182 protein-coding genes, 1 other RNA gene, 2 pseudogenes and 2 riboswitches (1 of these 187 running past the window's edge) are annotated in these 170,614 nt (G+C 37.8%); of the genes and pseudogenes, 27 read left to right on the top strand and 158 right to left on the bottom strand.

Annotation, left to right across the window (positions count from 1 at the left end; all coding sequences use genetic code 11):
• Positions 1-96 precede the first annotated feature (96 nt).
• The 8 genes and pseudogenes from thyA to LKW28_RS15970 all read right to left on the bottom strand — a co-directional run bounded on the left by thyA (position 97) and on the right by LKW28_RS15970 (position 6,000).
• Complete coding sequence (gene thyA / locus LKW28_RS16005; protein WP_420708893.1) at positions 97-396, bottom strand: thymidylate synthase; 300 nt, start codon at positions 394-396, stop codon at positions 97-99.
• A gap of 274 nt (positions 397-670) precedes the next feature.
• Positions 671-1,330 (bottom strand): annotated as a pseudogene (locus tag LKW28_RS16000) (thymidylate synthase); the annotation flags it as partial.
• Positions 1,331-1,446: 116 nt separating this feature from the next.
• Positions 1,447-2,178 (bottom strand): anthrax toxin lethal factor-related metalloendopeptidase, encoded by a 732-nt coding sequence (locus LKW28_RS15995; RefSeq protein ID WP_229141351.1) that lies wholly within the window; start codon positions 2,176-2,178, stop codon positions 1,447-1,449.
• Positions 2,179-2,355: 177 nt separating this feature from the next.
• Positions 2,356-2,958, bottom strand: a complete 603-nt coding sequence (locus tag LKW28_RS15990) for a YpjP family protein (RefSeq protein ID WP_229141350.1) — start codon at positions 2,956-2,958, stop codon at positions 2,356-2,358.
• A gap of 362 nt (positions 2,959-3,320) precedes the next feature.
• Positions 3,321-3,452 carry a YuzL family protein gene (locus tag LKW28_RS15985; protein ID WP_229141349.1) on the bottom strand — a complete coding sequence of 44 codons (132 nt, stop codon included), beginning with the start codon at positions 3,450-3,452 and terminating at the stop codon, positions 3,321-3,323.
• A 43-nt stretch (positions 3,453-3,495) separates the two neighbouring features.
• Complete coding sequence (locus tag LKW28_RS15980) at positions 3,496-4,281, bottom strand: class I SAM-dependent methyltransferase (protein WP_229141348.1); 786 nt, start codon at positions 4,279-4,281, stop codon at positions 3,496-3,498.
• Between the two features lie 45 nt (positions 4,282-4,326).
• A complete protein-coding gene (locus LKW28_RS15975) occupies positions 4,327-4,761 on the bottom strand; it encodes a BrxA/BrxB family bacilliredoxin (protein ID WP_229141347.1) in 435 nt (144 codons plus the stop codon).
• A 114-nt stretch (positions 4,762-4,875) separates the two neighbouring features.
• Positions 4,876-6,000, bottom strand: a complete 1,125-nt coding sequence (locus LKW28_RS15970; RefSeq protein ID WP_229141346.1) for a conserved virulence factor C family protein — start codon at positions 5,998-6,000, stop codon at positions 4,876-4,878.
• Between the two features lie 193 nt (positions 6,001-6,193).
• Between LKW28_RS15970 and LKW28_RS15965 the strand changes: the two genes are divergently transcribed.
• A complete protein-coding gene (locus LKW28_RS15965; RefSeq protein WP_229141345.1) occupies positions 6,194-7,231 on the top strand; it encodes a peptidoglycan-binding protein in 1,038 nt (345 codons plus the stop codon).
• 35 nt (positions 7,232-7,266) lie between these two features.
• Here LKW28_RS15965 and LKW28_RS15960 read toward each other — a convergent pair whose 3' ends face one another.
• A complete protein-coding gene (locus tag LKW28_RS15960; protein ID WP_229141344.1) occupies positions 7,267-9,153 on the bottom strand; it encodes an ABC-F family ATP-binding cassette domain-containing protein in 1,887 nt (628 codons plus the stop codon).
• Positions 9,150-9,797: an HD domain-containing protein gene (locus tag LKW28_RS15955; RefSeq protein ID WP_229141343.1), complete on the bottom strand. Its 648-nt coding sequence runs from the start codon at positions 9,795-9,797 to the stop codon at positions 9,150-9,152. Before LKW28_RS15955 ends, LKW28_RS15960 begins: the two co-directional genes overlap by 4 nt.
• Positions 9,798-9,934: 137 nt before the next feature.
• Here LKW28_RS15955 and LKW28_RS15950 point away from each other — a divergent pair, with 137 nt between their 5' ends.
• Positions 9,935-10,180, top strand: a complete 246-nt coding sequence (locus tag LKW28_RS15950; protein WP_229141342.1) for a hypothetical protein — start codon at positions 9,935-9,937, stop codon at positions 10,178-10,180.
• A 1-nt stretch (position 10,181) separates the two neighbouring features.
• Here LKW28_RS15950 and LKW28_RS15945 read toward each other — a convergent pair whose 3' ends face one another.
• The 3 genes from LKW28_RS15945 to LKW28_RS15935 form a co-directional block, all read right to left on the bottom strand.
• On the bottom strand, positions 10,182-11,027 hold the full coding sequence (locus tag LKW28_RS15945) for a DegV family protein (RefSeq protein WP_229141341.1): 846 nt from the start codon (positions 11,025-11,027) through the stop codon (positions 10,182-10,184).
• Between the two features lie 126 nt (positions 11,028-11,153).
• Positions 11,154-11,663: a hypothetical protein gene (locus LKW28_RS15940; protein ID WP_229141340.1), complete on the bottom strand. Its 510-nt coding sequence runs from the start codon at positions 11,661-11,663 to the stop codon at positions 11,154-11,156.
• A 49-nt stretch (positions 11,664-11,712) separates the two neighbouring features.
• The gene (locus LKW28_RS15935; protein WP_229141339.1) at positions 11,713-13,401 is read right to left on the bottom strand and encodes a formate--tetrahydrofolate ligase; all 1,689 of its coding nucleotides are present in this window, start codon (positions 13,399-13,401) and stop codon (positions 11,713-11,715) included.
• Between the two features lie 250 nt (positions 13,402-13,651).
• Between LKW28_RS15935 and metA the strand changes: the two genes are divergently transcribed.
• Complete coding sequence (gene metA, locus LKW28_RS15930) at positions 13,652-14,557, top strand: homoserine O-acetyltransferase MetA (RefSeq protein WP_229141338.1); 906 nt, start codon at positions 13,652-13,654, stop codon at positions 14,555-14,557.
• Between the two features lie 30 nt (positions 14,558-14,587).
• Here metA and LKW28_RS15925 read toward each other — a convergent pair whose 3' ends face one another.
• From LKW28_RS15925 to LKW28_RS15895, 7 genes are all read right to left on the bottom strand, one after another.
• On the bottom strand, positions 14,588-15,268 hold the full coding sequence (locus LKW28_RS15925) for a class I SAM-dependent methyltransferase (RefSeq protein WP_229141337.1): 681 nt from the start codon (positions 15,266-15,268) through the stop codon (positions 14,588-14,590).
• A gap of 73 nt (positions 15,269-15,341) precedes the next feature.
• On the bottom strand, positions 15,342-16,403 hold the full coding sequence (locus tag LKW28_RS15920) for an SDR family oxidoreductase (RefSeq protein WP_229141336.1): 1,062 nt from the start codon (positions 16,401-16,403) through the stop codon (positions 15,342-15,344).
• A gap of 51 nt (positions 16,404-16,454) precedes the next feature.
• The gene (locus LKW28_RS15915; protein ID WP_229141335.1) at positions 16,455-16,817 is read right to left on the bottom strand and encodes an SCP2 sterol-binding domain-containing protein; all 363 of its coding nucleotides are present in this window, start codon (positions 16,815-16,817) and stop codon (positions 16,455-16,457) included.
• 91 nt (positions 16,818-16,908) lie between these two features.
• A complete protein-coding gene (locus LKW28_RS15910) occupies positions 16,909-17,517 on the bottom strand; it encodes a TetR/AcrR family transcriptional regulator (protein WP_229141334.1) in 609 nt (202 codons plus the stop codon).
• Positions 17,518-17,647: 130 nt separating this feature from the next.
• Positions 17,648-19,828 carry a DNA topoisomerase III gene (locus LKW28_RS15905; RefSeq protein WP_229141333.1) on the bottom strand — a complete coding sequence of 727 codons (2,181 nt, stop codon included), beginning with the start codon at positions 19,826-19,828 and terminating at the stop codon, positions 17,648-17,650.
• A gap of 124 nt (positions 19,829-19,952) precedes the next feature.
• The gene (locus LKW28_RS15900) at positions 19,953-20,234 is read right to left on the bottom strand and encodes a hypothetical protein (RefSeq protein WP_229141332.1); all 282 of its coding nucleotides are present in this window, start codon (positions 20,232-20,234) and stop codon (positions 19,953-19,955) included.
• A gap of 147 nt (positions 20,235-20,381) precedes the next feature.
• A complete protein-coding gene (locus tag LKW28_RS15895; protein WP_229141331.1) occupies positions 20,382-21,335 on the bottom strand; it encodes an HD-GYP domain-containing protein in 954 nt (317 codons plus the stop codon).
• Positions 21,336-21,656: 321 nt separating this feature from the next.
• On the opposite strand from LKW28_RS15895, the gene cspD reads away from it, so the two are divergent.
• Positions 21,657-21,857: a cold-shock protein CspD gene (cspD, locus tag LKW28_RS15890; protein WP_057997342.1), complete on the top strand. Its 201-nt coding sequence runs from the start codon at positions 21,657-21,659 to the stop codon at positions 21,855-21,857.
• A gap of 76 nt (positions 21,858-21,933) precedes the next feature.
• On the opposite strand, the gene LKW28_RS15885 is transcribed toward cspD, so the two are convergent.
• Together LKW28_RS15885 and LKW28_RS15880 are read right to left on the bottom strand one after the other, a co-directional pair.
• Positions 21,934-22,110, bottom strand: a complete 177-nt coding sequence (locus LKW28_RS15885) for a zinc-finger domain-containing protein (protein ID WP_229141330.1) — start codon at positions 22,108-22,110, stop codon at positions 21,934-21,936.
• A 104-nt stretch (positions 22,111-22,214) separates the two neighbouring features.
• Entirely contained in the window at positions 22,215-22,874 is a 660-nt protein-coding gene (locus LKW28_RS15880) for a ribonuclease H family protein (protein WP_229141329.1), read from the bottom strand.
• Between the two features lie 183 nt (positions 22,875-23,057).
• On the opposite strand from LKW28_RS15880, the gene LKW28_RS15875 reads away from it, so the two are divergent.
• On the top strand, positions 23,058-23,444 hold the full coding sequence (locus LKW28_RS15875) for a reverse transcriptase-like protein (RefSeq protein ID WP_229141328.1): 387 nt from the start codon (positions 23,058-23,060) through the stop codon (positions 23,442-23,444).
• Positions 23,445-23,473: 29 nt separating this feature from the next.
• Here LKW28_RS15875 and LKW28_RS15870 read toward each other — a convergent pair whose 3' ends face one another.
• Both LKW28_RS15870 and LKW28_RS15865 read right to left on the bottom strand, forming a co-directional pair.
• Positions 23,474-23,752 (bottom strand): DUF6123 family protein, encoded by a 279-nt coding sequence (locus LKW28_RS15870; RefSeq protein WP_229141327.1) that lies wholly within the window; start codon positions 23,750-23,752, stop codon positions 23,474-23,476.
• Between the two features lie 65 nt (positions 23,753-23,817).
• Complete coding sequence (locus tag LKW28_RS15865; RefSeq protein WP_229141326.1) at positions 23,818-24,279, bottom strand: divergent PAP2 family protein; 462 nt, start codon at positions 24,277-24,279, stop codon at positions 23,818-23,820.
• A gap of 99 nt (positions 24,280-24,378) precedes the next feature.
• Between LKW28_RS15865 and sspL the strand changes: the two genes are divergently transcribed.
• On the top strand, positions 24,379-24,516 hold the full coding sequence (gene sspL, locus LKW28_RS15860) for a small, acid-soluble spore protein L (RefSeq protein ID WP_116352296.1): 138 nt from the start codon (positions 24,379-24,381) through the stop codon (positions 24,514-24,516).
• Between the two features lie 224 nt (positions 24,517-24,740).
• Here the strand turns inward: sspL and LKW28_RS15855 are convergent, their stop codons facing one another.
• The 7 genes from LKW28_RS15855 to LKW28_RS15820 form a co-directional block, all read right to left on the bottom strand.
• A complete protein-coding gene (locus LKW28_RS15855; RefSeq protein WP_229141325.1) occupies positions 24,741-25,604 on the bottom strand; it encodes a 5'-3' exonuclease in 864 nt (287 codons plus the stop codon).
• A gap of 298 nt (positions 25,605-25,902) precedes the next feature.
• On the bottom strand, positions 25,903-26,160 hold the full coding sequence (locus LKW28_RS15850; protein WP_229141324.1) for a DUF2533 family protein: 258 nt from the start codon (positions 26,158-26,160) through the stop codon (positions 25,903-25,905).
• Between the two features lie 196 nt (positions 26,161-26,356).
• Positions 26,357-30,037 carry a dynamin family protein gene (locus tag LKW28_RS15840; RefSeq protein ID WP_229141322.1) on the bottom strand — a complete coding sequence of 1,227 codons (3,681 nt, stop codon included), beginning with the start codon at positions 30,035-30,037 and terminating at the stop codon, positions 26,357-26,359.
• A 123-nt stretch (positions 30,038-30,160) separates the two neighbouring features.
• Entirely contained in the window at positions 30,161-30,367 is a 207-nt protein-coding gene (locus LKW28_RS15835) for a hypothetical protein (protein ID WP_229141321.1), read from the bottom strand.
• On the bottom strand, positions 30,364-30,936 hold the full coding sequence (locus LKW28_RS15830) for an isoprenylcysteine carboxyl methyltransferase family protein (protein ID WP_229141320.1): 573 nt from the start codon (positions 30,934-30,936) through the stop codon (positions 30,364-30,366). The genes LKW28_RS15835 and LKW28_RS15830 overlap by 4 nt, the downstream gene beginning before the upstream one ends.
• Position 30,937: 1 nt before the next feature.
• Positions 30,938-32,026 carry a type III polyketide synthase gene (locus LKW28_RS15825; protein ID WP_229141319.1) on the bottom strand — a complete coding sequence of 363 codons (1,089 nt, stop codon included), beginning with the start codon at positions 32,024-32,026 and terminating at the stop codon, positions 30,938-30,940.
• 459 nt (positions 32,027-32,485) lie between these two features.
• Complete coding sequence (locus LKW28_RS15820) at positions 32,486-33,565, bottom strand: PRK06851 family protein (RefSeq protein WP_229141318.1); 1,080 nt, start codon at positions 33,563-33,565, stop codon at positions 32,486-32,488.
• Between the two features lie 556 nt (positions 33,566-34,121).
• On the opposite strand from LKW28_RS15820, the gene LKW28_RS15815 reads away from it, so the two are divergent.
• The 3 genes from LKW28_RS15815 (at position 34,122) to LKW28_RS15805 (ending at position 36,509) form a co-directional block, all read left to right on the top strand.
• Positions 34,122-34,277: a cytochrome c oxidase subunit 2A gene (locus tag LKW28_RS15815; RefSeq protein WP_229141317.1), complete on the top strand. Its 156-nt coding sequence runs from the start codon at positions 34,122-34,124 to the stop codon at positions 34,275-34,277.
• Positions 34,278-34,386: 109 nt separating this feature from the next.
• The gene (locus tag LKW28_RS15810) at positions 34,387-34,857 is read left to right on the top strand and encodes a cytochrome c oxidase subunit II (RefSeq protein WP_229141316.1); all 471 of its coding nucleotides are present in this window, start codon (positions 34,387-34,389) and stop codon (positions 34,855-34,857) included.
• Positions 34,857-36,509, top strand: a complete 1,653-nt coding sequence (locus LKW28_RS15805; RefSeq protein ID WP_229141315.1) for a b(o/a)3-type cytochrome-c oxidase subunit 1 — start codon at positions 34,857-34,859, stop codon at positions 36,507-36,509. The genes LKW28_RS15810 and LKW28_RS15805 overlap by 1 nt, the downstream gene beginning before the upstream one ends.
• A gap of 39 nt (positions 36,510-36,548) precedes the next feature.
• Here the strand turns inward: LKW28_RS15805 and LKW28_RS15800 are convergent, their stop codons facing one another.
• From LKW28_RS15800 to LKW28_RS15745, 12 genes are all read right to left on the bottom strand, one after another.
• Positions 36,549-38,066: a carboxypeptidase M32 gene (locus LKW28_RS15800; RefSeq protein WP_229141314.1), complete on the bottom strand. Its 1,518-nt coding sequence runs from the start codon at positions 38,064-38,066 to the stop codon at positions 36,549-36,551.
• A 16-nt stretch (positions 38,067-38,082) separates the two neighbouring features.
• Positions 38,083-40,014, bottom strand: coding sequence for an ATP-dependent DNA helicase (locus tag LKW28_RS15795; protein WP_229141313.1), 1,932 nt, complete (start codon positions 40,012-40,014; stop codon positions 38,083-38,085).
• A 118-nt stretch (positions 40,015-40,132) separates the two neighbouring features.
• Positions 40,133-40,318: a DUF3921 family protein gene (locus tag LKW28_RS15790; protein WP_229141312.1), complete on the bottom strand. Its 186-nt coding sequence runs from the start codon at positions 40,316-40,318 to the stop codon at positions 40,133-40,135.
• A gap of 82 nt (positions 40,319-40,400) precedes the next feature.
• Complete coding sequence (locus LKW28_RS15785; RefSeq protein WP_229141311.1) at positions 40,401-41,543, bottom strand: THUMP domain-containing class I SAM-dependent RNA methyltransferase; 1,143 nt, start codon at positions 41,541-41,543, stop codon at positions 40,401-40,403.
• Between the two features lie 168 nt (positions 41,544-41,711).
• Positions 41,712-42,106: RNase P RNA component class B (rnpB, locus tag LKW28_RS15780), an RNA gene on the bottom strand.
• A 148-nt stretch (positions 42,107-42,254) separates the two neighbouring features.
• Positions 42,255-42,554 carry a cell division regulator GpsB gene (gene gpsB / locus LKW28_RS15775; RefSeq protein ID WP_229141358.1) on the bottom strand — a complete coding sequence of 100 codons (300 nt, stop codon included), beginning with the start codon at positions 42,552-42,554 and terminating at the stop codon, positions 42,255-42,257.
• Positions 42,555-42,647: 93 nt separating this feature from the next.
• The gene (locus tag LKW28_RS15770; protein WP_229141357.1) at positions 42,648-43,205 is read right to left on the bottom strand and encodes a DUF1273 domain-containing protein; all 558 of its coding nucleotides are present in this window, start codon (positions 43,203-43,205) and stop codon (positions 42,648-42,650) included.
• 121 nt (positions 43,206-43,326) lie between these two features.
• Positions 43,327-43,563, bottom strand: a complete 237-nt coding sequence (locus LKW28_RS15765; protein ID WP_229141310.1) for a spore coat protein — start codon at positions 43,561-43,563, stop codon at positions 43,327-43,329.
• Between the two features lie 594 nt (positions 43,564-44,157).
• A complete protein-coding gene (locus LKW28_RS15760) occupies positions 44,158-45,423 on the bottom strand; it encodes a ribonuclease H-like domain-containing protein (RefSeq protein WP_229141309.1) in 1,266 nt (421 codons plus the stop codon).
• Positions 45,424-45,435: 12 nt separating this feature from the next.
• Complete coding sequence (locus LKW28_RS15755; RefSeq protein WP_229141308.1) at positions 45,436-47,724, bottom strand: DEAD/DEAH box helicase; 2,289 nt, start codon at positions 47,722-47,724, stop codon at positions 45,436-45,438.
• Positions 47,725-47,854: 130 nt separating this feature from the next.
• A complete protein-coding gene (locus LKW28_RS15750; RefSeq protein ID WP_229141307.1) occupies positions 47,855-49,315 on the bottom strand; it encodes a protein adenylyltransferase SelO in 1,461 nt (486 codons plus the stop codon).
• A 19-nt stretch (positions 49,316-49,334) separates the two neighbouring features.
• Positions 49,335-50,207: a TetR/AcrR family transcriptional regulator gene (locus LKW28_RS15745; protein WP_229141306.1), complete on the bottom strand. Its 873-nt coding sequence runs from the start codon at positions 50,205-50,207 to the stop codon at positions 49,335-49,337.
• Between the two features lie 155 nt (positions 50,208-50,362).
• Here LKW28_RS15745 and LKW28_RS15740 point away from each other — a divergent pair, with 155 nt between their 5' ends.
• Entirely contained in the window at positions 50,363-51,868 is a 1,506-nt protein-coding gene (locus LKW28_RS15740) for an MDR family MFS transporter (protein WP_229141305.1), read from the top strand.
• A gap of 113 nt (positions 51,869-51,981) precedes the next feature.
• Here the strand turns inward: LKW28_RS15740 and LKW28_RS15735 are convergent, their stop codons facing one another.
• The 7 genes from LKW28_RS15735 to LKW28_RS15705 all read right to left on the bottom strand — a co-directional run bounded on the left by LKW28_RS15735 (position 51,982) and on the right by LKW28_RS15705 (position 58,690).
• Complete coding sequence (locus tag LKW28_RS15735; protein ID WP_229141304.1) at positions 51,982-52,182, bottom strand: cold-shock protein; 201 nt, start codon at positions 52,180-52,182, stop codon at positions 51,982-51,984.
• A 141-nt stretch (positions 52,183-52,323) separates the two neighbouring features.
• Positions 52,324-52,530 (bottom strand): cold-shock protein, encoded by a 207-nt coding sequence (locus LKW28_RS15730; RefSeq protein WP_229141303.1) that lies wholly within the window; start codon positions 52,528-52,530, stop codon positions 52,324-52,326.
• A gap of 302 nt (positions 52,531-52,832) precedes the next feature.
• On the bottom strand, positions 52,833-53,795 hold the full coding sequence (locus LKW28_RS15725; RefSeq protein WP_420708892.1) for an ABC transporter ATP-binding protein: 963 nt from the start codon (positions 53,793-53,795) through the stop codon (positions 52,833-52,835).
• Positions 53,792-54,805 carry an ABC transporter ATP-binding protein gene (locus tag LKW28_RS15720; protein ID WP_229141301.1) on the bottom strand — a complete coding sequence of 338 codons (1,014 nt, stop codon included), beginning with the start codon at positions 54,803-54,805 and terminating at the stop codon, positions 53,792-53,794. The genes LKW28_RS15725 and LKW28_RS15720 overlap by 4 nt, the downstream gene beginning before the upstream one ends.
• Positions 54,806-54,824: 19 nt before the next feature.
• Complete coding sequence (locus tag LKW28_RS15715; protein WP_229141300.1) at positions 54,825-55,754, bottom strand: ABC transporter permease; 930 nt, start codon at positions 55,752-55,754, stop codon at positions 54,825-54,827.
• A complete protein-coding gene (locus LKW28_RS15710) occupies positions 55,751-56,680 on the bottom strand; it encodes an ABC transporter permease (RefSeq protein WP_229141299.1) in 930 nt (309 codons plus the stop codon). Before LKW28_RS15710 ends, LKW28_RS15715 begins: the two co-directional genes overlap by 4 nt.
• Before the next feature lie 318 nt (positions 56,681-56,998).
• On the bottom strand, positions 56,999-58,690 hold the full coding sequence (locus LKW28_RS15705; RefSeq protein ID WP_229141298.1) for a peptide ABC transporter substrate-binding protein: 1,692 nt from the start codon (positions 58,688-58,690) through the stop codon (positions 56,999-57,001).
• Between the two features lie 258 nt (positions 58,691-58,948).
• Between LKW28_RS15705 and LKW28_RS15700 the strand changes: the two genes are divergently transcribed.
• From LKW28_RS15700 to LKW28_RS15680, 5 genes are all read left to right on the top strand, one after another.
• Complete coding sequence (locus tag LKW28_RS15700) at positions 58,949-59,677, top strand: Crp/Fnr family transcriptional regulator (RefSeq protein ID WP_229141297.1); 729 nt, start codon at positions 58,949-58,951, stop codon at positions 59,675-59,677.
• A gap of 118 nt (positions 59,678-59,795) precedes the next feature.
• Positions 59,796-60,275: an Hsp20/alpha crystallin family protein gene (locus tag LKW28_RS15695; RefSeq protein ID WP_229141296.1), complete on the top strand. Its 480-nt coding sequence runs from the start codon at positions 59,796-59,798 to the stop codon at positions 60,273-60,275.
• Positions 60,276-60,341: 66 nt separating this feature from the next.
• Complete coding sequence (locus LKW28_RS15690) at positions 60,342-60,539, top strand: hypothetical protein (RefSeq protein WP_229141295.1); 198 nt, start codon at positions 60,342-60,344, stop codon at positions 60,537-60,539.
• 18 nt (positions 60,540-60,557) lie between these two features.
• The gene (locus LKW28_RS15685; RefSeq protein WP_229141294.1) at positions 60,558-60,806 is read left to right on the top strand and encodes a sigma-G-dependent sporulation-specific acid-soluble spore protein CsgA; all 249 of its coding nucleotides are present in this window, start codon (positions 60,558-60,560) and stop codon (positions 60,804-60,806) included.
• 13 nt (positions 60,807-60,819) lie between these two features.
• Positions 60,820-60,963 carry a hypothetical protein gene (locus LKW28_RS15680; protein ID WP_229141293.1) on the top strand — a complete coding sequence of 48 codons (144 nt, stop codon included), beginning with the start codon at positions 60,820-60,822 and terminating at the stop codon, positions 60,961-60,963.
• 53 nt (positions 60,964-61,016) lie between these two features.
• Here LKW28_RS15680 and LKW28_RS15675 read toward each other — a convergent pair whose 3' ends face one another.
• The 4 genes from LKW28_RS15675 to LKW28_RS15660 form a co-directional block, all read right to left on the bottom strand.
• Entirely contained in the window at positions 61,017-61,436 is a 420-nt protein-coding gene (locus tag LKW28_RS15675) for a YppG family protein (RefSeq protein WP_229141292.1), read from the bottom strand.
• Between the two features lie 157 nt (positions 61,437-61,593).
• Positions 61,594-61,959: a YppE family protein gene (locus tag LKW28_RS15670; protein ID WP_229141291.1), complete on the bottom strand. Its 366-nt coding sequence runs from the start codon at positions 61,957-61,959 to the stop codon at positions 61,594-61,596.
• A 29-nt stretch (positions 61,960-61,988) separates the two neighbouring features.
• On the bottom strand, positions 61,989-62,246 hold the full coding sequence (locus LKW28_RS15665; protein ID WP_229141290.1) for a hypothetical protein: 258 nt from the start codon (positions 62,244-62,246) through the stop codon (positions 61,989-61,991).
• Positions 62,247-62,706: 460 nt separating this feature from the next.
• Positions 62,707-63,726 (bottom strand): DUF2515 domain-containing protein, encoded by a 1,020-nt coding sequence (locus LKW28_RS15660; RefSeq protein WP_229141289.1) that lies wholly within the window; start codon positions 63,724-63,726, stop codon positions 62,707-62,709.
• A gap of 186 nt (positions 63,727-63,912) precedes the next feature.
• Here LKW28_RS15660 and recU point away from each other — a divergent pair, with 186 nt between their 5' ends.
• Both recU and LKW28_RS15650 read left to right on the top strand, forming a co-directional pair.
• The gene (gene recU / locus LKW28_RS15655; protein WP_229141288.1) at positions 63,913-64,512 is read left to right on the top strand and encodes a Holliday junction resolvase RecU; all 600 of its coding nucleotides are present in this window, start codon (positions 63,913-63,915) and stop codon (positions 64,510-64,512) included.
• A 91-nt stretch (positions 64,513-64,603) separates the two neighbouring features.
• Entirely contained in the window at positions 64,604-67,153 is a 2,550-nt protein-coding gene (locus LKW28_RS15650; RefSeq protein ID WP_229141287.1) for a PBP1A family penicillin-binding protein, read from the top strand.
• Positions 67,154-67,173: 20 nt separating this feature from the next.
• On the opposite strand, the gene LKW28_RS15645 is transcribed toward LKW28_RS15650, so the two are convergent.
• The 17 genes from LKW28_RS15645 to LKW28_RS15565 all read right to left on the bottom strand — a co-directional run bounded on the left by LKW28_RS15645 (position 67,174) and on the right by LKW28_RS15565 (position 83,252).
• On the bottom strand, positions 67,174-67,545 hold the full coding sequence (locus LKW28_RS15645; protein ID WP_229141286.1) for a YpoC family protein: 372 nt from the start codon (positions 67,543-67,545) through the stop codon (positions 67,174-67,176).
• Positions 67,535-68,197: an endonuclease III gene (nth, locus tag LKW28_RS15640; RefSeq protein ID WP_229141285.1), complete on the bottom strand. Its 663-nt coding sequence runs from the start codon at positions 68,195-68,197 to the stop codon at positions 67,535-67,537. The genes LKW28_RS15645 and nth overlap by 11 nt, the downstream gene beginning before the upstream one ends.
• Positions 68,198-68,343: 146 nt before the next feature.
• Positions 68,344-69,054 (bottom strand): DnaD domain-containing protein, encoded by a 711-nt coding sequence (locus LKW28_RS15635; protein ID WP_229141284.1) that lies wholly within the window; start codon positions 69,052-69,054, stop codon positions 68,344-68,346.
• Positions 69,055-69,304: 250 nt separating this feature from the next.
• Positions 69,305-70,597 (bottom strand): asparagine--tRNA ligase, encoded by a 1,293-nt coding sequence (gene asnS / locus LKW28_RS15630; RefSeq protein ID WP_229141283.1) that lies wholly within the window; start codon positions 70,595-70,597, stop codon positions 69,305-69,307.
• Between the two features lie 233 nt (positions 70,598-70,830).
• Positions 70,831-72,012, bottom strand: coding sequence for a pyridoxal phosphate-dependent aminotransferase (locus LKW28_RS15625; RefSeq protein WP_229141282.1), 1,182 nt, complete (start codon positions 72,010-72,012; stop codon positions 70,831-70,833).
• A gap of 17 nt (positions 72,013-72,029) precedes the next feature.
• Positions 72,030-72,503 carry a DUF5590 domain-containing protein gene (locus LKW28_RS15620; protein WP_229141281.1) on the bottom strand — a complete coding sequence of 158 codons (474 nt, stop codon included), beginning with the start codon at positions 72,501-72,503 and terminating at the stop codon, positions 72,030-72,032.
• Positions 72,504-72,518: 15 nt separating this feature from the next.
• Entirely contained in the window at positions 72,519-72,689 is a 171-nt protein-coding gene (locus LKW28_RS15615; protein ID WP_136377970.1) for a YpmA family protein, read from the bottom strand.
• A 251-nt stretch (positions 72,690-72,940) separates the two neighbouring features.
• Positions 72,941-75,709 carry an ATP-dependent DNA helicase DinG gene (dinG, locus tag LKW28_RS15610; RefSeq protein ID WP_229141280.1) on the bottom strand — a complete coding sequence of 923 codons (2,769 nt, stop codon included), beginning with the start codon at positions 75,707-75,709 and terminating at the stop codon, positions 72,941-72,943.
• Between the two features lie 53 nt (positions 75,710-75,762).
• Complete coding sequence (gene panD / locus LKW28_RS15605; RefSeq protein ID WP_229141279.1) at positions 75,763-76,146, bottom strand: aspartate 1-decarboxylase; 384 nt, start codon at positions 76,144-76,146, stop codon at positions 75,763-75,765.
• Between the two features lie 131 nt (positions 76,147-76,277).
• Complete coding sequence (panC, locus tag LKW28_RS15600; RefSeq protein ID WP_229141278.1) at positions 76,278-77,132, bottom strand: pantoate--beta-alanine ligase; 855 nt, start codon at positions 77,130-77,132, stop codon at positions 76,278-76,280.
• A 2-nt stretch (positions 77,133-77,134) separates the two neighbouring features.
• The gene (gene panB, locus LKW28_RS15595) at positions 77,135-77,968 is read right to left on the bottom strand and encodes a 3-methyl-2-oxobutanoate hydroxymethyltransferase (RefSeq protein ID WP_229141277.1); all 834 of its coding nucleotides are present in this window, start codon (positions 77,966-77,968) and stop codon (positions 77,135-77,137) included.
• A 337-nt stretch (positions 77,969-78,305) separates the two neighbouring features.
• Positions 78,306-79,304: a biotin--[acetyl-CoA-carboxylase] ligase gene (locus tag LKW28_RS15590; protein WP_229141276.1), complete on the bottom strand. Its 999-nt coding sequence runs from the start codon at positions 79,302-79,304 to the stop codon at positions 78,306-78,308.
• Entirely contained in the window at positions 79,277-80,461 is a 1,185-nt protein-coding gene (locus LKW28_RS15585; protein ID WP_229141275.1) for a CCA tRNA nucleotidyltransferase, read from the bottom strand. Before LKW28_RS15585 ends, LKW28_RS15590 begins: the two co-directional genes overlap by 28 nt.
• Positions 80,462-80,476: 15 nt before the next feature.
• A complete protein-coding gene (gene bshA, locus LKW28_RS15580; RefSeq protein WP_229141274.1) occupies positions 80,477-81,610 on the bottom strand; it encodes an N-acetyl-alpha-D-glucosaminyl L-malate synthase BshA in 1,134 nt (377 codons plus the stop codon).
• A 59-nt stretch (positions 81,611-81,669) separates the two neighbouring features.
• Complete coding sequence (mgsA, locus tag LKW28_RS15575; RefSeq protein WP_229141273.1) at positions 81,670-82,089, bottom strand: methylglyoxal synthase; 420 nt, start codon at positions 82,087-82,089, stop codon at positions 81,670-81,672.
• A 14-nt stretch (positions 82,090-82,103) separates the two neighbouring features.
• Entirely contained in the window at positions 82,104-82,904 is an 801-nt protein-coding gene (gene dapB, locus LKW28_RS15570; protein ID WP_229141272.1) for a 4-hydroxy-tetrahydrodipicolinate reductase, read from the bottom strand.
• 12 nt (positions 82,905-82,916) lie between these two features.
• Positions 82,917-83,252 (bottom strand): nucleotide pyrophosphohydrolase, encoded by a 336-nt coding sequence (locus LKW28_RS15565; RefSeq protein WP_229141271.1) that lies wholly within the window; start codon positions 83,250-83,252, stop codon positions 82,917-82,919.
• Positions 83,253-83,398: 146 nt separating this feature from the next.
• Here LKW28_RS15565 and LKW28_RS15560 point away from each other — a divergent pair, with 146 nt between their 5' ends.
• Positions 83,399-84,265, top strand: a complete 867-nt coding sequence (locus LKW28_RS15560; protein ID WP_420708887.1) for a YitT family protein — start codon at positions 83,399-83,401, stop codon at positions 84,263-84,265.
• A 209-nt stretch (positions 84,266-84,474) separates the two neighbouring features.
• Here the strand turns inward: LKW28_RS15560 and LKW28_RS15555 are convergent, their stop codons facing one another.
• The 38 genes from LKW28_RS15555 to LKW28_RS15370 form a co-directional block, all read right to left on the bottom strand.
• Positions 84,475-85,152, bottom strand: coding sequence for a zinc metallopeptidase (locus tag LKW28_RS15555; RefSeq protein ID WP_229141269.1), 678 nt, complete (start codon positions 85,150-85,152; stop codon positions 84,475-84,477).
• Positions 85,153-85,278: 126 nt separating this feature from the next.
• A complete protein-coding gene (gene ypjB / locus LKW28_RS15550; RefSeq protein WP_229141268.1) occupies positions 85,279-86,079 on the bottom strand; it encodes a sporulation protein YpjB in 801 nt (266 codons plus the stop codon).
• Positions 86,080-86,142: 63 nt separating this feature from the next.
• Entirely contained in the window at positions 86,143-86,733 is a 591-nt protein-coding gene (locus tag LKW28_RS15545) for a DUF1405 domain-containing protein (RefSeq protein WP_229141267.1), read from the bottom strand.
• A gap of 117 nt (positions 86,734-86,850) precedes the next feature.
• The gene (locus LKW28_RS15540; protein WP_229141266.1) at positions 86,851-87,618 is read right to left on the bottom strand and encodes a menaquinol-cytochrome c reductase cytochrome b/c subunit; all 768 of its coding nucleotides are present in this window, start codon (positions 87,616-87,618) and stop codon (positions 86,851-86,853) included.
• A 76-nt stretch (positions 87,619-87,694) separates the two neighbouring features.
• Positions 87,695-88,369, bottom strand: coding sequence for a menaquinol-cytochrome c reductase cytochrome b subunit (gene qcrB / locus LKW28_RS15535; protein WP_229141265.1), 675 nt, complete (start codon positions 88,367-88,369; stop codon positions 87,695-87,697).
• 3 nt (positions 88,370-88,372) lie between these two features.
• The gene (locus LKW28_RS15530; RefSeq protein WP_229141264.1) at positions 88,373-88,888 is read right to left on the bottom strand and encodes a ubiquinol-cytochrome c reductase iron-sulfur subunit; all 516 of its coding nucleotides are present in this window, start codon (positions 88,886-88,888) and stop codon (positions 88,373-88,375) included.
• Positions 88,889-89,110: 222 nt separating this feature from the next.
• A complete protein-coding gene (locus LKW28_RS15525; RefSeq protein WP_229141263.1) occupies positions 89,111-89,569 on the bottom strand; it encodes a YpiF family protein in 459 nt (152 codons plus the stop codon).
• Between the two features lie 147 nt (positions 89,570-89,716).
• A complete protein-coding gene (locus tag LKW28_RS15520) occupies positions 89,717-90,253 on the bottom strand; it encodes a ReoY family proteolytic degradation factor (protein WP_229141262.1) in 537 nt (178 codons plus the stop codon).
• A gap of 106 nt (positions 90,254-90,359) precedes the next feature.
• A complete protein-coding gene (locus tag LKW28_RS15515) occupies positions 90,360-91,613 on the bottom strand; it encodes a tetratricopeptide repeat protein (protein WP_229141261.1) in 1,254 nt (417 codons plus the stop codon).
• Positions 91,614-91,633: 20 nt separating this feature from the next.
• The gene (locus LKW28_RS15510) at positions 91,634-92,572 is read right to left on the bottom strand and encodes a hypothetical protein (protein ID WP_229141260.1); all 939 of its coding nucleotides are present in this window, start codon (positions 92,570-92,572) and stop codon (positions 91,634-91,636) included.
• 144 nt (positions 92,573-92,716) lie between these two features.
• Positions 92,717-94,009 (bottom strand): 3-phosphoshikimate 1-carboxyvinyltransferase, encoded by a 1,293-nt coding sequence (gene aroA / locus LKW28_RS15505; protein ID WP_229141259.1) that lies wholly within the window; start codon positions 94,007-94,009, stop codon positions 92,717-92,719.
• Positions 94,010-94,037: 28 nt separating this feature from the next.
• On the bottom strand, positions 94,038-95,150 hold the full coding sequence (locus LKW28_RS15500; protein WP_229141258.1) for a prephenate dehydrogenase: 1,113 nt from the start codon (positions 95,148-95,150) through the stop codon (positions 94,038-94,040).
• A 59-nt stretch (positions 95,151-95,209) separates the two neighbouring features.
• A complete protein-coding gene (gene hisC / locus LKW28_RS15495) occupies positions 95,210-96,307 on the bottom strand; it encodes a histidinol-phosphate transaminase (RefSeq protein WP_229141257.1) in 1,098 nt (365 codons plus the stop codon).
• Positions 96,308-96,322: 15 nt separating this feature from the next.
• Positions 96,323-97,135 (bottom strand): tryptophan synthase subunit alpha, encoded by an 813-nt coding sequence (trpA, locus tag LKW28_RS15490; RefSeq protein ID WP_229141256.1) that lies wholly within the window; start codon positions 97,133-97,135, stop codon positions 96,323-96,325.
• Positions 97,098-98,330, bottom strand: coding sequence for a tryptophan synthase subunit beta (trpB, locus tag LKW28_RS15485; RefSeq protein ID WP_229141255.1), 1,233 nt, complete (start codon positions 98,328-98,330; stop codon positions 97,098-97,100). The genes trpA and trpB overlap by 38 nt, the downstream gene beginning before the upstream one ends.
• Positions 98,311-98,967, bottom strand: coding sequence for a phosphoribosylanthranilate isomerase (locus tag LKW28_RS15480; protein ID WP_229141254.1), 657 nt, complete (start codon positions 98,965-98,967; stop codon positions 98,311-98,313). The genes trpB and LKW28_RS15480 overlap by 20 nt, the downstream gene beginning before the upstream one ends.
• Positions 98,948-99,727, bottom strand: a complete 780-nt coding sequence (gene trpC / locus LKW28_RS15475; RefSeq protein ID WP_229141253.1) for an indole-3-glycerol phosphate synthase TrpC — start codon at positions 99,725-99,727, stop codon at positions 98,948-98,950. The genes LKW28_RS15480 and trpC overlap by 20 nt, the downstream gene beginning before the upstream one ends.
• Positions 99,717-100,742: an anthranilate phosphoribosyltransferase gene (gene trpD / locus LKW28_RS15470; RefSeq protein ID WP_229141252.1), complete on the bottom strand. Its 1,026-nt coding sequence runs from the start codon at positions 100,740-100,742 to the stop codon at positions 99,717-99,719. The genes trpC and trpD overlap by 11 nt, the downstream gene beginning before the upstream one ends.
• A 126-nt stretch (positions 100,743-100,868) precedes the next feature.
• Positions 100,869-102,380: an anthranilate synthase component I gene (trpE, locus tag LKW28_RS15465; protein WP_229141251.1), complete on the bottom strand. Its 1,512-nt coding sequence runs from the start codon at positions 102,378-102,380 to the stop codon at positions 100,869-100,871.
• A gap of 400 nt (positions 102,381-102,780) precedes the next feature.
• Positions 102,781-103,158, bottom strand: coding sequence for a chorismate mutase (gene aroH, locus LKW28_RS15460; protein ID WP_229141250.1), 378 nt, complete (start codon positions 103,156-103,158; stop codon positions 102,781-102,783).
• 29 nt (positions 103,159-103,187) lie between these two features.
• Positions 103,188-104,267 (bottom strand): 3-dehydroquinate synthase, encoded by a 1,080-nt coding sequence (gene aroB, locus LKW28_RS15455; RefSeq protein ID WP_229141249.1) that lies wholly within the window; start codon positions 104,265-104,267, stop codon positions 103,188-103,190.
• On the bottom strand, positions 104,267-105,439 hold the full coding sequence (aroC, locus tag LKW28_RS15450; RefSeq protein ID WP_229141248.1) for a chorismate synthase: 1,173 nt from the start codon (positions 105,437-105,439) through the stop codon (positions 104,267-104,269). The genes aroB and aroC overlap by 1 nt, the downstream gene beginning before the upstream one ends.
• A 219-nt stretch (positions 105,440-105,658) precedes the next feature.
• Positions 105,659-106,432 carry a CheR family methyltransferase gene (locus tag LKW28_RS15445; RefSeq protein WP_229141247.1) on the bottom strand — a complete coding sequence of 258 codons (774 nt, stop codon included), beginning with the start codon at positions 106,430-106,432 and terminating at the stop codon, positions 105,659-105,661.
• A gap of 84 nt (positions 106,433-106,516) precedes the next feature.
• Positions 106,517-106,963: a nucleoside-diphosphate kinase gene (ndk, locus tag LKW28_RS15440; RefSeq protein ID WP_229141246.1), complete on the bottom strand. Its 447-nt coding sequence runs from the start codon at positions 106,961-106,963 to the stop codon at positions 106,517-106,519.
• Positions 106,964-107,058: 95 nt separating this feature from the next.
• Positions 107,059-108,021, bottom strand: a complete 963-nt coding sequence (hepT, locus tag LKW28_RS15435; RefSeq protein WP_229141245.1) for a heptaprenyl diphosphate synthase component II — start codon at positions 108,019-108,021, stop codon at positions 107,059-107,061.
• 112 nt (positions 108,022-108,133) lie between these two features.
• Positions 108,134-108,838 (bottom strand): demethylmenaquinone methyltransferase, encoded by a 705-nt coding sequence (locus tag LKW28_RS15430; protein WP_229141244.1) that lies wholly within the window; start codon positions 108,836-108,838, stop codon positions 108,134-108,136.
• 2 nt (positions 108,839-108,840) lie between these two features.
• Positions 108,841-109,653: a heptaprenyl diphosphate synthase component 1 gene (locus tag LKW28_RS15425; RefSeq protein ID WP_229141243.1), complete on the bottom strand. Its 813-nt coding sequence runs from the start codon at positions 109,651-109,653 to the stop codon at positions 108,841-108,843.
• Positions 109,654-109,803: 150 nt separating this feature from the next.
• Positions 109,804-110,034, bottom strand: coding sequence for a trp RNA-binding attenuation protein MtrB (gene mtrB / locus LKW28_RS15420; protein WP_229141242.1), 231 nt, complete (start codon positions 110,032-110,034; stop codon positions 109,804-109,806).
• A gap of 71 nt (positions 110,035-110,105) precedes the next feature.
• Positions 110,106-110,672, bottom strand: coding sequence for a GTP cyclohydrolase I FolE (gene folE / locus LKW28_RS15415; RefSeq protein ID WP_229141241.1), 567 nt, complete (start codon positions 110,670-110,672; stop codon positions 110,106-110,108).
• A 128-nt stretch (positions 110,673-110,800) separates the two neighbouring features.
• On the bottom strand, positions 110,801-111,073 hold the full coding sequence (locus LKW28_RS15410) for an HU family DNA-binding protein (RefSeq protein ID WP_229141240.1): 273 nt from the start codon (positions 111,071-111,073) through the stop codon (positions 110,801-110,803).
• Positions 111,074-111,361: 288 nt separating this feature from the next.
• Entirely contained in the window at positions 111,362-112,840 is a 1,479-nt protein-coding gene (gene spoIVA / locus LKW28_RS15405; RefSeq protein ID WP_229141239.1) for a stage IV sporulation protein A, read from the bottom strand.
• A gap of 267 nt (positions 112,841-113,107) precedes the next feature.
• A complete protein-coding gene (locus tag LKW28_RS15400) occupies positions 113,108-113,827 on the bottom strand; it encodes a hypothetical protein (RefSeq protein ID WP_229141238.1) in 720 nt (239 codons plus the stop codon).
• Positions 113,828-113,849: 22 nt separating this feature from the next.
• The gene (locus tag LKW28_RS15395) at positions 113,850-114,050 is read right to left on the bottom strand and encodes a DUF2768 domain-containing protein (RefSeq protein WP_229141237.1); all 201 of its coding nucleotides are present in this window, start codon (positions 114,048-114,050) and stop codon (positions 113,850-113,852) included.
• Positions 114,051-114,400: 350 nt separating this feature from the next.
• A complete protein-coding gene (locus LKW28_RS15390; protein ID WP_229141236.1) occupies positions 114,401-115,441 on the bottom strand; it encodes an NAD(P)H-dependent glycerol-3-phosphate dehydrogenase in 1,041 nt (346 codons plus the stop codon).
• Between the two features lie 15 nt (positions 115,442-115,456).
• The gene (der, locus tag LKW28_RS15385; protein WP_229141235.1) at positions 115,457-116,767 is read right to left on the bottom strand and encodes a ribosome biogenesis GTPase Der; all 1,311 of its coding nucleotides are present in this window, start codon (positions 116,765-116,767) and stop codon (positions 115,457-115,459) included.
• Positions 116,768-116,917: 150 nt separating this feature from the next.
• Positions 116,918-117,109: a capping complex subunit for YIEGIA gene (locus LKW28_RS15380; protein WP_229141234.1), complete on the bottom strand. Its 192-nt coding sequence runs from the start codon at positions 117,107-117,109 to the stop codon at positions 116,918-116,920.
• Entirely contained in the window at positions 117,106-118,002 is an 897-nt protein-coding gene (locus LKW28_RS15375; RefSeq protein WP_229141233.1) for a YIEGIA family protein, read from the bottom strand. The genes LKW28_RS15380 and LKW28_RS15375 overlap by 4 nt, the downstream gene beginning before the upstream one ends.
• Before the next feature lies 1 nt (position 118,003).
• A complete protein-coding gene (locus LKW28_RS15370) occupies positions 118,004-118,603 on the bottom strand; it encodes a hypothetical protein (protein WP_229141232.1) in 600 nt (199 codons plus the stop codon).
• Positions 118,604-118,768: 165 nt separating this feature from the next.
• Here LKW28_RS15370 and LKW28_RS15365 point away from each other — a divergent pair, with 165 nt between their 5' ends.
• On the top strand, positions 118,769-118,909 hold the full coding sequence (locus tag LKW28_RS15365) for a YpzI family protein (protein ID WP_229141231.1): 141 nt from the start codon (positions 118,769-118,771) through the stop codon (positions 118,907-118,909).
• 43 nt (positions 118,910-118,952) lie between these two features.
• Here LKW28_RS15365 and rpsA read toward each other — a convergent pair whose 3' ends face one another.
• From rpsA to prsW, 8 genes are all read right to left on the bottom strand, one after another.
• Positions 118,953-120,092: a 30S ribosomal protein S1 gene (gene rpsA, locus LKW28_RS15360; RefSeq protein WP_229141230.1), complete on the bottom strand. Its 1,140-nt coding sequence runs from the start codon at positions 120,090-120,092 to the stop codon at positions 118,953-118,955.
• 241 nt (positions 120,093-120,333) lie between these two features.
• Positions 120,334-120,915, bottom strand: coding sequence for a lysophospholipid acyltransferase family protein (locus LKW28_RS15355; protein ID WP_229141229.1), 582 nt, complete (start codon positions 120,913-120,915; stop codon positions 120,334-120,336).
• Between the two features lie 5 nt (positions 120,916-120,920).
• Complete coding sequence (gene cmk, locus LKW28_RS15350) at positions 120,921-121,592, bottom strand: (d)CMP kinase (RefSeq protein ID WP_229141228.1); 672 nt, start codon at positions 121,590-121,592, stop codon at positions 120,921-120,923.
• 210 nt (positions 121,593-121,802) lie between these two features.
• Entirely contained in the window at positions 121,803-121,985 is a 183-nt protein-coding gene (locus LKW28_RS15345; protein ID WP_229141227.1) for a YpfB family protein, read from the bottom strand.
• A gap of 79 nt (positions 121,986-122,064) precedes the next feature.
• Positions 122,065-122,736, bottom strand: coding sequence for a flagellar brake protein (locus tag LKW28_RS15340; RefSeq protein WP_229141226.1), 672 nt, complete (start codon positions 122,734-122,736; stop codon positions 122,065-122,067).
• Between the two features lie 91 nt (positions 122,737-122,827).
• A complete protein-coding gene (gene ypeB / locus LKW28_RS15335) occupies positions 122,828-124,183 on the bottom strand; it encodes a germination protein YpeB (RefSeq protein ID WP_229141225.1) in 1,356 nt (451 codons plus the stop codon).
• Between the two features lie 18 nt (positions 124,184-124,201).
• Complete coding sequence (gene sleB, locus LKW28_RS15330) at positions 124,202-125,275, bottom strand: spore cortex-lytic enzyme (RefSeq protein WP_420708886.1); 1,074 nt, start codon at positions 125,273-125,275, stop codon at positions 124,202-124,204.
• Positions 125,276-125,414: 139 nt separating this feature from the next.
• Positions 125,415-126,050, bottom strand: coding sequence for a glutamic-type intramembrane protease PrsW (prsW, locus tag LKW28_RS15325; protein WP_229141224.1), 636 nt, complete (start codon positions 126,048-126,050; stop codon positions 125,415-125,417).
• 135 nt (positions 126,051-126,185) lie between these two features.
• Here prsW and LKW28_RS15320 point away from each other — a divergent pair, with 135 nt between their 5' ends.
• Positions 126,186-127,157, top strand: a complete 972-nt coding sequence (locus tag LKW28_RS15320) for an asparaginase (protein WP_229141223.1) — start codon at positions 126,186-126,188, stop codon at positions 127,155-127,157.
• A gap of 27 nt (positions 127,158-127,184) precedes the next feature.
• Here the strand turns inward: LKW28_RS15320 and LKW28_RS15315 are convergent, their stop codons facing one another.
• From LKW28_RS15315 to LKW28_RS15300, 4 genes are all read right to left on the bottom strand, one after another.
• Positions 127,185-128,150 (bottom strand): YpdA family putative bacillithiol disulfide reductase, encoded by a 966-nt coding sequence (locus LKW28_RS15315; protein WP_229141222.1) that lies wholly within the window; start codon positions 128,148-128,150, stop codon positions 127,185-127,187.
• A gap of 270 nt (positions 128,151-128,420) precedes the next feature.
• Positions 128,421-129,653, bottom strand: a complete 1,233-nt coding sequence (locus LKW28_RS15310; protein WP_420708890.1) for a Glu/Leu/Phe/Val family dehydrogenase — start codon at positions 129,651-129,653, stop codon at positions 128,421-128,423.
• Between the two features lie 292 nt (positions 129,654-129,945).
• Positions 129,946-130,536, bottom strand: coding sequence for a genetic competence negative regulator (locus tag LKW28_RS15305; RefSeq protein WP_229141220.1), 591 nt, complete (start codon positions 130,534-130,536; stop codon positions 129,946-129,948).
• Positions 130,537-130,648: 112 nt separating this feature from the next.
• The gene (locus LKW28_RS15300; protein ID WP_229141219.1) at positions 130,649-131,422 is read right to left on the bottom strand and encodes a metallophosphoesterase; all 774 of its coding nucleotides are present in this window, start codon (positions 131,420-131,422) and stop codon (positions 130,649-130,651) included.
• Positions 131,423-131,662: 240 nt separating this feature from the next.
• Between LKW28_RS15300 and LKW28_RS15295 the strand changes: the two genes are divergently transcribed.
• From LKW28_RS15295 to LKW28_RS15285, 3 genes are all read left to right on the top strand, one after another.
• The gene (locus LKW28_RS15295) at positions 131,663-133,717 is read left to right on the top strand and encodes a catalase (protein ID WP_229141218.1); all 2,055 of its coding nucleotides are present in this window, start codon (positions 131,663-131,665) and stop codon (positions 133,715-133,717) included.
• Positions 133,718-133,834: 117 nt separating this feature from the next.
• Positions 133,835-134,020, top strand: coding sequence for a hypothetical protein (locus LKW28_RS15290; RefSeq protein ID WP_229141217.1), 186 nt, complete (start codon positions 133,835-133,837; stop codon positions 134,018-134,020).
• Positions 134,017-135,411 (top strand): amidase, encoded by a 1,395-nt coding sequence (locus tag LKW28_RS15285; protein WP_229141216.1) that lies wholly within the window; start codon positions 134,017-134,019, stop codon positions 135,409-135,411. Before LKW28_RS15290 ends, LKW28_RS15285 begins: the two co-directional genes overlap by 4 nt.
• A 117-nt stretch (positions 135,412-135,528) precedes the next feature.
• Here the strand turns inward: LKW28_RS15285 and LKW28_RS15280 are convergent, their stop codons facing one another.
• From LKW28_RS15280 to LKW28_RS23170, 5 genes are all read right to left on the bottom strand, one after another.
• Positions 135,529-135,993, bottom strand: a complete 465-nt coding sequence (locus LKW28_RS15280) for a YpbF family protein (protein WP_229141215.1) — start codon at positions 135,991-135,993, stop codon at positions 135,529-135,531.
• Positions 135,994-136,083: 90 nt separating this feature from the next.
• On the bottom strand, positions 136,084-136,740 hold the full coding sequence (locus tag LKW28_RS15275; protein ID WP_229141214.1) for a LysM peptidoglycan-binding domain-containing protein: 657 nt from the start codon (positions 136,738-136,740) through the stop codon (positions 136,084-136,086).
• Between the two features lie 19 nt (positions 136,741-136,759).
• Positions 136,760-137,344 (bottom strand): CPBP family intramembrane glutamic endopeptidase, encoded by a 585-nt coding sequence (locus tag LKW28_RS15270; protein WP_229141213.1) that lies wholly within the window; start codon positions 137,342-137,344, stop codon positions 136,760-136,762.
• A gap of 5 nt (positions 137,345-137,349) precedes the next feature.
• Complete coding sequence (locus LKW28_RS15265; RefSeq protein WP_229141212.1) at positions 137,350-138,861, bottom strand: RecQ family ATP-dependent DNA helicase; 1,512 nt, start codon at positions 138,859-138,861, stop codon at positions 137,350-137,352.
• On the bottom strand, positions 138,858-139,928 hold the full coding sequence (locus tag LKW28_RS23170) for a helix-turn-helix domain-containing protein (protein WP_229141211.1): 1,071 nt from the start codon (positions 139,926-139,928) through the stop codon (positions 138,858-138,860). Before LKW28_RS23170 ends, LKW28_RS15265 begins: the two co-directional genes overlap by 4 nt.
• 296 nt (positions 139,929-140,224) lie before the next feature.
• On the opposite strand from LKW28_RS23170, the gene LKW28_RS15255 reads away from it, so the two are divergent.
• The gene (locus LKW28_RS15255; RefSeq protein WP_116352407.1) at positions 140,225-140,473 is read left to right on the top strand and encodes a ferredoxin; all 249 of its coding nucleotides are present in this window, start codon (positions 140,225-140,227) and stop codon (positions 140,471-140,473) included.
• A 224-nt stretch (positions 140,474-140,697) separates the two neighbouring features.
• Here LKW28_RS15255 and LKW28_RS15250 read toward each other — a convergent pair whose 3' ends face one another.
• From LKW28_RS15250 to LKW28_RS15150, 20 genes are all read right to left on the bottom strand, one after another.
• On the bottom strand, positions 140,698-141,510 hold the full coding sequence (locus LKW28_RS15250; RefSeq protein WP_229141210.1) for a histidinol-phosphatase: 813 nt from the start codon (positions 141,508-141,510) through the stop codon (positions 140,698-140,700).
• Between the two features lie 75 nt (positions 141,511-141,585).
• Positions 141,586-142,284: a peptidoglycan DD-metalloendopeptidase family protein gene (locus tag LKW28_RS23165; RefSeq protein ID WP_324255041.1), complete on the bottom strand. Its 699-nt coding sequence runs from the start codon at positions 142,282-142,284 to the stop codon at positions 141,586-141,588.
• Positions 142,285-142,425: 141 nt separating this feature from the next.
• Positions 142,426-143,661 (bottom strand): hypothetical protein, encoded by a 1,236-nt coding sequence (locus LKW28_RS15235; protein ID WP_229141209.1) that lies wholly within the window; start codon positions 143,659-143,661, stop codon positions 142,426-142,428.
• Entirely contained in the window at positions 143,633-144,184 is a 552-nt protein-coding gene (gene sigX / locus LKW28_RS15230; protein ID WP_229141208.1) for an RNA polymerase sigma factor SigX, read from the bottom strand. Before sigX ends, LKW28_RS15235 begins: the two co-directional genes overlap by 29 nt.
• 112 nt (positions 144,185-144,296) lie before the next feature.
• Positions 144,297-144,800, bottom strand: coding sequence for an ECF transporter S component (locus LKW28_RS15225; protein WP_229141207.1), 504 nt, complete (start codon positions 144,798-144,800; stop codon positions 144,297-144,299).
• Positions 144,800-145,213, bottom strand: a complete 414-nt coding sequence (locus tag LKW28_RS15220; RefSeq protein ID WP_229141206.1) for a DUF4430 domain-containing protein — start codon at positions 145,211-145,213, stop codon at positions 144,800-144,802. The genes LKW28_RS15225 and LKW28_RS15220 overlap by 1 nt, the downstream gene beginning before the upstream one ends.
• Before the next feature lie 335 nt (positions 145,214-145,548).
• Positions 145,549-145,769, bottom strand: a riboswitch (cobalamin riboswitch).
• 98 nt (positions 145,770-145,867) lie between these two features.
• Positions 145,868-147,649 carry an ATP-binding protein gene (locus LKW28_RS15215; RefSeq protein WP_229141205.1) on the bottom strand — a complete coding sequence of 594 codons (1,782 nt, stop codon included), beginning with the start codon at positions 147,647-147,649 and terminating at the stop codon, positions 145,868-145,870.
• On the bottom strand, positions 147,646-148,362 hold the full coding sequence (locus tag LKW28_RS15210) for a response regulator transcription factor (RefSeq protein WP_229141204.1): 717 nt from the start codon (positions 148,360-148,362) through the stop codon (positions 147,646-147,648). The genes LKW28_RS15215 and LKW28_RS15210 overlap by 4 nt, the downstream gene beginning before the upstream one ends.
• A 180-nt stretch (positions 148,363-148,542) precedes the next feature.
• Positions 148,543-149,715 carry a c-type cytochrome biogenesis protein CcsB gene (gene ccsB / locus LKW28_RS15205; RefSeq protein ID WP_229141203.1) on the bottom strand — a complete coding sequence of 391 codons (1,173 nt, stop codon included), beginning with the start codon at positions 149,713-149,715 and terminating at the stop codon, positions 148,543-148,545.
• A gap of 2 nt (positions 149,716-149,717) precedes the next feature.
• Entirely contained in the window at positions 149,718-151,379 is a 1,662-nt protein-coding gene (locus LKW28_RS15200; RefSeq protein WP_229141202.1) for a cytochrome c biogenesis protein ResB, read from the bottom strand.
• 13 nt (positions 151,380-151,392) lie between these two features.
• Entirely contained in the window at positions 151,393-151,923 is a 531-nt protein-coding gene (gene resA, locus LKW28_RS15195; RefSeq protein WP_229141201.1) for a thiol-disulfide oxidoreductase ResA, read from the bottom strand.
• 163 nt (positions 151,924-152,086) lie between these two features.
• Positions 152,087-152,821, bottom strand: a complete 735-nt coding sequence (gene rluB / locus LKW28_RS15190) for a 23S rRNA pseudouridine(2605) synthase RluB (protein WP_229141200.1) — start codon at positions 152,819-152,821, stop codon at positions 152,087-152,089.
• A gap of 126 nt (positions 152,822-152,947) precedes the next feature.
• Positions 152,948-153,481, bottom strand: a complete 534-nt coding sequence (locus tag LKW28_RS15185; RefSeq protein ID WP_229141199.1) for a spore maturation protein — start codon at positions 153,479-153,481, stop codon at positions 152,948-152,950.
• Entirely contained in the window at positions 153,478-154,077 is a 600-nt protein-coding gene (locus tag LKW28_RS15180; protein WP_229141198.1) for a nucleoside recognition domain-containing protein, read from the bottom strand. Before LKW28_RS15180 ends, LKW28_RS15185 begins: the two co-directional genes overlap by 4 nt.
• Positions 154,078-154,079: 2 nt before the next feature.
• A complete protein-coding gene (locus tag LKW28_RS15175; protein ID WP_229141197.1) occupies positions 154,080-155,225 on the bottom strand; it encodes a D-alanyl-D-alanine carboxypeptidase family protein in 1,146 nt (381 codons plus the stop codon).
• A gap of 105 nt (positions 155,226-155,330) precedes the next feature.
• A complete protein-coding gene (locus LKW28_RS15170) occupies positions 155,331-156,209 on the bottom strand; it encodes a superoxide dismutase (protein ID WP_229141196.1) in 879 nt (292 codons plus the stop codon).
• 473 nt (positions 156,210-156,682) lie between these two features.
• Positions 156,683-156,955 (bottom strand): stage V sporulation protein S, encoded by a 273-nt coding sequence (locus LKW28_RS15165; protein ID WP_057999999.1) that lies wholly within the window; start codon positions 156,953-156,955, stop codon positions 156,683-156,685.
• Between the two features lie 274 nt (positions 156,956-157,229).
• Positions 157,230-157,646 (bottom strand): hypothetical protein, encoded by a 417-nt coding sequence (locus tag LKW28_RS15160; RefSeq protein ID WP_229141195.1) that lies wholly within the window; start codon positions 157,644-157,646, stop codon positions 157,230-157,232.
• A gap of 69 nt (positions 157,647-157,715) precedes the next feature.
• Positions 157,716-158,306 (bottom strand): SMC-Scp complex subunit ScpB, encoded by a 591-nt coding sequence (gene scpB, locus LKW28_RS15155; RefSeq protein WP_229141194.1) that lies wholly within the window; start codon positions 158,304-158,306, stop codon positions 157,716-157,718.
• 2 nt (positions 158,307-158,308) lie between these two features.
• Positions 158,309-159,064 carry a segregation/condensation protein A gene (locus LKW28_RS15150; protein ID WP_229141193.1) on the bottom strand — a complete coding sequence of 252 codons (756 nt, stop codon included), beginning with the start codon at positions 159,062-159,064 and terminating at the stop codon, positions 158,309-158,311.
• 224 nt (positions 159,065-159,288) lie between these two features.
• Between LKW28_RS15150 and LKW28_RS15145 the strand changes: the two genes are divergently transcribed.
• Both LKW28_RS15145 and LKW28_RS15140 read left to right on the top strand, forming a co-directional pair.
• Complete coding sequence (locus LKW28_RS15145) at positions 159,289-159,381, top strand: YjcZ family sporulation protein (RefSeq protein ID WP_229141192.1); 93 nt, start codon at positions 159,289-159,291, stop codon at positions 159,379-159,381.
• Positions 159,382-159,506: 125 nt separating this feature from the next.
• Positions 159,507-160,034 (top strand): DUF309 domain-containing protein, encoded by a 528-nt coding sequence (locus LKW28_RS15140; protein ID WP_229141191.1) that lies wholly within the window; start codon positions 159,507-159,509, stop codon positions 160,032-160,034.
• Positions 160,035-160,080: 46 nt separating this feature from the next.
• Here the strand turns inward: LKW28_RS15140 and LKW28_RS15135 are convergent, their stop codons facing one another.
• The 6 genes and pseudogenes from LKW28_RS15135 to LKW28_RS15110 all read right to left on the bottom strand — a co-directional run bounded on the left by LKW28_RS15135 (position 160,081) and on the right by LKW28_RS15110 (position 164,521).
• Entirely contained in the window at positions 160,081-160,458 is a 378-nt protein-coding gene (locus LKW28_RS15135) for a GNAT family N-acetyltransferase (protein ID WP_229141190.1), read from the bottom strand.
• A 178-nt stretch (positions 160,459-160,636) separates the two neighbouring features.
• Positions 160,637-161,104: a 6,7-dimethyl-8-ribityllumazine synthase gene (gene ribE / locus LKW28_RS15130; protein WP_229141189.1), complete on the bottom strand. Its 468-nt coding sequence runs from the start codon at positions 161,102-161,104 to the stop codon at positions 160,637-160,639.
• A gap of 78 nt (positions 161,105-161,182) precedes the next feature.
• Positions 161,183-161,788, bottom strand: a pseudogene (gene ribB, locus LKW28_RS15125) (3,4-dihydroxy-2-butanone-4-phosphate synthase); the annotation flags it as partial.
• Between the two features lie 16 nt (positions 161,789-161,804).
• The gene (gene ribE / locus LKW28_RS15120; RefSeq protein WP_229141188.1) at positions 161,805-162,461 is read right to left on the bottom strand and encodes a riboflavin synthase; all 657 of its coding nucleotides are present in this window, start codon (positions 162,459-162,461) and stop codon (positions 161,805-161,807) included.
• Between the two features lie 4 nt (positions 162,462-162,465).
• Positions 162,466-163,542: a bifunctional diaminohydroxyphosphoribosylaminopyrimidine deaminase/5-amino-6-(5-phosphoribosylamino)uracil reductase RibD gene (gene ribD / locus LKW28_RS15115; RefSeq protein WP_229141354.1), complete on the bottom strand. Its 1,077-nt coding sequence runs from the start codon at positions 163,540-163,542 to the stop codon at positions 162,466-162,468.
• A 199-nt stretch (positions 163,543-163,741) separates the two neighbouring features.
• A riboswitch (FMN riboswitch) is annotated at positions 163,742-163,927 on the bottom strand.
• 159 nt (positions 163,928-164,086) lie between these two features.
• Positions 164,087-164,521: a peptidylprolyl isomerase gene (locus LKW28_RS15110; RefSeq protein ID WP_229141187.1), complete on the bottom strand. Its 435-nt coding sequence runs from the start codon at positions 164,519-164,521 to the stop codon at positions 164,087-164,089.
• 194 nt (positions 164,522-164,715) lie between these two features.
• Between LKW28_RS15110 and LKW28_RS15105 the strand changes: the two genes are divergently transcribed.
• On the top strand, positions 164,716-165,582 hold the full coding sequence (locus tag LKW28_RS15105) for a DUF1002 domain-containing protein (RefSeq protein ID WP_229141186.1): 867 nt from the start codon (positions 164,716-164,718) through the stop codon (positions 165,580-165,582).
• Positions 165,583-165,622: 40 nt separating this feature from the next.
• On the opposite strand, the gene lysA is transcribed toward LKW28_RS15105, so the two are convergent.
• The 6 genes from lysA to spoVAC all read right to left on the bottom strand — a co-directional run.
• Positions 165,623-166,942 carry a diaminopimelate decarboxylase gene (gene lysA / locus LKW28_RS15100; RefSeq protein WP_229141185.1) on the bottom strand — a complete coding sequence of 440 codons (1,320 nt, stop codon included), beginning with the start codon at positions 166,940-166,942 and terminating at the stop codon, positions 165,623-165,625.
• A gap of 86 nt (positions 166,943-167,028) precedes the next feature.
• The gene (locus LKW28_RS15095) at positions 167,029-168,507 is read right to left on the bottom strand and encodes a spore germination protein (protein ID WP_229141184.1); all 1,479 of its coding nucleotides are present in this window, start codon (positions 168,505-168,507) and stop codon (positions 167,029-167,031) included.
• Positions 168,479-169,069 (bottom strand): stage V sporulation protein AE, encoded by a 591-nt coding sequence (locus tag LKW28_RS15090; RefSeq protein WP_229141183.1) that lies wholly within the window; start codon positions 169,067-169,069, stop codon positions 168,479-168,481. Before LKW28_RS15090 ends, LKW28_RS15095 begins: the two co-directional genes overlap by 29 nt.
• Positions 169,070-169,074: 5 nt before the next feature.
• Positions 169,075-169,425, bottom strand: coding sequence for a stage V sporulation protein AE (gene spoVAE / locus LKW28_RS15085; RefSeq protein WP_229141182.1), 351 nt, complete (start codon positions 169,423-169,425; stop codon positions 169,075-169,077).
• A 3-nt stretch (positions 169,426-169,428) separates the two neighbouring features.
• Positions 169,429-170,445, bottom strand: a complete 1,017-nt coding sequence (spoVAD, locus tag LKW28_RS15080; protein ID WP_229141181.1) for a stage V sporulation protein AD — start codon at positions 170,443-170,445, stop codon at positions 169,429-169,431.
• Positions 170,446-170,468: 23 nt separating this feature from the next.
• Positions 170,469-170,614, bottom strand: partial view of a stage V sporulation protein AC gene (spoVAC, locus tag LKW28_RS15075; protein ID WP_229141353.1) — the final stretch only. Its footprint extends 316 nt past the window's final position; only the last 146 of its 462 coding nucleotides appear in the window; the start codon falls outside the window, past its right edge; the stop codon is at positions 170,469-170,471.

The raw sequence follows: 170,614 nt of genomic DNA, 5'->3' as shown, positions 1-170,614 counted from the left end.
TACTTATCTCAAGTATTGCCATTTTGGAGGTGTTTTATATTGTCTCACTATTTTAGGTTAGTCCAGTCATCAAATTACCCTTTTAAGCCTTTTTTATTATACAGCAATTGAGCCTTTAATTTTTGGATGAGGATTATAGTCAACTATTTCTATGTCATCCAATTCAAATTCAAAAATTGAATTTTTATTGGTATTTAATTTTAATGTAGGGAATTTTCGGGGCTCACGTTTTAATTGAGTAGAAACTTGTTCTATATGGTTTAAATAAATATGAACATCCCCAAACGTATGAATAAATTCTCCTACCTCTAAACCACATTCTTGTGCAATTAAATGAGTTAGTAAAGAATAACTAGCTACATTAAATGGTACACCGATAAAAACATCACCAGATATATTTTATTCAATTAAGTTCGCTACACTTAACCTGCTCCTTATTGAGCCACTATATGTTTCCATATAGATTAGACCATATTATCATCCAAATTGGATGCTCCCCATTTCGAATGCCAATCGCTTGCATTCTACGAACAATCACGTTCTGGTCGTTGCACCTTCCTAACTTACAGGCTTGGCTCAGGATTACCCACCGCCCTTATCGGTTTGGGCTTCCCCTGAATTAGAGGAGTTTTTCAATACGGATTACTCCGTAAAGGCGCTCTGGAATTTAACGCTGATATAATTGACAACTTAATTTTCCATCAGATACATAAAACTGGAACAAACTATGACAAGGAGGAAGTGCCATATTTATAACCTCTCCTGGATTATATGCCACTACTAAATGCCTTCTACTATCAGGATTATTTTTAATTTGGTCAATAACATCTTTCAACTGGTCAATTGTTTCTCCGCGAGTTGTTTCCCATTCTCTCCATTGCTTTCCATAAACTGGACCGAGTTCTCCAAATTCTTCAGCAAACCTTTCATCTTCAAGTATTAATTTCTTGAATTTTTTCATCTGTTCTTTATATAACTTTTTAAAATTGTCGTCCTGTTGACTTCGAATACCAAAATCACTCATATCAGGACCGTCATATTCATCACTTTCAATCCATTTTTTAAATGCCCATTCATTCCATATATTGTTATTATGCTGAAGTAAATATTTAATGTTCGTATCACCTTTTATGAACCATAATAACTCACTAGCCACCAATTCAAATGCCACACTTTTAGTTGTAAATAAGGGAAATCCCTTATTTAAATCAAAACGCATTTGATAACCAAATACCGATTTTGTCCCTGTTCCGGTTCTGTCTTCTTTTATAGAACCGTTCTCCAAAATATAACTACACATATCAAGATATTCATATTCTTGATGCCTCAACTTTTTCCACCTCTTTATAACAAGATTAAATATAATTCTACTAAAGATTCGCCTAAAGTTCTATTAATCTTTTAAAATAATAAGATGAAGTTGTTTTCCGCTTTGATAAAGGCCGTTTATACATTATCAATCCGTTGCTGAGTTTCACTTAATTCGAGAAAAAACTGGTATGTCACTGGTGCTGTATGTTGCAATTGATTTCTTGATTGTGAAGAAAGATAGTACATTGCGAAGACTTCAGCAAAGTACTCCTCTGGATAATCGCTAAAATAGGATCGCTCAGGAAAAAGCTGTTTCACTTCCTTTTTCCAAATTGATTGGAAATACGGATCTTCGCTGATTGAATCAAATACAAATTTATCAATCGAATGAGCAAGCTCATGTAACTCCAAATTAATCGACCCATGGCCCTGCCCTTTTTCACTATGTCCAATCTTTGCTAGGACAACCTCTGAACCGCCAATACCAGGGACATTATCCCAAGTTGGACCAGTTTCACTATACCCGCGGGGTTTTTTCCCTTTTAAATATGAAGCTGTTGGCTCGTCCGTTAAAAGGCCAGTAAAAAGCTTTAGTACTACGCCTTGATCTACTAATCCTTGTAAAATAATGTCATCAATTTGGTTAACACGCTCAATCATTTGGGCTGCCGCAGATTCATTAAACTTCGATTCTGGTAAAAATATAATCTCTTTTAACATTTCATAGTTTTTTAAATTAGATGTTTCAGTATATAGTGTTAAAGATTGATACTCTTTAAGAGGAATTCCATGAAGAGACGCTTTACCAGGATGATAGGTAAATCCAACAAGTACAAAGAGCAGTGTAAGAATAACTGTTTTTTTCATAAGAATGTTCACCCTAATGTAGTAGATTCATGAGGTCCTAAATTGTAAAAATAGTATATCATATCTGGAAAAACGAGTCTGCTAGACTAGGGGTGGAAAGTTCTGCTAGAAGAAATGCAGACAAAAAAAGCAGTCCAAGAGTTCGCAAATGCGACCTTGAACCACCTTTTCCTTTTATTAACTTAGCCATTTCGGCGGTGTATTTTTATCCCAATAAATATCACCTAATGCATGATGAGTTTGGAACCCGTCATGATGTGTGTGATAGTGAAAATTAAACCAATAGCCATCCTGTGGCGGGTGGTCTTTGCGCACATGGAAGCGGACAATATCCTTCCCGCTTGCTTTATCGAAAATATGGAAAATCTTTTCTCCATTCCCGCCAGTCGGTTGCTCTGAAATTTCAAGTTGGCCTAGATCTTCCGCTGGGTATTGCTCCGCTAATAATTCAATGACACTTTCAATTCTTGGTAAAATTCCAGTACGGAATTCATCTTCAATAACTGGCCCAATTTTACTTCCAAATTTTTCGAAAGATTTTGTTTCTGCCTGTGTCATCGCATACGTAACAAAGTTTCTGCTATCATATCCATAGTCTTCATAATTTGATTCGAAATCAGTATATAACTTCGACTCAGTATTTTGTTCATTAAACGCATTTAACTTACTTGGCTTATCCGTATTCGGCTGCTCCATCGTAAGGGCTGGTGGAGGCGCTACCAATCCAAGCGTTAAAATGGAAAATGAAACAACTAATGCTTTACGCAACCATTTTTTCATAACCAAAACGCCCTTTCAACACATTTACCTATACGCCCATTTTAACACAATCTCGCAAAAAATTTCACTATGAAAATAAGAAAATACTAAAAAATAAGGATTAATGCCCAATTAGTAAGGCAAAGTTGTCACAATCAAAGCATATCAGCTATTATTTTGAAAAAATAAAGTTCATAAAATCTTCATTATTTGTTAAAATAGGGGTAGTATACATATTGAAAGGTGGATTCATGGTTATGGATTGGATTTTTGGTATCGCAAGTGTTGTTACATTGGCATATTTTGTTTATTGTTGTGTGACTGAATGAGGAAACCCGCTTTTTAAGCGGGCTTTATTTTTGTAGTAATATGTAATCCCATTTCTAATTTTTCTTTTTCTTCTTTCTGGACGAGTCCATTTCCATTTGTCCAGTTTCATGATTCGTCGTCCCCTGTCCTTCAACATTTGGAGAGCCTAAACCGATTGTTGTAGGATCTTTCTTACGTTTACCCATAATCATCACCTCCGTTATATAAAATAACCAAAGGTGTGGCAAATTACTCAGTAACACCTACATCAATCACACCGAAATGGAATTTAGCTGTTTTTCGTTTAAAAACGGTGAAGCCATATCTTTCGAATTGCTGACTTTTCCAGTGGTCCTTAAGCACTACTTTTTGTTTGGCGACTCGTTTTGCCTGTTCTATTGTTTCGGGACTTAAAGTGGAATAAACCGCAAAATGACGTAGTCCCCGGATTCCTTCTGACTCTTCAATTGTTTCTTCAAACATTGGGTCAAAATAGACAACATCAAAGCTTTTTGGCGGACAAGAAGCTAAAAAATTTTCATATTTCACATGTTTTACTTCAATCCTGTCCATTGCCTCATTCATATTTACGAATCCGGTATCCCAGCTTTTTAACCCGCCTTTTAACAGATAAAACAAATATTTATTTCCTTCTAAGGACACAACTTTTCCAGTCTCGCCAACGGCAAAGCTCGCGACAATACTGTCAGATCCCATGCCTAAGGTACAATCTAAAAAGGTGCTTCCTTCCTTCAAACCAGAAGCTTGAATAAAAGGGTCATGTTCCCCCTTCACAATACGCTTCATGCGAAACATTGCGGAATTTGGGTGAAAAAATAATGGCTCGTCCCCGTGCCTAGGATGTATTTCAATGCGATCTTTCCCAACAACAAGGACATCCTCTTTACTCAGTTCATGAAGATCAGCTATGGATCTCCTATTCCTCTGAATAAATGGCGAATCAAGTTCAGCAGCGACAATTTTCGCCAATTTCAGCATTTCATCATTCGGTCGTCCAGCGGTTGTAATAATCATGCTATCACCTGTATGCGCAAAAAAAGATGTCGTAATGTCATCTTTTTAACAATGCTTATTTAATGCCGAAGTTACGTTTTCCATGATAGCTTCCATTGAATTTGTTTCAATTTCGTGTCGTGGAATGAAGTGCACAACTTCCTTGCCTTTTAGTAATGCCATTGATGGAGATGACGGCTCATAGCCTTCAAAGTACTCTCTCATCTTTGCAGTTGCTTCTTTATCTTGACCAGCAAATACTGTTACAAGACGATCCGGCTTTTTCTCGTTATTAAGAACCGCTTGTGTGACAGCAGGCCTTGCTAGTCCAGCAGCACAACCACATACAGAGTTCACAACAACAAGTGTAGTTCCTTCTGCCTTCTCCATGAAGTTTTCTACCTCTTCATCTGTTTGAAGTTCTTCAAATCCCGCTACAACAAGCTCTTGGCGCATCGGTTTCACGATTTGCTTCATATATTCATCATATGCCATTGACATATAAATCCCTCCCTTTTTCATTTCAACAGAATAAGCATACTATATTCGAACTAGCAAAATCAATTTTCAAACATCCATCATATACCATTTACTAAATTTTGAGAAGGTGCGTTATTATTTATTCCGGCTTTCCGTCATTTGTTTCCAAACCGAGCCCTTTGCTTCTTCTCCGCCTGCAATTCGCTCGATAGCAAGTTTAATTTGCATTTTCACTTCAAACTCTGGATCGTTTTCAGCCGCTTTAAGAGCTTCCAATGCCGTTTTATCGCCAACCTCAAATAAAAACATAGCAGCACGCCATCTAACTAGCTTACTCGAATCCTTTAAGGCTTCACACATTGCCATAATTGCTGCAGGGTCTCCGATATCGGACAAACAGTCTCCTGCTGTCCTTCTTACAGTAACGGACTTATCCTTTAAGGCCTCGTATAAATATGGCAGTACACTTGGTTTTTCAATCATTCCAAAATAAACAGTTGCTAATCGACGGATTGATGGTTTTTCATCTTTTAAGGCTTTAGCCAGTACTGGAATATCTTCTTCCTCAGGATCCATTTGTTCTAAGCTTGCATAGCGTTTTGTCCAGTCAGGATCATTCAGCATTTCCAACGTAACTTTATAAGCTTGCCGTTTTGGGGCAGTTGGAGCCGATGTTTGATCTGATATTTGCTTTACAATACGGTCAAGTCGCTCTTTTGGATAAGCCGCAGCAAGCTCATCAACAACTTCTTTTCCAATTTCATCATGATTGCCATATCGAACGCCCTGTTCCTTCCATTCTCGTTCCAACACAACGTTTCCTGAAACCTCTTGGGCACGCAGTAATGCATCTCTGAACACATCAGGTAATCCAAAACGGAACTCTTGTTCACCGTCATGGAGCTTAACCTGCATCGGTAGACCTTTATACATTTGTACAAAAACCTTCACTTCTCCAAAATGTTCGTCAAGTTTGTGACCCTCATTTCCACTTTCAGATACATCTTCCCCAAAGACTTTACGTACAGAGGGCAAAAGCTCCTGCCAATCATATCTTGCATTTCTTTCAACCGCTAAGAAATCAGCAACATGGTAAACACCTTTAATACCTTCGATTGCCATTATTTCTTTGATAAGCGTTGGTGCTTGATCTATGTTTTCCTTTTTATAATTATTGCTTTTTCCCTTTGGCAGTTCCTCGTCTAATATAATCTTCATTGTATTCGGACTAGGCGTTGGTTCAATTGATTTAATTTTCATATCTACCGCTCCTCCTACGAAATCAATTACCATAATTGTAGCACAAGAAATCACCAAATTTCCATTTATAGACCCTAGCCTAATGTACTAAAACTAGATTTTATGTCATATTATCCTATTTATCTAAATATCATAAGGGTGTGGTATTTTTAGAACAGTCTTTCGCTTTTTCAAACATCAAGGAGGAACTTCAATGAAAAAACGCTATGGAACACGGGAAGCCATTGTCGTAACGTCTCTTGCAGCTGGATTTTTCTTTGGCGCCCCACTTGCTGCAGATGCATCTGAAAAACAATACTTAGATCCATTACTAGACAAAAACTATCAATTCGATACCAAAAAGGAATTGCGCTACGGTCACACTGGCTATCCAGTTCGCTTTCTGCAATTTGAATTACATAAGTTAAATTTTTACTATGAAACAATTGATGGTCACTTTGGCGCCTCTACCCAAGAAGCTGTTAGGAGATTCCAAGAGTTATATGAAATTGAGGTCGACGGAATCGCTGGGGAAACCACATTAGAAAAATTAAATGAAGTCATTATACAGCCAAAGCCCGCTTTCTATACAGTTGGCGACGAGGGTCCCGAGGTAAAACAGCTTCAAACCAAATTACAAAAATTAAGATTTTATAATGGTTTGATAGATGGGAAATTTGAATCAGTCACAAAAGGCAGTGTGGTGGCCTATCAAAAGAAGTTCAATTTGGAAGCAAATGGGCTAGCAACAGACGAAACGATTGATCACATTATGAAAAATAAAAATGTCAGAGGTCTCACCATCAAAAAAGCAACGGTTGTAACGGCTCACCCTAGTCCAATTTCAACTCCCGAAACCGAAGAGTCATTACCTGCTGAAACTATTGAAGCATTGCCTGTTGATGCTAGTGTAATCTCCATTGCGATGAATTATATAGGGGTCCCTTATGTCTGGGGCGGTACTTCCCCAAATGGATTTGATTGTAGCGGATTTTTACAATTTGTATTTGCTCAAAAAGGAGTGAATATTTCTCGTACGGTACCTGGCATTTGGAGCCAAGGGGCAAATGTGTCCGCACCAAGCGTTGGTGATATTGTCTTTTTCCAAACGTATAAGCCAGGTCCGTCACATGCTGGAATATATCTGGGAAACAATAAATTTATACATGCAGACTCGACCGATGGCATTAGTATTGATGATATGACAATTAATTACTGGCAATCACGATATATAGGCGCAAAAAGGTTGTAAAGCAATGAGCCCGGTACCAGACCGGGCCATCTTTCTTATTCACTTACGAGTTCTGATAGTTCCGCCCATCTTTCTAATAATTCGTCTAGCACCTCGGATTCCTTCGCATGGTCGTCCATTGCCTGCTGTGCCTTCTGGTAGTCACTTCCGGCTGCTTCTATTTCATTCACAAGCGCAGCAACCTTCTCTTCTTGGGCCTCGATTTTTCCTTCAATTTCATCCCATTCAAGCTGATCCTTATAAGAAAGCTTCTTTTTCTTAGGCTTCTGCGTCTCTCCAGTGGATGTTTTTTCAACTTTTACTTTTTGTACGGCTTGTGCTGCTTCTACTGAGCTTTTCTCCAGATAATCTGAATAATCACCAAAATAGGTGGAAATCCTATGCCCTTCTTCAAATACCAGGAGCTGGTCTGTAACCTTGTCCAAGAAATAGCGATCATGTGATACGGTGATTACAACTCCAGGGAAGTCCTCCAAATAATCCTCAAGCACGGTTAAAGTATGAGTATCCAAATCATTCGTCGGCTCATCCAATAATAGTACATTCGGTTCACCCATAATGATTTTCAATAAATACAATCTTCTTCGTTCCCCACCGGAAAGCTTGCGAATCGGTGTACCATGAGTATGCATTGGAAATAAGAAGCGCTCGAGCATTTGGGCAGCTGAAATCATTTTTCCATCAAGAGTATGAATCATTTCAGCGGTTTCCTTAATATACTCAATCATCCGTTTATTAAGGTCCAAATCCATGCTTTCCTGAGTATAATAGGCAAGCTTAACCGTTTGACCTATCTCAATTTCACCCGTATCCACTGGAATTCTGCCAGCAATAATATTTAATAATGTGGATTTCCCGCTTCCATTACGACCCACAATTCCAATTCGGTCACCTGGTTTCACGAGCAAATCTACTTCCTTTAGAATTTTCGTTCCACTAAAGCTCTTTGAAACATTCTTTAATTCAATCACCTTTTTACCTAGCCTGCTGCCACCAACAGAAATATCAAGTGTATCGGTGTTCACCGTCTTTTTTGCATTCTCAATTTCATCAAAACGTTGTATCCGTGCTTTTTGCTTTGTTGTCCTTGCCTTAGCACCGCGTCGAATCCAGGCCAGCTCACGTCTGTATAAATTTTGACGTTTTACCTCAGAAGCCTGCTCCTGCTCAATCCGAATTGCTTTGGCTTCTAAAAAACTACTATAGTTTCCGGTATAGGAATAAAGATTACCCTCATCAAGCTCAATAATCCGGTTCGTGACTCGATCGAGGAAGTAGCGGTCATGCGTAACAACCAGCAGGGCTCCATTGTATTTAGCTAGATAGTCCTCAAGCCACTTAATCGTTTCGTAATCTAAATGGTTCGTTGGCTCATCCAATATTAGTAAATCCGGAACTTCAATTAAGCTTTGAGCAAGTGCGACTCGTTTCTTTTGTCCACCAGAAAGCTCCATCACAGCTTGGGAAAAATCTGTTATCCCTAGCTTGGACAACACAGCCTTTGCGTTTGAATTCGCTTCCCACGCATTTGCGGCATCCATCTTTTGCTGTAGATCAAATAGCTTTTCCTGATTCGATGTACTTACCGGATCCTTTTCGATTCGAATCATAGCTTCCTCGTATTCCTTCAATAAACGAAGAAGCGGTGTATTGCCCTGGAAGACTTGATCTAGAACGGTATTGCCTTGCGTGAAATCAGGCTGCTGTGGTAAATAACTGATGGTGTATCCCTTTGAATGGGTGATTTCCCCATGATCAGCCTCTTCGACACCTGCTATGATTTTTAAAAGCGTTGATTTTCCGGTACCATTAACACCAATTATACCAATCCGTTCATTATCCGTTATGCTAAACGAGATATCCTCAAACAATGTTTTCTCAGCATAGCTTTTTGATAGATTTTCAACCGTTAAAAGCCTCATAACTGTCCATTCCATTCTTTATAAAATTGATTAAGAAACGCTATCATAAAATCATGGCGTTCCTGCGCGACATCTTTTGCTGCGTTCGTATTGAGAGTGTCTTTTAATTTTAATAATTTTTCATAAAAATGATTGACTGCTGTGGATTTGCCGTTTCGGTATTCTTCCTTCGTCATATTATCACGATATGGAAGATCAGGGTCATACATTAAATCACCATGAGAACCCGCATAAGCAAAGGTTCTGGCAATACCAATCGCTCCAATTGCATCCAATCGATCCGCGTCCTGTACAACCTGTCCTTCAATTGTTTTCATTGCAGCGCGATTTCCGCCCTTAAAGGACATAGTTGATATGATTTCGAGGATTTTCTCTTGTTCCAAGAAAGATATATGTAAAGAAGACAGCCAATCACGGACATTCCGAAGGCCTTCTTCTTCCGAATTATTTAATTTTTCATCTGCTACATCATGTAATAATGCCGCCATTTCAATGATGAATAAATCAGCTTTTTCTAATTCGCCAATTTGGATTGCAGCTTTTCTGACGCGTTCGATATGCCACCAATCATGGCCACTGCTGTCATGCTTTAAAATATTTTTTACAAACGTTGTTGTTGCTTCAATTATTTGTTGTTGCTCCATTTTTTCCTCCACTACCTTCAATATCGTAACCATTGTATCATAATACAGCTGCAACTATACTGTCGCACACAATTAAAACCTTGCATAAAATAAAAAAGCTAGAGAAACTCCAGCTCATGAAAGGTGGTAAAACATATATGTATCATCCAAATGATCTACATCGGGAAATTGGAACAGCATGGTATGGACGTCATGTCGTATTGGTTACATGTAACACGAGCACCAATCAATTTCTGCTGCTTCATAAGAGCTTTCATGCACCAACAGAGCCGCCAAATCCAAATTGTGCAGAAACACTCTCCCAATTTTTAAGCATCGGGTATAAAATTGCTGCCATTGCACCTTTATCACACAGTGAGATTCAGTATGTGCTAGTAAAATAGATTATTTATTCATCCAACTAATCCCGATTGTATTTTCACCAGCATGGACACCAATCGCTACTCCAAGAGGACACACCTTAATTTGAATCGTGTCTGGTGCAAATTCTCTAATTTGCTGTTCCCAGTCCTTTGTTTTAGAATCGTCCAAGCCATATAAAATATGGACCTCTTCAATCTGATTTTTCGCGATTGCTTCCTTCAAGTAACCTAGTATTTTACTTGTTGCTTTATTTTCCGAACGAACTTTTTCTTTGACAGACAGAGCACCATCGAGAATCTGTATGACCGGCTTGATTTGCAGCATGCTTCCAAGAAAATATTGGGCCGTGTTCATTCTCCCGCTACGATGTAATTGCTCTAAGCTACCAATGATAACATAGGTTTCCAGGTTCCCAGCTAAGACGCCAATATGATTTTCAACTTCTTTCGATGTCCCACCATCCCGTATAAGCTTCATGCCTTCTTTTAACAATTTTGTCATTGGATACGTTAGGATTTTTGAATCGATGACCGTTACAGGAATATTAACCAATTCGGCAGCTTGTCTTGCAGAAGAAACGGTTCCACTTAATTTTTCAGATATATGAACAGAGATGATTTCATCATATTGATCTTCAAGACTATTATATAATTCCACAAAGCTCCCAATTGAAGGCTGTGATGTCTTCGGAGTGGTCTTAGCAGTTTTTAAGCGTTCAAAAAATTGTGCAGGTGTAATCGTAACCCCATCTAGGTATTCTTCTTCATCAAAAAAGATTGTCATTGGGATGACGTAAATATCCTCATGATGCGAAAGCTCTTCATCTAAAAATCCTGTACTATCTGTAACCCAAGCGATTTTTCCCATAATTTCGCCCCCTCTTTTGCTATTATATATATTTTACTATATATAGGATAACAATATTATAGAAAACGAATAATTATCTGAAAATTTAATCCATTGGATGTAGAAAAAAGAGGCTGTTTTTGCCCCTTATTTGATAACATTATGTAATTGATGAATGGACTCAAGGATATAGTCAATCATTTGGAGTAAATCATCGATATTGCCTTCATGAATTAGTCGATGAAAAATAACTTTACTATTGTTTGTGAACTCATTTTTCGTGCCGTATAGATACGAAATTTCCTGTTTAATTTCCCTTGTTCCCCCCCAAATAGTGGTCAGGACTTGTTTAATCTGAGGGCAAACATCCAATGATTTCAATTTAAAAATAAAGCCAATCTCAAGGATGCAACCCGGATCTCCGTCTAAATTTCGCAGTTCTGTGACCAGATTATCGAGGTCCATTTTCAAATCAATATAGACATGAATTGTATCAATGGATAAATCTTTAAAGGTAATCTGGTAATACCTGCCCATTTTAGCCATATCGACCTGATCCTGACGATCTACAATCAAAATTTGTCCTTCTAGGTCTAAATCATAAAGGGCCCCTTCGACAACAACCTTCAAATTTTCAAATACAGTGGGATCAAACATGTAAAACCTTCCTTTATAAAAAAGGGGACTATCTCCCTTTTAATTAAAATTAAAACAGTCCGACTGCTTTTCCGTCCTCAGTTACATCCATGTTAAGTGCCGCCGGTTTTTTCGGGAGTCCCGGCATCGTCATCACTTCACCTGTTAAAGCAACGATAAAACCTGCTCCAATCGATGGTCTGAATTCACGGATTGTAATTGTAAAACCAGTAGGTCGTCCGAGTAAAGTCGGGTTATCTGATAGTGAGTATTGTGTTTTCGCCATACAAATTGGTAGTTTGCCCCAGCCAAATTTCTCGAAATCAAGCATTTGCTTTTTCGCCTTAGAAGAAAACTCAACATCCTTCGCTCCGTAAACTGTTTTAGCAATTGTTTTTACTTTTTCTTCAATCGATGCAGATAATTCGTAAATCGGTGAAAAATGATTTTCTCCGGTTTCGATTACCTCTAGCACCTTTTCGGCCAGTTCGATTCCACCTTCCCCACCCTTTTCCCAAACTTCTGTAAGGGCAACTGGATATGAATTGTCCGCACACCAGGATTCAATTTTCTCGACTTCTTTTTCCGTATCTGTAACAAATCGATTGATTGCGACGACAAACGGCAAACCAAAAGCTTGAACAGTTTCTACATGTTTCTGCAAATTCTCTAGGCCTTTAGCCAAAGCTTCTACATTCTCTTCTTTAAGGTTTTCTTTAGCCACACCACCATGCATTTTTAAAGCACGGTTTGTTGCCACAATCACAACAGCCTCTGGCTTAATATCTGCATATCTCGCTTTTATGTCAAGAAATTTCTCAGCACCAAGGTCGGCACCAAATCCACCCTCTGTTAACACATAATCAGCTAATTTTGCAGCCATTTTTGTGGCAATAACCGAATTACAGCCATGAGCAATATTAGCAAATGGTCCACCGTGAATCAATGCCGGTGTGTGTTCAAGTGTTTGAACTAAATTTGGTTTAAGCGCATCCTTTAATAAAAGCGTCAGGGCGCCTTCTGCGCCAAGATCACTCGCTGTAACCGGTTGTTTATGTATATTATAAGCTACTACAATTTTAGATAATTTGGTCTTCAAATCCTGTAAATCCGTCGCAAGGCAGAAAATCGCCATTATCTCTGATGCAACTGTTATATCAAAGCCATCCTCACGAGGAACACCTTGGGCCGGCCCGCCAAGCCCAACTATTACGTTTCGTAGTGCACGGTCATTTAAATCGACAACCCGTTTCCATGTTACACGTCTTACATCAATTTGAAGCTCGTTTCCTTGATGGATGTGGTTATCAATTAAGGCAGATAATGTGTTATTGGCGGTTGTAATTGCATGGAAATCACCTGTAAAATGCAGATTAATCTCTTCCATAGGAATTACCTGTGAATATCCGCCACCTGTTGCACCGCCTTTAATTCCCATTGTTGGTCCGAGGGATGGCTCTCTCATCGCAATCATCGCATTTTTCCCGAGCTTCGCAAGTCCTTGTCCAAGCCCCACCGTTACAGTCGATTTTCCTTCACCTGCTGGCGTTGGGTTAATAGATGTTACAAGAATGACCTTGCCGTCGTTTTTCTTTTCAAGACGCTTCATCACATCCAAGGATATTTTTGCTTTGTAATGACCATAGGGTTCGACCTCTTCATCAAGTAAATCAAGCTGCTGCACAATTTCCTTGATTGGCTTTAACTCAGCCTCTTGAGCAATTTCAATATCAGACTTATATTTCGTTGATAATTCCATGCACAATTCCCCCAAGATTCTTTTTGGATATTCATTCTCATCATCTCTATCTTACCTTATTCTGTATAGGGGTTAAAAGAGAAACCCCGATATTTTTTGTCCATATCCTTTACCGCTAAAAACGAGTAAAGATTTTTTAATTGATATTCATATGCGAATTGTTGTAAAATTTCAATTATAACAGAAAAGCGCAAGCGACAAGACGCTTGTGCTAGACCTGGATACACTAATTAATAGGGGGATGATAGGATTGCCAATTAATGTACCTCATGACCTGCCAGCTAAAGAAGTGTTGGAATCAGAAAATATATTTGTGATGGATGAAGACCGAGCTTATAGCCAGGATATTCGTCCACTTAATATAGTAATCTTGAACATAATGCCTGAAAAAGAACGAACAGAAACTCAGCTTCTTAGACTTCTAGGAAATTCCCCATTGCAGCTGAATATTACGCTTTTATTCCCGGAAACTCATGTCGCAAAAAACACAGGAAAGAATCATCTTGATAAATTTTACACAACATTTTCTGACATTAAGCACAAAAAGTTTGATGGAATGATCATTACAGGTGCACCAATCGAACACCTCTCATTCGAGGATGTAAATTATTGGGAAGAGCTAAAGGAAATCATGGATTGGACGAAAACAAATGTCACTTCAACCTTACATATTTGCTGGGGCGCACAAGCTGGACTCTACCATCACTATGAAGTCAAAAAATATCCTTTGCCTGAAAAATGTACCGGTGTGTTTCACCACCGCTTAGTAAATAAGGATGTAAAACTTGTCCGAGGTTTTGATGATATGTATTTTGTTCCACATTCCCGCTTTACGGAAGTAACACTCGAAGAAATTAATAATACGGAAGGCTTAACATTATTGTCAGCTTCCGATGATGCTGGTGTCTGTCTAGTCGCTTCAAATGATGGGAAGCAGATATTCCTAACAGGTCACCCTGAATACGACGTAAATACCTTAAAAGAGGAATATGAACGTGACCTTGCAAAAGGAAAAGAAATTATTCCTGTTAATTATTTTCCGAATAATAACCCCGCTAATCCGCCGATGCACACATGGAGATCACACTCATACCTGCTATTTGCGAACTGGCTCAATTATTATGTTTATCAAGAAACACCATTTGATTGGGATTAAAAACAAGGTATCTCGCGACGTGAGATACCTTTAATTTTTCTTCAAAATAAACACCCACATAAATGATAATGCCTGTTTTAGCTCTCTTGGAAGCCCCTTTGTCATCTCTTTATTTACGGCATCTTTATAGACCGGTTGGCCGTCAACTGCCTTCCAGCCGTTTTCTGAGACCAATTGTTCAAATTCCCATGGCATCATCGTGTTTTGAATAACTTTTTTGCCATATAAGCGGGGATACGCATTTTGCCGGGGTCCTGCGGTTGGTCCCAATAATCCCGCACAAAGGATACCACCCGGTTTTGTCACTCGCTTGATTTCATTGATTGCCCCCAGAGGTTTCTCGGTCCACTCAATCGAGTTGATTGCCATGATGCCTGAAAATGTTTCATCCTCAAAAGGGAGCGAGGTCAAATCATCTTGGATAAATGATAGGCCTTCATATTGGCTGCGATTATTTGCCTTTTCGATCATTTCAGCTGAAATATCAGCACCTACCACCTGGAAGCCACGTTTTGCAAGCAAAAATGACCCATAGCCATCACCACAGCCAGCATCTAAAATAACCGCATCGTTTTGCAGGAACTGTGAAAAAAACGGAATAATCGTGGATCGGCTCCCCGAATTCCACATTGCTTGGCTTTGCTTGCTCCAAAAATCGGCCCGACCATCCCATTGTTTTTCCGCTTCCTCATGCCATTTGAATTCTGTCATCCTATTCACCCTCTCCAATATCTACCAAATATTATAACAAATAAATAACAATGAGACACCAGCCTCATTGTCCTTATATAATATGTATTTTTTTATCTTTATCATGACGATGTTGTTTATAATACATTACGATATTTCGAACATAATCTTTGAAGTCAGGGCAACTTAATCCACCCTCTTCAAGCACTTTTTTCGCATCTGTTGCATCATATTCCGTTGGACATCTAAAATATTCGACAGCTTCTTTTTCTACCCCAAAGTATTTTCTCAGAAAAGAAAAAGAGAGCCCTGCTTCCACTAGTTTAGGAGAAATCGTCCATGTAGGCTTTTTTCCAAGCAACTCTTCACAAATCAATCGATATAACTCCCTTGCTTGATGAGGGTTTGGATCTGTCAGATGGAATGTTTTCCTTTTGGCTGTTTCAGTTCCCGATAAATAAACCGTTGCATTAATTAAATAATCATACGGGACAACATTAAATAAGACATTTCCCTTTCCTAAATAAGGTATTGGCATAAACCGAATTCGGTCTAATATTCTCATGATAAAATAAGGTCCATCGAATTTGGAAGTCTCACCAGATTCAGAGTGACCAACAGTAATACCTGGCCTAATGATGGTATAAGGAACATCTTTTAGTTCTTGGACAAGTATCTCTGCTTTATATTTTGTTTCTTCATAATGATTTTTAAATTGTTGCCCCTTCTGAAGTTCAGTTTCCAAAATTAGACCTGTGCGGTTTCCTGAAACATACGCTGTACTGAAATACACATATCTTTCTAAGTTTAGAAGTGTTAGTACGAACTGATTGATATTTTTCGTTCCTTCGACATTTACTTTTTCAGCGATTGGTTGCGGTACAGCCAAATCATAGATAGCTGCAAGATGAAAGACATGGGTTAATTTTTCTTTTAGCTGTTCCCTATCCTCATTTGATAAGCCAAGTGATCTATCGGTGATATTCCCTATCTTCAATTCGATACGATCTAAACCCTGTATTCTTTCATTCGCTAGCTCAAGCTGGCTTGGATGAACCAATAATACAAAGTGACTGCCTTCGTATTTTTGCATCAGCGCATGTAAAAGCCTGGTTGCTAAAAACCCCGGAAATCCTGTCATTAATACATGCTTCATACTTTCACTCCTTTCAAAAATATGCCAGCCTATTACTCAGAAAAAAGAACCTTATAAATATTCTTTTAAGTTATATTCACGTAAAAGCACCTCTAGCTTGATGGCTTTTCCAATATCTCCTTTTATTTTTAATTTTCCTGTCATGAAAGCAGCGGTCCCATTTAGCTTTCCTAGTAAAAACTGTCTAAAATTTCTGAGTGATAATACTAATGTACAATTTGCACCTTCTCCGTCTTCAGATACTTTAGCTCTACCGTCGCCTACCTGAAGCTGGTATATCCCTTCCTCATCCCCCGTAATATTAAATTGATAAATAACATTCATTCCTTCAATTGGACCTGGGTTTTGGTTAATAACCTCTTCAATTTTTTGCATCATTTCAGATAAAGTATACTTTTCAATTCCGTTAGCCATGCTGCCATCTCCTCAATCATTAAAATATTTTAAACTAGTAAAATACAAGATTTAAAACAAGTACGCCTCCGTATCTAATGTACAAAAAAACTTATTCCTGCAGTCCAAGATTTACAAATGCAGAAATTACGATGCGGTTGAGCAAACGAGAAATTTCCTCGAAATTTAATTCTCCTTCTTTCGTATCAAAAAAGAGCTGCATGATGACTTCATTAATGGCCCCAACCATAGCCTGAGCAACAATTTTCATTTCTTTTTGCGTAACAGTTTGTGGAAGCTCTGTTTTCACCGTTTTCAGGATGATGTTAGCAAACACCTGGTGTGATCTCTGCCTTACTAATTCGACATTACGAGATACTCCAACTGATTCAACTAATAAAATTTGAGCAACATTTTTATTTTCAAAACAGATTTGGATATATCGATTAATACCAGCAAATGCCTTGTATGTTATTCTCTCTTCCAGCAAAATTGCATGTTTTACTTCCTCCGCCATTTCATTGCCAAGCAGTTCAAACAAGGCAATCATAAGATCTTCTTTACTTTTAAAATATTGATAGAAGGTTGTCTTTGAAACTCTAGCCATTTCCACAATTTCAAGCACAGATGTCTTTTGGTACCCCGCTTCGGTAAAAAGCGTGAGTCCCGCGTATAATAGTTTTTCTCTTGCCTCGATTGGCATTTCTGTAACAAATAACAAATCAACCCATCCCATTCATTTAATACGTATACGTATCAGTATTTCCTCTTCATTGTATAATTTAAAAATCTAAATTTCAAGAAAATTTAAAAAAAGGAAGAAAAGATTTTCTATCCTTTCTTCCTGCTAGCTAGTTTTCAGCCGATACTTTTGCTGGAAATTCAAATTCAATTTTCTGGGTTTGATCATTCCATTTAAGGTAAGCGTCAAAGGTTTTACTGCCTTTTTTAAAGCCTTTGATTAAATTTGTTTTATTTTCAGAAAGAAGCTTCCCTACATTTGTTTTCGAAATCGGTTTTCCTAAAACCCTGCCTGAAATCGTGAATTGGCAGCCATTCGTTTTATAATTCGCACAGCCGTAAAATTTACCCTTATTTATGACAGTGCCACCACACTTCTTACAGGTTCCCACTACTGTTCCAATTTCTTTTTTATTGTAACTGCTTTTCCCCGAACTGATATTCTCTACATTTACATTTGAAAGATCCCAGTCTCCACTTTGTTCCTTTGCATCGTCGATGATTTTTTGGGAAAGCTTTTTTGTCTGCATCATAAAGGATGCCGGTGAGGCTTGTCCCTTTCCAATTTCATGCAAACGCTGCTCCCATTTTGCTGTCATTTCTGGAGATGCAAGTATCTTATCACCTATCACTTCAATTAATAGAATTCCTTTTTCAGTAGCAGATACTTGGTTCTTTTCAACTTTTATATAGTTCCGGTCTTTAAGCATTGTAATGATTCCTGCTCGTGTTGCTTCTGTTCCAAGCCCTTCCGTTTTGGCGAGAATTTTTTCCAACTCATCATTTTCAATGTGCTTGCCAGCCGTTTTCATTAATGTTATGAGCTGCCCTTCGGTATAACGCTTCGGTGGCTGCGTTTTCCCTTCCTTAGTGTAGCTTTTTTCAACTACACCGGACTCACCTTGTTCAAATGGAGGAAGGATGACATCATCGTCCTTTGCATCTTCTTGGAAAAGGACCTTTCTCCAACCTTCTTGGAGCTTCACCTTCCCCTTGGTGGTAAATTCAGCACGCTTGTCCACTAATGTTTTAATGGTTGTATAGTTAAAAATAGCTGGCTTATAATGGGCCGCAATCAATCGTTTTACAATTAAATTATAAATTTTCTTTTCATCACCTGATAACTTTGCAGGATTTGGGACCTGCTCTGTGGGAATGATGGCATAGTGATCGGTTACTTTCTTCTCATTCACATATCGGGAATTATTGTAAATGGATGTAACTGGAGTCGGAAAATAAGCTTGATAGTCTTCCAGTTTTTGAAGTTTAGAAAATACCTCAGGAATGGTTTCGGCCTCTCCCTTCGTAATATAACTCGAATCGGACCGTGGATAAGAAATAATCCCTTTCGTATAAAGGCCCTGAGCAACATCCAATGTCTTCTTCGGAGAAAATTTAAAGGCCTTATTTGCCGTAGCCTGCAAACTTGACAAATTAAATAATAAAGGCGGTTGATATTCTTTCTTTTCGATTTCAACCTCCGAAATTTCAGCTGGCTTATCCCTGCAAAACGCTGCGATTTTTTCTGCCATTTCCTTCATAGAAACACGTGATTCATTATCCTTCATCCATTTTCCTTCATAGTATTTTCCATTAATTTGAAAGCTCGCAAAAACCTCCCAAAAAGGCTCAGATTTAAAATTCGCAATTTCTTTTTCGCGTTTTACAATCAGCGCCAATGTCGGAGTTTGAACTCTTCCAGCGGAAAACACATCCGAGATTCCTTTTTGCTTTAATAATAATGTATAGACCCTTGAAGCATTCATGCCGACAATCCAATCGGCACAAGCACGTGCTTTCGCTTCATAATAGAGATTTCTAGTGTCCTGTTCTAATAAAAGATTCTGAAATCCTTCCTTCACTGACTTTTCCGTTAACGAAGAGATCCATAATCGTTTCAATGGCTTTGTTACTTTAGACATCTCAATAATATTTCGAATAATCAATTCCCCTTCGCGGCCAGCATCACCCGCATGAATGATTTCAGTTACTTCTGGTTTTCGAAGAAGATTTTTTATAATTGTAAACTGCTTTGATTTCGACCTCATGACCCGATATAAGAATCGGTCCGGAATTATTGGGAGGGTTTCAATTCGCCAACTTTTCCAGGTAGGGTTATATTCCTCCGGAGGTAATAGCTCGCAAATATGGCCAACTGCCCATGTAAAATAGGCTCCTTTTGGAAATAGCGGATTGGGTCCCACCTCAATAAACCCCTGAGATTTCTTACTCTTAAAGGGAGCCGCAAGCTTCATCGCTTGGTCTGGCTTTTCCGCGATTATAACTTTCATATTAATCCTCTTTTCACTTTCACTAATCAATTAATTGTATCAAAGTTTACTTGTTAATTGGAATATAGACTTTCTTGGGTAAATTTGGGGATTTATGAAGAACGTATAAGGGCTAAAAAACCATTTAAGATGGTCTTTTAGCTTCCCTTTTGTCAAGATACATTTGCGAATGTTCGACGAGATGATGGATGGAGATGACTGTTAGTTCGCCGTGCTGTACAGTTCCAACCGCCAAACGTCCTTGTTCATCCTCAACAATAAACGAGGTTCCATTGTCAGCACCCGTGATTTTATCAAAAATAGACATCATTTTTTGATACAAATAATCCTTATTAACATTCGTATTTTTAGTATGTGAGGTAAACCGGATAATGATTTCTTTCCCATTATACATGTATCTGAACATCGAATCAGCCCCTTAAAATCAAATGCGCCTTGGCGTATTTGCGCCCAGATTTTTTCGAGTGTGCTCGAAAAGCTTCCTTTTAAAATCTGTGGCATCCGCCGGAGGCTTTAATTTTTTTCAGTGGGGTCTATACCCCGCTGGATAAAGTTAATCTGATAAAACACGTTCGATTTGAATTGTTTTTTGAACGGATAAATCGATAATTGTATTAGACACTTCAACTAATGGACTTAATAAATCATATGGATTGATATATTTAATTCTCCCTATTTGACCATCTGTGAGTAATACATGATGACCAATTAAAGCATTCATGATTTGCTGTAAAAATGGTACTAAAATGGTTGGATCTAACTTTCCAAACAAATCATCATTCATTTGTTTGATAACCTGATAGAATGGTGTTGCATCGTGATATACACGGTTGGATGACATAGCATGAAAAACATCTGCTACTGCTACAATTTTGGAATAATAACTAATTTTAGATCCTTTTAAACCGAAGGGATATCCTTTCCCGTCCTCCCTTTCATGATGCTGCAGGGCAACAACGCTTATTTTATGACTAATTCCATCCGTATTTTTTAAAATTTCATAGCCATAGATTGTATGTTTCTTAACAATTTCATATTCAGCTTTTGTTAACTTACCTGGTTTATTTAAAATTTCTGAGGGGATTTTTGTTTTACCAATGTCATGCAAAGTTGCAGCGATTGTGAGTTCTGCCAAATCATCTTCGGGCAATGAAAGCCATTTACCAATTAACGTTGCTATTACACCGACTCCGATATTATGTCGGTATGTATAATCATCTGCGGATTGAAGCTGATAAAACAAATGAAAAAACTGCGGAATCTCAGACGCTGTTTGAATAATCGGAAAAACCGTTCGTTTGATCTCTGTTAGCGGTAGCTTTGTATGTCGTTTTACAAAATAAAAAATATCTTCTACCTGATCAATTGCTTCCTCAAGTTTCTCAGTAATAAGTGATACAGCTGGTTTGCTTGTAGGAATATTGTTGTAACCGCTATCAAATTTATCAATAATCCTATCTAGTTCTTCAGGCTGAATAACAGTGATATTTGTTTGATCGTTCTTCATTTTGTATACTCCCCACTAAAGCCTTGTTTCTATTATTATATCAAAAAATGGAATTTCCACAATAATTATTTGAATATACGAAAGTATCGAGCAATTATTCTTTTTTTGTTCTTAATTGACACATTTATTTCCAAGAATACGTAAAAAACCCTTTATTCGCTTGACTTAACACAATTTAGGTTGTATATTAAAATCATCATTTAGCTAGTAGTTTAGTATTTATTTATACAATTTTATATTTAAAAATACATAAATAAGTAGCTAACTGATAAAAATTTTTACGTTGCACGGTTGTGCCGAAGGTTTAGGAGGAAAAGCATAATGCAAAACGGTAAAGTAAAATGGTTTAACAACGAAAAAGGATTTGGATTCATCGAAGTTGAAGGCGGAGACGACGTATTCGTACACTTCACTGCTATCACAGGTGACGGTTACAAATCTTTAGAAGAAGGCCAAGAAGTTTCGTTCGAAGTTGTTGAAGGAAATCGCGGACCTCAAGCTGCTAACGTTGTAAAGCTGTAATTCTTACATTTTATTTTAAAAATGTGAAACCAAGGCTGATTTTTGATCAGCCTTTTTTGTTGCTCTTTTTTCTATATTAAGATAATTTTTCTCCATACTCTTTTAGCTTTTGGCCCACTGTACAATTTTTAATACAAAAGTTTTGTGTATATCGCTTTCCATATTCTTTCCGAAAATGTTCCTTTACAAAACAATCTTGGCAATAAGTGTCCAGCATTTCACCAACTTCCAGGATAAGTTCCTTTCGTTTCATAAAAAAATCAACTCCCACTCTAATTGGTTTCGAGTTTTTTCACACAGATTATCCATTCCATCCATCTCACTTATTTAATGAGTATGACAGTTAGGCTTAATTACTTACCCTTTTATTTCAATTTTACTGGAAACGATCGTCCCTTCCAGCGCCTGTGTAGCTAATCGATCTGCCTCTGAATTTTGCTTTCTTCCGACTGGATCGTAGATAGGATGAATTCCCAATTTTTGAATTCTCTCCTCGATTCGGTCCAACCATCGATTAAGGTTTTCCTCAAAGCATGGCCATTCTCCAGAAAGCTGCTTTAATACCACATGGGAATCTCCTTTAAAAGTTACAGTGGCATGATGTACGCCTAATTCCTGCAAGGTATTTAACATTAGCCAAAACGCTGCATACTCTGCTTCATTATTTGACTCCATCTCTTCAAACGCTTCATTAACTCTGACCCGATATGGTTTTTTATTTTGTGTAAAGTAAATGGCAACGCCTAAACCAGCTTTACCAGATTGTATGTCATAACCCCCATCGAAATATGCAATAATATCCTGAGGTTCGGTTTCAATTTCTTTTATCAGTTTGGTGATTTCCTTTTTCGTCCACTTCGTCTGCCGCTCATCATAAAAAACAAGTTCCTTTGTTCGCCCTGTTCGCTCGAAGTCTTCCGCTAAAAGTAATGCTTCCTCAGCAGAAACTTCATCAGATATCAAGGTGATGACTTGATTTTTAGGTGTTTTATATGTCCACTCCAGCTTAAGTTTCATCACACTCTTCCTCTCTAATGGAACGTATCTTCATTTTCCCTAAATTTTTACTCATTATACACTTTTTCCACTTAGATATGTACTTCCACTTTTTCTAAAAAATACGCCTTTTTATCTATTCTCTTCACTCTTGGGCTAATTTAGTGATAAAATGCATTATATTCTTTTTTTTGGAGGCATTAGATGATTGAAGTATATATCGATGGTGCAAGTGCTGGAGACCCAGGTCCATCTGGTGCTGGCATTTTTATTAAAGGAAATGGTATTGTCGAAAAACATTCGATTCCACTTGGTATCCTGACAAACCACGAGGCCGAATATTACGCTCTTCTTAAAGGACTAGAAATTTGTATCGAGAATGAATACAAAGTCGTATCCTTTCGAACAGATTCACAACTTGTTGACAGAGCCATTGATAAAGAATACGTCAAAAATAAAAAGTTCTCTCCCTTACTGGACAAAGCATTACAGCTGTCAAAAGAATTGGATCTCTTTTTCCTAAAATGGATTCCTAGTGCCCAGAATAAAGTGGCCGACGAATTAGCAAGACAAGGCATCCGAAAAAACTGAAACCCTTGGACTCTGCAGGTCCAAGGGTATTATGCCAGTATATTCCGTTCCTCTACAAACTGATAGGCTTGTTTGCGACTTTGAATTTGATTTTCCTTAAGCATTTCTAATAAAGAAATGAAAAAGCTCCCGTCAAATTCCTTTTGTGCTTTCAATGTGATCTCAATTGCTATATTGACAATTTCGTCCGTTGCAGCTGTATAATGCTGTCCAAATGAAATGAAACCAACAGCATCTTCTCCTAGATTAAAGCCTTTTTGGGCTAAAAACTGAAGATACTCTTCTACTCGATTTTCTAATTTAAACAATAGTCCCCATCCCCAACAATAAATACAATATATATTCTAATAGTACCGCATTTTTTGTCGAAATTCTACGACTTTTTTGTTAAGAAATGGGCTAATGTTCCTGTAATCATTCCAAAAATTGCCCCACCTAGTACTTCTTCTGGCTGATGTCCAAGTCTTTCTTTTAACTTTTCTTCCTTATTATCATGATAATGATGGTCCTTTTGTCCCGCTAATCGTTCGAGCTCTTCATCAAGTTCATTCACTTTTATTGTTAATTCACCAGATTGACGACGAATCCCTTGTGCATCATACATAACGATTAAACCAAATATGGTGGATAGCGCAAAATCAATGGTTGGAATCCCTCTCTTTAGTGCAATAAAAGTAGCGAGTGACGAAACTCCAGCTGAGTGAGAGCTTGGCATTCCACCCGTTTCAAAAAAGGTGCCCCAATCCCATTTTCCTGTCTTCATTTTCTTAATTGGAATTTTTAAAAATTGTGCAAGACCAATTGACAGTAATGCGGTATAGATCTCTTTGTTCACGATTCTCACCTCATGGTTAGTTTCTTAGTTCCCCTCATTTTCTATACTAGACATAATCCAAAATAGGATGGAAATAATACGAAATGGAGGTGAAATGTCATGGCAAAGAAAGCAAACAACCGCGGGAAAGCACCAAAAGGGGTGAATCCACAGGGTTATAATGAGGATACAGAATTCTCAATGGAACCAAAAAGCGAGCTTGAAAATAGAGCAAAGAAAAAGAATACGAAGATCTAAGGTTTTGGTGGGATGCCCCCTCGATGGTGGGGCATCCTTTATCGGTTTTCAGTTTACATAATATGCTAACAGCCATAACGTTGCCGTTAATAGCCATAAAAATGAAATAATGGCCATTGGATTGTTGCTAATGACCATAGAATTAAAATAACAGCCATAGTCATGTTAAAACCTCCGAAATTATCCAATCCGACCAAAAAAAGAGCACTCATTTGAGTACTCAATTAACTAATAAATTGATCCAAGCCCTTAAATTCAAGCTCTGTAAACTTTTCATGCACTTTTTCACGATTAATTTGCATTAACGCCTCTTCTAGTGAACAGCTAATAGGCACTTCACAATGAATTCTCGCCAATTTACGGGATAAATGCAGCATATCCAAATCTTCTTTAATCTTTGTTTTTTGTGCTTTTGTTAAATTTTCTACATTTTCAAGGATACCTTCAATCGTTTCAAACTGTTGGAGAAGTTTAAGTGCTGTTTTCTCACCAATTCCTCTTACACCAGGATAATTATCGCTTGTATCACCCATTAAGGCTTTCAGGTCAACCATTTGCTGCGGACGAATCCCTTTTTCCTCTAAGAAGCTTTCACTCGTATACTCTGCATAATTTCCGATTCCTTTTTTCATAATTAAAACCGAAATATTCTCATCTAGCAGCTGCAGAATGTCTTGGTCACCTGTTAGAATAATCACTTCAGAGTCTTGGCTATATTCCCGAGCAAGCGTTCCAATGCAATCATCGGCCTCGTAGCCTGATAGCCCAACATTCGGAATATCAAAGGATTCGACTACATCTTTAACAAGATCAAATTGTGGGATTAATTCTTCTGGTGGTGCACCTCGATTCGCTTTGTATTCACCATACATTTCCGTACGAAATGTGGAGCTCCCCATATCCCAGCAGCAAATCACGTGTGAAGGCTTGTACTTATTGACAGCCGTCATCATATGCTTTACGAAACCGTGAATTCCATTTGTCGGAATCCCTTTACTATTGACCATAAAATAACCACTCATTGCCGTAGCATAAAATGAGCGAAACAATAATGCCATACCATCTATTAACATAATCTGATTTTTCATCAGCATATCCTCCCCGTCACATTTTTCATCATAAAATGAATTATACCATATATTCACCTTGCATTTATTTGTATCTTCCTTCCAAGCAAAGAAAAAAGCCCTCTAAAATAAGAGGACTCCATCCTAATTGCTCTTCATTTTTTCTGCTTCTACCTCAGCATATGATGCAAAATGGTAAGGGGTTGAATCTTTTCTTTCTTGCTTTTTATCCCTTTTCGAAACAGCTTGTTTTTCCTTTTTCAACATGCATTCTCCTTTATGAGAGATTTATGGTTAGTATTAACCTAACCCGCATGCTTTATTTTCGGAATGCGTATTCCTTTACCATATCAACTGTTACTAGCTTGCGTAATGGAACGATTCCCTTTTGGGCAAGTTTATTTATTTCGATTGTCACTTTATTAATTTTATCAACTGTGAATTCCTGATTTAGTTTCGCTAAAGAAACTGCCTCATCGATAAACTGTTCTCTTTTTTGTTCAAGTCCTACGAATGTTTTTACAACCTCGTGCTGTGCAGTTGAATGTTTTGTGATTGCTTCATGGACGTTCGTCATTATTTCTCCTCTTTTCCCTAGACATTAGCTTTAAAATATGGGGTTTTGGTTCCCAGCAATTAAATTGATAATCAGGTTTTGTATCATATCCTAAGCGGACACATCTGTATGTCATTATACCATCTTTTCGCTTAGCAACGAAATTCACACAGGTTCCACATGCATGATACTTTGATTTTGAATCGATCAAAATCAATCACCCCATATGTTCCGTATAGTATCTTGTTAACTTACCATGTACCTCTTCTAGACTTATTATATCAATATCTTCAGATAAGATCTTCGTAACCCCGTCAAAATATTCGTGTATTTCCCGTAATGCATTTTCTTGAATTGCTTGCAGCCCTTTATTAAATTCCTGTTTATAAAAGGCAACTAGATTAGCTTGATTTTCTTCAAGATAAGAACTTACAGGTAAATCCAGTAATACTTCAAGCTCATCCTGCATTTGCTTCTTCTCATTTTTTTCGAAAAATGATTTTGGATTTTTAAACAGACCAAGCGCCTTTTTATAACGGCCGAGTTCCTCGTTACCAAGACCATTTCTAAATTCAATCGAATCAAAATTTAGTTCAATCGACTCCGAGATACTCATATTTGAATTGATTGATTTTATTTGTTCATTAAAACTTCCGAGCTGACCATGGAGTCGCTTCTTAATAAAATTTTCTATTCGCAATGAAGTCGCACGCATTTCCTGGGCTAAATCAAATCCGACTGATTCCAAAAATTCTTCTAAACAAGACTTTAATGCATGTTTCAAATCCCGGCCATCATCTCTAAGCGAAGACGGGTTAAAAGCTTCCTTAAACATATCAGATACACGAAGGTAGACTCTTTTTTTAATATAATAGGTGAGCTCCTTAATCTCCTGCTCAATAACTCCAAAAGCAGACTGGTTATCTAAACCTGAAACAACTGACTTCATATTAGAGTGTTGGTCTTTCGCTTCCTGAAGCTTAGTAAGCTTCATATCCTTATCTTCCTTAGCTGACTGAATATAGGATTCAATTATTGCTGCGGCACGCTGAATATCAACATAACCTTCATTTACCGCAACTTCTGTCAGTTCATCAATGACAAATGAATGAAAATCCGTTTCAAAGCGTTCAATACCCGATGATTTAAGAATACCGAGATCCTTTTCAGTGACTTCATTTAGCTTCTCTAGTAAAGCTGCTCGACTTGACACAGAATATAGTCGTGGAAAACGAATTCCGTAACTTACTAGTTGTGACTCTACATAATCTTTTACATCTTCTAACTCTTCAGTCGTATTCGCCAAATCAGCTGCATTAATCACGAAGAACATTTTATCCATACTAAAGGTGTCCTTAACACGTCCAAGCTGAATTAAAAACTCACGATCTGCTTTTGAAAAAGCATGATTATAATAAGTCACAAATAAAATGGCATCGGCATTTTTAATATATTCAAAAGCAACCCCTGTGTGGCGGGCATTGATTGAATCAGCACCTGGTGTATCAACTAAAGTAATGCCTTGCTGTGTTAATGGACAATCATAATAGAGTTCAATCCATTCGACAAAGCATGCCTTTTCTTCCTTCGCAACATATTCATTAAAGCCATCCATGTCTGTTGATAACACTTGATCTAAATGAGCAGATATGGTGTCAAAACCAGCTACAACCGATTTTAGAAATGAAAAATGCGGTTTTTCTTTTGCTTCTATTTTTTCGATATTGCTAATTTTAGAATGGATAATTTCTAAACTGTTATTCAAGTTTCCTGCTTTTTCACCAAAAATGTGTAAGGAATGATTGATATCATCTAATAACTGATTTGTTGACTTAATTTTAACAAGTACTGTCCCATGCTTATGCTCATCGGTAGGGAAGGTAATTTTGTTAATCGTTGCTGTTGTCGGATTTGGTGAAACTGGTAAGGCGTGTTTTCCCATTAATGCATTCGCAAATGACGATTTCCCAGCACTAAACGCTCCAAATAATGCAACGGTAAAATGTTTATTTTTCAAACGATATGCCTTATCTTGAATATCCTTTGCAAGCATCGAAAGACCAGTGATTGGCTGAATCAGTTCATTCGCTTTTTCTAGATGAATAATCGCCTGATCAGAAGATCCCTTCCTTTCTCCATGCTTTTCTGCTGGTTTAGGATTAGATTTTTGAACTTCTCCCTCTTGTTTCTTAATCTCGAGTAAAATTTCCTCAGTTGATGAAATTTCCACATGTTCATTAAAACGTGATAGTAAGTCCTCGACGGATTCGACAGAATCCATTGCAGAATCTCCATTGATGATGTTATCTAACATCTCACGGATATTCGCACGTTTTTCCTCAAATTTCTTTAATGCAGCAAAGGCATTAGAATAAACTTCAAATTTGTCTAGATCAGCTTTTAATTCGGTTTCATCTTTAGCAGTTGCGTCACCCATTTGCTCAAGAATTTCGTGTAAAAATGCAACCGCTTTTTGTTTGTATTTTCTTTTAAGATAATTTCCAACATCTTCTGAATACGTTAATATATACTCCCCTGTTACTCGTGCACCGGGCTTGACTAAATTTTTTAGTTCCTCCGGGGAAAGTTCAATTGCTATTTCATTTCCTGTTGGTTGTGTTGAAAGTCTTAGACGTTCAACAAACTTCCCAATAAAATCCTTCAAATGCCATTCTAATTGAGTGGACATTTTCTCTTGTATATCTTGAAAGAACGCTTGCAAACGTTCATCACGTTCTTTTTCCGTTTTATTTTTGGAAAATAATAAACCTACTTTAAAATCGGGTTGAACGGATTCAACAAATTGTTTTGCTAAATCACGAGTTTCGAATGGCATAAGGATCGCATTTGATAAAATATTCTCTATTTCATCTAAATATTCTGTTTCCGTTACTTCTCGCTCTTTCGCAAAACTCGCTAATCGCTGGTTCAATTCTTCAATTCGAGCTGGGATTGTTTCCCGCTCAGCTAAGGATAAAGAACGCAACTGATCCTTTGTTTCTTCAAGCTCCGGAGCATTTTTATCATCTAAAAAGGCTATATGCTCAAAAATAATTTGTCTTGCAGAATGAAAAACACCTTCTAATAGAAGTTGGTCTTTGTGTGCTATTTTATCGTGCAGAAGCTGCTGAACCTGCTTGAACTGATTATGCTCATTATCCGGTTCCTTTAATGAAGTGTAAAAAATGTCTGAGTAAGCTACGTTCCAATTTTGGAACGCCTCCTCCACGCCTTGTTTAAAAGAAGAAAAACTTAATTCAGATTCTTTATGTTTATCGACTTGGTTTACAATTAAGTAAACCGTTTTATTTCGATCAGTTAATTCCTTTGTAAATTGGAAATTTAGTTCAGATAGGACATGATTATAGTCCATCACATAAAAGAGTAAATCTGCTAAATGCAAGGCTGATTCTGTTGATACGCGATGGGCATCATCGGTTGAGTCAATCCCTGGTGTATCCATGACAATCACTTGCTCTGGAAGTTTCATATTATCATGGCTTATTTCAATCGATTCAATCGCTTCCCCGTCTTTTGCATATGATTTGATCACATCATAATCATAGGGAGCTGGGTATTCAATGATTTTGCCATCCCGATAGTAGACGCGAGCATACTCACGACCTGATTTAACTTTAACCAAGTTAGCGCTTGTTGGAATCGGGCTTGATGGCAACAGACTCTCCCCAATGAGTTCATTGATCATACTCGATTTTCCAGCTGAGAAATGACCTGAAAAGCCAATCATATATTCTAATGAATTTAGTTTTTTGAGCAGTTGAATCATTTTTGAACTGCTTTCTTTGTCATTGTTTTTTCCAAAAATGTCGTATAACGAAGAAAGTCTTTTTTCTAGTTCTTCCTTTGTCATCTGTTTAATTTGTTGTGTTTGAATCATGTCTAATCCCCTTATTGAGCAATACATAATTGTTTATATATATATGTATTTTACTCTAGACCTTCACTTTTGACAAAGCAGAATATTGGGAAACTAAATTTTAGCATAAGAAAAACCAGGTATTTACCTGGTTACGTGAATAGGATTATGATGTTTTTTTGAATTTTGTTTTGGGTTTGCTACATGATGTAGGACGTGATACATAATAAAGCTATATATACCGATTGTTAATGATACAAATAATGTAAGCATTGTTTCACCAGCTTTCAACTGATAGTGATAATTATTTTCATCTACATTTAGTTTATCAGCAGTTTTCACTCTTTTCAATCTCTTTTTATCGATTTCAAGGCATTTGGAATCAGTCGACTTCGAGCTATTCCAAGCCTTTGATATTCCTTATGTACACCTAATGCTTGTTCTTCAATCGGAATGCGAATAGACATCATCACAAGGTTCAGAAATGAAAAAATGATTCCTGTCATATAAGCCTGAAATAACATCGGTATTAAAATGAATTCAAGGGCGACAATGATATAATTCGGATGCTTAACATATTTATAGGGACCCTTTACTTGCACCTGGCTCTTTGGTAAAATCATAATTTTCGTATTCCAAAACACCCCAAGCGAATGAATTGCCCACACTCTCCCAAGTTGGGTTAAGGTAAATAAAAAAAATAAAATCGGATAAAGTGCTGATAATTCATTTCCCCGGTAAATGACCTCAACAATAAGTGCTAAAAAAAACAAGCTATGAGTGAGCACAATGTATTTGTAATGCTCTTGCCCTGCCTCATACCCGCCTTCAGATAGAATCCATTTCTCATTTCGGTTCGCAATTCTTAGCTCGATCAATCTTTGACCAATTACCAATCCTATAAAAATCCAAAAAATCATTCTATTTCCTCCATTGTAATAGGATTAATTCTGAGCTAAATCCCGGCCCCAGGGCTGTTACAAGTCCATAATCACCTTCTTTTCCCAGCTGTTTCTCCATAAACTCCTTCAATACGTAAAGTACTGTTACCGAAGACATATTCCCTTGCCTTCTTAAAACATCTCTCGCAATGTCTGTCATGGAACTTGGAATTTCTAATGCAGCCTCATAAGCATCCAATACCTTTTTTCCGCCAGGATGAGCGATAAAATGCTTTGTATCCTTAATTTCAAGCTCGTTTGCATGTAAAAATTTATCCACATTACCTTTTAACCATGACTTTACAATACTTGGGATATCCTTTGAGAAAATAACATGCAGACCTGTATTTTTTACGTCCCATCCCATCACGTCTTCTGAATCTGCCATTAATGTCGACCGAGATGAAACAAAGTTCGGTAAAACTTTACTTGCTGTATGAAGCTCCACCTCATCTCCACCAATACAAACACAAGCTGTTCCATCAGCAAACAACGAGGTTCCAATTAAATTGCTCTTTGTAAAATCATTCTTTTGAAAGGTTAAGCTGCATAGTTCTACAGCAAGGACAAGCACCTTTGCCCCCGGATAAGCTTTACAATAATCAAACGCCCGTGCTAAGCCAGATGCCCCCCCAGCACATCCCAGCCCCCAAATGGGAATTCGCTTCGTATCCGGACTAAAGTTCATTTTATTCATGATTCTTGCTTCAATACTCGGAGTTGCAATTCCTGAGCTCGAAATAAAAAATATCGCATCAATTTCATCAGGATTTATCTGTTTTGCGAGGAGTTTTTGATTTGTTAAACAGTTGTGAATCGCTTCTATACCAAATGTTACTGCTCTCTTAATATATGTATTATTTTTTTCTTCAAAGCTTTTGGTTTCACCATACCATTCCAAAGATTCACTGAAATATCTCTCCTCGATCTCACTGTTAGCAAATACCTTTATCAGCCGATCGATATCTGGAAAATGCTCATAAAAGAGCTCCCTTATAAATTCGGTTGTTTTCAGTTGATTGATTTTATTTGGCGGGTTGCATATACCGACCGAAATTATTTTAGGCATAGAAAGCCACCTTTCCGGAAAGGAAATCCTAAGGTTACTTTTTCCAATTTTAGAATAAGTATGCAATGTCGAAAAATGGATACAAAAAAAGCCTTCCCACATAAAGGGAAAGCTCACGTTTCAAAGGAGTTGTTTTGTTGTTGTGCATTTATAGTATAACTCAAACTTTACAAACATTCACTAGTAAAATTTTGGCTTCGGCCGAAAATGACACATCGGTAGAGGAACTTCGACTAAATACCGACACGTCCTGTGTCGAACGTCGAAGTCACCACATCCTGTGGAAGCGCGTTGGCTTGCTTTTCCGTTCCTCACGTATAAACTACATACGTTCCGGTACTCAAAGCTGCTCCGCCTTGAACTTTTGACGCACAGGATGTGCTAGTGTCGACAATGCCACAGGACGTGGCGTTCTTGTCGACTTGGTCCTTTTCGCCCTCTTTTTTAGAACAAACACATTTACAGTAATTTCTGCACGAGTTCCTCACGTTTTTTGTCAATTGCCTCGAAATCCATGGCGGCTTTGTAATACTCTTCCAACTTGTCATGAAGCCTTTTTGCCTCGCTTAAAAAGTTCGTTCCGATTGTCATCTTATTTTTATATTCAAGGTTTAACTCTTCTATTTCCTTTTTAAAGGTGTTTTCGATTTTCGGGTCCATGCATAATGCGAACATATCAACAACCTCGTCAGAGCTGCGGAATGGGTCAACAACATGCGGGGCGGTGCCATCAACGATTGACACACTTAATTTCGGAATAATAATCATGTCAATGCTTTTTGGATCGAATGCACAATGGAAATATTCAACCGATAAACCATGCAGTTCAGCATGCTTTGCAACCTTTTTCATTAGTGTTGATTTGCCGCTTCCCGGTCTTCCCTTAATAATATACCGCTTCTCATATTCTTCGGTAATATTATCGATAAAATTAACTGCACCCTTTGGTGTAGCCGCGCCAAAGAATCGCTTCCGTTTTGTTGGATTTTCTTCCGCTTCAAAAGGTTTACTAAAAATTGTATCAATTAAATTTTGAAGGACAGCATCAGCCTTTTTAAAACTCATCGATGAGACATAAATATCCTCGCGCTTTAAATGAACTTTTTTTGCTTCCGCAAAGGTCTTATACGCATTTTCATAATTCTTCGAGATATCATTTGTTAGCTCGATGATTTCATTCTTAAATTGCTCTAAGTATTCATCGTTACGGAATTGACCAAGGTCAATTACCTTCTCAACAACTCCAGGGTATCTAGGCTCGATCACATGTGGGGCCGTTCCGTCAACAAAACCTAATTTTCGTTCTGGAATAACAATCCCATCGATTGAGTGATTATCTGAAGAACAATGCAAGTATTCGAGATCATAACCTTTATCCATGAATACAAGACCGACTTTTCTCATGAAGGTGGACTTACCTGTACCAGGTCCCCCTTTTAAAATATAAACAGTTTCTAAACCCGCTAATGCCTCATCATACAATGAGTAAAAACCTACACTAGAATTAGTACCTGCATAATAATTTTTTACTTTTGCCATATAAAATGTAAACCTCCTTATAGACATTCGCCTATCTTAGAGTATGGCGAAAGTGTAATCTGTGTGAATAAAAATGAAAAATTTTAGCCGACTGTCACAAGGAAAGTTTTTTTCTTAATATAATAAACACCTGATAACCCCTCTATAAAATCACTATTTAAAAATAGTGATTAAGAGGACTTCTGATCATTCTTTTGAACATTAATATCAATTTGTGTGATTACGCCATTCCCACATTTAAAACATCTTTCTCTGTTATTTAGAAGAATCGTATGACATCTTGAACAATAATACCTAATCATTTACACTCACCCTTTTTGATATGATATGTTTTCGCACGCATTACTGCTATTCGATTTGTCACAAATTATTCAAATCTTATTCCACCCTGATGTGATAAAAATCACTGTTTTACTAAGTTTTCACTATTAATATAGTGATTAGATTAGGAATGAACAATTTGTGAAATACGAAAAATCGTCTAGATTTTAACAAATTGTTTTGTATGATGAAATTGTAAAAACCTTTGCTAAAAGCATGAAGGGGGTCGTGAGGAATGGCAAAGACACAGCTTACGAAGACAAACCAGAAAACAAAAATGGAAGATGAAAAAACATCCTTAAAAGGGACACTGGCATCTGTATTTTTACTTGGGCTTTTCTTAATTTTATCTTGGCTGGGTGTCTATTTCCTGTTCTTAGATAGATTGTAAAAAAACATTCTACTAAGAAAACAAGACAAGACAATCACAAAAAATGGCTTGTTATATTTTATGAAAAAACAGACAGAAAAAGAATGTGAAATTGAAAGGGGAAGAAGCCATGCATTTCCACAAATATGAAAAAATATGGCTCATTTTTGGAATCGGAATTCTTTTTGTATTCTTAGGAGTAGTTGGTGTTGGTGCCTTCGCTATGGGACATCAGCCAGCAAGCAGCATTAAAACAATTGATCCTGAAAAGGTTACTGAAACAGCACCATTTGATAATCCTGGACTCGTTCATATTGAAGGAAATAAATATGAATTAAACCTTGTTGCTGAAGCATTTGCGTATACACCAAATACAATCCAAATTCCTAAAGATGCCAAAGTAACCATTAATGTAGCAACAAAAGATGTTGTTCACGGATTTGCAATTGCCGGTACGAACGTCAATATGATGGTTGAACCAGGCTATGTTAGCAGCTATACGCAAACATTTTCTAAAACAGGTGAATTTTTAGTGTTATGTAATGAATATTGTGGAGCTGGACACCACTTAATGATGGCAAAAGTTGAGGTGACCGAATAATGTTAAATTCAAATATCAAGGTAGATAAAAAAGATGCGAAACTGGCAATGGCACACTTTTATGTAGCCTTTATTGCTTTATTTCTAGGAGGAACAGCAGGATTACTTCAAACACTAGTTCGTTCTGGGAAATTTACATTACCTGCTGGAATTGGCTATTATCAATTATTAACAGTTCATGGAGTATTACTGGCACTCGTTCTTACTACATTCTTTGCAATAGGTTTCTTATTTGCTTGTTTAAGTAAAACAGCAGGAACCCTATCACCAAAAATCCGTAAAGCAGCTTGGATTGGCTTTTGGGTGATGACAATCGGTACTGCTAGCACAGCAACTACAATCCTTATGGGTGAAGCATCTGTACTTTATACATTCTATGCTCCATTACAAGCCCATCCTTTCTTCTATATTGGATTAGCGCTTGTCGTTGTTGGCAGTTGGATTAGTGGGTTTGCAATGTTTGCTCACTTTGGTAAATGGAAAAAAGCAAATCCTGGTAAAGTAACCCCATTACTTAGCTATATGGCGGTAATGACAATGATTCTTTGGTTAGTTGCAACACTTGGTGTAGCTGCAACCGTTCTGATTCAATTTATTCCATGGTCATTTGGTTGGGTTGATAAAATTGATGTCCTAATTAGTAGAACATTATTCTGGTATTTTGGACACCCACTTGTTTACTTCTGGTTGTTACCAGCTTATATGGCTTGGTATGTTGTGATACCAAAGGTAATTGGCGGAAAAATTTTCTCTGATTCACTTGCAAGATTATCATTTATTTTGTTCTTATTATTCTCCATTCCAGTTGGATTCCACCATCAGTTGACTGAGCCTGGAATCGACCCGAATTGGAAATACTTACAAGTTATTTTAACTTTCATGGTGGTTATTCCATCTCTAATGACAGCATTCTCTTTGTTTGCCTCATTCGAAATGTACGGAAGATCAAAAGGTGCAACTGGACTATTTGGTTGGTTTAAAAAACTTCCTTGGGGAGATGCACGTTTCTTCGCACCTTTTATGGGTATGTTAATTTTTATCCCTGCCGGAGCAGGTGGTATTATCAATGCTAGTCACCAGATGAACCAAGTTATTCATAATACAATTTGGGTAACAGGACACTTCCACTTAACCGTTGCAACAACCGTTCTGTTAACATTCTTTGGGATTGCATATTGGCTTATCCCGCATTTAACTGGCCGTGTAATGACAAAGGCGATGAATAAACTCGCAATCATCCAAACAATCGTTTGGACAATCGGTATGGCATTCATGTCAACATCTATGCACTTTGCAGGATTATTAGGAGCACCTAGACGTTCTTCCTTCTCAACATATGGAGGTTCAGCACAAGCAGCCGATTGGATTCCCTATCAAATTGCACAAGCAATTGGAGGATCTATTCTGTTTATAGGTATAATCTTAGTCCTTGTCATCTTTGTTAATCTTGCTTTCTTTGCACCAAAAGGTGAAACAGAATTCCCTGTTGGAGAAGTAGCAGAAGAAGCAGAAAAAACACCAATGATTCTAGAAAACTGGAAGCTTTGGGTTGGTGTATTAGCGGTATTAATTTTAATTGCTTATACAATTCCATTCGTTGATATGATCCAAAATGCACCACCAGGAGCCAAATCTTTCAAACATTTACTATAAGAAAAACAAAAACTGCGCAACTTAAGTTGCGCAGTTTTTTCATAATTTGTAAATGGCACTATATTTTTCTTCAAGGTACTGGATTAAATAGTTTGCGTTTAATCCCTCACCTGTCACTTCCTCAAGGATTTCCAATGGCTTCTTAAGTTTTCCATATTGATGAATATGTTCTGTTAACCATTCTTTTATAGGAAGTAAGTTCCCTGTTTCCAGCAATTCATCGTAATTTGGAAGATCTTTTAACATTGTATTCTTAAATTGTGCTGCATACATGTAACCAAGTGCATAGGATGGGAAATAGCCGAAGCTGCCACCTGCCCAATGGACATCTTGCAATACACCTTTTGCATCATTTTCGGGACGAATTCCTAAATACTCCTCATATTTCGAATTCCAGATTTCTGGAAGATCCTTCACTTCAATTTCATCATTAAAAAGACCTTTTTCAATTTCATAACGCACCATAATATGCAATGGATATGTCAATTCATCTGCTTCAATTCGAATGAAAGATGGCTTTGATTCATTAATAGCCCGGTAGAAGTCCTCGATAGTAACTTGATCAAATTGGCCACTTGCATATTCTTTTAATAATTCAAAGTTATTTTTCCAAAGTGGCAAACTGCGTCCAACAATATTCTCATAAAATAAGGACTGAGATTCATGGATACCCATTGATGTTCCTTGTGAGAGATTTGTTCCAACTAAATCAGGAGATATATTCTGCTCATAGAGTGCATGTCCACCTTCATGGATGGTTCCAAAAACAGCTGTTCTGAAATCATTTTCTACATAGTTTGTCGTTACTCGAACATCACCTGGGTTTAAGCCAGTTGCGAATGGATGAACGGTTTCATCAAGGCGTCCAGCATCAAAGTCATAACCCAGTTTCTTTAAAATTTCCAAACTAAATGCGCGTTGCTTTTCCTTTGGAAATTCCTTAAATAAAAATGACGTTTCCGGCTTATTTTCTGACTCAGTCACAGCTTTAACAAGCGGAACAATTTTTTCTCTTAATTGCGCAAAAACTTGATCGATTACTTCTACTGTCACCCCAGGCTCATACATATCAAGCAATGTATTGTATTTATTCCCTTCATAGCCCCAGTAGCCGATAAATTTCTTCGTAAAGTCGACAAGTTTTTCTAAGTAAGGGCGGAACATGTCAAAATCGGATTTTTCCTTTGCATCTTCCCAAACAGATTCTGCTTTCGATTGTAGGATCACATATTCGCGAAACTCATCAGCAGGAATCTTTTTGTTTCGTTCAAAATCCTTTTGACATTCCTCAACAACTTTCTTCGTAATTACATTTAGCTGTTGCTGTGCCTCAGGAGTCGTCAGTTCTTTTAAGTAAGCTTCCATAACAGTGGAAGTCGACATAGCAAAAACATCTGATGACAGCATCCCGATTACTTCAGAACGCTGTTCCACTCCTTTTTTCGGAGCACCAGTACGTAAATCCCAATACATAAGCCCAATAGCCTCATTATAGCTGGTCATTTTTTTAACTAATTCAAGAAATGCTTTTTCAGTTTGTTGCAGCTGCTCTGACATTTTTTCATCCTCCCCTTTACTTTGCATAAACCTTTGTCGGTAGAACATTTTTGATATTATCAATAATTAGGTTACTCATATTTTCTTCTACAAAAATACTGACAGTTCCTGCATCCCCGCTGGTTCGAATCAAACGACCAATGCCTTGTCGCAGTCTTAATAGCATATATGGAAGGTCGACTTGCTCAAATGTGTTTTGCGCTCTTTTTCTTTTTGCTTGAAAAACTGGATCATTTGGAGGGAATGGCAATGACCAAATGATGACATTCGATAATGAAGACCCAGGAATATCCAGTCCTTCCCATAATGATACCGAACAAAGAATACTATGTTCATCATTTTGGAACCTGGATACCAGTCCACTGATTTCTTCGTCCCCTTCGTATAGGACAGGATATTTATTAGCATTACTATTCTTTTTAAACGCTTGTAGCTCTTCCCTTGAATTAAATAAAAGCAGTGCTCGGCCTTCTGATTTCTCAATTTCATTCCATGCAAAATCAAATTTTGATTGAAATCCATCCTCACTGCCATTAAACACAGGCATTTGAATCTTCATTTGGTTTTCATAATCAAATGGTGACGCAACAGAAAATGATTGATAGTTTTTAATACCTAAACTATTGGCAATATAATCAAATGATTTATTCTCAGATAAGGTTGCAGATGAGAACACAAATGGGATTTTTTTCGAGAATACTTTATCCGCTAAAATGGTTTCCACTGCTTGTGGCATAATTACTAATGTGTTGCTTTCACCATCTGCCTCAACCCAGTGAATAGCATCATTTTCTTCATCAAACAGTTTTAATGAATATTCCATTTGATCCAAATATTCATCGACTATATGTAATTCGTACTGATCGATTGTATACGTTTCTGCCTCAAAGACGAGATTATTGCCAATCTCAACAATCATCTGATGAAGTTTTTTTGCATTCGCTACTAAGTTTGCGTCCCGCTTGATATCCATGCGATCAGAACCTTCAACTATTTGACTATTTTCAGCAAGAGTTCCAAAAAGACGCTCATTTTGTTCAATCGTGTCTTCAATTAATTGAGCAAATTCTTCACGAATATCATTTTCTAATAGCCTAGTTAATAATGTTTCCAAGGTCGTTTCTTGGACACGATAGGTTAATGCCTTTTGTGCAGAAAACTCAAGCAAATGCCCTTCATCAAAGACTACACAGCTGCTTTCTGGTAAAAAAGGGAGTTGCCCTTCTCTTTTTCTCGATTCCATTGTCCACACATGCTCCATATAAAAATCATGGGAACAGACAATCAAATCCACAGACTTCCGATAATGCTCTCTGGATAATGTGAGACCACAGCGATGGCGTAAATCACATGAAAAACAATCCTGAAAGCTATCCCATGAGACGCTTTTCCATTCCTCATCGGTGAGGTCAGAATATGTTTTTCGATCCCCGTAATGATGGAATGTTTGCATCGCGGAATGACTGTGAACAAAATCAGGTAATTCATTATACATTTTTGCAATTTTTTCATTGTTTGTTCGTCGAGTAGCCGTATCTAATTTCCGTAAACAAAGATATTGGTCCTGTGCCTTTGCTAGTCGGACATCAATTTTTAAATCTAGTGCGTCTGCGATTTTTGCGATATCACCTTCAGGCTTTACTAGCTGTTCAATTAAGGACTCATCTGCACATGAAATGATTGCAGGTTTTCTCATATATCTTGCATAACAAATGGCATACAACAGATAAACAATTGTTTTACCCGTACCTACACCTGCTTCTGCGAATACAATTGATTTTTCCTTAAATGCTTTTTCCAGCTGAAATGCCATGAAAATTTGCTCATCGCGAAGCTCAAAGCCTTTTTCCGGAAGGATGTCGTAAAAGACATCACCAATCCACTCATTAAATTTATCAAAGAAATTTTCATCTCTGGATATTTGAAAAGGTAACCCTTCTCCAATCATATGTAAAACCCCCAAAACCATGTTACACGCAATATTTAATTATCTACTAATGAATGTGTGAAGTCAATATTGAACAAAAGAAAAAAAACTCGCCTAAGCGAGTTTCCCAAAATTAACATTATTCACTTTTATATCGTAAAAAATCAACATCAATGGCAGTTGAATGAGACATCGCATGAAGCAAATCGTTTTTTGCTTTAGCAATCGATTGAAGAGGATCCAACTCTTCCCCTATCTCAGTTTGAAGAACCCTATATGTATCATTCAAAGCATCTTGTATTTTTTTGAAATCTAGGTAATTCATCGTTCATTCACTCCTGGAAATTTTGTAGACACCAATAGAGTATATGTCCCTAGGAGTTGAACTATTCATGAATTATAAAATTTTAACGTTCTCTAGGCGGTCTTTTTCCCCAATACTGATAGTAATCGGTTCGAATAAATCCGTTAAACAACTTCCGCTTTTTCGTTGCTGGCTTACCGTATAATTGTTCGAACTCGGGATGTGAGGTTAGCATATAGACTGACCACGTATCATATGGACGAAGCGCTTCCCCCATCCCGCGGTACATTTCTTCAACTGCCTTCTTTTCACCTAGTCTTTCCCCATATGGAGGGTTTCCGACGATGACACCGTACTCCTTTGATGTTGTAAAATCACGAACTTGCATTTGTTTAAATTGAATAATATCAGAAAAACCTGCCTCGTCGGCATTATCTTTGGCCATTTGAATCATTCGGTGGTCAATATCAAATCCGCTTATATCAAGAGGCTGATCATATTTAGCTAAATCCTCTACCTCTTGACGCGCTTCATTCCAGCATTTTTTACCGATCCACTCCCAATCCTCAGAGGCGAAATCACGGTTAAAACCAGGAGCAATGTTTTGCCCGATTAAAGCAGCTTCAATGGGAATTGTGCCCGAGCCACAAAATGGGTCGACGAACGGTTTCTCCGGTGTCCAGTTCGTTAACATGACTAAGGTGGCGGCTAGGGTTTCCTTTAAGGGAGCCTCCCCTTGATCGGCACGATAACCACGTTTATGCAAACCGACTCCACTGCAGTCAATTGTTAAAGTCACAACGTCCTTAAGTAAAGCTACTTCAATGCGGAATAAAGGGCCTGTTTCCTCAAACCAGCCAGATGTTTTGCGGTAATGTTTTTTTAAACTTTCAACAACGGCTTTTTTTACGATGCTTTGACAATCTGAGACACTAAAAAGCTTTGATTTTACTGATTTTCCGATGACAGGAAACTCTGCATTTTCTGGAAGAAGATCACCCCAATTAAGGGCTTTTGTTTGTTCAAATAATTCATCAAAGGTTGTTGCTTTAAATTCACCGACTTTTAGCTTGATACGATCTGCTGTTCTAAGCCAAAGGTTGCTTCGGCAGATTGCTTGTTCATCAGCAACAAACGTAACCTTCCCGTTCTCAACCGTGCATTCATAACCTAAATCCCGCACTTCCTTTGCAACGATTGATTCAATCCCCATTGCCGCTGTGGCAATCAGTGTTACTTTTCCCATTCACGTTCACCCTAACTATGTACATTCATTTATATAGTAAAAGAATAAAGAATCTAAATCCATAATGCAAGATTTGCTTCTCAGAAAAGTTTTATGTAAGCATACAAAAAGCTCTTCTTGATGAAGAGCTTTACTTCTTTATTCATGTAATTCGTTTAATTAATAACGTTCTGTAAGCCATGTTTTGTTCCATTGTACTTCAGTCGGCAAAACGAATGCCTCGTACTCAGGTGGTAATCATCTATCTACAGACGGTGAACCGCCTGTCCTTCTCCTAGTTCATTTCCAAGAGAGAAAGTGCCCCTACCATTATTTGGGTTTCTCGCTCGTGGGGTTTACCTCGTTCCACTCTTGTAATTTCTTACAAGACTTCGTCACTGTGGCACTTTAAAGGTAGTCAAACCATATCCAAATGGACTTAGGTCTTTTCCCTGCCGTTAGCAAAGAGAAATTCCTCGCTACCCTAGCTTATCGTTTCGCTAGGCACGAACACTACGGACATCTCAGCCCGTGCGAGCATGGACTTTCCTCTGCAGGTCTCCCTGCAGCGATTACCCGAACGTTATTAATGTGTGCAAGAAATAGTATAGTAAAAAAGTATTAAAAATGCAAGTAATTCTTACTGGAAATTTTTTCCTCCATAAGGAGCAAAGACTGTAAACTCCACGTTCTTATAGGCAAAGTCTTTGTGACCACCTGATCCTGTGGGCTTCAATCATAAAGTTTACTGCCAAAGACATGTTTTTCAAGGTTTGATAATCGTTTCAAAATATCAAAATTCGTTGTTCCAGTTTGCGCCTGTGGTTGTTTTTTAAAGGATTCTTCTAGTTGACGCTTTAATCGTAAATTTTCTTGTTGCAGCTCTTCAATTTCTAGATAAAATGATTCGTAATCCTTGATGATCACATCTAGAAATTTATCAACTTCTTCTTGTTTATAGCCTTTCATGCCCGATTTAAATTCTTTTTCAAGTATCTGTGCTGCAGTTAATTTTATTTTATCAGATAACATTGTTTTCACCTCGATACACTTTCCCCATTATTCCTACGTCTATTTTTTCAAAAATTTCATGTATTGTCAATTTATATTGATAAAGCCGTTGTTTTAGAAGTCATTATTTGCATATTGTTCCTCTTCAACGATTACCTGAAGGTCATATGCGTTAATCGTTATGAGTTGATAGTCTTCATTTTCGCTCTTTTTTTCCGCATCCGAATAGATATAACGCGGACTGCCATCCTTTTCTTCATCATATAGAATTAATAATGCATCACTTTTGTCCAGAAAGAAAGCATTTTTCAACCGAAATTGTGATGGGTTATCATATTTACGGTTTGTGATGCTGTTTACATAGTCAGCTTGTGACAGTATGAGCTGGTAGTATTCTCGATTTGTTTCGTTCCATTTTTCATCTTGCTCAAGAAAGGGAGTAAAAACAGCTAGTTTTAGCTCTGGAAATTCCTCTTGCAGTTCATAGGTGATTTCAGCTCCCCAAAGTTCTACTCCAAGCTGACCGCTAATAATGACCCATTCAAGTCCATCTTCAATTAAGGGAATCAGCGCATTTTTTAGAGCTAGTTTGATATATCGGATTCCAGGATGATCTTGTCCAAAAATTCCAAGCTCGAATGGTTTATAGCCCGTAATTGCAACAACCTTTATCATGTCCAGTCTCCTTTATTTGTTGATTTAGCCTTAAGCATTTATAGAACCTATGTAAAACAGGAACCATTACAGTTCCTGTTGTGTTTTATTTGTTACATTTTTGGGTAGGTTATTTGTTTTATCGGCCCATAAATGGTCCTGGTGGTCTTGCTCCACAATTGAAGTGTTGATTTGTTACTTCATTCGCAACAGATTCTGTGTGTGGGAAATAATGCATATGTTGATACATATGATGATTTACATGTTGCGTATGTGAAGGATGAATATGTGGAACAATTGTTTTACAGCAGTGGTGTTGAACACAACATTGAGTCGGGTGAACAATAGGTCGCATTACATTTGTTGGACAAAACATTTTATCTATCTCCTTTCCTTCATCTGCCTTACAGTAATAGCCTATGAAAGAAGGGAGAGTCATGTACTAATCAAAACACCTATTTTTTAGAGGATGTTTAAAAAGTCCGGTGAATATGACGCATATATAGAGGAGCTTCGACTAACTACCGACACGTCCTGTGTCGAACGTCGAAGTCACCACATCCTGTGGAAGCTCGTTGGCTTGCTTCTTCGTTACTCACGTATTAAATGCATACGCTCCGGTACTCAAAGCTGCACCGCCTTGAAAATCTTGGTCCTCTTCATCCTCCTTTTTAAAACACCTATTTTTCACCAATTGTACCCCAATTTATGTTTAGAAAAAGGCATATGAGCCGTCTTTAATTCCAGTTAATACGATCACAATTAAAACTAATACAAAAAAGTATAGAAATAATATTTTCTTATACATTGTCATTCTCTCCATCTAAAATAATATTTCATTTACACAAAACACTATTTTACATGGTATTACATCGTTCTACAATGACAAATGAAGGAAGTCTTCAAATCTTCATAATATCGACAAATAAAACGCGAAAAACCACTAATTTTGCGCTTGCCCGGGTAATATTTACAAACTTTTTTGAAATTTCCTACTTATTCTTGCAATTCGCTTCTCAAATTCGTTTTCTGCGTTCGCATTTTTTGTATTATTATCTGAATTCCTCGATTCTTTCCATCTCAAATATCCAGTATTAGCAAAGTCCAAAGCAGTTTCGTAATCCTTACGATGATGCTCATAGTATTTCGAAAGCTCTATGCACGCTACAATCGCATCATGATCATCACCCATTTCTTGTACTTCCAAAAATAGTTCAATTGCTTCTTCAAGCTTTTTTTCCTTTTTTACAAGAAATGCAAGGGCTAGTTTTGCTTTCGTTTCCTTATCGGCATCCACTTCAATTACTTGCTCATATAATTCCTGTGCCTTTCGAGTCTCCCCTAACGCTTCAAGCCATCTCGCCACTTCATATTTGTCAGATGTATACTTATTTTTTTCGTTCAACATTACAGCACCCGATAAATGGATATAAAGAGTCAATAAGGATAAAATATCGATTTCATTATGCCGCATGACGCCAAAAATTCCATCCGGCACCTGATTCTCCACAAAATCAAAATATATAATTGGAGCTAAATAACCTGGGACATCATCGCTGCGTTTAATATCTAAAATTTCCTTTTCTACATTTGAAAGTCTTACAGAATCCAGTTTGTTTTTCCAAAGCCTTCTTGCTGCATGATATAAATCAAAATGTCCGAAATCAGGTAATTTAGGCAGGGCATCCCGAATTAATGTATGCCGGGTTTTTACTTGTGGCCAATCAAAGGATTTTCCGTTATATGTGACTAAAGTTGTGTAATCAACACTTGAAAGGAAGCTTTGGTATAGGGCAACTTCAGCTCCAGGATTAGGTAAAAAATGTTGCGTGAGGACTATCTTTTCTTCATGAATCCTCGCATGTCCTAATAAAAAGATTGTGTTTCCTGCTCCCCCACCTAAACCTGTCGTTTCTGTGTCAAAGAAAAACAAGTCGGAAAGCTGATGACTTTTTGCAGATAATGGATGTTTAATCATAGACGTATTCCACAAGTCAATGACATCTTTTAATTTTGAAAACGAATATAAGCCATGCTGATAATCCAATGGATATTCCACTTTTCTAACCATGCAGTACGTATCATCAAAATAAAATGGTTGCGCCCCGAATTCTGCCCACTTTTCAAGAAAAGGTATCTCTTCCACAACAACAGAAGATTCGACAGATTTCGATTTGTCCGCCTCTTCTTTTACTATATGATTTTTTAAACGGTTTAATTTTCCTTTAATCGACATAGTTAAACTCCTTTAATTTTTACCATGCTTTCCCTGTTTTAACTTTGAAATTAAAGTTAGTGCATCCGTTTTTGCCTTTTCGTGTACGACATCTGTCCCAATACAGGAGGGACAGCCTGATTCACATGAACAGTTACGTATTAATTCTTCAGAGTCATTGAGGAGATTCTCCATAGCGTCATAGACTTTTTCACTCAAGCCAATCCCCCCTGGATACCGATCATATAAAAAGATTGTGGGCTGTTCATTGTGTACAGCTTTTACCTGTGGCACAACATGTAAATCTGATGGGTCACACATTGTCATGAGCGGTGCAACATGTCTTAACACATTTGCAACACCTATTAAACCTTCCTCTATCCGTTCATCACTTAATCCTTCAAGCTCTGATTGTTTCAGACTTATCCATGCAGAGGAAGTATGCAACTCTTCTTCTGGCAGATGAATCGGCCCAGAACCGATATTCTCATGGGTCTCAAATTTTATTTTCTTAAAAATGGTTGCCATCGCTTGAACAGATACATCCCCATAACCTATTTCAATTGATGGGCTCGAGCGTTCCTTGTCAACCTCTAAAACCCGAAGACTAACAGCGAGGTTTGCATCAGTGAAATAATCAACATCTACTTCTCTTACAAAAGCTTTCTTTTCTTCCCAATCCAGCTTTTCGACTTGGAATTGAACACCTTGGTGCAAATAAATGGCTTCATCATGCAGTAATGTCATCGCACTAAACCGATCCATTTCCCCAATCACCTTCACGGCCGCAATATCAGTTTGGTCAATGATCACAACATTCTCCTGTGAAGCTGAACGCAGACTAATATTGTGGGCAGGGAAAGAATCATTCATCCAATACCATTTATCCCCATTTTGATGAAGGACTCTTTCCTCGGTTAGAAATTCAAGAATATCTTCCAGATCAAGGTCACCAAACGTATCACCTGCTTTAAATGGTAATTCATAAGCAGCACACTTAATATGATCAATTAAAATCACGAGATTATTAGGATTAATTCGAGCTGTTTCAGGGTTTCTACTAAAAAAGTATTCTGGGTTTTGAATCATATATTGATCAAGTGGATTAGAGCTTGCAACCATGAAGATGACTGCTTCCCCTTGGCGACGACCGGCACGACCTGCCTGCTGCCACGCACTTGCAATCGTGCCTGGGTAGCCGGTCATAATACAAACCTGAAGTTGTCCAATGTCTACACCTAATTCAAGAGCATTTGTGCTTACAACCCCGTATATTTCACCATTCCGAAGCCCATGTTCGATTTCCCGGCGTTGTTTTGGCAAATACCCGCCACGATACCCTCGGATTGCCTTTGGACCAAGCTTATGTTTAACGAGCTCCTGCAAATAGGTTAAAATGATTTCCACCCTAACCCTGCTTCGTGCAAAGACAATTGTTTGGATTTTATTTTGTAAAAATTCACTAGCTAGATTACGCACCTCAAGTGTTGCACTTCTTCGAATATTAAGCGGTTTATTGACAATTGGCGGATTATAAAAAACAAAATGCTTTGTCCCCGTTGGCGCACCGTTGTTTTTAATTAATTCCATTTTGGTTCCGGTCAAATTTTCAGCAAGTTCCTGCGGATTTGCAATGGTTGCTGATGTACACATGAAAATCGGACAGCTTCCATAAAATTCGCAAATTCGTTTCAAACGCCTGATGACATTTGCGACATGGCTTCCAAACACACCACGATACGTATGCAGCTCATCGATCACCACATATTTTAGATTTTCAAACAATGAAACCCATTTTGTATGATGAGGAAGAATAGCCGAATGCAGCATATCCGGGTTTGTAATGACAATATGTCCTGCCTTTCGTACCTTTTGGCGAATGTTTGCCGGTGTATCACCATCATATGTATAACTATTTATTGCTACTCCCATTTCCTCAATGATCTCGTTTAGTTCACTTTTTTGGTCTTGGGCTAATGCTTTTGTCGGGAATATATAAAGTGCACGTGCCTGATCGTTTTCAACAATTGTTTGCAGAACAGGCAAGTTGTAGCAAAGCGTTTTACCTGATGCCGTCGGTGTTACGGCAACAAAATTTCGTCCGCTTCGCGTTATCTCATAGGCTGAATGTTGATGAGTATAAACTCTTTGGATCCCTCTTTTGTCCAATGCTTCTCGTAATCTATCATCAACAGATGGAGGTATGTCCATCGTTTTGGCAGAGGTCGCCGGAGTTGTGTGCCAGTGAACAATATTTTTAGCGTATTGTGGGTTTTCTTTTATAAAATCCATTAATTCATGGATATTTTTCCGAAACTTCATTAAAAATCACCTCAGAATTTATACTCTTATTGTACAGAATAAACGTTCGTTTTTGAAGTGATTTCATCTAAAAATGCAACTGGTAGTTTTAGCATAAAAAAAAGCACACCCAAAAAGGCATGCCTCTATTTCAAGTCCCACAAAATGTCCGATATGGTTTGTTTGTAGGTTCAGGTGGTTTTGCATATTCAACCTGGTCCTGAGAATGAGCAAATGGATCTTTTAGTACTTCCAAAAGTTTTCCCATGACACTATAATCCTCCTCAGCGGCCGCCACGAGTGCTTCTTCAACCTGGTGGTTTCTTGGAATGACTGCTGGATTAGATGCCAACATTAACTCCTTAATCTCGCCATCTGTTTTCTTCTGTCTATTTTGTCTTTCCTTCCACTTTTGCTGCCAATTATTAAGACTATCGGTGCTACAATTTGCAAGGCTATCAAGTTTATCGAATGTTAAGGCGACAAATGTATTCGTGTAATCCTTCTTGTTTTGTTCCATCCATTCTAGAAGTTCTTCAATAAGCCTAGTATCCTCTTCCTCTTGATCGAATAGGCCAAGCTTTGCTCTCATACCGTTCAACCAATTTACTCGATAAATTCCATTATATTTCGATATTTCATCCTGAGCTAATTGAAGTGCCTGTTCCTCATTATCATGAAGTAAAGGTAGTAAGCTTTCTGCAAAACGTGCAAGATTCCAACCACCGATGTAGGGTTGGTTGCCATAAGCATAGCGCCCTCCTGTATCAATTGAACTAAATACAGTTTTTGGGTCATATGTATCCATAAACGCACATGGACCATAATCAATGGTTTCCCCGCTTATAGCCATATTATCTGTGTTCATTACACCATGTATAAATCCGACGATCTGCCATTTCGCAATTAAAGCTGCTTGCTTTTTGACAACCTCACGTAAGAGTGCAAGATAGCGTTGTTCCTCATCCTTAATTTCAGGGTAATGGCGTTTAATTGTATAATCGGCTAATCTCCTTAGTTCATCCGTTTTTCCAAGACCAGTAATATATTGAAAAGTACCTACACGTATATGACTTGAAGCAACCCGTGTAAGTATTGCACCAGGTAGAACCGTTTCCCGATAAATTGGCTCCCCTGTTGTGACAACAGCTAAACTTCTAGTGGTAGGAATCCGTAATCCATGCATAGCTTCACTAATAATGTATTCACGAAGCATGGGTCCGATTGCGGCACGGCCATCTCCGCCACGAGAGAAAGGCGTTCGACCTGCCCCCTTTAGCTGTATATCAAAGCGCCCCCCATTAGGTGTAATCTGTTCACCAAGTAATACAGCACGCCCATCTCCAAGCATCGTAAAATGGCCAAACTGGTGACCGGCATAGGCTTGTGCAATAGGTTCAGCACCCTCAGGTATTTTATTTCCAGCAAAAACCTCGATACCATCTTCCAATAATCCCTTTACATTCAACCCAAGTGATTCTGCCAAATGTTTATTTAAGATAACTAGTTCTGGTTCACTAACAGGGTTTGGATTCGTTTTTGAATAAAGTTCCTTTGGCAACCCTACATATGTATTGTCAAAGTCCCAACCCATTTCACGTTTTGTAATCATAAACACCCCTTTTCACTTCTTAGTGCATTCTTAAATAATACCAAAGGAAATTTGTAAATGTATTGACCTGAGCTTCTATTTCAGTTTGTACAAAAGTCTGCTGAAATGGTTTTATTAAAGGCTGTAGAACACTTTTTCGAATCCGGTCTCGCTGAAGTTCTGACACAATCGTATCATATAGATCTTGCTGATCGGTTGTGAATATGACTTCTTTCTCTATATTCTTTGCCAGGTCTATAAGTTCATCTAGTGTTAGCACTTTTCGATCGATTCTTGCTTCTAGAAAATGGAGTGATGATGGATCAATCAATGTACTCCCTTTTTCGACCATGATTGGTATAATTGCTTCTAAATAAGTTAGCAAAACCTCGACAATTCGATCTATTGATTGTGCACTATTTGTAATCTTTATTGTAAATAGGATATAATGCATCATTCCGTAGAATAGAATGGACAGTTCAAATCCAAATTGCCTTACTTTCTCACCATAGACATCAACAAATCGCCTTGCGAGCCATTCTAATTCATGAATGCGATGATGCATCACCATTTTTTTTAGCTCAACTTCATTTGAGTGTAATATGGATTCAAAGATGGTATTTAGATTTCGTTCCTTATTTAAATGGGTCAAAATTGAAATTTGGTCCACTAATATAGTGCGGTCTGTCTCATCTTTTCCAACCTGCATCTCCATTCGAATTTGGCTTGCATCATAACGCAGTCCTTCTAAAATTTCAGCGATACAATCATTTTTATTCGAGAAGTAGTTATAAAAGGTACCTTTTGAAATATTTGCATGTTCAATAATATCTTGTATCGATGTTTGTTGAAATCCTTTTTCAACAAATAACTTCAACGCTGCATCTGCCACTCGTCGCCTACGTTTATTCATACGCCCTCCGTAATTTCCTATATATTCCTTGTAATCATTTTAATTTCATCCACAAGAACATTATACCGTAAGTATAAAAACATTGCACAAATTGAACTTGTGGTATAAAATCATTCAAGTAATAATTTATTAAATGAATTGAGGGGATAAATTTTATGGATTCGACATTACAAGAAAAAAAGCCACCATATTTGATGTTAGCAGTACTTTTTATTGGGGCATTTGTTTCATTTTTAAATAACTCTTTACTAAATGTTGCATTACCATCTATTATGATTGATTTAAATATTGAAAATTACTCAACCGTTCAATGGCTTGCAACAGGGTATATGCTTGTTAGCGGTGTGTTAATTCCAGCTTCAGCATTCTTAATCACTAGGTTTTCTAACAGAAGCCTATTTATTACATCCATGCTTATTTTTACTATTGGTACTGCGATGGCTGCATTCGCTCCAAACTTTGGAGTCTTAATTGCTGGACGTATGGTTCAAGCCGCAGGTTCATCCGTAATGGGACCATTGTTGATGAACATAATGCTTGTTAGCTTCCCGCTTGAAAAACGCGGAACAGCAATGGGTGTGTTCGGATTGGTTATGATTACAGCACCAGCAATAGGTCCTACTTTATCAGGTTATATCGTTGAGCATTACGATTGGCGCGTCTTATTTGAAATGATCTTACCTCTTGCAGTAATAAGTTTAGTGCTTGCAATTTGGAAATCTAAAAATGTGATGGAAGTAAATAAAAATGCAACAATCGACCACCTTTCCGTAATCTTGTCAACACTTGGGTTTGGTGGATTATTATACGGATTCAGTTCTGTAAGCAATGATGGATGGACGCATCCCCTTGTTTTGACATCTTTAATTATTGGTGGGATTTCATTAATCTTATTTATTGTACGTCAAATGAGATTAGATAAACCAATTCTTGATTTAAGAGCCTATAAATACCCAATGTTTGCACTGGCTTCAATTATTGCCATTGTGAACGCAGTGGCGATGTTCTCTGGTATGATTCTAACTCCTGCATATGTGCAAAGTGTTCGTGGAATATCACCATTTGAATCTGGATTAATGATGCTTCCAGGTGCTATTGTGATGGGAATTATGTCACCAATAACTGGTAAATTATTCGATAAATTTGGTCCCCGCCTTCTTTCAATTTTGGGTCTTTTAATTACGGCAGTTTCTACCTATTTACTTACACAACTACAAATTGATTCTTCCTATACCTACATCGTTACAGCATACACTCTTCGTATGTTTGGAATGTCAATGGTCATGATGCCGATTATGACAAACGGATTAAATCAGTTGCCATCACATTTATATCCGCATGGTACAGCGATTAATAATACTGCTCAGCAAGTTTCCGGTTCGATTGGAACTGCAGTTTTAATAACGGTCATGAATAGTGTTGCTAAATCTGAAGGTGAAAGTTTAGTATCCGGTATGGATCCAACTACAATAACTGAAACTACTCAGGCTCTTATTGGTCAACAAGCATTGCTTGCGGGAATTAATTATTCTTTTCTAGTTGCTTTAGGTATTAATATCGTAGCATTAGTTTTAGCATTGTTTATTAAACGTGTAGATGTTACGGGAAAAGGCGTTCCAACTCTTGAAAAAGCGAAGTCCGTTAAGCCCGCTACAAAATAAGATAATGCCCCCTGAATTCCTAGTTCAGGGGGTTTTCTATATTTTCTTCCTTTTAAACACAAAAAAACAGATCCTATAATAGAATCTGTTTTGAACGGTTTATATTTGGTTCTTTATGCTTTTTGAACGTTAGCGGCCTGTGGTCCACGGCTACCATCTTCGATATCAAAAGTAACTTCTTGACCTTCTTCTAACGTTTTGAACCCATCACCTTGGATTGCTGAGAAGTGAACGAATACATCATCTCCACCTTCAACCTCGATAAATCCAAAGCCTTTTTCACTGTTAAACCATTTTACTTTTCCTTGTGCCATTCTGTTTCCTCCTAAGTAATGCAACAAAAAATTGTTGCAAGGTAATGCATGAATTATTATGTCCATAGGAAAAACTTTTAAACCCAAAAATTTATCTATTTTTATAAAAATATTCTATTTTGGAGGAAACAGGCTTTAATCCTATGCTAAAAAGCTCTTATTATGGTTGTTGACAACCTGTAAATCTCTTGTATTTGTCTCCATTTCGGAACCGCACAATGGACAGGTTGGTTCTGTAGTACTCTTAAAATTATCTCGTACCCATCCATTACATTCCTCAGATGTGCATTCCCACACCTTTGTTTCCTCAGTAACAATTTCTTCGACTGGTCTTCTTCCAAAAGCCATTCAAATCATCTCCTTTGTTTTGGTTGGCACGAAACATCCAAAAAACAACAGTAACAAAAAACGAAAAGCAGAAGGTGCCCGCTTATCGGCGACAAGCATATGACAAGCGCTGACAGAAGGTGCATTTCACCTTCCGAAGCGATTGGCTTTTGACCTAGAGCCGATGGCACCTGGAGCTGAACATTAAAAAACTTATTATAAAAAGTTGTACAATAAAACTTCTTATAATAAGTATTACTATTAATTTATCTTTATTGGTAATTATTATACCACTTTCTACCTATATTTGTAAAACGATCGTATTAATCGTCGTATAAATGACAAGCCGTGAAGTGGAATGGCTTTACTTCTTTCCATGTTGGAATCTCAGTTGCACAACGTTCCATTGCATAATTACATCTTGTTCGGAAGACACACCCCGATGGTGGTGAGAGCGGACTCGGGACCTCACCTTCTAATACAATTCTCTCACGCTTCACAACCGGGTCTGGGATTGGAACCGCGGACAACAAAGCTTTTGTGTACGGATGGAGTGGTTCATCATATAAGGACCCGCTATCCGAGAGCTCAACCATGTTCCCTAAATACATAACGAGGATTCGGTCGGAAATATATTTAACCATTGATAGGTCATGAGCGATAAATAAATATGTTAAATCCATTTTTTCCTGAAGGCTCTTTAACAGATTTACTATTTGAGCCTGAATTGATACATCTAAAGCTGAAATTGGTTCATCACACACAATAAATTTCGGATTAAGAGCCAATGCCCGCGCTATTCCAATCCGCTGTCTTTGGCCCCCGCTAAATTCGTGCGGGAATCGGTTGGCATGCTCTGGTCGAAGTCCGACTAACTCTAAAAGCTCCCTCACCCGTTCTTTTCTTTGTTTTCCCTTTGCGAGATGGTGGATATCAAGAGGTTCCCCGATAATATCCTCAATTTTCATTCTTGGATTCAACGAAGCATAGGGATCTTGAAAAATTATTTGCACATCCCTACGCAGTTCCTTTAGTTGCCGTTGATTAAATTTATAAATGTTTTTTCCTTCAAAAAGGACCTCACCAGCTGTTGGTTCAAGTAAACGAATAATCGTTTTTCCGGCCGTAGATTTTCCACAGCCACTTTCACCTACCAGCCCAACAGTCTCCCCTTTATTTATGATTAAATTTAAATCATTAACGGCCTTTAGCGCATTCTTTTGGATGGAAAAGTATTTCTTTACATTTTTCACCTCAAGTAATGTCTCATGTTTCGCTCCCACTATTCGACCTCCTCCTTAGACAAAATCAACCGGTTCTTAGCCATCGGGTGATTTAGCCAACATGAACTGTACTGTGTCGGGCTAACATTCTCAAATTCCGGTTTGTGTTCTGCACAAATTTTCATGGCCATTTCACATCTTGGATAAAATGAGCAGCCCTTAGGCGGGTCAAGTAAATCTGGAGGGGTGCCGGTGATGGTTGATAGTTTTTCATGCTTATCCATATCCAGTCGAGGTACTGATTTTAACAAGCCCTTCGTATATGGATGGGTCGGATTAGAGAAGATTTCTTCAACACTGCCCGTTTCCACAATTTCACCTGCATACATCACAACAACCTTACTGCACATTTCGGCTACAACACCAAGGTCATGCGTTATTAAAATGATCGACGTATTGGTTTTAGTCTGCAGTTCCTTCATTAGCTGTAAAATTTGCGCTTGAATCGTAACATCAAGTGCTGTTGTCGGCTCATCCGCAATTAATAGCTTTGGCTTGCAGGCAAGAGCGATCGCAATCATTACTCTCTGCCTCATCCCACCGGAGAATTCATGCGGATATTGTTGGATTCGTTTCTCAGGCTGAGGAATTCCTACTATTTCAAGCATTTTTACAGCTTGTTCAAGCGCCTTCTTTTTTGGAATTTTTGTATGTCGAATAATACCTTCTGCAATCTGAATCCCAATTTTAGTTGTAGGGTTTAACGACGTCATTGGATCCTGAAAAATCATCCCGACCTCATTCCCTCTGATTTTTTCCATTTCCTTTTCTGTTTTTTGAGCGATATTTTCCCCATTCAACATGATAGAGCCATTGACAATTTTCGCATGTGGCGATGGCAGCAGTCTCATAATTGATTTAGCAGTCACACTTTTACCACAGCCAGATTCACCAACAATCGCGATTGCTTCCCCTTTTTTAACAGAGAAGGAAACACCTCGAACCGCTTTTACCTTCCCTGCACTTGTATCAAATGAAACATGCAAATCATGGATTTCTAATATATTTTCCATCTATTGTTCCCCCCTTTATCTATTTTCGCAGTTTTGGATCGAGTGCATCTCTTAAACCATCACCGAATACATTAAATGCAAACATTGTTAGCGAAATGAGAAAAGCTGGGAAAAATAATTGATAGAAATTCCCGATTAAAATACTTCCTAATGCATCATTAGCCATCGTTCCCCAGCTTGCCTTTGGCGCTGGGATTCCAAGTCCTAAAAAGCTGAGTGTCGCCTCTGCAAATATCGCAGTTGGAACAGTTAATGTAACGTTTACTAAAATCGGTCCCATTGTATTTGGAATCATATGTTTACTTAAAATCCATGAGGTTTTCGCTCCCATTGCATTTGCAGCTTGAACATATTCATTTTCCTTCAGCTGGAGTACTTGCCCTCGAACGAGTCTAGCCATTGGTATCCAACCGGTGATCGACATTGCAATGATAATTGCCCATATCCCTCTTTCAAGGACGATCATCACTAAAATAACCATTAACAAGTACGGAATGGCATAGAGCACTTCCGCAATTCTCATCATGATATTATCGGTTCTGCCACCACGAATGCCGGAAATACCTCCGTAAACAATTCCCGCTACAAAATCTATAAGAGCAGCCATCAGTCCGATAAACAACGAAATCCGTGCACCATACCACGCTCGTGTGAACAAGTCTCTTCCAGATGCATCCGTCCCAAACCAATGCTCCGCGTTCGGTCGAAGGTTCTTTTTAGTGAAATCCTGCTCATAATACGTGTATCCATTTAAATAGGGGCCGATAATCGCTAGGATTCCAATGAGAATGATAACGATGAGTCCCAGCATCGCTAATTTATTTTCCTTTAGCCGGTTCCATACATCCTTCCAATAAGATATGCTTGGTCTAGCAATTTTTTCTGCCTCTTCAAATTTTTGATCAACAGGTGCAAACATCTCTTCTGTAAGATTTGATTGATTTTTCATTTGCTCTCCCCCGTTACTTTTATTCTTGGATCTATCCACGTATAGGCGATATCAACAATGAGAATAAAAAGAATAAGGATGGCAGAATAAAAAATCGTCGAACCGAGAATAACAGGGTAATCACGATTAAAAATACTCGTTACAAACATTTCCCCCATACCAGGAATCCCAAATATTTTTTCAATAATAAAGCTGCCTGTTACAATATTAGCAATTAGAATCCCAACAATGGTCACGACGGGTAAAATCGCATTTCGAATGGCATGCTTCAAAATGATTGCACCCTTTTTTAGACCCTTTGCTTTTGCCGTTAAAATATAATCCTGGCTCATCACCTCTAGCATGCTTGACCTCATTAACCTTGCGATAAAGGCCATTGGCATCATGGCGAGTGACAGAGAAGGAAGTACTGTATGGGACCAGGATTTCCAGGTAGCTACTGGGAACCAACGCAATTCAACAGCTAAGTAATTAATTAGAAAAGTTGCAAGAATAAAATTTGGTACCGATATCCCGATAATCGCTAGAATCATAGATGAATAATCTGGCCATCGATTGCGATAAAGAGCAGCAATGATTCCAAATAGCAATCCCAGTGGAATTGCTATCAATAAGGCTTGTGTTCCTAAATGTAAGGAAACAGGGAAGCCATTCACTATCAGGTCATTCACTGTCAAGGTAGAAGATTTATACGAAGGTCCAAAGTCAAACTGTAAAATAGAAAGTAAATAAAGACCATACTGTACAAGTAAAGGTTTGTCCAAATTATAATAGCTTTGAAGATTATTATAGACCGCCTGAGGCATTGTTCCTTCCTGGGCAAATGGGTTTCCTGGAATACTATGCATTAAGATGAATGTTAGTGTGATGATCACCCATAGGGTTACAACTGCTAGGACGATTCTCTTTCCGATATACTTAAGCATGTTATCCCCCTTATTTAATGGATCGTCTACTAATACGCCACGATCTTTAGCAAACGTAGTCCCACGCCATTATATGCAAGTAAAAATCGGGTATGCTAAGATTCCAGCATACCTCGATTTCCTTTTTCATCTGGCTCCAGCGCCTAGCCCCTCGAGGTCATAAGCCAATCCGTCAAGAAGGTCAAAGGGCAACCTTCTCACCGTCTCGTCTTATGCTTGTCGGACTTGCACATGATGTGCTGACGTCTACGTTTGCCACAGGACGTGGCAGGTTTTAGTAGACGTTCGTCTTCAAGGCGCTTGCGCTTTTGTTTTCACCTAGTTTTTGATATCTGCATAAATGAACTGAGGATAACTATTAATTGGTGTGTAGATGCCAGTAACATGCGGTTTCACAGTAAACGGTTTTGTATAGAAATAAACTGGGATAACCGGCATTTCATCCATTAAGATTTTCTCGGCATCATGCATGGCCTTCATACGATCTTCTTGATTCATTGTTGTTTTTGCTAAGTTAACTAGCTTATCGTACTCTGCATTGCCCCAGTTCGCATCATTATATGGTCCATCTGTTAACCATAGGTCCATGAATGTCATCGGGTCTACATAGTCACCAACCCAACCTGCTCTTGAAATTTGATAGTCACCTGCTTTTTCACGATCAAGCTTCACTTGGAACTCAACATTTTCTAATGTAATTTCGACTCCTAGATTTTTACGCCACATTTCCTGAACAGCCTCAGCAATCATCTTATGCCCTTCAGATGTATTGTAAGTTAATGTTACTGCCGGGAACTTATCAAGTCCTTCTTCAGCCAAGCCTTCTTCCAATAACTTTTTCGCTTCGTCAATATTTGCTTCAAACAGGTTTCCTGTATTTTCTTGGTAATCCCCGGAAACATCAGGAATTCCTGGCGGTACAACAGAATATGCAGCTTTTTGTCCGCCTTGAGCCACATGCTCCACAATCGTTTCACGATCAATTGACATTGATAATGCTTTTCGAATCTTCACATTATTAAATGGCTTTTTCTCTGTATTTAAATTGTAATAATAAACAGCAAGGTCTGTTCCAATTTGGAACTCAGGATTATTCTGCTCCTTTAATTGGCCAATGACGTCCTGTGGTAATGGATATACTAAATCCAATTCATCTGATTGGTACATTTGCCATGATGTATTCTCATCATCAATAATGACGAAATGAACTTCGTCTAAATTAATTTTGTCTTTATCGTAATAGTTTTCGTTCTTTGCTAGCTTCATGCTTTCTTTATGCTTCCACTCAATCAATTTAAAAGCACCATTTGATACATAGGTATCTGCTTCCTGGTACCATTCAGGATTTGCTTCCTGAACAGCCTTATTAATAGGATAATACGTGTAGAACGATGTTAAATCTAAGAAATAAGGAGTTGGTTGCGCCAGCTTAACTTCTAATGTTGTGTCATCAACAGCTTTTACACCAACAGCAGCTTCTAGTGCAGCTAAATCAGCACCCTCTTCTGCAGAATTATATGCTTCTCCACCCTCTAAATAATAGAGTTGATATGCATATGTAGACGCAGTTTCTGGTTTTAGGGCGTATTTCCATGCATATTCAAAGTCATGAGCCGTAACAGGGTCACCATTTGACCATTTTGCATCGCTTCGAAGCTTGAATGTCCATGTTAACCCATCTTCACTTGGTTCCCATGACTCAGCCATTCCTGCTACGATTTCTCCTTCAGGAGTCTTCTTTGTTAACCCTTCAAACGCATGCTCGAGAATCCATGAATCATGTGTTCCTTGTGCCGTCCCTGGGTGTAATGAACCAGGCTCTTCATTATTATTTAGGCGAAGAATCTTTGGTCCAGATGCTTCCTGTTCGTTCTCGTTCTCTTTACCTTCCTCAGTAGGTGTTGTTGGCTTTTCTGGTTCATCTGTTGCCGTCTCTCCACTAAAACAACCAGATAAAGCTAAAAAGATAGAAAGCAATAATACCAATCCAACTGAAAGCTTCCTTTTCAAGCAATTGACCCCCTATACTATTTTTTGAAACCTTAATCGATTTCTACATTAAATCTATAAATAAAATCGATGAAATATTACATTAGAAGGAAATTTCTTTTTTATTTAAGTGATAAGGACTAGTTTTACTTTCATACTTTAGTACAACGACCTTTTAATTTGGTAAATTCTCACGGCTGGAATCAGGTTAGGCTTTACCTGTAATCTAGTAGTTTGGTACACTTAAGATAATAGTGAAAAAACATGGAGTGAACACATATGAATCGGATCGAAATTGCTGATGTTTTACGAACAGTACCACTTTTTAAAGAATTAACAACCAATGAATTAAATGAGATGGTGAATATTGCTCAATATCGTCAGTATAAAAAGGGCACACATGTTTTTATGCAGGATGACCCTTTAGAGAATGTTTATTTTATCTTTAAAGGAAAAGTAAAAATATATAAAAATGATATAAATGGAAAAGAACAAATCGTAACGGTCCAAAAAGATGGTGATATGTTTCCTCATGTTGGCTTTTTTCGTAAAGGAAACTATCCCGCTTATGCCCTGGTAATGGAGGATATGAAGGCTGTGGTCATTTCCATCTCTCANGATATGAAGGCTGTGGTCATTTCCATCTCTCATTTCGAAAATGTATTGTTACAGCATCCACAGGTTTGCATCAAGCTTTTTAAAGTAATGGGTGAAAAGATAGTAGACCTCCAAAATCGATTGGAGGCACAGATTTTAAATAATACATACGAGCAAATTATTAAGTTGATTTTGCGTCTAAGTAACACTGATGGCAAAAAGATAGAAGACGGGAAAATCATGATCACCACACAATTTACAAATAAGGATTTAGCTAATATGATCGGAACAACCCGTGAAACGGTAAGTAGAACTTTAACAAAATTAAAGAAAAAAGAAATCGTAGAAGTTGATGAAAAAGGGAATATTATTGTCGATCCTGACAGCTTAGAGGATGAATTATTTATTTAAAAAATGAAAGAACTGTGCGAATTGTCACTCAGTTCTTTTTTTCATGACCAAAAACAAAAACATTTTCCTTCGAAATGAATATAGTGACAGTAGATAATACGTCTAGGAGGAGAAAAGAATGAAAGACGAAAAATCTGATAAATCAATCCAAAAATACGAGCCCGATCAATTCGGGCCACTCATGAAGTCTATGAATGAATTTTTTAACCAACACCCCGTCAAACGAATACTTGACTCCATCGATGAATTTTTTGAAAAACCGTCCACCTTCTCAGGCTTTCCAATCGACATGTATGAAACAGACACTGACCTTGTTATATCTGCTGACCTTCCAGGGATCAAAAAAGAACAAATTGACATTGAGTATTCGGAAAAATATATCACAATTACAGTCAACCACATTGAGGAATTGGAAGAAACCAATGAGAAAAAACATTACTATATAAAAAAACATTCTTATAACAAAGCTAGTCGGACGGTTTCTTTACCATACCCGATTCGCACAAATCAAATAAAAGCATCTTACGTTAATGGTGTCTTAAAAATTAACATTCCAAAACAAAGAAAACGAAAATTAGTAATTGATGAGAGCATGTGAAATATCATGCTCCTTTTTACATAATTTGCACGGAAGATTAGCACCATATGGCTAGGAGGTGTATATGTGGAGAAAAAACCTGGTAATCAAAATTTACCTGATTTTAAAGAACTGAATGATAGGGTAATTGCAAATACTAGTGATGAACCTATTCTTGTCATTAAAACAAATTTGGATCCTAAAAATGCAACTGAGGAAAACCCGTATTATAATGAATCTGAATCAGAAAAAGAGGAGTTTACCTCTTATTTTGAAGAATACTAAAATGAAATGGTGATTTTAATGGATAAGACGCTAGGGTATTTAATTGAATCGATTTCAAATTATGGTGATGAGAATAAAACAAGTCGAGCCATCCTTACAAAAATAATGAATAACCAATACACATCTGAAGAAGCATTGGTAAGAGATTTGGATGAGGAAGAAATTGAATTTTTAAACAAAATCCTTCCTGATGAAATCAATTATGCAATGGATGAAAGAGATTTTAAACGTGTTAATCAATTGAATGAAGTATATGAATTACTATGAAAAGGTGGATTAGATGGTAAAAGGATTCAGTACGAAGCAATACTCAGATACAGACGTAGAAGAAGTTAAACTTCTTAATGCAAACTCGGGATTATCCTATAATGAAGCATTACAGCTTTTAGCAAAACAATATAATGATCAAAAGAAAAAACAATAATCAATGTAAAAAGAAAGCTGCAATCTTCATAACAGCTTTCTTTTTTATTGCTCCTACACCTTGAATGTTTTCGTTAGCCCTTTTACAAGTGAATTCACTTGGTTTACCGCTCCTACCATTTGACCCGCTGTATCCATCATTTTATTTACATCAATGGTCCCATCCTTTTTCTTAAATTGATTGAGGATGCCCCCTCCCCCTTTTTGCTGCGTCTGCCCCATCCCAGTCGGATATGGGTTTTGGTATGGGGATTGATAAGGGGGTTGGTATGGATTTTGAAACCCATGTGATCCAGACGATGAAACTCCGGGATAACTGTTCATATTATAATGCATGTAGGAAGATGGATTGTATTGGTTCCACCCTGCTTGATAGCCTCCACCGTAAAATTGTTGATAGGTCGGCTGCCCGTAAAATGGCCATGAATAACCATAAGGTCTGATCGCATTGTTCCTGCGATAATATTGATACATATGGAACAAACCTCCTGTGATGTTCTTTTTCTATAGATTATGTAAAAATTGGGGTATTTGTTCACATAAAGTAAAACTTCAATGAGTGGAAGATTTACTGGACGTTAATGCGAAAAAAAAAGATACCATCATGTAAGGGTATCTTTTAATAGGCTATTTATTTTAATGTGGGTACTTTCTCAAGGATGTTATCAAGGACGTATAGGATTGATTCATACATATTTTTATAGCGTTTGACTTTAGTATCCTGATAAAAGCCTTGAATGGAAATATGTTGGATATTTTCATGAGTAGCGTCAATCTGATTTGGGTGCAAGTTTTTAGGAAATTCTTTTTTGATCCAATCAAGCGCCAATTCTCTCCAACTATCTGCTAGTTCCATCGTAGTATCTACAAAAGGTTTTACTTCATTATAAAAATCCACTTCATAGGATTCACTCTTCTTAACAACCTCTAATCGGTTAATAGACTCTTCACAGAGATCCTTAATCATATTTGTCTTTGCGAGCAGTTCCGTATACATTCTCTCACCTCACCATCTATCATACAAAATTAATAGCTTAATGTTAAGTGATAGGAATGCTCCTTTTCGGTTTGTGGTGCATATTCATCTTTTTGATGATGAAATGCATTAGTTAATGAAATAATCTCTTTTTCGAGCTGTTTCATAGAATCCATATTCTGATTTCCCTCTTCATCGATATGCTTATTTACTTCAGACTGGATTTCAACATCAAGCCTGTTTAATGCAGAAAGCAACTGATCAATATCCTCAAGAACATGTCCTTTTGTCATAAGTTCATTCCTCAACATATTCATCCTCCCAAACGGTCTTTTTTATGTAAATTCGATGTAGAACTTTTTCCTCCTGCACACTTGACAAAACTAGTTTTCATTCGTCAAAGAAAGTGGAATTCCCTCATCGTTTATCCCTGTTTTCGACAAGGGTTTCACTCATTGTGAAGAATGTTATCCATAAAAAATGCTCACACTACCAGTAGGAGGTGAAGATTCCATGGCAAAGCAAGATAAAAAGAAAAATAAACAAGTACGCAATGAAGAAAAAGCACCTGGTTATGGAGACAAAAAACTAGAAGGACCAGATAGACCATCAACATAAAAAAAGCGGAAGGCGCCCGCTTATCGGCGACAAGCATAAGACGAGCGCTGACAGAAGGTGCCCTTTACCTTCCGAAGCGATTGGCTTATGACCTCGAGCCGATGGCGCCTGGAGCTAGACATCTATAAAATACATACAAAGGCTGATTGTTCAGCCTTTGTTTTTTCGTATGATTTCCTCAATTAAGATTCCTGCTTGCATTTGCTTTTGCTTCTTTAAGTACCAATTTGTTAGCTCAATTTGATCACCAAGCTCAACTTCTTCAAACCATTTATTCTTCCTTTTTCCTTTATACCAATCATCACTTTCAAAACGTTTATGTTTGATAATCGGGTATGTGGTACGGAGAAATGGGGTATTGCGGAATTTCCTTTCCGAAACATATCGTTCGTAATCAAATCTTGAGCCAGTATGCTCCACCTTATTTGAAAACCTCTTAAATAAATCATAATAACCATTATGAAATAACAGGGATGCTAGCTTTTTACCTAGTTCAATTCTTTGATCAAGACTTGTGAATTGATGAACTGAAAAGCCGAATAATCTTCCTTCTAGTGTTGGAAAAATGACTGAACTAAAGTGTAAAAAATCCTGAAGATTGAAATACAAACGCTGAAAAACCCTTTCCCTATAAAATGGATGTTCAATCACTGGTTTTTGGATGATATTTTGTTCATTGATAATTTGAGCGGTTACTAAACGGTTCCCTCCCCGACAGCCCCAGTAATACTCCCATTCTATTTCGATAAATCGGGATACTGAAAACATTTTCAACAAATGAAATAAGGGCTTACCGAGTTTCTTTGAATATTCATAAAGTAATAACTGCGGATAGGCATCCAAAAAAATAAGCCAGTTCGCCCGTTCATAAGTATGAAATAAAACTTTTCTCTCGTTTTTACGTAGAATCTTCGAATACCATTCTCCTTCCAGATCTGTCATATTCCAGCCAGCATTCCGTGATACTTGGCTTGCTAAAAATGACCATCGTATTTCTTTATTTCGCTTATAGTATTTTGCATAATGCTTAGTACGAGAAATATTATCGATATTTCCTTTGATTGTTTTAGATTGAATCTCAAATATTACTTCTTTTTCCTCTAAGGTTAAAAGCAATTCCCGTTTTCTGCGATCATTTACCATTTTTTCCAATTTTGCAATCTCGCTCATCAATTAACACCCCTCATTTGGTAGTGTGTCCAACATTCGCTCTGCACGGCCCCAAAAGTATATTTTCTGACGAATAGTATGGTATATTGAATTGTAATTCCATAGTCTGTACCCAACTGTTCAAATTTCGTTAAACTATTTTACATATATATTTGGTATAATAGTTGTCTTAAGGGGGATGGAAGTATGGAGATTCGCTATCCGAATGGGAAAGTATATAAGCCCCAGCAGATAAAAAATAATCCACATCTCAAACAAAGAATATATGGAAATCGCGGGATGACACTAGAAGAAGATCTCAATGAATCAAATCAATTTTATTTGGAACAGGAAATTGCCGTCATCCATAAAAAACCAACACCTGTACAAATCGTAAATGTGGATTATCCAAAAAGAAGTGCTGCCGTCATTAAGGAAGCCTATTTTAAAACAGCATCGACCACGGACTATAATGGGATATATAAGGGCCGTTATATTGATTTTGAAGCGAAGGAAACAAAAAACAAAACCTCCTTCCCGCTTCAAAATTTTCATGAGCATCAAATCAAGCATATGTCCGATTGTTTAAAACAGGATGGGATTTGCTTTGTCATTCTAGCGTTTACAACATTAGATGAAATCTATTTCCTCGAGGCAAAACACCTTTTAACCTTTTGGAAACGAAAAAATGAGGATGGCAGAAAATCAATTACAAAGCAGGAAATAGAAACGTTTGGCTACCAATTAGCAATTGGCTATCGTCCGAGAATTGATTATATTAAGGTTATTGACAAGCTCTATTTATAACAATGGCAAATAACAGTTATGCTAGAAATGAAACCTTTTCTTACTAAAATACGTCATTAAGTAGGAAAGCATTTGAAAGGCAGGAACAAGTATGTCTGAAAAATATCAATCACGTGAAGAACGTCGACATGCAAATCAAAAGAAAAAAAAGCGAAAAAAATCAAAGGGGCAAGTATTTAAACGAATTTTATTAGTCATCCTATTAATTGGAATTATTGGATTAGTATCAGGTGCTACAACATTTTTCGTGATGGCAAGTGGTGCTCCTCCATTGGATGAATCCCTTTTAAAAGATCCACTTTCATCAAAGGTTTACGATATGAATGGGAATAAAATTTATGAATTTGGGGCGGAAAAGCGAACATATGTACCTCTGAATCAAATACCTGATGATCTAAAAAATGCTGTAATAGCAGTTGAGGATGCTCGTTTCTATGAACATCATGGGTTAGATGTGATTCGACTTGGTGGAGCTGTTGTCGCAAACATTACCGATGGATTTGGTTCTGAAGGAGCAAGTACTATTTCACAGCAGGTGATTAAGAACTCATTTTTCGAGCAAGGACAGAAAAAACTAACACGAAAAGCACAGGAACTATGGCTTGCTTTTCAATTAGAACGTAAATACTCCAAAGACGAAATTCTAGAAATGTATTTAAATAAAATTTATTACGGTGTAGGTAACACATATGGTGTTGCAAAGGCAGCGGAAATATATTTTGGAAAATCTCTTGATGAACTTGAGCTTCACGAAGCTGCATTTATTGCCGGTAGCGGACAAAATCCAGGTATATACAACCCTTTTGTCCATCCTGAAAGAGCAGAAAAACGTCGTAATATCGTCTTGAATCTTATGGTTAGACATGAGTTCATTACTAAAGAACAAGCAGATGCTGCTAAAAAGATTCCAATTGAATCATCAATTGTGGAATCACAAGAACAATCCCAACCAATCGATTCTTTTATGGATCAAGTTAAATTAGAACTTAAAGAACATAGTGATATTGATGTGTACAATGCAGGAGTTAAAATTTATACAAGCTTTGACCCTGACGCCCAAGCACATATCGATTCTTTATTAGCCAATCAAAATCAGGATATTCAATTTCCTGATGATCAATTTCAAGCCGGAATAGCAGTCGTAGATACAAAAACAGGCGAAATTAAAGCGTTAGGCGGCGGAAGAAATCAAGCACAAAATACGCGCAGAAACTTTGCGCTTGAGACCGATAACCAACCTGGTTCAACGATTAAGCCAATTTTAGACTATGGCCCTGCAATTGAGTATTTAAAATGGTCTACCTACCATCAAATTAAGGATGAGCCGTATACCTATTCTGATAAGAAGCCTATTAACAACTTCGACAGAAAATATATGGGACAAATTACTGCAAGAGTTGCTTTAGCTCATTCAAGGAACATTCCAGCCCTTAAGGCATTCCAAGAGGTTGGAGTTACAAAAGCAACGGAATTTGCGAACGGCCTTGGTATTACATTTGAAGAAAGAATTAATGAAGCATATTCGATTGGCGGAATGTTAGGCGGAATCTCCCCTATTGAAATGGCTGGGGCATACGCAGCATTTGGTAACCAAGGAAACTTCATAAAACCACATGCGGTGAATAAAGTTATCTTCCCGGATAATCGCGAAGTTGTTCTTGCACCTGAACCTGAAACAGCTATGTCTGAAGCAACAGCTTTCATGATTACGGACATGCTGAAATCTGTAATGGATTTTGGTTCCGGACGCAGATATGATGTTTCAGGATTGCAAATTGCTGGTAAAACGGGTACAACAAACTATACTGCAAAAGAAATGAAAGACTATAATATTCCTTCCGGCGGAGTCCCAGATATTTGGTACAGTGGATACACACCAAGTTATACTGTCGCCATTTGGACAGGTTATAGCAGCAACAAAAATGCAGTCATGCCTGCTGATCAAAGCTTAGCGCTCAAATTATTTAGGGACATCATTACTAACCTTTCTGAAGGCAAGGAAGCAGAGGATTTTGTAATGCCTAAATCAGTCGTTAAGGTCGGTGTGGAAAAAGGATCCAATCCTGCAAAGCTACCAAGCGAATTTACACCTAAAGATGAAATTGTCTATGAGTATTTTATTAAAGGTACAGAACCTACTGAGGTGTCCGATAAATATCATAAGCTAAATCCGCCATCAAATCTTGATGTCCAGTATGACCAAGTGACAAATCAAATCAATTTAACTTGGGCTTATGCTGAAGGAGAAATTGAAGGGAATAGCTTTGAGGTGAGTGTTTCAGTTGATGAAGGCCCTGCAAAGGTTCTTACAACAACAAAAGAATTAAACTATACGGTTCCTGAGGCAATTCCGGGAGCTATCTATAAATTCACTGTAACTGCAGTGAATGATGAAAATCCAGAAAAACGCAGTGATCCTGCTACAAATACGATTGAAGTTCCAGAACTGCCAGAAGAAGAAGAAATTGAAATTCCACTTCCTCCTGTTAATCCGGGGAATGGGAATGGCAATGGAAACGGTAATGGTGGCGAAAATGGCGGAAATACCGGCGGTGAAGGGGATTCCGAAGGCAATGGAGAAAGTGATGGCGGAATACCAATCTTCCCTCCTCTCCCACCTAGTAACGGAGACCGTCAATAGGAACAAAAATAACGCACAGTTTATGACTGTGCGTTATTTTTATACTCGCGTATTTTCAATTTGGCATTGAGTTTTAATAATTCGATATAAAGTTCGTTTAATTGAATGAAAGCGTGATATTGATTTGGCTTTTTTAACACAAACGAAAGGCGCTCATCAAGATTAATTGGTTTATGAACCAAGTCAAGCAGGCTATCTTGCAGCATTTTTCGATCAGGAATAGGAATCCTCTTTTCATTTATTAAAAATAAAAAGGTTAAGAACTCTTCAATTGCTTCATCCATTGGCTCAACAATCGCTGCTTTATCTCTGTTTTGAAAAAGGCTCCCTAAATAATTTTTACGAGCATCCCATTTTTCCCTAATATCAGAAATAATTTTTTCATTGTCCAACCTTTTCTTTCCCCTTCATACGCTTTTTCCCTTCCCGGCAAACCTCTAGAAGCGGACATATTTCACATTGTGGATTTTGAGCTTTGCAATGATACCTTCCAAAAAAGATCATCCGATGATGAGTTGCAGACCATTCTTCTTCAGGGACCTTTTTCATCAATGTCTTTTCGACCTCAAGGACCGAATCCTTCCATCTGCAAAATCCAAGTCTTTTGCTAACTCTTTCTACATGAGTATCAACCGCAATTGCAGGTATACCAAATGCGACAGAGACAACAACATTGGCCGTTTTTCTGCCGACCCCAGGGAATTTAGTTAATTCATCACGATCTCGCGGAAGGATGCCTCCATAGTCTTCAATTAGCATTTGACATAAATTGCGAATGTTCTTTGCTTTGTTTCGATAAAGACCGATAGATCGAATATCATTTTGGAGCTCTTCAAGTGAAACGGCTAAATAATCCTCGGGAGTTTTGTATTTTTCAAAAAGAGATGCCGTTACTTTATTCACCAATGCATCTGTGCATTGGGCAGATAATGCAACAGCAATCACAAGTTCAAACGGATTTTTATGTGTAAGCTCACAATGAGCATCCGGGAACATCTCACCCATTGTGTCTAGACAAAATCGAATTTGTTGGTTATTTAACATTTTTATCACCTACTTAATCAAATGCGCCTTGGCGTATTTGCGCCCGATTTTTTTCGAGCATGCTCGAAAAATTTCCTTTTAAAAATCGTGGCATCCGCCGGAGGCATAACTTAATTCATCTGGTTCTAATCCCAGATGAATTAAGTTTAACTTTCTAACCAATTATAAAACGGGATTGTGCGTTTATAATTTCCTTGCTGAGCTTGCTCAGTTGGTTTATGCTTTTGTTGATATTGACGAAACTTTTGTGAATGATTTTGGGCTTGGGCAATCGTCCGTATACCATTCTTTTTCCATTCAAATAGGATTCGATCAATATACCGAAAATTAAGCTTTCCTGACATAACAGCTTCTCGTAAAGCTGCCTGAATGATAGATTGATCATGGTGGTCCTGATCAAGCCACATTGCCAATGATTCACATTCAAAAGGTGAGAGTGGCCGTCCAAATTCTTGTTCAAAAATACTATATAAGTCCTTTTCTTGCTGTTTTTCGAGTTCTTTTTCTTCAGACCTGTTTTGTTGAACAAGATACTGAAGCATTTTCTCCCATAAAGGTCGTATTGAGTATTTTTCAGAGATAAGGCGATTTTCATCGTTTCCTTCATTTATTTCTAAATATCCGCGTTGAATAAGCTGACGCAGGTTTTCCATGCATTTTTCTTCTGAGATTGTCATCCGATTTGAGATTTCAATTGGTGTGGGGAAAAAGTTTCCACTATCCATAAAGGTTAAAATATGGAATAGGACCATCATTTCCTCTTCATTTAACTGTAGATGTCGATACGAAGACATTAACATTTTCGGTATTGAAATACTGCCTTGTTCGAATAAATCAACTAATTTATCCAATTTCATGTATAAACACCTCTTCATAACCTAGTATAACATGAGACCTAAAAATAGGGTTAAGAAAGAAATATTTGGTTTGCCATTATCCTTAAAACGAAAGAGACCTTCCTTAAGGAAGGTCCCCTAACGTTGTTTATGTCTAGCTCCAAGCACCATCGGCTCTAGGTCATAAGCCAATCGCTTCGGAAGGTTAAATGCACCTTCTGTCAGCGCTCGTCTTATGCTTGTCGCCGATAACCAGGTCCTTGCGCTTTTCTTATGGGTATAGACGGTTTAGTAGACGCGGGAATGGAATTGTTTCACGTACGTGTTCAACCCCACTAATCCATGCTACTGTTCTTTCCAGCCCTAATCCGAAGCCCGAATGTGGAACAGAACCGTATTGACGCAGTTCCAAATACCATTGATAAGCATCGCTTGTTAAACCATGTTTTTCAAGCTGTTGTTTTAAAAGCTCATAATCATGAATTCTTTCAGAACCGCCAATGATCTCACCATAGCCTTCCGGAGCAATTAGATCCGCACAGAGAACCACATCATCACGATCTGGCGCCGGCTGCATGTAGAACGGCTTGATATCTTTCGGATAATTTGTAATGAATACTGGTTTATCATAGCTTTCAGCAATGGCAGTTTCATGTGGTGCACCAAAATCATCGCCCCACTGAATATCATCAAAGCCTTTTTCATGTAAAAATGTAATAGCATCATCATAAGAAATGCGTGGGAATGGTGCTTTAATAGTTTCAAGCTTAGATACATCTCGTCCTAAGGTATTTAATTCAAGTTGGCAATTTTTCAAAACAGATTGTACAATATGGGAAACATATTCCTCTTGTACTTTAAGACTTTCTTCATGCTCAGTAAAAGCCATCTCCGGCTCAATCATCCAGAATTCAATTAAATGACGTCTAGTTTTCGATTTTTCTGCACGGAAAGTTGGACCAAAGGAAAACACTTTTCCTAAAGCCATAGCTGCAGCTTCCATGTATAACTGGCCACTTTGGGACAGGTATGCATCTTCATCAAAATATTTTGTAGCAAAAAGCTCAGTTGTACCTTCAGGCGCACTTCCTGTTAAGATTGGTGGATCAACCTTTACAAAGCCATGGTCATTGAAAAATTCGTAGGTTGCACGAATGATTTCGTTTCGGATCTTCATGACAGCATGTTGTCTCTTTGAGCGCAGCCATAAATGGCGATGGTCCATTAAGAACTCTGTACCATGTTCTTTTGGTGTTATCGGATAATCCACAGACTCGTGAATTACTTCTATATTTGTGACCGTAAGTTCATAACCAAACGGAGATCTTTCATCTTCTCTTACAACACCAGTAACATATAGAGATGTTTCTTGTGTAATTGATTTTGCTTGCTTGAAAACATCTTCATCCACCTCAGCTTTTACAACGACACCCTGGATAAAACCTGTCCCATCACGAAGCTGTAAAAAGGCAATCTTTCCGCTTGAGCGTTTATTTGCTAGCCAAGCACCGATTGTCACCTCTTCACCGACAAATTTATTTACCTCTGCAATAGTTGTTTTCACAATTGTCCCTCCAAAAATCAATCAAATGCGCCTTGACGTATTTGCGCCCGATTTTATTCGAGCCTGTCTCGAAAAATTTCCATTAAAAAATCGTGGCATCCGCCGGAGGCTTTTACTTTATGTATTAAATCCTACTTCATTATACATTTCTTGTTATATTGAAGCAAGACATACCACGGGGACGGCTCATTTTGCTTTTTGACCAAAACGAATCGTCCCCATAATCATGATTATTACATTTTTTCTTCTACAAATTTACGAATTCTTGTGATCGCTTCTTCTAATAGATCTAATGATGTTGCATACGATAAGCGCAAATTTTCCGGTGCGCCAAAGCCTGAGCCTGGAACGACTGCAACAAGTGCTTCCTCTAATAATGCTTTTGCAAAATCATCGACATTATTATATCCTGACAGTTCCGCACTCTTTTTAGCGTTCGGGAAAAGATAGAATGCACCCTGCGGCTTAATACAAGACATACCAGGAATTGCAATCAATTTATCATAAATCACTTCTAAGCGCTGTTCAAATGCCTGTCTCATCGTCTCAACAGGCCCTTGATCTCCTTCATAAGCAGCTAAGGCTGCATACTGTGCAACGGAGGTAGGATTTGAAATACTATGACTAGAAAGATCTGTCATGCTTTTGATAATTTCTTGTGAACCAGCAGCATAACCGATTCTCCAACCTGTCATAGAATGGGATTTTGAATGGCCGTTAATGATGATTGTTCGAGCTTTTACTTCTTCACCTACCTGTGCTATTGATGTATGTGTTGCTCCAAAATACACGAGCTTTTCATAAATTTCATCCGAAACGATCCAGATATTGTGCTTCACACATAGCTCTCCAATTGCTTGGAGTTCTTCTTTTGAATATAGCATACCAGTTGGATTACTTGGAGAATTTAAGATTAGAGCAACCGTTTTATCTGTGATTGCCGCTTCAAGCTGGTCAACAGTTATTTTAAAATTATTCTCTTCTTTACCTTCCACGTACACTGGTACACCTTCCGCAAGCTTCACTTGTTCCGGATAGCTCACCCAATAAGGTGTTGGAATAATAACTTCATCATCTTTATTTAGAAGAACTTGGAATAAGGCATATAAGACAAACTTTGCACCAGAACCAACAATAACTTCATTTGGTTTATACTCTAATTGTTGATCATCTAATAGCTTTTTACAAATCGCTTGTTTTAACGCAGGTAATCCAGCTGAAGGTGTATATTTAGTATGTCCTTCCCTCATTGCTTTTACGGCTGCCTCAATTATATAATCTGGTGTATTAAAATCAGGTTCACCTGCACCAAGTCCAATTACATCATGACCTGCCGCTTTTAATTCTTTTGCTTTAGCAGTAATTGCTAGTGTTGATGAAGGTGTTAATGCTGCTACTCTGTTGGCTAATTTCATGGTATTCCCTCCACGTATTATGGTTTGATTGAATTTCGATATTTTCCGGTTTCAAAATACAATTTGTGGTAGGTCAATCGATTATCACTACCAATATAAATAATTTCCCATATTGGGATATTATCTTCGACCCCTAGTTTCACGGAACGTATTTCTTGTGGATCCCGCTCCCTTTTTATAATAGCAACCGCTTCTTTTTCTGTAATTCCATCGCTTTCAAAGCGTGTCACTATTTCCCCTTTTTTTTGGGGAATCCAAGCAATCAATTTTTCATCTTCATTATTTTTACCGATGACAACTTGATATGCTTTTGTTCCAAAATATGTATAACTATCTTCAATTGTTTCAATCGGTGTCTTTTCAAGTGCAATTTTGTTTCCTTTTGCTTCAGCATTGTTCAGTGGTTCTAAAGCTGATTGATAAATATTAATTCCTCTCCAAATAATAAAAATGAGGAGGAGTGCGAGTATCCCAATTATCCATTTTTTCATCTATTATTCACTACTTTACGTACGATATATTGTAAAAACGCACTTTTTTTGATCATCCCGATCAAGTGCAAGACCAAACATGAGGTCTTCATGCTTTAATGTACGATTTAATAAATCAACAATTTTATATAAATCAGGAGTATTTTGAATTTTAACAGTCGATAGAACTTCTATCTTACTTTCCAAGCGATAGCTCTCCCTTCAATTCATCACAAATTTTACTATTCATACGATTTCTCGCATACGGCAACAATAATAGTACTACAACATACAGTTGAAGTTGTCTTTTACTTTATTGCCTTACATCATTATAACAGGTGTATTACCATTCACAATACAGTTTTTTCAGTGTAATTAATTTTAAAAAATTAACTCCTAATCCCACGCCTTAACCTGTCATTTGACAGGTCTTTTTTTACTTTATTTATTTTAAAATATTATAGCCAATCCTCAACATGACCTAATAACTCAGCAAGTGGTTTGTGAAAAAATTGCATCTTCGGAACAGAGGTTAAAAATTGTTTCCCATACCTTGTTGTTATAATTCTCCGATCAAATACAAAGATAACTCCTTTATCTTGTTCGGAACGAATCAGCCTTCCAATCCCTTGTTTAAAACGAATGATTGCTTCCGGTAATGAGAGATCTTTAAAAGCGTCTCCTCCCTTTCCTTCTATCTCCTTAGCCCTGACAGTGAAAATAGGGTCATTTGGTGGAGCGAAGGGAAGTCTAACGATTATAAGTGCAGTTAAATCCTCACCTGGAATATCTACACCTTCCCAAAAACTGCTCGTTCCAAGCAGAATTGCCTTATCAAATGCCTGAAAATTTTTCGTTAATTTTGCGCGACTGCCACCCGTTATACTCTGCGCAATTAACACAAATTGTTCGAGTTGCAAGCGATTTTTTAAATTCATATAGGTTTTTTGCAGCATTTCGTATGACGTAAATAAAATTAGCATGCGTCCATTTGTTTTATTAGCTATTTCAACAATATGATTAGAGATTGAATCCACAAATTCATCCTGTGAAACGGAATTTACAAGCGGTAAATCGGTTGGTACCATCAAGGCCGCCTGACGCTCAAAATCAAAAGGGGATGGAATCGATAATGTGATTGGCTGGAAATCATCCAAACCAAGTTTCTCAATCATATATGAAAACGAACCATCAACCGTTAATGTTGCGGAAGTCATAATTACACTTTTCTTAAAAGTAAAAAATTGATCGGCTAAAAAGGCTGAAACTTCTGTAGGCTCTGCATGGAGTGTTGCTGAGTTGACAGGTCCTCTTGGGTCGATTTCAATCCAAGTCATTTGGTTCTCATTTGCTGCAACAATACTTTCAATAATTGAACACTTTTCAACTAATAATTCGATACTCAATATATAATCATTAAATAAACCGAGCTGTAATTGGGTTAACAAGTTCTTATTTTGAATCACAAGCTGTCTCTGATATTGAACCTGATTGATAAGCTCCTTTTTATAAATACTTAGCTTTGTGAGTTGTTCATTCGCTTCCTGCCATTGTGCTCCCGATTCATGAACGGAATCGAGAATATATTGAATCCGATTTTTTTCGTTTTCTTCCCGCTGTTTCATTAACACATGACTTCTTATCATCCGAAAGAAATCGTTAACTGATGCTCTAATTTCTTTTATGATTTGATTTACATGCATAAAAGAATCGGTTTCAAAGCCATTCCGTTCCATTAGTTTTGATGATTTCGCAAGCAAGTCATTTGTGTCAAGGAGCCCAATTCTCATAAGTACTGAATGAATCGATAAATAATGAATATGGAAGCCAATTTGTCGCTTAGCTAAAGCCTCAAAACGATGAGCCTCATCCAGGATTAAGAAATCGTACGATGGAAGTATTTCAAAGTGATTCTCTATATCCTGTAAAAGTAAAGCATGATTTGTAATCACGATATCTGCTTTTTCGGCCGCTTTCCGTGCTTTTTGATAAAAACTTCTTGATGCCCAGATTGAGTCTTCAAATCCGGGATTTTCAATTGTACTTTTCACTCGCTCCCATAAAAGCTTGCCACCCGATGGTAAATTTATTTCGTCAATATCACCGGTTGCTGTTTCTGTTAACCAAACTAAGATTTGGGCCTTAGTTAAAATTTCATCGTAATTATCTGTGTTCTCGTAAAGAATTTGTTCAAACTTCCTTAGAGAGAGATAATTCCCTCTTCCTTTTAAAAGTGCAACTTCAAAATCAAATGAAAGAATCTCTCGTATTTTTGCTATATCTTTTTCTAATAGCTGATGTTGAAGCTGCAAAGTATTGGTACTAATCATGCACCTTCCCCTCATTTTGGAGATATAAATCGCAGGCAGCAAATAGGCGATTGATTTTCCTATTCCCGTACCCGCTTCAATCATTGCATGTTGGTTTGTTTCCATTGCATGGTGTATTGTCTGTACCATTTCGCGCTGGCCTTGCCGAAATGAAAAATCGTGTAACACTGAGTGGAAAGTTTCTGTATATGTATTACTTTTTTGTTTACGTTTCTCTTTTTTCTTGGTTTTTTTGTGAAGTGCAAGTCCACGATATATATCAAATCTTGTTTCTTTATCCACATGAGTTGATTTCTCATCAAGAAACTCACTTAAAATTTCACGAATATCACTTTTGAAAGAGGTGGACAGGGAATATAGCTTTTGAACCGTTACAAGTGGCAATTGTTCGATTTTAAGTAAAATTTTCAAAAGAATCTCAGCTGTTACTTCAGCATCACTATCGGCTTGATGTGGATTTTCATGGGTTAATGAAAGAGTTTCAGCAAGCTGTCCAAGCTTATAGCTATCTGCTAAAGGAAGCATAACTCTTGATAATTCAACAGTATCAATAGTCGGACAATGAAAATTTTCAAATCCACATTGTGCTAATTCTTCCTGTAAAAACGAATAATCAAAGGGTACATTATGTGCTACAAAATAAGAATCCTTAAAACTTGAAATAATTTCAGGTGCAACGATTGAAAAATCAGGTGCATTTGCGACAACCTCATTTGAAATTCCAGTAAATTGCTCGATAAACACAGGAATGTCTTGTTTTGGGTTAACAAAGGTTGCAAATCTTTCTATGATTTCCCCATCTTCAATCACAACTGCTGCAAACTGTATAATTTTATCGCCCTTTTTTGGAGAGTTCCCGGTAGTTTCTAAGTCTACAACGACAAAGCGTTTCTTCATTTGATGCCACCTCCTAACACAAACGCCCCCATATTGGGGGCGCGCTATTACATTTATAAAACAGTTGCAGCTGGTTCTTCAAAAATTAATTCTTTAATTTGATTGTTTTCGTTCATAATCGCTACTCTTGGCTTGTGATTTGCCAATTTTTCCTCAGGTACAATTGCATATGAGATGACAATGATGACATCTCCTTCCTGTACAAGACGAGCAGCAGCACCATTTAAACAAAAAACACCGCTTCCTCGTTCACCAGGAATTATATATGTTTCAAGACGAGCCCCATTATTATTATTTACAATTTGAACTTTTTCATTAGCAACCATTCCGACTGCATCTAATATATCTTCATCAATAGTAATACTGCCCACATAATTTAAATTTGCTTCTGTAACTTGTGCTCTGTGAATTTTTGCGTTCATCATTGTACGAAACATGATGGTCCCCCTTGAATATCAAATGCGCCTCGGCGTATTTGCGCCTGATTTTTTTCGAGTAAGCTCGAAAAATTTCCTTTAAAAAATCATGGCATCTGCCGGAGGCTTTAACTTTATTCTACAGAATAATGTTATTTTTCTGTCACATCAAAAGTAATATTATCAATAAGTCTTGCTTTTGTAAACTTCACAGCTGTTGCTATAATAATTTTTCCATGCAGCACAGGAACCTCGTTAAGCTCAGGATAACTGTATATTTCAACATAATCAATAACACCCGACGTATATGCTGTGATATGTTTTTTAATTAATTCCTCAATCACTTTCGGATTACGTTGTCCGTTGTCTATTTCTTGTTTTGCCATTTGGAGACTCTCATACAGTCTTGATGCTTCAACCCTCTCATGCGGTGTTAAATTAACATTACGAGAACTTTTTGCAAGACCATCCTCTTCCCGAACAATCTCCACCGGCACAAGTGTGATTGGAAAATTAAAATCCGTGATTAAACCATCTACAACTGCTACCTGCTGAGCGTCCTTAAGCCCAAAATAAGCGCGGTCTGGCTGTACGATATTAAATAATTTCACAAGAACCGTGGCAACCCCGTCAAAATGGCCATTACGCTGCCTGCCGCATAATACATTGATTCTAGAATGGACGACTGCGGTAAGAGACATTTTTGTCGGATACATTTCTTCAGTACTGGGAAGAAACAGAATATCCACACCATTGTTTTCCGCGAGTCGACGATCCCTGTCAAAATCACGTGGATAGGACTCAAAATCCTCATTAGGACCAAATTGAAGAGGATTCACAAAAATACTGACAACTAACACATCATTTTCGCTTCTTGCCTTATTCATTAAGGTTAAATGCCCTTCATGAAGAAATCCCATTGTTGGTACAAATCCGACTGTCTTACCTTGTTGCTTCAATGTTTTGATATATTGCTGCATTTCCTTAATTGTTGATATGACTTTCATGATTATTTTCCCCCGTATAGGCTTGCAAGCTCTTCTTCTTTCATAGTGTACGTATGTTTTTCTTCTGGGAATAAATGTGCTTTTACCTCTGCCACATAACTTGAGAGCCCTTGTAAAATGGGTTCATTTATTGATGTATATTGTTTTACAAACTTCGGAACTCGGTCAACTCCATAAGAAATCACATCATGAAATACGAGAACCTGACCATCAGTACGGTTTCCAGCACCAATTCCAATTGTAGGGATCGAAATACTGTTTGTCACTTCTTCCCCTAATTGTCTCGGCACGCATTCCAGCACTAAAGCAATTGCACCCGCTTCTTCCACCTTTTTTGCATCCTCAATAAGCTGTCTTGCACTCTCTGCATCTTTACCTTGTACCTTATACCCACCTAAAACACCTACTGTCTGTGGTGTTAGCCCCAGATGAGCAACGACAGGAATTCCGCTTTGGGTTAAAGACGAAATTGTATAGATGACGTCCTTCGCCCCTTCTACTTTAACAGCATGGGCTCCAGATTCTTGAATAATGCGCGCTGCATTTTTCAAGGCTTCGGAACGTGAAACATGATAAGACATAAATGGCATATCTGTTACAATAAATGTATCTTTTGCACCACGTTTTACGGCCTTCGTATGATGAATCATATCATCTACTGTTACAGGAATAGTAGAATCATAGCCTAATACAACCATGCCTAATGAATCACCGACAAGGATCATATCAACCCCTGCTTCTTCAGAAAGCTTAGCAGATGGATAATCATAGGCTGTCAACATGACGATTGGCTCTTTCCTTTGTTTCATTTTCAAAAAATCCGTTGTTTTCTTCATCATTCTTCCTCCTTTTGGCTTTTAGAAAGTAATCAAACCTTCATTAAAGTCGCCTTGCTCAAAGCTCACACTCTGAGTTTCCTAAAAAGAGGAGATGAAAAGACCGATTCGTGATGTTTTTTCGAATTAAGTAAAAAATCCTTCTTTCAAAAAGAGAAAGAAGGATTAAACATGAGTAAGTTCGGTAAATTTCATCCCTCTGTCCCAGTCCAATGGATCAAGGCAGAATACAATTGTGAATTACATTGATAAAACATAATGCATTTGGTGCAGTTCCACGAAGGATACCACCCATTACATTGAATTATATAGAATATCCGCAATCATTTCTATACTTTTATTTTTTTGAAAGATCGATATCTGCCGAATAGATATGGTGTACAACTCCAGCTTCATCTTCTAGAAGCAATACACCCTCCTCATTGATGCCAATTGCTTTTCCTTCAATTGAACCATTAAGTGTTCTTGCAATGATTTGCTTTCCTATGCTTGTAGCATAGCTTTCCCATAAAAGCTTCACTACCTTAAAGCCATGCTGTAAATATTCCTTATACAGCTTTTCGATTTTTAATAATATCACTTGAATTAATTTGGCACGGTCAATTTTTTTGCCCTTTTCAATCGAAAGTGAGCTCGCAATGGAATGGAGACTTTCAGGAAAATGATTTAATTCCTGATTCACATTTATACCGATTCCGATAATCACGGAATTAATTCGATCTGTTTCAGCTTGAAGCTCTGTTAAAATGCCAACTAATTTTTTTTGATGAATTAAAATATCATTTGGCCATTTAATATCTGGCTCTAATCCTGTTACCTCTTGAATCGCCTGAACAACGCCTACCGCAGCTAGCAGTGTTAATTGTGGTGCCTGTGAGGGCGGAATCTGCGGTCTTAAAATCAAACTCATCCAGACTCCTGTATGTTTTGGGGAATACCATGCCCGGTCCAATCTTCCGCGGCCAGTTGTCTGTTCTTCTGCAACAACAAGCGTACCTTCGACAGCACCTTCATATGCCAGTTTGTGTGCAATTGCTTGTGTAGAGGTTACGGATTCCTCAAAATGAATATTTCTCCCTAAACTTTTTGTTTCAAGACCTAACTGGATTTCATTGCCGCTAATTTTATCTGGCTTTGTTAGAATTCGATATCCCAGTTTCCGAACAGCCTCTAATTCATATCCTTCATTTCGCAAATCTTCTATATGCTTCCATACGGCTGTACGTGAGCACCCTAACTGCTCACTTAGCTTTTGACCAGAAATAAATTCTCCGTTGGCATTAGAGAAGACCTCTAGCAAATTTTTTCTTATTTCTGATTGCACGATAGAAGCCACTCCTTTATTTTTTCCTTGTTGTTTTCCACTTTGTTTTCTAGAATACCATTTTCAACTGTTTCGTAAAGTTCAGCCACCCATTTGCCTGGTTTTTGATTGTACCAGCGTAGAAAATCCTCACCAGTAATCTTTAAATCAGAGCGCTGTTTGATGATCAATTTACTAAATTCATGAGAGGCTGATACATCTTGATGAACCCCTAAAACTCCTAGAATTCGTTCGATCTGTTGGATACTTTCTTCACCACAATCATATAAGAGACGTTTGTTCCAGCCATGTTGAATAACTTTACGAAGAAAAGCCACATTTTTTATTACCTGGTCGATTATTTTATTTGGAAGCTTCCAATTTCGTAAAAAAGCGTTAATATCGTCTTTATTCAACAAATAACAAACAAGCGTCCATATTTCCGCTCTTTTTTGAAATTGATCCCATTTATATAATGAAAGTTCTTTTAAATGCTGAGTGTCGTCAGCTAAACCAGGAAGGTATTTAAACAAATCCGTGGTTATTAAAATTGGAATTGCATCTTGACAGCTTGGACCATTAAGTAATTTTTCAAATTCTATCGTAATCCGCTCTACGGAAATCTTTTTTAATAATGACGCGTTTTCCTTTATTGCTAATTCAGTATCCTTACATAATGAAAAGGACAATTGGCTTACAAATCGAACAGCCCTCATCATCCTAAGTGCATCTTCAAAAAAACGTTCGTTTGGGTCACCAACGGTTCGAATTTGTTTCTCCTCAATTGCTTTTTTTCCAGCAAAAGGATCAATAATGTCTCCATTTATCGTCATCGCAATCGCGTTCATCGTAAAGTCTCTTCTTCTTAAATCTTCGTGAAGGGAAGTGACAAATTCAACATACGAAGGTCTTCGATAGTCATCGTACCCTTCCTCGGTTCGAAAAGTAGTCACCTCATAATGTTCATCTTTATATAAAACAATCACCGTACCATGAACTGCCCCGACATCAATGGTTTTTGGAAATAAGCCGATAATTTGTTCTGGCCGTGCAGAGGTTGCAATATCGATATCACCAATCGGTCGTTGTAAAAGATAATCACGGACTGAACCGCCAACAAAATAAGCCTGATAGCCGTTGTTATGTAAAGTTGTAAGAATTGCTTTTGCTTTTACAAAAGGTCCATCCATCATCAAGATCCCCTATCAACGTTTATTCGTAAGGATAGAATAATACAAATCCTCATACTCATTGACAATTCGCTCAGAATTAAACTTTTGTTGGACGGAGCGAATTGCCTGATCAGACATTTTTTTATGTAAGTTAAAATCCTTTAATAGTGCAATTGATTTGTTTGCTATGTCTTCAATATCACCAAGCTCACAAATATAACCGTCTACGCCTTCCTCAATAACCTCTGGAATGCCGCCTGCATTGGTTCCAATCGTTGGAACCCCGCAGGCCATTGCTTCAATTAATACAAGTCCAAAGCTTTCTTTTTCAGATAATAAAAGCTTTAAGTCACTAATTGAATAAAGTTCTGAAAGGTTTTCTTGTTTTCCTAAAAGAAGAACTTTATCAGTGAGTCCGAATTTGTTAATTAGTTTGCGGGCAGTGGTTAATTCCGGCCCATCCCCAACAAGTAATAGCTTAGATTTTACTTCTTTTTGAATTAAGTTAAATGCATAAACGACGTCTGGAACGCGTTTAACCTTTCGGAAATTGGAAACGTGGATGATGACTTTTTCATCCTCTCCAATCCCATATCGTTTTCGAAGGTTGGCTTCATCTCGTTTGTAGTAAATTTTCTCATCGACAAAATTATAAATCGTTTTAATTTCTTTTTTCGGCTCAATTAATTCATAGGTTTGCTCGACAAGTGACTTTGAGACAGCGGTCACTGCATCGGATTGTTCGATCCCAAACCGAATGAGTTCGGTTAAGGATGGATCATACCCGAGAACGGTTATATCAGTTCCGTGGAGGGTGGTTACGATCTTCACATCCCCACCAACCATTTGCTTAGCTAAATATGCACATGCTGCATGCGGGATCGCGTAGTGGACATGCAAAAGATCGAGCTTCTCTCTTTTTGTAACCTCCGCCATTTTACTTGCTAATGCAAGATCATAGGGCGGGTATTTAAAAACGGAGTATTGGTTCACTTCCACCTCATGAAAATAAATATTTGTATATATTTTGTTCAGACGAAATGGAAGACTTGAAGTAATAAAATGAATTTCATGTCCTTTTTCTGCAAGTAGCTTCCCTAATTCTGTTGCTACGATACCCGACCCGCCAACTGATGGGTAACAGGTGATCCCGATTTTAAGTTTCATTGAAAATTCTCCCACTTTTACAATAAATACGTATATGTATACATTTTAAAATCAAAGGCTTATAGATTGGTGCCTTCTTGTCGATCACGGATTATTTCACGCCATGAAAAAAATCCTTGTTCAAGTCCGTGAATAAGTACCTCTGCCGTTCCCATATTTGTCGCTAATGGAACAGAATACACATCACAAAGTCTAATCAAAGCAGAAACATCTGGTTCATGCGGCTGAGCAGTTAAGGGATCTCTAAAAAAGATCACCATGTCCATTTGGTTCTTTGCAATCATCGCACCAATTTCTTGATCGCCCCCTAGTGGCCCAGATTGGAAACGGTGGATTTGAAGACCCGTAGCTTCTGCAATTCGCAGTCCTGTTGTTCCAGTCGCGAATAATTCATGCTGTTCCAAAATCGATGTATATGCAGTTGAAAATTGTACTAGGTCTGTTTTCTTGTTATCGTGGGCAATTAAAGCTATTTTCATTGTTTAGTATCCCCTTATTCGATGATATTTTCTAATCCATATACTAAAACATCTAGATTCATTACGGTGTCAACAGATAATTTAACACCTGACATGAAAGAGGCACGGTTGAAGGAATCATGCCGTATGGAAAGCATTTGTCCATTACCGCCAAACATTACTTCTTGATGGGCAACAAGTCCTGGCAAACGTACACTATGTATGCGAATTCCATCGTACTCAGCTCCTCGGGCACCTTGAATGGTTTCTTTTTCATTAGGATGTCCTTGTTGCTTTGATTCTCTAACTGTTGTAAGCAGTTCTGCTGTTTTCACCGCTGTTCCAGATGGAGCATCAAGTTTTTGGTCATGGTGAAGCTCAATAATTTCTACGTCTTGAAAATATTTAGCAGCCATTTGAGAGAATTTCATCATAAGCACGGCACCAACTGCGAAATTTGGAGCGATAATTGCACCAAGCTTACGTTCCTCCGCCATTGTTGATAGTCTATCTAATTCTTCTTTGGTGAAACCAGTCGTTCCTACTACAGGGCGAACCCCATGTTCAATTGCTACTTCTGTGTGATATTTTCCCGTTTCAGGTGTAGTTAAATCAATCAACACGTCGGGTGTTGTTTCTGAGAAGCATTCTAAAATATCAGTAAAAATAGGAACATCCACATTTGAAAAACCTTCAATATCACTTAATGACTGACCATTATTTTTATGATCAATAACTCCCACAAGTGAATAATTTGCTGTTTCCTGAACAAGGGCAACTGCTTCTTTACCCATTCTGCCCCTTGGGCCAGCAATTACGATTTTAATTGTATCCATGTTGTTTCCCCCTCATTTATTAGTGTCAATATGTGTCCATCTATCTTTATCTCTTGTATTAAATTTGTACATAACTGTATTATGTGCGTCTTCGAGGTCAATGTTCAAGGAATTTGCAAGACAAATCAGAACAAATAACAGGTCACCTGTTTCCTCAGCCATGCTTTTTTCGGTTTCGGTATCCTTTTTAGGCTTTTCTCCATAGTAGTGATTGACTTCTCTCGCAAGTTCCCCTAATTCCTCTGTCAACCTTGCAAGTAATGCAAGCGGACTAAAATAGCCTTCTTTAAACTGGCCTATGTATGCATCTACTTCCTCTTGAAGCTGTTTCATCGTTTTATCTGCCATCATGATCACCTCTATCGTTTCTACTCCTATGTTAGCTTAAAATACAGGTTTTTGACAAATAATTCTTTTATACGACATGATTTGTTTGTTTTTCACCCATACTTTATAATGAAGTGGCAATGATTTCTATTCGGGGGTATATTACTTTGAAGTTTTCGATAAAAAATATTATTTTCATTTTGTTTGGTTCAGCCATCTTCTCGTTCGGGATCGTGCATTTTAATATGCAAAATAATCTAGCAGAAGGTGGATTTACAGGGATTACGCTTTTACTCTATTTTCTTTTTAAATTCGATCCGTCCTATACGAACTTAATTTTAAATGTTCCACTGTTTTTTCTTGGCTGGAAATTACTTGGTCGTATAGCATTTTATTATACACTTATCGGTACTGTAAGTGTTTCAATTTTTTTATGGTTCTTTCAACGATATCAATTCAATATCCCACTTGACGGAGACTTAATGCTGGCTGCCTTATTTGCCGGTGTGTTTATCGGAGTTGGTCTAGGGATTATTTTTCGATATGGCGGTACAACAGGCGGGGTTGATATTATCGCAAGGCTAGTCCGAAAATATGTGGGCTGGCCAATGGGAAGGACGATGTTTTTATTTGATGCCGTTGTGATTACAGTGTCCCTCATTTTCTATCTATCTTACCGGGAGGCAATGTACACATTACTCGCTGTATTTATTGGAGCAAGAGTAATTGATTTTATGCAAGAAGGCGCATATGCTGCTAGAGGCGCGATGATTATCTCGGAAAAGAATAGTGAGATTGCCGAAAAAATTTTACATGAAATGGAACGCGGCGTTACGATCCTGAAGGGAATGGGTTCATATACAAAGCAGGAGAAGCATATTTTGTATTGTGTTGTGGGAAGAAGTGAGGTCGGCCGCTTAAAACAGGTGATTATCTCTGTTGATCCACATGCTTTTGTTTCCGTAAGTGATGTCCACGATGTGCTTGGAGAAGGGTTTACCTTGGATGAGAATAAAAAACCGATTGAACGGTGATTTATAAGAAAAGCACAAGGCGCCTGCCTATCGGCGACAAGCACAAGACGAGCGCTGACAGAAGGCGCTCTTTGCCTTTCAGAAGCGATTGGCTTGTGACCTCGAGCCGATGGCGCCTGGAGCTAGACAACGAAAACTACGTGAATTTATATACTCTCTTATCTTATTAAAAAAGCCAGTTATCATTTTAGATAACCGGCTTTCGTTGTTTATTCTTCTGAACGAGTCATTCCTGTGTATATGAGGATCAATCTCAATAGCTCTAGCACCGCTACTGCAGCTGCTGCTACATAAGTTAGTGCAGCTGCGTTTAGTACTTTCTTTGTTTCACGTTCTTCGTCGTTTCTAATAACGCCTGCTGATACGATTTCGTGCATTGCTCTTGAAGAAGCATTGAATTCAACTGGCAGTGTAACTAGTTGGAATAGTACGGCTGCTGCCATAAAGATAATTCCAAATAAAACTAAGTTCGACATAGTGAAAATCATACCTGCAATGATTAAAATCCATGAAAAGTTTGAACCAATGTTCGCTACCGGTACAAGAGCATGACGGAAACGAAGGAATGCATAATTTTGTTGGTCTTGAATTGCGTGTCCGACTTCATGGGCTGCGACAGCTGCACCTGCAACTGAATTACCATAGTAATTGTTTGTTGAGAGTCGAACAACTTTTGATCTCGGGTCATAATGGTCTGATAGTACACCAGGTGTTTCTTCGATTCTTACATCATATAATCCATTTTGATCAAGTATTCTTCTCGCTACTTCTGCACCTGTCATGCCTGATGAGGAAGGAATCTGTGAATACTTCTTATATGCGCTCTTAACTTTAATTTGCGCATATATTGGAATGAGAATGATCAAAGCAAAGTAAACTAGAATCATTTAATTTCCTCCAAACTATAATATATTTATAATTTTAGTTAGAGAACCCTCCAATGTCAATTGACTTGCTTACAAAATACTTATCTTTTTAATCGTTAAAAAACAAACAGTGGGCTTTGCCCACTGTTAGCGATCTTCGTAATCCCTTTGTTTCTGGCGTTTTTGCTTGTCACCTTTATACTTTCTCCAACCGACATAGATTAATGTAAGAATAATGGCTCCCCCTGTTGAAATCATCACCCAAATCAATGAAGGATCTGCGTCATCCTCTGACATTCGCTCAAATATGTTTTTTAAATCCAACTCCATTTGCTCAAGCTGCTGTAATCTAGTAGCTGCCTTTAAATCCTCATTACGGTACGTATCTAAAAACGCAATATGTGAGTCTATTTTTTGAACATCCTGGGGTGTGATATCTACTGTAATACTCGGATGAATCATATTATATTTTGATAGAAAGATAGTTAGTAACTGATTAAATGTTTCAAGATTCTCTTTTTGGGCAGTTTCCTTCATTTGCCCAAATGTCGTCATAATTGAACCTTCCATCTGCGTCCACATCGGCTGATGCTCTGACCTCATTGCATCCACTACCAAACGAAATTGGGTAACGAGATTGATTCGCTCTTCAAAGCTGAGTGAAGTTGACGTAACTGCTTCAAAGGCTGACTCATGGGTGAGCGAAATAATCCGAAGCTCTTCCATTGAAAAAGCTTGTTCACGCTGATTCATTCTTAGGAATTCATTTGAAAAATGTGTTAATAATTGTTTTGCATCCTTGTATCTTTCTTGCTTCACCATTTGCAGGGCCTGATCAGAGATTTGATCTAGTTTTTCCCAGTTATCTTCGTTGGAGGTAGCGTTTATGGATATAGGATAAATCATAACTATAAAACAAATAATGCATATTATTCTGGAAATTTTCATACTTGTCCCTCCTCAAACATCTATTAAAATGTATGATAGAGTGGACAAGAGTAGACCTATTTTTTAACGAAGATCTAATTCATATCGATCCTTTTTAATACAGAGCAGATAGGTTATAAGGATGGAAACCATGCTTAACCAAAATGTAAAGTAGCCGATCTGCGGAATATATTGATCCAAATCTCTATACCTTGGCATCATGAAGAACACGTAATCAATTACATCATTATGTAAGGTCCATACAGCTGCAATCACTAAATGAATCGGCTTTATGCGATAATATGGAGCATATAATAGTCCTTGAATTGCCATGCCAAGGTGAGAAAAAATGAGCATATAGCCATAAATGTTTAAGCCATCGACAAAATAGGTAAGAATATTCATGACCACTGCCCAAATCCCGTATTTAAAGAGGGTTACAATAGCCAATGCTTCTATAAGCGGCCAATTCTTCCTCAGCAAAAACGCGATTAAAACAAAGCAAAAAAACAAACTTGCTGTTGGGCTATCTGGAACAAAAATTAAAAACTTTGGCGGTGTGATGTTTAGTTGGCTATCATACCAAATATATCCGTAAATAGTACCTGGGATATTAATAAGTAAAAGAATCCAAAGCACCCAGCGTTGCCCCATTAAATATGTAATCCACTTCATCTTATGTACCAACTTTCCTTTTTTCTTAACTCAAGATTCTCCCAAAAGCGGTTACTTTGTCAAGATACAGAAAAAAATGAATGAAAAAAGCTGACCCGTAAGTCAGCTTTTGTTTATTTATTTGGAAGTTACGCTTGAAATAAATTCAGCAAGCTTCTGCAATTCTTCGTCAGTTCCTTCGAACATACCTGGAGGCATAGCCCCTTGACCATTGTGTGCAATGTCAGAAATCTCTTCAGGTGATAGTCCGTTATCAACTAACGCTTTACCTGCTGGGCCACCTTCTAGGTCAGCACCATGACATCCGATACAACCTTTTTCTTGGTATAGCAAGTATCCTTCAGATTCCTTATCAATTTCTGCTTCTGCTACGATCTTAGCAGATTCAGCTCTTGCTTCCCAGTCAACTTGGGATGCAGATTCCCATGTTAAGTAAGCAACTGCAGCAAATGCCAAAAGCATCATGCCTGTTGCGATAGGACGCTTAGATGGTCTGCGTTCTGGACCACGATCTAAGAATGGGGCAAGTAAAAGTGCTCCAAATGCAAGTCCTGGAATAACAAGCGTACCAATTATGTTAAAGTCACCTGATGCATACGTATACTTAATCAATTGATACATGAATAGGAAATACCAGTCTGGTAATGGAATATATCCTGACGCGGTCGGGTCAGCGATTTTTTCCAATGGTGATGGATGTGCTGCTGTTAAACATAAAAAAGCAACTAAGAAAACAGAACCAACTAACCATTCTTTTAATAGGAAGTTTGGCCAGAACGCTTCTGTTTTCCCTGGATACTCGGAGTAATCCTTAGGAATATGCTTTTTATTACTTACCGGAATACGGGAGTCCCCAACAAATTTCATACCTTTTCCGCGATGCATAATCGGTCCCCTCCTTTTTAGAGAATTTTCATTCAAAAGAGTTTTTCACAAATTTTTTATCAGTGTAAGCCTAATCCTACAATGGACCAGAAATACCTTGTTTACGAATCATGATAAAGTGAGCAGCAAGTAAACCAAATAATGCTGCTGGTAAGAAGAATACATGAATTGCAAAGAAACGTGTTAAAGTTTGTGCTCCAATAATTTCAGGATGTCCTGCAATTAAAGTCTTTGCGTAAGGCCCTATTAGTGGTATGGATTCAACAATTTGAATTGTAACCTTTGTTGCGAATAACGCTTTCATATCCCAAGGTAATAGGTAACCTGTTAAACCTAGAGCTAACATTACAAAGAAAATTAATACTCCAACAATCCAGTTAAGCTCACGCGGTTTTTTATAAGCACCTTGGAAAAATACACGCAGGGTATGTAAGAACATCATTACGATTACAAGACTCGCTCCCCAGTGATGCATTCCGCGAACAATTTGTCCAAACGCTACTTCATTTTGTAAATAGTAGACAGAATTCCATGCGTTGATGATGTCTGGTACATAGTACATTGTTAAGAACATACCAGAAAGAACTTGGATGACGACGATAAAAAATGTTAGTCCTCCAAAGCAGTAAACAAATGCGCTAAAGTGGTGCGCCGGGTTTACGTGCTCAGGAACCTCGTGGTCTGCAATATCTGCCCATAGAGGAGTAATATCAAGTCGTTCATCAACCCAATCAAATATCTTATTTAACATTGATTACTTTCCTCCTACAGGATTTGGCTTTGTTTTGCCTAAATATAAATAACCATCTTTCACTTGACTGTCATATAAATCTAATGGGCCCATCGGTGGTGTACCTGGAACGTTTTTACCATCCTTTTCATATAAACCATAGTGACAAGGACAGAAGAATCGATCTGGGTTAGCTGGATCTTCAGCCCAAGAAACTGCACATCCAAGGTGTTTACAAACTGGTGATAGCGCAACGATGTCGCCCTTATCATTTTTGTAAACCCATGCTGAATTTGCAACGTCGGATTCGTACCACGCATCAACTTGATTTACTTTAAAATCAAATTTTTGTGGATCTTTTGTAATCTTATCAACACTTACTACTTGTACCATGTCATGTTCAGCCTCAGGCTGAAGTAATGGGTCAATTGCAAAGCGGACCATAGGCATTAACATCCCTGCTGCCATGAAACCACCTACACCTGTTAGGGTATAGTTTAGAAATTGACGTCTTGAAACCCGTTGTTTATTCTCGCTCATTTTTTTCCCCCCTCTATGCTAAGCTAAGTCCACTCCGGACATAATTGTACACATTTAAAACTAGGACATTCTCATGATATATCAATATTTGGTACAGGTCAATAATAGGATTTGCCGAAACAATGGCAACTATGTGACTTTCTTAGGAAAAGAAAGGAATTTTTTTATCTTTAACTAGAAAATTGCACAACGCTCATTTATTATTCTTACATAATTCATATGTTATTTTTGCCAGATGTTCGTAAATAATGTAACAAGTTGTTTCATTTGATCCTGTAGCATCGTTTGCTTATATTTTTCTTCGACATATTCAAGCGGTAAGGTTGGCAGCCAAATAAGCGAACCATTCAAGTCAGCTTCTACTTGTTTCCAGCTGCTGTCAGACGTGATAAAAATCGTTTGCTTCATACCACCGTCAATTAAATCGCTTGTCCATTGGTTTAAACGACCTGATGCCATTTCAAGCCCTTCACCATTTGAATAGGTAAAGGCAGGAAATAATATGATTCTTCCTTTAAATTGCCGTTCAACTTCATTTGAAAGGATTGCTATGAACTCTCCCATTGATACTGTGCTTTTCAAATCCCCTTCCAGCGAAACTGGAATCAATGGAATAACTGCTGTATCCACATATTCCCTTGCTTGTAAGTATACATCCATATCCTTTGTAACCCATTTCATTTCGTATGCTCCCTTTCCCATTTGCTGTACTAAAATCAAATGATACTCTATGTAGTATTTAGAGCTAAACTTCCAAACTACCATACCATATTTGGGACAAATAAAAAAGACTGACTCGCTGTCAGCCCCTTGAAACAAACTCCCTATTTATAATTGTTTAAGCTGTTCAGTCAGCCTTTTAAACTCTGTTTCATCCTGCAAGTCAAGCGCATCATCAATTCGCTTTAACAGATGTTCCTTTTGAAACAAATGAATGGATTCTTCAAGAAACTTTTTCGCAAGTTCTTTATCCTGTTCGTTCACCTGAAGATGTTTCGGCATATAAGGATTCTCTTCAAGTACAGCCACATAATTCGGAGAATGGAAGGAGGATCTGAAATTAAGTTGAATATAAATTTCTTCATCCCTGTTTAGTCGAATATCATGAAATGACTTTTCAGCATCAGTTGTCATGACATTTTCCTTATAAAAACGGAATGGCACATCATCAACACAATGCGTCGACATAATAATTCCTCGGGGGCAGTATTGGGCTTGCTCAACAAAATGGACATTCTTCATGAGTTGGTCATGGCTCATTAAATAATTTAGAATCCAGACACACTCTCTTCTTTTTAGCTGATAATTATTCAGAAACCAGCGAATGAAGTCTTTTTTCTCGTTGACAGATACAGGGGTGGCCATCTTTTTCTTCCCTCCTCTGCTAGAATTGAGTAATAATGAATATTTTACTGATATACTTCAACATTTAAATCAAAATATCCTTCTAAAGTTGAAAATTTTAGCTTGCTTACTCAAGTTCTGAAATTAATGCTTCAATTTCGTACTTCATTGGGTCAAGCTTTAGGAGTTCTTTAAATACATCAATTGCCTCTAGTCGTTTACCTTCCTCCATTAAGAAATATCCAAACTCTTCTAAAAACTCTGGAGTTTCTTTAAAAGAAGTATATGCACGACGGTAATGGTTTAATGCATCCGAATATTGTTCTAATTTATTTTTTGAGTAGGCCAAATCCCATTCAAATTGTTCGTCATACTCGCCATAGCTCATGACGGAATCAAGACATTCCACAACATCTTCAAATCTTTCTTCGCGCAGTAAAAACTTTGAAAGCTGTAAAGTTGCTTCCACATACCCTGGATCAATTCCCACAGCTGCCCGCAGATATTTTTCCGTATTTTCCTTATCACCCAGCATCATCGATATTTTGCCAGCGTAAAAAGTAAGTTCTTTATTTAAAGATTCCACTTCAAGTCCTTCTAATAAAACTTTTAAACTTTCCTCGAAGCTAGCCTCTTCTTCATATGCCTTTGCAAGATATAAGTAAAGAGCTCCATAGTCCGGATCAAGTTCCTTAAGGCGCTCCAGAATTTCAATTGCTTTTTTATAATATTTCGCTTGATAGGCCGTAACTCCAAATCCAAACAAGGTGTTGCTGTCTTCTTGTTTTTTGATGGATTCTTCATAGTATGGAAGAGCTTCTTCGAATTTTCCTGTTGTACTATAACTTTCCGCAATTCGGGCGTTGACATTTACACCGGCTATTTCGTCACTTTCCTGTAAAACATTCTCATAATAAGGGATACTTTTGTTGTATTCCCCATGGCTTGAATACAATTCGGCTAATGCAAAATCAATGATTGTTTCATCCTCTGATTTTGCCTTTGCCAGCAGGAGTTTCTGCTCACTGACTTCATATAAACCCTGCATTTGAAATAAATCAGCTTGTAACACCAGAGATTCTAAGTATACCGGGTCATCTTCGGCAATTTGTTCGAGGATATCAATTGCCTCCTCTTCCTGATCTAGGTCAATCAGAATTTCTGCTAAAAAAACAAATAACTCGCCTTCATCAGGGTATCGGGAAATTAATTCTTCAATGATATCTTTTGCATCCTCGACAAAACCCCATTTAAAGTAGTTCTCAGCGATTGTGTATTTCTCATCATCATTTGAGTGTTCCCTAAGGTTTTTTATAACTTTGAGTCCTTCTTCAACATTTCCATCTTCAACTAACTGGATTGCATCCTCTAATCTATGCATGAATGATTAACTCCTCTTATCTATCTCTCATTCACCAATACGTCCTTATCGTAGGAAGATACAAAAAAACCGGGTTTTTTTACTTTACATTCATTACCGAAGCCCGAACGAAAGTATACCTTGGCATCTACTTTTGTAAAATTCCCCTTGTGCATGGTGATTGTAGGTATAAGATTATGATAATCGAGAGTTGGCTTTTCATCAACTGAATAGCTTATTGAATCATGTTCATAAAGATTGTAATCCAATTCCCCTCCCACACGTATATCGCCTTTATCAGGGTAAATCCCGATCTTTTTTAACATATCAATGGACAAAGGCTCACCCTCACTCGGGCAGACAGGAATCGTCGGAATTCGATTATCCTCGGTGATTTCTCTCCAAATCGTTTCCTTTCGACTGCTAGCAAACATGGATTTCTCTTTTGTCTCCCACTCTGGAATAATTGGAATTTGATAGGAATGATAGGATTCCCTAATCCACCCCCAAGGCACCTTGTATAAATCCTCTACTTTTTTTATTGTTACGATAATAGCTGGGATTTTTTTTCGCCTGCATGCAATGAGAAAAGATGGAGTTAAGATTTCCAGTGGAATTCGGATCCCTACATAATAATCAACAGGACTATTTAATAAAAAATGTCTGGTGTTCTTGAGTGAATTGGCTATTTCATTTTCGTTTTTAACATCACTCATAACAAGTAAGGTTGTACAACCTTTTTTCAAATAGTTTTCAGTCATTTCTTTTTTAAAGCTTTGAAACGAATGTTCCTTTGTAAAGCTATAGTTCATCATGACATGTCCAGGTGTTAATAAATATTGTGATAAGTTCGTTTTCATGAAAGAAAGTCTTTTGAGGTTTTCTTTCATATAATCAACACGGTGGTTCTTTATAAGAATCGAGCATGTAACGACCCTATCATCTTTTAAGACATTCGCTTTTTCTAATATATATGGCATCAAACCTCCCCTTTCGCATTTCATTTCATAAAGTTAATCTTCTTAAGACAAGCTATGCGAAACGTGGAGGATGTATGATAGTTACCTGCAATAAACGATTAAAAACCCATGGAATTTCGTTTCCATGGGTTTTATCCATTCATTTCAAACTATCAATTGATGTAAATGTTCAAAAAAGCTTGGGTATGAAACGGAAATGGATTCAGCATCTGAAAGAGAGACTTCACCATTCGCAATACATGCCGCAACAGCAAGCATCATACCGATTCTGTGGTCCCCATGACTATGTACTTCTCCACCCGTCAATTGTTTCTTTTCACCAAAAATAATCATCCCGTCGTCGGTCGGTTCAATTACTGCACCAAGTTTAGACAATTCGCCGACAACTGTATCAATTCGATTCGTTTCCTTCACTTTTAATTCCGCTGCGTCTTTGATAACCGTTTTTCCTTGTGCTTGGCTGGCTAGTAATGCAATAACTGGAATTTCGTCAATTAAACGAGGAATGATATCTCCCCCAATTTCAATCCCTTTTAATTCAGAGGTCTGAATGGTTAAGTCAGCAATAGGTTCATTATTTTTGATTCGTTCATTTTCAATCTCAAGGCGGGCTCCCATCTGAATTAAAACATCAATGATCCCTGTTCTTGTTGGGTTCATTCCAACATTTCTTAACGTAATTCGGCTGTTTGGCACAATCGCCCCTGCAACTAAGAAAAATGCAGCAGAGGAAATATCTCCGGGAACTTGAATATTTGTGCCTGTTAGCTTTTGACCACCAGTTAGTCTAACTGTTAGCCCTTCCTCCTCAACCTCGCATCCAAAGGCACGCAGCATTCGTTCAGTATGGTCTCTCGATTTATGAGGCTCAGTAACAGAAGTTAAGCCGTTCGCATGTAAACCAGCTAAAAGGATTGAGGATTTTACCTGTGCACTTGCTACTGGAGACAAATAGTCAATTCCTTTTAATGAGCCGCCACGAATTGCTAACGGGGTAAAATTTCCGTCTTCTCTTCCATCGATTTTAGCCCCCATTTGCCTTAGTGGCTCAGTCACACGTTTCATCGGTCTTTTTGCAATTGATTCATCCCCAATCATGCATGAATGAATCGGCACACCGGAAAGAAGACCCACCATTAATCTAGTGGTGGTTCCTGAGTTGCCGGTATCTAATACCTCAGCAGGTTCACGCAGCCCATCGAAGCCAGCTCCCTCGATCTCAACATGATCCTTATCCAATGTAATTTTTACACCTAATTTTTCAAAACAACTGATCGTACTTAAACAATCATCCCCAAGCAAAAAGTTATCCACAATCGTTTTTCCTTGTGCAATCGCTCCAAGCATAATCGAACGATGCGAAATCGATTTATCCCCGGGAATATCAATTGAACCATCTAAGCTTTCAATATTTGTACGAAGCTTCAGTGTATCCATAATACCACTCCTAGCAAACTAGTTATCCTTATCCATTATATGTACCATAGTTGGTTTTACTTTCAATGCAAATTCTAGCCCTCATTCGATCCTCGTCACTTTGGAAGCTAATTCTTAGAACTCCATATATTTCTTCTCTCGTCTCAATGATTCTGATATTTGTGATACTAATTCTCTCCTGCGCAAGAAGCCCGGTAATTTCTGAAACAATACCTGGATAGTCCGGAATGTCTACATATAAATCATAAAAGGATGGAATAGCACCTTTTGTACGTGAAGGAAGTCCATCACGAAAATTTTTGGCGTCCATAAAATAATCATAAATATGATCCTCGTTGCCACTTGCCACAAAATTCCGGATTTGCTCCATTTCGTCGATCCATTTATCAAAAAGGTCCAGTAATACATTCCGATTTTGAACTAATATATCACGCCACATGGAGGGATTGCTAGAGGCAATCCTAGTAATATCACGAAATCCTCCTGCTGCCAATGGACGTACAAGCTCGTTTTCCTGGTCATATTTTTGCGCTTGATGAACAAGACTAGCTGCAACAATATGTGGAAAATGACTGATTACACCAGCAACACGGTCATGCTCTTCCGGAGTCATGATCACAAAATTTGCTTTTGTTCCATTTAATAAAGCTTTTAACTGTTCAACAGCCAATTTACTTGAAACCGACTCATTATGTGGGGTAAAAATATAAAAAGCATTTTCAAATAAATGTTCCTTCGCAGCAACAACCCCGCTTTTATGCGATCCGGCCATCGGATGACCGCCAACAAAGGATACACCAAGATTACCAAAAATCGAATCTGCAATTTGAACTATTTGTTGTTTCGTACTTCCAACATCTGTCACTACAACATCTTTTTTGAGTTCATAAGTGCTCAGCTCATGAATAATGTCAATGGTTTGTTTGACTGGAACCGAAATAAAAATATAATCACATGCAGGTACGACATCCTTAAGCTCAAATACGGCCTCATCAATTACTTTCAATGTTTTTGCGAGTAGTGATGACTCTTTATTACTGTCAAAACCATATATGGTTGCTTCAGGATGTTCTTTCTTTATCGCAAGTGCAATTGAACCGCCAATTAAGCCCAGTCCTATCACTAGCACGTTAGCCTTCATTTCATCACCACCGAATATAAAAAACACGGAATGGGGGTTACGCATGAACCCCCACAGTCTTAGTTCTTTTGATTTTTTAGCATTTCTGTAAGTAACGCTATAAGTTCACTATTCTGTTCTTCTGTACCAACTGTAATTCGAACGCTAGTTGGATAGCCTAATGGATTCCCCGAGCGAACAATGAAACCTCGTTCTAACAAATAGTGAAATACATCATCACCTGGCTGTTCAAAATTGATCAAAATGAAATTTCCGAATGATGGATAATAAGATAGATGATTTTCCTCACAGAATGTGAAGAACTGCTGCAGACCTTTTTTATTTTTTTCAACATATGCAGCAATGAACTCTTGATCATCTAATGCTGCAGATGCTGCAATTTGACCAACGCGGTTGGAATTGAACGGCTGACGAACAGGTTCAATTTTATTGATAAAATCATGATTGCCGATGGCATAACCAACACGAAGTCCACCAAGTCCGTATGCCTTCGAGAAAGTTCGTAAAATAAGTAGATTCGGATAATCATTCAATAGACCAACTGTATTTGGATAATCCTGTTCACCAGCTGCAAATTCATAATAAGCCTCATCCATAATAATGAGGACATGGCTTGGAACCTGTTTTAAGAAGGCATGCAGTTTTTCTGAACTCACATACACTCCTGTCGGGTTATTCGGCGAGCAAACCCACACGATTTCCGTATTCCCATCTATTTGCCCAAGCATTCCATCAAGATCGTGATGGCCATCAATTAACTCAACCTCACGAACCTCAGCCCCTTCAATAATCGCATTATGCTTATACTGAGAAAATGATGGATTCGCCATTACTGTATTTTTCCCGGGGGCAAGTAATGCCGTTGTAATAATGTGAATGACATCATCAGAGCCATTACCGAAAAGAAGCTGTTTACCATCAACACCTAAATGCTGTGCAAGCTTTTCTCTTAACTCGGTTGCATAGCCATCTGGGTAAATTGCAAATGAATCTAAGCTGTTTTTTACCGCTTCCTTTGCTTTTTCTGAGCATCCATATGGATTTTCATTTGATGCTAATTTCACAATTTTTTCTAATCCAAATTCCCTTTTCACTGCTTCAATCGGTTTTCCCGGTTGATAGGGTTTTAAATCCAATAACTGTTCCTTGACATTCATCTGAAGCTACACCTCTTAATGTTTTATAGGAAGCAATACATCACTTACAAAATTTTTAAAATGGTATAAGGCGGCAGTTCTTGTTTCTTCGTTTTCTAATTCAGGCAGAAGTTCTTCAATCTTTTGGATTAGGGCACTTCCCATGATAACCCCGTCACAATGGTCCTTAAGTACTTCTACTTGGGAAGAATTAGAGATACCAAACCCAACCGCCACAGGTATATTATCGCTATGGCGTTTTACCTCTTGTAAAAATGAGTATACCTCATTATTAAGAGAATTTCGAACCCCTGTAACACCAAGGGACGACACGCAATACAGGAATCCTTGGGCATGTGAAGCGATTTTTTCAATTCGACTCGAAGAAGTTGGAGCAACTAAAGAAATAAATTTCAATCCTTCGTTCTCACATCTTCTTCTAAGGTCTTCACTTTCTTCAAAAGGAAGGTCTGGAACAAGTAATCCGTCTATACCATTTTGTCGCGCTAAAGCGAAAAAGTTTTCTTCTCCTAATTGTAGCATAGGATTGAAATAGGTAAAGATAATAACAGGAATTTTCAATCCTTTTTTTCTCATTTTTGATACAAGATTCATCGAGTTTTTCAATGTGACTCCATTTTTTAATGCTCTCGCTGAGGCTCTTTGAATCACAGGTCCATCTGCTAATGGATCTGAATATGGAATCCCTAGTTCAAGGATGGAAGCGCCCGCCTCCTGCAAAGAAAGTGCAATTTCAATAGTCACATCTGGATGTGGATCACCTGCAACGATAAATGGAATAAATAGCTTTTCAGCTTTGGGCAATCGGTTCGTAAAGGTTGTGTTCATTAGTAGCCCCTCCTTCTTCTAGGTATGTCATCAGTGAATGGACATCTTTGTCACCACGACCAGACAAACAAACGAGAATCGATTCTTCTGGTGACATTTCTTTTGCCATTTGGATTGCTTTTGCTATCGCATGTGCAGATTCAATTGCCGGAATAATTCCTTCCACACGAGTTAGCATTTGCAAGGCATCAAGTGCTTCCTTATCTGTTACACTTTCATATTTAACTCGTCCACTATCAGAAAGATAGGCGTGTTCAGGTCCAACTCCCGGATAATCCAGTCCGGCAGATATGGAATATGGCTCAGTGATTTGACCGTGCTCATCCTGAAGAAGATAGGTGAGCGATCCGTGAATAACACCTTTTGTACCTTTTGTAATTGTCGCTGCATGCAGGGAAGTATCAACACCCTTACCAGCAGCCTCAGCACCTACTAAGCGAACATCATCATTTAAAAACGGATAGAACATGCCCATTGCATTACTGCCGCCGCCTACACAGGCAACAACTGCAGTTGGCAGTTCATTTTCTCGATTTAGGAATTGTTCCCTTGCTTCATCACCAATGATTCGCTGGAAATCACGCACCATTTTCGGATATGGATGTGGACCTACAACTGAACCAATCATATAGTAATGATCCTCGCAATGCTGCACCCAGTAACGTATTGCTTCATTTGTAGCATCCTTCAATGTTTGGTTACCACTAGTAGCCGGGATCACCTCAGCACCTAAAAGTTTCATTCGGAATACATTAAGCTTTTGTCTTTCAATGTCCTCTACACCCATGAAGACCTTACATTCCAATCCAAATTTAGCTGCTACTGTCGCGGCAGCTACACCATGCTGACCCGCTCCCGTTTCTGCAATTATCTTTTTCTTTCCCATTCTTTTTGCAAGAAGAGCTTGACCAATTGCATTGTTAATTTTATGGGCTCCTGTATGGTTTAAGTCCTCACGCTTCAAATAGATTTTTGCTCCACCTAGTTGTTTCGTTAAATGGTCAGCATATGTAAGTGCTGTTGGTCTGCCTGAGTATTCTTTTAAGATACGAATATATTCATTGTGAAATTCCTCATCATGGTACGCGTCTTCTAGCGCCGCTTCGATTTCTTCTAAAGGCATCATTAAGGTTTCCGGAACAAACTTACCGCCGAAATCTCCGAATCTGCCATTTTTATTTGGTACGTTCAACACATGTATCCACCCATTTCTCTATAGTTTGTATGATGATGTGATCTTTTTTACCATCAAGTTCAATTCCACTAGAAATATCAAATCCATCAATATCATAGTGAAGAAGATTTTCGATATTGTCAGGACCGATTCCGCCTGCAATGAAGCAGGGAACACGCTGTTTTCTTGCTTCATGCTGATAGAGAGGGATGGACTTCCAATCAAATGAAATACCAGATCCACCCCAAATATTCGCAACCTTGGTATCAACGACATATCCATCAGCAACACCAGCAAACTCTTTCATCATCTGAAGACCTTGCTCGTTATGATGAATCACCTTCCATACGTGTAAGCTAGTTTTGTTTTTTACTTGTTTAATAAAATCAACTGACTCTGTTCCATGGCATTGAATAACGGATAAAGGCACTTTTGCTAATACTTCTTCGATTTCTTTTAGTTCTGCATTTACAAAGATTCCGACCGTTTTTTTATCCCGTATATCCACTTGTCTCAGCCACTTATTTACATCCGATGGACTTACCTTACGCTTACTGTTTGCAAAGATAAAACCGATATAGTGGGCTTTACTCTTTGCAACCACCTGTACATCCCGAAGAGATTTATTCCCGCAATATTTAATGAGTGGTTCTGGCATATGGAACCTCTCCAAACATTTGCTTAATCCCGATTCCAGGGGATTTCGCACGCATAAAAGCTTCTCCGATTAATGCTGCCTTTGCACCATATTGAATGATGTCCCTAATATCTTGTGGAGTGTGAATTCCACTCTCACTTACGACAAGACTATCCGAAGGAGCATTTTTTGCGATTTCATCTGTATGAATAATGGATGTTTCAAATATTTTTAAGTTTCGATTATTAACCCCCAGAATTTTTGGGGTAAAGCGGGTGCAAACCTGTTCCAGTGTTTCCCGGGAATGAACTTCAACTAAACACTCTAAGCCTCTTTCGTAGGCCTCACAATAATATTCATGTAATTGATTAGGCGCTAACGCTTCACCAATAAGCAAAATAGCATCTGCACCAATTTTTTCACTTTGCCCTATTTGCTTTGCATCAACAATAAAATCCTTTCGTAACACCGGGATGTTTACTTTTTTCTTAATATCCATTAAATATTTTATTGAACCTTGAAAAAATGGTTCATCTGTTAACACAGATATGGCATCCGCACCCGCTTCCTCATACTCAGTTGCGATCAAGACAGGATGAAAATCCTCCCTTATTACACCCTTTGAGGGTGATGCCTTTTTCACTTCAGCAATGATGCCAATTGAACGATTTGGGTTAGCCAGAGCGTCATATAATGACTTTCTTTTAACCTCACAATCTATTTCCGGATAACTGATGTTTTCCACTTCTATTTTCTTTTGTTCAAGTATTTTATTTAGCAAAGTACTCCACCTCACAACTTCTTAGTTGTTCAAATTGACTTCTTGCAATTCCAGTAACAATTGCTTCTCTTGCCAGCTCAACACCTTCACGAATGCTGTTTACTCGTCCTGAAATATAAATGGCAGCTCCCGCATTTAATAACACAATATTCGTTGCACTTTGATTAGCGTTACTATACAAAACATCACGCAACAGATTTGCACTTTCAACCACAGAAGAAACTTGGATATCATTCATGTTTCCTCGTGGAAGATCGAAATCCTCAGGGGAGAGCACAAATCTTGTAATCTCACCATCTTTTAATTCCACAATATCTGTCTCAGTTGTTATACTGCACTCGTCAAGTCCGTCCCTGCCTGAGACAAATAAAACATGTTCAGAACCAAGCTTCCCGAGGGCCTGCGCCATCTTTTCGGCGTAATCAATTGAATAGACACCCAATACCTGTTTTTTACATCTTGCGGGGTTTGCCATTGGTCCTAACAGATTGAAGATTGTTCGAAATCCGATTTCCTGTCTTGGTGTAACCGCATGCTTCATCGCTGCATGGTAGATCGGTGCGAACAAGAAGCTCATATTTCGTTTGTTTAACGCTTCTTTTGCTTCTTCCCCGGTAGATTGTATATCCACACCTAAATACTCTAAAACATCGGCACTCCCACTTTTTGAAGAAACCGCTCGATTTCCATGCTTTGCTACCTTAATACCTAAAGATGAAACAACAATTGCTGATGCAGTCGATATATTAAAAGTAGAAGCACCGTCCCCGCCTGTTCCGCATGTATCAATGACATGATCGCTTTCATAATCCAGTTGCATCATATGCTCTCTCATCGCTCTTGCAAAGCCAGTGATTTCATCTACCGTTTCCCCGCGAAAACGAAGAATTGAAAGCAAACTTGCTATTTGACTTGCAGTTGCATTTCCAGACATAATCACGTCCATCACTCGGTAGCTTTCCTCTTCAGATAGAACCTCTCCGTTAATACATTTATTTAAAAGTTGTTTAAACATGAATATCCTCCTCTTTAATCAAATGCGCTTTGGCGTATTTGCGCCCGATTTTTTTCGAGCAAGCTCGAAAAATTTCCTTTGAAAAATCGTGGCATCCGCCGGAGGCTTTTAACATTATTCGGCAAATCACTGCTGAATAATGTTAAAAGCTTCTTCAGCCAATTGGATTGTTTGAATTAAGGCACTTGCTTTGTTAACTGTCTCCATCCACTCATGTTCAGGAACCGAATCGGCGACAATACCTGCTCCTGATTGGACATAGGCAATACCATCCTTGATGATTGCTGTCCGAATTGTAATACATGAATCAATATTTCCATCAAATCCTATATATGCAATCGCGCCAGCATATAAGTTTCGCGCTGTTGGCTCAAGTTCTGAAAGAATTTGCATTGCTCTAATTTTAGGTGCTCCGGATACAGTGCCGGCTGGAAAAGCTGCAAGTAATGCATCTAATGGGTCAATTTTCTCATCTAATTCGCCAGTTACTTTTGAGATAATGTGCATGACATGTGAGAACCGACCAATCTCCATTAGTACAGGTGTTTTAACGGATCCGAACGTTGATACTCTTCCAATATCATTTCTCGCTAAATCAACCAGCATATAATGCTCTGCCTTCTCTTTTTCGTCTTGCAGCAATTCAGTCGCGAGTAGCTCATCTTCTTCCTTCGTCTTCCCTCTCCGTCTTGTACCTGCAATCGGATGTATTTCCAGATGCTTTTGATGAATTTTAATTAAACGTTCAGGAGAACTCCCGACAATCTCAATGTCATTGATTTTGATATAAAACAAATAAGGTGAAGGATTAACCATCCTTAAAACACGGTATAGTTGAAAACCACTTACCGAAACAGGAATCTCGAAACGCTGCGATAACACTGCTTGAAAAATATCTCCGGCGGTGATATAGTCTTTAATCTTATCAACCGCATCTAGGAAATCCTGTTTTTCAAAGTTCGTCTTTATATCTGTCACATTCGGGATTTCATGTAATTTTGGAAGTAATAGCATTTCACTTTGTTCTTTGTTTTGAATGATTCGTGACAAATACATATTGATCTTTGAATGGGCATGTTCGTAAACAGCTTTTTGAATCCGTTCATCTTCACCGCCATTTAACCGAATAAAGTGAACGACAATCAATTCACGTGATTGATGATCTAATGCCAAAATTGTTTCACAAAAGAAAAATTGGTAGCGCTCCATATTTAAATCATTGTTTGAGTGTTCTTCTACCTTTTCAAAGGTTGAGATGGCATCATAGCCAATATACCCGACTGCCCCTCCATAAAAGGGAATTTCGATATCAAGCGGTTTTAAGACCAGATAATCTTTGATCCAATTAAACGCATCTTTCATTGTTGGTTTTTTTACCAAGCTTTGCTGATTTTCGTTTTTTACATAATAGAGACCGTTACTTTCATCCATAAACAGAAATGGCTTCAGGCCAATGAATGAATACCTAGACCAATCAGATTCATGGTCCTTACTTTCAAGCAGAAAAGATGCTTCGTTTTTTAAGTTTTGAAAAATTTGAATGGGTGTCAACGTATCAACTAAGAAACGCTTGACGATCGGAATTGTCCGGTATTGCTTAGCATCGGACGCAAACGAGGAAAAATTATACGTATTCAATCGGCTCACTCCTCCATAATTAAATGCGCCTTGGCGTATTTGCGCCCAGATTTTTTCGAGTATGCTCGAAAAATTTCCTTTAAAAATCTGTGGCATCCGCCGGAGGCTTTAATTTTATTTAGTTGGGTAAACCCAACTAAATAAAGTTAATATGGAGAATGAGGTTTAGGAGGTATGTAAAAATTGGAATCACTTTTTTAAAAAGTGATAAAAATAAACAACCCAAAGACACATACGCATCCTTGGGTAGAAGTAAACCTTATAAACTCTGCTAACCTCGGCTAAACTCTCTCATTCTCATCTACCCTAAACTAATCTCTTAACTAAACTGAAAACTTACTAAACTCTAACTATTTTCATTATCTTATCGTATGCATTGCACTTTTGTCAATGAGTCTTTTTAATTATTACCTTTGACGGTTGAAAGGTCTGGTCTAAGTACAACGGCTCCACCTTGGTAGATGTGTTGGATCTCCTCTTGTTTGGTGGATGTGTTCACTGTCATCATTACACGAATGCACATTGGCAATGATCCTGGAACCGGAATCTCTCTCATACTGATTACTGGAACAAATGCCCAACCATCAATTTGTCTTGCAGCGGCAGCAGGAAAAGCTGCGTCAATATCATCTGTTACAGAAAATACAATTTGTGCAACATCATCTGCTTCAATCTTATTTTCCAAAATCATGTCACGTAAAAGCCTTTCAGTTGCAGCTAATATCTCTTGTTTATTATTATTTTCAATTGTTGTAGCACCACGTATTCCCCTTATCATCTTCGCCCCTCCTTCTTGCCTGGCTGCTCTTATTTAAAATCCCTCAAGAAACGAAGTAATTGCTCGTCTTCAATATCTTGACTAACAGTTTCTCCGATGTTTTTTAACAAGACCATTTTCACTTTTCCAGAAGTCGCTTTTTTATCATGCTTCATACGTTCAAGAAGCTTTACACGATCTAATCCGTCAGGTATGGCAGTCGGAAAATCAAATAAACGAAACCATTCTCTTATCTTTTCAGAAGCTAGATTTACCTGAAAGATTTCTTCACTTACCTTCAATGCAAAAATCATCCCAATTGCAACGCCATCACCATGTGTTATCTTCCCATAGCCTGACTCTGCTTCAATAGCATGACCTAGAGTGTGGCCAAAGTTCAAGATGGCGCGAAGTCCTTTTTCCTGCTCATCCTCTGAAACTACCTTTGCTTTTACAGCAACACCCTTTAATACAGCATATTGGAGTTTTTCACCTTTTAGGTCATCCAATGATGAAATTTCCTCTGTAAGCCATTGATAAAATTCTGGATCCCAGATGAGACCATGTTTAATGACTTCGGCAAAACCTGAGCGAAGCTCTTCCTTAGGTAATGTATTCATTAAATCAATATCATATAGAACCGCATTCGGTTGATGAAATGCGCCAATCATGTTCTTACCAAGTTCATGATTTATTGCAACCTTGCCACCTACGGCACTATCATGGGCAAGTAATGTAGTAGGAATTTGGATAAACGGGATGCCACGCATGAATGTTGCTGCAACGAAACCAGCCAAATCCCCAACCACACCGCCACCTAGTGCAAGGATCACTGAGGAACGATCTAATCCTTTTTCTAAGGCATAAGTCTGACATTGATAATACATATCAAAAGATTTTGCCCTTTCTCCAGAAGGAATGATAAATGATAATGGCTCAGCATACTGTTGCTTAAGGATGCCCGTCACTTTATCTAAATAAAGTGCTGCAACAGACTCATCACTTATGACGAGCACCTTTGACACCGATTTACATGTATCCTGCATCACCTGGGGAAGTTGATCAATAATTTCAGCCCCAATGTACATTGGATATGTTTTCGATTTTGTAGCAATAGTAAACTTGTCCATTAAAAATCCCTCGAATACTCACGCATTTTCTCTACATTCTCTTGAATTAAATCAAATCTATCTTGTCCAAATTGTTCAATAATCGCATTTGCAACTTCCCATGCTACAACAGCTTCTGCAACGACTGAAGCGGCAGGTACTGCACAGCTATCAGATCTTTCAATACTTGCTTCAAATACTTCCTTTGTATCGATATCGACACTTTTAAGCGGCTTATATAAAGTTGGAATTGGCTTCATGACACCTCTAACAACGATTGGCATACCGTTTGTCATTCCACCTTCAAATCCGCCCAAGTTATTTGTTCGTCTCTGATATCCATTTTCTTTATCCCAAATGATTTCATCATGAACTTGACTTCCAGGGATTCTTGCTGCATCAAAACCAATACCAAATTCAACACCTTTAAAGGCATTAATACTCATCATTGCCCCTGCAATTTTAGAATCAAGCTTTCGGTCATAATGAACATAGCTTCCAAGTCCAACAGGCACACCTTCTACAATGACTTCCACGATTCCACCAATTGAGTCACCATTTTTCTTTGCTTCATCAATTGCGTTCATCATTTGTAAGCCAGCTTCTTCATCGAGACATCTTACTGGTGATTCTTCCGTTTTTGTTTTTAATTCTTCTATGCTTGAATATGCAGCATCCTTAGCGCGAATGCCACCAATTTCAAGGACATGACCAGCTATCTGGATTCCTAAGGAAGCTAAGAATTTTTTAGCTACAGCTCCAGCTGCAACTCGCACTGTTGTTTCACGCGCAGAAGATCTTTCTAGAACATTTCGCATATCGCGATGCCCATATTTAATGGCTCCATTAAGGTCTGCATGTCCAGGGCGCGGACGAGTAATTTTACGTTTGATATCTTCCGCCTCTTCGTCCGTTATCGGTTCAATACCCATGATTTTAGTCCAGTGCTTCCAGTCATTGTTTTCAACAACTAATGCAATTGGAGAACCAAGTGTTTTACCGTGTCTAACACCACTTGCAATTTTTGCTTGGTCTTTTTCAATTTGCATTCTTCTTCCTCTGCCATGACCTTTTTGGCGTCTAGCAAGTTCAAGGTTAATATCCTCTGAAGTTAATTCCAGACCAGCAGGTACACCTTCAATGATTGTTGTAAGCTGTGGTCCATGTGATTCTCCGGCTGTTAAATATCTCATTTATGTTACCCCCTTATATGATAGAGTGAAAATAAATTTCACTTTCGTAATTTAAAGCGATTATGTATCAATATATCATAATCTTCGTAAATCCGGATAGATTTTTTCAAAATTTTATACGGTTTACATCCACAATATAAAGAAAAAGAATTTACCAAATGGCAAATTCGATTTCTTTATCTTAACAAATATTATTAGATTTGTCATTTTTCAAAATTTTTATTTTTTTCGATAAAAGAATGTTTCTTCCGTTTCCAGCCCATATATTCCGGGATTAAAAATTTGCTCCGTACTCCCAACAAAGAGGATGCCATCACTTTTAAGCGCATCACTAAATTTGTTGTAAAGCAAATCCTTTGCCTCTTCAGTAAAATAGATTAATACATTTCGACATACGATTAAGTCAAAATTCGTTCCAAATGGATCTGCTAGTAAATTTTGCTTGTTAAAAGTCACAGCTTTCTTTAAGTCCGGATGGATATTGTAATAAGCTCCATCTTGAGTAAAAAAACGTTTTTTCATATCAAAGGGCATTTCTTGAAGAGAACGTTCTGGATACACACCCATTCTTGCTCTCGCAAGAATATTTTCATCTATATCCGTAGCTAGAATGGATATTTGGTGCAAAGGTAAAAACTTTGATAGAATCATTGCAAGTGTATACGGCTCCTCACCGGCTGAACAGGCTGCACTCCATACTTTTAGCTTCCGATTTTGTTGAAGGAGTTTTGGAAGAATCCTTGTTTCTAATACTTCCCATCGTTTCGCATTTCGATAAAACTCTGAAACATTGATTGTCATTCGATCTAAAAACTCATGCATCAGTTCCTTATTATTTTCAATTCCCTTATAGTATTCCTGAAAACTCGAAAATCCTCTTTTTTCGAACAATGAGGTAAGTCTTCTTACCATTTGAGCTTCTTTATATAAACGTAAATCAATACCCGTTTTTCTTTTTATTTGTTCGGTAAATAATATATAATTCTTGTCCATAACTTCTCCTCAAAAATACTTGATCTTACGGGGTGAAAGTTCCTTTAGAAAAACCAGCCCTTCTTAGGGCTGGTTTTGGTTAGATTAGTAAATCCAGTTATTAATTAGCTTATCGTAGGATACTAATTCTTCTTCTTTGAAGAATAATGAAATTTCACGTTCAGCACTTGCTGGTGAATCAGAACCATGAATAACATTCTTTCCAACTGTTAACCCAAAATCTCCACGAATTGTTGCAGGTGCAGCATCCTTTGGATTTGTTGAACCCATCATTTGACGAGCAGTTGCAATTACATTCTCACCTTGCCAAACCATTGCAAAAACTGGTCCAGAAGTGATGAAATCAACTAGTTCTCCGTAAAACGGACGCTCTTTGTGCTCGCCATAATGTTCGCCAGCAAGCTCTTCTGAAACCGCCATCAATTTAGCTCCCACTAATTGAAAGCCTTTTCTTTCAAAGCGTGAAACAATTTCTCCAACTAGTTCACGCTGTACACCATCAGGTTTAACCATTAAAAATGTTTTTTCCATAGCGATCTCCACCCCACCAAAATTATGTATAATAGTCATTGTTTAGCGACCAATCAAAATAGTAACACTATTTTGATTGGTAATCAACGGTATCCCTAAAATTTTCTTTTTCCGATATATTTTGCAACATTGTACAACGTATTTCTGGCACGACTCGAAGGCAATTCCTCTAAAATCTTGTATGCTTTTTCTAAATAACGATTACTTAATGCCTCGGCTTGAATGATTGCATCAGATTGTTTAATGGCTTTAATTAAAGGTTTTATTTCAGAAGCTGTTGTACGTTCAGATACTTGGATAATTTGTTGCTTAAGATTTTGATCCTTCATCGCATATAGAACCGGCAAGGTAATATTACCCTGAAGCAAATCACTACCTGCGGGTTTACCCAATTGCTCATCGGAACTAGTGAAGTCTAAAATATCATCTGTTATTTGGAATGCCATCCCCACATAATAACCATATAAAAACAGCTTTTTATGGACATCTGCGGGCACTTCTGCCGCTACTGCTCCAAGTTGACAGCTGCTTGCAATTAACAGAGCCGTCTTCCGCTTGATTCTGCGTAAATAACAGCGCAAGTTCTGATCAAAACGATATTTATCTTTGATTTGTTCGATTTCACCTAAACAAACCTCAACAATCGTATGTGCAAGTAGTTTATGTAGTAAGGGATTAGGAAGCTTTGTGATAATTTCCAGTGAGCTGCCTAAAATATAATCTCCAGCGTACATCGCGATCTTATTATCCCATTTTGCCTTAATAGTGGGCCTGCCGCGCCGAATATCCGCGTCATCAATTACATCGTCATGCACAAGAGAGGCCGTATGAATAAGTTCAAGTGTTACGGCAACATTTTTAATGACATCAATATCATATTTCCCAAATTTCCCACCTAAAAGGACAAAAACGGGTCGCAGTCGCTTACCGCCGGATTGCAGTAAATGTAATCCGGCTTGTTGAAGAACCGGATGCTTCCCTTTGATAGAAGCCTCCAATTCTTTTTCTATAATTGCTAAATCTGTATTCAAATACGAATACATCAAAGATAATTTCATCAGTTTCACCTTAGTCTCAAAATATGACATAACTTTATTAAGTCGAAGGTCAAACCCCGATTTAATAAAGTTAAGCCTCCGGCGGATGCCACGATTTTTTAATGAACGATTACTACTTCTTAATGCCCATATGCATCGCAGCTACACCTAAAGTATATGGTTTCACTTCAATTTCGGTCAAGCCTGCTTCCCGGAACATAAGTGCAAGTTCTTTCATTCCTGGAAAATCACGTGCTGATTCCTGAAGCCATGAATATTCCTGATAACTTTTCGCAAAAAGCTTTCCGAAAACCGGCATAATAAAACGAAAATAGAAAAAATATAATTGCCTAAATCCAATCATAGTCGGCTGTGAGGTTTCCAAGCAGACAACCTTCCCACCTGGCTTTACCACCCTTTGCATTTCTTTTAAAACGGTCATGTAATCCGGTACATTTCGAAGGCCAAAACCAATCGTTACATAGTCGAAAGAATTATCCTCAAACGGAAGCTCCATCGCATTACCATGAATTAATTCAATCTGATTTAATTTTAGCTTGTCCACTTTTTCTTGACCGATTTTAAGCATATTTTTACTAAAATCGAGACCGGTTACCTTTCCCGAAGGACCGACCTTTTCTGCAAGGGCAATAGTCCAGTCGGCGGTACCGCAGCATAAGTCAAGTGCAGCCGATCCCACTTTGACATCCATACGTTTCATAGTATCCTTACGCCAAGCTTTATGTTGTTGGAAGCTGATAACGGAATTCATTTGGTCATAGTTTTTATATATTTTTTCAAATACATGATGCACACGTTGTTCTTTAGATTGTTCCATAATTACCCTTCTTCCACAATCTTTTTCAATGTAAACGAGGTACTTTTAAGAAGTAGTTCATTGATTCGATTTAGTAGTGATTTGTTTATTTTAGGGTTTGTCTTTAATGACTCTTCTAGTTTTTTGCAAACAAGAGAAAGATGCTTGTTAAATTCAAACATTACATCCGTTTCTTGTTCTCCCTTTTCCCTCGAAGCTATTTTCTTAAGGGTCTTAAAAAGAATTGAATCTCCATCTTCTGCGTAATGGTCTCTTTCATGTAGGAGCCATTTTAGCAATAAAAAGTTTTGAACAATTTCTTCCCACTTTTTAATTTGAAAACTATTTACGATTTTTCGGAAAATAGCAGATTCAACCGATGTTACATATGATAAAAGCTGGTCTACTTGATCATGATCCATTTGATACAAATAAATTTTGGCCTCATTCACATCTTTAATACCTTCTGCAAGGATTCGTATAAAGGTTATATCGGAAGCTTGCGCAAGAAGATAATAATACAGCCCGCTAAAATAGTCTCCTGCCAATATGGCTAATTGTTGACCACGTACACGTTCATCTGAAAAGGAAAGTCGATTGGGGACTGTTTCATGGGTATCTAATGCCTGTTGAACAAGCATAGTGGTCACTATATAATTCGTTAATTGCTCTTTCGGTAAAAGCAAATCCTCGCAAATGGAGTATAACAATAATAGTTTATCCTCATCTATACTTGGTGTCTCCATATATCTTTGAAGGTATGAGTGTCTTGTTTTATCCTCAATACGCTCCTTAAGATTGGCAACTATTTCCTTGATGTCATGCAAATCAATCACCCTTGTTTCCCCAATTTAAAAAATCCGTTTTTTATCTATGTTCAAGTTCTTTATCATTAGTCTTTATAAAACAACGTTAATTATAACATACATCACTTAGTTTTTCCCTTAGTTTTATTTAAACCAAAAGAAAAAGCAGGATTTACCTGCTTATTTTTTTGAATCTGATTCAGTTTCTCCATGACTTGTTTGGATGATTGCATGACCTCGTATCTTGATAGCTGAAGTATGTTCAGTGAATTGCGCAATCATGACCTCGCCTTTATCCAATTTCTCCGAATGATGAAAGCGTGTATCAGATCCTCTCGTTAATCCGATTACATTTACTCCATCTTCTACTGCTTTGATAACAATAAATTCTGAGTTTGAATTATTACTCATCCTTTTCACTCCTATGGTACAGAACTAAGTTCATTAGCTTTTCTTTACTATCTCGTAATTTTTTATGGATGTCAATTCTTAATTAATGATAAGACTTCACTTCGAGCAGCAGGGTCCTTTTGTAATATTCCTCGGACAGCTGAAGTAACAGTTTTCGCCCCTGGCTTTTTAACACCCCGCATTGTCATACACATATGCTCTGCTTCGATGACCACCATTACTCCGTGAGGCTGAAGTGTTTCAACTATTGCATCAGCAATTGTTGAAGTAATTCTTTCTTGTAATTGGGGTCTTTTTGCTACTGCCTCTACCGCTCGTGCCAGTTTGCTCAATCCCGTTACTTTTCCACCCTTAGGAATATAGGCAACATGGGCATGTCCATAAAATGGGACGAGATGGTGTTCACACATAGAGTAAAATGGAATGTCTTTTACTAATACCAATTCCTCGTGTTCTTCTCCAAAAACGGTTTGAAAATATTCTTTCGGATCATCTTGTAAGCCAGAGAAAACTTCGGCATACATTTTTGCTACACGTTTTGGTGTGTCCACTAACCCTTCTCGCTGCGGATCTTCCCCGATTGCTTCTAAGATCATTGTAACTGCTTGCTCTATTTTTTTATAATCTATCGAAGTCATTTGCCAACCTCTCCTCTATTCACAACTGTCGGTTCATTGATTCTAGCATATTTATGAATATAAAACAAAAAAGAGTCGCGAAAAATAAACGACTCTTCTTGTAACTTACACATAGGTTCTATGTAAAATTATTTTACTGCGTCTTTAAGCACCTTTCCTGGTTTAAATGCAGGAACCTTGCTTGCAGCGATTTCGATTTCTTCACCAGTTTGAGGGTTACGCCCTTTACGAGCTGCACGCTCACGTACCTCAAAGTTTCCAAACCCGATTAACTGAACTTTGTCTCCACCTTTAAGAGCTTCAAGGATAGAATCAAAAACTGCATCAACAGCTTTTGTAGCATCCTTCTTAGAAAGTTCAGCACTTTCAGCGACAGCGTTAACTAATTCTGTTTTGTTCATGACATTCACCTCCTCCCAAATAAAAATTCCAAATCATATGAATAATCATTCATTGCTCTTTAAGCCTTATGTCATCAAGTATCTCTTACATTAGCTTGATGCTAACATGCCTTATAATAAACGATTCTTAGACATAATTCAATATATTTCAACAGAAATATTACCTTTTTATGTATATTTCACCAAAAAGCACTTATTTTTTGTAAAAAGCTTATCATATACGTATTTAGGAAAGCAAATAAGGCAAAATTTCCACAAAAAAAGACTCCCTTGTGAGGAGCCCAAATCTTATAATATGATGGCAATCAATCCACCTGATCCTTCGTTAATGATTCTTTCAAGGGTTTCTTTTAACTTGTAGCGTGCATTTTCAGGCATTAATGATAATTTTGCCTGAATCCCCTCGCGAACGATGGAGCTTAATGAACGTCCGAAGATATCTGAGTTCCAAATAGAAAGCGGATCATCCTCAAAGTCTTGCATCAAGTAACGAACTAATTCTTCGCTTTGCTTTTCAGTTCCAATGATCGGAGCAAATTCGGACTCAACATCAACCTTAATCATGTGGATAGATGGTGCAACAGCCTTTAAGCGAACCCCAAATCTTGATCCCTGACGGATGATCTCAGGCTCATCCAGGCTCATATCAGATAACGCTGGTGCTGCAATTCCATATCCTGTTTGCTTCACCATTTTTAACGCGTCCGCTACTTGATCATACTCTGCTTTTGCATGAGCAAAGTCTTGCATAAGCTGTAAAAGATGATCTTTTCCGCGGATTTCAACGCCCACAACTTCCTTAAGGATTTGATCATATAAATCATCCGGAGCATATAAATCAATTTCTGCTACACCCTGCCCCATTTCAATCCCTGCTAAGCTTGCTTGGTCTATAAAGTCATATTCACTAAATTGACCAACGACACGGTCAACATCGCGTAAACGCTTGATATCTTGGACTGTATCCTTCACAGCATCCTGATAGCTTTCTCTTAACCAATGATCCTCTCTTAAGACCATTACCCAGCTTGGCAGGTTTACATTTACCTCTAAGACTGGGAACTCATATAGCGCTTCACGCAAAACATTAAATACATCTGCTTCACGCATACTTTCAACACTCATTGCCAATACAGGAATATCGTATTTTTCACTTAATTCCTGACGAAGAGCATCCGTTTCTGGATGATGAGGATGGACTGTGTTAATAACCATGATAAATGGTTTCCCTACCTCTTTTAACTCAGCGATTACCCGTTCTTCCGCTTCAATATAATCTCTTCTTGGAATTTCTCCAATTGAACCATCCGTTGTAACAAGGACACCAATTGTAGAATGCTCCTGGATTACCTTTCTTGTGCCAATCTCTGCTGCTTCGTGGAACGGGATTGGCTCTTCATACCACGGAGTATTAATCATACGTGGGCCATTTTCATCCTCATAACCCTTTGCACCTGGAACTGTGTATCCAACACAATCGACTAGGCGAATGTTTACATCAAGCCCTTCTTCAACATGTACTGAAACAGCTTGATTTGGAACAAACTTTGGTTCGGTTGTCATGATTGTTCTTCCAGCAGCACTTTGTGGCAGTTCATCCTGTGCGCGAGCCTTATCAGCTTCACTACCGATATTCGGTAAGACTACTAATTCCATGAATTTCTTTATGAAAGTAGATTTGCCTGTTCTAACTGCACCAACGACTCCTAAATATATATCGCCACCGGTGCGTTCAGCGATATCTTTGAAAATATCTACCTTTTCCAAGTGTGATCCCTCCCGATTTTACAGTTCTTGGGATAATTTTATCCGTTTACTACATATTCTAGGACATTATATTTGTATGACGTTGTCCTAATTAAATATGACTATTTCTAGAAAAAAATTGCCCCCCATAATATGTAGCAGCAAAGTTGAGTTCAAAAAGCCAATCTAAATTACTCTAGCAAGCTATTTTTCTTACACTTTTTGAACGAATAAACAAAAATAAAAACCCTTCTCTTAGAGTTTATGTCTAAAAGAAGGGTTCATGACTTATTTATCTAAAAAAATTGGTTCATTTTCTTCATCGATCGTGTATGGCAAAGAATTGGTTGGTACGAACATCGAGTTATCGACTAAAATATCTCGAATATCGTCACCTGTTTTATAGGTATGTTCATATTTTGATAAATAATCAAATAAATCCATACGATAATCTACAACAATTTCATTGGAGCTCGTAATCAAGAGTGGCAAGTTTTTTCCTGTGAACGGACTCACAACATATGGCGCTTCCTTCAAGCCGAGCTTACTGTAATCCAATGTAAATACATTAGTGTGAAGCTGTTCTTTAAACGGCGCATATCCATTTGAAGAACGATACATTTCAACCCGCAAATTTAGTTCACTAAGTTCTTCTGAAATACGAACATCTAAAAGTTTAACCGTTGGGTTTGTTTCTGCATTTACTAAAACATATAAATAAACCCCGCCCGTTTCATAAGCATTACCGGGTGGTTCGGCTATGTATTTTGGTGAAAGCTTAATAAAATCAATCGGATATTTTTGATAAATTGGGGTCTCCATCTCTCTTGTTTTAATCGGTAAAAGACCACCAGAATCCTCTTTGAATTGATCAACAGCTCTCTGAACAGCTGCAATTTGATCCTCATAAGGGATTTGGTTTTGAGCAAGCTTATCATTCGGGTAAAGGCACCCTGTAAGTATTGATAATGAAAAAGCAATAACCAACAGTTGTAACGTAACTTTCATATTAATACCATCCTTATGTTCTCTACTCAATAACTGGCCCGCTAAACACAACTATGACCATAATAATGCCAGCTAGAATCATAAAAAGATAAGCCAACGCGGCTACGATTCCTTTTAGGAAGCCCTTTAGTTTATATCGACTAAAGTAAATGGATATGATAGCAATAGCCATCGACGCCATCCCTGCAAACGATATCCACATTTTTAGTAATCCTGGTGTCATCTTACTCACTCCCTTGTCCAACTCTAACATTCCGTCAAATATTATATCATAATAAGCATTATTAACCTAAGCATAAATTGTTAAATAAAAAAACTGAAGTAAAGAGGGGCACCTTTACTTCAGCAACCGTAAAACTAAATATTCCCTTTAATCCAATGGCTCAGACCCACAGTATACTACGTTGCATTTTATGCGAAAACGGCATGAAATGTATCGTCTTATGCCTATTTTTCACAAGAAAGTGCAAACTTTTTTACTCATTAGAATATTCTTGCTGTGCGAAATGTTGTCGATCCCGCTATTTTACTATTCTCCTTGCCATCATATGCACGAAAAAGGCAGTCTGTGTTTTAGTTCAACCCTTTTTCTTCAAAATAATTGAAAATATCGGACATTTCATTTGTTCTTCCTCTGGCCATTAATTGATCAACAGCATCTTTAGGTGATTGATTATTGAAAAGAACGTCATATAAAGCAAATGTGATCGGCATAGACACGTCCATTTTTTTAGCAAGCTGATACGCTGCTTTTGTTGTTCTTACACCTTCAACAACCATTCCCATATTTTCGAGGACTTCCTCAAGGCTTTGCCCTTTTCCAAGTAAATTTCCTGCACGCCAGTTCCGTGAGTGCACACTAGTACACGTTACAATTAAATCACCAATTCCGGTTAATCCGGCGAAGGTTAGCGGGTTTGCACCCATTTTGCTGCCCAAACGCGAGATCTCGGCTAAACCACGGGTAATTAGAGCAGCTTTTGCATTATCTCCATATCCAAGACCATCTGTAATTCCAGCAGCCAAGGCGATAATATTCTTAAGCGCCCCACCGATTTCGACGCCAATAATATCGGGGTTAGTATATACGCGAAAATGCTGATTAATGAATAGATCCTGAACATATTCAGCAGATTCCATATTTTTAGAAGAAACAGTTACAGTTGTGGGATGACGAAGTACTACTTCTTCAGCATGACTTGGACCAGAAAGAACCACAACATCTTTTAACAGATTTGAAGGCATTTCTTCCTCAATCATTTCAGAAATCCGCTTTAATGTGTCCGGTTCAATCCCTTTACTCACATGAACGATCGTTAATGGTGCTGAGATGACCTGACTTATTTTCTGAAGAACCTCCCGGATTGCTTTTGTTGGAACGGAAAGAACAATGGTCTTCACGTCCTCCAGCGCCTTTCCTAAATCCGAATATCCAATGATCGTTTCTGGCAAATCAATTGATGGAACATACTTCGAATTGGTATGCTTAATGTTGATTTCGTCAACCTGCTCTTGTCGATGTGACCAGATCCGAACCTCATGATCATTGTCAGCAAGAACAAGTGCAAGTGCCGTACCCCAGCTACCCGCTCCAATAACCGTTACTCTCTCCATTACATCTTCCCCTTCCTATTTTCTTGCCCTTGCGATAACCTTAATTGGTGTACCTTCAAATCCAAAAGCATCCCTAATCCGATTTTCTAAGAAGCGTTCATATGAAAAATGCATTAACTCGGGCTCATTTACAAATACAACAAAGGTTGGCGGCTTAACTGCGACTTGTGTCACATAGTAAATTCTTAGACGTTTCCCTTTATCCGTAGGTGTTGGGTTCATTGCAACAGCATCCATAACGACATCATTTAACACATTTGTTTGAACACGTCTTGTATGATTTTCACTAGCCATATCAATCATTGGAATCAAAGTATGAATCCGGCGTTTTGTTTTTGCAGATAAGAACACAATGGGTGCATAATCAAGAAATAGGAAATGATCACGAACCTTCTGCTCGAATTCCTTCATCGTTTTCTCATCTTTTTCGATTGCATCCCACTTGTTGACAACGATTACGACCGCTCTGCCCGCTTCATGAGCATAACCTGCAATTTTTTTATCCTGTTCGATAATCCCTTCCTCTGCGTTTAACACTACAAGGACAACGTCAGAGCGTTCAATTGCCTTTAAAGCCCTAAGCACACTATATTTCTCCGTGCTTTCATAGACTTTTCCTTTTTTCCTCATACCAGCAGTATCAATGATGACATACTCTTTGCCATCCACTGTGTATTTTGTATCGACCGCGTCCCGCGTTGTTCCAGCAATATCACTTACAATGACTCTTTCCTCACCTAATAAGGAATTGACAAGTGATGACTTACCTACATTTGGTCGACCAATCAAAGAAAATTTAATAATTTCGTCATCATAATCTTCGTTTCCACCCTTTGGAAAATGTTTGATGACTTCATCCAATAAATCTCCTAGCCCAATCCCATGTGAGCCCGAAATCGGAATTGGTTCTCCGAATCCTAAAGCATAAAAGTCAAAAGTATCTGCCCTCATTTCAGGGTTGTCTACCTTATTTACAGCTAATACGACAGGTGTTTTCGAACGATATAAAATTTTCGCAACCTCTTCGTCCGCACTTGTCACACCCTCACGGCCGCTTGTCATAAAAATAATGACATCTGCCTCATCGATTGCAATTTCTGCTTGGTGTCTAATTTGAGCAAGAAATGGCTCGTCGCCAATATCAATACCCCCTGTATCAATAATATTAAATTCTTGATTTAGCCACTCGCCAGAACTATAAATGCGATCTCTAGTTACTCCAGGTATATCTTCTACAATTGATATTCTTTCTCCTACTATCCGATTAAAAATTGTTGACTTACCTACGTTTGGTCGACCAACAATTGCCACAACTGGTTTTACCACATGCGTTCTTCCCTTCTAAACGAACTCATACTTACATATATCACATAAAAAATGATTAAATCAATGTTATGTAAAAAATAAACCCTTCTACGTCAGAAGGGTCATGCTTTTACATTCTATCAAAAATACGTCTTTACAACAATCAAATGTTTAATGTTTAACAATAATGTACAAATTTGCACTGATTTCATGAGCTATTCCATCTAGAATTGCTTCTAAATTTGCGGCAACTGAGTCCATTTCTTCCTTTGTTGAACATGCAAACAATGGCGTACCCCCTGAAACCTTTACATTTGCCGAATCCAATGTGATTGCTGCTAAAATAAATTTTTCGATATTCATTTATGTGGCTGCCCCTTTTCATTTCCTTCTCTCTCCGTTGGCATGCGGATGGCATTTTCCAAGGTAGGCACATTTCCGATAATCTCAATCGCTTTTTCAATATTCACTTCCTGTGGAAGTACAAAAACTCCTACACGCCCATCATTTAAATCTCTCTTCGCCAGCGGAGTGAGCGCAGGGGTTCCCGAATCTCTAAATATCCCCAAGGCAGTAGATACATCATGTAAAATGGCTTGCCTTTGACCCAGGTTTGCAATGGTGGCCCTGGCATTAAATGTTTTGGGCTTTAAAATAAATCCCATCCCATATTTTAAAATCTCTTCCTGTCTTGCTGGAAGACCAATATTCATAATATAAATATTATCAACATGTAAACCTGCATCCTTAAATTGCGGCTTTACAAACACAATATCCACGATATCTTTTAGACTGCTCCCCGCCATTAACCTTTTACAAATGAGGAGACAAATGATACCTACGATAATTCCCGCCCACATATTTATGGCAAGGTAAGCAAAGGTGGAAAAAAAAGAAGTAAAAATAACTAAGTAATTTCGACTTTCAAAGGCAACGGCAATTCCCTCAATATATGTCCTGCCTCTGGGTACAAGCTCATAAGAATCCAATTCAGTAAGGGTATTGCGTTCCATATTTCGTACATCACGAAATTGTGAGGCGGCAATGGTTAAAAATGTGATTGCAGTGAAGTCTTCCTCCATAATCGAAGGAACAGCAACCGTCCCCAAGCCAGCCGCAATAAACCCCAATGCAATATGTATGATTTTTCCGTGCAGATAAGTCGGATATTGACGATAATCTGTACGCAGCATATACAGCCGTACGGCAACACCAAATATGAGCCCGAACAATATCGGGTAAGTATATTCATTCATACTAGCCGTGTTTCTCCTTCGTGTTTTTTTGAACCATTACATCAACATGATGTAACAATATTTCTAATGATGACCAAACAAAAATAAAACAAAAACTTATTGCAATAACATCCAAAAAGACAAATGATCCAATTTCATATGGAAAATTGACATTATTCACAATGATTCCATAAAGAATATCGCCTTGTATGGCACCTATTAATAGCCCCGCCATGCGCAGCCGTAAATCCTTTATTAGCATTAAGGTTACATATATTAAGGCGGCTCCAAGCATCAAATTCCGATTAAAAAAAAGCCATACGGGATCGTACAATTCAAACATTAGGAAACTGCAATAGGCTAAAGAAATGGTTAAAATACAAATTAGCATATAAAGTACTTGTTTTTTGGGTCTTTTTGAGATTTCTTTCATACAAAAAAGTAATAGAAGAAAAATACTGCAATTTATTTTGATACTGCCCACTCCAACGGAATAAGGTGATAGTATGACTGTTACTAAAAACAAAATGGATAAGAGTAGTCTTTCCTTATTTTTTTTCATTAGAAAAGTACTGCATACCCAAGCCATCCAACAAATCCAATAAAAGATTGCACCGTCCACTTCTCCACCTCCTATTATTCCCATTATGGCTCAAAATTATGAAATTTAACCCATTTGCATACCAAAAATCCTTTTAAGAAACACTAAAATGAATAAATGGATAACCCTTACATAAAATCCCCTGTTCACGGAAACTTATGTAGGGATGAAAAAGGAGGAATAAAAATGGGCAGAGATAGACAAGAAAGAAAGCTTAAAAAAGAACGCAGAACTGAGTCCGATCGAGACCAATCCCTTGATTATAAGGGTGCAACAAGATTAGATACACCTGAAGAAGCAAGAGAAATGAATGAAATGAATCCATAAAAAAACTCTCACCCTAATTGGGTGAGAGTCTCTCAATTTTCATTTAATTTTTTAGTTTATTCAGTTGGTCACCAATTACTTCACCAAGCTGGAAGCCAGATGATTCTTCTTGCTGCTGGTATTTAGAATAGTCTTCTTCCACATTCTCTTCAAGTTCTTTCATACTTAAAGAAATACGTTTGTCAGACTCGTTTAGTTCAAGAACCTTAACTTGTACAACCTGACCCTCTTTTAATACTTCATGTGGAGTACCGATATGCTTTGAAGAAATTTGTGAAATATGAACCAGGCCTTCAACCCCTGGTAATACTTCAACAAATGCACCGAAAGAAACAAGTCTTCTTACTGTTCCATCGACTACATCACCAACTGCTAACTTCTCGGTGATATTTTCCCATGGCCCAGGTAATGTTTCTTTAACTGACAATGAAATTCGTTCATTATCACGGTCGACAGATAAAACCTTAACCTTAATTACTTGACCTTCTTCAACAACATCAGATGGTTTTGATACATGCTCATGTGAAAGCTGTGAAATATGCACTAATCCATCAATGCCACCGATATCAACGAATGCACCGAAATCAGTTAAGCGTTGAACAGTACCTTCGAGCACAGCCCCAACCTTTAATGAATCAAGAACACGTTGCTTTTGATTCTTTTGATCTTCTTCAACAACGGCACGGTGGGATAAGATAACTCTGTTTTTCTCACGATCAAGTTCAACTACTTTTACAGTTAATGATTTGTCTTTATAATCGGAGAAATCCTCGACATAATAGTTTTCAACTAAAGATGCTGGAATAAATCCTCTTACGCCAAGGTCAACAACTAATCCACCTTTAACTACATCTTTTACAACTGCTTCGAACACTTCACCAGTGTTAAATTTTTGCTCTAAGTCATCCCAAGCTTTGGAAGCTAGTACAGCTTTTTTAGATAGAATTAAAGCTTCTTCTTCTACTTTTGTAACAGAAAGCTCCAGTTCTTCTCCTTCTGATACAACATCACTTGCTTTATCAACATGCAGGCTGGACAGCTCACTAATTGGGATAATGCCATCTAGCTTACTGTTTTCAACTGAAACAAATACTTGTTTTTCTTCTACCTTTGTAACCTTGCCAGTGATAACATCACCAACTTGTAATTCTTTGTACTCAACTTGATTCATATCCTCCGCCATTCCAATTACCTCCTTCGTGCATCCAACACTAAAACTTTTTATGTATGTATCGCGGTCCAGACTTGTTATTTACTATATAAATAGTTTCCCCCACTTTGCCGGGATTAGGATCTATCTACTAATTGTAATCGAAAAAGTCATACGATACACTAATAATAAATTATTATAACACTAATTATAAAAATATTCTTTTAATTAACTTCTAATAAATAGCGTTATTTGTCAAGTATAAACTCTTAATCTATTGATATTTTTCCAGTATTTCTCTTATTGAATCCATAATTTTTTCAGTTACGACATCCGCTGAAGCCTTTTCGTTTCGGAATGTTTCCATTGGAACGGGCTTTCCGTAAACGACCCTTAATTTACCAAACGCTTTATATGGCCCTATAATTGCACACGGAACGACAACACAGTCAGTTCTTAGTGCAAAAAAGCCAACTCCGGATAATCCTTTCCCTAGCTGTCCATCCTTACTTCTGGTGCCTTCAGGAAAGATACCTAGCACTTTCCCCTCTTTCAATATCTTAAGTGCTGTTCTAAGTGAATCTCGATCACTTACCCCGCGCTTTACCGGGAATGCATTAACATTTGGTAAAATCCAACCTAATACTGGTACCTTAAACAATTCAGCCTTTGCCATAAAATGAATCGGTCTTGGTGATGTCACTCCAACAACAGGGGGATCCAGATTATCAATATGATTTGAACATATCAAGACTCCACCTTCCTTTGGAATATTTTCCCTACCTAGGACCTCAATACGATAAAGAGGTTTAATGATTGCTCCAATTAATCCTCTTCCAAAAGGGTATAGGTTCATTCCATTCAAATCCTTTCCCTTATAACATCCATAATTTTCGCAACTACCTCTTCGATGCTTAATGATGTCGTATCAATCTCTATCGCATCCTCTGCTTTTCGCAATGGAGCCACCTCACGTTCGGAGTCCAATTTATCCCTAGTTGCAATTTCAGTTTTTAATCGTTCTAAATCGGACTCATAACCTTTTAATAGGTTTTCTTCATGGCGGCGTACGGCTCTTTCTTCAACAGAAGCAAGTAAAAAGATTTTCACTTCCGCATTCGGAAGCACATGAGTACCAATGTCCCTTCCATCCATTACAACCCCACCAAGTGAAGCCACGCTCTGCTGACGCTCGACCATATTTTCTCGAACCTTGCGATGCTTAGAAACAATCGAAACCGAATTTGTCACATCATGCTCTCGAATTTTTTCGGTTACATCTTTGCCATCGATAAAAACAAGCTGTCCGTTTTCGCTAGGTTTTAATTCAAGTTTCGCATTTTTTAGTGCATCGAGAAGCTGGTCTTCATTTTCTAGATCTAAATCTAATTGAAGTGCTTTATACGTTAACGCACGGTACATCGCACCTGTATCAACATAAATATAGGAAAGATCCTTCGCGATAATTTTTGCTACTGTACTCTTCCCAGCAGCAGCCGGTCCGTCAATTGCTATTGAAATCTTATTGTTCATAAACTATGTAAGCCTCCTGTAAGTAACGCTGATTCGAAAAGCACAAGGCGCCCGCCTATCGGCTTATGACCAAAGAGGCGATGGCTTTTTGAGCTAGACAAGGAATACTGTTGTAAACAAGTAAGCTTGTCTATCTAAACTTTATTATCTTGATTCTTTTAAACAGTATTCTTGCCTACGAAAAAATGCAGGGAATCCCTGCAATTCATTTTAATTGTTATTTAATAATGTTTCAATGGTTTTGGTCGTGTCCGATTTATCGACACCTTCATATTCAATCATTCTCGTGATATATGGAGTGAGTGGGCTATATAATATAATAGCTTGTGCCACAAGTAAAAAGACAAATTGAATAATGGCTAACTTGATTAAAATTCGTTCGAAGTTTTTCATTTGCATACCTACCCTAAAGAGAGTTTTTAATTCTAGTATGCAAATATTTCGTGAATTTTATTCCATTGAATATCTATTTCTAAATTTCAACCTCACGGATTCCTTTTTTCTTCAATAATAATTGTCTTTCAAAACAGAATTTTATTAGAAGCTGGCGATCAGATTCGCTAATATCCACAAATCTAATAGAAGCTCTATTTTTTTCACCATTTTTACCCTCCACGATCCGGATTACATTACTTTTAAACGTAACATATAGGTAATCTTCAGTTAGGGTTGGGAGGACGAAATGTGTTAGGATGTCTACTCCCTGTATAAGTGTTTTTGAAGACGGAAGAATGATTGCAGCACCACCTGCACTTATATCACGAGTGATCGAAACGAAGGGTTGAAATTCCCCGTTTAAGCTATGTATTGCTACATCAACTGGTGTTTCGACGCGGACATATTCACGACGCTGAATCTTATACATACTGTCCATACTTGGAAAGGATAGAACAATCATTGGAATGTTTTGTTTTACCCTTCCCAATACAGCAGTATCAAAAAAATAAGCGGATGTGCTATCAGCTGTAACAAAAGCCTTAAGTTGCGTCCCATTTAATAAAAAAACCGTTTTCCCAGTTTTGTTGTTTAATGGATAGTCAATGTATAGCTTGTTTTCCATTATTTCAACAACTCTGCATTTATATTTTTCACCATTTGGATTAATGCTCGGTTCAAGGGTAATCATATCCCCAATATTCAACACAGTACTTCACTCTTTCCAAAACATTCTGTACCTTAATTAAAACATGAATAAACAAAAAAAGGAAAGCAAAATTGCTTTCCTTTTTGAATTATTAAGATTTGTTCATTCCCTTATAAACTGGTTCAGCATTTTTGAGCTTCTCGACTTTTTCTTCAAACCCATTCTCTGCATTGATGAAGATTCGATACGTATCATTATTAATCGTTCCTAAAAATTCATAACAAAGGACATCTTGATCAAGATCATTTGTTATGACAGCGAGACGATCCTCCATGATTTCAAGATTAGGATTAATTTCTTTCCTAGCTTCCTCTTTTGTAATTTTTGGTTTACCAGCTGTTTTAATTTTGCCAGCCATTAAATAGTCTCGTGCTGTAAACCCAATAATATTTCCGTCGTCCAGTGCTACTTTCATCTTAATGGAATCAGAATACACCCTTACTCCATCAACCGAAGAAACGAGGTTAAATACACCAATATTATCGTATTGCGCGCTTTCAAAAAGCTCGAGGTTTTCAAATTTGTTATCTTTTAAGAATTTTTGAGCTCGATTATATGCATCATTAAGGCTTATTTTACTTTTTGCTACTTCACGATTGCGAATAACCCAAATCGGAATACCACCTTTTTTCGTAATATCCATAAATGTATTCACTTTTGATTTAGGGTCATTTATTTCCAGGCTATAAAAACCATTTGGTGATCCATCACCATTTTCGGTAACCTTCATTTCAATATTACCTTCTAATCCAAGGAACTTTTTCGCAATTTCCTTCGCTTGTTCCTCATTAATTTGCGGCCCCTCTAAATTAGGAAATTTTCCACCATCTTTCTTAGTGGTTGTAAGGGTCACGCCAAAGTCACTCTCAGAATAAGCAGCTACATTTTTTTCAACAGTTTTTAAGCCATCAATAATCGTGTTATCCGCCTGCTTTTCCCCTGAAGCGAGTGCTAATTCAACATCCATCCATCGCAGATTGTTTTCCATTGCAAGATGTTGGACGGTTCGAAGTTCCTTTTGGATATCTTCTGCATTTTTATAAAGCTGCTGAAGCGTTTTATACTCTTCTTCTGACAATGGTTCTTTAGATAGGTCACGGACTGCTGTGCGATAACTAAAATCCCCGATATTACTTAGAAACTCTTCTGTTTTGTTAAACGGCATAAGAGCCAATGGTAATTGACCTACATCTGAATGTGCCTCAGATGTGATTCTCCATACATCTGCAAGTGTTGGAGAAAGTGAATTTCTTGAATTCATCGCAAGTGTTGTTCCAATTTTATCGTGTAAGAGGTCAATATGATACGTCAAATTATGAAATGCTCGTTGATAATTATTTTCCGCCTGTATTAGAATGGCATTTTTCTCTTGGTGCTCTTTATAGCCCCAATACCCTGTTCCGATAATGCCTATCGTAAGTACTGTAATTAATATTCCTCTTAACAATTTGTTTCACCTTCCATTCTATCGACAGAATATGTGCTTACCAATTCTCTTAATTTGGGGTCTACCCCAGATCCATTTACTTGTTGCTGTTACTGGATTAAAGTAATAGGTCGCTCCACCTGTAGGATCCCAACCATTTATTGCATCAATAACGGCTTTTTTCGCCTGTTCATTTGGTGTCAACCAAATTTGCCCATCTGCAACTGCTGTAAATGCTAGCGGTTCAAAAATTACACCCGATACTGTATCTGGAAAAGTCGGGCTATCAAGGCGGTTTAAAATAACCGCAGCAATTGCGACCTGTCCAATGTATGGCTCACCACGTGCTTCTCCATAAACAGCATTTGCAAGAAGTTGAATATCATTTTGTGAAAACCCGCCTGGCATATTTACAGCGGCAGGTCCAAGGGACTGAGCCTCTTCTTGTTGTTCAACCTTAGCTTTTGGCTGCTGTTTAGCAGGTGCCTTCGGTTGCTGTTGTGCAGGTGCTTTGGGTTGTTGCTTTGCTGGTGCCTTTGGTTGCTGTTGAGCAGGAGCCTTAGGCTGTTGCTGCGCAGGCGCCTTGGGTTGCTGTTGTGCGGGCGCCTTTCCCTGACCCGCCTGCGGCTGCTTTTGCTCGGCTGTAAATTGTTTTTCTATTTCAGCTCGTCTAGATTCAGCTGTAGTTTTTGCTTTTTGGATATTCTTTTCAGTAGGAGCGGATTGAATACTCCATGGAACACCGCCATAATGGGTGAAATGATTCCCTTTACGCAAATTGTCATATACAAATTGCTTATTATACTTTGTATAACGGTTAATCATCGCCTTCGTATTGTCACCGACTAAACCATCTACCTCTTCAAGTCCAAATGCCTTCTGAAAATTACGTACTGCCCAATATGTCCCCCAGCCGTATACCCCATCAATCGTGCCATGATAATATCCGTTATATTGTAGTCTTGATTGCAACTCAATAACATCGTCACCTGTTGCACCACGTTGGATAATCTGCTCTGAAAATGCTTGAACATTATTGGCAGTTCCACCAATGAACATACTAACGAACATGATAAGAACGATGGGGAACATCAGATACTTTTTAAAGCTCATGATCAATTACCTCCCTAACCATTTTCTATATATACTTACATATATTTTCCGTAGAGATTGGTATTTTATTCAGAAGTATTTCAAGTTACATACAATCTTTCATCATAAATCCAATAAAAATAACCTGCCAAATGACAGGTTAAGGTTTTGTAATTTTAACTTTTCGTAATCCAAACCACCATAAAAACAGCATAAATGGTATCATGATATAAATCCATTTTTTCATTGAAAGTAGTATGTAGTCATAAATACCATGTAAAAGGAACGGGAATAAAAAGGAGATAAATATCCACTTTTCTTTTTCCTTAGAAGAAAATTTTGCTTTACCAAGATAATACCCCATAATGACACCAAACAGTGCATGACTGGAGACTGGTAAAAGAGCGCGGCCAACTGCAAACTGGACCCCATTTGCTAATAAATAAAGAATATTTTCCAATGTTGCAAATCCTAACGACAGAGCAGCACCATACACAATTCCATCATATTGTTCATCAAATTCAATATGTTGATAAACCGTATAAAAAAGGATGAACCATTTAAAAAACTCCTCTAATAACCCTACGGATAAAAAGGCCTGTAAAAGGTTATTCGAAAAAACCTCTTCAACCCCCAACACATATTGAATAAACATAATCGGAAACACCAAAATGGCCCCAAAAATGAAGATTCGAAACACCATTACGATTGGTTCTGCTTCATATTTATCTTTTAAATAAAAATAACTTAATAACGCAAGTCCTGGTGCAAGTCCTGCGGTTATGACCGCCAGCATAAGAAAACCTCTTCTTCCCCTAAAATAAAATTATTTGAGTAACAAACACTTTTATCGTAACATGTAATGTGGTAAATGGAAATATGAAGATCAATGAAATGGATAATTTTTCTATATTGAAATGAGGCAGATCTGATGAAAAAAATACTCATTATACATACTGGCGGAACGATCGCGATGATGGAAGATAAGGAAACTGGAGCAGTAGATCAAAACCAACAAAATCCACTATTACTTCACACGGATGCTTTATCTGCAATCGCAGATGTCACAATTGTGGAATTATTCCAATTGCCTTCACCACATATTACGGAAAAGGAAATGCTTAAGCTTAAGCGTAAAATCGAAACCAGTATAATTGAAGATAAAATCGAAGGTGTAGTTATTACCCATGGAACTGATACCCTTGAAGAAACGGCTTACTTTTTAGACATTACCGTACAATCCGATATTCCAATAGTCGTGACGGGAGCGATGAGGTCGAGCAATGAGCTTGGTGCGGATGGCCCTTATAATCTGATTTCAGCCGTTCGTGTTGCAGCTTCTGACAATGCCATTGGAAAAGGAGTTTTAGTTGTCTTAAATGATGAAATTCATACGGCTAAAAACGTAACTAAAACCCACACCAGCAATATCGCAACTTTCCAAAGTCCCCAGTATGGGCCTCTAGGTATTGTAAGCAAACGGGAAATTACATTCCACCATATACCAACTATCAGGGAAACATACGACATAAAAGATGTAACGAAAAATGTTGTCCTCCTGAAGGCCTATGCAGGAATGGACGATCAGATCCTTCGAGCAGTTCGAACAATTCAGCCAGACGGTTTAGTTATCGAAGCACTTGGACAAGGTAATTTGCCTCCAACCATGGTTACTGAATTAAAATTACTCATGGATAGCGGTATTCCTATCGTATTGGTTTCACGTTGCTTTAACGGTTATGTGCAGGATGTGTATAATTATGAAGGCGGTGGTCGCCAGTTGAAGAGGCTTGGGGTTATTTTTTCAAATGGTTTAAATGGTCAAAAAGCAAGACTCAAGCTATTGGTCACATTAGAATTGACAAATGATCATGATGAACTACAAGAAATGTTTAATAAATAAACAAGAAGGACGACCTAATGGGTCGCCCTATTTTCTTTCTAAAATTGCTTTTGCAATTAAATCCCCGTGGAAACGTCCATTTTCAATGAAAATTTCATTGGCATTATTCCCCGCTGCTATAACCCCAGAAATAAAAATCCCCTCTTCATTCGTCTCCATTGTTTCAGGATTAAATGAAGGTCTACCGGTATCTTGTTCAATCTGAACATTCATTTTTTGTAAAAAGCTATGATCCGGATGATATCCCGTCATCGCAAATACGTAATCATTTTTTAATTTCTTTTGTTCATCCCCAACCTGGTAGATCACAGCATCCTCTGTAATTTCAATAACATTTGCATGAAATTCCATGTTAATAATGCCATTACGAACCAATGATTCAAACTCAGGTAAAATCCATGGTTTAATGCTTGAAGAATATTCGGATCCACGATATAGAACAGTTACTCTAGCATCAGCATTAACTAGCTCCAAAGCTGCATCGATACTGGAGTTCTTTCCTCCAATTACGACTACATCTTTGTCGAAATAAGGGTGTGGCTCTTTGAAATAATGAAAAACTTTAGGTAGATCTTCACCTGGAACATCCATATAGTTTGGATTGTCATAATAGCCGGTCGCTACAATAACATATTTCGCGTGATACTCACCCTTTGAGCTTGTGATTGTAAATTCATTATTGGCATGCTTCGTTACACCCGTAACTTTTTCAAACGCATGTACTCTTATTTTTTCGCGTTTCGCGACTTCGCGATAATAAGCTAAAGCCTGATTTCTTTTTGGCTTACGACCTTCAATAATAAATGGGACATTCCCGATTTCTAATTTTTCACTTGTACTAAAAAATGTTTGATGTGTGGGATAGTGGTAAATGGCATTCACAATATTCCCTTTTTCAATGACCAGTGGTTCAATCCCGATATTCTGCAGTGCAATGGCAGCTGCTAATCCACAGGGTCCTCCCCCAATAATGATGACTTCTTCATATTGCATGTTTGTCACTCCAATTCTAAAGCAGAAAAAACTCCTACCGAAATGATAGGAGATTTTTGTGGTATTTGCAAATAAAATGAATCAAATACGCGAATGCGTATTTGTTGCCCAGATTTTTAGGCCCACAGGAAGTGGGTAATAAAGACGTTGCCACAAGAAGTGGCGTACTTAGTCTTTAATCCTACCTAAACGAAAAATTTTCTTTGAAAATCTGTGGCATCCGCCGGAGGCTTTTAACTTTATTTCGGGGGCCCTTCCCCGAAAATAAAGTTAAATCCAGCCTCTAAAGCGAGAAGCTTCGGCCATTTTTCTTACTCCAACCATGTAGGCTGCAAGTCTCATGTCAACACGTCTATTTTGAGCAGTTGAATAAATATTTTCAAATGACTTGACCATTACTTTTTCTAGCTTTTCTTCTACTTCTTCCTCTGACCAGTAATAGCCCTGGTTATTTTGAACCCATTCAAAATAGGAAACAGTCACCCCTCCAGCACTTGCTAAAACGTCTGGAACGAGGAGTACTTCTCTTTCAGTCAGGATTTGTGTAGCTTCAAGTGTTGTCGGACCGTTTGCGGCTTCCACTACAATACCTGCACGTATATTATGGGCATTTTCTTCAGTAATTTGGTTTTCTATTGCAGCGGGAACAAGAATATCACAATCGAGCTCAAGCAATTCCTTGTTTGTAATCGTATCGTTAAATAACTTTGTTACTGTTCCAAAGCTGTCACGACGATCTAATAAGTAATCAATATCCAATCCATTTGGATCATATAAACCGCCATATGCATCAGAAATACCAATTACTTTCGCACCTGCGTCATGCATAAATTTTGATAAAAAGCTACCTGCATTTCCAAAGCCTTGTACAACGACACGTGCACCTTCTAGACTGATACCGCGTTTCTTTGCTGCTTCACGAATACAAAGGGTTACACCCTTTGCTGTTGCAGACTCACGGCCATGTGAACCACCTAATACAAGCGGCTTTCCAGTAATGAAACCAGGTGAGTTAAATTCGTCAATTCGACTATACTCATCCATCATCCATGCCATAATTTGAGAATTTGTAAATACATCTGGAGCCGGGATATCCTTTGTAGGACCTACGATTTGACTAATTGCACGAACATAGCCACGACTTAGTCGTTCAAGTTCACGGAATGACATATCTCTAGGGTCGCAAATGATTCCGCCTTTGCCTCCACCATATGGTAAATCAACGATACCACATTTTAAGCTCATCCAAATCGAAAGCGCTTTAACTTCCTTCTCTGTAACATTGGGATGAAATCGAATTCCGCCTTTTGTTGGACCAACCGCATCGTTATGCTGTGCGCGATAGCCTGTAAAGATTTTTACAGATCCATCATCCATTCTTACAGGAATTTTAACAGTCATCATTCGAATCGGTTCTTTTAAAAGCTCGTATACTTCCTCAGGGTACCCTAATTTTTCTAATGCCTTATGTATAACTGTTTGTGTAGATTTGAGGACATCCATCTTCTCTTCATTATTTTGATTTGAAATGTCCTGATTATTTTCGGCTACCATTTGTAAACCTCCCAAGATTTCTCGCAGTTCCATTAGAGGATGTTCAAAAAGTGCGGTGAAAGTGTCAATTTTCTAATATTGTCCACCTTACCAGTCACTAGTATACACCTTCCATCTGTTTATGCAAGATGAAAAATGTAGAATTTTCATTTTTATAAATAAAAATAAATCGCTGTTCTAACTTATTATGTAAAATCTATTAAAGCAGAGAAAAACCCCTAAACAAACTTAGAGGTTTTCCTTATTTTTTTATAAAATAATGGTAAATATCTTTCATTGCATTTTCATTAAAAAGGATTTTTCCATATTCATGAACTCGATATTTTGTAATGGTCGCAGAACTTCCGAATTCGGCTAAAACCGCAATGACGTTTTCAGTATGAAATTCTGAATTGTCTTCAAGTAATAAATAAAAATAATCTTTATATGAATAGAGTCTGCCGCCATCTATTGATAAACTTTTTAATCTGGTTGAAAGTTGAATAACATCTTCAAAAGTATGAAACTCATAAAATATATCCTTACTTTCATCTAAAGTAACCTGCATTTCAATATAATCTTCATCCATAAATTCTTCGTCTTCGAGGTCCCCTGCTGAATTCGTTACAATGATTACCATACCTTGTGCCTGTAAAGAATATACCTCAACAGCAATGGGGCCATCCGCTTCAAAGCCTAATTCGATACTCGCTTCTTCAATCATATCTCGAAATAATTGGTGGACCTTAAGCGAATCCGACAAAAGATCATCTTTAGTGAGGCCACGATCAAACAAATCATCGAACGTTAAAAAAATTTTGATTTTATTATAAGTTAAGCGCTCAAGACGCATTAAAAACCCTCCCTCACCATCACACCTACGCACAACCGTTACTTTATTTTATGAAGGAATACAAATTATGTTCTTGGATTTAGCGTTGTTAAGACATTTTTTGCAAATCGGGTTAGCTTTTCTGCGATTGGAGAGTAATCAAATGAGTCTCAGGTGGTGCACCAAATCTTAAAGGTATACCAGATGTACCATATCCATTACTAACAAAAACAGTTAATCCATTTTTATACGCGATACCACCTTTCGGATATAACCCAAATTTCCAAAATCGAATTTGACCACCATGGGTATGTCCAGATAATAAGAGATTGATTTTATACTCCTGTCGTATCTCACTTGTAATTTCTGGATTATGGCTAACCAAAATTTTAAAATTTGCTTCATCTCCTGCATCCAAAAGAGCAAGGTCCAATCTGCTTCTTCCTGCTTTCAGATCATCAATCCCAAGAAGAGCAAGCCTCTCCCCTTCCCCTGATTCAAAAAACACCGCTGTGTTATCAAGAATTTTAATTCCCATACTTAATAGTAAAGAATCAAGTTCATGGTACTCCACTTCATAATCATTATTTCCCCATACAAAATAGGTCGGTCCAACCGTTTTAATTAATTGGAGGTTTTTCTTAACGCGCTCAAAAGGTACACCTTTTTCGGTTAAATCCCCCCCAATTATGACAATATCTGCTTTCTCTTTCACTTCATTGATTATTTTTTCAGATACTTCTCTTCTGTGTATATCTGAAATAAAGAAAATGGTGATTTTTCCAAAGCTCCTAGGAAAATCTGAAAATGTGACTGTATTCGTAACCACACGATCTCGTCTTGCTTCTTGCCACATATAAAGTAGGAGAAGCAATCCAACTATTATAATAATGAAAAAAAGCACCATAGTTATAGCCTACCTCTCTACATTGAGCATCAATTTTTAATTAGATATACCGCTATAATACCACAAATGTTTGAATAGGCTAACAATTAACTAGATGCTTAGCCAACTAAATTAATATAGATAGCCACTAACTACCCACAACAGTTACCTAAATGGACCGTCTTACAATTTCAGCATATTCAGGATAACTGCTCATATATTATAAGGGCTAAATATTTTAACATAAGGTTGGGTGATAACATGGATGAAGAAACATCAAGAAACAAAAAGCCCTCAGCTAATGACCCAAAACAAGAACAATTAAATAAGTATCGTATACAAAACACCGGAAAACCCCTAACTACAAATCAAGGAAGAAGAATATCAAACGATACGGAGACATTAAAAGCCGGCGAACGTGGTCCATCGTTACACGAAGATTGGCATTACTTTGAGAAGATGTCACATTTTGTACAAGAAGAAGAACCTGAAAGAGTGGTTCACGCTAGAGGATACAGTGCTCATGGCGAATTTGTATGTTATCAGTCAATGAAGCACGTGACAAAAGCATGTTTTTTACAGGAACCAGGAAAAAAGACTCCTTTAACAGTTCGTTTTTCAACTGTGCAAGGACCAAGAGGTTCATATGATACGGCAAGAGATTTACGTTGTAAAGGTGTTAAGTTTTATACTGAAGCAGGCAATTATGATTTGACAATGATCGCAATGCCTGTACTAATTAACCAAGACCCAATGAAATTTCCAGATGTTATACATGCATACCAAGCTAAAGATGATGACGATATTCCAACAGCCACAGGTGCACACGACTACTTCTGGGATTATGTAGCCAATAACCCTGAATCAATTCATATGACGACTTGGATAATGTCCGATCGAGGCATTCTTAGAAGTTACCGTATGATGGAATCCTGGTCCATTAATACGTATTTATTTGTGAACGAAAATAATGTTGCAACCTTCGTTCGTTTTGTCTGGAAACCTGTCCTTGGTGTTCATTCCCTTCTTCAGGATGAGGCAATTAAACTTGGTGGGATTGATCCAGATTTCCATCGGAAAGATTTACGTGAAGCAATCGACAAAGGATTTTACCCTGAGTATGAACTAGGTGTGCAGCTTATTCCACTGGAGGATGAATTCAAATACGACTTTGACATCCTAGATCCCGCTAAGTTTTGGCCAGAAGAACTTATTCCTGTTCAATTGATCGGGAAGATGACATTAAATAGAAACATTGATAATTATCATACCGAATCAGAACAGGTAGCTTTTAATCCTGCAAATGTTGTGCCAGGTATTGATTTTTCAAATGATCCTGTGTTACAGGGACGCTTAATCGCTTATCATATGGCACAAGTACATCGTATCGGACCGAATTTTCAAGAACTTCCTATAAATAAACCTGTTTGCCCATTCCATAATAATCAAAGACGGGGTCCGATGAGATATCGAATCGATGTGGATCAGGTAAGCTATCATTTAAATTCACTTGCAAATAATACACCATATGAGACTCCCCCTGAACAGGGAGGCTATGAGCATTATCCGAAAAGGGTGGAAGGGCACGTCGTTCGCGGTCGTAGCGAATCATTTAATGACTTCTTTTCGCAAACGAGGATCTTTTGGAATAGCTTAACTCCTGTTGAAAAACAACACACAATTGAAGCATTTAGCTATCAGCTTGGAAAGGTAAAAAGCGTATCTGTCCGCCAGCAAAATGTAAATTTGTTAGTTAACGTAGATAAGGAATTAGCTTCAATCGTTGCTGATAATATTGGCGTAGAGCGTCCAACTGGAACTCATGTACCTGTTAATACTGCTTACCCTTCTTTAAGCCAGTACAGTACTCCTAAATATGCTGCTACACAAAAAGTAGGTATTATAATAGGTAATGGTTTTAATGGTCAAGAGGTAACAAATGTACTTAACTTATTTAAGCAAAATGGGATTTTCTTCGTTATTATAAGTGATAAGCTCGGTATTGTCGTAGGTTCAGATGGTACACAACTAAAAGTTGATCAAACATTTATTACTTCCAGTCCTTATTTAGTAGACGCTCTTTATGTTGTAGGAGGGCGCGAGAATAACCCGCATTTCTTTAAAAATATGAATAAATTCTTTGTTAGAGCTTATGAACAATACAAACCAATAGGAGTAGCTACAACTGGCCAGTCCTTTATTTCAACCTCGGAACACAATAATTTAGCTGGTGTTGTTTTTGCTGCTAACAACCCTAACTTCGGACCTGATTTGATTAATTCCGTTGCACAACAAAGATTTTGGAATAGAGTGTAATAACTTTCAAGACCCAAGGGAAATAGTATAATTTATTTCCCTTGATTCATTTAGGGTTGCTTTCTTGGCAGGATATGCACTCCCATTTTATGTATCAACTATAGGGAGGTAAGCAAAATGAATACTTCAAATTTTATTAAACAGAGCTTATACTTTCAAGGTTTACCTATTTACGATACTGATATTTCACATATACAGATGATTCTTTTTACAGTCAATCAAGCACAAAGAAGCCTAAATACATTTCCTAATTTAAACGCAAAAGTGCCGATTACGATTGTTGATAAGAGATTATTGCGATGACAAATCTAGCATACTTATCAGCTACCGAACTCGCTCCCTTACTAAAGTCAAAGCAACTATCCCCTGTAGAATTGACAAAAAAACTATTAAACCGCATTGATAAAATCGACCCAACCATTAGATCATATATTACCCCTCTTCACGACCTTGCTCTTGCACAAGCAAAAAAAGCTGAAAAGGATATTATGCAGGGCCATTACAAAGGACCTCTTCACGGAATCCCAATTGGTATTAAGGATAATTTCTATACAAAAGGCATCCGAACGACAGCTGGCTCTACTCTATTTAAAGATTTTGTCCCCAATAAATCGGCTACTGCCGTTGATAAACTTCTTGCAGCAGGCGTAATCATGTTAGGAAAACTAAATATGCATGAACTCGCTCTTGGTTCCTCTGGAACGAACCTTACCTTTGGCACAACACGAAACCCATGGGATCTTCGCTATATGCCAGGTGGTTCGAGTGGTGGTAGTAGCGCGGCTTTAGCAGCAGGCCTGGCAACACTTGCAACTGGTACTGATACATTTGGCTCTATCCGTCTACCGGCTGCCATGTGCGGAGTTTATGGCTTAAAACCTACATATGGTCTTGTTAGCACATATGGGGTCTTCCCGTCCGCTTGGTCTTTAGATCATGCTGGTCCAATGGCTAGATCTGTTTCAGATTTGGCATTCATGTTAAATGGAATGGCTGGCTATGATCCGAATGATCCAACTAGCCTCAACACCCCTATTCCTAATTACACGACGGATCTTACTAAAGGTATGAGAGGGATAAAGATTGGCATACCTATGTACTATCTCAGGGGATTAGATTCAGACGTCGAAAAGCTCTTTACAAACGCTTTATCGGTATTGAACAGGTTAGGAGCGGAAATTATAGAAATCAACATTCCTGAATTAACAATGTCTACATTTGCCGGATATAGTATTGTGGGCAGTGAGGCATCAGCTTTTCATTATGAGTGGCTTAAAACCCGACCAACTAATTATGCAGCAGATAACCGAATTTTCCTTCTCTCTGGGACATTAACAAATGCTCCAAAGTACGTCAAAGCTCAACAAAGTCGAAGAAAAATGGTCGAAGCTTTCCACAACAGCTTTAATAGAGTCGATCTTCTACTCGGCCCAACTATCCCTTTCACAACTCCTGCGTTCACCCAGAATTGGGTCGAGCAAAATTTAGCGGTCATTAGGCGTAGTTTACCTTTTACTGTTCCTGCAACTCTAACAGGGGTACCAACCTTATCAGTGCCGATGGGACTGGATCGAAGCGGGCTTCCAATCGGGATGCAATTCTTTGGTAATCATCTAAGAGAGAAATTATTGCTACAAGCAGGATTTGCATGGGAACATGTTAACCCGTTTCAGTATAAATTACGCATTGATTAAAATGAGCTTGTTATTGTTTACTTACTCTATAAATAGGGGTATCCTCAAATGCAACATTTCCATGGCGTTTGAGATACCCTCTTTTTCAATCCTCTGTCATTTATAGGTCGAATCCTGCTATTTACTTTCATGGTATAAATTTACGTCAAATTCCTTTTTCATCATTTCAAAAACCTGTTGTCGCTCACGCCATTGAGTAGGTTCTTTCCATAAATCCTTACTTTTATCGACAATTTCACGTCTGATCGCATGATATTTATCTTCAGCTTCATCTTTCTTTTTATCTACGTAACGAATGCCTCCGTAAAGTCCCCCAATTATGAAGACAAACATAAAATAAATCGACCCATCCAGAAAAATCCCAATCATCAGTTCAGTGGAATGACTATAAGGAAGGACAATTGTTTTATAAACATACACTAAAAAAATGGATAATAAAAAAAGCGCAGCGAGCTTCATATAGTAGGCTCTTGCCTTTAACTTTTCAAATTTTCTCTTTTTATCAACAGAATGCTGAAGCATTTGCTTTGTCACGTTGTCTGTTAATTCATTTAATTCCCTAATTTTCTGTTCGATCTCCAATCCCCCCCTAACAACATCCTTTATTATCAAAATATGAACTTGTACATTTTTATATGTCTAATCAAAAAAAATAACGCGAGAAATATCGCGTTAGTTTATTTTAATTGGAATCTGTAATACCTGTCCTTCGATTACGGTATCCCCATTTAAATTATTCCATCTTCTAATTAATTCTTCACCAGAACGGCTATTGTAATATTTCATGGAAATTCGATATAGATTTTCTTCCGCTTGCACTTTGTGATACTTTACATCATATTGATCCTTCGGTTTTTCTTGCTTTTGAACGGGTTGTTTTGCTGCTTCAGTTGCAGGTGGAGAATTATTTTCTGCAACGTTCTGATCGGACTGGTTACTAGTTAATACTTCCTCTTGTTTTTCAGTTTGCGACTGATCTGGTTCTTCTTGTACCACATTCGCTTCCTGTTCAACGTTATTAGGTTCTTCCTGCTTTACGGTTTCAGGAGCCTTTATCTTGTCATCTTCGTCTTCATAGCTAATACTTTCAAAATTTGCGCTCTTTTTAACAGGTGCTGATTCCAGCTGGCTTGGGTTCGGATTAAACTTGTAGCTAAGAATGGCAACTGGAAGTAACACAAATAAAAGAGCCAACAAACGAATGATTGGGTATTTTATTTTAACTTTCGTTTTCTTTTTCTTCGTTTTATGAAATTCACTTCTAGGGGGTAATCCTGAAGTGCTTTTTTCAATCTCAACTGACTTTTCTTCCCCTTCAGGCTGCTTCAAGACTTTTCGACCTCCTTTTTTAACGACTGCGCAAATAATCCATTCTAAGCTTTACGGCAAAAATAAAATCAATCCAAAAATGTGCATAAACTGTAATCCAAAGGTTTTGATATAGTTCATAAATATAGCCTAATAAAAAACTCAAAAGAACAACAGATGTCAATAATACCCACTTATATAAATAGCGGACATGTAATATCGCAAAAATAGAACTTGCAATGAGTAGTCCAAAATGGGTTTGGATGACACCTCTAAATAAAATTTCCTCTGCAAAGGAAATCAATAAACTCAAAATAAAAATATGCGGAATACTTCTTTTTTGAAAAATCCGTTCATTAATTCCTCCATCATCATACATTGCTTCAGGAAGCCATTTTATTAATAAAAAATCAACAAAGACTACTGCTAAGGCAAAAGCAGAACCAATAACGAAAATATTCTTGTCCTTCAAAGTCCACAGTTCAAAAAAGTCAGACCAATTATCAAACAGGAAGAATCCAAGGACTAACGACACAATTAATAAAATTCCTTGCGTTATATAAAGGTGAAAAACAATTTCTTTATCCGGTAAATGTTTAATAATATCAGCTTGGCTTCTCCTCATATTTTTCACTCATTTCTATGGAAGATGCGATGTAATTCTTGTCTCCAAGAAGGTAGCTCCCACTCATTCCCCTCACTTAGTTTGTAATTATACTGACTCCAATCTATTTCACATAAATCACAACAGGATGAAGGCCTTGTTTCTAAATTCTCATCAAAATAAGCCAAAATTTCTTCACGACGACACCCTTGTGTTTTTATCCAGTTCTCCATATTCTTAAGTTTATTAAGCTTATAAACATATCTTTTCCTTGCAGCTTCATCAACAATGTGAATGGCGTTCTCTATGTTGATTTCAGTTTGAATAACCTCGTCCAATGTTAGATAAAATTGAATAAATCTCCATTGAACTTCAGAAACACTAAACACATTGAGAAAATAATCCTCTACTGTTTTTGTATATGAGAATTGACCCTTTTCTTTAATATCTTGATTAATATATTGAATTACAAATTGAGTTTGTTCATTCGTCGGCAGCTCATATTTTATTAAACTTTGCGGAATTTCATGATCTGTTTCATGATAAAGCAGAATGGCAACACTTGGATTTCCATCTCTGCCAGCACGTCCTATCTCCTGTAAATATGCCTCCATCTGTGAGGGAAAATGAAAATGAATGACAAATCGTATATCAGGCTTATTCACACCCATCCCAAATGCATTTGTACAGCATATAATGGATAGTTGATTATTGATAAATTGTTGCTGAATCAGCATTCTCTTTTCCTGCTCCATCCCACCGTGATAGAAGGCAACCCTGTCAATGCCTTGATCCTTTAAATATCGCGCAATATTCTCAGCCATGAGCCGACTTGAAAAATAGATAATTCCCGGTCCATTTAATTCTTTTACGTATTGCAAAAGTACTGCTTTTTTATCTTCGGCAGAATGAACCTTTTTAACTGCAATTGCGATATTTGGTCGATCGATAGAGTGAATATGCATGTTTGGATTTATTAATTGTAATGTTCCTTTTATATCCTCAAAAACCTCTTTTGTTGCCGTTGCTGTTAAAGCAAGGCATGGTGGTGATCCTAATTTCGAGCGAATCATGCCTAACCTGGAATAATCAGGACGAAAATCATGTCCCCATTGTGAAATACAATGCGCTTCATCGACCACAAAAAGTGAAAAGTGAATCCTCTGCAATCGATTCATAAAATATTGAGATTGCAGAATTTCGGGCGATGCAAAGATATATTTATATTTGTGCAGATTAGGCATGATCCTCCGTTTTCTTTCGTTTGATAAGAAACTGTTAAGAGCGATAACCCTTTTTTCACCCATTTTCTTTAATTGGAGCACTTGGTCCTCCATTAATGCAACAAGCGGAGAAACGATAAGAACACTGCCATCAAGAATTTGAGCAGGTAACTGATAGCAAAGTGATTTCCCGCCTCCAGTAGGCAATAGTGCAATGACATCATGCCCTTTAAGAATATCTTCGATGATATTCTGTTGCCCTTCTCGAAAAGAAGAGTGATTAAATTTTTCCTTTAAAATGACTTGAAGATTCATGTTATATCACCAATTCTTGCGAGGACCAGTCGAATTTCAAAATACGAAATGTCATTTGACAGTTTTTCCTTTAAAGGTCGTAATTGTTTTGTTTGCAATGTTTGATAAGTTGATAAAATCATTTGTTGATGCTCGGGAGACACGAATGGGTCAATTAAAAATTCTGAGTTTTGGTGGGTAACTTCTACGACATGGTCTTCAATTGTATTTCGTTTCAAATTCCGAACGTCGGCAATTTCATCAATTGTTTTCCCTTGTATCAGCATATGATAAGTTGTCTTCGTTGAAGCAGTAAGCAACACATTGTGGTGATGTTCTTTTGCAATCATAGAAACAAGGATTGGAAACTTCTTACCATTTGTTTCAAGTTGTTTCACAATCGTATGCAACGTATGTAAAAAGAGAATCTGACACCATGTTTCATCCTCATTTAAGAGGGAACTAATTTGCTCAATTGTATAGCCAATTCTTGTTGAACTTGTCAGCCTCATGACGAAAATGGTCGCTTCAAGCTCTGAAACCATTTCGAGGGATTGCAATACTTCATTATATAGAGTTTCTGCTGCAATATATCGGTTTTGCACGCTTTTCATAAGGAATTCCTTTACCCAATCAATAACCGTATCCTCGTGTTGGATAGGGGTATATCGCTTCTTTTCATCAATTAAATTGGATAAAACCTGGGTAAGAAGTGAAATTCTTCGCCAAAGTAACTGAGATGAATCATTGTATTTCCAGCCGTTTAAATGGTTAGGAATCGGTTTTCTTTCAAGTTTACGATTTAATACGGAATATCCATTTGTGTTAATGATAAATTTATTACTTGAAGGAGCAATTTCATTTATCAAAGAAAACTGTTGCAGTGTTATTATCTCTTTATTAAATTGTTCTCTATCCAACGGTTTCAGAATTCCGAAAAGGTTTGTAAGATCAAACAGATTTGCATCCCCAATCGTTTGAGAGGATTTTTTACCATTCAATAGGTGATAAATTCCATAAACAGTTCGTTCCCCATTCAGTTTAGCGATGCATTTTAAAATCAAAATTGAACGGTACGTAATATTCACCTGCTTCTCCCCTCTCAATCATGAAATACGTGGAAAATTGTCGAATGAATGTTACCCTTATTTTATCAAATAATAACGAAAAGTGGGATGTTTTCGTGTGAAAATATAAACAAGCTTGTCAAAAGGTAAAAACCCTTTTCCGATAAGCAATCTCGCTGTATATTTATATTGAAAAGTTTTGTGAACAGCTTTACAATGAGATATGAGGAAACTGTTCTCATTTTATGTGGAAGTAGGATGGGGAACTAATATAAATATATGTTAATACATGTAATGATTTCGGGAGGTTTAAACACATGGCAAAGTATACCATTGTTGACAAAGAAACTTGTATCGCTTGTGGTGCATGTGGTGCAGCAGCACCTGACATCTACGATTACGATGATGACGGTATTGCATTTGTAACACTTGATGATAACCAAGGAATTGTTGAAATTCCAGACATATTAGAAGAAGATATGATCGATGCATTTGAAGGCTGTCCAACTGACTCCATCAAAGTTGCAGACGAGCCATTTGATGGGGATCCATTAAAATTTGAATAGATCATTCAAAAAATAAAAAACAGGCTGCGAAAGCCTGTTTTTTTTATTTAGAAAACTATAAAATCCGACCATGTGGATAAATTAAACATAGTCTATCTACATCCAGCTCCAGCGCCTAGCCCCTCGAGGTCACAAGCCAATCCATCAAGAAGGTCAAAGGGCAACCTTCTGGCTGTCTTTTCTTGTGCTTGTCGGGGCTGTTCAAGGCGCTTGCGCTTTTGTTCTTATCCAAGCGGAACTTCTTTTCGTTCCCCTTTTTCAAATGTCATCAGAGTTTTGTAACCAACACTTTTTGCTAACTCAATCGCTTGATCAAAATCAGCACCTACGTCTTGTGGACGATGTGCATCAGATGATAACACAATCGGAATATTTTTATCAAAGCACATTTGCAGTAATCGTGGATCTGGATAAAGCTTACCGATTGGCTTTCGCAATCCAGCGGTACTAATTTCAACACATGTTTTTGAATTTGCTAAGGCAGTTGTTGCACGATCAAATTGGTGTAACAGAAATTCTTCATCCTCAGGTATATATTTGAAAATTTTGACAAGATCAATATGACCAATAATATCAAATAAGTTTGATTCCGCTAAGGTGATCACTTGATCATAATATTTCGTATATGTATCATGTAAATCCCGTTTATCCCATTCTTCACGGAACTCAGCAAGGTCAATTCCAAAATCCCCGACCCAGTGAATCGATCCAATCACATAATCGAAATCATAGGATGAAATAAATTTTTCCATTTCGGCATGTTTTCCAGGTGTATAGTCCATTTCAATCGACATTTTGACATCGATATTATTTTTCCAGGCAAGCTTAAATAAATCTACATAATCCTTCATGTCGTAATATCTTCTCGCATCAACCCAAGGATTACTAAGAATATCTTTTGTCTGATAGAAATGATAGGCGTGCTCAGATATCCCAAAACGGTCAATCTTCTTACGCTTTGCTTCGTCAATAAACTTCATTAAATAACCTAATTCAAGTGTACCAAGCTCTAAATGATTATGATAATCAGTACGCATATGATTTCCCCCCTAGAAGTTTTTATCATTATACATGAACAAGCTTCTATTGGGAATGAAAAAAAGTGAAATTATTTAGGTTTTTTCAATTATTAAAACCTGATTCGGGAAAATTAAATCACCTGATAACTGATTTAATGCTTTAATCGCTTCAACTGAGATCCCTACCTTATCTGCAATGACAGAAAGAGATTCTCCCTCTTTCACTGTATACGTTTCAAGCTTCTTTGAAACCTCAATTCCCTCCTTCTGCATAATCACAGGAACAAGAATTTGTTCGTCTGTCAGCATATAAAGAGGATCTATTGCATTATTTCGGGAAGAATTCCATTCCCCATTATGCACTTCAAAATGTAAATGTGGCCCAGTTGAATTTCCTGTACTTCCAATATGTCCAATCAATTGGCCTTTTTCAACAGTTTCTCCTTCTTGAACACTACGTTTACTTAGATGTGCATAAACCGTTTCATAACCATTGGGATGTTCAATAAAAATGACATGTCCATAGGAGCCTCTGAAACTTGAACTTTTAACAATCCCTTCCTCAACTGCATATATGTGATCTCCAATCGGAGCAGCGATATCTAAACCTTTATGATTCCCTTGCCTCGTACCAAACGTATCAGTGATTCTTCCTACGACTGGCCATGCCCACTCTTCCGGTGTATTAGCTGCTAATTCCTGTGCGCTAGCACTGTGAACATTGATAATGAATAAACCTGTACAAGCTGCCATCGCAGCAACAATAGAAATCCGTCTTCCAAACAAAAGCATTAGTATCCTCCTCAAGATTTTAACAATTCGTGTTATAAAAATAAACACCCTTTCATTATTTGAAAAATTTTCTTAAATTATGTAAATAAATGCATGCATATTTTCTGGAACGATAAAAAAAAGAGACAACAAATTGCCTCTTTAGTGAATTGGTAGTAGATTTGGTGCTAGTGGTACAGGTGTTTGCTCTCCAAATCGAACACTTCCGATTTGATCGATATTTCCGTAAAACGTAACGGAGTCAAAATTAAATTCCTTAGCCGTTAGCATAATCGCATCCAACATTAAGATATACGGATCCGTATTCTCTAATACAGCATCATCACTGAAATGAACTTCTAAATTAGGACCGTCTTTTTTAATTTCCTTTATTTCACTGTTTATCGTTGGATGAAGGGCATAATCACCTTGATTCATGTCCGTTTTCATTGCTTCCAGAGCTTGCTCAACTGTTTGGTAATCCTCATAAGAGAGGGCTAAAAGTTTTTGACCGGACTCCCCGTTCATAAAATAAAAATAGGCCTTTTTTGTATCCTTTTCAACATCAATATGATTCTCAGTAATACCTGACTGTCCGATCATAATACCTTGTTGATTATTTTGAAAAAGTTCGACATGCTGAAAATCCTCTGCCAAATATCGGAATGAATTGATTGTTTGTGTAAATTCAGCTGATTGACCCGTTGCAAAGGACTCTGTTTGAATCGTATTATTTACATCGACCCTTACAGCTTTAGCCTGGTCCTTCGTTTCAATTTCTGAAAAATCCGCAAAATAGGACACGGGGATTTCATCAATACCCCACCCTATGTTTTGGCGAATAAATTCATTTACCTGTGAAATATTTTTTTGCCATTGTTCTATTATATCTTCACCATCTGATTCTACAACAATCGATACAATGGAAGGAAACATAACCCCTCCCAAATAAACACCATATGTTAAGAGAACTTCATTTTCCCCCACATCATTTACAGTGTAGCTTTGGCTAGGTTGCTCCTCAAATGAAGAAATACCAGCCTCTTCATCCTGTTTAGGTTCTTCCGCTTTTTGTAAAGTGCTGAATGATTCTTCTTGTGAAGCTGCTTCTTTATTGTCTGAATCCATTGCCATTTTCGAATTTTCTCTGGCCATTTCGGCAGAGTCGAAACTTGAACTATTCATATTATTTATGAAAGAAGGAGCTAAGATGAATAACAGAAGCGCTGCTGCCACAGATGCAATGGTAGGAACTAGCCAAACCTTTTTCTTTCGCTTATTCATTTTAAGGGTTATATTTTGATAAATTTCTTGTGGCTTACGGTTATCTTTTATTCCCGGCATTTGCGCTAGCATCTGCTCTAGTTGTTCATCGCTCCACTCTGATTTTTTCATCATCTACCCCCTCCTTTACACCGGATTCTTCCATGTATGTCTTTAACACCTTAAGGGCTCTATGCTGTGTTGTTTTTACCTTACTTTCTGTCCAGCCTAGGCTAGCTGCCGTCTCTGCAATCGAAAGAGATTGGATATAACGTAATATTAGCACCATACGCTGGTCGGTCGTACAGCGGTCCAAGCAATGATACATCATCTGAACTTGCTCATTTTGCAATGCGATTTCTTCTGGCAGTGGAGCAAAATCCTTTACCTCTTGTCGGCTCCAATCAAATGAATCCATAATTCGTTGTTTCCATCCCTTTTGTTTTCGAAATGAATCAATTGCAACATGTCTGGCAATTGAAAAAAGCCATGTTTTTTCACTGCTCTTTCCTTCGAATCTATCATATGATTTTAAAACTCTTATATAAACTTCCTGAACGAGATCTTCAGCCAGTTCACGATTTTTTACCATATAAAATAAGAAGGAAAACACATCGTGATGATACTTTTCATATAGTTCCTCAAATAAGGAATCCATTTTGCAAATCCTCCCGTTCATTTCATTAGTCGAGTGTTTATTAAAAAAAGTTACATTCCCAATATAGTATGTTTTCATAAAAAAAGGAAGAATATTTTGGCAATATTCTTCCTTACTTTGCGATTGTTACATTTTTTAAGAATAGTAGTCTTAAAATTGGATAAAGGATAAGAAAGAACACACCATTTCCAATTGCATGACTCATGTCAAAAGGCAGTCCAGCTAGATAATAAGCAAAAAACTTACCCGAGAATAAATAAAGTGGGATTGAGATCACAAAGCCATAAAGAAAACCGCAGAATACGGCATAGATGGCTAGAACCACGACTGGAATTCGCTCGCGATATTTTCGCAATAGACCACTTATTAAACCAATAAATCCCCATGCAAAGATTTGGCCAAGTGTCCATATGCCCATACCCATAACCAGATTGGATAATACTGAACTTAAAACAGCAACAATCACACCATAGATTGGTCCTAAAAATAAACTTGTTATGATGATAATCGCCGTTGTGGGCTGAACATTCGGAAGGAACGTAAACATAATTCGCCCCACAACTGATAAGGCGATTAGCATCGATAAAAGCGTTAAGTTTTTAACTGATAAATTCATTATTCCCAGGATTGCAGGTCAAATTCAATCTTGTCACCGGGCTCTAATTTATAATCAGCTGCCCCAACCATTAAATCTTCACCATTTACAGCAATATGCCAAAATGTTTTATCTGTGTCACTGCCTTCCACCCCGTCAATTCCGGAAATAAAACCGTCTTTCTCTACAATTTCAAAATTCTCCTGCATGATGTCCATCAAAGAAACTTCTTTACCTGCATCAATTTCGATTTCTTTTTCTTCGATAATTTCTTCTCCATTATTTTTTGATGTCACAACTGTTACGATTTCTGTGCTTTCCTCTTGGTTAGCTGTTTCAGAAGCTTTCGTATTAGACTTATCGTTTGTCGATTGGTCGTTGCTACAACCAAATAATAAACCTAATGATAGTAATGCAAATAATAATTTTTTCATGTTTCGAAATCCCCTTTGTGTTTAATAGTATGTGTATGTATAAGTGCCTTAAGCACCAAATACCAAAAAAAGATCAAATACGCCAAGGCGTATTTGCACCCGATTTTTAGGCCCACATGAAGTGGGTCATGAAGACGAAGACATCAGGATGTGGCGTTGTTAGTCTTCGATCTTACTGCTCGAAAAATTTCCTTTGAAAAATCGTGGCATCCGCCGGAGGCTTTAATTTTATATATAAAATTAAAAGCCCACCGTTTCGGGTGGGCTTTGTTAATGATTAGGAAAAACAACAAAAAAGCAAATAGCTTGATTGTTAATCCCCCACCCCGAAGAATTAAAAGACGATTGAAATAGGCAGGTCTACTGACTTAAGCTTCTTCCTACTTTGAGCCCTTCCCATATGATGAACAACATTTGCCATCCATTCATACAGTGGTTCTTCTCATTTCGTCCACTATTACAGTTGCGGGGGCAGTTCTGGTATCACACCAGATTCCCTATTAAGTCTAAAAGAATGATTAGATCATTCTTTGACACCTTAATTCTGATTTATTATTCTGTTTTTAATTAACATCCTTATATTACAAGAAGATTTTTTCTTTTACAATGAAAATGTTTCTTATGAAACAAGAATCTTCGCCACATTCTTTCAAATTACTCACTTTTTCGAGGGATTATGAATGTAAAAGTCGTTCCTTCGCCAAGATTACTGTGGACAGAAATATTTCCATTGTGAGCACTGATTATATTTTTTGCAATGGCAAGTCCTAATCCAGTACCAGATTTTCCTCTTGTTCTAGCTTTATCGGCCTTATAAAAGCGTTCAAATACAAAAGGAAGATCATCTTCCGGTATTCCTGATCCGGTGTCTCTGATATCCACTTTTATGGATGTTTCTTGTCCTGTTACAAGAACCTCAACCGTGCCGCCCTCATCAGTATGCCTAATCGCATTATCAATTAAATTTGTAAATACCTGCTCAATACGATCAGGATCCATGAAAATTTCACCGATATCTTCTTTATTTGCAGTTAAAGTAATTAAATTGTCCTTGGCCAGCCCCTGGAATTTTCGAATTACACGGCTGATAAATGTATCGAAATCAACATCTTCTTTATTCAATGTAATATGACCAGATTGCATTCTCGCTATGTCTAATAATTCATTGACAAGACGCCCCATACGTAGTGACTCATCATAAATGACCTTCGTAATTTCTTTTCGCTCTTCTTCAGAGCTTGCAATATCATCCATAATCGCTTCACTATATCCCTGAAGCATTGCAATCGGTGTTCTCAATTCGTGTGAAACATTTGCAATAAAATCCTCCCGTAGCTTATCCAGCCTTCTCTCTTCAGTCATATCACGAAGTACCGCAACTGCCCCTCTAATATACGTCTGATTATAGAGTGGGCTCATTAAAATAACCCATGTTCTTCCCTGGAGGCTTATTTCGATAAATTGCTCCTTTTCAAAGGAAACAGCTCGTTGAAATAATTCTTTTACTTCTGGCGGAAGCTCTTGACCAACTCCTTGATACATACCCTGTTGATAGTACCAAGCTTGAAGAAAGCGTTCAGCAGGAGGATTTGTAATTAAGATTGTTCCATCACGATTTAACGTGATAACACCATCCGCCATACTATTTAATATACTTGCAAGCTGCTCTTTCTCTTGATTTAGAGCGTTCATATTATATTTTAATTGCCTGCCCATTTGATTAAGAGCCAATCCCAAAGCACCAATTTCGTCATGTGTTAGAATGGGAACTTTCGTATCAAATTTACCTTTAGCGACTTCGGTAGCAGCTTCCCGCATTTTTCGTAAAGGAGCCGTAATTCGGGTCAATAAGAAAAAAGCAAAAACAGTCGTCAGAACGATCCCGATACCAGCTGCTAAAATGATAAATTGGGTTGTATGTTGGGTTGTTTGCTGAACAACATCTAATGATTGATAAAGATATACCGCACCCTTTTGATTATTTTCAATATGAAGTGGTGCTCCAACTACAAATAGCTCTTGGCTTTGGTTGTTTCCTGTATCGTTTTCTGGCACGATGATCTTCTTGCTTTTGTTTTGATCCTTCGTGATCACATTTTTTAAGTCTGGATCATCAGTTAACAGACTGACAGGAATGTTTGCAACTAATTTACGATCAGGCGACACCCAATATGTGTTTTTATCTGCTACTATAATGACCTTTGTTTCGTCATTCACGAGCTCCCAAGCAAGATTACGAGCAACATCTTTATCCTCATGTTGTTCCATTACGACAGCGATATTTGCTGCTAGTTGGGTTAAATTTCTCTCTGCTTCTTGAATATGATAATTCTCAAAATACTCCATAAATAAAATAGATAAAACAAATAATACAAAGGAAAACAGTAAAAGAATGGTTGCCCATAGTTTTCCTACTACACTTCGCCAAAATTTCATTCTTGGCCGACCTCAAATTTATAACCGACACCCCAGACAGTGACAATCATTTTGGCCGCATCTTGAGATACTTTGTTTAACTTTTCACGCAAGCGTTTAACATGTGTGTCAACCGTACGCAGGTCACCAAAGAACTCATAGTGCCATACCTCTTTTAACAATTGCTCACGGTCAAATACCTTATCTGGTGCTTTTGCTAGGTAGCACAACAATTCGTATTCCTTAGGAGTTAGGCCCACTTCTTTTCCGTCAGCAGTCACACGGTGTGCATCATTATCGATTGTTAGATGTGGGAATACGATAATATCCTTCGCTGTTGTTTCTGTTTGAAGGTAGGTTGTAAGTGATGCTCTTCTCAATAATGCTTTTACACGCAAAACAACCTCTCTTGGACTAAATGGTTTTACAATATAGTCATCTGTTCCAACTTCAAAGCCTTGAACGCGGTTTACTTCTTCGCCTTTAGCGGTTAGCATAATGATCGGAGTTGATTTCTTTTCACGCAACTCACGGCATACCTCAATGCCATCTTTTCCTGGCATCATGAGATCTAATAGAATAAGATCATATTCATTTTTTAATGCCTTTTCTACGGCATCATTTCCATTATCAGCTTCTTCTATTGCATAATTTTCTCTCTCTAAATACATTTTAAGTAAACGACGAATTCTTTCTTCATCATCAACAATCAAAATTCTAGCTTCGTTTTCCATTTTCTTATTCCTCCATTTTCTTTCCGAAAGAATATTTCTATACATCTCTATCGTACATAAAAATTTCATAATTTGCTATAACATATATCACACTACCTATCCAAAACGGCGGAAAAGTCGAAATTCCGACACAAACAATTGATAGAAAAGCCTTCATCATGACGATGAAGGCTTTCTCACTTATGCATATGAGTGCAATCCAGCAATAACTAGATTTACGAAAATCGTATTGAACATAATAATGAAAAATCCGACGACTGCCAGCCAAGCTGATTTTTCACCATGCCAGCCTTTTGAAAGTCTTAAATGTAAGAAGGCTGCATAGAAGAGCCATGTGATAAGCGCCCATACTTCTTTTGGATCCCAACCCCAGAAACGCGTCCAGGCTATTTGTGCCCAAATCATTGCAAAAATTAACGCTCCTAATGTGAAAACTGGAAATCCAATTGCAACTGATCGATACCCAATTTCATCAACTAAATCTAAATTTAATCGTCTGGTTAATGGCTGTAATGCCGCACCAATACGTTTACGCAGAATTAAACGAATTAGTCCAAATAAAATAGAACCCGAAATAATTGACCAAAGAACTGAGTTTACTTTTCTTGCACTTAATAACGCTGGTAATTCAATTCCACTAGAAAATTTGCCGTCTGTCAATAATTCACCTTCGTTAGGTATAACTAAAGCAGGTAATTTATACACCATTTCGGAGCTTACGCCTTCTTTATCAACCCATGAAAAGACTGATTCATATTTCATTGCCCCAAAGGCAGTTGTAATAGCTACGAAGCCTACAACAACAACAAGAATATACATAATAAATTCCAGCCAAAATGTTTTCTTGCTTTTGACAGACTGATCAACGGATTTCAAAAGATATAAGATCCCTGCAACAAAGCTAATGGATAGAATAGCTTGGCCTAATGCAGCTGTCGTCACATGGATATGCAACCAGTCACTCTGTAATGCTGGAATTAGTGGTGAAATTTCTTTTGAGAACATACTGCCATACGCAATAACCAATAAGGCAATAGGCAGAGTGAAAAGCCCTAATATGCTTGTTTTATAAATAAAATAAATGATGATGAATGCAAGGACTAACATCATTCCAAAGAATGTAATAAATTCAAACAAATTACTAACTGGCGCGTGTCCCGATGCAATCCACCTAGTAATAAAATAGCCTACCTGTGCTGCAAATCCAATGATGGTAATAGCTATTCCAATATGAGACCAGCGGTTATACCCATTTGAGCTTTTCTTATCTCTAATTGCGCCTCCAAAGATGAAGGTAGCCACAAGATAAAGAATAAAAGCAGCATAAAGAAGATTTGAGCTTAATTCAGCCATTTTTATCCCTCCTTATTTTCCGTATTTTTCGCATCAACTTGATCTATTGGTTCCGGGATACCTGTCTCCGCCAGAACATAACGAATTTCATTTTTTAGACCAAACCAGTTTTTATTCGTATGTGCGGCAACAATAACCTCGTTATTTTTTCGTTGAACCCAGATCCGACGATGATGCCAGTATGAACCTTGAATAACCCCAATCATGAAGATTGCTCCACCCAAAGCTAGTAACCATAATGTGAAGTCCCTTCTGACTGTTAACCCGGAGACGTTCTTCATTTCAATTCCAGCAAAAGCCATCTTGTATTTATTATCGCCCATTGGTTCAATATTTTGCTGAATGGCAACAAAACTAATTTCTCCATCAGGTTTATCAGGAGCTTTCATTTTAAATACAAATGCTGGGTTATTCGGAACCTTTGATTTAGTAGCCGGTTCACCTTTATCATTAAAAAAGAAATCAGGAAAATAACTTGCTAACTCGACCTGGTATCCATTTCCCAGATCATATTTTTCCTGGGGATCCCTTAAATTAATCGTGATTTTTCCAAAGTCCTCATCGGTATCTTTGTCAATCATATTAAAGGACATTGTACTAAATTCGTTAAGTTTATAATCTACTTGATAAAATGCATAATGGTCATGCTTTAACGGCTCATTTACGCGGATTTCATGAGATTTAATTTCTTTTAATTCTGGTTCAACTCCAGGGATAATCTCATCTGTACGTTCATACAACTTAACGTCAGTTTGATAGTTTTTAACAACCATCCCATTTCCAGCAATATCAAGCGCTTCATCAAAGACTTCTTTTTCTTTGCCCTTCTCATAAACTTCTACTAGGAAACGTTCGCTCTCTAAATAGTATTTTCCATGTGTTCCCGGAACACTTGCAGTTTCACCTTCACGAATCCAAAGAACCTCATCTACATACATTCCAGGTACAAACCGAAGCATTGCACCTATTAGAAATAGAATGAGTCCACAGTGGTTTACATAAGGGCCCCATCTTGAGAATCGGCCTTTTTCCGCTAATATATTCCCATTCTCTTCACGGACTGAATAATGTTTCTTTTTTAATTTTGCCTTAACTATTTCAAAGTCTTTTTCAACATTTTCAACTGTTTCTTTTCCATAGACACGTTGTCTTTTCAAAAAACTTTCGTGACGGGTAACACCTTGTTTTTTCAATGCCTTATACAGCGGTACGACTCGGTCAATACTACAAATAATCAACGAAATTCCAAGCATCGCGATAAGTATCATATACCACCATGAACCATATAGGTTGTGGAAGCCTAGTTGATAATATAATCTTCCGGTTATTCCATATTCTTGTTCATAGAAATCAGCTGGGCTCATGCTTGGTGGTATGTATAATTCTTGGGGATAAACCGTCCCAAGTGCTGAAGCAATTAAAAGCACAATAATGATCCAAACCCCTACTTTTACAGATGAGAAGAAGTTCCAAATTTTATCTACAATTGTTTTATTATAGGTTTGAGATCGTCTAGCACTTCCTTCATACCTCATATCAAGCAATTTCTTTTTCTCTTTATCTGTCTGAGTTGTTTCTTCGCTTTGGACAGGTTTTCCACAAGCCTCACAAAAAATTGTACCGTGCGGGTTCACATGCCCACATTCGCATTTTACATTTTCCATAAAAAATAACTCCCTATGGTTTTATTAGCTCCATATAGTCTTGGACCATCTTGCTTGTCATCTCACCAGTAATGATCTTTACAACTTTTCCATCTTTATCAATTAACAAAGTAGTTGGCAATGGATCAATTCCATAGGCATTCAGCAACTGGTTCCCCTTATCAATTGCAACAGGAAATGATAAATCGTATTTTTCGATAAAATTATTCACACTGAATTTCGGTTCTCCAACGTTAATCGCGATTATCTCAACACCCTGATCCTTGTATTCCTGATAGTATGTATCAATATATGGGAATTCACGTTGACATGGTTCACACCATGTTCCCCAAAAGTTTAAGAACACACCTTTTTCTCCTTTAAACTCTGATAGATGGTGTTCCTTCCCATTTAAGTCTGTCACGACAAAGTCTGGTGCCTTATCCCCCACTGCCACCTTTTCCTTACTTGTAAAGAAATTGATATACAATGTATAAACGAGCGCAGCGGCGAGAAGTAACAAAATAACGGTCCGAAGAACTAATCGTCGCTTTTTCTTATCCATTTGAATCTCCCTTTATTAGATATAATGTGTACTTTCCTATAATTGTGTACTTTCTTTGCCATTATAGCACTTAATAATATATTGACATTGCAAACATTTTGAAGGTTATGTGACAATTGAGAATCATTATTGAAGGACCTGCTGCTCTAAATGAGTCTGCAATCTATAAACGATTATCCTTCGTACTCGCTAAAGCTCTTAATTGTTTAACCTCATGCGGAAGCAGTTCTCTATACTCGCTGGTATGCAATCCTTGAAGGGTTAAAAAGCCAAATCTTTCTCTCTTAAGCTTCGTTACTTCATGCCCAATCGCCTCAAACATTCTTTTTACCTGACGGTTTCTTCCTTCATGAATGCTAATCTCAATAATAGACGTTTGTTTGCGCTTGTCCATGGATATAAGCTTCACTTTAGCAGGAGCTGTCTTTCCATCCTCCAGCTTAACGCCTCTTTCTAATTGACGAAGCTTTTCCTTAGGTGGAATGCCCTTAATTTTTGCCACATAAACCTTCTCAATCTCATACTTTGGATGCGTTAATAAGTTAGCAAACTCACCATCATTTGTTAATAAAAGCAATCCAGACGTATCATAATCCAGTCTTCCAACTGGATAAATCCGTTCTTTAATCTCTGGAAAAAAGTCAGTTACAACCTTTCTCCCTTTATCATCACTTACACTTGAAATGACAGACCGTGGTTTATAAAATAAAAAATAAACGGGTTCTTCTCTTTCTAGTGGAATACCGCTTACTTCAATTTTATCATTTGAGCCTACCTTAATTCCAAGCTCCTTCACAACTTTTCCATTTACTTTAACATGCCCTGCAACAATTAGCTCCTCTGCCTTTCTCCTTGAAGCTACACCTGCATGTGCAATTATTTTCTGTAGTCGTTCCATCTATGCTCACCCCTTAAACATCTTACTTGTTTCTGTGTATTTGTACAATAAAAACATTCTTTAGTATGCCCATCCCAATAGTTTCCTAATAAACCCAAAAAAGAAAAACACGCTACTTTGCGTGTTTTAAGATCCAAATATAAACGTAACGACAACTATACTTACGACTATTCCAAGTAAATCAGCTAAAAGGCCGACCTTGAGGGCATCACCCATTTTCTTGATTCCAACTGCCCCGAAATAGACTGTCAATACATAAAGGGTTGTGTCAGTGCTTCCTTGCATGATTGATGCCAGTCTCCCCAGAAAGGAATCAGGACCATATGTAGCAATGATATCAGTTGTCATTCCTAATGCAGCTGTACCAGACATCGTCCTTATTAAAGCTAATGGAGCAATTTCTGCTGGGAATCCTACGAACTCCAGAGCTGGGCGGATTAAATTAATGAAAAAATCCATTGCACCAGATGCCCTAAATATAGAAATTGAAACTAACATTCCAATTAAAAAGGGCATAATTGAAAAGGCAATTTTAATTCCTTCCTTTCCACCTTCTACAAATGTTTCATACGTGGGAATTCTTTTTATTGTTCCATATAAAAGGATAAATCCAATGATTCCGGGTATTAGCCAGAGTGACAAGTTGCTAATGATGTTCATTTATCTGCGCCACCCTTCTTCATTCTTCGGTAATAAAAATACCGGTCGATCAATACTGCACCAAAAGCCGAAATAAGGGTTACAATTAGTGTTGGACCAACAATTTCAGTCGGATTTGCAGATTCATAGGTCATCCTGATTGCAATTACTGTGGTAGGGACAAGCGTCACACTTGCAGTATTGATTGCTAAAAATGTTACCATCGAACGGCTTGCAGATGTTTTTCCGTCATTTAGGACCCTTAACTGCTCCATCGCTTTTATTCCCATTGGTGTCGCTGCATTTCCAAGCCCAAACATATTTGCAATCATGTTTGAAAGCATATATCCCATTGCAGGGTGGTCCACCGGCACCTCCGGAAATAAACGACTCACCAATGGACGAAACAATTTAGACAATTTTTCTAACAAACCTGCCTCTTGTGCAATTCTCATCAGTCCTAACCAGAAAACAAGCACACTTATTAACCCAATACAGATGGTGACAGCCTCTGAAGCTCCCTTAAAGATTGCTTCATTAACCTCACTAATCGTTCCATTTACAATTGCAAAGATAATCCCGATAATTGTCATTGCTACCCATATGATATTTACCATCGTTATCTAACCCCTAAAATTACTAGAAACATACTTTTCAATGTTTCCCAGAATGTTTCCTTTGGACGGTCAACACGACCATTATCAAAATAGATCGGCATTTCTTCTATTGTCTCATCACCAAGATTAACGGTAAGTGTACCTACAATATCAGGAACATTTTCTGGTTTCCGCCACTCTTTATGTTCAGGTTCAAGTAAATGAACATTGAGTTTTATATTTTTTTTCTCGTCTGAAGTCAGCGGATACATAAAATCATGATCGACAAACACTTTCCCTTTGTAAAAACTGCTGTCAGTTTTTAAATCGCCCTCTTTGACAAGCTTCACTAAATCATACGTTTCGAAAGCATGGTTAAACATATTCATATGATCATTCCAATCATCAGAAGCATTTATCGTGACAGCGATTAAATCGATTCCATCCTTTGATGCAGTAGAAACCAGGGTGCGTTTTGCACGCTTTGTATATCCTGTTTTCCCACCAGTGCTATACGGATAAAGCTTCGTAAGCAGCTTATTTTTATTTCTCCAAACACGATCCCATTTTTCAGTCGGATTCGGAGCACGGTGAACCTTTGTACCGGCTATTTCCCTATATTTTTCATTCTCCATCGCATATCGCGTTAGAATCGCCATGTCATAGGCTGATGAAAAATGGTTTTCGTGATCATCTAATCCATGCGGATTTGCAAACTCAGTATTTTGCATACCAATTTCCGCAGCTTTTTGATTCATCATAAACACGAAGCCTTCTAAACTACCGCCTACATGCTCGGCAATAGCAACTGCAGAATCATTGCCTGAACGCAGCATCAAACCATAAACTAAATCCTCCAGCTTGATTTGCTCATTCGGTTTTAGGTATAAAGAAGACCCTTCCGCACGCACAGCCTTATTACTTACCTTTACCATCTCGTTCATCTTTCCCGATTCAATAGCAAGAATAGCCGTCATAATTTTAGTAATACTAGCAATTCTCATTCGTTGATGGGCATTTTTTTCAAATAAAATTCTACCAGACTCTTGCTCTATTAAGATCGCACCCTTTGCACTAACAGTAAATGCGCTCGCTTTTTGAGGAAGGAAGCCTATGAGAACCATAACAATGATGATCAGTGTAACAACTCTTTTGCGAAATAATGTCATTCGATCCCCGTCCCTTTTGCCGTTTTGTAAAAGTGTATGCATAACATGTCCAACAAATAACACAAAAAAACTGACCAACACTTGGTCAGCAGATGAATATATTGCTTAGTATTGCTTCCATAGAAGTTTCGAAGCTTCATTGAATCGGTGTTCGACTTCATCCCAATTAACGATATTCCACCAATTTTCCACATAGTCTGCACGTACATTTTTATATTGAAGATAATAGGCATGTTCCCAGACATCAAGCACAAGCAAAGGAATCGTATCCCATTGGGTCATGAACTGATGACGTTCTGCTTGAAGGATTTCTAAGCGACCTGCTCTTGGTGACCATACCAAAATGGCCCAACCAACACCCTCCACCTTATTTGCTGCTTCACTAAAATGTCTTTTAAAGACATCAAAGCTGCCAAAATCCCTATTAATTTGGCGAAGCAATTCACGTCCAGGCATACCTCCGCCCTTTGGCTTCATGACATTCCAAAAAATCGTATGCAAATAATGACCTGAACCATTAAAGGCAGCTTCTCTTTCCCAATGCTTTATTAGGTAATAGTCACCTGTATTACGGGCCTTTTCCATCATTTTCTCAGCTTTGTTTAGACCGTCAACATAGCTCTTATGGTGCTTATCATGGTGGAGTCTCATGATTTCTTCTGAAATATATGGCTCTAATGCATCATAGGCATAAGGTAATGGCGGCAATGTATGCTGTCCAATTCCCACCCTTCTTGTATCTTGAAATCCCTCATTTTCCCCAGGTTGTTCAGCAAATCTTAAACCAGCATGATAAAGGTTCTTTACCTCTTCCTGTAATTCAAGCAGACTAGTTGGAGTTAGCTTTTCTTCTACGGAATTAAGGTAATTCGAAAAATTCGATAGTTCCAATTGAAGTTCTTCATCTCGTTCATTTTCAAATTGCTTATTCATCTCCAAAAACCATTTTCTAACGTCTTCCACATACTTTTCAGGGCTGCTCATCATTATCCTCCCTTATAATCAAATGCGCCTTGGCGTATTTGCGCCCGATTTTTTCGAGCGTGCTCGAAAAACTTCCTTTGAAAAATCGTGGCATCCGCCGGAGGCTTTGACTTTATTCAGTCGGGTCAGAACTTCGACTGAATAAAGTTAAATCGTCATTATCGTATGCGTTTTCCCTCTTTTCGTGTCTCAAACATTATGAACTATTAAACTTTGTATATTACTGAGGGGGTTGCTTGTTAGGTGCCAAACACGTTGAATCACAGACCTAATGACAATGCAGATATCATAAATTTCTCAACACAAATCACAGTATATTTCAAAGTCAAAAAAGGCTTAGAGTTATCTTCAACTCTAAGCCTTTCTGTATTATCCTATTTCAATAAAGCTACCCGGTAGCACAACAAGCTAATATAGCGTTAGGGGACTGTTTGTTAAATGATTCTTTTATTATTGGTACTCTCAACGAAAATCTATCTTTTTTTTCTAGGGCCTACAATTAATTTGATTGCTGTTCTATTTTCATTATTGATTAAAACATCAGTAAATGCAGGAACAAAAACCAGATTAACACCGCTAGGAGCTACAAATCCTCTTGCAATCGCAATGGCTTTAATCGCTTGATTTAAAGCACCAGCTCCAATCACTTGAATTTCTGTATTTCCTCTTTCACTTAATACGCCTGCAATTGCACCTGCAACTGAATTCGGATTTGATTTTGATGAAACTTTTAATACATTATCCAACTAAATTTCCTCCCCCGTTATTTAATCGCTTGATATGATCGCTAGAAAGAATGTAATAACATTTCTTTAATAATATTCAAATTCATATCAAACAGAACAATACATTGTGATTTACTATGTGAATGAGAGAAACAGTAATCAGTTATAATTCGCCAAAATGTTGATAAATCAAAAAACGCACTGTGAATTACATTGTGAATTCATGTGCGTTTTGCTAGGTGTTTTATACTATTTGCATCTCTAAGGTGAACCCGTTTAAGTTGGGGTTTGTTTATTAGGTTTGTTCAATAAATTCTATCGGCGATTTTACTTCGTAGCTGTTTTTATGATGGAGATGTGTCATAATTTCTTTTAGTCTATCAAATTGAATTCCTTTAAAATGTTCTTCAAATTGTTTTTGCTCATTTAGATATACCCGTTTCCGATTACGGTACTTGGGATTCTTTAACAGGCATACAAGAGCTACAAGATCTTTGAAATAAATTTCATTTGAATCAATTTTAAAAACCGGGTCTTCGGTAAAAGGAGTAAATGTTGTAAATTGTTCATCAAAATAACGTAAATAAAGTACTTGTAACGTTCTTTCTTCCCCATCTTCCACAAATGTGACTTCAGATTGGTTAAAAAAGTCCTCAAACGTATTTTTTAACGTTTTTTCAAGTTCAAATCCACTACATTGCTTAATTAACACAGTTCCACCTCATTCGCTACCATTTTCCATATAGATTTATATTACCATAGTTAGCCAATTTAAGGTTAATTAATTTGAATCTTCAATCGTTTCCTGGAATCTCTCAAAAAAGAGGTCTGCTTCCTCTTGGACATAGTCTTCATCCACTTTTTCAGGCAGTGGAGGCAATTCCTTCAATGTCTTTAACCCAAAATACTCTAAGAATTCCTTTGTAGTTCCATATAAAATAGCTCTTCCTGTGCCATGGGCACGACCAACTTCTTTAATCAATACTTTTGCCATTAAAGTATGAATCGGCCTTTCCGTTTTTACCCCACGAATTTCTTCTACTTCTGCACGAGTAATCGGCTGTCGATAAGCAATTATCGCAAGTGTTTCCAATGCAGCCTGTGATAATGAGGTCGAAGTTGGTGATTCTACTAGTTTCTTCAAATAAACTGCATGGTCTTTTTTAGTCGTTAGTTGATATGTTCCAGCAACTTCCACTAGGTTTATTCCTCGGCCAACTTGTCCGTAATCAGCCTTTAACTCATTAACGATGTCCAGAACAGTACGATCACTTATTTCTAAAACCATTGCCATTTGCTTCAATGTCAACCCTTCATCCCCGGCGGCAAAAAGAAGCCCTTCGACAATGGCTTTCCAATCCATTAATTTCATTACTAATAATCCCTTTCCATACTCGATATATAAATTTCTGAAAAATTGTTCTGCTGTTCAATTAACACAGCATTTTTTTTCATTAATTCAAGAAGCGCAAGGAATGTGACAACAATATGATTTTTATCATGGTATGGAAAAAGCTCAGTGAATTTCTTCTTTCCACGGAACCCCTTCAATTCATTAATAATTTCTTCCATTCTTTTTTCGATTGGAATTTCTTGTCTTGCAATTCTCGTTGACAACGGCCTCTGCAATTTTTTGCGGCGCATTAGCTTTTGAAAGGCGCCAAGCATGTCATAAAGATTCACTTCTAATGAATGATCAATTGTGACATCCTTAGTAAATTCGCTTAAATCACTTGGAGGTTTTGTGAACAATTGGGAACGTTCTTCTTCCAGATGTTTCAGATCTTCGGCAGCTTCCTTATATTTGCGGTATTCAATCAGGCGATTCATAAGGTCTTCACGCGGGTCCTCTTCAAATTCAAATTCGGAGTCACCGTCGATCAGCTCTTCCTCTTGTTTTGGAAGCAGCATTTTGCTTTTAATGGCTAAAAGCGTCGCGGCCATAACTAGGTATTCACTTGCAATGTCTAATTGCAGTTCTTTCATTGCATGTATATACACTAAGTATTGTTCTGTTATATCTGCAACCGGTATATCATAAATATCAATTTCTAATCGATTGATTAAATGTAAAAGAAGGTCTAATGGACCTTCAAAAGAGTCAATCTTTACGCTGTAATGTAAATCCACGCTCATCTCACCAAAAATACCCTTCATGACAGTTTCTTATTCTTTAATATTAGCACAATAAATAGTATAGAACATAATTTGGATTCAAGCCATATCTGGATTTTGGATATTTGTCCCACAAAATTATTTTAAAAAATGATGTTAGTATGGACACCCGCCCACACAAGAAGTGGTAAAAGTCATACTATAACTGTGTAATCAAGAAATTTAAGGAGGTATTTTAAATGGGTGACGGATGCGGAGGCTTCGGAGGCGGATTTGCCTTAATCGTAGTATTGTTTATTCTTTTAATTATTGTTGGTGCTTCTTGGTTTTAAGCTCCACTAAAAACGACGATAAGGTGTTCGGCAATTGCTGAACACTTTATTTTTTCCATGTTATGGGTATAGTTATTATGTTAAACTACACATACATATACATGTTAAAAGGTGTGTGATCTTACTTGTACCCACAAGCATTTGTAAACTATTTAATTCATTTTCACTGTGACCGCGACTATTTTGAATGCCATGAAATATTGGAGGAATATTGGAAAGAGGACCCTGTTCCTGAAAGAAAGCCATATTGGGTAGGTTTAATACAGATTGCCGTATCACTTTACCACCACCGCCGCGGAAATACAGCTGGGGCACTCAAAATGATGAAAAGTGCAATTAGGATATGTAAGGATCAGAAATCCGAATTAGCATATTTAGGCTTGCAGGTTGACGAACTAATTGAAGTGCTTCAAAAGAAATTTCATGATATTGAAAATGGCGCACCTTACAAAAGTATAAATTTACCAATAGCAGATGAAGGTCTCCTTGCAACCTGTCTTTCCCAAGCTATTCAATCCGGTCATTCATGGGGAAAAGCAAGCGACATAGCAAATAAGGAATTAATTCATAAACATACATTACGTGATCGAAGCGAAGTTATTGCCGAACGGCAAAAACAATTTCTTTTAAAACAGGAAAGACGAAGCAAGTAAGAATTGAACAAGACTTCTAAAGCTAGATAATATATAAGGGACAGTCTTATGACTGTCCCTGTTCGCATTGTTCATCCTCTGAGAAATCACATTTCTCAAAAAAAGCCGCGGTATGTTCATTTGGTCTTAATTCACGATCTGGAAAATGCTCTTTAAGTGCTTTTACCATCCTTTTACCAATTCCTTGATACCGATGGGATGGGTTCACACAGATATGTTGAATTTCTACAAGATTCCCGTCATGGATTGTTGTTCCGATAATTCCTACAATATCTTCTTCTTTCCATAAGAATAACTGCTGAGTATCGTCTTCTTCATAATGCTTCATCGTTGCTTGCAGATTCTTTAGGTCCTTTTCAGTCGGCATAAATGAAAGAAGCCCCATTGCGATTTTCTCATAATTCTTTTTATAACGAATTAACATATAAATCCCTCATTATCGAAAAACTTTCCAAATAGTAAAGCTATTACTACTTTTGGACTAACCTTCATACATTTATTAAGGTTACCATTAACAATGCAAATTTTCCATAGTCTTTTCGTAATACCCTTAAATTTAAATTATATCCAAAAATTTCTATATCTAAACAAGCATGTGTGAATTAGTCGAATGAGCGTGCTAAATTCGCCATTTCAATTGCAGATACAGCAGAATCCCATCCCTTATTTCCTGCTTTTGTTCCTGCTCTTTCGATTGCTTGTTCAATCGTATCGGTTGTTAATACACCAAACATGACTGGTTTTCCAGTCGCGAGTGAGGTTGAAGCCAAACCTTTCGCTACTTCATTACATACAAAATCATAATGGGAAGTTGAGCCTCTGATGACAGTACCTAACGCAATCACAGCATCATATTTGCTTGATTCAGCCATTTTTTTTGCAATCAAAGGGATTTCGAATGCACCTGGAACCCAAGCAATTTCCACGTCCTCGTCTGCAACCCCATGTCTTTTAAGTCCATCAAGGGCACCAGTTAATAATTTCGCTGTTATAAATTCATTAAAACGTGCAACTACAATTCCTACTCGTAAACCAGTGCCAACTAAATGTCCTTCATAAATTTTATTCATCATGATCCTCCTATGTTATCGATAATTGTTCTATTTTTTTAAAAATGGTTTGATTACCTATTCAATTGCCGTACGTTGTTGTTCTTGTTTGTTGCGATATCGAATTAATTCTTCAATGGTAATCATTTTCAAGTTAAATTCATCTGCAATCTTTCGCAAATCATGAACTCTCGCCATTGTTCCGTCTTCTTTAACAATTTCACAGATTACACCAGCTGGCTCTGAGCCGCAAAGGGCAGCTAAATCCACTGCTGCTTCAGTATGACCAGCCCTGCTGAGAACCCCTCCATCCTTCGCAATTAAAGGAAAGACGTGACCAGGTCTTTTGAAATCTGATGGCTTTGATTCTGAATTAAGTAATTCCAATATCGTTGTTGAACGTTCAATTGCACTAATCCCTGTGGTGCTCGTTTTATGGTCGATACTTACTGTAAAAGCAGTCCCATGCGGGTCTGTACTATGTTTTACCATTGGCTCAAGTTTTAGCTTGTTCGCCAACGATTTTGTAATCGGAGTACATACGAGTCCACGCCCATGGGTAATCATAAAATTAATGACCTCAGGAGTTGCTTTATCAGCGATTGCTATAAAATCACCTTCATTTTCACGATCTTCAGCATCACAAACAATCACTACTTTTCCTTGTTTTAAGTCGGCAAGTGCATCTTCGATTGGATCAAACATTGTTATCCCCCCTTTTTTATTTAAAGCCGTTTTCTTCTAAAAAGCTTGCTGTAATCTTTGTTTTTGTCGTTTTTTCGTTTGAAAAAGACCTTTGCATAAACTGACTGATATACTTTCCAAGCATGTCACACTCGATGTTCACGATGTCTCCTACCCCTTTGTTACGTAAAATCGTTTCTGACAACGTATGAGGAATCAAAGAAAGAGTAAATGTTTTATCCGTAAGTCCGAAAATGGTCAAGCTTGTCCCATCTACTGCAACCGATCCTTTATAAATCATAAACTGAACAAGCTCTTCAGGAATTTCAATTTCATAATACACGGCATTCCCTTTTGGGTCTTTGCGAACAATTTTTCCGGTACCATCCACATGGCCAGAAACAATATGCCCTCCAAAGCGGCCATTCGCTGACATTGCTCTTTCTAAATTGACAGCATGATTTCGTTGCAATTCACGTAATGAAGTAGATTTAACTGTTTCTGGCATCACATCAACGGTAAAACCATCGGAAGTAAATTCCGTTACGGTTAAACACACCCCATTAACAGAAATACTATCACCCAAATTCACATCCTCGAGAATCTTTTTAGCCTGGATCACCATTTCAACCGAGTCCTTCGATCCATTTATCGCTTTAATTTTCCCGATTTCTTCTACAATCCCTGTAAACATTTTTTCACCTCAATCTCGGTTCCGCTACGATTTTCACGTCTTCTCCGAGCAGTTCAACAGATTTAATTGTTAATTGTAAAGCTTCATCGATGGATTCAATTCCAGTACCGCCAATAGATGTCGGTGCTGACTTTCCACCTATTAGTTTTGGAGCAAGATAGACGATGACTTGGTTAATCGCATTTTCCTTTAAAAAGCTGCCATTCACTTCGGCTCCTCCTTCAACAAAAACGGAAGAAATACCCTCTTCACCTAAGCGTGTTAGCAGGGTGTTTATTGAAATTCTTGACTCCTGTAATTGAATAACTTTAACACCATTTTTGCCGGAGAATTCGTTTATTTCCCCTTCGCCTACCTGATCGGAAACTATAATCCAAGTCTCGGTTTCGCCGTCATTAATGACTTTTGAATCTAAAGGCGTTCTTAGTTTTGAATCCAAGATGATTCGAATCGGATTTTTTCCTGTTCCATTTGGAAGCCTTGTTGTTAAACTTGGATTATCTGCAAGAACTGTATTAACTCCAACAAGAATGGCATCGTGGATACTCCTATATAAATGGACGTCATTCCTTGCTTCCTCACCTGTTATCCATTTACTTTCTCCTGTTACTGTTGCTATTTTTCCATCAAGAGTGGTGGCGGATTTCAAGGTTACGTATGGAATCTTTTTATCTAAATAATGATAAAAGACTGCATTTAATTCATCTGCTTGTTCTTTGCATACCCCGACCTCAACCTCAATCCCGGCAGCCTCTAATTTGGCAATACCCTTTCCGGCTACAAGCGGATTTGGATCTGTCGTTGCAATGACAACTCTTTTCACATGACTATTTACCAAAAGATCAGCGCAAGGAGGAGTTTTCCCATGGTGACTGCAAGGCTCTAATGTTACATAAGCGGTTGCATTTCGGGCTTTATCACCGGCCATCCGGATCGCATGAACCTCGGCGTGAGGTTCCCCGGCCTTTAAGTGCGCACCAATACCAACTACTCGGCCTTCGTTCACTACAACGGCCCCGACTACAGGATTGGGTGTTGTTTGACCAACACCTGCCTTTGCAACATTTATCGCTAAATTCATATAATCCTGGTCTCTCACGTTATCTACACTCCTTTCTATTTATCATGTACGTAAATCAGGGGTTCTATCTTTGGTTCAAAACAAAAAAGACCTCGGAAAACAAACCGGGGTCTTGGACGATGTTATTAACAACAGAATATGTATTTTGCCCAACACAAATAAAAGGTATTATGGACAAATTTTCTTCACATACCGTACTAACATCCTTCTCCCATCCAGACTTTAACTGTCGGCCTTGGATTCTCACCAAAGTCCACCATTTTAAATGAAATATTCATGGCTCGAAAGCCTATTAACAATAAAGTTAACATTAAAATGGGTCACGGGCTTAGAACAATTGTTCATCACCGCCGGTAAGGAATTTCACCTAACCCCGAAGGAAACTATTTAATTCTTTTAGCGATGTAAATTAGTATAACATAAACTACTCTTATTTTGTCGATTTTAATACTTTACGATACGGACTATGTATATTATTGTTCACATGAATCATTATAGGACAAAGAAAAAGACACAACAAGAAATACCTGTTGTGCCTCATATCTTATTCTTCCCAAACTTTAACTTCTTTCATTACATCGCCTTGTTTGATACGGTATACAGAATCCAATCCTTCAATAACTTGACCGAATACAGTGTGTACTCCATCTAAATGTGGTTGTGATTCATGTACAATAAAAAATTGGCTTCCACCAGTGTCTCTGCCTGCATGTGCCATAGATAATGCTCCAGGTACATGTTTATGTGGATTTCCTTCTGTTTCACACTTAATAGTGTACCCAGGTCCACCTGTCCCGTTCCCGTTAGGGTCGCCTCCTTGGGCAACAAATCCTGGGATTACACGGTGGAAAGTTAGGCCATTATAAAACCCTTCATTCGCAAGCTTTTCAAAGTTTGCTACAGTTCCAGGTGCTTCGTTAGAATATAACTCAATTACAATTTTTTCTCCGTTTTCAAATTCAATGCTAGCTTTTTTCATTTGAAACCTCCGCTCCTAATCTTTCGTCCATATGTATTGAACGAGTTCATTTTACTATAAATGGTTCGAATAATCCAATCAGAAAGGAGTGTTTTTCCTAATTCAAAGTCAAATAGATGTTTTTGGTAACGAATATTGTATAATATGAACGATGGATATCTCTGTTTTTTGAAAAAATAAAGGAGGAAACAAATTTGAAATATAAATTTCTCTCATTTTTACTCGTGTTTTCACTCATTTTTCCATCACTTAGCTTCGCTGACGCTGCACCCGGAGATGTGATTATTACACTCGGCGAGGATCTGACCGCTGCTCAAAAAGACGCAATCCTAAAAGAAATGAATGCACCTGAGAACCCGCAAACAGTCGTCGTCACAAACGCCGAAGAACATCAATACCTTGGAAGCTATATTCCGAAGGCAAGAATTGGAAATAAAGCCCTATCTTCGGCCTCAATCACGATTGGTGAAAAAGGATCTGGGTTAGATGTAACTATTTCAAAACATATTACTTTAATTACAGAGGAAATGTATGCCAATGCGCTAATTACAGCTGGTGTAAAGGATGCAACAATTTATGTAACAGGACCTTTTGACGTTTCTGGAACAGCAGCATTAACTGGAATTATTAAAGCATACGAGATTTCTTCAGACAAGGTAATTCCTGAAGATGTTAAGCAAATTGCCAATGAAGAAATGGTCGAAACTACAAAATTAAGTGAGAAAATTGGTGCAGAAGAAGCTGCTGCCTTAATGGCAAAGATTAAGGATGAAATAGCTAAAAATGCACCAAAAAACGACGAAGAGCTTCGTACCATTATCATAAATGCTGCGAAAGACTTGGGGATTACATTATCAGATGCCGATATTAATCGACTAATGGAGCTTTTTAATAAGCTAATGGAACTTAATATCGACTGGAACCAGGTTGGGGAACAATTAAATTTAGCAAAGGAAAAGCTAACCAATTTTCTTGAATCAGAAGAGGGTCAAAGTTTTTTAGATAAACTAAAAGAATTCTTTGTCAACCTGATTGACGCCATTAAGAACTTTTTCAAATAGACAAAACAAAACCCACGAATTTTCGTGGGTTTTCGTCTGTTTATTCAACTACTTTTGTTTTGAATGGAATGTCTAACCTTACTAGATCTTCATAGCTTTCGCGTTGAACAACTAGCTGCGCCTCACCATTTTCTACGAATACCACAGCTGGTCTTGGTATGCGGTTATAATTATTAGCCATAGCATATCCGTATGCTCCCGTACAGAAAACGGCTAATAGATCATCTGAATTTGCTTTTGGTAATGGTAAATCCCAAATAAGCATATCCCCAGATTCACAGCATTTACCCGCAATTGAAACTGTTTCCTCCGTAGGATCAAGGGCACGATTTGCTAAAACAGCCTCATATTTTGCTTGATAGAGGGCGGGTCTAATATTATCTGTCATACCCCCATCAATTGCTAAATATTGGCGAATATCAGGTACTTCTTTTCGAGAACCAACGGAATAAATCGTTGTTCCCGCATCACCTACTATTGATCGACCTGGCTCAATCCAAATTTCAGGGATGTCGATCGATAGATCATCCGCATGCTTTTTTACTTCCCCAATAATGGCTTCAACATATTCTGACACTGGAAGTGGTTTATCTTCTTCGGTGTAACGAATTCCAAACCCACCGCCTAGATTTAAAACTTTTGGTACAAAATCCATACGGTCCTTCCAGTCTTTTAGTTTTGCAAACATTTTACCGGCTGCGACTAAAAATCCTGTTGTTTCAAAAATTTGCGACCCAATATGGGAATGTATCCCTAATAATTCTAAGTATTCAGAATGAAGCGCCTGCTCTACAGCTTGGTCTGCTTGTCCATTATCAAGTCCAAATCCAAATTTCGAGTCATCCTGGCCAGTTGTAATATAATCATGGGTATGGGCTTCAACTCCTGGCGTTACCCGCAATAAAATTTTCATTGTTGATTTATTTTCGATACAAACCTGTTCTAACAAAGAAAGCTCGTAAAAATTGTCTACAACAATACATCCAATTTTATTTTTAACAGCCATGTCTAGTTCTTCGAAGCTTTTATTATTACCATGGAAGTGAATTCGTTCGACTGGAAACCCTGCTTGAAGAGCAGTATATAATTCCCCGCCTGAAACAACATCTAGTGAAAGTCCTTCCTCATGAGCGAGCTGCACCATCGCTACTGTTGAAAAGGCTTTACTTGCGTATGCAACTTGTGCAGGGATATTTAAACGATTAAATGTTTCACGAAAGCTTCTGGCACGTTCTCTGATAAGTGCGACATCATACACATATAGAGGTGTGCCGTATTGTTTTGCTAATTCTACCGTATCTACCCCACCTATCTCTAAGTGGTTTTTTTCAGTTACTTTGCTTGTTCCATGTAAAAACATTGAATTCCCCTCTTCCTTCCAAGAGTACCTACTTTAACGCTGTGCTATATGAAAAATAGATTAACACAACGTATTATATGGTGCAACTATTGTTTGAAAGGTTTTTGAGGGTGTACAATACTTGGTCTTATCTTTGCACCAGGTACAGAAGAACGAATCACTATTTGCAGCAGCGCTTTTCCGTTAAATGGTAAAAACGGCCATAAATATGGAGTGTTAAGTGATCGTATATTTGCTAAGAACAAGAAATAGATCGTGCAACCAATAATAAATCCTGGGACCTTAAAAATAGCGACGATAACTAATAGAAATAATCTTGCTATCTTATTTGCAGCACTTAATTCATAGCTTGGCGTTGCAAATGTGCCAACCGCCGCAATCGCCACATAAAGGATGACCTCTGGTCCAAACAATCCAACATCAATGGCAATTTGACCAATTAGTGCTGCCGCGATTAACCCCATCGCCGTTGATAACGGAGTTGGCGTATGTATGGCCGCCATCCTTAAAAATTCAATACCCATATCTGCGATAAAGATTTGAACGACAATTGGGATATTTGACTTTTCATTTGGACCTATATAATCAATTGTCTTTGGGATCATATCTGGTTCTAACACTAATAAAAACCAGAGCGGTAAAAGAAAGATGGAGGCGAGAATACCTATAAACCTTATCCATCTCAGCAATGTACCAACTGCTGGAGCTTGACGATATTCTTCAGCATGCTGCACATGATGAAACATCGTGGTTGGAGTGATAATGACACTTGGTGATGTATCAACAATTATTATGACATGACCTTCAAGTAAATGGGTTGCAGCAACATCTGGTCTCTCAGTGTATCTAACCAATGGATATGGGTTATACCCTTGATGGACCAAGAATTCCTCAATTGTTTTATCAGCCATTGTTAGACCATCTACATCAATCTTACTAAGCTCACTCTTGATTAGCTTCACTAAATCTGGGTTGGCTATATCCTGGATATAAGAGACACAAATATCTGTTTTTGATCTCTCACCAACTTGCATAATCTCATTCCGGAGCCTTTCATCACGGATCCGTCTTCTCGTCAATGCACAATTCACGATTATGTTTTCCACATAACCATCACGAGCACCCCGAATTACTTTTTCAGTATCAGGCTCTTGCGGCGTTCTTCCTGGATAACTTCGTACGTCAACAGCTAATCCGGAATCTTCCCCTTCCACTAAGAAGAGGACTAGGCCGGAAAGAATATTATCTACGGCTTCATCTAAATTCTTGATCGTACTTACTTGCTGATGGACTAGACGATTCTCAATGATATTATAAACCTCAGAAGAATTCTTTTCATTATCATTAATACTGACTAATTCTTCTAAAATTTCAATGATGAATGCCGTATCACATAGTCCATTTAAAAAATAAAGATGAACTTCCTTATTTAAAATTTTGATCTTTCTAACACCGATATCAAAATTTGTCGTTCCCAAACCAATACGTGATTCGAAATATTTATCATTTGTGACGATATCAGGAGAAATTGGGGTATTATTTGTATTCTTTTCCTTTCCGATCATAACCACTCCTTTCGAGTATTAGATCCACAGCTTTTCTTGTAATAGGGGCACCTATTTTAATATCATCTTTACGTGCCATTTTTCCAATATCTCCAATACCCACGATTATCGGAATATCCAGTTCGTCTAAACTATAGACTGTATCCCCGTTAATTCGGCCAATGTCATACTCTGTAATCCCGCTTTTGTCTACGCCGTATGGCGTCAAATTGCCATCGCGATCAATATTGATGTCGACCTTTGTCCATTCTGTTTGATGGGTTTTAGAAGCAACTGCAATAACACCTAACACTTCAATTTTAGGGTGTTTAGCGACATATTTTAATGCACGTTCACCAGCGCCTTCCCCCAAAAATCCACTATCATCAAACATCACAAATACCGGGTCATGTGGGGTATCCAGTATATATTTCACCATTTCTTTACCTGTTAAGATTGTAGGATTTCCTTGTGATCTAGAGATACATCGTCCCCCAACCTCTTTTGCAATATATTCTAATGTCTTTTGCGCATATTCATCGCCATCCGTTACCAGAATTACTTTTCTTCTAGTTTCATCCATATACCCTATCCTTTCGCTCTGAAGATCAGTGCAACTAAGAAAGAGAACAATATAGCCGAGGATATGCCTGCAGAGGTTAATTCAAATATTCCCATCGCGATCCCAATAAATCCATGCTCCTCTGCACTTTGCATCGCACCATGTAAAAGTGAATGACCAAAGCTTGTAATCGGGACAGTTGCCCCAGCACCGGCAAATTCAATTAATTTATCGTATAAATTAAATCCATCCAAAATTGTTCCTGCTACAACGAAAACACTCATCACATGAGCAGGTGTTAATTTTGCAAAGTCAAGTAAGAGTTGTCCAATCACACATATCGCTCCGCCGACTAAAAATGCATATACATATTCCATTTCTTATACACCACCTTGAACTCTTTCCAACACCACACCATGTGCGATTGTAGGTATGGTTTCCTTTTGCTGAATCATTGTTGGACTCAGAAGTGCACCTGTCGCAACAATAAAAACTTTGTTTAAATTACCACTTATGAGTTCTTTTACAATATGACCATACGTAACAATCGCAGAACAAGCACATCCGCTTCCACCAGCAAATACTTCTTGATCAGAGTGATAAAGCATTAGCCCACAGTCATTATGCTTGTTGCCTAAATCATAGCCTTCCTCTTTGACCATTTCCTTTAGAATTGGACTGCCAACGCCTGAGAGATCGCCGGTCGCAATCAAATCATATTCATCTTGATTGATATTTAAATCCTGAAAATGCCGGGTAATCGTGTCCGCGGCTGCTGGAGCCATTGCGGAACCTAGATCGAACGGATTGGTCATTCCCAAGTCAACCACTTTTCCAATCGTTGCTGAAGTAATCCGAATTGGTCCTTTCTCTTTGCTTACTAAAGCGGTCCCTCCACCAGTCGCCGTAAAGGTTGCTGAATCTGGCTTTTGGCCGCCATATTCGGTTGGATATCGGAATTGTCGTTCAGCCGTTGCATTATGGCTGCTCGTCGATGCTAGGATTCTGTTGGCAAAACCGCCATCTACAAGCGCAGAGCCAACCGCAAGTGATTCCATTGAAGTTGAACAAGCACCGAACATACAGATAAGTGGAATTTGATGATGTCTAGCCGCATAATTTGTCGTTACATTTTGATTTAATAAATCACCGGCAAGAAAGAAATCAATATCATCATTTGTCAAATTCACTTTTTGAAGACATGAGTCAATGGAATCTACCATAAGCCTTCTTTCTGCGGATTCCCAGGAATCCTCTCCACAATGCAGATCATCATACTTTATATCAAAGCTAGAACCTAAAGGACCTAAACTCTCTTTTGGTCCGACCGCTGTCCCTGTTGAATTTAAAAAAATTTGGTTTTCAAAAACCCATGTTTGTTTTCCAACTAACCTCATGTACGTCCACTCCTTGCAATCAATCAAGAAATTGTGAGATTAAAGAAATAACGTATAATCCCGACTATATACGCAGCAACTGCTCCAAAAACAATAACACTGCCTGCGAGCTTAAACATATTCGTAGCAATTCCCAATACGATACCCTCGCTTTTATATTCCATTGCTG

This window comes from Bacillus sp. REN16 (assembly GCF_020731355.1).
In the GTDB taxonomy this organism is placed as follows: Bacteria; Bacillota; Bacilli; order Bacillales; family Bacillaceae_L; genus Ferdinandcohnia.
This window is presented reverse-complemented; position numbering and strand designations above follow the sequence as displayed.

What these genes read in the sequence shown, in the direction of transcription:
- LKW28_RS15995 (WP_229141351.1), bottom strand. Translation starts at nt 2,178, where the DNA reads ATGAAAAAAACAGTTATTCTTACACTGCTCTTTGTACTTGTTGGATTT.
- LKW28_RS15990 (WP_229141350.1), bottom strand. Translation starts at nt 2,958, where the DNA reads ATGAAAAAATGGTTGCGTAAAGCATTAGTTGTTTCATTTTCCATTTTA.
- LKW28_RS15985 (WP_229141349.1), bottom strand. Translation starts at nt 3,452, where the DNA reads ATGGGTAAACGTAAGAAAGATCCTACAACAATCGGTTTAGGCTCTCCA.
- LKW28_RS15980 (WP_229141348.1), bottom strand. Translation starts at nt 4,281, where the DNA reads ATGATTATTACAACCGCTGGACGACCGAATGATGAAATGCTGAAATTG.
- LKW28_RS15975 (WP_229141347.1), bottom strand. Translation starts at nt 4,761, where the DNA reads ATGTCAATGGCATATGATGAATATATGAAGCAAATCGTGAAACCGATG.
- LKW28_RS15970 (WP_229141346.1), bottom strand. Translation starts at nt 6,000, where the DNA reads ATGAAAATTAAATCAATTGAACCAACGCCTAGTCCGAATACAATGAAG.
- LKW28_RS15965 (WP_229141345.1), top strand. Translation starts at nt 6,194, where the DNA reads ATGAAAAAACGCTATGGAACACGGGAAGCCATTGTCGTAACGTCTCTT.
- LKW28_RS15960 (WP_229141344.1), bottom strand. Translation starts at nt 9,153, where the DNA reads ATGAGGCTTTTAACGGTTGAAAATCTATCAAAAAGCTATGCTGAGAAA.
- LKW28_RS15955 (WP_229141343.1), bottom strand. Translation starts at nt 9,797, where the DNA reads ATGGAGCAACAACAAATAATTGAAGCAACAACAACGTTTGTAAAAAAT.
- LKW28_RS15950 (WP_229141342.1), top strand. Translation starts at nt 9,935, where the DNA reads ATGTATCATCCAAATGATCTACATCGGGAAATTGGAACAGCATGGTAT.
- LKW28_RS15945 (WP_229141341.1), bottom strand. Translation starts at nt 11,027, where the DNA reads ATGGGAAAAATCGCTTGGGTTACAGATAGTACAGGATTTTTAGATGAA.
- LKW28_RS15940 (WP_229141340.1), bottom strand. Translation starts at nt 11,663, where the DNA reads ATGTTTGATCCCACTGTATTTGAAAATTTGAAGGTTGTTGTCGAAGGG.
- LKW28_RS15935 (WP_229141339.1), bottom strand. Translation starts at nt 13,401, where the DNA reads ATGGAATTATCAACGAAATATAAGTCTGATATTGAAATTGCTCAAGAG.
- LKW28_RS15925 (WP_229141337.1), bottom strand. Translation starts at nt 15,268, where the DNA reads ATGACAGAATTCAAATGGCATGAGGAAGCGGAAAAACAATGGGATGGT.
- LKW28_RS15920 (WP_229141336.1), bottom strand. Translation starts at nt 16,403, where the DNA reads ATGAAGCATGTATTAATGACAGGATTTCCGGGGTTTTTAGCAACCAGG.
- LKW28_RS15915 (WP_229141335.1), bottom strand. Translation starts at nt 16,817, where the DNA reads ATGGCTAACGGAATTGAAAAGTATACTTTATCTGAAATGATGCAAAAA.
- LKW28_RS15905 (WP_229141333.1), bottom strand. Translation starts at nt 19,828, where the DNA reads ATGAAAGTTATAATCGCGGAAAAGCCAGACCAAGCGATGAAGCTTGCG.
- LKW28_RS15900 (WP_229141332.1), bottom strand. Translation starts at nt 20,234, where the DNA reads ATGTTCAGATACATGTATAATGGGAAAGAAATCATTATCCGGTTTACC.
- LKW28_RS15895 (WP_229141331.1), bottom strand. Translation starts at nt 21,335, where the DNA reads ATGAAGAACGATCAAACAAATATCACTGTTATTCAGCCTGAAGAACTA.
- cspD (WP_057997342.1), top strand. Translation starts at nt 21,657, where the DNA reads ATGCAAAACGGTAAAGTAAAATGGTTTAACAACGAAAAAGGATTTGGA.
- LKW28_RS15885 (WP_229141330.1), bottom strand. Translation starts at nt 22,110, where the DNA reads ATGAAACGAAAGGAACTTATCCTGGAAGTTGGTGAAATGCTGGACACT.
- LKW28_RS15880 (WP_229141329.1), bottom strand. Translation starts at nt 22,874, where the DNA reads ATGAAACTTAAGCTGGAGTGGACATATAAAACACCTAAAAATCAAGTC.
- LKW28_RS15875 (WP_229141328.1), top strand. Translation starts at nt 23,058, where the DNA reads ATGATTGAAGTATATATCGATGGTGCAAGTGCTGGAGACCCAGGTCCA.
- sspL (WP_116352296.1), top strand. Translation starts at nt 24,379, where the DNA reads ATGGCAAAGAAAGCAAACAACCGCGGGAAAGCACCAAAAGGGGTGAAT.
- LKW28_RS15855 (WP_229141325.1), bottom strand. Translation starts at nt 25,604, where the DNA reads ATGAAAAATCAGATTATGTTAATAGATGGTATGGCATTATTGTTTCGC.
- LKW28_RS15850 (WP_229141324.1), bottom strand. Translation starts at nt 26,160, where the DNA reads ATGACGAACGTCCATGAAGCAATCACAAAACATTCAACTGCACAGCAC.
- LKW28_RS15840 (WP_229141322.1), bottom strand. Translation starts at nt 30,037, where the DNA reads ATGATTCAAACACAACAAATTAAACAGATGACAAAGGAAGAACTAGAA.
- LKW28_RS15830 (WP_229141320.1), bottom strand. Translation starts at nt 30,936, where the DNA reads ATGATTTTTTGGATTTTTATAGGATTGGTAATTGGTCAAAGATTGATC.
- LKW28_RS15825 (WP_229141319.1), bottom strand. Translation starts at nt 32,026, where the DNA reads ATGCCTAAAATAATTTCGGTCGGTATATGCAACCCGCCAAATAAAATC.
- LKW28_RS15820 (WP_229141318.1), bottom strand. Translation starts at nt 33,565, where the DNA reads ATGGCAAAAGTAAAAAATTATTATGCAGGTACTAATTCTAGTGTAGGT.
- LKW28_RS15815 (WP_229141317.1), top strand. Translation starts at nt 34,122, where the DNA reads ATGGCAAAGACACAGCTTACGAAGACAAACCAGAAAACAAAAATGGAA.
- LKW28_RS15810 (WP_229141316.1), top strand. Translation starts at nt 34,387, where the DNA reads ATGCATTTCCACAAATATGAAAAAATATGGCTCATTTTTGGAATCGGA.
- LKW28_RS15805 (WP_229141315.1), top strand. Translation starts at nt 34,857, where the DNA reads ATGTTAAATTCAAATATCAAGGTAGATAAAAAAGATGCGAAACTGGCA.
- LKW28_RS15800 (WP_229141314.1), bottom strand. Translation starts at nt 38,066, where the DNA reads ATGTCAGAGCAGCTGCAACAAACTGAAAAAGCATTTCTTGAATTAGTT.
- LKW28_RS15795 (WP_229141313.1), bottom strand. Translation starts at nt 40,014, where the DNA reads ATGATTGGAGAAGGGTTACCTTTTCAAATATCCAGAGATGAAAATTTC.
- LKW28_RS15790 (WP_229141312.1), bottom strand. Translation starts at nt 40,318, where the DNA reads ATGAATTACCTAGATTTCAAAAAAATACAAGATGCTTTGAATGATACA.
- LKW28_RS15785 (WP_229141311.1), bottom strand. Translation starts at nt 41,543, where the DNA reads ATGGGAAAAGTAACACTGATTGCCACAGCGGCAATGGGGATTGAATCA.
- gpsB (WP_229141358.1), bottom strand. Translation starts at nt 42,554, where the DNA reads ATGTTATCTGATAAAATAAAATTAACTGCAGCACAGATACTTGAAAAA.
- LKW28_RS15765 (WP_229141310.1), bottom strand. Translation starts at nt 43,563, where the DNA reads ATGTTTTGTCCAACAAATGTAATGCGACCTATTGTTCACCCGACTCAA.
- LKW28_RS15760 (WP_229141309.1), bottom strand. Translation starts at nt 45,423, where the DNA reads ATGTCGATTAAAGGAAAATTAAACCGTTTAAAAAATCATATAGTAAAA.
- LKW28_RS15755 (WP_229141308.1), bottom strand. Translation starts at nt 47,724, where the DNA reads ATGAAGTTTCGGAAAAATATCCATGAATTAATGGATTTTATAAAAGAA.
- LKW28_RS15750 (WP_229141307.1), bottom strand. Translation starts at nt 49,315, where the DNA reads ATGATTACAAAACGTGAAATGGGTTGGGACTTTGACAATACATATGTA.
- LKW28_RS15745 (WP_229141306.1), bottom strand. Translation starts at nt 50,207, where the DNA reads ATGAATAAACGTAGGCGACGAGTGGCAGATGCAGCGTTGAAGTTATTT.
- LKW28_RS15740 (WP_229141305.1), top strand. Translation starts at nt 50,363, where the DNA reads ATGGATTCGACATTACAAGAAAAAAAGCCACCATATTTGATGTTAGCA.
- LKW28_RS15735 (WP_229141304.1), bottom strand. Translation starts at nt 52,182, where the DNA reads ATGGCACAAGGAAAAGTAAAATGGTTTAACAGTGAAAAAGGCTTTGGA.
- LKW28_RS15730 (WP_229141303.1), bottom strand. Translation starts at nt 52,530, where the DNA reads ATGGCTTTTGGAAGAAGACCAGTCGAAGAAATTGTTACTGAGGAAACA.
- LKW28_RS15720 (WP_229141301.1), bottom strand. Translation starts at nt 54,805, where the DNA reads ATGGAAAATATATTAGAAATCCATGATTTGCATGTTTCATTTGATACA.
- LKW28_RS15715 (WP_229141300.1), bottom strand. Translation starts at nt 55,754, where the DNA reads ATGAAAAATCAATCAAATCTTACAGAAGAGATGTTTGCACCTGTTGAT.
- LKW28_RS15710 (WP_229141299.1), bottom strand. Translation starts at nt 56,680, where the DNA reads ATGCTTAAGTATATCGGAAAGAGAATCGTCCTAGCAGTTGTAACCCTA.
- LKW28_RS15695 (WP_229141296.1), top strand. Translation starts at nt 59,796, where the DNA reads ATGAAAGACGAAAAATCTGATAAATCAATCCAAAAATACGAGCCCGAT.
- LKW28_RS15685 (WP_229141294.1), top strand. Translation starts at nt 60,558, where the DNA reads ATGGATAAGACGCTAGGGTATTTAATTGAATCGATTTCAAATTATGGT.
- LKW28_RS15680 (WP_229141293.1), top strand. Translation starts at nt 60,820, where the DNA reads ATGGTAAAAGGATTCAGTACGAAGCAATACTCAGATACAGACGTAGAA.
- LKW28_RS15675 (WP_229141292.1), bottom strand. Translation starts at nt 61,436, where the DNA reads ATGTATCAATATTATCGCAGGAACAATGCGATCAGACCTTATGGTTAT.
- LKW28_RS15670 (WP_229141291.1), bottom strand. Translation starts at nt 61,959, where the DNA reads ATGTATACGGAACTGCTCGCAAAGACAAATATGATTAAGGATCTCTGT.
- LKW28_RS15660 (WP_229141289.1), bottom strand. Translation starts at nt 63,726, where the DNA reads ATGAGCGAGATTGCAAAATTGGAAAAAATGGTAAATGATCGCAGAAAA.
- recU (WP_229141288.1), top strand. Translation starts at nt 63,913, where the DNA reads ATGGAGATTCGCTATCCGAATGGGAAAGTATATAAGCCCCAGCAGATA.
- LKW28_RS15650 (WP_229141287.1), top strand. Translation starts at nt 64,604, where the DNA reads ATGTCTGAAAAATATCAATCACGTGAAGAACGTCGACATGCAAATCAA.
- nth (WP_229141285.1), bottom strand. Translation starts at nt 68,197, where the DNA reads ATGTTAAATAACCAACAAATTCGATTTTGTCTAGACACAATGGGTGAG.
- LKW28_RS15635 (WP_229141284.1), bottom strand. Translation starts at nt 69,054, where the DNA reads ATGAAATTGGATAAATTAGTTGATTTATTCGAACAAGGCAGTATTTCA.
- LKW28_RS15625 (WP_229141282.1), bottom strand. Translation starts at nt 72,012, where the DNA reads ATGAAATTAGCCAACAGAGTAGCAGCATTAACACCTTCATCAACACTA.
- LKW28_RS15620 (WP_229141281.1), bottom strand. Translation starts at nt 72,503, where the DNA reads ATGAAAAAATGGATAATTGGGATACTCGCACTCCTCCTCATTTTTATT.
- dinG (WP_229141280.1), bottom strand. Translation starts at nt 75,709, where the DNA reads ATGAAGAAACGCTTTGTCGTTGTAGACTTAGAAACTACCGGGAACTCT.
- panD (WP_229141279.1), bottom strand. Translation starts at nt 76,146, where the DNA reads ATGTTTCGTACAATGATGAACGCAAAAATTCACAGAGCACAAGTTACA.
- panC (WP_229141278.1), bottom strand. Translation starts at nt 77,132, where the DNA reads ATGAAAGTCATATCAACAATTAAGGAAATGCAGCAATATATCAAAACA.
- panB (WP_229141277.1), bottom strand. Translation starts at nt 77,968, where the DNA reads ATGAAGAAAACAACGGATTTTTTGAAAATGAAACAAAGGAAAGAGCCA.
- LKW28_RS15585 (WP_229141275.1), bottom strand. Translation starts at nt 80,461, where the DNA reads ATGGATGGACCTTTTGTAAAAGCAAAAGCAATTCTTACAACTTTACAT.
- bshA (WP_229141274.1), bottom strand. Translation starts at nt 81,610, where the DNA reads ATGAAACTTAAAATCGGGATCACCTGTTACCCATCAGTTGGCGGGTCG.
- mgsA (WP_229141273.1), bottom strand. Translation starts at nt 82,089, where the DNA reads ATGAAAATAGCTTTAATTGCCCACGATAACAAGAAAACAGACCTAGTA.
- dapB (WP_229141272.1), bottom strand. Translation starts at nt 82,904, where the DNA reads ATGGATACAATTAAAATCGTAATTGCTGGCCCAAGGGGCAGAATGGGT.
- LKW28_RS15565 (WP_229141271.1), bottom strand. Translation starts at nt 83,252, where the DNA reads ATGGCAGATAAAACGATGAAACAGCTTCAAGAGGAAGTAGATGCATAC.
- LKW28_RS15555 (WP_229141269.1), bottom strand. Translation starts at nt 85,152, where the DNA reads ATGATTCTAGTTTACTTTGCTTTGATCATTCTCATTCCAATATATGCG.
- ypjB (WP_229141268.1), bottom strand. Translation starts at nt 86,079, where the DNA reads ATGAAAATTTCCAGAATAATATGCATTATTTGTTTTATAGTTATGATT.
- LKW28_RS15545 (WP_229141267.1), bottom strand. Translation starts at nt 86,733, where the DNA reads ATGAAGTGGATTACATATTTAATGGGGCAACGCTGGGTGCTTTGGATT.
- LKW28_RS15540 (WP_229141266.1), bottom strand. Translation starts at nt 87,618, where the DNA reads ATGCATCGCGGAAAAGGTATGAAATTTGTTGGGGACTCCCGTATTCCG.
- qcrB (WP_229141265.1), bottom strand. Translation starts at nt 88,369, where the DNA reads ATGTTAAATAAGATATTTGATTGGGTTGATGAACGACTTGATATTACT.
- LKW28_RS15530 (WP_229141264.1), bottom strand. Translation starts at nt 88,888, where the DNA reads ATGAGCGAGAATAAACAACGGGTTTCAAGACGTCAATTTCTAAACTAT.
- LKW28_RS15525 (WP_229141263.1), bottom strand. Translation starts at nt 89,569, where the DNA reads ATGAAATGGGTTACAAAGGATATGGATGTATACTTACAAGCAAGGGAA.
- LKW28_RS15520 (WP_229141262.1), bottom strand. Translation starts at nt 90,253, where the DNA reads ATGGCCACCCCTGTATCTGTCAACGAGAAAAAAGACTTCATTCGCTGG.
- LKW28_RS15515 (WP_229141261.1), bottom strand. Translation starts at nt 91,613, where the DNA reads ATGCATAGATTAGAGGATGCAATCCAGTTAGTTGAAGATGGAAATGTT.
- LKW28_RS15510 (WP_229141260.1), bottom strand. Translation starts at nt 92,572, where the DNA reads ATGCCATATATATTAGAAAAAGCGAATGTCTTAAAAGATGATAGGGTC.
- aroA (WP_229141259.1), bottom strand. Translation starts at nt 94,009, where the DNA reads ATGGATACACTGAAGCTTCGTACAAATATTGAAAGCTTAGATGGTTCA.
- LKW28_RS15500 (WP_229141258.1), bottom strand. Translation starts at nt 95,150, where the DNA reads ATGAAGGCTAACGTGCTAGTGATAGGACTGGGCTTAATTGGCGGTTCA.
- hisC (WP_229141257.1), bottom strand. Translation starts at nt 96,307, where the DNA reads ATGAATGTCAAGGAACAGTTATTGGATTTAAAACCCTATCAACCGGGA.
- trpA (WP_229141256.1), bottom strand. Translation starts at nt 97,135, where the DNA reads ATGAACACAACCTTTACGAACCGATTGCCCAAAGCTGAAAAGCTATTT.
- LKW28_RS15480 (WP_229141254.1), bottom strand. Translation starts at nt 98,967, where the DNA reads ATGCCAGAACCACTCATTAAATATTGCGGGAATAAATCTCTTCGGGAT.
- trpD (WP_229141252.1), bottom strand. Translation starts at nt 100,742, where the DNA reads ATGTTTAAACAACTTTTAAATAAATGTATTAACGGAGAGGTTCTATCT.
- aroH (WP_229141250.1), bottom strand. Translation starts at nt 103,158, where the DNA reads ATGATAAGGGGAATACGTGGTGCTACAACAATTGAAAATAATAATAAA.
- aroB (WP_229141249.1), bottom strand. Translation starts at nt 104,267, where the DNA reads ATGGACAAGTTTACTATTGCTACAAAATCGAAAACATATCCAATGTAC.
- aroC (WP_229141248.1), bottom strand. Translation starts at nt 105,439, where the DNA reads ATGAGATATTTAACAGCCGGAGAATCACATGGACCACAGCTTACAACA.
- LKW28_RS15445 (WP_229141247.1), bottom strand. Translation starts at nt 106,432, where the DNA reads ATGGACAAGAATTATATATTATTTACCGAACAAATAAAAAGAAAAACG.
- ndk (WP_229141246.1), bottom strand. Translation starts at nt 106,963, where the DNA reads ATGGAAAAAACATTTTTAATGGTTAAACCTGATGGTGTACAGCGTGAA.
- hepT (WP_229141245.1), bottom strand. Translation starts at nt 108,021, where the DNA reads ATGAAATTATCTTTGATGTATTCGTATTTGAATACAGATTTAGCAATT.
- LKW28_RS15430 (WP_229141244.1), bottom strand. Translation starts at nt 108,838, where the DNA reads ATGGAACAATCTAAAGAACAACGTGTGCATCATGTATTTGAAAAAATA.
- mtrB (WP_229141242.1), bottom strand. Translation starts at nt 110,034, where the DNA reads ATGAGTAATAATTCAAACTCAGAATTTATTGTTATCAAAGCAGTAGAA.
- folE (WP_229141241.1), bottom strand. Translation starts at nt 110,672, where the DNA reads ATGACTTCGATAGATTATAAAAAAATAGAGCAAGCAGTTACAATGATC.
- LKW28_RS15410 (WP_229141240.1), bottom strand. Translation starts at nt 111,073, where the DNA reads ATGAACAAAACAGAATTAGTTAACGCTGTCGCTGAAAGTGCTGAACTT.
- LKW28_RS15400 (WP_229141238.1), bottom strand. Translation starts at nt 113,827, where the DNA reads ATGAAAGTTACGTTACAACTGTTGGTTATTGCTTTTTCATTATCAATA.
- LKW28_RS15395 (WP_229141237.1), bottom strand. Translation starts at nt 114,050, where the DNA reads ATGACACCAGGATTACTAAAAATGTGGATATCGTTTGCAGGGATGGCG.
- LKW28_RS15390 (WP_229141236.1), bottom strand. Translation starts at nt 115,441, where the DNA reads ATGGAGAGAGTAACGGTTATTGGAGCGGGTAGCTGGGGTACGGCACTT.
- LKW28_RS15380 (WP_229141234.1), bottom strand. Translation starts at nt 117,109, where the DNA reads ATGAATATCGAAAAATTTATTTTAGCAGCAATCACATTGGATTCGGCA.
- LKW28_RS15375 (WP_229141233.1), bottom strand. Translation starts at nt 118,002, where the DNA reads ATGAATGAATATACTTACCCGATATTGTTCGGGCTCATATTTGGTGTT.
- LKW28_RS15365 (WP_229141231.1), top strand. Translation starts at nt 118,769, where the DNA reads ATGGGCAGAGATAGACAAGAAAGAAAGCTTAAAAAAGAACGCAGAACT.
- rpsA (WP_229141230.1), bottom strand. Translation starts at nt 120,092, where the DNA reads ATGGCGGAGGATATGAATCAAGTTGAGTACAAAGAATTACAAGTTGGT.
- LKW28_RS15355 (WP_229141229.1), bottom strand. Translation starts at nt 120,915, where the DNA reads ATGAACCTATACCCTTTTGGAAGAGGATTAATTGGAGCAATCATTAAA.
- cmk (WP_229141228.1), bottom strand. Translation starts at nt 121,592, where the DNA reads ATGAACAATAAGATTTCAATAGCAATTGACGGACCGGCTGCTGCTGGG.
- LKW28_RS15345 (WP_229141227.1), bottom strand. Translation starts at nt 121,985, where the DNA reads ATGAAAAACTTCGAACGAATTTTAATCAAGTTAGCCATTATTCAATTT.
- sleB (WP_420708886.1), bottom strand. Translation starts at nt 125,275, where the DNA reads ATGAGCTTTAAAAAGTATCTGATGTTCCCCATCGTTCTTATCATGTTC.
- prsW (WP_229141224.1), bottom strand. Translation starts at nt 126,050, where the DNA reads ATGCTGGCGGTCATAACCGCAGGACTTGCACCAGGACTTGCGTTATTA.
- LKW28_RS15320 (WP_229141223.1), top strand. Translation starts at nt 126,186, where the DNA reads ATGAAAAAAATACTCATTATACATACTGGCGGAACGATCGCGATGATG.
- LKW28_RS15315 (WP_229141222.1), bottom strand. Translation starts at nt 128,150, where the DNA reads ATGCAATATGAAGAAGTCATCATTATTGGGGGAGGACCCTGTGGATTA.
- LKW28_RS15310 (WP_420708890.1), bottom strand. Translation starts at nt 129,653, where the DNA reads ATGGATGTCCTCAAATCTACACAAACAGTTATACATAAGGCATTAGAA.
- LKW28_RS15305 (WP_229141220.1), bottom strand. Translation starts at nt 130,536, where the DNA reads ATGCGTCTTGAGCGCTTAACTTATAATAAAATCAAAATTTTTTTAACG.
- LKW28_RS15300 (WP_229141219.1), bottom strand. Translation starts at nt 131,422, where the DNA reads ATGGTGCTTTTTTTCATTATTATAATAGTTGGATTGCTTCTCCTACTT.
- LKW28_RS15295 (WP_229141218.1), top strand. Translation starts at nt 131,663, where the DNA reads ATGGATGAAGAAACATCAAGAAACAAAAAGCCCTCAGCTAATGACCCA.
- LKW28_RS15290 (WP_229141217.1), top strand. Translation starts at nt 133,835, where the DNA reads ATGAATACTTCAAATTTTATTAAACAGAGCTTATACTTTCAAGGTTTA.
- LKW28_RS15285 (WP_229141216.1), top strand. Translation starts at nt 134,017, where the DNA reads ATGACAAATCTAGCATACTTATCAGCTACCGAACTCGCTCCCTTACTA.
- LKW28_RS15270 (WP_229141213.1), bottom strand. Translation starts at nt 137,344, where the DNA reads ATGAGGAGAAGCCAAGCTGATATTATTAAACATTTACCGGATAAAGAA.
- LKW28_RS15265 (WP_229141212.1), bottom strand. Translation starts at nt 138,861, where the DNA reads ATGAATCTTCAAGTCATTTTAAAGGAAAAATTTAATCACTCTTCTTTT.
- LKW28_RS15255 (WP_116352407.1), top strand. Translation starts at nt 140,225, where the DNA reads ATGGCAAAGTATACCATTGTTGACAAAGAAACTTGTATCGCTTGTGGT.
- LKW28_RS15250 (WP_229141210.1), bottom strand. Translation starts at nt 141,510, where the DNA reads ATGCGTACTGATTATCATAATCATTTAGAGCTTGGTACACTTGAATTA.
- LKW28_RS23165 (WP_324255041.1), bottom strand. Translation starts at nt 142,284, where the DNA reads ATGCTTTTGTTTGGAAGACGGATTTCTATTGTTGCTGCGATGGCAGCT.
- LKW28_RS15235 (WP_229141209.1), bottom strand. Translation starts at nt 143,661, where the DNA reads ATGATGAAAAAATCAGAGTGGAGCGATGAACAACTAGAGCAGATGCTA.
- sigX (WP_229141208.1), bottom strand. Translation starts at nt 144,184, where the DNA reads ATGGATTCCTTATTTGAGGAACTATATGAAAAGTATCATCACGATGTG.
- LKW28_RS15225 (WP_229141207.1), bottom strand. Translation starts at nt 144,800, where the DNA reads ATGAATTTATCAGTTAAAAACTTAACGCTTTTATCGATGCTAATCGCC.
- LKW28_RS15220 (WP_229141206.1), bottom strand. Translation starts at nt 145,213, where the DNA reads ATGAAAAAATTATTATTTGCATTACTATCATTAGGTTTATTATTTGGT.
- LKW28_RS15215 (WP_229141205.1), bottom strand. Translation starts at nt 147,649, where the DNA reads ATGAAATTTTGGCGAAGTGTAGTAGGAAAACTATGGGCAACCATTCTT.
- LKW28_RS15210 (WP_229141204.1), bottom strand. Translation starts at nt 148,362, where the DNA reads ATGGAAAACGAAGCTAGAATTTTGATTGTTGATGATGAAGAAAGAATT.
- ccsB (WP_229141203.1), bottom strand. Translation starts at nt 149,715, where the DNA reads ATGGCTGAATTAAGCTCAAATCTTCTTTATGCTGCTTTTATTCTTTAT.
- LKW28_RS15200 (WP_229141202.1), bottom strand. Translation starts at nt 151,379, where the DNA reads ATGGAAAATGTAAAATGCGAATGTGGGCATGTGAACCCGCACGGTACA.
- resA (WP_229141201.1), bottom strand. Translation starts at nt 151,923, where the DNA reads ATGGATAAGAAAAAGCGACGATTAGTTCTTCGGACCGTTATTTTGTTA.
- rluB (WP_229141200.1), bottom strand. Translation starts at nt 152,821, where the DNA reads ATGGAACGACTACAGAAAATAATTGCACATGCAGGTGTAGCTTCAAGG.
- LKW28_RS15185 (WP_229141199.1), bottom strand. Translation starts at nt 153,481, where the DNA reads ATGAACATCATTAGCAACTTGTCACTCTGGCTAATACCCGGAATCATT.
- LKW28_RS15180 (WP_229141198.1), bottom strand. Translation starts at nt 154,077, where the DNA reads ATGGTAAATATCATATGGGTAGCAATGACAATTATCGGGATTATCTTT.
- LKW28_RS15175 (WP_229141197.1), bottom strand. Translation starts at nt 155,225, where the DNA reads ATGACATTATTTCGCAAAAGAGTTGTTACACTGATCATCATTGTTATG.
- LKW28_RS15170 (WP_229141196.1), bottom strand. Translation starts at nt 156,209, where the DNA reads ATGAGCAGCCCTGAAAAGTATGTGGAAGACGTTAGAAAATGGTTTTTG.
- scpB (WP_229141194.1), bottom strand. Translation starts at nt 158,306, where the DNA reads ATGAAATTAATGGATTGGAAAGCCATTGTCGAAGGGCTTCTTTTTGCC.
- LKW28_RS15145 (WP_229141192.1), top strand. Translation starts at nt 159,289, where the DNA reads ATGGGTGACGGATGCGGAGGCTTCGGAGGCGGATTTGCCTTAATCGTA.
- LKW28_RS15135 (WP_229141190.1), bottom strand. Translation starts at nt 160,458, where the DNA reads ATGTTAATTCGTTATAAAAAGAATTATGAGAAAATCGCAATGGGGCTT.
- ribE (WP_229141189.1), bottom strand. Translation starts at nt 161,104, where the DNA reads ATGAATAAAATTTATGAAGGACATTTAGTTGGCACTGGTTTACGAGTA.
- ribE (WP_229141188.1), bottom strand. Translation starts at nt 162,461, where the DNA reads ATGTTTACAGGGATTGTAGAAGAAATCGGGAAAATTAAAGCGATAAAT.
- ribD (WP_229141354.1), bottom strand. Translation starts at nt 163,542, where the DNA reads ATGAATTTAGCGATAAATGTTGCAAAGGCAGGTGTTGGTCAAACAACA.
- LKW28_RS15110 (WP_229141187.1), bottom strand. Translation starts at nt 164,521, where the DNA reads ATGAAAAAAGCTAGCATTGAATTTGAAAACGGAGAAAAAATTGTAATT.
- lysA (WP_229141185.1), bottom strand. Translation starts at nt 166,942, where the DNA reads ATGTTTTTACATGGAACAAGCAAAGTAACTGAAAAAAACCACTTAGAG.
- LKW28_RS15095 (WP_229141184.1), bottom strand. Translation starts at nt 168,507, where the DNA reads ATGATCGGAAAGGAAAAGAATACAAATAATACCCCAATTTCTCCTGAT.
- LKW28_RS15090 (WP_229141183.1), bottom strand. Translation starts at nt 169,069, where the DNA reads ATGGATGAAACTAGAAGAAAAGTAATTCTGGTAACGGATGGCGATGAA.
- spoVAE (WP_229141182.1), bottom strand. Translation starts at nt 169,425, where the DNA reads ATGGAATATGTATATGCATTTTTAGTCGGCGGAGCGATATGTGTGATT.
- spoVAD (WP_229141181.1), bottom strand. Translation starts at nt 170,445, where the DNA reads ATGAGGTTAGTTGGAAAACAAACATGGGTTTTTGAAAACCAAATTTTT.